At 42.4% G+C, this 180788-nt stretch carries 168 protein-coding genes, 2 tRNA genes and 1 pseudogene (1 of these 171 cut by a window edge); 58 read left to right on the forward strand and 113 right to left on the reverse strand.

The features are described 5' to 3' along the window. From H8706_RS01030 to H8706_RS01075, 10 genes are all read left to right on the forward strand, one after another. On the forward strand, positions 1 to 318 hold the 3' portion of the coding sequence (locus H8706_RS01030; RefSeq protein ID WP_262431142.1) for a hypothetical protein. 180 nt of this gene lie to the left of the window's left edge; 318 of the gene's 498 nt are visible here — the last part of the coding sequence; its start codon lies beyond the left edge, outside the window; it ends in the stop codon at positions 316 to 318. 5 nt (positions 319 to 323) lie between these two features. Continuing rightward, positions 324 to 3635 (forward strand): PD-(D/E)XK nuclease family protein, encoded by a 3312-nt coding sequence (locus tag H8706_RS01035; RefSeq protein ID WP_262431143.1) that lies wholly within the window; start codon positions 324 to 326, stop codon positions 3633 to 3635. Further along, complete coding sequence (gene addA, locus H8706_RS01040; RefSeq protein WP_262431144.1) at positions 3625 to 7158, forward strand: helicase-exonuclease AddAB subunit AddA; 3534 nt, start codon at positions 3625 to 3627, stop codon at positions 7156 to 7158. Before H8706_RS01035 ends, addA begins: the two co-directional genes overlap by 11 nt. 17 nt (positions 7159 to 7175) lie before the next feature. Continuing rightward, positions 7176 to 7421, forward strand: coding sequence for a hypothetical protein (locus H8706_RS01045; RefSeq protein WP_178348151.1), 246 nt, complete (start codon positions 7176 to 7178; stop codon positions 7419 to 7421). Positions 7422 to 7604: 183 nt separating this feature from the next. After that, positions 7605 to 8945 (forward strand): NCS2 family permease, encoded by a 1341-nt coding sequence (locus tag H8706_RS01050; protein WP_262431145.1) that lies wholly within the window; start codon positions 7605 to 7607, stop codon positions 8943 to 8945. Between the two features lie 41 nt (positions 8946 to 8986). Continuing rightward, the gene (locus tag H8706_RS01055; protein ID WP_178348149.1) at positions 8987 to 9544 is read left to right on the forward strand and encodes a phosphoribosyltransferase family protein; all 558 of its coding nucleotides are present in this window, start codon (positions 8987 to 8989) and stop codon (positions 9542 to 9544) included. Positions 9545 to 9666: 122 nt separating this feature from the next. Further along, entirely contained in the window at positions 9667 to 10023 is a 357-nt protein-coding gene (locus H8706_RS01060) for an EamA family transporter (protein WP_262431146.1), read from the forward strand. Between the two features lie 144 nt (positions 10024 to 10167). Next, the gene (locus H8706_RS01065; RefSeq protein ID WP_262431147.1) at positions 10168 to 10959 is read left to right on the forward strand and encodes a transporter substrate-binding domain-containing protein; all 792 of its coding nucleotides are present in this window, start codon (positions 10168 to 10170) and stop codon (positions 10957 to 10959) included. A 369-nt stretch (positions 10960 to 11328) separates the two neighbouring features. Continuing rightward, complete coding sequence (locus H8706_RS01070; protein WP_262431148.1) at positions 11329 to 12072, forward strand: amino acid ABC transporter permease; 744 nt, start codon at positions 11329 to 11331, stop codon at positions 12070 to 12072. After that, positions 12062 to 12805, forward strand: a complete 744-nt coding sequence (locus H8706_RS01075; RefSeq protein WP_178348146.1) for an amino acid ABC transporter ATP-binding protein — start codon at positions 12062 to 12064, stop codon at positions 12803 to 12805. The genes H8706_RS01070 and H8706_RS01075 overlap by 11 nt, the downstream gene beginning before the upstream one ends. A gap of 62 nt (positions 12806 to 12867) precedes the next feature. On the opposite strand, the gene H8706_RS01080 is transcribed toward H8706_RS01075, so the two are convergent. Beyond that, the gene (locus H8706_RS01080; protein ID WP_262431149.1) at positions 12868 to 15456 is read right to left on the reverse strand and encodes an S-layer homology domain-containing protein; all 2589 of its coding nucleotides are present in this window, start codon (positions 15454 to 15456) and stop codon (positions 12868 to 12870) included. A 270-nt stretch (positions 15457 to 15726) separates the two neighbouring features. On the opposite strand from H8706_RS01080, the gene H8706_RS01085 reads away from it, so the two are divergent. The 13 genes from H8706_RS01085 to xerA all read left to right on the forward strand — a co-directional run bounded on the left by H8706_RS01085 (position 15727) and on the right by xerA (position 27333). Then, complete coding sequence (locus H8706_RS01085; protein WP_262431150.1) at positions 15727 to 16272, forward strand: DUF5662 family protein; 546 nt, start codon at positions 15727 to 15729, stop codon at positions 16270 to 16272. A gap of 95 nt (positions 16273 to 16367) precedes the next feature. After that, entirely contained in the window at positions 16368 to 17666 is a 1299-nt protein-coding gene (locus H8706_RS01090) for a phenylacetate--CoA ligase family protein (protein ID WP_262431151.1), read from the forward strand. A 13-nt stretch (positions 17667 to 17679) separates the two neighbouring features. Next, a complete protein-coding gene (gene iorA, locus H8706_RS01095) occupies positions 17680 to 19425 on the forward strand; it encodes an indolepyruvate ferredoxin oxidoreductase subunit alpha (protein ID WP_262431152.1) in 1746 nt (581 codons plus the stop codon). After that, positions 19418 to 19984 (forward strand): indolepyruvate oxidoreductase subunit beta, encoded by a 567-nt coding sequence (locus H8706_RS01100; RefSeq protein ID WP_262431153.1) that lies wholly within the window; start codon positions 19418 to 19420, stop codon positions 19982 to 19984. Before iorA ends, H8706_RS01100 begins: the two co-directional genes overlap by 8 nt. A gap of 14 nt (positions 19985 to 19998) precedes the next feature. Continuing rightward, positions 19999 to 21303: a phenylacetate--CoA ligase family protein gene (locus tag H8706_RS01105; RefSeq protein ID WP_262431154.1), complete on the forward strand. Its 1305-nt coding sequence runs from the start codon at positions 19999 to 20001 to the stop codon at positions 21301 to 21303. A gap of 18 nt (positions 21304 to 21321) precedes the next feature. Beyond that, a complete protein-coding gene (locus H8706_RS01110) occupies positions 21322 to 21753 on the forward strand; it encodes an ACT domain-containing protein (protein WP_262431155.1) in 432 nt (143 codons plus the stop codon). A 14-nt stretch (positions 21754 to 21767) separates the two neighbouring features. Continuing rightward, a complete protein-coding gene (locus H8706_RS01115) occupies positions 21768 to 23042 on the forward strand; it encodes a methionine gamma-lyase family protein (protein WP_262431156.1) in 1275 nt (424 codons plus the stop codon). A 9-nt stretch (positions 23043 to 23051) separates the two neighbouring features. After that, entirely contained in the window at positions 23052 to 23228 is a 177-nt protein-coding gene (locus H8706_RS01120; RefSeq protein WP_178348137.1) for a hypothetical protein, read from the forward strand. A gap of 164 nt (positions 23229 to 23392) precedes the next feature. Continuing rightward, positions 23393 to 24280 carry a DUF2156 domain-containing protein gene (locus tag H8706_RS01125; protein ID WP_262431157.1) on the forward strand — a complete coding sequence of 296 codons (888 nt, stop codon included), beginning with the start codon at positions 23393 to 23395 and terminating at the stop codon, positions 24278 to 24280. Positions 24281 to 24290: 10 nt separating this feature from the next. Next, on the forward strand, positions 24291 to 24836 hold the full coding sequence (locus H8706_RS01130; protein WP_262431158.1) for a DJ-1 family glyoxalase III: 546 nt from the start codon (positions 24291 to 24293) through the stop codon (positions 24834 to 24836). Next, the gene (locus H8706_RS01135) at positions 24817 to 25368 is read left to right on the forward strand and encodes a 5-formyltetrahydrofolate cyclo-ligase (protein WP_262431159.1); all 552 of its coding nucleotides are present in this window, start codon (positions 24817 to 24819) and stop codon (positions 25366 to 25368) included. Before H8706_RS01130 ends, H8706_RS01135 begins: the two co-directional genes overlap by 20 nt. A 1-nt stretch (position 25369) precedes the next feature. Then, the gene (locus tag H8706_RS01140) at positions 25370 to 26236 is read left to right on the forward strand and encodes a CPBP family intramembrane glutamic endopeptidase (protein WP_262431160.1); all 867 of its coding nucleotides are present in this window, start codon (positions 25370 to 25372) and stop codon (positions 26234 to 26236) included. Between the two features lie 107 nt (positions 26237 to 26343). Further along, positions 26344 to 27333 carry a site-specific tyrosine recombinase/integron integrase gene (gene xerA / locus H8706_RS01145; protein ID WP_262431161.1) on the forward strand — a complete coding sequence of 330 codons (990 nt, stop codon included), beginning with the start codon at positions 26344 to 26346 and terminating at the stop codon, positions 27331 to 27333. A gap of 171 nt (positions 27334 to 27504) precedes the next feature. Here xerA and H8706_RS01150 read toward each other — a convergent pair whose 3' ends face one another. Both H8706_RS01150 and H8706_RS01155 read right to left on the reverse strand, forming a co-directional pair. Beyond that, a complete protein-coding gene (locus tag H8706_RS01150) occupies positions 27505 to 30342 on the reverse strand; it encodes a glycoside hydrolase family 2 TIM barrel-domain containing protein (RefSeq protein ID WP_262431162.1) in 2838 nt (945 codons plus the stop codon). Between the two features lie 29 nt (positions 30343 to 30371). Next, positions 30372 to 31538 carry a cation diffusion facilitator family transporter gene (locus H8706_RS01155; RefSeq protein WP_262431163.1) on the reverse strand — a complete coding sequence of 389 codons (1167 nt, stop codon included), beginning with the start codon at positions 31536 to 31538 and terminating at the stop codon, positions 30372 to 30374. A gap of 151 nt (positions 31539 to 31689) precedes the next feature. Here H8706_RS01155 and H8706_RS01160 point away from each other — a divergent pair, with 151 nt between their 5' ends. From H8706_RS01160 to H8706_RS01170, 3 genes are read left to right on the forward strand one after another with little or no spacing between them, the layout of a single operon-like run. Then, positions 31690 to 32079, forward strand: coding sequence for a hypothetical protein (locus tag H8706_RS01160; protein ID WP_262431164.1), 390 nt, complete (start codon positions 31690 to 31692; stop codon positions 32077 to 32079). Between the two features lie 15 nt (positions 32080 to 32094). Beyond that, complete coding sequence (locus H8706_RS01165) at positions 32095 to 33507, forward strand: peptidoglycan-binding protein (RefSeq protein ID WP_262431165.1); 1413 nt, start codon at positions 32095 to 32097, stop codon at positions 33505 to 33507. A gap of 13 nt (positions 33508 to 33520) precedes the next feature. Then, complete coding sequence (locus H8706_RS01170) at positions 33521 to 34087, forward strand: peptidoglycan-binding domain-containing protein (protein ID WP_262431166.1); 567 nt, start codon at positions 33521 to 33523, stop codon at positions 34085 to 34087. A gap of 40 nt (positions 34088 to 34127) precedes the next feature. Here H8706_RS01170 and H8706_RS01175 read toward each other — a convergent pair whose 3' ends face one another. Then, positions 34128 to 34442 carry a hypothetical protein gene (locus H8706_RS01175; protein WP_262431167.1) on the reverse strand — a complete coding sequence of 105 codons (315 nt, stop codon included), beginning with the start codon at positions 34440 to 34442 and terminating at the stop codon, positions 34128 to 34130. A gap of 136 nt (positions 34443 to 34578) precedes the next feature. Between H8706_RS01175 and sigK the strand changes: the two genes are divergently transcribed. Further along, positions 34579 to 35256, forward strand: coding sequence for an RNA polymerase sporulation sigma factor SigK (gene sigK, locus H8706_RS01180; RefSeq protein ID WP_262431168.1), 678 nt, complete (start codon positions 34579 to 34581; stop codon positions 35254 to 35256). Between the two features lie 67 nt (positions 35257 to 35323). Here sigK and H8706_RS01185 read toward each other — a convergent pair whose 3' ends face one another. After that, positions 35324 to 36151, reverse strand: a complete 828-nt coding sequence (locus H8706_RS01185; protein WP_178348125.1) for a helix-turn-helix domain-containing protein — start codon at positions 36149 to 36151, stop codon at positions 35324 to 35326. A gap of 163 nt (positions 36152 to 36314) precedes the next feature. Between H8706_RS01185 and H8706_RS01190 the strand changes: the two genes are divergently transcribed. The 3 genes from H8706_RS01190 to H8706_RS01200 all read left to right on the forward strand — a co-directional run bounded on the left by H8706_RS01190 (position 36315) and on the right by H8706_RS01200 (position 38963). Continuing rightward, on the forward strand, positions 36315 to 37088 hold the full coding sequence (locus H8706_RS01190; protein ID WP_262431169.1) for a ThuA domain-containing protein: 774 nt from the start codon (positions 36315 to 36317) through the stop codon (positions 37086 to 37088). Positions 37089 to 37100: 12 nt separating this feature from the next. After that, entirely contained in the window at positions 37101 to 38147 is a 1047-nt protein-coding gene (locus tag H8706_RS01195) for a Gfo/Idh/MocA family protein (protein WP_262431170.1), read from the forward strand. Positions 38148 to 38255: 108 nt separating this feature from the next. Beyond that, the gene (locus tag H8706_RS01200) at positions 38256 to 38963 is read left to right on the forward strand and encodes a DUF421 domain-containing protein (protein WP_262431171.1); all 708 of its coding nucleotides are present in this window, start codon (positions 38256 to 38258) and stop codon (positions 38961 to 38963) included. A gap of 330 nt (positions 38964 to 39293) precedes the next feature. Here the strand turns inward: H8706_RS01200 and H8706_RS01205 are convergent, their stop codons facing one another. The 17 genes from H8706_RS01205 to metG form a co-directional block, all read right to left on the reverse strand. Beyond that, on the reverse strand, positions 39294 to 39548 hold the full coding sequence (locus H8706_RS01205; protein WP_262431172.1) for a hypothetical protein: 255 nt from the start codon (positions 39546 to 39548) through the stop codon (positions 39294 to 39296). 25 nt (positions 39549 to 39573) lie between these two features. Then, on the reverse strand, positions 39574 to 43833 hold the full coding sequence (locus H8706_RS01210; RefSeq protein WP_262431173.1) for a PolC-type DNA polymerase III: 4260 nt from the start codon (positions 43831 to 43833) through the stop codon (positions 39574 to 39576). A 3-nt stretch (positions 43834 to 43836) separates the two neighbouring features. Next, a complete protein-coding gene (rsmI, locus tag H8706_RS01215; protein WP_262431174.1) occupies positions 43837 to 44697 on the reverse strand; it encodes a 16S rRNA (cytidine(1402)-2'-O)-methyltransferase in 861 nt (286 codons plus the stop codon). Continuing rightward, positions 44698 to 45423 (reverse strand): tRNA1(Val) (adenine(37)-N6)-methyltransferase, encoded by a 726-nt coding sequence (locus H8706_RS01220; RefSeq protein WP_262431175.1) that lies wholly within the window; start codon positions 45421 to 45423, stop codon positions 44698 to 44700. Positions 45424 to 45566: 143 nt separating this feature from the next. Continuing rightward, entirely contained in the window at positions 45567 to 45737 is a 171-nt protein-coding gene (locus H8706_RS01225) for a DUF362 domain-containing protein (protein ID WP_178348117.1), read from the reverse strand. Positions 45738 to 45836: 99 nt separating this feature from the next. After that, a complete protein-coding gene (locus H8706_RS01230) occupies positions 45837 to 46703 on the reverse strand; it encodes a PSP1 domain-containing protein (RefSeq protein ID WP_178348116.1) in 867 nt (288 codons plus the stop codon). Beyond that, positions 46696 to 47661 (reverse strand): DNA polymerase III subunit, encoded by a 966-nt coding sequence (locus H8706_RS01235; protein ID WP_262431176.1) that lies wholly within the window; start codon positions 47659 to 47661, stop codon positions 46696 to 46698. The genes H8706_RS01230 and H8706_RS01235 overlap by 8 nt, the downstream gene beginning before the upstream one ends. Beyond that, entirely contained in the window at positions 47658 to 47984 is a 327-nt protein-coding gene (locus H8706_RS01240; protein WP_178348114.1) for a cyclic-di-AMP receptor, read from the reverse strand. The genes H8706_RS01235 and H8706_RS01240 overlap by 4 nt, the downstream gene beginning before the upstream one ends. A 143-nt stretch (positions 47985 to 48127) precedes the next feature. Next, positions 48128 to 50086, reverse strand: a complete 1959-nt coding sequence (ftsH, locus tag H8706_RS01245; RefSeq protein WP_262431177.1) for an ATP-dependent zinc metalloprotease FtsH — start codon at positions 50084 to 50086, stop codon at positions 48128 to 48130. 49 nt (positions 50087 to 50135) lie between these two features. Next, complete coding sequence (gene hpt, locus H8706_RS01250) at positions 50136 to 50678, reverse strand: hypoxanthine phosphoribosyltransferase (protein WP_262431178.1); 543 nt, start codon at positions 50676 to 50678, stop codon at positions 50136 to 50138. A 17-nt stretch (positions 50679 to 50695) separates the two neighbouring features. Next, positions 50696 to 52090 (reverse strand): tRNA lysidine(34) synthetase TilS, encoded by a 1395-nt coding sequence (tilS, locus tag H8706_RS01255; protein WP_262431179.1) that lies wholly within the window; start codon positions 52088 to 52090, stop codon positions 50696 to 50698. 9 nt (positions 52091 to 52099) lie between these two features. After that, the gene (gene dnaB / locus H8706_RS01260) at positions 52100 to 53434 is read right to left on the reverse strand and encodes a replicative DNA helicase (RefSeq protein WP_262431180.1); all 1335 of its coding nucleotides are present in this window, start codon (positions 53432 to 53434) and stop codon (positions 52100 to 52102) included. 18 nt (positions 53435 to 53452) lie between these two features. Then, a complete protein-coding gene (rplI, locus tag H8706_RS01265) occupies positions 53453 to 53899 on the reverse strand; it encodes a 50S ribosomal protein L9 (RefSeq protein ID WP_262431181.1) in 447 nt (148 codons plus the stop codon). Between the two features lie 24 nt (positions 53900 to 53923). Next, on the reverse strand, positions 53924 to 55918 hold the full coding sequence (locus H8706_RS01270; RefSeq protein ID WP_262431182.1) for a DHH family phosphoesterase: 1995 nt from the start codon (positions 55916 to 55918) through the stop codon (positions 53924 to 53926). Then, on the reverse strand, positions 55915 to 56916 hold the full coding sequence (locus H8706_RS01275; protein WP_262431183.1) for a YybS family protein: 1002 nt from the start codon (positions 56914 to 56916) through the stop codon (positions 55915 to 55917). The genes H8706_RS01270 and H8706_RS01275 overlap by 4 nt, the downstream gene beginning before the upstream one ends. Before the next feature lie 119 nt (positions 56917 to 57035). Beyond that, positions 57036 to 57803: a TatD family hydrolase gene (locus H8706_RS01280; protein ID WP_262431184.1), complete on the reverse strand. Its 768-nt coding sequence runs from the start codon at positions 57801 to 57803 to the stop codon at positions 57036 to 57038. 14 nt (positions 57804 to 57817) lie between these two features. Further along, positions 57818 to 59797 carry a methionine--tRNA ligase gene (metG, locus tag H8706_RS01285; protein ID WP_262431185.1) on the reverse strand — a complete coding sequence of 660 codons (1980 nt, stop codon included), beginning with the start codon at positions 59795 to 59797 and terminating at the stop codon, positions 57818 to 57820. Positions 59798 to 59992: 195 nt separating this feature from the next. On the opposite strand from metG, the gene H8706_RS01290 reads away from it, so the two are divergent. From H8706_RS01290 to gap, 4 genes are all read left to right on the forward strand, one after another. After that, positions 59993 to 60068, forward strand: a tRNA-Lys gene (locus H8706_RS01290). 373 nt (positions 60069 to 60441) lie between these two features. Next, positions 60442 to 60516: transfer RNA gene (locus H8706_RS01295), tRNA-Glu, on the forward strand. A 98-nt stretch (positions 60517 to 60614) separates the two neighbouring features. Next, positions 60615 to 61112: a peptidylprolyl isomerase gene (locus tag H8706_RS01300; protein ID WP_262431186.1), complete on the forward strand. Its 498-nt coding sequence runs from the start codon at positions 60615 to 60617 to the stop codon at positions 61110 to 61112. A gap of 142 nt (positions 61113 to 61254) precedes the next feature. Then, positions 61255 to 62292 carry a type I glyceraldehyde-3-phosphate dehydrogenase gene (gene gap, locus H8706_RS01305; RefSeq protein WP_178347509.1) on the forward strand — a complete coding sequence of 346 codons (1038 nt, stop codon included), beginning with the start codon at positions 61255 to 61257 and terminating at the stop codon, positions 62290 to 62292. Positions 62293 to 62416: 124 nt separating this feature from the next. On the opposite strand, the gene H8706_RS01310 is transcribed toward gap, so the two are convergent. From H8706_RS01310 to H8706_RS01360, 11 genes are all read right to left on the reverse strand, one after another. Continuing rightward, positions 62417 to 63070, reverse strand: coding sequence for a hypothetical protein (locus H8706_RS01310; RefSeq protein ID WP_262431187.1), 654 nt, complete (start codon positions 63068 to 63070; stop codon positions 62417 to 62419). Positions 63071 to 63208: 138 nt separating this feature from the next. Then, the gene (locus H8706_RS01315; protein ID WP_262431188.1) at positions 63209 to 64018 is read right to left on the reverse strand and encodes a hypothetical protein; all 810 of its coding nucleotides are present in this window, start codon (positions 64016 to 64018) and stop codon (positions 63209 to 63211) included. Positions 64019 to 64024: 6 nt separating this feature from the next. Then, the gene (locus H8706_RS01320; protein ID WP_262431189.1) at positions 64025 to 64705 is read right to left on the reverse strand and encodes an SGNH/GDSL hydrolase family protein; all 681 of its coding nucleotides are present in this window, start codon (positions 64703 to 64705) and stop codon (positions 64025 to 64027) included. After that, the gene (locus H8706_RS01325) at positions 64702 to 66099 is read right to left on the reverse strand and encodes an L-fucose/L-arabinose isomerase family protein (RefSeq protein WP_262431190.1); all 1398 of its coding nucleotides are present in this window, start codon (positions 66097 to 66099) and stop codon (positions 64702 to 64704) included. The genes H8706_RS01320 and H8706_RS01325 overlap by 4 nt, the downstream gene beginning before the upstream one ends. A gap of 445 nt (positions 66100 to 66544) precedes the next feature. Beyond that, entirely contained in the window at positions 66545 to 67015 is a 471-nt protein-coding gene (locus tag H8706_RS01330; RefSeq protein WP_262431191.1) for a hypothetical protein, read from the reverse strand. A gap of 35 nt (positions 67016 to 67050) precedes the next feature. Beyond that, positions 67051 to 68469, reverse strand: a complete 1419-nt coding sequence (locus tag H8706_RS01335; RefSeq protein ID WP_262431192.1) for a hypothetical protein — start codon at positions 68467 to 68469, stop codon at positions 67051 to 67053. A gap of 16 nt (positions 68470 to 68485) precedes the next feature. Continuing rightward, positions 68486 to 69346, reverse strand: coding sequence for a hypothetical protein (locus H8706_RS01340; protein WP_262431193.1), 861 nt, complete (start codon positions 69344 to 69346; stop codon positions 68486 to 68488). Next, a complete protein-coding gene (locus H8706_RS01345) occupies positions 69327 to 70001 on the reverse strand; it encodes an S-layer homology domain-containing protein (RefSeq protein ID WP_262431194.1) in 675 nt (224 codons plus the stop codon). Before H8706_RS01345 ends, H8706_RS01340 begins: the two co-directional genes overlap by 20 nt. Next, positions 69980 to 70321 (reverse strand): S-layer homology domain-containing protein, encoded by a 342-nt coding sequence (locus H8706_RS01350; protein WP_262431195.1) that lies wholly within the window; start codon positions 70319 to 70321, stop codon positions 69980 to 69982. The genes H8706_RS01345 and H8706_RS01350 overlap by 22 nt, the downstream gene beginning before the upstream one ends. After that, positions 70302 to 70907 (reverse strand): hypothetical protein, encoded by a 606-nt coding sequence (locus tag H8706_RS01355; protein WP_262431196.1) that lies wholly within the window; start codon positions 70905 to 70907, stop codon positions 70302 to 70304. The genes H8706_RS01350 and H8706_RS01355 overlap by 20 nt, the downstream gene beginning before the upstream one ends. Further along, positions 70897 to 71115 (reverse strand): hypothetical protein, encoded by a 219-nt coding sequence (locus H8706_RS01360; protein ID WP_262431197.1) that lies wholly within the window; start codon positions 71113 to 71115, stop codon positions 70897 to 70899. The genes H8706_RS01355 and H8706_RS01360 overlap by 11 nt, the downstream gene beginning before the upstream one ends. Before the next feature lie 310 nt (positions 71116 to 71425). On the opposite strand from H8706_RS01360, the gene H8706_RS01365 reads away from it, so the two are divergent. The 3 genes from H8706_RS01365 (at position 71426) to H8706_RS01375 (ending at position 73542) form a co-directional block, all read left to right on the forward strand. Then, positions 71426 to 72244, forward strand: coding sequence for a hypothetical protein (locus H8706_RS01365; protein WP_262431198.1), 819 nt, complete (start codon positions 71426 to 71428; stop codon positions 72242 to 72244). A gap of 79 nt (positions 72245 to 72323) precedes the next feature. Then, positions 72324 to 72836 carry a sensor histidine kinase gene (locus H8706_RS01370; protein ID WP_262431199.1) on the forward strand — a complete coding sequence of 171 codons (513 nt, stop codon included), beginning with the start codon at positions 72324 to 72326 and terminating at the stop codon, positions 72834 to 72836. Positions 72837 to 72858: 22 nt separating this feature from the next. After that, a complete protein-coding gene (locus H8706_RS01375) occupies positions 72859 to 73542 on the forward strand; it encodes a response regulator transcription factor (RefSeq protein WP_262431200.1) in 684 nt (227 codons plus the stop codon). A 62-nt stretch (positions 73543 to 73604) separates the two neighbouring features. Here H8706_RS01375 and murC read toward each other — a convergent pair whose 3' ends face one another. Beyond that, positions 73605 to 74948 (reverse strand): UDP-N-acetylmuramate--L-alanine ligase, encoded by a 1344-nt coding sequence (murC, locus tag H8706_RS01380; RefSeq protein ID WP_262431201.1) that lies wholly within the window; start codon positions 74946 to 74948, stop codon positions 73605 to 73607. Between the two features lie 169 nt (positions 74949 to 75117). On the opposite strand from murC, the gene uvrB reads away from it, so the two are divergent. Next, positions 75118 to 77079, forward strand: a complete 1962-nt coding sequence (gene uvrB, locus H8706_RS01385) for an excinuclease ABC subunit UvrB (RefSeq protein ID WP_262431202.1) — start codon at positions 75118 to 75120, stop codon at positions 77077 to 77079. Positions 77080 to 77104: 25 nt separating this feature from the next. Then, complete coding sequence (gene uvrA, locus H8706_RS01390; RefSeq protein WP_262431203.1) at positions 77105 to 79918, forward strand: excinuclease ABC subunit UvrA; 2814 nt, start codon at positions 77105 to 77107, stop codon at positions 79916 to 79918. A 322-nt stretch (positions 79919 to 80240) separates the two neighbouring features. Here uvrA and H8706_RS01395 read toward each other — a convergent pair whose 3' ends face one another. The 6 genes from H8706_RS01395 to H8706_RS01420 all read right to left on the reverse strand — a co-directional run bounded on the left by H8706_RS01395 (position 80241) and on the right by H8706_RS01420 (position 89760). Beyond that, positions 80241 to 81932 carry a stalk domain-containing protein gene (locus H8706_RS01395; protein WP_262431204.1) on the reverse strand — a complete coding sequence of 564 codons (1692 nt, stop codon included), beginning with the start codon at positions 81930 to 81932 and terminating at the stop codon, positions 80241 to 80243. Positions 81933 to 81953: 21 nt separating this feature from the next. After that, complete coding sequence (locus tag H8706_RS01400) at positions 81954 to 82412, reverse strand: C-GCAxxG-C-C family protein (protein ID WP_178348483.1); 459 nt, start codon at positions 82410 to 82412, stop codon at positions 81954 to 81956. Positions 82413 to 82427: 15 nt separating this feature from the next. Then, on the reverse strand, positions 82428 to 83339 hold the full coding sequence (gene ftsY, locus H8706_RS01405; protein ID WP_178348484.1) for a signal recognition particle-docking protein FtsY: 912 nt from the start codon (positions 83337 to 83339) through the stop codon (positions 82428 to 82430). Then, on the reverse strand, positions 83332 to 86859 hold the full coding sequence (gene smc, locus H8706_RS01410) for a chromosome segregation protein SMC (protein ID WP_449421269.1): 3528 nt from the start codon (positions 86857 to 86859) through the stop codon (positions 83332 to 83334). The genes ftsY and smc overlap by 8 nt, the downstream gene beginning before the upstream one ends. 326 nt (positions 86860 to 87185) lie before the next feature. Beyond that, positions 87186 to 88388 carry a [FeFe] hydrogenase H-cluster maturation GTPase HydF gene (gene hydF, locus H8706_RS01415; protein WP_178348486.1) on the reverse strand — a complete coding sequence of 401 codons (1203 nt, stop codon included), beginning with the start codon at positions 88386 to 88388 and terminating at the stop codon, positions 87186 to 87188. A gap of 121 nt (positions 88389 to 88509) precedes the next feature. Then, entirely contained in the window at positions 88510 to 89760 is a 1251-nt protein-coding gene (locus H8706_RS01420) for a D-alanyl-D-alanine carboxypeptidase family protein (protein WP_262431206.1), read from the reverse strand. A gap of 167 nt (positions 89761 to 89927) precedes the next feature. Between H8706_RS01420 and H8706_RS01425 the strand changes: the two genes are divergently transcribed. After that, on the forward strand, positions 89928 to 90506 hold the full coding sequence (locus H8706_RS01425) for a phosphatase PAP2 family protein (RefSeq protein ID WP_262431207.1): 579 nt from the start codon (positions 89928 to 89930) through the stop codon (positions 90504 to 90506). 49 nt (positions 90507 to 90555) lie between these two features. On the opposite strand, the gene H8706_RS01430 is transcribed toward H8706_RS01425, so the two are convergent. After that, positions 90556 to 91773 carry an argininosuccinate synthase gene (locus H8706_RS01430; RefSeq protein ID WP_262431208.1) on the reverse strand — a complete coding sequence of 406 codons (1218 nt, stop codon included), beginning with the start codon at positions 91771 to 91773 and terminating at the stop codon, positions 90556 to 90558. A gap of 181 nt (positions 91774 to 91954) precedes the next feature. On the opposite strand from H8706_RS01430, the gene ruvC reads away from it, so the two are divergent. Genes ruvC through ruvB form a run of 3 tightly spaced genes read left to right on the forward strand, consistent with a single transcriptional unit; the run spans position 91955 to position 94091 of the window. Beyond that, positions 91955 to 92446: a crossover junction endodeoxyribonuclease RuvC gene (gene ruvC / locus H8706_RS01435; RefSeq protein ID WP_178348490.1), complete on the forward strand. Its 492-nt coding sequence runs from the start codon at positions 91955 to 91957 to the stop codon at positions 92444 to 92446. A gap of 10 nt (positions 92447 to 92456) precedes the next feature. Beyond that, entirely contained in the window at positions 92457 to 93065 is a 609-nt protein-coding gene (gene ruvA / locus H8706_RS01440; RefSeq protein WP_178348491.1) for a Holliday junction branch migration protein RuvA, read from the forward strand. Between the two features lie 18 nt (positions 93066 to 93083). After that, on the forward strand, positions 93084 to 94091 hold the full coding sequence (ruvB, locus tag H8706_RS01445) for a Holliday junction branch migration DNA helicase RuvB (RefSeq protein ID WP_178348492.1): 1008 nt from the start codon (positions 93084 to 93086) through the stop codon (positions 94089 to 94091). A 210-nt stretch (positions 94092 to 94301) separates the two neighbouring features. Here the strand turns inward: ruvB and H8706_RS01450 are convergent, their stop codons facing one another. The 16 genes from H8706_RS01450 to hprK all read right to left on the reverse strand — a co-directional run bounded on the left by H8706_RS01450 (position 94302) and on the right by hprK (position 111167). Then, positions 94302 to 95024, reverse strand: a complete 723-nt coding sequence (locus H8706_RS01450) for a SigF/SigG family RNA polymerase sporulation sigma factor (RefSeq protein ID WP_262431209.1) — start codon at positions 95022 to 95024, stop codon at positions 94302 to 94304. A gap of 16 nt (positions 95025 to 95040) precedes the next feature. Next, positions 95041 to 95472, reverse strand: coding sequence for an anti-sigma F factor (gene spoIIAB, locus H8706_RS01455; RefSeq protein WP_262431210.1), 432 nt, complete (start codon positions 95470 to 95472; stop codon positions 95041 to 95043). A 2-nt stretch (positions 95473 to 95474) separates the two neighbouring features. Then, complete coding sequence (locus tag H8706_RS01460) at positions 95475 to 95819, reverse strand: STAS domain-containing protein (protein ID WP_262431211.1); 345 nt, start codon at positions 95817 to 95819, stop codon at positions 95475 to 95477. Between the two features lie 115 nt (positions 95820 to 95934). Then, positions 95935 to 97209 carry a bifunctional folylpolyglutamate synthase/dihydrofolate synthase gene (locus H8706_RS01465; protein WP_262431212.1) on the reverse strand — a complete coding sequence of 425 codons (1275 nt, stop codon included), beginning with the start codon at positions 97207 to 97209 and terminating at the stop codon, positions 95935 to 95937. Between the two features lie 52 nt (positions 97210 to 97261). Next, a complete protein-coding gene (locus tag H8706_RS01470; RefSeq protein ID WP_262431213.1) occupies positions 97262 to 99889 on the reverse strand; it encodes a valine--tRNA ligase in 2628 nt (875 codons plus the stop codon). Between the two features lie 40 nt (positions 99890 to 99929). After that, the gene (locus H8706_RS01475) at positions 99930 to 100109 is read right to left on the reverse strand and encodes a hypothetical protein (RefSeq protein ID WP_178348497.1); all 180 of its coding nucleotides are present in this window, start codon (positions 100107 to 100109) and stop codon (positions 99930 to 99932) included. Between the two features lie 2 nt (positions 100110 to 100111). Further along, a complete protein-coding gene (locus tag H8706_RS01480) occupies positions 100112 to 100669 on the reverse strand; it encodes a CDP-alcohol phosphatidyltransferase family protein (RefSeq protein WP_178348498.1) in 558 nt (185 codons plus the stop codon). Between the two features lie 22 nt (positions 100670 to 100691). Next, positions 100692 to 101660 (reverse strand): 6-phosphofructokinase, encoded by a 969-nt coding sequence (gene pfkA / locus H8706_RS01485; protein WP_178348499.1) that lies wholly within the window; start codon positions 101658 to 101660, stop codon positions 100692 to 100694. Between the two features lie 43 nt (positions 101661 to 101703). Continuing rightward, positions 101704 to 101916, reverse strand: a complete 213-nt coding sequence (gene mtrB, locus H8706_RS01490; protein WP_262431214.1) for a trp RNA-binding attenuation protein MtrB — start codon at positions 101914 to 101916, stop codon at positions 101704 to 101706. A gap of 72 nt (positions 101917 to 101988) precedes the next feature. Continuing rightward, entirely contained in the window at positions 101989 to 105399 is a 3411-nt protein-coding gene (locus tag H8706_RS01495) for a DNA polymerase III subunit alpha (RefSeq protein WP_262431215.1), read from the reverse strand. Between the two features lie 7 nt (positions 105400 to 105406). Continuing rightward, entirely contained in the window at positions 105407 to 106348 is a 942-nt protein-coding gene (gene whiA, locus H8706_RS01500) for a DNA-binding protein WhiA (RefSeq protein ID WP_262431216.1), read from the reverse strand. 18 nt (positions 106349 to 106366) lie between these two features. Further along, positions 106367 to 107389: a gluconeogenesis factor YvcK family protein gene (locus H8706_RS01505; protein WP_262431217.1), complete on the reverse strand. Its 1023-nt coding sequence runs from the start codon at positions 107387 to 107389 to the stop codon at positions 106367 to 106369. Positions 107390 to 107420: 31 nt separating this feature from the next. Further along, on the reverse strand, positions 107421 to 108281 hold the full coding sequence (gene rapZ, locus H8706_RS01510) for an RNase adapter RapZ (protein WP_178347540.1): 861 nt from the start codon (positions 108279 to 108281) through the stop codon (positions 107421 to 107423). Between the two features lie 43 nt (positions 108282 to 108324). Continuing rightward, positions 108325 to 109227, reverse strand: a complete 903-nt coding sequence (gene murB, locus H8706_RS01515) for a UDP-N-acetylmuramate dehydrogenase (protein ID WP_262431218.1) — start codon at positions 109225 to 109227, stop codon at positions 108325 to 108327. A 17-nt stretch (positions 109228 to 109244) separates the two neighbouring features. Then, entirely contained in the window at positions 109245 to 110183 is a 939-nt protein-coding gene (locus H8706_RS01520; protein WP_178348508.1) for an ROK family protein, read from the reverse strand. Between the two features lie 39 nt (positions 110184 to 110222). Next, positions 110223 to 111167 (reverse strand): HPr(Ser) kinase/phosphatase, encoded by a 945-nt coding sequence (gene hprK, locus H8706_RS01525; protein ID WP_178348507.1) that lies wholly within the window; start codon positions 111165 to 111167, stop codon positions 110223 to 110225. A 166-nt stretch (positions 111168 to 111333) separates the two neighbouring features. Here hprK and rpmB point away from each other — a divergent pair, with 166 nt between their 5' ends. Beyond that, the gene (rpmB, locus tag H8706_RS01530) at positions 111334 to 111522 is read left to right on the forward strand and encodes a 50S ribosomal protein L28 (RefSeq protein ID WP_178348506.1); all 189 of its coding nucleotides are present in this window, start codon (positions 111334 to 111336) and stop codon (positions 111520 to 111522) included. 185 nt (positions 111523 to 111707) lie between these two features. Here the strand turns inward: rpmB and H8706_RS01535 are convergent, their stop codons facing one another. The 3 genes from H8706_RS01535 to H8706_RS01545 form a co-directional block, all read right to left on the reverse strand. Continuing rightward, positions 111708 to 111842 (reverse strand): hypothetical protein, encoded by a 135-nt coding sequence (locus H8706_RS01535; protein WP_262431219.1) that lies wholly within the window; start codon positions 111840 to 111842, stop codon positions 111708 to 111710. Between the two features lie 76 nt (positions 111843 to 111918). Then, the gene (gene holA / locus H8706_RS01540; RefSeq protein ID WP_262431220.1) at positions 111919 to 112920 is read right to left on the reverse strand and encodes a DNA polymerase III subunit delta; all 1002 of its coding nucleotides are present in this window, start codon (positions 112918 to 112920) and stop codon (positions 111919 to 111921) included. Next, positions 112917 to 115238, reverse strand: a complete 2322-nt coding sequence (locus H8706_RS01545) for a DNA internalization-related competence protein ComEC/Rec2 (RefSeq protein ID WP_262431221.1) — start codon at positions 115236 to 115238, stop codon at positions 112917 to 112919. Before H8706_RS01545 ends, holA begins: the two co-directional genes overlap by 4 nt. Positions 115239 to 115348: 110 nt before the next feature. Here H8706_RS01545 and H8706_RS01550 point away from each other — a divergent pair, with 110 nt between their 5' ends. The 5 genes from H8706_RS01550 to H8706_RS01570 all read left to right on the forward strand — a co-directional run bounded on the left by H8706_RS01550 (position 115349) and on the right by H8706_RS01570 (position 119806). After that, positions 115349 to 116053: a metallophosphoesterase gene (locus H8706_RS01550; protein WP_262431222.1), complete on the forward strand. Its 705-nt coding sequence runs from the start codon at positions 115349 to 115351 to the stop codon at positions 116051 to 116053. A 168-nt stretch (positions 116054 to 116221) separates the two neighbouring features. Next, positions 116222 to 117511, forward strand: a complete 1290-nt coding sequence (tig, locus tag H8706_RS01555; RefSeq protein ID WP_262431223.1) for a trigger factor — start codon at positions 116222 to 116224, stop codon at positions 117509 to 117511. A gap of 112 nt (positions 117512 to 117623) precedes the next feature. Beyond that, a complete protein-coding gene (gene clpP, locus H8706_RS01560) occupies positions 117624 to 118208 on the forward strand; it encodes an ATP-dependent Clp endopeptidase proteolytic subunit ClpP (protein WP_262431224.1) in 585 nt (194 codons plus the stop codon). Between the two features lie 18 nt (positions 118209 to 118226). After that, positions 118227 to 119504, forward strand: coding sequence for an ATP-dependent Clp protease ATP-binding subunit ClpX (clpX, locus tag H8706_RS01565; RefSeq protein WP_262431225.1), 1278 nt, complete (start codon positions 118227 to 118229; stop codon positions 119502 to 119504). 110 nt (positions 119505 to 119614) lie between these two features. Then, positions 119615 to 119806, forward strand: a complete 192-nt coding sequence (locus H8706_RS01570; protein WP_262431226.1) for a DUF378 domain-containing protein — start codon at positions 119615 to 119617, stop codon at positions 119804 to 119806. A gap of 97 nt (positions 119807 to 119903) precedes the next feature. On the opposite strand, the gene H8706_RS01575 is transcribed toward H8706_RS01570, so the two are convergent. From H8706_RS01575 to malQ, 25 genes are all read right to left on the reverse strand, one after another. Further along, positions 119904 to 121748 (reverse strand): S-layer homology domain-containing protein, encoded by a 1845-nt coding sequence (locus H8706_RS01575; protein ID WP_262431227.1) that lies wholly within the window; start codon positions 121746 to 121748, stop codon positions 119904 to 119906. A gap of 28 nt (positions 121749 to 121776) precedes the next feature. Further along, on the reverse strand, positions 121777 to 122790 hold the full coding sequence (tsaD, locus tag H8706_RS01580) for a tRNA (adenosine(37)-N6)-threonylcarbamoyltransferase complex transferase subunit TsaD (RefSeq protein WP_262431280.1): 1014 nt from the start codon (positions 122788 to 122790) through the stop codon (positions 121777 to 121779). Between the two features lie 8 nt (positions 122791 to 122798). Then, complete coding sequence (gene rimI, locus H8706_RS01585) at positions 122799 to 123248, reverse strand: ribosomal protein S18-alanine N-acetyltransferase (RefSeq protein WP_262431228.1); 450 nt, start codon at positions 123246 to 123248, stop codon at positions 122799 to 122801. 13 nt (positions 123249 to 123261) lie between these two features. Further along, positions 123262 to 124263, reverse strand: coding sequence for an L-threonylcarbamoyladenylate synthase (locus tag H8706_RS01590; protein ID WP_262431229.1), 1002 nt, complete (start codon positions 124261 to 124263; stop codon positions 123262 to 123264). Positions 124264 to 124290: 27 nt separating this feature from the next. After that, on the reverse strand, positions 124291 to 125361 hold the full coding sequence (gene prfA / locus H8706_RS01595; RefSeq protein WP_262431230.1) for a peptide chain release factor 1: 1071 nt from the start codon (positions 125359 to 125361) through the stop codon (positions 124291 to 124293). Positions 125362 to 125458: 97 nt separating this feature from the next. Beyond that, positions 125459 to 126568 (reverse strand): stage II sporulation protein P, encoded by a 1110-nt coding sequence (spoIIP, locus tag H8706_RS01600; protein ID WP_262431231.1) that lies wholly within the window; start codon positions 126566 to 126568, stop codon positions 125459 to 125461. A gap of 44 nt (positions 126569 to 126612) precedes the next feature. Further along, entirely contained in the window at positions 126613 to 127590 is a 978-nt protein-coding gene (gene gpr / locus H8706_RS01605; protein WP_262431232.1) for a GPR endopeptidase, read from the reverse strand. A gap of 97 nt (positions 127591 to 127687) precedes the next feature. Beyond that, a complete protein-coding gene (locus H8706_RS01610; RefSeq protein WP_262431233.1) occupies positions 127688 to 129775 on the reverse strand; it encodes a polyribonucleotide nucleotidyltransferase in 2088 nt (695 codons plus the stop codon). Between the two features lie 194 nt (positions 129776 to 129969). Continuing rightward, positions 129970 to 130233, reverse strand: a complete 264-nt coding sequence (gene rpsO / locus H8706_RS01615; RefSeq protein WP_178347300.1) for a 30S ribosomal protein S15 — start codon at positions 130231 to 130233, stop codon at positions 129970 to 129972. Positions 130234 to 130357: 124 nt separating this feature from the next. Then, positions 130358 to 131254 carry a bifunctional riboflavin kinase/FAD synthetase gene (locus tag H8706_RS01620; protein WP_262431234.1) on the reverse strand — a complete coding sequence of 299 codons (897 nt, stop codon included), beginning with the start codon at positions 131252 to 131254 and terminating at the stop codon, positions 130358 to 130360. A 21-nt stretch (positions 131255 to 131275) separates the two neighbouring features. Then, entirely contained in the window at positions 131276 to 132160 is an 885-nt protein-coding gene (gene truB, locus H8706_RS01625; RefSeq protein ID WP_262431235.1) for a tRNA pseudouridine(55) synthase TruB, read from the reverse strand. Beyond that, on the reverse strand, positions 132147 to 133094 hold the full coding sequence (locus H8706_RS01630; protein WP_262431236.1) for a DHH family phosphoesterase: 948 nt from the start codon (positions 133092 to 133094) through the stop codon (positions 132147 to 132149). The genes truB and H8706_RS01630 overlap by 14 nt, the downstream gene beginning before the upstream one ends. Further along, on the reverse strand, positions 133091 to 133453 hold the full coding sequence (gene rbfA / locus H8706_RS01635; protein ID WP_262431237.1) for a 30S ribosome-binding factor RbfA: 363 nt from the start codon (positions 133451 to 133453) through the stop codon (positions 133091 to 133093). The genes H8706_RS01630 and rbfA overlap by 4 nt, the downstream gene beginning before the upstream one ends. Positions 133454 to 133468: 15 nt before the next feature. Beyond that, positions 133469 to 135772 (reverse strand): translation initiation factor IF-2, encoded by a 2304-nt coding sequence (gene infB, locus H8706_RS01640; protein ID WP_262431238.1) that lies wholly within the window; start codon positions 135770 to 135772, stop codon positions 133469 to 133471. Between the two features lie 5 nt (positions 135773 to 135777). Continuing rightward, positions 135778 to 136080, reverse strand: coding sequence for a L7Ae/L30e/S12e/Gadd45 family ribosomal protein (locus tag H8706_RS01645; protein WP_262431239.1), 303 nt, complete (start codon positions 136078 to 136080; stop codon positions 135778 to 135780). 1 nt (position 136081) lies between these two features. Beyond that, the gene (locus H8706_RS01650) at positions 136082 to 136348 is read right to left on the reverse strand and encodes a YlxR family protein (protein ID WP_262431240.1); all 267 of its coding nucleotides are present in this window, start codon (positions 136346 to 136348) and stop codon (positions 136082 to 136084) included. Between the two features lie 13 nt (positions 136349 to 136361). Further along, on the reverse strand, positions 136362 to 137396 hold the full coding sequence (gene nusA / locus H8706_RS01655) for a transcription termination factor NusA (protein WP_178347292.1): 1035 nt from the start codon (positions 137394 to 137396) through the stop codon (positions 136362 to 136364). Positions 137397 to 137428: 32 nt separating this feature from the next. Next, positions 137429 to 137890, reverse strand: a complete 462-nt coding sequence (locus H8706_RS01660; RefSeq protein ID WP_262431241.1) for a ribosome maturation factor RimP — start codon at positions 137888 to 137890, stop codon at positions 137429 to 137431. Positions 137891 to 138153: 263 nt separating this feature from the next. Continuing rightward, positions 138154 to 138582 carry a CD1247 N-terminal domain-containing protein gene (locus tag H8706_RS01665; RefSeq protein ID WP_178347290.1) on the reverse strand — a complete coding sequence of 143 codons (429 nt, stop codon included), beginning with the start codon at positions 138580 to 138582 and terminating at the stop codon, positions 138154 to 138156. A gap of 44 nt (positions 138583 to 138626) precedes the next feature. Continuing rightward, positions 138627 to 139184 (reverse strand): elongation factor P, encoded by a 558-nt coding sequence (efp, locus tag H8706_RS01670; protein ID WP_262431242.1) that lies wholly within the window; start codon positions 139182 to 139184, stop codon positions 138627 to 138629. A gap of 172 nt (positions 139185 to 139356) precedes the next feature. Next, positions 139357 to 140415: a M24 family metallopeptidase gene (locus H8706_RS01675; RefSeq protein ID WP_262431243.1), complete on the reverse strand. Its 1059-nt coding sequence runs from the start codon at positions 140413 to 140415 to the stop codon at positions 139357 to 139359. Between the two features lie 21 nt (positions 140416 to 140436). Continuing rightward, positions 140437 to 141285, reverse strand: a complete 849-nt coding sequence (locus H8706_RS01680; RefSeq protein WP_262431244.1) for a TIM barrel protein — start codon at positions 141283 to 141285, stop codon at positions 140437 to 140439. 23 nt (positions 141286 to 141308) lie between these two features. Next, positions 141309 to 142430 carry an AI-2E family transporter gene (locus H8706_RS01685; protein WP_262431245.1) on the reverse strand — a complete coding sequence of 374 codons (1122 nt, stop codon included), beginning with the start codon at positions 142428 to 142430 and terminating at the stop codon, positions 141309 to 141311. Between the two features lie 77 nt (positions 142431 to 142507). Further along, positions 142508 to 145417 (reverse strand): S-layer homology domain-containing protein, encoded by a 2910-nt coding sequence (locus H8706_RS01690; RefSeq protein WP_262431246.1) that lies wholly within the window; start codon positions 145415 to 145417, stop codon positions 142508 to 142510. A gap of 126 nt (positions 145418 to 145543) precedes the next feature. Continuing rightward, complete coding sequence (malQ, locus tag H8706_RS01695; protein ID WP_262431247.1) at positions 145544 to 146977, reverse strand: 4-alpha-glucanotransferase; 1434 nt, start codon at positions 146975 to 146977, stop codon at positions 145544 to 145546. A gap of 193 nt (positions 146978 to 147170) precedes the next feature. On the opposite strand from malQ, the gene pgeF reads away from it, so the two are divergent. Next, the gene (gene pgeF, locus H8706_RS01700; protein ID WP_262431248.1) at positions 147171 to 148001 is read left to right on the forward strand and encodes a peptidoglycan editing factor PgeF; all 831 of its coding nucleotides are present in this window, start codon (positions 147171 to 147173) and stop codon (positions 147999 to 148001) included. 159 nt (positions 148002 to 148160) lie between these two features. Here the strand turns inward: pgeF and H8706_RS01705 are convergent, their stop codons facing one another. Both H8706_RS01705 and H8706_RS01710 read right to left on the reverse strand, forming a co-directional pair. Then, positions 148161 to 148346 (reverse strand): alpha/beta-type small acid-soluble spore protein, encoded by a 186-nt coding sequence (locus tag H8706_RS01705; RefSeq protein ID WP_178347283.1) that lies wholly within the window; start codon positions 148344 to 148346, stop codon positions 148161 to 148163. 206 nt (positions 148347 to 148552) lie between these two features. Continuing rightward, entirely contained in the window at positions 148553 to 149140 is a 588-nt protein-coding gene (locus tag H8706_RS01710) for an AraC family ligand binding domain-containing protein (protein WP_262431249.1), read from the reverse strand. 305 nt (positions 149141 to 149445) lie between these two features. Between H8706_RS01710 and H8706_RS01715 the strand changes: the two genes are divergently transcribed. Continuing rightward, on the forward strand, positions 149446 to 150096 hold the full coding sequence (locus H8706_RS01715; RefSeq protein WP_262431250.1) for an alpha/beta hydrolase family protein: 651 nt from the start codon (positions 149446 to 149448) through the stop codon (positions 150094 to 150096). A 113-nt stretch (positions 150097 to 150209) separates the two neighbouring features. On the opposite strand, the pseudogene fucI reads toward H8706_RS01715, so the two are convergent. Together fucI and H8706_RS01725 are read right to left on the reverse strand one after the other, a co-directional pair. Further along, positions 150210 to 150419 (reverse strand): annotated as a pseudogene (fucI, locus tag H8706_RS12500) (L-fucose isomerase); the annotation flags it as partial. Between the two features lie 12 nt (positions 150420 to 150431). After that, positions 150432 to 151130: a flavodoxin family protein gene (locus H8706_RS01725; RefSeq protein ID WP_394354508.1), complete on the reverse strand. Its 699-nt coding sequence runs from the start codon at positions 151128 to 151130 to the stop codon at positions 150432 to 150434. 145 nt (positions 151131 to 151275) lie between these two features. On the opposite strand from H8706_RS01725, the gene add reads away from it, so the two are divergent. Next, positions 151276 to 152250: an adenosine deaminase gene (add, locus tag H8706_RS01730; RefSeq protein WP_262431251.1), complete on the forward strand. Its 975-nt coding sequence runs from the start codon at positions 151276 to 151278 to the stop codon at positions 152248 to 152250. 30 nt (positions 152251 to 152280) lie between these two features. Here add and larE read toward each other — a convergent pair whose 3' ends face one another. The 23 genes from larE to H8706_RS01845 all read right to left on the reverse strand — a co-directional run bounded on the left by larE (position 152281) and on the right by H8706_RS01845 (position 171052). Then, on the reverse strand, positions 152281 to 153084 hold the full coding sequence (gene larE, locus H8706_RS01735) for an ATP-dependent sacrificial sulfur transferase LarE (protein ID WP_262431252.1): 804 nt from the start codon (positions 153082 to 153084) through the stop codon (positions 152281 to 152283). Beyond that, on the reverse strand, positions 153074 to 154267 hold the full coding sequence (larC, locus tag H8706_RS01740) for a nickel pincer cofactor biosynthesis protein LarC (RefSeq protein WP_262431253.1): 1194 nt from the start codon (positions 154265 to 154267) through the stop codon (positions 153074 to 153076). Before larC ends, larE begins: the two co-directional genes overlap by 11 nt. Further along, positions 154264 to 155022 carry a nickel pincer cofactor biosynthesis protein LarB gene (larB, locus tag H8706_RS01745; RefSeq protein WP_262431254.1) on the reverse strand — a complete coding sequence of 253 codons (759 nt, stop codon included), beginning with the start codon at positions 155020 to 155022 and terminating at the stop codon, positions 154264 to 154266. Before larB ends, larC begins: the two co-directional genes overlap by 4 nt. Before the next feature lie 27 nt (positions 155023 to 155049). Next, complete coding sequence (locus tag H8706_RS01750; protein WP_262431255.1) at positions 155050 to 155367, reverse strand: hypothetical protein; 318 nt, start codon at positions 155365 to 155367, stop codon at positions 155050 to 155052. After that, a complete protein-coding gene (locus H8706_RS01755; RefSeq protein WP_262431256.1) occupies positions 155364 to 155750 on the reverse strand; it encodes a hypothetical protein in 387 nt (128 codons plus the stop codon). The genes H8706_RS01750 and H8706_RS01755 overlap by 4 nt, the downstream gene beginning before the upstream one ends. Positions 155751 to 156095: 345 nt before the next feature. Beyond that, positions 156096 to 156497, reverse strand: coding sequence for an ATP synthase F1 subunit epsilon (atpC, locus tag H8706_RS01760; RefSeq protein WP_262431257.1), 402 nt, complete (start codon positions 156495 to 156497; stop codon positions 156096 to 156098). A 12-nt stretch (positions 156498 to 156509) separates the two neighbouring features. Next, positions 156510 to 157904 carry a F0F1 ATP synthase subunit beta gene (gene atpD, locus H8706_RS01765; protein ID WP_262431258.1) on the reverse strand — a complete coding sequence of 465 codons (1395 nt, stop codon included), beginning with the start codon at positions 157902 to 157904 and terminating at the stop codon, positions 156510 to 156512. 21 nt (positions 157905 to 157925) lie between these two features. Beyond that, complete coding sequence (atpG, locus tag H8706_RS01770) at positions 157926 to 158762, reverse strand: ATP synthase F1 subunit gamma (protein WP_262431259.1); 837 nt, start codon at positions 158760 to 158762, stop codon at positions 157926 to 157928. Positions 158763 to 158774: 12 nt separating this feature from the next. Next, positions 158775 to 160289 carry a F0F1 ATP synthase subunit alpha gene (gene atpA / locus H8706_RS01775; protein WP_262431260.1) on the reverse strand — a complete coding sequence of 505 codons (1515 nt, stop codon included), beginning with the start codon at positions 160287 to 160289 and terminating at the stop codon, positions 158775 to 158777. Between the two features lie 28 nt (positions 160290 to 160317). After that, entirely contained in the window at positions 160318 to 160854 is a 537-nt protein-coding gene (atpH, locus tag H8706_RS01780; protein ID WP_262431261.1) for an ATP synthase F1 subunit delta, read from the reverse strand. 2 nt (positions 160855 to 160856) lie between these two features. Continuing rightward, complete coding sequence (atpF, locus tag H8706_RS01785) at positions 160857 to 161357, reverse strand: F0F1 ATP synthase subunit B (protein ID WP_262431262.1); 501 nt, start codon at positions 161355 to 161357, stop codon at positions 160857 to 160859. A gap of 39 nt (positions 161358 to 161396) precedes the next feature. Continuing rightward, positions 161397 to 161651, reverse strand: coding sequence for an ATP synthase F0 subunit C (atpE, locus tag H8706_RS01790; protein WP_178347866.1), 255 nt, complete (start codon positions 161649 to 161651; stop codon positions 161397 to 161399). Positions 161652 to 161691: 40 nt separating this feature from the next. Further along, positions 161692 to 162426, reverse strand: a complete 735-nt coding sequence (locus H8706_RS01795; RefSeq protein WP_262431263.1) for a F0F1 ATP synthase subunit A — start codon at positions 162424 to 162426, stop codon at positions 161692 to 161694. Then, entirely contained in the window at positions 162416 to 162817 is a 402-nt protein-coding gene (locus tag H8706_RS01800) for an ATP synthase subunit I (protein WP_262431264.1), read from the reverse strand. Before H8706_RS01800 ends, H8706_RS01795 begins: the two co-directional genes overlap by 11 nt. Before the next feature lie 13 nt (positions 162818 to 162830). After that, the gene (locus tag H8706_RS01805; RefSeq protein ID WP_262431265.1) at positions 162831 to 163061 is read right to left on the reverse strand and encodes an AtpZ/AtpI family protein; all 231 of its coding nucleotides are present in this window, start codon (positions 163059 to 163061) and stop codon (positions 162831 to 162833) included. A gap of 129 nt (positions 163062 to 163190) precedes the next feature. Beyond that, complete coding sequence (gene wecB / locus H8706_RS01810; protein WP_262431266.1) at positions 163191 to 164339, reverse strand: non-hydrolyzing UDP-N-acetylglucosamine 2-epimerase; 1149 nt, start codon at positions 164337 to 164339, stop codon at positions 163191 to 163193. Continuing rightward, on the reverse strand, positions 164332 to 165531 hold the full coding sequence (locus H8706_RS01815; protein WP_262431267.1) for a glycosyltransferase family 4 protein: 1200 nt from the start codon (positions 165529 to 165531) through the stop codon (positions 164332 to 164334). The genes wecB and H8706_RS01815 overlap by 8 nt, the downstream gene beginning before the upstream one ends. Before the next feature lie 24 nt (positions 165532 to 165555). Next, on the reverse strand, positions 165556 to 166581 hold the full coding sequence (trpS, locus tag H8706_RS01820; protein ID WP_178347871.1) for a tryptophan--tRNA ligase: 1026 nt from the start codon (positions 166579 to 166581) through the stop codon (positions 165556 to 165558). A 15-nt stretch (positions 166582 to 166596) separates the two neighbouring features. Beyond that, positions 166597 to 167787 (reverse strand): aminotransferase-like domain-containing protein, encoded by a 1191-nt coding sequence (locus H8706_RS01825; protein ID WP_262431268.1) that lies wholly within the window; start codon positions 167785 to 167787, stop codon positions 166597 to 166599. Between the two features lie 12 nt (positions 167788 to 167799). Then, entirely contained in the window at positions 167800 to 168489 is a 690-nt protein-coding gene (locus H8706_RS01830; RefSeq protein WP_262431269.1) for an S-layer homology domain-containing protein, read from the reverse strand. Next, positions 168486 to 169400 (reverse strand): type I phosphomannose isomerase catalytic subunit, encoded by a 915-nt coding sequence (locus H8706_RS01835; protein ID WP_262431281.1) that lies wholly within the window; start codon positions 169398 to 169400, stop codon positions 168486 to 168488. The genes H8706_RS01830 and H8706_RS01835 overlap by 4 nt, the downstream gene beginning before the upstream one ends. 145 nt (positions 169401 to 169545) lie before the next feature. Further along, on the reverse strand, positions 169546 to 170715 hold the full coding sequence (locus H8706_RS01840; protein WP_262431270.1) for a cation:proton antiporter: 1170 nt from the start codon (positions 170713 to 170715) through the stop codon (positions 169546 to 169548). Beyond that, complete coding sequence (locus H8706_RS01845; protein WP_178347876.1) at positions 170705 to 171052, reverse strand: hypothetical protein; 348 nt, start codon at positions 171050 to 171052, stop codon at positions 170705 to 170707. The genes H8706_RS01840 and H8706_RS01845 overlap by 11 nt, the downstream gene beginning before the upstream one ends. Before the next feature lie 165 nt (positions 171053 to 171217). On the opposite strand from H8706_RS01845, the gene H8706_RS01850 reads away from it, so the two are divergent. The 5 genes from H8706_RS01850 (at position 171218) to fba (ending at position 179015) form a co-directional block, all read left to right on the forward strand. Beyond that, positions 171218 to 173203: a DNA gyrase/topoisomerase IV subunit B gene (locus tag H8706_RS01850; protein ID WP_262431271.1), complete on the forward strand. Its 1986-nt coding sequence runs from the start codon at positions 171218 to 171220 to the stop codon at positions 173201 to 173203. Between the two features lie 93 nt (positions 173204 to 173296). Then, positions 173297 to 175420 carry a DNA gyrase/topoisomerase IV subunit A gene (locus H8706_RS01855; protein WP_262431282.1) on the forward strand — a complete coding sequence of 708 codons (2124 nt, stop codon included), beginning with the start codon at positions 173297 to 173299 and terminating at the stop codon, positions 175418 to 175420. A gap of 24 nt (positions 175421 to 175444) precedes the next feature. Beyond that, on the forward strand, positions 175445 to 177166 hold the full coding sequence (locus H8706_RS01860) for an AMP-dependent synthetase/ligase (protein ID WP_262431272.1): 1722 nt from the start codon (positions 175445 to 175447) through the stop codon (positions 177164 to 177166). Between the two features lies 1 nt (position 177167). Next, on the forward strand, positions 177168 to 177986 hold the full coding sequence (locus H8706_RS01865) for a purine-nucleoside phosphorylase (protein ID WP_262431273.1): 819 nt from the start codon (positions 177168 to 177170) through the stop codon (positions 177984 to 177986). Positions 177987 to 178079: 93 nt separating this feature from the next. Further along, complete coding sequence (gene fba, locus H8706_RS01870; protein ID WP_178347880.1) at positions 178080 to 179015, forward strand: class II fructose-1,6-bisphosphate aldolase; 936 nt, start codon at positions 178080 to 178082, stop codon at positions 179013 to 179015. A gap of 71 nt (positions 179016 to 179086) precedes the next feature. Here the strand turns inward: fba and H8706_RS01875 are convergent, their stop codons facing one another. After that, positions 179087 to 179911, reverse strand: a complete 825-nt coding sequence (locus H8706_RS01875; protein WP_262431274.1) for a hypothetical protein — start codon at positions 179909 to 179911, stop codon at positions 179087 to 179089. A 140-nt stretch (positions 179912 to 180051) separates the two neighbouring features. On the opposite strand from H8706_RS01875, the gene H8706_RS01880 reads away from it, so the two are divergent. Then, positions 180052 to 180693 carry a polysaccharide deacetylase family protein gene (locus H8706_RS01880; protein ID WP_262431275.1) on the forward strand — a complete coding sequence of 214 codons (642 nt, stop codon included), beginning with the start codon at positions 180052 to 180054 and terminating at the stop codon, positions 180691 to 180693. The last annotated feature ends 95 nt before the right edge of the window (positions 180694 to 180788 follow it).

Genomic DNA, 180788 nt, shown 5'->3' on the forward strand with positions numbered 1-180788 from the left:
GCAATTCTCGTGTGGCTTTTTGTGCCTGACAAGAGCGTTTGCACTGCGTATACCGTGTTTTTCGGAAACTACGGCGCGGTAAAATTCGGCATTGAAAAACTTAAAAATTTGAAAAAAGAATGGGTTGTAAAAATCATCTGCGCGTGCGTATACGGTATAATTCTGTATTTCTTGATGTATCTCATAACGGGCACTGCAATACTTAAAATAAACTTTGCTCTTTATTTATCGGCAGTGATTTTTGCTTTTGTAATCGGCGATATTGCATTAAGCCTTTTAATCGGCTCGTTTGTTTCAAAAATACCGTTTCGGAAGTGATAAAAATGGCATTAAATTTTATATACGGCGTTTCGGGCAGCGGAAAAACGCAGTATGTTTTTGAAAATATAATAAAAAACGAAAAACGGCGCGTTTTGGTTGTTGTGCCGGAGCAGTTTACGCACGAAACCGAGCGCAGAATTTTGAAAGAATACGGTTCAATCAGCAAATTCGGCATTGACGTTTTGTCGTTTGAACGAATAGGCGCGCGCGTTTTTGCGGACAGCGGAATGAGGCGAACCGAGCATTTAACAACCGTCGGCAAGGGCGTTATAGTGTCAAAAATTTTGAATGACACTGAGCTTTCGTATTATAAAAACTCTGTGCAAAACTCGGGATTTACACGGCTTTGTGCAGATACTTTGTCGGAATTTAAAAAATACGGCATTTCGCCCGAACAGTTGAAATCTGCCTCCGACAAAGAGCAAAACGGCATTTTAAAGGCAAAAACCGAGGATTTTTACCGTCTTTTCCGCGCATACAAAGATACGCTCGGCGAAAAATACACCGATTCGGACGATATTTTGGAAATAACGCTTTCCGCACTTGAAAAATCCGATTTTTTCAAAAACACGGTGGTTGTTTTCGATGAATTTTCAAGCTTTATCCCTGCGGAAATAAATATAATCAAAAAAATTGCAGATGATGCCGAAGAGGTTTACATAACTCTTTGCACAAACACGCTTGTTTGTGACGAAATGACAAAAACTTCGCTTTTTGCGCCGACCGTCATAACCGCGGACAAGCTTATCCGTGCGTGCGTTGACGGCAAAATCACAGTCGGCAAAAAGATATATTTAAAAGAACAAAAAAAGCACAAAAACACAAAAATGCTGTCGGTTTTAAATGATGCGCTTTGCGAGAATAAATTCAACTGCGGTAGTATTATAAATGATGAAATAAAGCTGTTTTACGACCAAAATCCGCATTGCGAGGTTGAAAACACCGCGAAAGAAATTTTGCATCTTACGCGCGATTTTGGTTACCGATATAACGAAATCGGCATTATCTGCGCAAATTTACCAGAATATTCGGCACTTGTAAAAAATATTTTTTCGGAGTACAATCTGCCGTGCTTTATCGACGAAAAGAAAGACGCATTGTCGCATCGAATTATGCTTTTTGTGCTGGGCGCGCTTGATATTTACATTGAAAATTACAGTTATGAATCGGTATTTTCGTTTTTGCGCATGGGATTTGGAAATTTGACCGACTATGAAATTGACGTGCTTGAAAATTACGTTCTTGCACAAAATGTCAAAAAAAATGCGTGGCTCAACGGCGAAAAATGGGAACATACGCTGAAAATACACAAAAATAAAAAGCCGTCAAGCGAAAAATTTATTGCCGACGTAAATTCTGCGCGCGAAAAATTTATCGGAACGATAAAACCGTTCCACGACAGCATAAAGGGAAGAAAAAAGGCGGAATATGTTGTCCGCGCGCTTTATTCATATCTTGAAAACTGCGGATTTTTCGGCGCGGTGAAGGAAAAAATCGAGAATTTTGAAAAAGAGAATGACACGAAAAACGCAAAAGAATATCTCGCGGCGGCGACGTCGCTTGTAAATGCAATGGACGAAATCGTTCTTCATCTCGGCGGAAAAACCGTGAATGTGCGCGAATTTAAAAACATTTTATACTCCGCGTTTTCTATGCAGAAACAGGGTTACGTTCCGTACAGCGCCGACGCAATAGTTGTCGGAAATGCCGACAGGACGGTGTCGCAGGGTATTAAAGCGCTGTTTATAATCGGTGCGGTTGACGGAAGTTTTCCGACACCGAAAAACAAAAACGGTATTTTTGCCGACAATGAGCGCGATATGCTCGCAAAAAACGGCGTTGAGCTTTCGGAAACAGGCAAGACAAAGGCATTTTACAATAAATTTTTGCTCTATAACTGCGTTTGCGCCCCCGAAAAACTTCTTTATATTTCGTTCCCCGTGTGCGACAGCGCGTCAAAAGCACTTCGTCCCGCGTTTGTTTTTTCGACGCTTAAAAAAATTTTCCCAAATATAGAAATTACAACGCGTGACTGCAAAGACGAGTCTGAAACCGACAAAATCACGCTTGCCGAGCCGGCCGCGGAATACTTTATAGAAGCGGTAAAATCGGGAAAAGAACCGCTTTTGTGGAGCGCATATTACGCTTATCTTATTGAAAACAATCCCGAAAGGGCAGAGAGAATAAAATCGTTTTTCAGCTATACACCGACCGAGGTTAAAATTTCAAAAATGCTTATTGAAAGAATTTTCGGCGATGAAATTTTTTCGTCGGTGTCAAAACTTCAAACCTACCGCAGCTGCGAATTTATGTATTTTTTAAAGTATGTTTTAAAGCTTGAAGAACGTGAAATTTTCTCGCTTAACGCGGCAGATGTCGGAACGTTTGTGCATATGGTTTTTGAAAACATCTGCAAAAATATCGAGGCGGACAAAACCGATTTTGCCGCGGCAGATGATGAATACATAAAAGAAAAAATCGCTTATTATATCAACAGCGAGATTGCAAAAATTAAAACCGAAACGCCGGATAGCGAAAACAGGAGTATTTTTATTATAAAACGCCTTGCCGACGCGGTTTTCTCGTGTTTTGATATTTTAAAATTCCACATAATAAATTCGAGTTTTATTCCGCTCGGATATGAAATTGCGTTCGGAAAAGACGGCGCGGCAAGCTTTGACATTGAAACCGAAAACGGCAAAAAGGTGCATCTTATGGGAATAATCGACCGCGCGGACAAGTTTGAAACCGACAGCGGTACGTTTGTGCGGATTATAGACTACAAAACCGGCAGCAAAACCTTCAGCCTTTCAAATATGTTTTACGGGCTGGATATTCAGCTTATGGTTTATCTTTCGGCGCTCACAGAACCGCGCGCAGATTACAAAAAAGCAGGCGCGCTTTATTTTAAATTTGACGACTACATTTACAAAGCGAAAACGCGCGGTGAAATGGATAAATCGTATGAAAAGATGAAAAGCGCGCTCAAACTCAAAGGGCTTATTTTGGACGATAAAAAAGTTATTTCGGCATACGATCCCACTGCGGTATCGCGCGCAAAGTTTGCCGATGGCGAAAAATTCAGCCTTTTGTCAAACCACATAAAAAACGGAATAAAGAGCCTTTGCGAAAGACTTTTTGACGGCGATTTTTCTATAATGCCGATTCATTCGCAAAGCGGTACACCGTGCGCGTACTGCGAATACAGCGCAATTTGCAAGCGTGACACAGCAAGCGGTACGTCAGAAGAAATCAAGACACTGAAGGACGAAGAAGTATGGGAGAAACTGGAGGCGGACAAAAATGTGGACTAACGACCAGCAAAATGCAATCGACGCGCCTGTGTCGAATTTACTTGTAACCGCCGCGGCAGGCTCGGGAAAAACAGCGGTTATGGCAGAGCGCATTGTAAAGCGTATTTTAAGCGGTGACGGCGTTGATGTTGACAAACTTCTTGTTGTGACATTCACCAACGCGGCGGCATCCGAGATTAAAGAACGAATACACCTGAAAATTTTGGAACAGCTCGATAAAAACGGAAATTCCGCACTTTTAAACCGACAGCTTGCTCTTATTGATAACGCGTCAATTTGCACAATTCACAGCTTTTGCCTCAAACTTATAAAAGAAAATTTTAACGCGCTCGGGATTGACCCGGACGTAAAAACAGGCGATACAAATCAGGTTGCACGGCTTCTTGATACGGCGGTTGACAACGTTTTCGGCAGTTATTACGATGAAAACGACGAAAATTTTCTTCATCTTATAAAGCTTTATTCACCCAAGACGGACAAAAGGTTTGCCGAGATTATAAAAATGATTTATAATTTTTCGCGCACTATGCCGTCACCGGAAAAGTGGCGTAAATCACTTTGCGAAACGTATGCGGACAAAAAAACAGAAGAACACAAGAAAATTTTGTTTGAAAAATGCAAAATTGCGCTCAATCATTCGGTAAAGCTTTACGAGAAAATATTTGCTGTATTCAGAAATCACGATGTAACAAGCGCGCTGATTGATTTTGTTTCAGCCGAAAAAGAATTTTACGTCAATCTGATTAGCAGGCTCGGCAACTGGCAAAATGCGTTTGAATACGTGCAAAACACCTCATTTCCGCGCCTTTCACCGAAAATTTCAAAAGAAAATGACAAAACGGTTATGGAGGAGATAAACGCCCTGCGCACCGAGGCAAAGGAAGCGCGGAAGATGTGTGCCCTGGTTTTCGACTGCGGTGAGGACGAAATTTTTTCCGATTTTGAAAAATACACTCCGTATGTTCAAAAGCTTATCGAAATTGTTGACAAAACCGATGCGGAATTTGTGCGTTTGAAACGCGAAAAAAACATTATAGATTTTTCGGACTACGAGCATTTGACGCTTAAAATTCTCAAAAATGACGACGGCACGCGTTCAAAGCTCGCAGAGGAAATTTCAAAAAATTACGCTGAAATTTACGTTGACGAGTATCAGGACTGCAACGAAATTCAGGACGAAATTTTTTCACTTGTGTCAAACGGGAAAAATGTTTTTATGGTGGGTGATGTAAAACAGAGCATATATAAATTCCGCGATGCCGCGCCGATGATTTTCAAAAACAAAATTGACACTTTTTCGCCGTTTGACAAGGACAATTATAACGAAAACGTCAAAATAAAATTAAGTAAAAATTTCAGAAGCCGAAAAACCGTTCTGGACGGCGTTAACGTGCTTTTTTCAAAGATTATGTCAGATGACGTCGGCGAAATGAACTATACAAAAGACGATTTTCTTTATGAAAACGAGAACGAATTTTACGGCGATGATTTATATAAAAAAATTACGGTAAACGTTATTGAGTACGAAAAAAATTATGTTTCGGAGGACGACGAAGAAACCGCCGAGGCGGACAAATGCACCATGGAGGCGAATTTCACCGCAGGCGAAATCGAAAGACTTGTAAATGACGAAAACGCAGTTGTTTACGACAAAAGCATCGGCAAAAAAAGACGCATCACATACCGCGATATTGTGGTTTTAATGCGTGCAAAAGGCGACGGCGCGGTGTTTGAAAATGCCTTTTCGGCGCGCGGAATACCGTGTTTTTCCGAGAGCGGAGGCGAATATTACGAAACGAGCGAAATAAAAACGCTTTTATGCCTTGCAAAAGTGTCGTTAAATCCGCTTGACGATATTGAAATCACGGCAGTTATGCGTTCTGGAATTTACAAATTCAACGACGAAGAACTTCTCACAATCAGGCTTTGCCTTAAAGATACGTATTTTTACGACGCAATGGTGAAGTATGCAAAATTAAATTCCAATAAGCTTGCCGAAAAAATTTCAAACTTTTTGGGTGAGCTCAATAGATTTTCCGAGGCGGCAAAACATATGCCGTCGGACGAGTTTTTTCGCTTGCTCGTGCGCAAAACCGACTATTTAAGCTATGTCGGAACACTCAAAAACGCCGGGCAGAAAAAGGCAAATATCCGCGCGCTTTTCTACAAAGCCGAATGTTTTGAAAAGACAGCGTACAAAGGAATTTTCAATTTTTTGCGCTTTGTTGACGATATAACGCTAAAAAAATCCGACGGCGATGCACCGAAAATTGTCAGCGAAAACGATAATGTTGTGCGGATAATGACAATTCACAAAAGCAAAGGTCTGGAATTCGGGGCGGTATTTTTGTGCCAGTGTGCAAAAAAAATCAATTTCCGCGACACGAGCGGTGCAATTCTCTTGCACAAAAGCCTCGGACTGGGCCTTAATTTTGTCGATTACGAAAAGAGATTTTCATATCCCGCAATTACAAAAAAGGCCATTGCCGAGAAAATGACGCTTGAAACCTTGTCGGAGGAGGAGCGTATTTTGTACGTTGCCTTAACGCGCGCAAAAGAAAAGCTTTACATAAGCGCGTGCACCGACAATGCGCAAAAGAAAATTGAAAATTTCAATGAAATTTTAAAGCTTTACAACGATACAAATAATGTTCCGATTGTGCTTACAAAAGGCGCAAAATGCTATCTTGACTGGATTATTCCGTCGCTTATCAGACATTTTGACGAAAACGGCGATATTTTTGAATTAAACATAATTCCGTCACACACGGTAGAAATTCTCGATAATGCCGAAACAACGGCGGAAACCGATTTTTTCGGCAAGTTTGAAAATGTACCGAACGAGTTTTCCGATTTTGTTGAAAAAAGGCTTTCGTACGAATACGCATACAAATCAGCACAGGAATTTCCGTCATTGCTCACGGTTACAGAATTAAAGCGCTTGCTATCCGAAAACGACGACGGATACAATATATATGAAGAAAATATTTTGCCGTCGCCCGAATTTTTGGAAGAAGAAAAAATTTCAGCGGCGCATAAAGGTACGCTTATGCACTTTGCAATGCAGAAAATCGATTTTTCGGACGCAGACAGCGCCGGCGCGGTGGAGTGCCAAATTTCAAAGCTTTGCAGTGACGGACTTTTGACCTCCGCTGAGGCAGAATGTATCGACTGTGAAAAAATCGTTCGTTTTGCAAATTCCGAAATAGGGGAGCAAATCAAAAATTCTGCCGTGTGCGAGAGGGAGTTTTCGTTTAAAATTCCCGTTAAGTTGAGTGAAATTTTTGACACCGGCGCACAGGACGTTATAATCGTTCAAGGTGCGATTGACCTGTTTTTCGAGGAAAGCGACGGCTCGGTTGTGCTGATTGACTATAAAACCGACCGTGTGAAAAATGCAGAAAAGATACGTGAAAAATACGAAATTCAGCTCAAATTCTATAAAACCGCGCTTGAAACAATTTTAAAAAAGCGTGTTTCCAAAACGATGATTTATTTGTTTGATACAGGCGAATTTATATAAACTATAAGGAGAATTTTATGAAAATAAGATATAAATTTTCAAGCGGACGAAGCGTTATCCGAGGTAACAGAACTCTTTTCTTTGCGCTTTTTATGGCAATTCTTTTGGTTTTGTCGTTTGTTTTGAGTTACTCTCTGGTTTCGTCGTCACAGAAGAAAGAAAACGCGAAAATTACCGAGCTTACCGCCGAAGTTGAACGCCTAAATGCCGAAATAGAACAGAAAAACGCGGAAATTGCCGACCTTAAAGCAAAGCTTAAATGATTTTCACGCTACAACATATTGTGCAAATTTATAAATAATGCACAAAAAAGCACAAATAATATGACATATTTGGATAAATTTGTTTGAAATGTGACAAACAAGTGAAAAAAACTTGAAAAACGTCGGAATTTGTTATAAAATAGTCGTGTAGTTTTATTTTTTATAAATTTTCAGGAGGAAATTATGGAAAAGTTATTCAAACTTAAGGAAAACGGCACGACCGTTAAGCGCGAAATTATCGCCGGTATTACCACATTCTTGGCAATGGCGTACATTCTCGCGGTTAACCCGAGTTATCTCGGAAATATCGAGGGCGCAACTCCTGCGGCTATTTTCTCGGCAACTGCCATTTCCGCAGCTATTGCTACACTTTGTATGGCGTTTTTCGCAAACTATCCGGTAGCGCTTGCTTCGGGTATGGGTCTTAACGCTTTTTTTGCGTTCACCGTTTGCGGTGCTATGGGTTACAGCTATCAGGTTGCTTTGACTGCTGTATTTATCGAAGGTATAATCTTTATGATACTTTCGCTCTTTAAATTCAGAGAAGCGCTTGTTAACAAAATCCCCGAAAACCTCAAATTCGGTATCACAGCAGGTATCGGTCTTTTCATCACTATAATTGCGATGATTAACGCAGGTATCGTTGTAAACAACGACGCAACATTGGTAGGACTCGGAAATCTTGCATCTCCGCAGGTTGTTTTGGCAATCGTTGGTCTTATCATTATCGGCGTTCTTCACCACTTCAAGGTTACGGGCGACATTCTTATCGGTATTATCGCAACTTGGGTTTTGGGCATAATTTCAGAGCTTTGCGGCTGGTACGTTGTAAACCCCGAAGCAGGCATATATTCGCTTATTCCGTCGTTTACATCTGCAAGCTTTGCGGCACCTGTTTTCTGCAATTTCGATTTCGGATTTATCGGAAAACACTTCTTGGAATTTGCTGTTGTAACTTTCACATTCCTTTATACAGATATTTTTGACACAGTCGGCACACTTATCGGTGTTGCAGAAAAAGCAGATCTCCTTGACAAAGACGGCAGACTTCCCAAAGCGGGCGGTGCTCTCATGGCAGACGCGGTCGGCACAGTTGTCGGCGCTTGCCTCGGTACATCTACCGTAACAAGCTACGTTGAATCGAGCGCAGGTGTTTCGGCAGGCGGAAGAACAGGTCTTACATCGGTTGTAACGGCAATTTTGTTCCTTCTCTCGCTTGTTTTGTCACCGATATTCCTTGCAATTCCTTCGTTTGCAACTGCTCCGGCTATGATTTTCGTAGGTCTTTTGATGCTCACATCAATCAAAAACGTTTCGTTTGACGGTGATGTTGCGGACACAATCGGTGCATTTTTGGCAATCGTTGTAATGCCGTTTACATATTCAATCGCAACCGGTATTATGTTCGGTCTTATCTCGTGGGTTGTTCTTAAAATCCTCACGGGCAAAGCAAAAGATATTTCCGCAGTTATGTGGATTTCTGTTGCATTGTTTGTACTTTATATCATTACGCTCGTTGCTTAATTACACATTTTACCTGTTAAAAACGAAAGGGTTGACTTTAAATGAATTCCTACTATGAGCTTAATATAGCAGGTATAAAAAGAAATTTACCGCTTTGTAAGGTTAACGATAAATTGTATATCGCCGCATTTGTAATGTTCGGCGATGTTGAGCTTACAAAGGTTTGTGCCGAGGAGCTTTTGAAAATTGCTCCCGAGCACGATATTATGATTACGGCTGAATCAAAGGGTATTCCGCTTCTTTACGAAATGGCGCGCCAGTCGGGTGTTAATAATTATCTTCTTGCAAGAAAAGGTCCCAAACTTTATATGCAGGACATTATCACTGTTGACGTTGACTCGATTACCACCGAGAAAAAGCAGATTTTGTGCATAAGCGGTGCTGATGCCGAGTCTATGCGCGGAAAACGTGTACTTATCGTGGACGATGTTATCAGTACGGGCGAATCGCTTGCGGCTTTGTCAAAGCTTGTTGAAACGGCGGGCGGAAATATTGTCGGCAAAATGGCAGTCCTCGCAGAGGGCGACGCTATTGAAAGACACGATATAACCTGTCTTGCGCCGTTGCCTCTCTTTGATGAAAACGGTAACGCTTTATAAGATTTTAAACTGCGTATGCGAATTAAGCATACGCAGTTTTTTTGTAAACTATATGGTAATTTTTGTATAATTCCTTTATATAAAGTCAAAAATATATTTATAAAATCAAAAGGTGACGGCATATGAAACTTTCTTATTTTTTATGTATCATTGCAAATGTAGTTTTAATAGTTCTCGGGCAGGTTTTGTTTAAACTCGGCGTCGGCAAAGAGGGAATGACCTTTTCCGTAAGCGGAATTTTCCGCCTGTTTACCAACGGATATATAATTTTCGGGCTTTTTACTTACGTTTTTTCAACGTTGATTTGGTTTTATGTTCTCGACAACGTAAACTTAAGCAAGGCATATCCCGCGCAAAGCTTGTGTTATGTTCTTATGGCTGTGGTGTCGGCAATGTTTTTCAAAGAAAAAGTCGGCATAAAAAGCATAATCGGGCTGGTGCTCATAATTTCGGGCGTTATTTTTTCGGTAAACGGATAGAAAATCTGCATATATACAATATATTTTGCATAAAATAGACTTTTTTACACTTTTTATTCAAAAAAGCTTGACAAGCACTGCATAAAGTATTATAATCTTTACTGTTAAAAAGAACAAGGAAAACTTGAAAAGAGGTAATTTTTTATGAAGAAAATTCTAAGCACGGTTATGGCGCTTTGTCTTTGCGCCGCAATGTTTACCGCTTGCGGAAACAAAAAGGTAACGCTTAAAATTCTTGACACGGAATATGCGTCGGAAGATTACGCTATCTGCATTGCGAAGGAAAACACTGAGCTTTTGGATAAAGTCAATGCCGCTCTCGACGAATTGACAGCTGACGGCACTGCTAAAAAAATTGTTGACAAATACATCTCGGGCACTACAAACGACCTTGTTTTCCAGGCAAATGCAGACGGCAAGGATGAATTACATATGGCTACAAACGCGCAGTTCCCTCCGTATGAATACTACGAAGGTGAAAAAATTGTCGGTATCGACGCTGAAATGGCTGCCGCAATCGCGGACAAGCTTGATATGAAACTCGTTATCGACGATATGGACTTTGACGCAATCATCACTTCTGTTCAGCAGGGTAAATCCGATATGGGTATGGCAGGTATGACAGTTACGGAGGACAGACTTAAAAACATCAACTTCTCGAAATCGTATGCAACCGGTATTCAGTCTGTTATCGTTCCCGAAGGCAGCAAAATCACTTCTGTTGACGACCTTTCGGCTGACGGCGCAAAATATCTTATCGGTACACAGAAAGGCACAACGGGCGACACCTATGCAGAGGATGATTTCGGTGCTGAACGAGTTATGAAATATGCATCGGGCAACGAGGCTATTCAGGCGCTTGTTACCGGCAAAGTTGACTGCGTTATCATCGACAACGAGCCTGCAAAGGCATATGTTGAAGCAAACAACAAATAATCAAAAAATTTAAACATAGGGGCAGATAAAGCCCCAACTCGGTAAGAAAGCATTGCCCTGTTAAACATCTTTTTTGCGAATTTCTGCGTTAAAAAAGGCTCGAAATCCGACAGGATTACTCGCTTTTTTGCCTTGAACTTCATCAAAAAATTTTGTTTTCAGGGTGCAAAGCAGTTTTGAAAATTGTAGTTTAATCTTTAGACAAGAAAAAAAGACAACGTAATACTGACGTATACGGTGTCTTTTTGACGAAGTATAAACTTAAAATACGGATTTCAAAACCAATGTTTCCTTATCGGGTTGGGGCTAATGTCTGCCCCGGTTTTTGCTTTTACAAAAATAAAACTTTACGGCGGTGACTTTGGAAAAATGGATTGGGTTAAAAAAATAGGCTGGCTAAACGATTTAAAAGCCGACTTTATATTGAATTTTGTCAGCGACAACAGATGGAAATTCATAACAAGCGGTCTTAAAAACACGCTTATCATCACATTTTTGGCGGTTTTAATCGGCGTTGCGCTTGGTATGATTGTGGCGGTTGTACGTTCAAGCTACGACAAAAACTATGCCGATATGCACAAAGGTTTGAACGAATTTCTGCTTAAAATCGCAAATGCAATATGCAAAATTTATCTTACAGTTATAAGAGGAACACCTGTTGTCGTTCAGCTTATGATTATGTATTACATAATTTTTGCAACCTCGCGAAACAGTCTTATGGTTGCGGTTATAGCGTTCGGCATAAACTCGGGCGCATATGTTGCGGAGATTGTGCGTTCGGGAATTATGTCTATCGACCAGGGACAGCTTGAAGCAGGCAGAAGCCTCGGCTTCGACTACAAACGCACTATGTGGTATATCATCATTCCGCAGGCGTTTAAAAACATTCTCCCTGCACTTGCAAACGAATTTATCGTTTTGCTGAAAGAAACGTCGGTTGCAGGTTATGTTACAATCCGTGACCTCACAATGGGCGGTAATATCATACGCGCGGCGACGTATTCGGCATTTATGCCCCTTATCGCGGTTGCGGTTATTTACCTTGTGCTTGTAATGTTCTTTACGAAGATTGTGAGCATACTCGAAAGGAGCTTGAGAAAGAGTGAACGATAATTACCTTATTGAAACAAAAAACTTGTGCAAGCATTATCTCGACGGCTCCGTTGTTGCGCTCGATAACGTTTCGACCGGCATAAAATCGGGTGAGGTTGTTGTTATAATAGGCCCGTCGGGCAGCGGAAAATCAACCTTTCTCCGCTCGTTAAATCTTCTTGAAGTGCCGACCTCCGGCTCGGTTATTTTCGAGGGAAAAGAAATTACAGACCCCAAAACAGATATAAACGTTCACCGCAGAAAAATGGGGATGGTTTTTCAGCAGTTTAACCTTTTTCCGCATATGAACGTTTTGGATAATCTCACTCTCGGCCCGATTAAACTTTTGAAAAAATCGAAATCAGAGGCAGAGAAAAATGCGCTTGAGCTTTTGGACAGAGTAGGCTTAAAGGATAGGGCGGATGCTTATCCGTCACAGCTTTCGGGCGGTCAGAAACAGAGGGTTGCCATTGTGCGCGCACTTTGTATGAACCCCGATGTTATGCTTTTTGACGAGCCTACAAGCGCACTCGACCCCGAAATGGTCGGAGAAGTGCTGGACGTTATGAAATCGCTCGCGGAAGGCGGTATGACAATGGTTGTTGTAACGCACGAAATGCGTTTTGCGCGCGAGGTTGGAAAACGTGTGATATTTATGGCGGACGGCGCGATAGTGGAGGAGGGCACACCATCCGAGATTTTCGACAATCCGAAAAACGAAAGAACAAAAGCCTTTTTGGAAAAAGTGCTTTAGATTTTATATGTATTAAAAAAGATACGGCATATTAAAATGCCGTATCTTTTTGTTTTAAGAATTTACTTTATAACAACGACTTCTTTAACTTCGTCTTTGTAAACTCTTACAAAAACTCTCTCGGGATCAAGCTCATCATATTTCTGAATGTCGCCGGAATCACCGATACTTACGTTTTTGTTGTTTGTTTTGGTATTTACATAGTAAATATCCGCATCGCCGATTGCAAAGTTCATAACTTCGCCGCCGTTAACCTGGAGGTTGAACGAATTCGAGAATTTCTTTGTAACTTTACCGTAGTAGGTCTGCAAATCGTCCGAAATTTTGTTTTCAGCCTCGGTTGCTTTGCTTGACACATCAAACAGTACCGTTATCTTTTCAATTTCGCCCTTAACGTTTGTCTTGTACTGGATAATATCACCCTGTGCAAGGCTTACTGTTTCACCGCCGGATTTTTTAACAAGAATGCCTGTTTCGCTTGTCGAAACTGTTACGGTTTTTCCATTCTGAACCGCATAAAGCTTTTCAATATCAACACCGTCTTCGTTCTGTGTTTTTGTTATTTTATCAACAACCGCGATAGAGGAGGACTCATCAGCGTCGCCGGTAGAGCTTGTTACAACAAGCACGCCTGCGCTCAAATCTTCGCTCAAATCGTATACAACAACGTCGTATTTATCGTCATTGATAAAGAATTTTTTATCTCTTATCGAATAATCTTCCGTATCGGTTTTGCCGTTCGGAATATCGAATACAACCGTATCGTCGGTTACTGTTACGCTCGAAGAAGAGGTTACAAGCTTACCGGACGCACTTTTGTAAACCGCTTCGGAAAGCGACATATTCTTGGAGAAGTTATCCTCGTCGATTTTTCCGTTTAAATCCTTAGCAGTAGTGATTTTAGACACCGCACCGTCTGAGTTTAATTCGTAAGTGATAAGCTGGGGGTTTTTGCCGATTGTTGCAAGCGCGTCTTTTGCAAGAACGCTGGACGAATTGTTAACTTTAACTTTTGCAGCAGATTTCAAAAGGAGCGATTTGCCGTCTTTTGTGAAAAGTTCAAGCTCCAAGACTTTGTTTATACCGCTTGCCATTTCAATACTGTTAAGGTAAGCGTAGTTGGAGCTTATTCTGCTGTCAGCGTCAACTGCGGCGATTTTACCCTGAACGTCGAGGTAGAAAGTTCCTTCGTCGTTAAGGCTGATTGTGTTGGGGTAGTTTGCCGCAACCTTGTAGCCCTTGCCGTCGATATAAACCTTTTCGTTATCCTTTTCGGTTACTGTACCCGAAACTTTTTCGCTCGACACTTCAATGTGAATAAACGAATTGTCCTTACTTTGTGTTACCGTTAAAACGTCCCATTCCTTGAGGTCTTTTATACCGATAAACTCACTGCCTTTTTCGATTGTGAAAGAGATATTTGTATCATCGGGATCAAGCACAAGTGTTTTTTTACCGTATTTGTCAACGATTTTATGGGTGCTTGTGAGCGCCTCATCAACGACATAATTAACCGTTTCGTTGATAAAAACTATATCGTATTCACCGTTTGTATCACTGTCCAAAAGTGTGAGTGTGCCGGATTCGATTTTTTTGAAATCTTCAAACGTGCCTGCTTTGCCGTTATACATAACTTTAGCGTCAGATGCAACGGTAGCTTTTTTCGCATTTTTGTCAGTGTCTTTGTTTACCCAGTATCTAACGGCTTTGGACGACTCTTCGTTTATAATTTCTTCGATGTCGTCAGCGTCGATTTTAACCGACTCGTTTTTGCCCTCAACGGGGATTGCAACAAGAAGGTTTTTCTCGTTTGTCTTGCCGTCTTTTTCAACGTATGCGTCAACGTTGAATCCTAAAATTTCTCTTACATCGGCATTTGCAATGTTATAGATTTTGTCGCCGATCTGAATTTGCGTATCTTTAAGATTGCTGTCGCCGTTTATTGCAGACGAACCTACTGCTTTAACCTGGTCGGTTATTTTTTCAACGTCAAGATAGTTGTAGAGAAGAGTTTTGTCTACAACTTCATATTTAACGTCGCTGCCGTAGCCAACCTGCTCCATAAGCTTAATTGTAAGACCGTTGAATACAAGTCTTGCAACTTTGCCTCTTGTGATACCTTCGTCACCGCTGCCCGGAACGTTCTTTGTAAGACCGATATTGGACGCAGTTACAAGGTAACCTGTGGGGTAACCCCCCTTGGACTCTGCCATTTTTTCATAGCCGAGCGCTCTTATCATAATTGTAACCATTTCAGCGTAGGAAATAGTGTCGTCGGGACGGAAAGTTCCCACATCGTCACCGATTACCATACCCTGGTCGGTTGCAACGTTGATATATCCGTTTGCCCAGTGATTTGAAACCACGTCGGGATATTTTGTTGCGCCGTTTGTAACTTCCGCAACTTCCTGAAGTCCGAGTGCCGAGATTGCAACTCTTGCACCCTCTGAACGGATAATTGTATCATCAGGTCTGAATGTACCGGTATCTTTATCGCCAACCATAATGTCTAAAACTCCCAATACCTGAGCGGCCTCCTCGTATTCTGTTCCTGCGACGTCACTCGGAATTGCAGCAAAAGCGGTGCTCATTACAGAAGCTGCCATCACAAATGCAACGGCTGTTGAGATGAGTCTTTTGAAGTTGAACATTAAATACTTCCTCCTTATATTTTCGGCAGATGCGCCGTGTGTCTTTTTGGCTGAACCAAAACTTCAATCTTTCCGCTTATAAGATATGTCTTGCCTCAACCTATGGCTATATAATATCGTATATGCGAAAATATATCAACCCTCAATATGTGGGTATAAAAACAGTATTTGGTATAGCAAAAAATCAATTTTCAAATTTAAAATTTTGATTGAAATTAACATAAATTCGTTGTATAATATATAGGAAATCATTTTTGAAAGGATATTATTATGTCAAGTGTATGGGGACATTTTAAAACGATAACATATCATAAATATCTTGTGGCGGTGCACGCGTCAAAGTGCGGAATTTTGTTTCAGGGACTAGTGCACGATATGTCCAAGTATTCGCCGACAGAGTTTATTGCAGGCGCAAAGTATTATAAAGGAACAAAGAGTCCGAACGAGGCGGAAAGGGCGGATAAGGGGTACTCCCTTGCCTGGATGCATCACAAAGGCAGAAACAGGCACCATTTTGAATACTGGTCGGACTACAATCCGAAAACAAAGGAAATCTCCGCGGTTAAAATGCCGGTGAAATACGTTGTCGAAATGCTTTGCGACCGTGTTGCCGCAAGCAAGGTTTATCAGGGGGACAACTACACAAATTCACACCCGCTGGAATACTTTTTAAACGGCAAGGCGCGCCGTAAAATTCACCCCGAAACGAGTGACCTTATAGAAAAACTTCTTCGTATGCTTGCAGAATACGGCGAAAAAGAAACTTTTGCTTATGCAAAAAAACTGATACGTGAAAATAAACGCGAAAAATATTGAATTTTATATAAAATTACTATTTAAAAATTTAAAATTATGTGATATAATTATAATGTTATTAACTTTTTAACGTAGAAAGGAAGTAAGGAAGGAAAATGATTTGGAACCCAAAAATCGAATGTGAGGGCAGGGGCGAAATTAAAGACCTGCAGCTTAAAAGACTGAAAGAAACGGTGGAGCGGATTTACAGCAATGTACCGTATTACAAAAAGAAGCTCGACGAGGCAGGGGTTACCCCCGACAGCATTAAGTCGCTTGACGATTTAAAAAGAATACCGTTCACCACAAAAGACGATTTGCGCGAAAACTATCCGTTCGGGCTTTTTGCGTCGCCGATGAAAGATATTGTGCGTATTCACGCGTCATCGGGCACAACGGGAAAACCGACGGTTGTGGGATATACGAAAAACGATCTCGACACTTGGTCGGAGGCTATTGCACGTCTTGCGTGCGCGGCAGGCGCAACGGAGGACGATATTGCACAGATTTCGTTCGGCTACGGCCTTTTTACCGGCGGTTTCGGCTTGCATTACGGACTTGAAAAAGTCGGTCTTGCAATTATCCCGGCATCAACAGGAAACACCGAAAAGCAGATTATGCTTATGAAAGATTTCGGCACAACGCTTTTGGTAAGCACGCCGTCCTATGCGCTTTATATGTCTGAAGTTGCCGAAAAAATGGGCATTGATATAAAGAAAGATTTAAAACTTAAAATCGGTATGTTCGGCTCTGAAGGCTCTACCGAAGAAATGAGACAGGAAATTGAAAAACGCTGGGGAATGACCGCAACCGAAAACTACGGTTTAAGCGAAATTATGGGTCCCGGTGTTGCCGGCGAATGTACCGAAAAATGCGGTATGCACGTGTCGGACGATTTGTTTATAGTTGAAATCATCAACCCCGAAACAGGCGAGGTTCTGCCTGAGGGTGAGGTCGGCGAGCTTGTTATCACAAACATCAAAAAAGAGGGTATTCCGCTTTTAAGATACAGAACAAAGGATATTACATATCTTGACAATACGCCGTGCAAATGCGGACGCACAACTCCGCGAATTGCAAAAATTCAGGGCAGAAGCGACGATATGCTCAAAATAAAGGGCGTTAACGTGTTCCCGTCGCAGATTGAAAGCGCGCTCCTCGGCACCAAAGGAATTGCGCCGTACTATCAGATTATCGTCAAAAAAGTCGGTTTTGTTGACGATATGGAGGTTTTGGTTGAGCTTAACGACGACAGCTTACTTGAAAAATTCAGCGAACTTGAAAAACTCGAGCGCACGGTTAAACACAAAATAAAAACCGTTCTCGGTCTTGACATTAAAATTAAACTTGTAGAACCGCAGACAATCGAGCGTACGGCAGGAAAAGCAAAAAGAGTTATTGATTTACGAAAATAAGGAGTTTTGACATATGAAAAGATTGATGATAGGCAACGAGGCTATTGCCCTCGGCGCATATGAAGCGGGCGTGCGGATTGTTTCGTCATATCCCGGTACACCCAGCACGGAAATTACAGAATTTATGGCAAAGCGCAACGACGTTTACACCGAATGGGCACCCAATGAAAAGGTTGCCTGTGAGGTTGCAATCGGCGCGTCAATCGCAGGCGCAAGAAGTATGACCTGTATGAAGCATGTCGGCTTGAACGTTGCGGCAGATCCGCTTTTCACAAGCTCATATACGGGCGTTAACGGCGGTTTTGTAATTGTTGTTGCCGACGACCCCGGTATGCACAGTTCGCAGAATGAGCAGGACAGCAGAAACTATGCAAAGGCGTCCAAAGTGCCTATGCTTGAGCCGTCCGACAGCGCGGAATGTAAGGAATTTATGAAAAAAGCTTTTGAAATAAGCGAAAAATTCGACACACCCGTTATCGTCCGTCTTACAACGAGAGTTGCACATTCGCAGAGCCTTGTTGAAGTAAATGAGCGCGAAAACGTTGAGCTTAAAGATATGGTTAAAAATCCTGCAAAATACGTTATGATGCCTGCAATGGCAAAAAAAAGACACGTTTTTGTTGAGCAGAGATGCGAGGATTTGAAAAAATTCGCCGAAACGAGCGATCTTAACAAAATTGAGATTAACGACACAAAAATCGGCATAATCACAAGCGGAATTACATATCAGTATGCAAAAGAGGCAATGCCCCAAGCAAGCTATTTAAAACTCGGTATAGTTAATCCCATAAACGAAAATTTGGTTAAAGATTTTGCAAAAAAGGTTGACAGAGTTGTCGTTTTGGAAGAACTTGACCCGTTTATCGAGGAATTTTGCAAGGCACACGGCGTAAACGCGGAGGGAAAAGAAATTTTCACACTCCAGGGCGAATACACCGCGTCAATGATAAAAGAAAAGCTTTTAGGCATCAAGAACGAAAACATTCTTTCAAGCGGCGTTGACGTTCCCGTAAGACCGCCCGTTATGTGTCCCGGCTGTCCTCACCGCGGTATGTTCTATGTTTTAAGCAAATTAAAACTTACTGTAAGCGGTGACATCGGCTGTTATACACTCGGTGCAATGGCACCGTTATCGGCGGTTGACGCTTGCGTCTGTATGGGTGCGAGCGTCGGTATGGCGCACGGTATGCAAAAGGCAAGGGGAGAGGAATTTGCCAAAAATACTGTTGCTGTAATCGGTGACTCTACATTTATACATTCGGGAATTACGGGACTTATCGATATTGTTTACAACAAAGGCGTATCAACTGTTATTATTCTCGACAACTCTATCACCGGTATGACCGGTCATCAGCAGAACCCGACGACGGGATTTACCATTAAAAACGAGCCTACAAAGAGCGTTAACCTTATAAAACTCGCAAACGCGGTCGGAATCGACAGAGTTGTTGTTGCAGACCCGTTTGACGTTGACAATTTTGAAAAAGTTGTAAAAGAAGAAATAAACGCACCCGAGCCGTCGGTGATTATTTCACAGCGTCCGTGCGCACTTCTTAAAAATGTTAACTACGGCAGAGAGTGCATAATTGACAGTGATAAATGCAAAAACTGCAAGATGTGTATGAAACTCGGCTGTCCGGCAATTACCGTTAAAAACGGCAAAATGGTTATAAATTCCGCACTGTGCAACGGCTGTGAACTTTGCACGCACGTTTGCAAATTCGGTGCAATAAGAAAGGTCGGTGAAGATAATGAGTAACATTATTATAGCAGGCGTCGGCGGTCAGGGAACGCTCCTTGCAAGCCGTATTCTCGGCGCGGTTGCAATCAGCGGAGGCTACGATGTAAAGGTTTCGGAGGTTCACGGAATGTCACAGCGCGGAGGCAGTGTTATAACCTTCGTAAAATTCGGCGAAAAGGTTTATTCGCCCATTATCGACATCGGCGAGGCTGATATTATTCTTGCTTTTGAAGAACTTGAAGCTTTAAGATGGCTTTCGTATCTTAAACCCAACGGAAAAATCATTGTAAATACGCAGAATATCGACCCGATGCCCGTTATTATCGGCGCGGCGAAATATCCCGAAAATATAATGGATACGTTAAATGAAAAATGCAAAAATGTACTTACCATTGACGCTATGAAATACGCAAACGAACTTGGCAACACAAAAGTTGCAAACGTTGTGCTGATCGGTCATATGGCTAAAAATACTGATATTGACAAAGAAATTTGGCTTGAAGCTATAAAAGATACCGTTCCGCCTAAATTTGCTGAGCTTAATCTTAAGGCATTTGAACTCGGTTACCAACATTAAAAAGGAGCATTGCGATGAAATACTGGGACGAAAAACACGAATGTATGGGCCGTGAAGAAATGCGTGCTCTGCAGTCGGAAAGACTTGTTGAAACTGTTAAAAGAGTGTACGAGCATCAGGCGCCGTACCGCAAAAAAATGGACGAAATCGGTTTAAAACCCGAGGATATAAAGAGCATTGACGATTTGACAAAGCTGCCGTTTACGGTTAAACAGGATTTGCGCGACAATTACCCGTACGGACTTTTTGCGGTTGATATGGACGATATTGTGCGTATTCACGCGTCATCCGGAACAACCGGAAAACAAACTGTTGTGGGATACACAAAAAACGACCTTGATATGTGGGCGAATATGGTTGCGCGTGTTTTCACGGCAGCGGGCGCGGACAAAAAGTCGATTTTCCAGATTGCATACGGCTACGGCCTTTTCACCGGCGGTCTGGGCGCGCATTACGGCGCTGAAAAAATCGGCGCGTCGGTCGTTCCGATAAGTGTAGGCAACACAGCGCGTCAGGTGCGCACACTGGTTGATTTCGGCGTTACACATATCGCGTGTACGCCGTCATACGTTATTTATCTTGCCGAAACAATTAAGGAAATGGGTATTAAAAAAGATGAATTAAAGCTTAAATACGGCATATTCGGCGCAGAGCCGTGGAGCGACAAAATGCGCAGAAAAATTGAGGACGAGCTTGGCATTACCGCGATTGATATTTACGGTTTGAGCGAGGTTGTCGGTCCCGGCGTAAGCTTTTCGTGCACCGAACAGGACGGCTTGCATATCAACGAAGATAATTTTATTCCCGAGGTTATCGACCCCGAAACAGGCGAAGTTTTGCCCGACGGTCAGCTCGGCGAACTGGTGTTTACAACAATCACAAAAGAAGGACTTCCGCTTATACGTTACAGAACGCGCGATATTTGTTCGCTTTCGCACGAAAAATGCGCGTGCGGACGTACACTCGTTAAGATGAGCAAACCCTGCGGACGCAGTGACGATATGCTCATTATCCGCGGTGTTAACGTATTCCCGTCGCAGATTGAAAGCGTACTTCTCGAAATGGGTAACACATCGCCTCACTATCTTTTGATTGTAGACAGAAAAGGCGCTCTCGACACGCTCGAAATTCAGGTTGAATTGAGCGAGGAAAGCTTTGAAAGCGACGAAATCAAATATGTTGAAACGTTAAGCTCGGAAATCAAAAAGAAAGTTGAAAGCACTCTCGGAATTGCCGCTAAAATTACGCTCGTTGAGCCGAAAAGCATTGAGCGCAGTGCCGGCAAAGCTGTGAGGGTTGTAGATAAACGAAAAATATAATTTTGGGAGGAGATTTTTATGTTTGTTAAGCAAATTTCGGTTTTTGTGGAAAATAAAGGCGGCAGACTTGCCAAGGTAACGAAAATTCTGGCGGAAAACGGTGTTAATATCAGAGCGCTTTCCATTGCCGACACGACCGATTTCGGCATTTTGCGCCTTATAGTTGATGACCCCGACAAGGCTTTTAAATCGCTTAAAGACGCCGGACTTATCGTGCGCACAACAAGCGTTCTGGCAATTTCTATCGACGATGTTGCAGGCTCGCTCGCGTCTGCGCTCGATACAATCGACAAATGCGGTATCAGTGTTGAATATATGTACGCTTATCTCGGCTATATCTCGGGTAAGGCTATGGTTGTTCTTAAAGTCAACGAGCCGGAAGAGGCTACCGAAAGACTTCGCAGTACAAATGTTAACGTTTTAAATGCTGAAGATGTATACAAAATTTAGTTAGGGTGCTTGGTTTGGATATCAATAAATTTTACAAAAACACTTACAATATCAGCGACGAGGTGCTGAAAATCACCGAAAATGCCGAGAAAGAAGTCGAAAAATACGCCGATAACGCACGGAAGGTGTGCGAATATAACTCGGTTAAAGTTTTAAACGCGTTTAATAAGCACAAAATATGTGAGGCGCATTTTTATCCGACAACCGGTTACGGCTACGACGACAACGGCAGAGATACCCTCGATATGGTTTATGCCGATGTTTTCGGCGCAGAGGACGCACTGGTGCGTCACAATATCGTCAACGGCACACAGGCAATTTCACTTTGTTTTTACGGTATTCTGCGCCCTGGTGACACGGTTGTTGCCGCGACGGGCAGACCGTACGACACTTTAGAGGAAGTTATCGGCTTGCGCGGTGAGAACGGCAACGGTTCGCTGAAAGATTTCGGTATAAATTACAAAGAAGTTGCGCTTAAAAACGATAAAATCGACATTGACGCACTGGTTAAGTCCATTGACAAAACCTGCAAAATGGTCGCTTTTCAGCGTTCAAAAGGCTATGCCTGGAGAAATTCTTTAAGTGTGGACGAAATAGGCGAGGCGATAACAGCGGTTAAATCGGTTAACAAGGATATTGTATGTTTTGTTGACAACTGCTACGGCGAATTTGTTGAAGAAAAAGAGCCATGCGACGTCGGCGCAGACCTCGCGGCAGGCTCTCTTATAAAAAATCCCGGCGGCGGAATTTGCCGAAGCGGAGGTTATATCGTCGGCACAAAAAGGTGCATTGAACTCGTTTCATACAGAATGACGTGCCCGGGAATAGGCAGAGAATGCGGTGCAAGCCTCGGCGAAAACAGGTTTATGTATCAGGGGCTTTTCCTTGCTCCGCACATTGTATATCAAAGCATAAAATCCGCTATGCTTGTGTCGGCTGTGTTTGATAAACTCGGATTTGACGTTATGCCGAAAATTTCCGACAGGCGAACCGACATTATTCAGGCGGTTAAGCTCGGAAACGGCGAAAAACTGGTTAAATTCTGCCAGGGAATACAAAAAGGTGCGCCGATTGACAGTTTTGTTGTGCCAGAGGCTTGGGATATGCCGGGTTACGAAAGTCAGGTTGTTATGGCGGCAGGCGCGTTTACACGAGGTTCATCGATTGAAATTTCCGCGGATGGCCCGATGCGCGAGCCGTATATTGCTTTTTATCAGGGCGGTTTGACATATGAAACCGCAAAAGCTGCCATTATGTCGGCGGCTGAAAACGTTATAAACTGTAAATAAGGTGATAAAATGAACAGAGGATTTTGTATTTTGGACGAAACAAAGCTGTGCGACGATTGCGGAGAATGTGACAAATGCGATTTGGACAGTACCAAAATATGCGATAACTGCGGAAAATGTATTGAATTTACCGATAGTTATGCAGAAATTAAGATTGATAAAATTATTACCGATAAAGATAAATAAACTCATTTTCAAAACTTCTTTGCATTTCGCAGGGAAGTTTTGTTTGTGTATAAAGAACTTTAGTTTACCGTAATATAGTTATGTAAACTAATTTGTTTTAAAACGTCCGTTGTACTTGAATTTTTTTTATAAATTTGTTATAATATTACAAGCGGAGGCTTAATATGGAATTTAATGAACTTAAAATTGAAGATAAAGAATTGTTTGACAAGTACATCAATAATGAATATGAAAACTGCGAAGCGGTATTCGGCAATCTTTTTATATGGCGGAACATTTCAAATACGCGTTTTGCGCTTTGTGACGGCGCTCTGTGTGTGGTTTACACAAAATCGAACGGCAAGCTTGCATCTTGTTATCCGTTCGGCGAATTTGATACAAAGACCGTTATAGAAAAGTTAAAAGAATATTTTGCATCAAAAGGGCAGGGGCTTATTATGGAAAGCGTCACCAATGCGCCGTGTGAAAAAATTAAAAATTTATACGGTGATGAGGTTGAAATTTTGCCCGACAGAAGCCTTTTTGACTATGTTTATACGTCCGACTCGCTTATAAATTTGAGCGGAAAAAAACTTCATTCAAAACGAAATCACATAAACAAATTTTTGTCGCTGTATGAAAATTTTGAGTACAAGAAACTTGAACGAAGTATGTTTGACGAGTGCCTTGAGAGTGTTAATAAATGGCTTTTGGAAAAATATCAGCCGACCGATACTGATTATAAAAATGAAATTACAGTCATAAAAGAATGTTTTAAAAACTACGAAAAACTTGGATTTATCGGCGGTTCGTTGTTTGTCAACGGCAAAATTGCGGCATTCACGATAGGCGAAAAATATTATAAAAATTCGTGCGTGGTGCATATCGAAAAGGCTGATACAAGCATTGAGGGCGCATATACGGCAATTAACAATTTCTATATTAAAAACGAGTGGCAAAACGTTGAGTTTGTCAACCGCGAAGAAGATATGGGACTTGAGGGCATACGCAAAGCAAAGCTTTCGTACAAACCTCATCATATGGTTGAAAAAAATACTATAATTTTTAAATAGGGTGATTTTTATGTATTTACTTCTTTTAGCAGACGGATTTGAAGAAATTGAGGCGCTGTCATTTGTTGACATTTTAAGACGCGCACAGATTGACGTCAGAACTGTGTCGGTGACCGGTGAAAAAACTGTTACAGGTTCGCATAAAATCGGAATTTGCGCTGATTTAACGTACAACGAAGTTGATTTTTCCGTTGTTAACGGCGCGGTACTCCCCGGCGGACTTCCGGGAACATATAACCTTGCAAAATCAGAATTTGTTAAAAATCTTTTTATAAGATTAAGCGACAGCAAAAAACTTATAGGAGCGATTTGCGCCGCGCCGTATGCACTCGCCGAATTCGGTATTTTAAACGGCAAAACCGCAACGGCGAATCCTGCATTTTGGGATAAGCTCGGCAATGCGAATGTCGATAAAAACTCCCGTGTATGTGTTTGCGATAATGTTATTACATCACAAGGTCCCGGAACGGCGCACGAATTTGCGCTTAAATTTGTTGAATTGATAAAAGGCGAAAAAATCGCGTCGGAGCTTAAAAATGAAATGCTTTACAAATAAAGATGAGATAAGAAAATCTTTGAAAATGCACAGAAAAGCTATGTCACAGGCTGAAATCCAAGAAAAAAGCACGGTCATTTGCGATAAAATTTACGAAAAAACCGTAAATTTTAAGAGTATTCTGTGCTATATTAGCCATATGGGCGAGGTTGACTTAACGTTTCTTATAAAGCGTCTGCTTGATGATGGGAAAATCGTTTCTGTGCCCGTATGCATTGAAAATTTTAACATTATACCGTCACAGATTGACAGTATAGATTTTGCATTTTCAGAGAATTGTTATAAAATCCGCGAAACGAAAATTTTGAAAATTCCCGAAATTTTTCCCGATTGCTGTATCGTTCCGGGTATTGGATTTGATATTACAAAAAACAGAGTAGGGCACGGTAAAGGCTATTACGACCGATTTTTGTCGGAAAATGCACTTTATAAAATCGGCGCTTGCTATGATTTTCAAATTGTTGACAAAATCGGTGCGTCAGAGTTTGACGTTAAAATGAATTGCGTTATTTCAGAGAAAAGGATAATTTAAAATGAACCTAATTATACTGATAGTATTCATACTGCAAACTGCATTGAGCGTGGTGCTCGGCACGTTTTTCGGCGACTCGCTGTCCGACTATATGCAGGTTTATCTCACACAGATAATTCCGATTTTCATACCTGCAATGATTTGCTGTTTTATGAGCCGAGAAGGTTTCAGAGGTTTTGCGCGTGACACGCGTCCGTCGGCGGTAAACGTGATTTTGTGCATAATTCTTGCAGTTTGTGCAAATTTGATATTGAGCTTTATAACTACATTTGTAGGCGAACTGATATTTCCAAATTCAGGAAACGCGTCGGATATAGGCATACCGCAGACAAATTTTGAATTTGTTCTCGACGTGCTTTTTATCTGCCTTATGCCGGCAGTTTTTGAGGAAATGTTTTTCAGAGGGGCGGTTCTTACAAGCTACGAAAAGATATACGGAAGCAAAAAAGCAATAATTCTTTGCGGACTTGTTTTTGCGCTGATGCACAATTCAATTTCGGTTTTTATACCACAGTTTATAATTGGGATTTTCTTGTCGTTTATCGTAATTAAATTTGACTCGCTGTATCTCGGTATGCTCGCGCATTTTGCAAACAATTTCACAACACTTTTCGTGCAGTACATCGTTTTGCAAAAATGTAGCGGCTCCAAAACAGTCTTATTCAGAAACCCGTTTTTGACAGTTGTGATATTGATAACAATTTTTACAGCAGCAATGGTCGCTGCATTAAGGCTGAACAACAGCATAAACTTCAAGCCGAAATCACTGCCGTGGAAAGTACGCAAGCGTGAAAAGAAGTTTATGCGCCTTATTGTGCTTTTGTTTATATTATTGCAGTTTGTTTTTTACTTTTTTAAGCTTACATAATGGAAGGAATTTATTTAAATAATGAAAAGAGTACAGTATAAGCGACCTTTTGAAAGATATAGGCAACGTCGTGAAATTAAAATTTCACGACGTGGGAGGTGGTAAAATTGCCGTCACTTACGGAAATATATTCAAAATGTCCTGTTTTTTTAAAAAACTATCTTACATATATGTCTGTTATAAAAGGAAAATCTCAAAATACAGTCACGCAGTATTATTATGATTTGAGAATTTTTTTGCGCTATATTATAATGACAGAAAAAAATCTTCACGAAGATGAATTTAACAATATCGATATTTTGAATTTCGATTTTGAAAAAATAAAAAAAATTACGCTTGATGATTTGTATGCCTTTATGGCATATATAAATAACGAACATTCATCAAACGACAGTTTTCGCGCACGAAAGGTTGCAAGTTTGCGTTCGTTTTTTAATTATCTTTATATAAAGGAAAAATCTATTTCGGAAAATCCCGCGCAAAATCTCGATACACCCAAACTAAAAGCACGACTGCCTAAATATTTGTCTTTGGAGCAAAGTATTGATTTGCTTAAAGTGATTGACGGCGAATACAAACAACGCGATTTAGCAATGTTTGCGCTGTTTTTAACCTGCGGATTGCGTCTTTCGGAGCTTGTCAGCATTGACATTAAAAACGTTGATTTTAAGAAGAAAACTTTAAAAGTTATAGGCAAAGGAAACAAAGAACGCATTGTATTTATCAACGATTTGTGTGTTGATACGATAAAAAAATACCTTGAGGTTCGCCCGAACGACGGTCTTGTCGGGAATGACAGAGAGGCACTCTTTATAAGCAGTAAATCGACGCGCATAACAGGACGAAGTGTCGAACGCATTGCAAAAAAATATTTTGACCTTGCGGGTATTGACTCGGACGTTTACACACCGCACAAACTCCGCCATACTGCAGCTACAATAATGTACCGCGACGGAAATGTTGATGTGCGCACTTTGCAGAAAATTCTCGGTCACGAAAGCCTTTCTACAACTCAAATATACACACACGTCAGCGACGAGTTTATGGAAAATGCGGCAAAGAAAAATCCGCTTGCGCAAGTTAAACTTGATGATTAAAAGAAAATTTTTCAGCAACATCGTGATTTTATATAAGATTACGATGTTGCTTTTTGTCCCCCACTCTGTTTTAATTTAAAATATTTTTTGGTTTACATAATTGTATTACGGTTAACTTATAATATACAAAAAGAGCCAAAATCATAAAAACTTTGACTCTTTGATATTTTGTTACTTTATTATCCAGAAGTTCATTCGGATTTTTTCTTCTTTTAATTGATATTTTTCATTTAATTCAGGACCGCACGAGCCTGAACCGACACCCGAAACCTTGTAATCTATGCGCACGTTTGTTGCTTTGTCTTTAACAAGTTCATCGGTATGCATTGCATATTCAAGCGTTTTTGCATTGTAATGTGAAACATTAAACTCAAACGAACTGTCGGTTTTAAATTTAAACGAATTGTCTATATCCAGCATTTTTGCATTATAATGATTTCCGTGTTCCTGCGGTTTAACATAGTTTACATACTCATCATCTGCACAGCTTTTGTAAAGTCCCATTCGTGCGTGGTGATGTAAATCAATATAACTTTCGCCCTTGCCGTACGCAAAATATGTGAATTTATCGTCATTCTCCGGAAGTTTAAGTTCAAATCCAAGACGCGGTAAAAAGTTGATTGCAGGATTTCTGTCACCTTTTAAATCAAAGTTAATGTCACCGTTTTCGTATATTGAAACCGTAAGCGTGTATCTAAAGCAAACAATTCTCGCTACGCCCGCAAGCGAACCCGAAACAACAATTTTTCCGTTTTTAATTTCACACGAATACACCTTTGAAAACATTTTGTTAAGGTTGTAACCCGTCTGCGAATTATCATAACCGCCCCAATAATGCTTATTTTTGCGTTCATTATCGGTCGGAGCGTGCCATACGCCGAGTTTTATCACATCAAGAAGCTTTTCTTCTCCGTTTATTTTTATGCTTTCAAAATTGCCGTACTGTTTGGAAAAACTGTATTCAAAACCGTTTCCGTTTGCCGTAATGCTTAATTTTTCTTCATTAAGCTTTGCAAGCTTTTTCGGCGCGGTAATTTTTTCAACCTCAACCTCCAGTTTATGCTGGCTCTGCGCACACTCAAAACCGTCTTTATCATACATAAAAATGTTAACATATGCACCGAGTTTGCACGATTTCGGCAAATCAAAGTCAAGGTTGAATTTTACGGTTTTCTTTGGTTTGACATCAAACTTTTTATTGAAAGCTTTAACGATTTTTCCGTCGATTTCTATATCAAATTTAAAATCGTATTCGTTAAGGTTCGTAAAATCAAACCTGTTTGTAATGCTTAAAATTCCTTTGTTATAAGCGGTTTTAATATTTTGATATGCGGTTTTTATCTCGTATGAACCTGCTTTCAGCGACCTGTCGGAGAACACCATTCCGTCACAGCAGAAATTTTTATCGTGCGTCAGATCGCCGAAGTCACCACCGTATTTTTGAACGCCGTTATCCATTGCAACGTGGTCTGCCCACTCCCAGATACAACCGCCGATAAACGCTTTGTGCGCATAAAATGCCTCAACATAATCGTGAACATCTCCGGGACTGTTTCCCATAGAATGTGAATATTCGCAGAGGAAAACCGGAAGTCTGTTGTCTTTGTTTTCGGCATACGCAACACAGTCGTCAATAGGCAGATACATTCCCGAAAAAACATCAATCGGCTCGTATTCCTGCGGAAATTCAATCTGCCGGCAAGCGTCCTCGCAGTGAACAAGACGTTTTTTATCAAGCTTACGTATAAGATTGAGCATATTTCGCATATTAACACCGTATCCGCTCTCATTTCCAACCGACCACATAAATATCGACGGGTGGTTTTTGTCGCGGTTAACAGTGCGCTCCATACGCTCGTTCAGATAAAAATCCCAGTCGGGATTTGCACACGGCCAGGTTTTGTCGAGCGCGTCGTATTCATAATGACCGAAGCGGATACAAAATCCGTGGCTTTCCATATCGTTTTCGAGCACAACGTAAAAACCCATTTCGTCACAGTAGTTTAAAAACTTCGGTGTAGGCGGATAATGCGACGTGCGGATTGTGTTTATGTTGAGTTTTTTCATAAGGCGCAAATCAGTCAAAATTTCCTCGTCGGTCATATACCAGCCGTTTTTGGGCGATGTGTCGTGATGGTTAACGCCTTTAAGTTTTACGCTTTCGCCGTTTATGATAAGTTCCTTATTTGATGAAATTTTAATTGTGACAAATCCGAATTTTATTTTTATAATTTCGCCTTCGTATTCAAAAACAAGCGTGTATAAATACGGTTTCTCGGCATTCCAGTACGTCGGATTTTCCACATTAAAGGTGCATTTTTTATTGCAGTCATTCTCGTCCAAAAGCTTGCCGCTGTCGTATAATTTTACGTTAGCTTTTCCCTCAAAAACAACATTAACCGTGTTTTTATCGGTTGTTACACTGATATCTTTAATATGTCCGACGGGGCGCGACAAAAGGTAAACATCACGGATAATTCCGTTGCAGCGAAAAGCGTCCTGATCTTCAAGATACGTACCGCAGCACCATTTTACAACCTTGGCAAGAACTGTGTTTTTGCCTTTTTTCACGTATTTTGTAATGTCAAATTCCGCCTGAAGTCTGCTTCCCTGGCTGAAACCGACGTATTTGCCGTTTATGTAAAGTTCAAGACAGGACGAAACTCCCTCAAACACAATGTAGTGCTTTCTTTCGGTGTCGTCAATCTCAAATTCGCGCATATAAACACCCAGCGGATTGTCGTCGGGCACATACGGCGCATCAACGGGAAACTGAAACGCAACGTTTGTGTAATTAGGTTTTTCATAACCCGTTGTCTGCCAGCAGGACGGCACTTTAACCTTGTCCCAATTTTCAATTTTGCCGTCGTAATCGACGTCACGGCTGAAATACTTAAAATTCCATTCGCCGTTAAGCAGCGTATACGCACCGTCGTTTTCGGGTATATAATACGCTCTTTGCTTCTCTCGGTTTTCCGATACTTTTTTGGGATTTTCATAAAATCTCATTTGTTTCTCTCCTTTTTTCTCTCCTTTATTTAATATGTGCGGTCAATTTTCGCAACTATATTTATCCTTGAATCATAGCTTTTCATTTTGTCCATTATTTCAAAAACAATTTTATGACAGGATTTATCGTCGTATTCATACGGAAAAACAATATCAAAAATAAGGTTGATGTTATCTTTGCCGTCCGTTATGCGGAAATCGTGAATTGTAAGATTTTTGTCGATTTCCTCCGCAATTTCCTCAACCTTGTTTTTTAAGCTGATTGTACGTTCGCAGTCTACATTTATCGGGTCGGTGTGAATAATCATAACAACACCGAGTTCTTCTTCAATTTTATTTTCGAGTGCATCGATAATCTCGTGGATTTCAACTATATTTTCGGTGTCTTTAACCTCCGCGTGCGCCGACGCAATGACGCGCCCGGGGCCGTAATCATGCACTATAAGGTCGTGGACGCCTTGTATACGTTCTCCGTTTAAGATGATATTTTTAAGCTTTTCGACAAGTTCTTTGTCGGGCGCTTTACCGAGAAGCAAATCAATGGTGTCTTTTGCAATGCCGAAGCCTGAAAGAAGTATCAGCACCGACACACCGACACCAAGAATTGCGTCGAGCGGAAGCGTTGTGAAAAGCCCCAAAACAGTGGAAACGATTACCGCGCTTGTTGCCCACACATCGCTCAAACTGTCCTCCGCAGCGGCGCAAAGCACACTTGAATTGATTTTTTTGCCTATGTAACGATTGTAGAAAAACATCCAAACTTTTACAAGCACCGAAAGGGCTAAAATCAGCACCAGATACGGGTTAAAATTGAGCGTTTCGGGGCGGAAAATTTTCGATACCGATGTTTTGAAAAGTGATATTCCCACAAAAAATATGATTGCCGCAACGAAAAGTGATGCGACATATTCAATTCTGCCGTGACCGAACGGATGTTCCTTGTCGGGACGCATATTGCTCATTTTCGCGCTGATTACACTCAAAAGCGACGACGCAATATCGGAAAGATTGTTAAAAGCGTCCGAAATTACGGCGATACTGTTTATGTAAAAGCCTATTATTATTTTCAAGGCAAAAAGTATAAAATTATTGAAAATTCCCAGTACGCCGGCGAGAACGCTGTACCTTTCGCGCACATTTTTATCTGTTATATTTTCGTAATCGGGTATAAATTTTCTTATAATAAAATTTATCAATTATGACATTCCCCTTACAATATATTATTAACATTATCTTACAATAACTATCGATAAAAGTCAAGAAAATTAAATAAAAAGTTTATTTTTTCATATTGCGGTTAAAATTTTCATACAATTTACTATGCAAAAAGTTAAAAGAGGTGATTTTATGGCTCAAAAAGGGAAAATTTTTGTCCGCGTGACACTTTCAAAAGCGCAAATTCCAATCATCGGAGCGCATGTAAATTATGTAAAAAGCAACGGAGTTAAAAACATTCTTTTAAACACACAGCTTACCGACGAAAACGGAAAAACGGGCGAAATTGAGTTTGACACCCCCAACGAAGAAAACTCACAAAACGACATAAATCCCGACGACAGATTTTTTACTTGCGACATAATTGTAACCCACCCTTCATATTATACGACATACATTAAGAACGTGCAGATTTTTGCAAATCAGACAACCGTTCAGGAGGTCAACGTTCTGCCGATCGAGGAAGATTCAGACCCCGCCGGGATTTACGAAACAATCGATATTACAAGCCAAGACTTATAAGAAAGGAGATTTTTTGTGCCTACCCCTATCCTGCCTTATATACCGAAATATATAACGGTGCACCTCGGCGCGCCGTCATCAAATGCCGAAAACGTCACCGTGACGTTTCCCGATTATATAAAAAACGTAGCGTCAAGCGAAATTTATCCGACATGGAACGAATCGGCGATTACTGCAAATATTTACGCGCAGATTTCATTTGCCGTAAACCGCGTTTACACCGAATTTTATTACAGTCAGGGATATTCTTTCAACATCACAAATTCCACCGCTATCGACCAGAAATTTATATACGGACGGAATATTTTTGAAAACATAAGCAACCTTGTGGATGAAATTTTCAATTCATACATTCGAAGAATAGGCAATGCCGAGCCTCTTGCGGCAAAATACTGCAACGGCACGACTGTTACGTGCGACGGCTTGTCGCAATGGGGCAGTCAGTATCTTGCCGAGCAAGGACGCAATTCCGTGCAGATTTTGCGGTATTATTACGGAAATAACATCGAAATTGTGAGCAACGTACCGATTTCAAATGTGCGTATGTCGTATACGGCACCTGTTCGGCGCGGTGAATATTCGCGCGATGTGGCGGTTATTCAAATTGCATTAAACCGCATTTCCGAGGACTATCCGCTTATACCGAAAATCGCAGTTGATTCGCGTTTCGGCGAGAGCACAGAGCGCGCAGTGCGCACATTTCAGGAGATTTTCAACCTCACACTCGACGGAATTGTAGGCAAAGCCACGTGGTATAAGCTGATTTATTTATACACAGGTATGACCGGGCTTTCCGAGATAAATTCCGAAGGACAGAAATATTTTTCATCGTCGCTTGAATATCCCGACGCAATCGAGCTTGGCAACACCGGCGAAAAAGTGTATGTAACACAGTATCTTCTTCAGGCGGTTTCGTGGTTTTATCCGAACATTCCGACAGTCGAATTTACGGGACGTTTCAACGAAAACGACGTAAATGCGGTGAAGGAACTTCAAAAAATGTACTCACTTCCGCAAACGGGTGTTGTTGACGAAAAAACCTGGGACGTTTTGTATCAAACGTTTATCGGCATACGCGATGCGTTAAACAATGCACTGAACCCCATTGAAAAAGAAATAACTTATTTAAACAGTCTTAATTTAAACTACGGCGACGTAAACCGCGACGTGCGCGATTTACAGGAAAAACTCAACGAAATTGCCGAAACGCAAAGCGAGAGAATTATGGCAAACGGCGCATTTTCGCGTCAGACGTCTGCACGGCTTGCACAGTTCCAAAAGACAAACGGTCTGCCGCAAACGGGTATTTTGGACGCCGAAACATTAAGGCAGATAAACAGTGTCTACCGTCAGCTTATTTCGAACAATTCAATCGCACCGACGCAGTATCCAAAAGCGGAGCTTGGTATGGGCGACACCGACAACTGAAAGGAGAATTTTTATGCTTACAACACATTCGGCGGTTAACAAGCCGATAAGAAATGCACAGCATTTTTTGCGCCGTATATCGTATGACAATGACATTCCGCGCATTATTCCCGACGGAATTTTCGGCGCGCAGACGCAAAATGCGGTTATGGAATTTCAGCGCGTTTTTGAGCTTCCGCAGTCGGGAACTATAGATAATAACACTTGGAACAGTATATATTCCGCATACAAATCGACATTGAAAAAGTATGCCGAACCGTCAAAAACAAGCATTTTCCCGTCACCGCATTTTAAAATTTGCGGCGGTGACGAAAACGGCATTATATATGTAATTCAGGCTATGCTGACGGCTCTGGGCGTAAAATTTTCAAATATTCCCGAATTAGAAATAAACGGCAAGTTTGACCAAAACACTCAAAATGCAGTTACAGAAATCCAAAACACCGCAGGAATAAGACAAACGGGCGAAATTGACAAAGAAACGTGGGAATTTATTTCGGTTTTATTTGAAACGTTTATTTCGCACAATTACATAAATCCGCTCCAGAAAAACGGAAAATACATAATCCGAACGCCGTAGCAATATGTAAAGCCGACATAAAAAATGCCGGCTTTAATGATTATTTGCAGCAATTTGCCTCGTGCTTGTCAATGCCCACGCCCTCGCAGTCGATAGCCGCCGCGCCGACCTCCGCTTTTGCACCGAAAATAACGGGAATTTCAACCTTTATTTTCTGGCTTATCGTAAATTTGCAGATATTGCCGCAGCCACCTCTGCATTCGCCCTCGCCGGCGCATACAACGGGTGTGCCTACGTGTTTTATTTTCGGTGTCAAAACGTTTGCAAACGGTTTAATCGTAACAGGCACGCAAACGTCAACCTCCTGATAACCTACCGCAGGGCAGTTGTTTTTCGGTCTTTCAAATTCATTCATCGTATCTTCCCTCCTTTCTTTTGTGTCTGATATATACTATGAAAAAATGTCGGATTTTGTCACAAAATTTATTTTTTAAAGACAAACACCAACGCGCACAAAGCATCATATAATAATTGTATCGGAGGTGCTTATAATGCTGACTTTTTTGGGACTGCTGCCGCATATGTGTTTTCTGACGCTTTTTGTGACAAGCGCAAAAACCTTTAAAAAGCCGCTCGGCGCAAATGAAGAAAAGGAGTACCTTTTAAGATACAAAAACGGTGATGTTGAGGCTAAAAACATACTCATAGAGCGGAATTTGCGCCTTGTTGCGCACGTGGTGAAAAAATATTCCGAAAAGGGCGCCGAAACCGACGATTTAATTTCAATCGGCACAATCGGGCTGATAAAGGCGATTACAACGTTTGACCCGGATAAAGGCGCACGGCTTGCAACGTATGCAGCAAAGTGCATTGACAACGAAATTCTTATGTATTTCCGCTCGGAAAAGAAACGGAGCGGAGATATTTCGCTCCAGGAACCTATCGGAAAAGACAAAGACGGAAACGAGGTATCGCTGCTCGACAAGCTTTACGACGAGGACGCAGACGTTTTTGACAAGGTAGACTTAAAAATGCAGGTAAAACGGCTGTATGAATGTATGCGCAAACGTCTTGCAAAGCGCGAAAGCGCGGTTTTACAGCTTCGCTACGGTCTTTGCGGATATCTTCCTCTCACGCAGAATGAGATAGCGAAAAAACTTAATATTTCGCGCTCATATGTGTCGCGCATTGAAAAAAAGGCGCTTGAAAAAATGAAAGATTCGCTGTAATATAAAAATGACATTGCATATTTTTAATGCAATGTCATTTTTGTTTACATAACTAAATTACGGTAAACTATTTTGAGTAATTTCTGTATTTCGCAGGAGAGATTTTTTCGTATTCTTTAAAAAGTCTTGTGAAATACGTCACATTTTCAAATCCGAGATAGTCGCTTATTTCAACAATACTCATTGTGCCGCTTACGAGCATATCCTTTGCCATATCAAGCTTTTTGCGTATTCGGAACTGTATCGGCGAAAGGCCCGAATATTCTTTGAAAAGACGTCTGAAATACGCCGAGCTGACGTTACACATCTTCGCGACTTCTTCTATTGATTTTTCCTGTTTTATATCCGTTTCAAGATACTTTATTCCGTTCGCAATATATCTGTATCGGCTCACATCAAGTACAGTTTCTTTGTTTACAGTTGCGAAATATGAAAGAATTTTATATGATATTGCTTTCATTTCGGCGGTGTTTTTAATGGGACGGCTGTAAATGTTTAAAATATCGCAAAATTCTTTTTTTATAAATTCGCTGTCCTTGGGTGTAAAAACTTCAAGATTATCCGATAAGTAAAACTCCTTTCCGTCCTTATCCGAAAAGAGCAAGTTTACCAAAATACAGTCGACTTGCTTTTTGCCGTGACCGTAAAACTGCGAATCATATTCGCAAAAAGGCGGTAAAAATACGACATCTCCCCTTTTGGCATACTTTTTTTCACCGTTTTTAAGAGTATATTCCCCGTCACAGTCGTAAAAATAAAAAAATCCGTTTATCCTGCGCGGTTTTCCCACTGTAGAAAAAAACGCCCCCTCGCCCTGGCGCACCTGACCGTGAACAAGGCACGCGGTTATATTAAAATTTTCGTAAACAATATCCTCAAGCTTCTTTTCGTACACATTATCACCCCGTAAAAAATTACACATTCATTGTACCGCATATGTTTTTTTATGTCAACACATTTGTTGCGAAAAGTATAATTTTTGTTGCGAAAAATTTATTGTATTTATACAAAGTTTCGATATAATGAACTTAACAAATATTTTATTGGAGGCGTTCAATATGATTAACGTTACAGTGTGGAACGAATATAAGCACGAAAGAGAAAGTGAATTGGTTGCTAAAATTTATCCCGACGGAATACATATGGCAATCAAAAAAATGCTTGGCAGAAATGAAGAATTCAACATCAGAACTGCAACTCTCGATATGCCCGAACACGGACTTACAGACGATGTTTTGGATACAACCGACGTTCTTATCTGGTGGGGACATATGGCACACAATCAGGTTTCGGAGGAAGTTGCGGAAAAAGTAAAACAGCACGTTCTTGACGGTATGGGACTTATCGTTCTCCATTCTGGACATTTGAGCAAACCGTTCGTTAAGCTTATGGGAACCTGCTGCCGTTCAAAATGGAGAGAAAACGATGAAACCGAAAGAATTTGGGTTGTTGAGCCTGCCCACCCCATTGCAAGCGGACTTCCCGAATATATTGAAATTCCGCAGGAAGAAACCTACGGCGAGCGCTTTGAAATTCCTACTCCCGACGAGCTTGTGTTTATCAGCTGGTTCTCGGGCGGTGAAGTTTTCAGAAGCGGCTGCTGCTACAAACGCGGTTTGGGTAAAATTTTCTACTTCCGTTCAGGTCACGAGGGATATCCTATTTACTGGCGCGAGGATATTACAAAAATTCTTGAAAACGCGGTATACTGGGCAAAACCGAGCCACGGTCCCAAGCCCTCACTCGGTCATTATGATGCAATCGAAAATGTTAAAGACAAATTCGCCGGTATGGACGAATCTTTGAGAAAGCATACTTACATTAAAGATTAAGGAGTGTTAAAAATGGTAAGAGTTGGAATTATAGGTGTCGGCGGTATCGCGCGGAATGTGCACATTCCCCAGCTTAAAGAGTGCGCGGACGCTGAAATCACCGCAATTTGCGATATTGATGAAAACGCTTTGAAAAAAGTCGGCGACGACTTGGGTATTGACGAAAAATACCGTTTTAAAGATTACAAAGACCTCATTGCCTGCACCGAGGTTGACGCGGTTGAGGTTTGCACGCCTAACTATCTTCACGTTAAAATGGCGGCTGACGCGGCAAGAGCCGGTAAAAGCATAAACGTTGAAAAACCGCTCAGCGTAAGCCTTGCAGACACAAAAGAACTGACCGACGCTATCAAGGACACAAACGTTGTGAATATGATGTGTATGTCTTACCGTTTCCGCCCTGCGGTGCGTTTTGCAAAATGGATTATGGAAAACAATCTTATCGGCGATATTATTTCGATTAACGTTGAATATTTAAAATCCAGCGCATTTATGGAGGGCAGACGTCTTGACTGGCGTTTTGTCAAAGAATACGCAGGAACGGGCGTTTTGGGCGATTTGGGAGTACATCTTATCGACCTTGCAACCTTCCTTGCAGGCGATTTAAAGAAAGTTTCGGCGCAGACAAAAATCGTTGTTAAAGAGCGCAAAAAGCTTGACAGCGAGGAATATGCACCTGTTGAAACAGACGATTACTGCAGTTTTATCGGCGAAATGAAAAGCGGTGCGGTTGCAAACTTTATGATTACGCGCTGTGCTATCGGCAACGTAAACACTATTAAATTCGACGTTTACGCGACGAAAGGCGTTATTTCGTTCAACCTCAACAATCCCGAAGTTTTGGGCGTTTGTATCGGCGAGGTTGACGTTAAAGCGAACGGACTTCACACTGTTGACGTGCCGAAAGAGTTTTTCGTTAAACAGGAGCAGACGTTTATCGACCTTATCAACGGCAAAGAGTGCAAATATGCTCCGCACGTTGAGGACGGCGTTAAATTGCAGGGCGTTCTCGACGCAATTTGCAAATCGGCAGAAGAAGAAAAATGGGTTGAACTTTAATATTTTAACAAATTTTAGGGACGGTTTTATTCACCGTCCCTATTTTTTAATATATTTCCAAAAATCGCGCATAATATCAGTAAAAGCATACGAAAGGCGGATTTTGGAATGTATCTTTTAAGAATTGCGTCGACGTCGTTTGCGTCGATAATTGTGCTGTTTCTGCTGACGAAAATTATGGGAAACAAGCAAATTTCGCAGTTTAATATGTTTGATTATATAAACAGTATTACAATCGGCTCTATTGCCGCGGAAATGGCGACGGACGAGGTGCCCGACTTTTTTGACCCGCTTATTGCAATGGTGGTTTACACCGTCGTGGTCGTGGTTATCGCCTATCTTACGAACAAATCGCTTGCAATGCGCAGGTTTTTCACGGGAAAGTCGCTGATTTTGTATGACAACGGCACGCTGTACCGTCAGAATTTCGCAAAATCCAAGCTTGACATCAACGAATTTTTGATGGAATGCCGTCTTGCCGGGTATTTCGATTTGTCGCAAATTCAAACCGCGATTATCGAAGAAAACGGAAAAATCTCGTTTTTGCCGAAAGCCGGCGACCGCCCTGCGACGCCGACCGACTTAAACCTCTCGCCGAAACAGGACAAGGTTTTGTATTCGCTCATTCTCGACGGCGAAATTTTGTATAAAAACCTTTCCGCAATCGGCAAAGACGAAAACTGGCTGAAAAAACAGCTTTCGCTTAATAAGACAAAAAATGTTGAAGAAATTTTTCTCGCGGTGTGCGACGAATACGATAATTTTACTGTTTATAAGGCAAATAACGACGATAACAAAAACGATATTTTCCAGTAAAGAAAGTTAAGCCGTCTGTCAATAAGAAATCAAATTTTTCCTTATTGACAGACGGCTTTTTGTTTTTCTTGACAAATTTTAGTGTACGTGCTATAATTATAGAGCAATGTTCAGTATCGGGAGGTGAAATGATGGGCGGTCTTGTTGCATTGATTTGTTACATATTTGTTGCTTATGTATTTTTTACCGTTCTTTATTTTGTGGTAAAATCCGCAGTTAAAAACGCGATAATCGAAACACGTGAATAGATATAAAAATCAGCGGTTTTTCGTACCGCTGATTTTTCGTTAACCGTCAATTTTATAATTTACTTATAAAATCACCATTGCGCTAATGCCTGATTTTCGTGTACGGAACGGAGTCTTTGAAGAAAAGCTTAATAATCACATAAGCCGTGCTGATTATCCCCAAAAACGCGACAAACGGCGCTATTTTGCGCATAAGTTTTCGTTTCGCCGAGCCGAAAAGGCAGCCGATTGACATAAACGACGTGCAAAGAATGCCAAAGTCGATTATGTCGAAGCATTTAAGCCCGTTTTCGACGGTTATTGCCCACTCTTTAATTTTAACTTTCAAATTTTCCATAACTGTCCCTCCGTAAAAATTTATTTTATATCATATTAAAAAAGCTTAACTGACTGCTTTGCCTCATTCCCGAAAGACAGCCGTGCTTTTTCATAGTTTCGACAACTGTTTTGTTGACTTTTGCGCGTTCAATAAGGTCGTCAACGCACGAAAACGGCTCTTTTTTGCGCTCTTCAACAATGCTCAGCGCCGCATTTGTGCCAAGTCCCGAAATTGCGTTTAACGGCGGAACAATTCCATCCTCTTTCGGTATAAACTTAAACGCCTCGGAGGTGGAAATGTGTATCGGCAAAAACTTCAAGCCTCGGCAATACATCTCGTTGCATACCTCCAAAATCGTCAAAACGCCTTTTTCTTTCGCGGTTGCCTCGTTGCCCTTATCCGCGATAATTTTCATATTTTCAAGCACAACATCCCTTCCCTGTGCCATCATAGCCGCGTCAAAATCGTCTGCACGCACTGTAAAATATGTGCAGTAAAATTCTTTGGGATAATGCACCTTATACCACGCGATACGGTATGCCATTGTAACATATGCAACCGCGTGAGCCTTCGGGAACATATATTTTATCTTTTTACACGAGTCGATATACCAATCGGGAACGTTATTTTTGCGCATTTCAGCTTCCCATTCGTCGGTTATTCCCTTTCCCTTTCGCACGCTTTCCATAATTCTGAACGAAAGCGACGGTTCAACGCCGAAATCAATAAGACCGAGCATAATATCGTCACGCGTACAGATGGTTTCATTAAGGGCAGCAATACCGTTTACGATAAGGTCCTGCGCGTTGTTTAGCCAAACATCGGTACCGTGAGAAAGTCCGGAAATACGCACAAGCTCGGCAAACGTTGTGGGATTTGTGTCCACAAGCATCTGACGCACAAATTTTGTGCCGAATTCAGGCACCGCAAACGTTCCGACCGTGCTGTTTATCTGCTCGCTTGTAACTCCGAGCGCCTCGGTTGTATGGAAAAGGCTCATAGTTTCGGGGTCGGCAAACGGAATTTCACGCGCGTTTGTCTTTGTCAAATCCTCAAGCATTCTGATAACGGTCGGGTCGTCGTGACCGAGAATATCAAGCTTCAAAAGCTTACCGCTGATAGAATGGTAGTCGAAGTGAGTTGTAATAACACCGCCCGTTTTGTCGTCCGCCGGGTACTGAATAGGCGTAAATTCGTGCACGTCGCGGTTTCGCGGTACAATCATAACACCGCCGGGGTGCTGACCGGTCGTTCGTTTAACACCCGTACAGCCTTGAACAAGGCGGTTGATTTCCGCACCGCAGACGTGGATATTTCTCGCCTCGAAATATTTTTTAACAAAGCCGTATGCGGTTTTTTCAGCTATTGTACCGATTGTGCCGGCTCTGAAAACGTGTCCCTCGCCGAATATTTCCTCGGTAAACTTATGCGCCACCGGCTGATAATCTCCCGAAAAGTTAAGGTCAATATCAGGCTCTTTACCTCCGCCGAAACCGAGGAAGGTTTCAAACGGAATGTCGTGGCCGTCTCGGATATAATCTTCACCGCATTCGGGGCATTTTTTCGGAGGAAGGTCAAATCCGCACGAGATTTTGCCCTCTTTTATAAATTCAAGGTGCTTGCACTTCGGGCATCGGTAATGCGGAGGAAGTGAGTTAACCTCGGTAATTCCCGACAAAAACGCAACAAAAGACGAACCTACCGAACCTCGCGAACCAACAAGATAGCCGTCGCTCAACGACTTTTGCACAAGCCTTTCCGCAATGATGTAAAGCACCGCATAGCCGTTGTCGATAATAGACGAAAGTTCCGCGTCAATTCTGTCCTGAACGACTTTCGGAATGGGGTCGCCGTAAAGTTCGTGCGCCTTGCCGAGCGTTTTCTCGCGGAGTTCGTCATCCGCACCGTCGATAATCGGAGGTGCGGTTTCGTTAGGTACAGGCAGAATTTCGTCGCACATATCGGCAATTTTATTGGGGTTTTCAATAACCACCTCATGCGCCAGCGTTTCACCGAGATACGCAAACTCCTCCAGCATTTCCTCGGTCGTTCTGAAATACAGCGGCGCCTGGTTGTCAGCGTCCTCAAAGCCCTGACCTGCCATAAGAATACGTCTGAAAACCTCGTCCGTCGGGTTTAAAAAGTGAACGTCGCAGGTTGCAACGGTAATTTTATTATGTTTTCTTCCGAGGTCGATAATTGTTTTGTTTATGGTTTTAAGCGCCGCTTCATTCGGGACTCTGCCATTTTCAACCAAAAATCGGTTGTTTCCGAGAGGCTGAATTTCAAGATAATCGTAATATTTTACAATTTCGTTAACCTCGGCAAGCGTTTTGCCGTCAACAATGGCAGAATAAAGTTCGCCCGCCTCACAAGCCGAACCGAGAATAAGTCCTTCGCGGTACTCTGCCAAAAGGCTTTTCGGAACGCGCGGTTTTCCCTGGAAATGTTCCAGGTGCGACTTTGAAATTATGTGATATAAATTTTTAAGTCCGACCTGATTTTTGACAAGTATAATTGCGTGATAAGTCTTTTTGTGCTTTATAACCGAGTTTTTCGACAAATCGTGATTGATTTGGTTAACGTTTTCAATACCCTTTTCTTTGAGCATAGACATAAATTTCACAAAAATGTGTCCCGTAGCAGCAGCGTCGTCAACGGCGCGGTGATGATTTTCAAGACTTATGCCGAGATGCGCAGCAACGGTGTTGAGTTTGTGATTTTTTATATCGGTCAAAAGCGCGCGCGACATTGCAACCGTGTCTATAAAGCACGATTTAAACGGAATTTCAAGTTTCTGCGCCGCCGCTGTAACAAAGCCGACGTCAAATGTGGCATTGTGCGCAACGAGCGCACTGCCCTCTATAAAATCCATAAATTTAGGCAGAACAACGTCGATAGTATCGGCGTCCGCAACCATTTCGTCTGTGATAGACGTAAGCTCGACGATATTTTGCGGAATTTTGCGCTGAGGATTTACAAATTCGGAAAATCTGTCAACAATTTCACCGTTCACAACTTTAACCGCGCCGATTTCTATAACGGTGTCGTTAACAGGGCTCAAACCCGTGGTTTCAAGGTCAAAAACAACAAAACTGTCCGAAAGGTTTTTATCGCAAACGTTATAAACAATTTGAAGTTCGTCGCTCACAAGATAGCACTCGACGCCGTAAATAACCTTAATTCCGGTATCTTTCGCCGCTTTTGCCGCGTCGGGGAAAGCCTGAACGTTTCCGTGGTCAGTGACCGCAACTGCCCTGTGACCCCATTTTGCCGCTGTTTTAACAAGTGTCTTAACGTCGGTCATACCGTCCATTGCGGACATTTTTGTGTGCATATGAAGTTCGACGCGCTTTTCCTCGCTGTTGTCCATACGAACTTCTTTTTCCGCACGGTTTATATCCTTTGCAAAAATGACGTATTCTTTCATATAATCGTCAAATTCAATCCTGCCTTTAAGCTTTACATACGCGCCGTTTTTAACGTTTTCCTTAAGGTCGTTAAAGCGCTTTTCGCCCATAAACATTTTAACGTTGTACGAGCTTGTGAGGTCGGTAATGCAGAACGAAAAAAGAATTTTTCCGCTCTTCAAAACACGCGAATCAACGTCGAAAACCCCGCCCTCGATTACCGCATATTCAAGCGTATCTTTAACATCTTTTATCGGAATTGGTTTTTCAAATATAAATTTTCCGTATATAATCTGCGATTTGTCCGCATCCTCTTCGGGTATGTAATCATACGAAAAATGCTCGTGAACAGGCACAACAATCGGTTCAAACGAGCTTATAATTTCCTCGCGCGCCTTTTGATATTCCTCCTCGTTTGACAAGTCGTTAAACGCAACGTCAACATTTTTGGAAAACTGCGTTGCGATAAGACGCTTTATAAGAATGTCGCACTTTAACTTGTAAAGCATTGTCACTCCGCTTTTGCAGTCGATTTCAAGGTTGTTTGCACCCTCAAAATGCCATTTGCTCCCGTTTAAAAGCTGCTGTGCGCCGGGGCAAAGCGTGTTAACGTAAAACGTCAGATTGTCAAAAAGCACGTCCTGCTCGGCATCTGCAAGTTCCATATCGTATTTTATTTTGATGTTCAGTTTGTCAAACGGAAAATGCGACAAAACGTCGTTTTTGTAATTTTCTATAATTTTATAATCTATAATTTTATCGGAAAACAAAATAATTTCGGCGCTTTTTTGGTCTTTGTCGTAGTCGGCTTTCAAAATTTTAAGATTTTTAAGCTGAACAGGCACAAAAACGCCATCAAAAATTTCGTTTAAACTAACAGTTGAAGGTGACACTTTCTAAAATTCCCCCTCGGTATTTTTCACATATTCGTTATATACATCGCGTTTTTTCATATTGCGCAAAACCGCAACCTGTTTTATCGCGTCTTTTTTGTCAATCCTCTCACCGATAAGCGCGTTTATCTGCTCGGTTACCGAAATGTTTTCAAATTCTTCCGCTTTTTCCTCGCTTAATTCTTCGTAGCTTTTGCCCTCGATAACAAGCACAAACTCTCCTTTCGGCGGATTTTCGGTATAAAATTTCACCGCCTCAAAAAGTGTTGTGCGCTTAACCTCCTCGTGGATTTTTGTAATTTCGCGGACAAGTGCTATTTTTCTGTCACCGAAAACTTTCGACATATCATTGAGCGTACGCAAAAGCTTGTGCGGTGCCTCATAAAAAATAAGCGTGCGCGTATCGTTTTTAACCTCGTCAAGATGGTCTGCACGACTTTTTTTGTTGACCGACAAAAATCCCTCAAAAGAAAATCTGCCCGTCGGAAGTCCCGACACGATAAGTGCGTTTATAAGCGCCGCCGGACCGGGAACGGGAACGACGTCAACACCGTTCTCGGCGCAAAGTCTTACCAAATCTTCGCCGGGGTCGGATATTGCCGGCGTTCCGGCATCGGTGATTAACGCAACATTTTTGCCTTCCTTGATTTTCTCGATGATTTTTAGTCCCTTTTCGGTTTTGTTGTGTTCAAAATAGCTTGTGAGCGGTTTTGAAATTTCAAAGTGCGTGAGCATTTTAAGCGAATGGCGCGTGTCCTCACAGGCTATCAAGTCAACAGATTTTAATATATTTAAAGTTCTTATGCTTATATCCTCAAGATTTCCGATAGGAGTTGCACAAAGATAAAGCTTTCCGTATTCCATTCAGCAATTTTCTCCTTTGTAGAGGCGTTTCACCTCGTCTGTATATTCCCCGTTTTCACCGTATATCACAAGCGGTTTCAAAACTTTCAGCGCAGGTTTCGCACCGCTTATCCCCTCGATAAGAAAAAGTTTCGGCGCACTTTGCAAATATGAATGAACAAATCTTATGCGTTTCGGCTCGATTTTGTATTTGCGCATTGCGCAGATTACGTCGCACAAACGCTCGGCGCGGTGAACCATTGAAAAATAACCTCCGCATTTTAAAAGATAAGCGGAAATTTTTGCAACGTCATCAATGTTTATGGTTATTTCATGGCGCGCCAGTGCTTTTTTGTCGCTCGGACTTAAAAATCCCCAGTTTCCGTTCATATACGGCGGATTGCAGGTCACCGTGTCGGCGTATCCCGACGGCAGATGTTCCTTAATTCCTTTCGCGTCGCAGTTTATAAAATCAACGCGGCCGCATATACCGTTAAGCTCGGCGCTCCTTTTCGCAAGAAGGAACGGTTCTTTTTGAATTTCCACGCCGATAATCTTTTCGGCCTTTGTTTTTCCTGACAAAAGCACAGGAATAATTCCGTTTCCCGAACACAAATCAACAACCTTTGCATTAGGCTTGACCGTCGCAAATGCAGAAAGCAAAACAGCATCGGTGCCGAAACAAAAAAGGTCTGTATCCTGTATCAGCTTTAAATTTTTAACACCCAAATCGTCAATACGTTCCATTAAATAATCTCCACTTCAAACTTATGTATATTTTACAACATTTTAAAAATTTTTTCAATATAAAATACATTAAAACTTAAAAAAATGTAAAAAATAAGTGCGAAAGCAAAACCTTCGCACAAATTCTTTCCGAATGAAAACGATTATTCAGCTTTGGGAGCATCAACAGGACAAACACCTGCGCAAGCACCGCATTCCAAACATTCGTTAGCGTCGATTACATATTTGCCGTCACCTTCAGAAATGCAGGAAACGGGACATTCGCCTGCACAAGCACCGCAGCTGATGCAGTCATCACCGATAACATATGCCATCTTAAAAACACCTCCACAATTTATTAACCACATTATACTATCTTTTTTTATAAAAATCAAGTGTTTTTACTTATTTTTTTCAAAATCCGCCGTGGAAAATCAATCCTCAAGCGCTTTTAAATCTTTGCTTTCGCTGTCGTCGATTTTTACGTTCACTTTTTTGAGAATTTTTATGTCGGAAAGCTTATATTCCTTGATTTCTTTCTCTCCGTCAATGTCGAGCGAAACGTTTACAAGCGATTTTAAAAGATTTGCCGACACAACAGTTCCTTTACCGTCGGGAGTTTTTACAACCGAGCCGGTGTGCGGTGTGCGCCTGATAAGATCCTCGTATGCCTCCTGCTCATTTTTAAGACAGCACATAAGACGTCCGCACGTACCCGAAATTTTCGTCGGATTAAGCGACAGACTCTGCTCTTTTGCCATTTTTATGGAAACGGGTTCAAACTCGCCGAGATACAAACTGCAGCAGAGAGGACGTCCGCAAACGCCTATTCCGCCGAGCATTTTTGCCTCGTCGCGCACGCCGATTTGACGAAGTTCAATTCTCGTTTTGAAAAGCGACGCCAAATCGCGCACCAATTCACGAAAATCAATTCGTCCGTCGGCGGTGAAATAAAACAAAATTTTGTTGTGGTCGAATGTATATTCAACGTCGACAAGCTTCATTGCAAGCTCGTGTTCTTCTATTTTTTTAACGCATTTTTCAAATGCCTGTTTTTCCTTTTCCTTGTTGTCCAGCATAATTTTTATGTCGTCGTCTGTCGCTTTGCGCAAAACTTTTTTAAGCGGAGAAACAATTTCGTTCTCGCTGATTTCTTTGTTTGCAAGCACAACAGAGCCGAATTCCACACCGCGTGATGTTTCGACGATTACACTGTCTCCTTTTTTTATTTCAATATTTTCAGGGTCAAAATAATAAATTTTTCCCACACTTTTAAATCTCACTCCAACTACATTAACCATTTATTTCCTCCCAAAGCTTTATAAACATATCATTGACGCACAACGCGTATGCGCCGTATTTTCCGAGTTCGCGCTGTAATTTTGCAATAATCTCCAGCGACGACACAACGGATTGTTTTGTTGTTTCCGTGTTAAATCTGTCGATAGTTTCCGTCTTGTCGCGGTTTATAATTCTGCCTTCCAAAAAATTCTTTTTAAGCAGAATATCGCCGAAAAACAGCGTTAAAAATTCAAAAAGCGTATCTTTTTCATCTTTATTTTTCCCAAAGAATTCACATAACGGATAAATTGAAGTCCGCTTTTTTTGAATAAGCAACGGAATTTTGTTGAAAAATTCTTCGCGCAGGGTTAAAAATTCGCCGTCCTCCGAAAGCGACAAAAACTTACCCGGATTTCCCATTGAATATGCCGCCAAAAATTCGTTTTTACTGCCGAAAATCTCAAAAATTGCCTCGTTGGACAACGGCGGTATCAAGACCGACGCACATCGCGAAAGAATGGTCGGCAGAATTTTGTTTCTGTTCTCGCAAAGAAGTATGAAAACCGCATATTCGGGCGGTTCTTCAATAACTTTCAAGAGCGAGTTCTGCGCGGTTTCGTTCATCAGATGCGCGTTTTTTATGATAAAAATTTTCTTGTCAGCGCTCTGCGGACGAATGAAAACATCTGTCACAAGTTCGCGTATTTTCGACGCGCCGATTTCCGCTTTATCGTCGTTTGAAATTGTTATGACATTCGGATTTGTGCCTGCGTAAAGCGTTTTGCACGCGTTGCACTCAAGGCACGGCGGATTGCTTTCGCACAGGATATGCGCTGAAAAATATTTTGCCATCGTTTCTTTGCCTGAGCCTTTTGCGCCCTCGAAAATATACGAACTTAAAAATCGGTTTTCATTTTTTAACGAATAGAAAAAATCCTTTAATTTTTGCTGACCTGTCGGCATAAGTTTTGCGTTCAAATTCTTTCAAACCTTTCAATATCCTGCACAAAAACCGTTGCACCGCCGACGTCCACTTCGGTCGGACGCGTTGCATAACCGCCCGCGGTTTCAAGATATGCAGGCGTTATGACAACCTGTTTTCTGCGGCGGCACTGCGATTTTATAGTGTCAATCGCTTTCTGCACGAGGTCGTCCTCCGTGCCGATAATAAGTGTCATATTTCCTACTTTCAAAAAACTTCCCGTCGTGGCAAGCTTGGTTACGGCAAATCCCTCTTTGTTGAGCGCCTCCAGCACCATCTGCCCGTCGTGGTCGTTCACTATTGCGGTTATAAGTTTCATATGTGCACCTCATTTTCGGGGTAATTTTATATACATACATTAGATTATACTATATTTTAAAGCAAAAATCAAGTATTTAATGCGCATACAAAAACGGAACGCACATTTTTATGCGTTCCGTAAAAATTTTCAAAATTCAATTATCACGCGTTTGTATCTGTATCATCAGCGCCCGTGTTTTCGGAATTTGACGAATTGTCCGAGTTTTCAGTGTTTTCCTCGGCCGATACTGCCGTATCTTCCGAAACGCCCTCAAATTTCAAACCGTCAAGCTTTTCACCGTTAAATACCTTTTCAAATTCCTCGCCTGAAATTTTTTCTCTTTCGATTAAAACTTCGGCAACAGCGCGGAGTTTATCCATATTCTGCGTGAGCATTGTTTTGCATCGTTCATATGCGGTGTCGATAATATCTCTGATTTCCTCGTCGATTTCAGCAGAAACGTGCTCGCTCATATTGCGCGACTGAACAAAATCACGGCCGATAAACACCTCGTCGTGGTCGTTGCCGAAACAAATCGGACCGATTTTATCGCTCATACCGTATTTTGTAACCATATCGCGTGCAATTTTCGACGCGCGCTGAATATCGTTCGACGCACCCGTGCTGATGTCGTTCAGCGTGAGTGCCTCGGCACTTCTTCCGCCAAGAAGCACAATAATCGAATCAATCATTTCACCTTTTGTGTTATAATATTTATCCTCACTCGGAAGGCTCATTGTGAAACCGCCCGCCCTCCCGCGCGGAATAATAGAAACCTGATGAACGGGGTCTTGCGACGGCAAAAGGCGCGTGATAATCGCGTGACCTGCCTCGTGATACGCGGTAAGTTTTTTCTCGTGTTCGCTCATATTGCGCGTTTTCTTTTCCGTTCCGACGACAACTTTAATCATTGCGTCCTCGATTTCCTGCATATTTATCTCGGTTTTGCTCTTTCGAGCCGCCAAAAGTGCCGCTTCATTGAGAAGATTTGCAAGATCCGCGCCCGTAAATCCAGCAGTAGTTTTTGCGATAACCGACAAATCAACGTCACTGCCGAGCGGTTTTTTGCGCGAATGAACTTTCAAAATTGCCTCTCTGCCGATTATATCGGGAACATCGACAACAACCTGTCTGTCAAACCTTCCCGGACGCAAAAGTGCGCTGTCGAGAATATCGGGTCGGTTTGTCGCGGCAATAACTATAACGCCGACGTTAGCACCGAAACCGTCCATTTCAACAAGGAGCTGGTTAAGTGTCTGTTCGCGCTCGTCATGGCCGCCGCCGAGACCTGCTCCGCGCTGACGGCCCACTGCGTCGATTTCATCAATAAATATAATACTCGGTGCTGCTTTTTTCGCCTGTTCAAACAAATCCCTTACACGCGACGCGCCGACACCGACAAACATTTCAACAAAATCGGAACCGCTGATAGAGAAAAACGGAACGTCCGCCTCGCCCGCAACAGCTTTTGCCAAAAGGGTTTTACCTGTTCCCGGAGGGCCGACCAAAAGCACGCCTTTCGGGATTTTCGCACCAAGTGCAGTGAATTTCTGCGGTGCGCGCAAAAATTCGACAATTTCCGCAAGTTCCGCTTTTTCAACGTCCGCACCTGCAACGTCTTTGAACGTTACGCTGTCTTTATCCTTAACGCTGACTCTCGCACGGCTTTTGCCGAACGACATAGCTTTTCCCGTGCCGCCGCCCTGCGACTGACGGAAAAACATTATCCAAAATGCTATAATAATTATCGTTAAAATGAGCGACGGAAGCATAGAAAGCCACCACGGCACAGGACTCGGCTGCGGTGTGACAAGCTTAAGCGACTCTTCACTCACCTGTTTTTTTATCTGGTCTCCGGCGTGCTGATACAAAATTTCAATATCGGGAATATCCGCAACAAGCGTTGTTTCTTTCTCGCCCTTACCCTCTTTTATAACCGCGATTGCCTGATTGTTTTCATCAATCTGAAGTTGGGTTACACTTCCCTTGTTGATGTAGTTTACAAGCTCGGAAAAACTGATTTCCTTCGGACCGCTCTGGTAGTTTAAAAGCGTAAAAATAAATATAATAACTGCGAAAAGCAAAACATAAAAACCGATACCTTTTATGTATTTTTTCATACGCACCGCCTCCTTATAAATATTGTTGCCAAAAAAACATAAAATATTATTACTTGTAGTATTCTTCCTTTAAAATTGCTATATACGGCAGATTTCTGAAATGCTGCGCATAGTCAAGACCGTAGCCGACAAGAAAATTATCTTCAACGGTAAAGCCGACGTAATCAGCCTCGATCGGCGCCTGACGTCTGCTCGGCTTATCAAGAAAAGCGCACAGCTTAACGCTTGCCGGATTTCTTGTGTCAAACATCTTTTTAAGATTGTTAAGTGTGATACCCGTGTCGATAATATCTTCTATAATAAGAAGGTGCTTTCCGTCAACGGGAACGTTTATATCCTTGATAATTTTAAGCGAACCGCTGGTTGTTGTGCCGTTTGAATAACTCGAAACCTGCATAAACTCAATGGAGCACGGAATGTCAATTTCGCGCGCAAGATCGGCTGTAAACGCAAACGAACCTTTTAATATGCAAACTAAAATTATCTCTTTGCCGGCATATTCTTCGGAAATCTGTTTTCCTAACTCTTCAACTCTTTTTTTAATGTCCTCACGAGTGTAAATAACCTCGCCTATCGTTTTTGGGTCAATCATAATTATCTCCTTAACTGTCAAGTTTTAATCATCAAAATTCGTTTGCTTTCTCTATTCACAAAAAAATCCTTGCCGACCGCAAATCCGCAAACCGCTAAAATCTTATCATCAGTAGCAACAACGGAGATTTTATCCCTTTCATCGGGATTTATCTTGCGGTCGATAAATATATCTTTTAACTTTTTTGTGCCGACGTTTGCAACGGAAATTTTATCTCCGTTTCTTCGGTTTCTTATATAAATCGGTTCATCTATTCCGTCAATGCAGATATATGATGCCGAATTGAAATCTGTAATTTCGTCAAAACTCACAAAAGAAACATCAAATTTTGTGTTAATTTCATCAAATATTTTTTGCAAATTTATATCGTTTCCGTCAAAAATGCGGTATTCAAAACCTTTGTTTTCGCCTGAAATACCGTTTTTATCCGCAAAAACGGTGTTATCGTCCGCAAAATTAACTTTAAATCGTAGTATATCATAATTATTTGAAATTGTCAAACCATAATTTCCCAAATAAATCTTTTTGCCTCGGGTCAAATTTACCGCGGAATTTATAAACTTTGCCGATGCGTGAAAATCATTTATGATAAGTTGCGCACAAAAAATTACAAGATGTTTTTTCACGGTGACGTGTTCGTTTTTGATTTTGTTTAAATCCAAAAACACCTCGCTGTTTTGGTACACAACACATTTTTCCGCAGTTTTTTTGGTATATTCACAGATAAAATCATTTTCTTCGCCGAGAATTTTGCCGTTTTCAAACACGGTATTTATCAGCGACGGGTTGATTTTCTGCATTTCTTTTATAATAATATTCCTGATTTTGTTGCGCGAATACTCATTTTCAAAGTTTGTTTTGTCGGTGACAAATTCAATATTTTTGTCGCGCAGATATTCCTCAATTTCATCTCTCGAACATTCAATCAGCGGACGGACAATTCTGCCGTTAACAGGCAAAATTCCTTTAAGACCGCCGGACGACGCACCGCGTATAAAATTAAAAATGCTCGTTTCAACGCTGTCATTTTTGCTGTGCGCAACGGCTATTTTGTCAATACCGCAAATATCGGCGGTTTCGTAAAAATACGAATACCGAACATTCCTGCCAGCCTCCTCGCACGAAAGCCGTTTTTCTTTGGCATATTTTTTCACGTCGGCTTTTTTGACAAAACATTTTATATTGTTTTTCGTGCAAAAATTCTGCACAAAATTCATATCAAAATCGGCGTCCGCACCGCGCAGACCGTGGTTTATATGCGCAGTGCAAACCTTAAATCCAATCGACATAAGAGCGCACACAAGCGCGGTTGAGTCCGCACCGCCGGAAAATCCGGCGAGCACGCTCTCGCCGCCGGAAAGCATATTATGTTTAATTATGGTATCATAAACTTTTTTCTCAAATTTATGCAAATTATCACCTTATCTTTGAGGTTCGGTGTGGATTGTGTCGAGATTTGAAAACTGCGTGTATTCACCGCGCCAGCCGACGTTAAACGAATCGGTCGAGCCGTTGCGGTGTTTTGCGATTATAACCTCGGCAACGTTCTGGTCTGCCGATTGGTCGTATTTCGCCTCGCGGTACAAAAACATAACAATGTCCGCATCCTGCTCGATTGCGCCCGAATCGCGCAAATCGCTCAACTGCGGTTTGTGGTCGCCCCTTTTGTCCGCCTCACGGTTTAGCTGGGAAAGTGCAATAACCGGAACTTTAAGCTCTTTTGCAAGAATTTTCAAAAGACGGCTGTTTTCCGAAACCTCCTGCTGACGGCTGTCGCGTCCCGAACCGCTCATAAGCTGTAAATAGTCAATTACAATCATATCGAGCTGACCTTTAAGACTCAATCTTCGGCACTTTGCCCTGATTTCCGCAATGGTAATGCCGGGGGTATCATCTATGTAGATGTTTGCCGACGATATATACTCCATTGTGTTAACAAGCCTTTGCGCATCGTTTGCGTCCAAGTCGCCGACACGCATCTTTCCGCTTGAAATAAGTGCCTCGGACGAAAGTATTCTGTTTGCAAGCTGTTCTTTACCCATTTCAAGGCTGAAAATCGCAACGCTTTTTTTATAGCGAACCGCCGCATTTGTGGCAATGTTAACCGCAAAACTTGTTTTACCCATTGACGGACGCGCCGCAATAAGAATAAGGTCGGTCGGCTGAAGTCCGGCGGTGCGCTTGTCCAATTCGTCAAAGCCTGTCGGAACGCCTGTAACATTGCCTTTATTTTTCATAAGATCTTCAATTTTTGAAAGATTCGATGCAAGAATATCGCGGATATGATAAATATCACTCATTTCCTTGCCCTGTGAAATTTCAAGAATTTTATTTTCGGCAATATTGATAACCTGGCTCACGTCGTTGTCGGAATTGTAGCTTTTTTCGGCGATTTCGCCTGCCGCGCGGATAAGTCTGCGTAAAATTGCTTTATCTTTGACGATCTGAATGTGATATTTCAAGTTTGCAGTGGTGGAAACCATATAACGCAGTTGAGTAAGATACTGCGCACCTCCGGCGGAATCGAATTTTTCGCCGAGCGCGCTCTGCAAGGTTACAAGGTCGATGGGCTCCGCTCTGTTTGAAATGTTTATCATCGCCTCAAATATGTTTTTGTGCTGTTCTATATAAAAATCTTCAATTTTAATTTTTGCACTTATATCCGGCATACACTCATTGTCAAAAATGATTGAACCCAGTATAATCTGCTCCGCCTCAATCGAATGAGGCATAGTTCTTATAACTTCTTCCGCCATAGCTATCTCCTATCGAAATTACTGTGCTTTTACAGTTACTTTAAGCTTGGCAACAATTCCGGGGTGAAGTTTTATGTCAACGGTATATGCGCCCTCGCTTTTAATGCCGTCGGGAAGCACAAATTTGCGTTTGTCAATGTCAAAGCCGTGCTCTTTTTTGAGAATTTCCGAAAGCTCTTTGCTTGTAACAGAGCCGAAAAGCTTGCCGTTTTCGCCGGCTTTAGCCGATATATTAAGGCTGATCTGCGCAATTTTTTCCGCAAGTTTTTTTGCATTTTCTTCTTCCATATCCTTATGATACTGAATAGATTCCTGCTTGCCCTTTGCGGCGTTGAGGTTTGCCGCAGTAGCTTCAACCGCCATTTTCTGCGGAAGAAGGAAGTTTTTCGCAAATCCGTCGCTGACGTTTTTTATTTCGCCTTTTTTGCCTTTGCCTTTTACGTCCTGAAGAAAAATTACTTTCATTTGTATTACCTCCGTTTTTGTTAATTACTTATTTTTAAGATATTCGTCGATAAGATTTTTAAGCTGTGATTCAACATCTGCAACCGACGCATTTTTTATATACGCGCCCGCCATTGTCATATGACCGCCGCCCGAAAGTTTTTCCAAAATCACCTGAACGTTGATTTCGCCGAACGACCGTGCGCTGATTGTAACGTCTGCGCCGAGCTGGCATATTACAAACGAGCACGTCACACCCTTGACGTTCAAAAGCTCGTCTGCCGCCTGCGCAACGATGGTTTGCATATCCTCCGCGCTCTTTTCGCAGGCTGCAAAAACTATGTTGTTTTTGTAAAAATGTGCGTTTTCTATAATGCGCCATTTTTTAGCTACGGTATTCATATCCACCTGGAAAAGTTTCTTTATATAAACGGTGTCTATGCCGAGTTTTTTAAGATATGCCGCCGCCTCAAATGTGCGCACGCCGGTTTTGAACGAAAAGTTTTTGGTGTCGAGATAAATTCCGGCATAGAGCGCGTCCGCCTCGATGCGCTTTAACATAATCGAACTGTCCATATACTGGAGCATTTCGGTTATAAGTTCGCTCGCGCTCGACGCATACGGTTCGTGGTACGTCAGCACCGCATTGTCGATAAAATCTGCACTGCGCCTGTGATGGTCAATCACTACGATACGGCTTGTACACTCCAAAAGCTGCGGAGCCTCAAGCAGACTTTTCATATGCGTGTCGGCAACGATTATAAGCGTTTTTTTAGTCAGAATTTCCGATGCGTAAGCCTCGTTTATAATAAAATCATCGTATTCGTCATCAAGCAAATCAATAAGATTTTTAACCGACTGATTGTAGCTTTGCATAAGAAGTTTTACTTCTTTTCCGAGCGCGGTGCACGCTCTGAAAAGTCCGAGAGCCGAGCCCATAACGTCAACGTCGGCGTTGCGGTGTCCCATAATTATAACGTTTTCCGCATCCTCGATAAGTTCTTTTAACGCGTACGAAACAATTCGCGCCTTAACGCGCGTGCGCTTTTCGACTTCTTTTGATTTACCGCCGAAGAAACTGTATTTTTCCTTATCTTTTATAACAACCTGGTCGCCGCCGCGTCCGAGCGCCATATCCAGCGCAACATACGAAAAAGCGTCGTTCTGTGCCATACTCCCGCCGTCACAGCCTATACCTATACTCAATGTAAGCGGAAATTTATTTCCTATTCGTATGTCGCGGAAATCTTTCAAAAATTCAAATTTTGTATCTATAAAATGACGAAGCGCCTTGTTGTCGAAATAGAAAAAATATCTGTCTTTTTCAAGCTTTTTGAGTATGCCGTTAACCTCCGCCGCAAGCGACGTGAGCGCCTCGTCAAACGTTGCGATAAGCATAGGACGGTCGGCTGACGGTGTATCCTGAATAATATCGTCGTAGTTGTCGATTACCATAACCGCGCTGATAAACTTTTCCTCATCGTACTTTATTTTCAAAAGCTCGTCGTCGCTCCTGTCATCCCAGTAAAGCACGATACAGCTTTCGTCGCTGTCCTCGATATGTGTTATATTGCCGAAAACGTGATAATATTTTTCGCCGAGTTTAAAATAATACGAAACCGAACTGTCGTCCTCTTTGTATAGACTGTCAAAGTCAAAATCGGGAATTATCGAATTTATTTTCTTGTCAAATGCATCTGATTTTGCAAAATCAATATCCGCAAGCGACGCGAAAAACTCATTGTACCAAGTAATTGTTCCGTTTTCCGACAAAATAACCACAGGGAGCGGGAAATTAAAAAGCGAGTCTTTGTGCGCACTGTCTATCGTGGTTGTAAGCTTGCTCAAATAACGCATGACCTCGCGTTTTCGAAAAACAAGAGTTACAATATAAAACACCGCAAGACCGAGGAAAATTATAAGTTCAAACGCCGCAACGCGCAAATCAAAAAACGCGGTCACAATGCCGAAAAGAAGTATAACCCACAGGTAGAAAGCGTTGTTTATCATAAAACTGATAAGGGATTTTTTCAAATTCACTCTCCGTCGTCCTCCTCGTTTTCGGGTTTTATATCCTGCCCGATTTTGCGTATGTCATAGCGCGAATCAAGCATACCGACTATGACAAGTCCCGGCAGGAGAAACGGCGCCGACATACATGCAAACATCAGCACAACCGCGTAAATAATCAGCCGTATCAGCCAGTTAAGACGCGTTTTTGCAAAATAGAAATCTATCACCGACACACCGCACACAAAGTGCGCAAAAAGCATAAGCACCAGAATATTTGAAAGCGCATCGGAAAACATCGACCTTTGCATAATAAAAAGCAAAAGTATCAAAACAGTAAGCGCCAGCGACGTTTTTTTGCCGAGTCTTATGTGTGAAAACGGCATTACCGAAAGCTTTTGTTTTACGGAAAATTCAATCGTTTTTTTGGTAACAGTAAACGTGAAAAACGCCGTTATAACCGAGCTTATAATGATAATTGACGGCATAAACATTTTAATCACCGTGTATACCATATCAAGTATGTTTGAAAAAACTTCGGCATTTTCTTTTGAATAAACACCGCTTTGCGAAAATGCGCGCATAAATGCGTCGGAATACATATCAATCGGCGCACCGACATACATTTCAAAAATATCGTTTCCTCCGCGTTTTACATACAACAGTGCAAGAATTGTCACAAAAAGCTGTGCAAACGATACCGCCGACACTGCCGTAAAAAAGCTTTTGTTATATTTTAACACATATCCCGCCGTAATACCGATTGCAAGAAGGTTCAAAAAGTCAATCAGCACCGAAAAAAGGTCAACGTACATATTTTGCATACTTGCAAAAACAAGCGCACCGAGCACAAGCACGCTTTCGAGTATCACTGCAAAAACGTGTTTTCTGTATGCAACCGTGCCGATTATAACGTTTGAAATGAGCGCGAGAAGCATAATATTTCCCGTTACGGTGTAAAAATATGCGATTATACAAAGCAGAATTCCCTCTGCAATTCTTGCAAAAATATTGTCCGTCTTTGTCATTTTATCCTCCGAAATGTATCAAATTCGTACAGTTCATTATATTATACCACATCAAATAAAAAAAGGCAAATATTTTTTATGCAAAAATTACCCGCACCTGGAAAAGCACGGGTAATTTTTTAATTCTTTATGCCATACATTCGTTTTGCGTTTTCGCTCGTGATATGCGCAATGTGTTCAAGCGACGCACCGCGGAGTTCCGCAATTTTCTGCGCGGTATATTTCAAATTCAGCGACGAGTTGCGTTTTCCTCTGTTCGGTTCGGGCGAAAGATACGGGCAGTCGGTTTCGATAAGAATTTTATCGTCCGGCACAATTTTTGCCGCCTCGGCGACGTTTTTAGCATTTTTGAACGTCACCGTTCCCGAAAATGAAATGTAAAATCCCATTTTAAGCGCAATTTCCGCGGTTTCACAGCTTCCCGAAAAACAATGCAGAACGCCTGTTTTGACCGAAGAATTTTTTAAAATTTCAAGCGTGTCGGCAGTTGAGTCGCGCATATGAATTGCAACGGGCAAATCGAGCTTTTCGGCAAGACGGAGCTGGCGTTCAAACCAGATTTTCTGTATCTCGCGCGAAACCTCGTTTTCGTGATAATCAAGCCCTATTTCGCCTATGGCAACAACCCTTTTACTGCTTTTGCACAAATCTTCAAGTTTTAGAATATCGTCCTCCGAAATCGTTCCGACGTCCTCGGGATAAAACCCGAGCGCGCAGTAAATAAAATCGTATTTTTCGCTCAATTCCAAGCATTTTTGCGCCGTTTCAAGGTTTGTGCCGATATTCACAACATAATCTATGCCGTTTTGTTTAAACGAATTAAGAAGTTCGTCGCGGTCCGCGTCAAATCTTCCGTCATCGTAGTGTGCGTGTGAATCAAAAAACATTGTTATCTCCCAAATTATCTTACTTCCGAGCCGTCGTCCAAATTTTCGTCATCGGGCGTAACGAGCGAAAGTTTGCCGTTTTCGTCCGACGCCGCAAGTATCATACCCTGCGACAAAACACCGCGGAGTTTCACGGGTTTTAAGTTTGTGACAACCACAACCTTTTTGCCGATCATATCTTCGGGCGAATAGTGCTTTGCAATGCCCGATACAATCTGACGCACCTCATCGCCGATTTTAATTTGCGAAACGAGAAGTTTGTCCGCGCCGTCAACGTGCCTGCACTCTAAAACCTTGCCGACTTTAAGATTGATTTTCGCAAAATCGTCAATGGAAATTTCGGACGGAGTGTCATCTTTTTTATCTTCTTTTTTATCTTCTTTTTTATCAGACTTTTTATTGACTTTTTCCGCCTCTTTCTGTGCCTTTGCAACTTCGGCCTCTATCTCCTCAAGTTTTTTCTTTTCATCAATACGCATAAAAAGCGGTGACTCGTTGTTTGTAACCGTTCCGGATTTTGTGTAACCGAATTTATCGAGCGTATCAACTGTGTTAAACTCTGAATTTATCTGCAAAAGAATACTCTCCGAAGTGTCGGGCATAAACGGTTTTAAAAGCACGCCGATAAACCTTATACCCTCAAGAAGATTATACAAAACTTCTTTCAGGCGGTCGGTTTTGCTCTCATCTTTCGCAAGCGCCCACGGCTCTGTTTCGTCAATGTATTTGTTAAGTCTGCGCGCCATTGAAATTATAAGTTCAAGGCTGTCAGCGGCACGGAATTCGTTCATTTTGGCAATAACTTCGTCTTTTGTTTTGAGGATAAAATCTTTAACCTCGCCGTCAACATCTTCCGTCACGCCTGTATTTGTAATAATTCCCTCAAAATATTTGTTGCTCATTGCAACGGTCCTGTTTACAAGGTTTCCGAGCGTATTCGCAAGGTCGCCGTTGCAGCGCGCGATAATGTTTTCGTACGTGATTGTGCCGTCCTGCGCATAAGGCATTTCGCGCAGAACATAATATCTTACCGCGTCAACACCGAAATGGCGCACAAGGTCGTCGGCATAAATAACGTTTCCGAGCGATTTGCTCATTTTGCTTGCACCGTTAAGGAGCCACGGGTGACCGAAAACCTGTTTGGGGAGCGGTTCGCCGAGCGCCATAAGTATAATCGGCCAGTAAATGGTATGGAAACGCAAAATGTCCTTTCCTATTATATGCACATCTGCAGGCCAGTATTTTTTATACAAATCGCCTTTTGTATCAACGTCGTAGCCAAGCGCGGTGATATAGTTTGAAAGCGCGTCAATCCAAACGTAAATAACGTGTTTGTCGTCGAACGTTACAGGAATACCCCATTTAAAACTCGAACGCGAAACGCACAAATCCTGGAGTCCTGGTTTTAGAAAATTGTTAACCATTTCTTTCCTGCGCGCCTCGGGACAGATAAAATCGGGGTGCTCCTCGATATGTTTCATCAAAGCGTCCTGATATTTGCTCATTTTAAAGAAATATGCCTCTTCCTCCGCCGAAACAACTTCGCGTCCGCAGTCGGGGCATTTGCCGTCAACAAGCTGTGACTGTGTGAAAAACGTTTCGCACGGCACACAGTACATACCCTCATATTTTCCTTTATAAATGTCGCCCTGATCGTATAATTTCTTAAAAATTTTCTGAACGGCTTTTTCGTGATAATCGTCGGTTGTACGGATAAATTTATCGTAGCTTGCGTTCATAAGGTTCCAAATATCGCGGATTTGTCCCGAAATTTTGTCAACGTGCTCTTTGCACGAAATATGTTCGTTTTTCGCGATTTCCTCGATTTTTTGACCGTGCTCGTCCGTACCTGTGAGGAAAAACACATCATAACCCATAAGACGTTTAAACCTTGCAATAGCGTCGGTAAGCACGATTTCGTATGTGTTGCCGATATGCGGTTTTCGCGATGTATACGCGATTGCGCTGGTTATATAAAACTTCTCTTTTTCCATTTATTTCAACCCTTTCTTTAATAGGTAAATTTCGATTTTGCGCCTGACATTATATATATTACCATTTTTTGCGAGTCAATTCAAGACCTTACGTGCCAAAATTTAAAAAAATTTCAAAATTTTCAGAATTTTTTTCAAAATTCTCTTGACTTTAACTGTGTTTATGTGTATAATAACTATTGTTGTTTTCAGTACGCGCTTCTAGCTCAGCTGGTAGAGCATTCGACTCTTAATCGACAGGTCCAGGGTTCGAATCCCTGGAGGCGCACCACGTCGGAATGGACTTCGCTCCATTCCGATTTTTTATTTTCATAAAAAATCAGTCATAACGCTTCGTCATTCCTCCTTTTCCGCGAAAAGTCACGTTTGTTTCGGCTATGCGCTTGCAAGCGCACGCATAACGCCTGCACTGCACTACCAACTTTTCGCGGTGTGTTCTACATCAGCAAACATAAATTCGGTTGGCTTTATTATTTTTGACAAGCTTTGCTCATTTCGGTTTTTTATACGAAAATCAGTAATAATGCAATACTTTTCTTCGTGGCAATTTATCAGTGCAATAAAAATAAAATTTTTTCAAAAAACTATTGCATTTGGAAAATATATGTGATATAATGTTCGATGTTGGTGTTCAAAATCAATACGGCCCGTTGGTCAAGCGGTTAAGACGGAGCCCTCTCAAGGCTCAATCACGAGTTCGATTCTCGTACGGGTCACCATTTAAAAATCCTGCTGCTCTATCGCGGCGGGATTTTGTTTTATCGCATGTATATAAAACAAAAAAGTACACATAATTAAATTTAAGGAGAAAAAGAATATGGAAAAAAATCCTATTGCAAAAATGACTATGGAAAACGGCGGTGTGGTTGAAATTGAGCTTTCGCCGAAAGATGCCCCCATCACGGTTGAAAATTTTGTAAATCTCGTAAACGACGGCTTTTACAACGGACTTACCATTCACCGTATTGTTCCCGGATTTGTAATTCAGGGCGGCGACCCTATGGGCAACGGTATGGGCGGTTCCGACAAGAAAATCAAAGGCGAGTTTTCGGAAAACGGCGTTGCGAACAATTTAAAGCACACAAAAGGTGTTATCTCAATGGCAAGAGCGTTTGACCCCAATTCCGCAAGCAGTCAGTTTTTCATCGTTCTTGAAACTTCGCCCATGGTAAGCTGCAGCCTTGACGGAAAATACGCAGGTTTCGGCACGGTTATTTCGGGTATGGACGTTGTGGACGAGATTGCAAAGGCAGAAACGGACGCAAACGATATGCCTCTTGATGAAATAAAAATCAAAACAATAGAAATACTGTGAAAAGTTGCACAAAAATATGTTAATTTTAACAAAAAAATATGATAAATCCGTTATTTTTTTAACAAAAGCTTGCATATTTTTTTAAATTGTAGTAAAATGAAACAAAATAAAATATTATATTTATTTTAGGAGGAAAATTATTATGGCAGTAAAAGTTGCGATTAACGGTTTCGGTCGTATCGGACGTTTGGCTTTCCGTCAGATGTTTGGTGCAGAAGGTTATGATGTTGTTGCTATCAACGACCTCACAAAGCCCTCTATGCTTGCTGACTTGTTGAAATACGACACAGCACAGGGCGGATACTGCGGCAAAATCGGCGAAAATCTTCACACTGTTGAAGCTGACGACGAAGCTAACACAATCACAGTAGACGGCAAAACCCTTACAATTTATAAAGAAGCAGACGCTTCCAAGCTCCCCTGGGGCAAAATCGGCGTTGACGTTGTTTTGGAGTGCACAGGTTTCTACTGCTCCAAAGATAAGAGCCAGGCTCATATTGACGCAGGCGCTAAAAAGGTTGTTATCTCTGCTCCCGCAGGCAAAGACCTTAAAACTATCGTTTACAGCGTAAACGAAAAAACTCTTACAAAAGATGACAAAATCATCTCTGCTGCATCTTGCACAACAAACTGCTTGGCACCTATGGCAGATGCACTTAACAAATATGCTCCCATTCAGAGCGGTATTATGTCTACAATCCACGCTTACACAGGCGACCAGATGATTCTTGACGGCCCTCACAGAAAAGGTGATTTGAGACGTGCAAGAGCAGGTGCTGCTAACATCGTTCCTAACTCGACAGGTGCTGCAAAAGCTATCGGTCTTGTTATCCCCGAGCTTAACGGCAAATTGATCGGTTCGGCACAGCGTGTTCCTGTTCCCACAGGTTCCACAACAATCCTTACAGCTGTTGTTAAGGGCAAAGACGTTACTGCTGAAGGCATTAACGCTGCTATGAAAGCTGCCGCTTCCGAGTCGTTCGGTTACAACACAGATCCTATCGTTTCTTCCGACGTTATCGGTATGAAATTCGGTTCGCTCTTTGATGCAACACAGACAATGGTTGCACAGATTGCTGACGATTTGTATGAAGTTCAGGTTGTTTCGTGGTACGACAACGAGAACTCTTACACAAGCCAGATGGTTAGAACAATTAAATACTTCGCAGAACTTGCGTAAGTTAAAAATCAAGCCCGCTTTTAAAGCGGGCTTTTTTGATGTGAATTAGACCGCCGATACTTTAAACAGTATCGGCGGTTAGTATTTACGCAACAGCTAAATACTGCTGCGGTTTTGGTTTATTTCAATAACACAAGACAATTTCTGCACCGTCAAAGCCGAGCGGAAGAATATTATACGACGAAGTCCAGGTGTCGGTATCGGTGTCTATGTTATTTTGCCAATTTAAAACGTCAATTCTCGGCAGCACAACGGTTTTATAGGTCATTTTGCTGACCTTGAAAAATCCGTCATCGGTTATTTCACCCATATCGCGTACGGTTGCAAAATCACCGAGTTCAAAATCTATATGAGCGGATTTTAAATTCGACATAAGCCGATAAAACCAAGAATCAAAGCGGTCAATTTCGGTATCGTCAATTCTATCCGGCAGTTTTTCGTTCAAAATCGTATATGCCGTTTCAAGCGGATGCAAAACCAAAACGTCAGCGCAAGGCGAGCCGAAACGTGTAAATTGTGCCGTTCTCGCACAATGCATATATACATTTTCATACTTATCCCAATAAGGCTGATAGTAGTTTATATGCGGTGCATAACCGCGTTTTCTTCTGCCCTCGAGTGAATAAAAAATTCCGTGAACACTTCGGTGATTTACACCGAAAACCGCAAGACGGTCAAAAAGATACATCTGATTTCTGAAAGTCATATTTTCGGTCGATGCGCCGTACATTTCGCACAGAATATGCTCGCCGTTTCCCGACTGATTTGCCGCCGACAAAACCTGTATCGGCGTGGTGTAAAGGCGCCGACTGTCGCGCAGCTCGTCGCCGTGCCTGCTTTTTATCGGCGAATCGTTCCAGTTCGCATTTACAGTGAGAATGTCAATCCCCGGAATATCAAAATATTTGTAAAACGGCTAAGCTGCCGCAGAAAACCGAATTTGATTTTTAAGGCAATTCTCACCGAGAAGATGCCCCGAAAATTTTAAGTTTTTAGTTTTGCACCATGCTTTTAAACGCTTAAAATAGTTGTTTTCCATAAGCTTCTGAATAAGCGTCCAATAATGATAGCGTACTGTTTTATAATCGTCCTCGGCAAACCAAAGCTTAAAAATATGCGGTGCGATATCATATCCGTATTCGTTTTTAAAAATATCAAAAAAGCTTTTCGGACAAGGCGGGAAAGCCCTGCCGAACGCAGGTTCGTCCACCCACACGGACAAAACGGTATTGCCGTAAAATTCTTCAAAATCAGACCACATATTCTCATAGCAATCTTTTATGTAATAATCCACCGAATTTTTGTCAAAAAGGTGAACAATGGAGCCGGACAAGCAAACGCAAAAGCTCATATCATTATGTGTGCAGATAACGTTATCGCCAAGCGATACCTCATTCGTCTTTTTGGGAACAATGTGGCTTATTGCGTATTCGGACGGAATATTCGGAATACACTCCGGCATATATTTCGCCTGAAGATACACGGTTATGCCGAGTTTTTTCGCATTTTCAATAATAAAACGTGTTTTCTTCTTAAAATTCTCGCCCGGATAATCGGAATTAAGTCCGGAATACGTTCTTATCAAAATGCTTTTTGTGCCGATTTTCGACATTTCGGCAAGCTGAAAGAGCAATTCTCTGCTTGAAAGAGTATTGTTAAGCATAAAAAAATCGGTGCCGTAATATGAAGAATCGGGATTTTTAAACCGCATTTGTTTGTCGCGCATATAAATTTACTCCTCAAAAAATATAGTATTAAAAAGCGTTTCGGCAAAGAGATTGTGCATACTTCTTATCGGGTGGTTAATCCTGTTTGCAAGAAGAAGATTTATATCGGCACCGGCACGCTCAAGCGCCTTCCACTTTGTATAACAGTCCGCAACCGCAACGCCGTTTTCGTGTGCAATTTCTTTTGCCGTTTTCATAAATAAATCCATTTTTCCGCCGTTCTGATACTGCGCCGTTTTTTCGGCATAATCTTTCAAAATCGCGCCCGTAACGCGCGTATTTAGCATATTCGGCGTCATAAATATCACTTCGCAGCCGGCGTTTTTTATTTTTTTAAAAATCAAATCAAGCGAATTTGCATAGTTTTCAAGCTCGCCGTTTACGTCGTTCAAACCGTAGCACACCACTGTTAAATCGGGCGAATGACCGACAACATCACGCTCAACGCGCTCAACGCCTGCCGACGCGTTGTCACCGCCTATTCCCGAATTTATAACGTTAAACTTTCTGTGCGGAAAAACCGCATTGATTTTCTTTCTCAAAATATTGTGATATACACTTTCGTAATCGGTAACGCCGTGCATACCATCTAATGACTCAAAATATCCGTGAGTTACACTGTCACCGAAAAACACAGCAGTAAGCGAATTGTTTGTTTCAAATTTTTTAACAAGGTTCGAAATCACTTTACAATCACCCTTTCAATGCCGAGAACATCGGCAATTTTTGCGATTGTTTCAGCGCGATGACCGATACCGAGTGCATAATGGTGCGTGGGGCCTTCCATAACCCATTTTTTTACAAATTCTTTGGTTGTCGGTTCGAAAAATCCCCGCGTGTTTGTGTTTCCCGTCGGCGGAATGGCTCCTGCTTTTGAAATCCCCTCTCCTATTACAAATTTAAATTTGCCGTTTGCATCTTGTGTAATTCCAAGCATAGTAATCGGACCTTCTTTAAGCTTAAACTCAACCGATGCGCCGTGACCGGGCTTACCGTGGTATTTTTTAAGACTTCGCAGAACAGGTTTGCCCTCGGCAACCGCAAGGTGATGAGGGCCGTCGTGACCAACAAGAATGAAATCCTCCTTAAAGTCGAACGGGTGAAATTCCGCAAAGCTGCCGCCGATATTGAGTCTGTCCATAATGAGCATTGCGACGCAGGTTTTTATATCATATTCACCGCACATCGGAAATCCCTGCGCATTGAGAATGGAATTTCCCACGATAAATGTAGACGAAATTTTACGGTGCAGACTGTTCTCGTTTCCCTCGTAATAGTATGCAAGACCCGTAAGATTGTGCTTTTCCACAAATTTATCGAGTGCAACCGCGGTTTTCGCCGCCTGGTATTTATCCTCGTCGGTGAGCTTTGACGTTACAGGGTCGGATTTTGGTTCTGGCATATCAAATTCCGCGTCGATTAGTTTGATTTTCTTTTGGACTTCGTCCTCGGTAACCGTATTGTAAACACTTATGACATCGTCGATTTCAAAAAGCGGAACGTGCAGACCGAATGCCGCCGAAAGAGCGGTCGGGTCGGTGTGCATATCATACATTGCCTCCATTGTGTGACCCATAAGTCCCATACGCGCGCCCTTTAAATCGTGCAGAACCTTTGCAATATCGCACCACTCGGCAACTGCTTTTTCTGCCTCGGCATCGTTATACAAACTGCCGATTATAACGTCGGCAACCTTTTTGCCCATACGTATTGCAACACCCGTAAATTCGGGAACCGAGCAAATATTGTCGTTTTCAAGCTGCATAAAAGTGTTAGCCTTTGTATAGTCAAGCGCGGAAAGAGGCTGAAGCGCGGTGAGAATTACGGGCTTGTCAACCTCCTTGATTATCGGAGCAAACACCGACGACGTCGCATATGTAACCATATTGCAGAACAAAATGTCAACGTCTGCCGCGAGGATTTTTTTAACCGTTTCGTATGCTTTTTCACTGCTGTCAACCATTCCGAAATCAACGGTTTCAACGGCGTTTTTTTCAACCGATTTCACAAAATCTTTGTGAAACCCCATAATATTACCTTCAAGACCGTCAAACTGTGCCCAGTAAGTCGCGTGTGCCACCGCAAAAACTCCTATTTTTGCCGTTCGAGCTTTTTTTCGTGTAATCATTTTAATTCACAACCTTTATTTTTTGTATAAAATTATTTTATATTTTTTGTATATCTTGATAATAACACTTTACAATAGCAATAACAATGTAAGAAATAAAGATTTTTTTGTAAAAAATAAAGCTTATACTTTCAGCCATAACCGCAGGACGTATCGAAGACTGCGAGCAAAAGACAATCGTTTTTGCCGTTTTGGCGCCGTTGGGCTTATCTGTATAAAAACCGCACTGCGGATATTTGCTGCAAACACAGCCTACGAGTGCACCGTCTTCGCCATAAAATGCGGTAACAATAAGATAATCAGGATTTTTTGTAAAAAACAAAGAATTTGCATCGAAATGTATTTTCACTTTTTCACCGCATTCGGAAAAACTTAAGCTTGCGCCTTCCGTACCGCTTTATGACGAAATTTTAATATAAATGTTTTTATCATCCCGCACTGCCGACACACAAAAAACATTACCCTCGGCGCTGAAAGTTACCGGTGACGCAAGCAAGCTTGAAATTAAATATTTCTTTATAATTTCACCGTCTTTTGCAAAAAAAGCTGATACGTCCGTTAAGCTGCCGCTGACTGTAAATACCGCGTCTTTTTTGCCGTCCGAAACTGTATTTCTTTCAAGATAATACAAATTGATATTTCCGCCGTTCTCCGTGCCGAAAGAATAATTCACAAGCGGTGACGTGATTTCCGGCGCAGCGTATTCATATGCGGGTTCGGGAGGTATGTCGATAATTGTAATATTATCGCCTTTTAAACTGTCCCAGTCGTAAAACTCCCAGTCAGATTCGTCATCGGAAAACACATTTACAGTAAAAGTACATAAAACTGCCGCAATAAAAAACACCTTAAAAATAGTTTTTTTCATATTCTCATCATCGCTTTCTGACTCTCATACCACATCTAATTAATTTCAACAACACACGAAATCGGTGCGGAATTTTCAAAACTTTCAAACATAAAAGCCTTAGCCGTATATCCGAAAGCGTTTTCGGGCACATTCACGCTTGCTGACGCAATGCCGTTATTACCGTGGGAAAACGCTATATTTTTCATACAGTTATTGTTATCGTACAGGCAAATAATTATAAGAGCGTCTTTTTCATATTCATATTTGAAATTTGCCGTAAGCGTCCCGCCGCACGCTGCCAAAATATCAGATACTCCGTTGCCGTCAACGGTAAAACCATCTCCTATAAACGTTCCTTTGCCAATGTAAAAATAGTCGGATTCGGCAGTAACGGTATTGCCCTGTAAATCTGTTATAACTGCGGAAAGAATGTGTCTGCCGTCCGAAAGCTGCGGAAGATTTGCGTAAATTGTGCAATCCTCCATATTGAAATCGGCACATTTTTTACCGTCCGCAAACAACTCTGCTTTTTTTACAAAGCTGACGTTTTTGCTTAACGCAAGTGAAATTTTCGTATTGCTGTTTTTAGCGAACACCGCAGTTTTTCCGAACGGTGCGTCTGCGCCGACAATAGAAATATTGTTGTTTTGTATATTAAGGCTTTTAAGAGCAATACGTCCGCCCATTGACTGGTGATCACCCAGACAAAAACTTCCCGATGTACGAACGGAAGTAATCCCCGAATTTTCCAGCAATGAATTAATTTCGTCGGCACTCTTTTCAAAATTGTAGCTGAATCCCGTGGATTGATTCTCGATAGAAAGCGAAATTGCACCGCCGGCATAAGAAAGAGTAAAATTCGTGTCGCCGCCCATTGTGAAACGGGTGCCGTCCGTCGTTACATCCGTGCAAAGCGTTTTGGAACCGTATTGAAGTTCTATGGTATGTCCCAAATCTTCTTCGGTGGGATTGCCGCTTGTATCAAGCTTCGATGTGCTTTTAATGTTGAATCTGAAGGTGTTGTTCAAATCAATCGGTGGATTGTAAACCACATCGACCGCCTTTTCGGGGTCATAAAGCGAATTAAAATAGAGCCTTACAATGTTTGAATTTTTAGGATATTTTCCGTTCGGATCATCGGAAAACACACCCGAAACAGTGTAATTTGTTCCCAAATCCATTTTGAGCAAAAAATATCCCGCAACGGCTGTAATGCCATTTTCACCGACTCCGACACTGTAATCCTTTGTCGCGCTGCTGCCTTTGAGCGAGCGTACAAAAAGCTTGTCAATCTCGTAATTCAGTTTATCGTTCGTATAAACGCCGTCTTCCGGAGATAAAAGCGTATAGTCGCGGATATATTCCGTTTTGCGCCCGGCAATATCATCGGCTGCCGAAACGGATGTTGAACATAAAATTAATGCCAATGCCGCAGCCAACGCCAAAACCCTCTTGCTTATTGTTTTTTTCATCATCACACCGTCCTCGTTAATAATTCAGTATGAAAACTTTCTGCAAAATCATATATTTCCAATACCCTAAAATTTTTGTGCAATTATCGCCCGACGAGCAGTAAGTCAAAATATCTGCCTGACTTACGCTTTTTACGGAAACTTTTCCTTTGTTGTCCCTGTTTATACTGTAAATTTCGGATTTTAATTTTGCCGCTTTGAAGCTATTGGCAGACGCATTTGGAATTTCACTTGTTTTATCTGTGCTGCAAAGCATAAGAATATCGTCTTTTTTATCATATACAAAGCTTTTTCTCAAAAAATATTGTGCAATCGGATTCGGCGAAACATCTTCGGTAATTTTATCCTCGCTGCAGTCATATGTTTTAACAATTCCGCCGCCGATGACCTCATCATTATACAAGTCGCAGCGAATTATGTCGCCGCAGTCAATGGCGCGTGCCGCAAATATATCCTCATAAACAAGAATTTTCTTTTTTACCGAACCCGAATTAACATACAGGCACACCATATCTTCATCGTCCGACGAAACGAGCCGTATATCTTCAACTACCCATAAGGTCTTGTCACCCACATCGTTTTCGGATGACGAAAGCTCCGAAACGAGAACATCGGCGTAAAAACTGTCGTTAATTCTGTATGCCTCGGGCGCATAATATTTATCGTTTACATACGGATAATACATTGACGCAACACGATATTTTCGTTTGTCTTCCGATTCGCTTTTATTTATTATAAACACCGTGGACTCTGTTTTTTTCCAGAAAAATTCTTCACCGAAGCCTCCGCCGTATGATTCGGATTTAAATCTCAAAGCAGGATCACACGATCCGTATATTTTTCTTAATGTACTCACATCATCCTCTTTTTTCATCATTGGATATTATTCCCTTTATAACCGCAATGTCATATGCCCCGTTTTGATTGTTGTCAATCAAGACAAGATATCCGTTGTCGGGAGTGTAAAGCGCTGTGCCGTTGTCGGCAATAGGTCTGCCGTTGTATATAAATGACGCATCAGACGACATTTTTTTCGTTTTTGTCTTTCCGTTTTCGTTATACTCATATGTAAGGTTGTAAAAGCTTATAATATCCTCTGCATTTATCAGAGCGGTATTGTTGTAATCGTCACAATTTATATACAAATAATCATCATATTCCGCCAAAAATTCAACACCGGAAAAAAATCCGTGACGCCTTGCGGACTTCTCATATCCGTACGGATATGCGCCGAGCGACTTTGCCTCGTCGTTTCTGCCGAGTATTTTTACTGCGATAACAACAGCGTCTGCGTATGTAATCGGCGTATCCGGATTAAAAAGCCCGTCGCTGCCGGAAACAATATTTAAATCATATGCGGCATTTATATATTTTGAATATGAAGCATCGGCATCTACGTCAAGAAACAGATTTCTTTCGTCTTTCGGAATATCGCCCAATCCTATTGCACGCATTGACGTCTCGGTAAATTCGGCGCGTGTAATTGTTCCCGATTTGCCGTATGAATTTGCTATACCCAGCGCAGAAAGCACCTTGAAGGCTTCACCTGCGCCATTTTCGCCGGCATTTCCGCCGATGTTTTCGTTATACCCTGCCGGATAAGGCTTATTATTATAACTGCCGCCTCGGCGCGGGTTGTATAATCCAACGGACAGAATCCGTTATCCTTTCCGTTTACGATTTTAGCTTTGTAAAGCTCAGATACCGCCTTGGCTGCATAATCTGCTATATTTTCGCCGTCCCCGAAAGATGAAGCCGCATTTTCATCAAATTCAAATCCTGCATATTTCCCTGCGCGGTGCGCTATAACTGCCATATCCTGGCGTGTAATTTTACTTTCGGGTAAAAACATTCTGTGATATGTCCGTTACCCGTGCGCTTGAAATCATATCCTTAAATTCAACGTACAAATTCTTTTGATATTCCGCGTCAAGGCTATCCGCAGCCGTTAAATCAAGAGATAAATTTTTCTTATAATGTTCAAGCTTATTTCTTTGTCCACTCCAAACCGTAGCGTCAAGCGCAGTTAGAATAACCGCATTTTCTATACTTTTCTTTACATCTTCCGGTGATTTTGCACCCGAAACTTTTTCGGCTATTTCCTGTTTTGTATCGGCGTCGAAGTTTTTCCAATCTTCATAATAATTCGACTCCGAAAGCGAAACATATTTTTCATATTCTGTCAGCACATAGCTGCTTGGATATTCATTTATAAGCAGATACGCCATATATCCGTTTATTTCCGTTTTAAGCGAATCAATGCTCATATCGGCGGTAATTTTGTTCGCCATTTCGGCGCACAATTCATTTCTGCCGTCCGATGTAAGGGATTTTGTATAATCCTCCAAATCAACGTCAATAGCCGAATAGTAAGTCCTTATAAACAAATCTGCAGCCGACGCATCCTTGTTCTCGGAATTTGTAAATTCAGCTATCATTATATGTTGCCTTTTTAATATCTTTACCGTTTGTGATAACGCTTTTTGCAGTGTTGTCAAACGTAAATTTTTCCGAAGCGTTTACCGTCCAATTATCCGCATTGTAAACCGGTTCAAAATAGTTTGCCGCCGCATCGGCATAAGACGCAGAGCTGAAACACGCCGCAAGCACTGTCAGCACCGTAAACACAACAAATAACTTTTTCATAATTATTTCCCCCTTCAAAATTAAAAGCCTTTACACATTAATTATTGAATAAATGGGATTTTTGTGCAATATGCTTTTTTTCAAACATTTTAAGCCTAAATTTTTGTTGAACATATCACAATACCGTATTTAGTTGCATAAATTCAAACAGATATTTTTTTATTTTATTGTTGATTTTGCACTAATATTTTGATATAATAGAAATGATATATCACATATGTGGGGGCATATATAACTGACCTACATAATGCTTATTCTTATATCATTATCTGTGTTTTGCTTTGTTAAAAGATTTTGTAACAAACGTGTTTTGGTTCTTACCGTTATGCTCTGGTCACTTATCGGTATGATTTTTTCATTGTTTTTCATTATTTCAATCACAAGCAATTACAACGCATTGGGATACATTTTCGAGAATTTTGACAGAAATATGTTTACAAACATTGTGAAAAACAGACTTAACTACTTTACCATTGTTCGTGTTTTTAATATTTGTATGTCTGTTTATCTCTTTACAATGTCGCTGTTCGCAAATTCATATATAAAAACAAAATCGAAAGGAAACAAGCTTTATTCGCTTTTTGTAACCTTCTTGTTTCCTGTCGTTTACGCTTGTTTTTACGATCCACGGGTTTTAATGCTTCAACACGCTTTTGCCATAAATTTTCAAAACGGTCTTTTATTGCTGCGCATTTTAGATTTTGTTTTTCATCTTGCGGTATATTTTTATCTGCTCATTCCGTTTTACCATCTGTATCACGCGTGCAGAAGCATTTCGTCGATATACAAAAAACGCCAGCTTATCGGCGTGGCGTACTATCTTATCGCAACCGACACGATATACCTTTTCATTACCAAAATGAGTTCTCTTCGAGTGTTGTATTTCAAGCTTGATTCCGCACTGATAAACATAAGAATTACAAACACTTTCAGCAAAGATTACCTCGTTTACGTCTGTATGATTCTTGTGCTTATTTTGATGTTGTTTTATATTTCATCATCATTTAACATCATTCGCAAAGAGGGTTTTTTTACAACAAAATTACCGAAAAAATTATCAAACGCGGCAATCGGCAGATTTTGCAAACGGTTCACAGTTTTAAAAACGTTTTGTATTCCTACAGCTTAGCGCTTGAGCAAATTCAAACCGCGGACGGTCAAAAAAAGACGAGCTTACAAACAAACTGAAAGCAAACATTGACGCTTATTTGGAAAGACTTATAAAAGTGCTTAACATAGGAAAGGGAATACACGATTTCTGGACGGAAAAAATTTATTTGAGCGATATTGCGGACGAGGTTATTGAAAAGTCCACAATTCCGGATAACATTAAGGTTGTATGCAATTACAAACCAAAAACCGAGTTTGTAAATGCCGATTCGTTCTACCTTACCGAAGCGATATATAACATTATGCAGAACGCCGTTCAGGCAATAGAGGAAACCGGGCGCAGTGACGGTCATATTACGGTGTCGATAATTCAGGAATATGAATGGATTGTACTTGCAATTTTCGACAACGGCATAGGTATGAAGCGCATACAAATGCGGCACATATTCGACGAATTTTACACCACAAAGGCACGAATATCAAATTGGGGTGTCGGTCTTGCCTTTTCAAAGCGCATTTTGCAATTTCATCACGGAAACATATCTCTCAAAAGCAAAGCCGGTGTCGGAACAACCTTTTATATCCTTTTGCCCGATGTCTACGATACATAAATTTTAAAAAGAGGAGATTTTTATGGATAAAATCAGAATTATGATTGTTGATGATATGGAAGAAATAAGAAATTACTTGTGTTACACGCTTAAAAATGAACACAACATTGAAGTTGTCGCATCGGCGTCAAGCGGAAAAGAGGCATATGACATTGCAGTAAAGAAAAAGCCGGATGTAATTTTAATGGATATACAAATGGAATCGGATACTTCGGGTATTGCAGCGGGAAAGAAAATATTAAACGTACTTCCGTCAACAAAGCTTATAGCACTCACAATGTATGTTGACAGCGAAAAAATAACCGACGCATATATGGTAGGTTTTGTTGATTTCATCGCAAAAAATTATTCAATCGTAGAAATCATAACCGCAATTCAAAACGCTATCTCGCCCAACGCACTTTCAAACGATGTTGAAAAGATTATAATAAACGAAATGATTAAACTTAAAATTCAGCAAAAGCAGTTTATAGCGTGTATGCAGATTATATCGGCTTGTTCAAAGAGCGAGTTTGGGCTTTTGCAGCATCTGTGCGAAGGTATGAAATATAAGGATATAGCAAAGCAGCGATGTGTTGAGGAGGTTACCGTAAGAAGTATGGTAACAAGGATTTCAAACAAGCTTTCCAATATGTCAATTAAAAAAATCGTGTCACTTTTACAGAAATGTAACTTTTTTGAAACTTTTAACAATTTGAAACAATAATATAGCATAAAAACAACGGCAGACACCTCATAATGAGTCTGCCGTTATTTTTTACACGTTTCTTATTTATTCAATATTATATCGCCGACTTTCCAAACGGTGCCGGCACCCATTGTAATTACCGTGTCGCCCGGTTTTGCATTTTTCAGAACATAATCGGCTATATCTTCAAACTTCTTTATATAAACCGCGCCGTCGGTGATGTCTGCCAAATCTTTTGCAGAAACAATGCCGGTGTCCTTCTCGCGCGCGGCATAAATATCGGTTACAATAACCTTATCCACAATCGAAAGCGCCCTTGCAAAATCGTTTAAAAGCGCCTTTGTGCGTGAATATGTGTGAGGCTGAAAAACGCACCACACATCGCCTTTTTTGCCTATTTTCGCGGTTGTTAAAGTTGCTTCAATTTCGGTTGGGTGATGTGCATAATCGTCAACAACCGTAAATCCGTTTTTCTCACCTTTTAATTCAAATCTCCTGTGCGTACCGCCGAACAATTCAAGTCCTTTTTTGATTTTGTCTGTGCCAAAGCCGAGTTCGTATCCTGCCGCAAATGCCGCGAGCGCATTCAAAACGTTGTGCTCACCGCAAACGTTCAGTTTAATGTGTTCGATTGTTTTTCCGTTTACGCAAACGTCAAATTCATAACGCGCGTAGTTGTCATATTTTATGTTCTGCGCGGTAACATCTCCGCCGTTTATTCCGAAGGTTACAACCTTGCATTTCGCACATTTCGCGGTTTCAAGCGCATTTTTGTTGTCGTGCGACACTATAAGACAGCCGTCGTCCGGCAAAAGACGCGCAAAATCGCAGAACGTTTCTTTTATTTCGTCAATATCTTTAAAATAATCGAGATGGTCCGCGTCAACGTTTAGTATTATGCCCATTTTTGGGAAAAATCTTAAAAAACTGCGGTGATATTCGCACGCTTCGGTGAGAAAATATTTGCTGTTTCCAAGTCGAAGATTTCCGCCGATAGCGTCAAGCTCACCGCCCACCGTAACGGTCGGGTCTGCATCTGCCGAAAGCAAAACGTGGGCCAGCATTGACGTTGTTGTGGTCTTTCCGTGAGTGCCCGAAACCGCAATCGGCATACCGTAGCGTTTCATAATTTCGCCCAAAAGATACGCCCTTTCAATGCATCTTATCCCCTTGTTCCGCGCCGCGCAAAGTTCCTCGTTGTCGTCCGAAATTGCCGCGGTATAAACCACCAAATCGGGGTTTGTGATATTCTCCGCCCTCTGCCCTATTGAAATTTTTGCACCGAGCGCCTCAAGTTCGTCTGTAAGGTGAGTTTTTGCCGTATCCGAGCCTGACACCTTTTTTCCGCTGTGCAAAAGAATATGCGCAAGCGAGCTCATACTTATTCCGCCGATACCGATAAAATGTATATAATTCTCCTTCATAATTTCAAAACCCTATCCCTTCACTTAACAAAATACCCTCAAAATTTTCCAATTACATATATTATACAACATTTTTTATAAAAATAAAATACATTATTTAAAATTTGTTGAAATTTTTTTAAAATGAGTATATAATAGAATAGTATAATAGTGTATAAAGGTGATGAATATGCCCGATTTTAAACTTGTGTCGGATTACAAACCTATGGGCGACCAGATAAAGGCAATCGACTCCCTCACAAAAGGAATAAAGCGCGGAGATAAAGGTCAGACACTCCTCGGCGTTACAGGAAGCGGAAAGACGTTTACAATAGCGAATGTTATAAAAAACGTCAACAAACCTACCCTTGTTTTGGCGCACAACAAAATTCTTGCCGCACAGCTTTGCAGTGAGTTTAAGGAATTTTTTCCCGAAAATGCGGTTGAATATTTTGTTTCGTACTATGATTATTATCAGCCCGAGGCTTATATTCCGTCCAGTGACACATATATAGAAAAAGATTCTTCGATAAACGACGAGATAGACAAGCTCCGCCACAGTGCGACCGCGTCACTTTTTGAGAGGCGCGACGTTATAATCGTTGCCAGTGTTTCGTGTATATACGGCTTGGGCGACCCGGACGATTACAAAAATCTTATTGTTTCGGTGCGCGTCGGCAACACTTTGGACAGAAACGAATTTTTGAAAAAGCTTGTTGACATTCAGTATACGCGCAACGACATTGATTTTTCGCGCGGAACATTCCGTGTGCACGGTGATATTGTCGAGGTTTTCCCCGCAAGTTCAAATGAAAAAGCGCTCCGAATTGAATTTTTCGGCGACGAAGTTGACAGAATTTGCGAAATCGACACCGTTACGGGCGAAATACTCAATTTCCGCTCATATGTCGCAATTTTTCCTGCGTCGCACTATGCTACAACCGCGGAAAAAATGAAACGCGCCATTGTCACAATCGGCGACGAATTAAACGAGCGCGCGGCATATTTTAAGGAACACGACAAAATTCTTGAAATGCAAAGGCTTCTTCAGCGTACAAATTACGACCTTGAAATGATGCAGGAGGTCGGTTTTTGCCAGGGAATTGAAAACTATTCGCGCCATATCAGCGGACGTGCGCCCGGAACGCGCCCTTACACGCTTATGGACTATTTTCCCGACGATTTTCTGCTTGTTATAGACGAATCGCACGTCACCGTTCCTCAGGTGCGCGCGATGTATGCAGGCGACAGGGCGCGCAAAGACACGCTTGTTGAATACGGTTTTCGTCTGCCGTCGGCATATGACAACCGGCCTTTAAATTTTAAAGAATTTGAGGGTATGATAAATCAGGTGATTTTCGTATCGGCAACGCCGGCGGACTATGAAAAGGAACATTCCGAAAACATATGCGAACAAGTTATCCGCCCGACCGGACTTTTAGACCCCGAAGTTATCGTACGTCCGATAAGCGGTCAGATTGACGACCTTATAAGCGAAATTCACGAGGTTACGAAAAAAGGCCAACGCGTGCTTGTGACGACGTTAACCAAAAAAATGGCGGAAAGCCTCACCGATTATTTAAAAGATGCGGGAATTAAGGTAAGATACTTACATTCAGACATTGACACAATAGAAAGAATGGAAATCGTGCGCGATTTGCGCCTCGGCGTGTTTGACGTGCTTGTGGGAATTAACCTTCTCCGTGAGGGCTTGGACATTCCCGAAACGGCGCTCGTTGCAATTCTCGACGCCGACAAAGAAGGATTTTTGCGAAGTGAAACCTCACTCGTTCAGACAATCGGCAGGGCGGCGCGAAACAGTGAAGGCAGAGTTATTATGTATGCCGACACAGTAACGCGTTCAATGAAAGCCGCAATCGACGAAACGAACAGACGCCGCGAAATTCAGGCAAAATACAACAAAGACCACAACATTACGCCGAAAAGCATTAAAAAGAATATTCGCGCCGTTATTCAGACTGTCACGCAGGAAAGCACGAAGAAAGCCGAAACGGAGCGCAAACCTGTTTCCAAAGAGGAAAAAATCACCGCACTCACCGCACTTATGCAGGCGGCGGCTAAAAATCTTGAATTTGAAAAAGCGGCAAAATACCGCGACGAAATAGAAAAACTCAAAAAGAAAGCTTTTTAAAATCAGCACTACAGAAGGTGAAAAAATGGCAAAAAATTCAATAATCATAAAGGGTGCGCGTCAGCACAACCTCAAAAATATAGACATAACCATTCCGCGCGACAAGTTTGTGGTGTTCACGGGACTTTCGGGAAGCGGAAAATCGTCGCTCGCGTTTGACACAATTTACGCCGAGGGACAAAGACGTTATATAGAGTCGCTGTCATCATATGCGCGCCAGTTTTTGGGTCAGATGGACAAGCCCGACGTTGACTATATTGAGGGTCTGTCGCCGGCGATTTCAATCGACCAGAAAACAACAAGCAAAAATCCGCGTTCGACTGTCGGCACGGTTACCGAAGTTTACGATTATCTCCGTCTTATTTACTCACGAATAGGAGTTCCGCACTGCCCGAAGTGCAAAAAAGTTATAAAACAGCAGACGGTTGACGAAATAATCGACAAAATTTTAAGCTTTGAAAACGGCACAAAACTGCAAATTCTTGCCCCTGTTGTAAGGGCTAAAAAAGGCGAACATCAGAAAGTTTTTGAAAGCGCAAAAAAGAGCGGATACGTCCGCGTCCGCGCAGACGGTGTGACGTACGATTTATACGAGGAAATCAAACTTGAAAAAACAAAGCGCCATTCCATTGAAATTGTCGTTGACAGAATTGCATTAAAAGACGGTATCAGCGCACGTCTTGCCGACTCGCTCGAAACTGCATTAAAGCTTGGAAACGGACTTGTTATCGTTGAGATAATCGGCGGTGAGGAAATGCTTTTCAGCCAAAACTACGCCTGCCCCGACTGCGGTATCAGCATTGAGGAAATGTCACCGCGTATGTTTTCGTTCAACTCCCCGTTCGGTGCGTGTCCGACTTGTTCGGGACTTGGAAATTTAACTGAATTTGACGAGGATTTGATTATTCCCGACAAATCGCTGTCGCTCCGCGAGGGTGCAATAAAGGCTATGGGCTGGAATGTCAAAGACCCCGGCACCATTGCACACGCACAGCTTTCGGGACTTGCAAAAAAATACGGTTTTTCGCTCGATACTCCGATAAACGAGCTTTCGGACGAGCATTATAACATTCTTATGTACGGCACAAACGGCGAGCCTATTTCATATTTTTACAAATACAACATTGAACAGCCGTTTGAGGGCGTTATGAAGTGCATTGAGCGCAGATATAAAGAAAGTTTTTCGTCGTATATGCGCGCGGAATACGAAAATTATATGAGCAGTATCACCTGCCCCGACTGTCACGGCGAAAGACTGAAAAAAGAGGTTTTGGCGGTTACGATAAACGGCAAAAGCATATCAGACGTCACAAAAATGTCAGTGCGCGACGCTAAAAAGTTTTTTGAAGAAATCGAACTTACCGACACCGAAAAACTCATTGCAAATCAGGTGTTGAAAGAAATAAACGCGCGTCTCGGATTTTTGGTAAATGTCGGACTCGGCTACCTCACGCTTGCGCGCTCGGCAGGCACTCTCTCGGGCGGTGAGGCGCAGAGAATACGCCTTGCAACACAGATAGGCTCGGGGCTTACGGGCGTTTTATATATACTCGACGAGCCGAGCATTGGACTTCATCAGCGCGACAACGACAAGCTTCTGGCAACGCTTAAAAATCTGCGCGACCTCGGCAACACGCTTATTGTTGTCGAACACGACGAGGACACAATGTTTGCCGCGGATTATATCGTAGACATCGGCCCCGGCGCAGGCGTTCACGGCGGTGAGGTTGTGGCACAGGGCACTGTTGATGAAATTATGAAATCAAAGCGCAGTGAAACGGGACTTTATCTTTCAGGCGCGAAAAAAATCGAAGTACCGAGCAAAAGGCGCGATGGAAACGGAAAATTTTTAACCGTTTACGGCGCGTCGCAAAACAATCTTAAAAATATCGACGTGACGTTTCCGCTCGGCAAATTTGTTGCTGTAACGGGTGTTTCGGGAAGCGGTAAATCGTCGCTTGTAAACGAAATTTTATACAAAAAACTTTCCGCCGTTTTGAACGGCTCAAAGAAAAAAGCGACGAATTTCAAAAAAATTGAGGGAATTGAAAATCTTGACAAGGTTATAAATATCGACCAGTCGCCAATCGGCAGGACACCGCGTTCAAACCCTGCTACCTACACGGGCGTTTTTACTGATATTCGTGACCTTTTCGCAAGCACAAACGAGGCGAAAATCCGCGGTTACAAGTCGGGACGCTTCAGCTTTAACATAAGCGGAGGACGCTGTGAGGCTTGCTCGGGCGACGGCATACTTAAAATTGAAATGAACTTTCTGCCAGACGTTTACGTTCCGTGCGAGGTGTGCAAGGGCAAACGCTACAACCGTGAAACGCTTGAAGTTAAATACAAAGACAAAAACATCTACGAGGTTTTGGAAATGACGGTTGAGGAGGGGTTGGAATTTTTCAAAAATCTCCCAAAAATCAAGCGAAAACTGCAAACGCTCTATGACGTAGGCTTGGGATATATCAAAATCGGTCAGCCGTCCACCACCCTTTCGGGCGGTGAGGCGCAGAGGGTTAAGCTTGCAACCGAATTAAGCAGACGAAGCACCGGTAAAACTATTTATATACTCGACGAACCGACAACAGGACTTCACACTGCGGACGTTCACAGGCTTATAGACGTTTTGAACACGCTCGTTGACACGGGCAACACGGTTGTTGTCATTGAGCATAATCTTGACATCATCAAAACCGCCGACCATATTATCGACCTCGGACCCGAGGGCGGAGATATGGGCGGAACAATCGTTTGCACGGGAACTCCCGAAGAAGTTGCAAAATGCGAAAAATCGTTTACGGGAAAATATTTGAAGAAATATCTTAAAAAATAATATAAAAATGCCCTAAAAGCCACTTCTCGATAAGACAGTATTGCCTTAAAAATATATTTTTCGCGTCTTTCTGCGTTAAAAAAGCTCGCAATCCGTCAGGATTACTCGCTTTTTTGCCTTGAAATTCATCAAAAAATCTTATTTTTAAGGTGCAGAGCAGTTTTGAATATCGGATTTTACAATTCAGACAAAAAATAAAACCTGCCATTATGCTGACGCATATGGCAGGTTTTTGACACAGTATGAATTTAAAATACGGCTTCAAAACCAATGCTTTCTTATTGAGGAGCGGCTAATTCCGGTGCATTTTTTATATGCGAATTTATTTTGTTGTAATTGCAACCGTGTTTTCTTCGCCAATCCAGTTAACATTGCAGTTGAGCGCCTCCGACACTGCGCGCACGGGGACAAGTGTTCTTTCATTGTATAACATCGCAGGCACGTCAAGTGTTTTCGCCTCGCCATCAATGCGCATAACGTCACCGCCGATTGCGAGCGAAATTTCTCTTTCGCCTTTCACCGCCGTAACCGCCTGTGCAGACTCATTCCAGTCAACACTTGCGCCCAGCTTTTCAAAAATAGCACGCATAGGAACAAGCGTTCTGTCGGTTACGATAATCGGCGCTTGGTCGGTTTCAAGCGTTTCCCCGTCAATCACAACCTTAATTTCAGGTTCGAAATCAGCACCGAAACGTATTTTTGTGCCGTGCTTATAAAAAACGTATTCCTTTATTAAATCCTCCGTCCAAATTTTCAAAGTGTGCTGACCGTCAGAAACGGAGTGAATATCAATATTTGAAAAACTGAATTTATAAGGAATTTTGTCAGACGAATGCTTCCACTCGCCGTCAATCGCGTAATTCACCGCAATATCAGGCTTATTCGGAACGTGTGCAAGCGTGTAAAGCGTACTGTTTACGGCAACATCTATAATTTCACCGCTGTTTGCCGGGATAAGCGCAAAATCGGACTGCGCGTTAACACCCGTTTTGTAAAGTCCGCTTGTTTTAACCTCGGCAAAAATATCAGACGCATACTGATAATCGTTAATGTCGTATCTTTCCGCCTCGTTCGCGCGGTGATTGTTGAAATAGTTAATCATCTTAATCTGCGGATATTTCATAACCAAATTCCAGAGCATATCCCTCATTCTCGGGGCGCCCCAAGCTTCAAGGTCGGTATCGTGATTTGTATTTGTCGGCACTCCGCCCTCGCTTATCATAACGGGCTTATTTATTCCGTTTTTCGCCATAAAATCCATAATCGGTTTTATTCTGTTTGTTGCCCACGCATAGTCGCCCGTCATAAAATAAACGCTGTCTTTGTACGATGTATCGGTTTTTCCCTGGAAATATTTTATCATATACATACTTACGCCAATCCAGTCGACATATTCATCGCCGGGATAGAAAAACTCAAACGGACGGTCGAGCGCACCGAGGTCGTTGGGTGACCACACAACCGCAAAGTTGTCGTATTCGTGCACCATATTTGCAACATTTCGGAAAATCTCAATGTACCGTTCGGGATCGTCGCCGAGCGAGGAAACGTTCATCTCGTTTGCAAAACGTATAAACATAGGCTTGTTGTAACTTGCAAGCGTGTTTAACACCGAACGGATTGTGTCATAGTTAACCTCGTCAAGACTGTTTATTGTCCAACCGACCATAACCGCCGAGTCGTTGGCTTTGATAATCTCATTCGCCGGATAGTAAAAATCGGGCTGATTCATAGCGTCAATGTATGTGAGATAACTTCCGAGCGGCCAAAAATTTCCACTTGTTTCGGCAATCATACCGAGATATGCGCCGTCTTTAGGCTCTAACCGCGCGCCGAAATACGGCAAATTTGAAACATCACCCTGAATGTAAAGTTCAAAATCCGTTTCGTTTACCATTCGTTCTTTTTCCGCCAAAAGCGCACCCCAGTCAACGCTCGGAAACGCGAACGCAAACGCACCTGTACAGGTTAAAATAATTGACAAACATATTAAAAGTGAAATTAGTTTTTTCATTACAATCCACAATCTCCTTTGTTACATAGCTTTTTCTCGGTTCAAAAGACCTTCAATAATGCTTGCCGCGTCCTCGACAAACTTTAAACACGGTCGCTTTTTGTAAAACTCGTTATCCCTTTTTGTCGGGTTTGCCGACATATCGGTTTTAATATTTTTCAAAAGCTCACGGCAAATAATTGTACCGTTTTGCTCCTTAAAATCGGACGCAAGTTTTTGCACAAGCGCATAGTGCGCTGCCTTTTTCTTATCGTCTTTCGAGTCGTCGTAACCGTAAATAATGCCGGCAATCATAAACATAGCCGAGCACGCACCGCAAACCTCTCTCATTCTGCCCATACCTCCGCCGAACGACGACGAAAGCTTCATCGCGGTGTTAAAATCCATACCGATTTCGTCGCAGAACGCGCCCAAAACCGCCTGTGAACAGTTGTAGCCGTCCAAAAATAATTCTCTTGCCTTTTTTACGTGATCTGTCATTTTATTATCCTCCAATCAAAACAGTGCGTCCGCAAAATCCTGTGCGTTAAACTTCTGCAAATCGTCAACACCCTCGCCGACACCGATAAATTTAACGCCGATTTTCTGTTCGTGACCGATTGCTATAACAATTCCGCCTTTCGCTGTTCCGTCAAGTTTTGTTAAAACAATACCCGTGATGTCTGCAGCCTCGCCGAACAGTTTCGCCTGTGAAAGCGCATTTTGTCCCGTCGTAGCGTCCAGCACCAAAAGCACTTCCTTGGACGAATTCGGAAGTTCTCGTTCAATAATTTTGTATATTTTTTTTAGCTCGTCCATAAGATTTTTCTTGTTGTGAAGTCTGCCGGCGGTATCGAAAATCAAAACGTCCGCACCGCGCGCCTTTGCCGCACTGATTGAATCGAACATAACCGCGCCGGGGTCTGCGCCCTCTTGGTGTTTGATGATGTCAACCCCCACTCTTTCCGCCCAAACCTGTAGCTGGTCAACCGCCGCCGCACGGAAAGTATCGCCCGCGCCGAGAATAACTTTTTTACCCTCCGATTTGAAAAGACTTGCCATTTTGCCGATTGAAGTGGTTTTTCCGACGCCGTTAACGCCGATAACCATAACCACCGCCGGCGAACCCGAAAGTTTTACTTCGTTATCGTTTTCGCTCAAAATGTCCGCGATAATTTCTTTAATCGCACCTCGCACCTCGTCCGCCTCAGTAAGGTGATTTTCCTTAACTTTTTTCTTTAATTCGTCAATAATATACATCGACGTTTCGACGCCGGCATCAGCCATAATAAGCGCCTCTTCAAGTTCGTCGTACAAATCGTCGTCAATTTTTTTGAAAACTTTCAGCACACTGTCGAGCTTGTCGCCGAAAGAAGTTTTTGTCTTTTCCAAGCCTTTTTTCAGCTTTTCTTTAAAAATGTTAAACATCATTTTCCTCCAAATCGTCAAAATTGAGTTTTAATAGCTTTGATACGCCCTTTTCCTGCATTGTTACTCCGTATAAAATGTCGGCGGTTTCCATTGTTCCGCGTCTGTGCGTAACAATCAAAAACTGCGTATCGGATGTGAATTTTTTTGCATAATTTGCAAATTTATAAACGTTTGCCTCGTCGAGTGCCGCCTCAACCTCGTCCAAAAGACAAAACGGCGTCGGTGCAGTTTTAAGCACCGCAAAAAGCAGAGCAATAGCCGAAAATGCGCGTTCACCGCCCGATAAAAGCGTTAAATTCTGAAGCTTTTTACCCGGGGGCTGGACCTCGATTTCAATACCGCTGGTTAAAACGTCGCACTCGTCGGCAAGATAAATTTTTGCGATACCTCCGCCGAAAAGCTCGGCGAAAACTTTCTTAAATTCCTCACCGATGGCACAAAACGCCGAGGTGAATTTTTCTTTCATAATCCCCTGCATATTGTCGATAATATCGGTAAGATTTTTCTTCGCGTCGTTTAAGTCATTTTCCTGATTTGTCAAAAATTCATATCTTTCCGACACGGCTTTGTATTCCTCAATCGCGTCGATATTTATGTTCCCGAGTTCCTTAATCTGCTTTTTAATCGACGCCGCCTCACGCTGAGCCTCAGAAAAACTTTCAAGCTCTTTTTTGTAGCTTTGTGCGTCGGAATATGTAATTTCGTAGTCGTCCCAAAGCTTGTTTATAACGCTTTCAATGTCGCTTTCCGCCTTTGAAACCTTGTTTTCGCACCGTGCAGCCTCCTGTGCGAGCACCAAAACAACCTCCTGGTTTTCTTTGGACGATTGATTTGCGTTTCTAATGTCGGCAAGAATTTTTTCCGACTCGCCTTTAATAATTTCGAGTTTTTTTGCGAATTCATCAAAAATTTCACGCGTACCGCTTACCGATTTTTCAATTTCGGAAATTTCGTTGTTTAAGTCGGCGTTTTTCTGTGCGTGAGATGCCGAAATTTCATTATTTTCCGCAATTTTCGTCTCATATTCACTGCGCCGTGCGCCGTATTCGCCGATATTTGCGTTGATAAATTCCAAATCCTTGATTTTTCCGTTTTGTTTAAGTCTTTTAACCGAAAGGTCGTTTTTCACATTCTCGCATTTTTCTTTGAGCGCGGAAAGCTTGTCCTCGTCCGCGGTGATATTAGCGCGGATTTGAGTAATTTTTTCGTCGTTTGCCGATATTTTCAACGCAAACTCGGCTTTGTTTTTATCGAGCGCGGAAAGCTGTTCGTTAATATCTCCGCTCTCACCGCCCAAAAGACGAATTTTTTCGTTGAGATTTTTTATGTTTTCGTCAAGATGCGATTTTTCCGCATTAAGGCGTACAATGTTGTGCTCGAAGCTTGCACTTTTGGTGTCAAATTCTTCTTTTTTGACGGCAATTTCGCGTATTTTCTGCTCGTTTTTTGCAATCGCGCTGTCGTTTTTGTCAATCTTTTTCGCCAGTGCGTCGGTTTCGGTTTTAAGCTGTTCAATATTCTTCGCACGGCTGATAAGTCCCAAACGGCTGTCCGCACTTCCGCCCGTGATTGAACCGCCCGCGTTCAAAACCTGACCGTCGAGTGTAACAACCTTGAATTTATAGCCGTATTTTTTTGAAATTGCAATTCCCGAGTCAATGTTGTCGGCAAAAACAGTTCTGCCGAGAAGATACGTAAAAATTCCGCGGTATTTTTCGTCGTATTCTATAAGCTCCGATGCAATGCCGATGTAACCGTTTTCATTTTTCGGCGCATTTTTCATAATCTCGCCTTTAACCGACGTAAGAGGCAGGAACGTCGCGCGTCCGCCGTGCGATTTTTTAAGCATTTCAACGCATTTTTTTGCGGTTTCTTCGTTATCGGTAACAATATTTTGCATAGCGCGCCCAAGCGCAGTTTCAAGCGCTACAACGTATTTTTCGTCAACGGTGAGAAGCTTTGAAACGACACCGCAAATGCCGTTTTGCTTTGAATTTATAATTTCCTTAACACCCTTTGAATATCCCTCGAGCGACTTTTCCAAATCCTCCAGCGCACGGCGCTTTGAATTTTTTGCGTTATATTCGGACGTAACGGCGTTTTGCTCCGTTTTGAGCGCGTTGTTTTCACCCGTAATTTTAAAATATTCTTTTTTCAGTCCGTCAAGTCCGTTTTTACACTCGGCGCGTGCCTTTTCGTTTTCCGCAAGCTCCGAAACGCACTTTTCAAGCTGGTCTGCACACATTTTAAGTGCGTCGTTATTCGCTGAAATTTCGTTCTTTATATTCTCTTTTCTGTCGGCAAAATTTCGCTGCAGTGCATCAAGACCGTCGCTGTTTGCAGAAAGATTTGTATTTTCGTTTAAAAGTTCGATAATATCCGCTTTTTGACTCTCGATATTCGCCAAACTCTCGCCGAGCGACGAATTAAGCGTTTCATCATCTTTTGTGAGCGCGTCAATTTCCGCAGTGAGTTTTTCTATTTCCGCATTTGCATTTTCAAGCTCAAGTTTTTTCTGTGAATTTTCATCGTCCAGATTTTTAATTTTTTCACAAAGCGCGTCATTTTCATTCTTCAATCGGTTTATATTCTCGTTATTATGCGCAATTTCGCTTTTTAAAAGCTCAATTTTATTTAAAAACCCGCCCTCGCTCTTTTCAAGTTCATATTTTTGCTCGTTGATTTTTGAAATTTCCTCGTTTTTGCTCTGCGAAAGGGCAGTGAAACGCTCGATTTCGCCATCAATTTCACTCTGTTTTTTACGCGAGTCCTCAAGCTGTGACACCGCAATTTTAAGGTCGTTTTCGCATTTTTTTGCATTTTCGCGGAACTTTTCAATGTTTACAATGGCAATATTTATCTCCAAAACTTTCAAAACCTCGCGCAGGTCAAGAAATTTTTTAGCCTTTTCGCTCTGATTTTTAAGAGGGCCGACCTGTGACGCAAGCTCGGAAACAATATCTTTAATTCGCAAAAGGTTTTCTTCGGTTTGCGCAAGTTTTTTCTCCGCCTCATTTTTGCGGTATTTATACTTGCTTATGCCGGCTGCCTCCTCAAAAATATGACGTCTGTCCTCGGATTTTGACGAAAGAATTTCGTCGATTTTGCCCTGCCCTACAACCGAATAACCCTCTCTGCCGATACCGGTGTCCATAAAAAGCTCGTAAATATCCTTAAGACGGCACGGCGATTTGTTTATGAAATATTCACCCTCACCGCTGCGGTGAACGCGCCTTGTGACGGTAACGGTGTCAAAATCTATTTTAAGCTTTCTGTCGCTGTTGTCCAAAATAATCGAAACCTCGGCAAATCCGAGCGGTTTGCGGTTTTGCGTACCCGAAAAGATAACGTCCTCCATCTTGCTGCCGCGCAGGCTTTTGGCGCTCTGTTCGCCCATAACCCAGCGGATAGCGTCGGAAACATTGCTTTTTCCGCTGCCGTTCGGCCCGACAATGGCTGTAATACCCTTGCCGAATTCCAATTCAATTTTATCCGCAAAGGATTTAAACCCCTGCATACAAATCCCTTTTAAATACACTCAACACACACCTTTTATGTAAATCAACAATAAAATTTTTATAAATGTTAAACTATACGCATAATACGGTAATTATACCACACAACGTAATTTTTTTCAACTTTATTTTGTAAAAAAAATACCTCTTGCAAATCCGGGCAAGAGGCAAAAAAGATGGAGTGGAATTTGATTATGATAAACAAATTTCCAATGTATAAAAAATATACAAATATATTGTAGCATACACTGTGCAAAAATTCTACATCAATTTGCATTTTAGTTAATATTGCACAAAATATTGCTTGAAATTTATGTAATATTTCGTATTACCTGTTATGCAATTCCACCATATCAAGTATTCCGGTTAGTTTTGCAATGGTTATTCCGAAATTTGTGATGGGAATATTTTTTTCTTTGCACATTGCAATTCTGCTCAAAATGTGACTTCTGTTGAACATACAGCCGCCGCAATGGATAACAAGGTCATATTTTTTATCAAGATTAAAATTAACGCCCGAGCAAAAGTCAATTTCGAGTGACTCGCCCGCTTTTTTTCGGAGCATTTTGGGAATTTTCACCTTGGCAATATCGCCGTCAAGCGTCGTGTGTGAGCAGGCCTCCGCAATAAGAACGCGCGAATTTTCGTTAAGCTTGTCAATCGCCGACGCGCCTTTTTTAAATTCCTCAATATCGCCTTTATAATTTGCAAAAAGTATGGAAAACGAGGTTAAAACGCTCTCTTTCGGCGCTAAATCGTAAACTTGTTTAAATGCCTGCGAGTCGCAGATTATCAGATTCGGCGCTTTTTTTAACGCGTCCAGCGCCGATTGCATTTTCTCGGCGGTAACAACGGTTACAACAGCTTTTTTGTCCAAAAGCTCGCGGATTGTCTGCACCTGCGGAAGAATCAGCCTTCCTTTGGGCGCCTCAATATCCTGCGGTGCAACAAGCAAAACGCTGTCGCCCTCGTTTACGAGATTTCCCGTGATTGTTATTTCATCAAAATCTTTCGGCGAAATCTTAATTATTTTTTCAAACAAAAGCGGAAGATTTTCACGTTTCTGCGCGCTTATTTTTACAAAATCAACATCTTTTTCTTTGAGCATACTCTCAATTTTTGCAGTATCGGCGCATAAATCCGACTTATTTATAACACAAAGGCAGTTCACCTTTTTAGCCTTGATTTCGTCAAACCATTCCGAATAAGACGCAAAATCGGTTTCGTCCGCGCTTATCACAACAAGCGCAATATCAGCTTTTGCAAGCACCTTTTTCGTCTTTTCAATGCGCAGTTTTCCAAGCTCGCCCACATCGTCAAAACCCGCGGTGTCGATGAGCGTGCAGGGACCTATAGGAAAAATTTCAAGCGCCTTATGAACGGGATCGGTCGTCGTGCCCAAAACATCGCTTACGATTGAAATTTCCTGATTTGCAAGTGCATTTATAAGCGACGATTTTCCGCTGTTTCGCTTTCCGAAAAAAGCGATTTGTATTCTGTTTGCACTCGGCGTTGAGTTTAAATCTGCCATAAAAATCACCTCTTAAATTAAAAAATCCTCACCGTGATTTGCGGCAAGGATAAAATTATACCGTTTGATATTTGTTATCCGTTCGCCTCAAAGTCAGAATTTATCTTTCCTTTCGGGGAATTTACATATTATAATATTTGTAGTTCGACTTTATGCGTTCTTTCTTTTTCTTCTCGGCTATCCGCTTTTTGTTGCGCCTGTTTATATAGAAAAGCAAAATTATAAAAAGCACAATAAAAATAATTATCAGATAAATCAAAATCATAAAGATAAGCTTTATAAAACGCAGAACCGCAGCACCGAAACCTCCGCTGTTTTCCGCAACAACGCCGACTTTCTGGGTTACGTCATTCTCGCTGCCTTTGAGCGTCAGAAAAATTTCACCGTTCACAACGTCAACGCTCTGCGTCAGCGCCTCACGCTTAACATCGGTCGGCAAAATTATCACAAAATCATTTTTAATGTCGGCATACTCGCTTTTTTTAAGCTTAACCATACCTTTTAAATCGTCTTTGCTTATAACAAACCTGTAAAAACTTCCGAAACCATAATCAAGCAAAGTTTTTACGTCATTGTACTGTTTAAATTTGTTGTCGTGCCCGAGCGTCACAACAACAAGGCAACGGTCGTCTTTTTTCGCCGCGGTAACAAGCGTTGAACGCGCCGCATTTGTAAAGCCCGTTTTGCCGAAAATAACACCCTGATAATACTGCGCAGTGTCTTTGTCCATCATTCTGTGACCTGTGGACATTTCCAAGTCCTCGGCACGGACGTTGTTTTTGTGAAGTGTATATTTTACCTCGGAGGCAACGCTCATAAGCTTTTCGTTCTGCACCGCCGCCTTGGTAATAAGCATCATATCGTATGCGGTTGTGTAATGATTGTCGTCGGTAAGTCCCGTCGGATTTGTAAAATGCGTATTTGCCGCGCCGAGCTCTTTCGCACGCGCGTTCATAAGCTCAACAAATTTGTCAACCGAACCGCTTACTCTGCATGCCAAAAGCACCGCCGCGTCGTTTGCCGAACGCAAATATGCCGCCATAAACAAATCTTTGACGGTGACTTCTTCGCCCTGTCTGAAATCCGCGATAATCGCATCGGACGGCATACCGAGCAGACAAGTGTTGTCTACCGTTAACTTATCGTCAAAATTGCAGTTTTCCGCAGCGAGCAAAAGCGTCATAACCTTTGTTATGCTCGCCGGGTGCATCTTTTTGTTCGCCTCTTTTTCAAACAAAACCGAATTTTGATCGACGTCAAACAAAATCGCAGAATCGGACTCCACGCTGATGTCGGGAGCGCAAAGAGCCTGCGGAAAGAGCGAAAAAACTATTAAAAATATAAAAAGGAAAGATAAAATCCTTTTTTTCATCGAACGTCCTCCGTAAATATGTATTAAAACCAATGCTATAATACCACATTTTTCGCGTCATTACAAGAAAAAATTTTATTTTGTAATATTGTTTTAAAACTTTTTACAAATTTTATGCTTGCGCACACAAGGAAATAATGTTATACTTTCACATAGGAGTGATTTTTTTGAGTTTTGAACTTTCAATTTTAGACTTTATTCAGGCACATTTCAAATGCGGATTTTTTGATATTGTTATGCCGAAAATTTCCGCGCTCGGCAACGGCGGTATTGTGTGGATAATTTTCACACTTGTGCTTCTTATGATGAAAAAACCGCGCAAATACGGCTTATATATGGCAGTATCGCTGATAATTATGCTCGTTGTATGCAACATAACATTAAAACCGCTGATTGCGCGGACGCGTCCGTTTACACATAATCCGCTGATAAAGCTTTTAATCGACGCACCGACCGATTATTCGTTCCCGTCAGGGCATACAATGGCGTCGTTTTCCGCGTCAACCGCATATTTGATGTGTTACATAAGACGAAAAAACACAGCGGAAAAGTGTATATTCGACAGTAAAATAATAGTTTCTGCAATGTTTGTACTTTCAGTTTTAATTGCATTTTCACGGCTTTATCTTTACGTGCACTACCCCACCGACGTGCTGTTTGCACTCATTCTCGGCGTTATCGACGGAATTGTGTCGGCAAAAATTATTGAAAAATTTTCACACGGTAAAAATATAAAAAACGAATAAGCGAAATTGTATTAAAAAACGGGACGTTAAAACGTCCCGTTTAATTTTTTTAGTTATTTTTGTTTTTCTCGTTCATAAGCGCCCTAACTTTAAGAGGCAAACCGAACAGATTGATAAATCCTTCAGCGTCCTTGTGGCTGTAAAGCTCGTGGCTGTCGCCGAACGACGCAATATCCTCATTATAAAGCGAATATTTCGATTTTGCACCGGCAGGAGAAATGTGACCTTTGTAAAGTTTAAGCTTAACTTCACCGGTAACTGTCTGCTGTGTTGAATCAACAAATGCAGAAAGCGCCTCACGGAGCGGTGTGAACCATTTTCCGTCATAAACAAGCTCTGCAAATTTGATAGCCGCCTGACGTTTAAACGCCTGTGTATCCCTGTCAAGGCAGAGATATTCAAGCTCGTCGTGCGCCGCATAGAGGATCGTTCCGCCCGGAGTTTCATATACACCGCGCGATTTCATACCTACAAGCCTGTCCTCAACAATGTCTGCAATGCCTATGCCGTATTCACCGCCGATTTTGTTAAGTTCTTCAACGAGTGCGAGCGGAGAATAGTTTTTGCCGTCGATTGAAACGGGTTCACCTTTTTCAAATCCGACAGTGATGTATTTGGGTGTGTCGGGAGCTTTCTCGGGCGGAGTTGTAAGCTTCAACAAATTGTCAAGCTGGGGCTCGTTCCAAGGATCTTCCAAATCCATACCCTCGTGGCTGATATGCCAAACGTTGCGGTCGCGCGAATACAAATCTTTCTTTGTAACGGGGATTTCTATGCCGTTTTTCTCTGCATAGTCAACCGCGTCCTCCCTCGATTTGATGTCCCAAACCCTCCAGGGTGCGATAATTTTAAGCTCGGGAGCAAGTGCTTTAATGGTAAGTTCAAACCTAACCTGGTCGTTTCCTTTGCCCGTTGCGCCGTGGCAGATTGCAACCGCGCCCTCTTTTTTCGCAATTTCAACAAGCTTTTTCGCGATAATCGGACGTGCGTGCGATGTGCCGAGGAGATATTTGCCCTCGTAAACCGCGCCTGCTTTGAGTGTTGGGAAAATGTAATCTTTAACATATTCCTCTTTTAAATCTGCAATATATAATTTTGATGCGCCTGCTTTTTTTGCTCTTTCTTCAAGACCTTCGGTTTCTTTGCCCTGTCCGACGTCGCCGCAAACCGCAATAACTTCGTAGTCATAGTTTTCAATTAACCAGTGGATTATAATCGATGTGTCAAGTCCGCCGGAGTACGCTAATACAACTTTTTCTTTTGCCATCTTGATTTTCCTCCAATTTATGTTAAAATATAAGTATATTATACATTAAATTTTCGGTATTTCAATAGCAAATCCGCAAAATCGTGTATATTATACAATTTTTTATAAAAAGAAAGGTGCATAATAGGCATAAATATACATTTTATACATATGTATACCGCATAATATGCAAAATATTAAAATGATTATTCTTGGAATTGACCCGGGTATTGCAATTGTGGGCTATGGTGTGATAGAATATAGAGGTAACAAATTTAAGGTTATCGACTACGGTGCAATCACCACGCCCGCGGGAATGAAATTAAAAGACAGATTAAAAATCATATACGACGGCGTTATTGAAATTATAAGAAAGCACAAACCCGACTGCATAGCCATTGAGGAACTTTTTTACAACAACAACGCAAAAACCGTCATAAACGTTGCGCAAGGGCGCGCTATGCCCTATCTTGCCGCGGCGAATACAAATCTTGAAATTTACGAATATACACCGCTTCAGGTTAAACAGGCGGTTGTCGGATACGGCAGGGCCGAGAAAAAACAGGTTCAGCAAATGACAAAAATGCTTTTAAATCTTGAAAAAGTGCCCAAACCCGACGACACCGCAGACGCGCTTGCAATCGCGGTATGCCACGCTCATTCATTCAGAATGAACGCAAAATTGGATTTTTAAGGGGATTTTTATGTTTAGCTATTTAAAAGGATATTTGACGCAGAAAGGACAGAATTTTGCCGTTATCGAGGTTTCGGGAATTGGATTTAAGGTTTACACCTCGGCAACGACTTTGCAGAGCATTTCAGCGAGCGAAGAAAATTCACCCGTCACATTTTATACATATCTATACATTAAAGAAGGAATTATGGACTTGTACGGCTTCTCGTCGCAGGAGGAGCTAAATATGTTCGAGCTTCTCATATCGGTTTCGGGAGTGGGAGCAAAAGGCGCAATAGCCATTTTGTCGTCGCTCACGCCGTCAAAACTAGCGGTAAGCCTTGTTACAAATGACGTTGCGTCAATTAAAAAGGCATCGGGAATAGGACCAAAAACCGCACAGAGGATTATTCTCGAATTAAAAGACAAAATCAAAAACGAGGAGCTCATTGCATCACCGCAGGAAAAATCCGCGGAGGAGGCTGAATTTATTGCAAACGATGCACGCAGCGAGGCAGTCAGCGCGCTTATGGTTTTGGGATATTCAAAATTTGAGGCGGAACGCGCGGTCGCAAAAGCGTCACCCGACCTTACCGACACCGAAGAAATTATAAAATCTGCATTAAAAGCGTTAATATAGCAATGAAAGGAAAATAAAATGGATTTTAACGAAAGAATTGTCACATCCGATTTTATTGACGAAGATGTTGACTTGGAAACAAGTTTAAGACCGAAACATCTCGAAGAATACGTCGGTCAAGACAAAATTAAAGAAAATTTGTCGGTTTACATACAGGCGGCAAAAAGCCGAAACGAGGCGCTCGACCACGTTCTTTTGTACGGTCCGCCGGGACTCGGAAAAACCACGCTTTCAAACATTATCGCAAATGAAATGGGCGTAAATATCAGGATTACCAGCGGTCCTGCGATTGAAAAGCCCGGCGATTTGGCAGGTATTCTTACAAACCTTGCCGAACACGACGTTTTGTTTATCGACGAAATCCACCGTTTGAGCGCGAGTGTTGAAGAAATTCTCTATCCCGCAATGGAGGACTTTTCGCTTGATATTATCATCGGAAAAGGTCCGAGCGCACGCTCAATAAGGCTTGATTTGCCGAAATTTACGCTTATCGGCGCAACGACAAAGGCAGGCAGAATTACCTCGCCTCTGCGCGACCGTTTCGGTGTTCTTGCGCGTCTTGAACTATACACAAACGAACAGCTTAAAGAAATCGTTGAGCGCAGTGCCAAAATTCTCGGCGTTGAAATCGACACCGACGGCGCATTTGAAATTGCCTCGCGTTCGCGCGGTACACCGCGAATTGCAAACCGTCTTTTAAAACGCGTGCGCGATTTCGGTCAGGTTTACGGCGACGGCGTCGTTACAAAAAAAATCGCACAGCTTGCGCTTGAAAAAATCGAGGTTGACAAAATCGGACTCGACTCCACCGACGCAAATATGATTAAATCTATGATTAAAAATTTCGGAGGAGGACCTGTCGGGCTTGACACACTTGCCGCAACAATCGGCGAGGACGCAAACACCATTGAAGACGTTTACGAGCCGTACCTTCTTCAGCTCGGGTTTATAAACCGCACACCGCGGGGAAGAGTCGTTACAAAATCGGCATACGACCATTTCGGCATACCGTTTGACAAAGAATAGCAAAACGGACTGAATTTATATAGAATTCAGTCCGTTTCTTTTAGTTAAAACACTCTTTCATTGCAGAATTTAGGGTGAAATTCTTGGTGGAAAGATATTTTTCCGTCCGTTGTACGGCTCATTCATAATATTGTACGACGCAATGCACTCACGGCTTTTGTATCTCTCGGCAATTTTCATCCGCAAATCCTGCATAATCTTTTGTTAGGTTCAGCCTGTCATTTTTTCTTTCATACGCAATAAAATCTTCTTTTCAAGGCGCGACACCTGCACCTGCGAAATGCCTATCACACTTGCAATTTCACTCTGTGTTTTTCCCCTAAAGTAGCGAAGCATTATAATTTTTCTTTCTCTTTCGTCCAAGGCTTTGATTGCCTCGCCAAGTGAAATTTTGTCTAAAATTTCTTCCTCGGTGTCGATGTTGTTCGCGATTTTGTCAATAAGATAACCGCCCGATTTGTCACCATCGTTAAACTCTCTGTAAAGTGATTCGGGGGCAACGTTCGCCTCCAGCGCAACCGCCAAATCGCTCGGCAACTCCCCTATTCTTTCGGCGATTTCCGACAATTTCGCCTCGCGGTTTAATTCTTTTTCCAAAATTTCTTTTGTAATTTTTGCTTTCTGTGCAATTTCCTTTAAACGTCTGCTCACTTTGATAATTCCGTCGTCACGCAAAAAACGCTTGATTTCGCCCATAATAAGCGGAACGGCATAGGTTGAAAAACGCACGTCATAGCTTAAATCAAAGTTCTTTATCGCCTTTAATATGCCGATACACCCGATTTGAAAAATATCGTCTAAATCGTAACCGCGGTTGGAAAATTTGCGCGCAACGCTCCACACAAGTGCAATATTCCCGTTTAAAATTTCGTTTTCCGCCTCTTTGTCACCGTTTTTTGCGCGTTTGATAAGGTCTTTAATATCATTTGCCAATATTTTAACCCCCGATTCAAAGCGTCCTCAAACCAATGGTTTTTTCCATTGTCACCTTTGTGCCGACGTCAACAATGGAATTAACGCTGATATTATCCATAAAGGTTTCCATAACAGTAAATCCCATTCCCGAGCGTTCGCCGTCGGTGTTGGTTGTAAAAAGCGGCTGCATAGCCTCTTTCACATCCGCAATTCCGCAGCCGTTGTCAGTGACGGTGATTTTAACCTTGTCGTCCTTTATGTATATATCAATCATGATGTCGCCTTTTTTCTCGGCGTATCCGTGAACAATCGAGTTTGTCACCGCCTCCGATACCGCGGTTTTTATGTCGGCAAGCTCTTCAAGAGTCGGGTCAAGCTGTGACACAAATGCTGACACCGCCGCACGGACAAACGATTCGTTTTCCGACCTTGACATAACCGTAATTTTTGCACTGTTTTCCCTCATTTTTAACCCTCCTCAAGTGCGCTGAACGCGCCGTCAATGTCACTCTCGACGCTGATTATTTTTTTAATCCCGGCAATATTCAAAAGCCTGTCGAGCGACTTTGTATTTGACACTATAACCGTGCGTCCGCCCAGTGATTTTACAAGTTTGTACCTCCCTATCACAACGCCGATGCCCGAGCTGTCCATAAACGAAAGCGCCGAAAAATCGAATACCAGATTTGTAAGATTGGAAGACGTAATTTTTTTATCAATCCGTTCCTTCACACCGCCCGCAACGTGGTGGTCAAGCTCACCGATAAGCTTTACAATCAGCGTTTTGTCTTTTGCCTGAAAAATTATCTGCATAAAATTCCCCCCTTATGTGCACAAAAAAAGATGAAACCTTTTTAGTTTCATCTTTAATATTCTATAAAGCCTGTCCTATTCCTTTGATGAAAAACAACTAGTTTTGTCGAATGTATCAAAAGTTTTCGACAAATTTCCGCACGTTTCCGGCAAGGTAGAGCGAACCTGCGATAAGCACTGAAAAAACGCCGTTTTTCGAGCTTACGGCATACTCTATCGCATCAAAATTATCCTCAATAAATACGGTATCTTTTTTATACATTTTCGCCGTTTTATAAATTTCTTCAAAGCTTGTCTGGCGCACGCTCGGCACGCTTGTAATTATAAGTTCATCCGAAATTCTGCATATTTCTTCAAGCGATTTTTCATAATCTTTTTCGTTGAGCATACCAAAAACGGCAACAATTTTTTTACCGCGCAAAACGGATTTTGCAGTATCGCAAAGCTTTAAAACTCCGTCATAATTGTGCGCACCGTCGATTATAAAATCGGGCTTGTCCGCTCCTTTTTCAAAAATTTCAAATCTGCAAATCCATCGTGCATTTTCAAGTCCGCGCCTGATATTTTCCTCGCTTATGCCAAACTTGTCTTTTATACATTCCGCAATGTCAAGCGCCAAAACCGCATTGTAAATCTGGTGGACACCGCAGAGATTTATTTTTAAATTTTTGTAAATTCCATAGTCAAAAACGCTGACAATTCCGCTTTTGATTATATTTAATTTTTGGTGATTTACAAGATGTGAATTGGTATTTTTGACCGTTTCATGCACTACTTTTTCCGCGTCTTTATCAAGCATTTTATACACCGCAACACGCGAATTTTGCTTTATAATTCCGCACTTTTCGGCGGCGATTTTTTCGATTGTGTCACCGAGATATTTTGTGTGGTCAAAACTTATTGAGCAAACCGCGCACACAAGCGGATTTTTGACAACGTTGGTGCAGTCGAGCCGTCCGCCGAGTCCGACTTCAAGCACAACAACATCACACTTTTGATCGGCAAAATACAAAAATGCCGCGGCGGTGATTACCTCAAATTCAATGGGAAAATAATCGCCCTCCGACTTTAAAACGTCAACCGCACTGCGCACAGTGCCGACGCACCGCTCCAAATCTTCGTCCGAAATATTTTGATTGTTAATTTTTATACGTTCGTTGAAAACCTCGATAAACGGCGACGTGAAAAGTCCCGTCATACAGCCCGACTCAATCAAAATCTGCGACACAAAAGCCGACACCGAGCCTTTTCCGTTTGTGCCTGCAATATGCACAAATTTAAGCTTGTCCTGCGGATTTCCGAGCTTTTCAAGAAGCCTCGTTATGTTGTCAAGTCCCGATTTTTTGCCGAATTTGCTCAAGGAATGAATGTATTTTTCTGCGTTTGTCATTTTAACTCCAATTACAAAAGGACGGAAAATCCGTCCTTTGCAAGATTTTAATTTATTCTAAATTTTTAAGGCTTTCTTCAACCTTTGCGAGCATTTCTTTGTATTTTTCGCCCTTAGCCTTTTCTTCGTCAACAACCTTTTGAGGTGCTTTTGCCACAAATCCGGCATTGCCGAGTTTGCCCTCAACGCGCTTTATTTCGGACAAAAGATGTTCTTTTTCCTTTTTAAGACGTTCTTTTTCGGCGGAAATATCAACCAAATCGCCGAACGGAATAAATATTTTCGCGTTGTCAACAACGGTTGTAACCGCGTTTTCGGGTATGCCGTCCTCATTTTCCGCAACGACGGTTTCAAGGCTTGACGCGAGCTTTTCAAAGAACACTTCACAGCCTTTGAAAATTTCGGGCTTATCGGTAACGATAAATACTTTTGCTCTTCTCGACGGAACAACATTCATTTTGGTTCTTACGTTTCTTATGCTCTTTATAGCCTCCATAATGTTTTCCATCTGTTCTTCCTCTTTGTCGAACGAGAATTTCTCGCTCGCCTCGGGCCATTTAGAAATCATAATGCTTTCTTCGCCCGTGGGAAGATGCGTGAAAATTTCTTCTGTTATAAACGGCATAAATGGGTGCAAAAGTTTTAACGTGTTAACCAAAACATATGCAAGCACGCTCTGCGCGGTTTCGTAAGATTTGCCGTCTTTTTCGTAAAGACGCGGTTTTACAAGCTCAATATACCAGTCGCAGTAATCGTCCCAGATAAAGTCGTAAAGCTTTGCCGCGGCAACGCCGAGTTCAAACTTTTCGAGGTTTGCCGACACCGCTTTAACAAGCTTGTTATACTTGCTTAAAATCCATTTATCTTCAATTTTGAGGTCGTCAAGGCTCGGAAGTTCGATTTTGTCAATGCTCAAATTCATAAGCAAAAATCTCGACGCATTCCAGATTTTATTTGCAAAGTTTCTGTTTGCCTCAACTCTCGACTCGTAATAACGCATATCATTTCCGGGCGAATTTCCCGTTACGAGTGTAAATCGGAGCGCGTCCGCGCCGTACTGCTCGATAACCTTTAACGGGTCAATGCCGTTGCCGAGCGATTTTGACATCTTTCTGCCCTGACTGTCGCGGACAATACCGTGAATGAACACGTGTTCAAACGGCGCTTTTCCTGTGTGTTCGCACGCCGAGAAAATCATACGGGCAACCCAGAAGAAAATTATGTCGTAACCCGTAACAAGCACGCTTGTGGGATAGAAATAGTCCAAATCTTCGGTTTTTTCGGGCCAGCCGAGCGTTGAGAACGGCCAGAGCGCCGAGCTGAACCAGGTATCAAGAACGTCCTCGTCCTGCGTCATATGACCCCCGCATTTGGGGCATACGTCAACGTCGGTTTTCGATACAACCGTTTCACCGCATTTGTCGCAGTAGAATGCCGGTATTCTATGTCCCCACCAAAGCTGACGCGAAATGCACCAGTCGTGGATATTTTCCATCCAGTTAAGATATATTTTTGAAAAACTGTCGGGAACAAATTTAACTTCTTTGTCTTTTACGACTCTGATTGCCTCTTTTGCAAGGGGCGCCATTTTAACAAACCACTGTTTTGATGTTATCGGCTCAACGGTCGTCGAGCAGCGGTAGCACTGACCTACATTGTGCTTGTGTTCCTCAACTTTTACCAAAAGACCGAGTTTATCCAAATCGTCAACCATCGCTTTGCGCGCCTCGTAGCGGTCCATACCCTCGTATTTTCCGCCGTACGAATTTATGGTTGCGTCGTCGTTCAAAACCTTAATCTGTTCAAGATTGTGTCTTAAACCGACTTCAAAATCGTTCGGGTCGTGCGCAGGCGTAATTTTAACCGCGCCTGTACCGAAATCTTTGTCAACGTATTCGTCCGCGATAACGGGAATTTCACGGTTAACAAGCGGAAGAATAAGCATTTTTCCGACTAAATTTTTGTATCTTTCGTCATCGGGATGAACCGCAACGGCAGTATCGCCTAGGAGCGTTTCGGGACGTGTTGTCGCAATTATAACATACTCGTCGCTGTCCTTAACTGGATACTTGATGTGCCAGAAATGACCTTCCTGCTCGGTGTATTCAACCTCCGCGTCCGAAAGTGCGGTTGTGCAGTGCGGACACCAGTTTATAATTCTCGAACCCTGATAGATAAAACCTTTATTGTAAAGGTTTACAAAAACCTCGCGCACAGCTTTGGAACAACCCTCGTCCATAGTAAAGCGTTCTCTGTCCCAGTCGCACGACGAGCCGAGTTTTTTAAGCTGATTTATAATTCTCGAACCGTATAATTTTTTCCAGTCCCAAACTTTTTCAAGGAATTTTTCGCGTCCCAAATCGTAACGTGTAATTCCCTGCTCGTTTCTTAAAGTTTCCTCAACTTTAATCTGCGTGGCGATACCTGCATGGTCTGTTCCGGGAATCCAAAGCGCGGAATAACCCATCATACGTTTGTATCTTATCAAAATATCCTGAAGTGTTTCGTCAAGCGCGTGTCCCATATGTAGCTGACCTGTTACATTCGGGGGCGGAATAACGATAGTAAACGGTTTTTTATCGGGATCCGCTTTAGCGCTGAAATATTTTTTATCAACCCAGTTTGAGTATATTCTGTCCTCAACCTCCTGCGGATTGTATACCTTTGCGATTTCTTTCACTTTTAAAAATCCTCCCTAGCCGAAAGACAGTCTTTGCTGCCTATCCGATTTTAAATATTATTATTGCTCCGATAAGCACCAGAACAAAGCCTGCCAGTTTAACCATACCTGTATATTTTTTGTCTGTATCGTCCTTTTTTATAACATCTTCAACGATTTTTTTTGCACCGTACGAAATAACCGCTCCGATTACAAGAAGAACGAAAGCTAAAATTTTCATAGTCACACTCCCGTGTTTTTGTTTGAATTTGTATTTTGCGACACTTGATTTGCCTTAACCGTGACAAAACTTATGCAGTACGTTATAAACGCGCACGCCATTGAAATGACCACAACTACCGAGAAAATATCTATAAATTTTCCGAGGCACATTGCGTCCACCAACAGCAAAAACGTTAAAAACGCCGCAAGCTTGCCGAAAAAGTTTGACGGAATGATGATTTTTTCCTTTTTGTAAATAAAACTGCCCGAAAAAATCATAACAAGCTCTTTTACCAGCACAAAATACAAAAACCAACCGCTTAAATTTCCCGTTGCAACAAGGGTTGCAACGACGGTTATAACCATACATTTGTCCGCCGCGGGATCAAGCATTTTGCCGAGCGCCGTAATCATATTGAATTTTCGTGCTATAAATCCGTCCGCAACATCGAGAAGCATTGCAAAAACAAATATGCAAAGCGCCGTAAAATGTGCGTTTTCCATTCCCGAAAAATACACAATCGGGAAAACGGGAACAAGCAAAAATCTTATCGTTGTAAGAATATTAGGTATAGTCAAAAAATTCCCACCTTAAAATTTGTCAGATTGACATTTTCTTAACCAATTCAAGCATTTCAGGCTCGATATTTTTGGTCATTTCAAGTGCTTCGTTAATTTCTATATCAACAATTTTTCCGTTCTGCTGTGCAATTATGCGGTTAATCGTACCGTTTGCAAGAAGGTCGGCAGCATAACTTCCCATTTTTGTAGCGGTAACTCTGTCGATAAGCGTGGGGCTTCCTCCGCGCTGAACGTAACCGAGAACGGTTGCTCTCGTTTCAATTCCCGTTGCCTCTTCGATGTTTTTGCAAAGCTCAAATGTTTCGCCTACGCCCTCGGAAACAACGATAATGTAATGCGATTTGCCTCTGTTTCTGCCCTCTATAACGGTTTTCTTGATTTCGTCCAAATCGTAAGGAGCCTCGGGGATAATAACCGCCTCCGCACCGTTTGCAACCGCAAGGTTAACGGGGATATATCCTGCATTTCTGCCCATAACCTCAACAACCGAGCATCTTTCGTGGCTGGACGCAGTATCTCTGATTTTGTCAATCGCCTGCATAGCGGTATTAAGCGCCGTATCGTAACCGATTGTGTATTCGGTGCAGCCTATGTCGTTATCGATTGTTCCGGGAATGCCGATAGTGGGCAATCCCGCATTTGCAAGCGCTCTTGCACCTTTATACGAACCGTCGCCGCCGATAACCACAAGCGCGTCAATACCGAAAATTCTTGCAACTTCAACCGCTTTTTTTATGCCCTCTTCGGTTGCAAAGCTTTTGCTTCTCGCGGTCTGCAAAAATGTACCGCCCCTTTGAAGAATATCAGAAACGGAACGCGAATTAAGCTCCTCGATTTCGCCTCTCAAAAGACCGTGGTAACCGCGTCTTACACCCATAACTTTCATACCGTGGCACATTGCACCGCGTGCAACCGCTCTTATAGCCGCGTTCATACCGGGTGCGTCGCCGCCCGAAGTAAGTACGCCGATAGTTTTAATCTCTTTCATTGTCATCATTTCCTTTCAGCCTGCATATTAAACAGAAAATTTTTTAACGTGTGGTAATTTCGCCGTGTTTTGTATAAATTACGGCATTGCCTTTAACTTTCATAGCGGTTGTGGTTTCGGTAAACTGTGCAATGAAAACCTCGCCCTCCGAAAGCATTTCGGTGTGATGAAATTTCGTGTCGCGTCCGCTTGTAAGACCCGTAATGCTCACGCCGTCTTTGAGCGCTTTGACAACTACATAATCAAAATTATCCATTTTCGTAATTCTCCAATCTAAAAAATCACTATATTCTATAATTTTACAACATTTTCTAAAAAAAATCAACAGTTATTTTACTTTTACGTTATCTTTACCGAAAATTTTTTCCGCGTCACTTAAAAATGATGTGCAAATGTGCACATTTTGACCGTTTTTTGCACTGTAAACCATATTTTTTTCCTCCACAAAAACCGCAAGGTGCGAACTTCCGCGGTATTTCTCCGCAAGACTTTTAACTTTTGAAAGCTCGTTTTCGGTTTTTATGCGTATATACACCGTCTGCGCACCGGGAACGATGTAATTTTCGGCTTTGGTTACATTTTTCACTATAAGGTTTAAATTATCGTTGTAGTCAAACGAAACCTCGGCGTCGATAACCGCAATGTTTCCGACGTAAAATTCACTTTGAAAACGCTCCAGAATATTCGGAAAAACAACCGCCTCGCACGACGAAACAAAATCCTCAATTTCCGCCGTTGCCATAACCGTTCCTTTGGACGTTTTTTTGCGCGTGATTTTTGAAATCATAACGCCGACGCGCACGCTTTGCCCGTCTTTGTATCTTTCTTCGGTTATCTCCGAAATCGGCACACACCGCGCAGTTTCAAACTTTCTGCGGAATTTATCGAGAGGATGCCCCGAAAAATAAATTCCCGAAAGCTCCTTTTCAAACAAGAGCTTATCTGACAAAGAAAAATCGGCTTCGGGCGGAAAATTATCCGCGCAAACGCTTTGTTCCGCCGCCGTGTCAAACATTGTAAACTGCCCCAACGCCGTATTTCTGCCGGTTCTTACCGCACTTTCGATAATATCGGCGCTGTTTATCAAAATCTGCCGTCTGTTCGGATTTATGCTGTCAAACGCACCGCATTTTATAAGGCTTTCAACCGCTTTTTTGTTTAATGCCGTTCCCATAACGTTGCAAAAATCCGTAAACGACACAAACTTTTTCGTGCGCCGTTTTTCGATTTCCTCGGCAAAAACACCACCTACACCCTTTATCGACGAGAGCGAAAAACGCACATTATTTCCGCTCACGGTAAAGTCCGCACCGCTTTCGTTTATGTCGGGCGGAAGAATTTTTATTCCGTATTTTTTGTATTCTTCAATATATTCAGCCTGCTTTGCCGAAAAACAGTTTTTCAAAAGCGCAACAAGATAAACCGCACGGTAATAGTATTTTAAATATGCCGTCTGATATACGATTTTTGCATATGCCGCGGCGTGCGATTTATTGAACGCATACTTTGAAAACTCGGCAAGCTCGGCAAAAATCTCCTCCGAAAGTTTTTGAGAAATTCCGTTTGCAAGCGTCCCTTTTATTACAACATTTCCGTTTTCGTCTTTGAGTCCGTTAAGAAAAACATTCTTTTCCGCCTCAAGTGCCGCGTGATTTTTCTTTGCCATTGCACGGCGCACAAGGTCGGCGCGTCCGAGAGAATAGCCGGCAAGCGCGCGGAAAATCTGCATAGCCTGCTCCTGATACACAATAGAGCCGCAGGTCGGCTTTAAAATATCCTCCAAAAGCGGGTGCTTGTATGTGATTTTTCCGCTGTTTCGGTTTTTCAAAAACAGCGGAATTTGTATTTTTGCGGTCGCCGGACGGTAAAGCGAAAGTCCTGCTATAATGTCCTCAAAACACCGCGGTTTGAGGTCTTTCAAAAACGATGTCATACCGCGGCTTTCCACCTGAAAAACACCCGATGTGCCGCCGTTTGAAAGCATTTTGTAAATATTTTCATCCTCGTAGTCTATGTTTTCAATCGCAAAATCTTTGTCATATGTTTTTTGTATCATTTTCACCGCGTCGCTTATAACGGTAAGGTTGCGCAGTCCGAGAAAATCCATTTTTACAACGCCGATTTTCTCCAGAACTTTCATATGATACTGCGACATATACGCAATATCGCCGTAAATGAGCGGAACACAGTTGTAAAGCTTTTTATCGGTTACAATAAGCCCCGCCGCGTGCTTTGACACGTTTTTCGGCAAGCCCTCAATCTTTTTCGCCGTATCAATCAGACGGTGCGCACGGTTGTCGGAAAGATATATTTTTTTAAGCTCCGCACTCTCCTCCATTGCCGTGTCAATGGTCATACCGAGCGTGTGCGGAATAAGCTTTGCAATCTTGTCCACAAACGGAATGGGCAAATCGAGGACACGTCCGACGTCGCGTATCGAACCGCGCGCAAGCATTGTGTCGAACGCGGCAATCTGCGCAACATAATCACGTCCGTATTTTTGCACCATATACTCTATAACCTCGTCACGCCGTACATAGCAAAAATCAATATCAATATCGGGCATACTCACCCTTTCGGGATTTAAAAATCTTTCAAACAGAAGCCCGTATTTTATGGGGTCAATGTCGGTGATGTTCAAAAGATACGAAACAATGCTTCCTGCCGCCGAGCCTCTGCCGGGGCCTACCGAAATGCCGTGTTCTTTAGCGTATTTAACATAATCGCGCACAATGAGAAAATAGTCCGCAAAGCCCATAGAAATTATGGTGTCAAGCTCTTTTGCAAGACGGTTTTTAACCTCGTCCGTCACGTTTTTGTACCGAACGGGCAGCGCATCTTCGCAAAGTTTTGTAAGGTAGTCTTTTGCGGAAATATTGCCGGGGAGCGTAAGCTTGGGAAGATAAATTTTATCAAAGCTTATTTCAACATTGCATTTTTCTGCAATCTCGGCAGTGTTTTCAACCGCGAACGGATAATCTTCAAAAAGTTTTGCCATTTCGTCCTGCGTTTTAAAATAAAATTCGTCGTTTGAAAACCTCATTCGTTCGCCGTCGTCAATTTTTTTGCCCGTTTGTATGCACAAAAGCACATCGTGAAAATCAGCGTCCTCACGGTTTACATAATGCACGTCATTTGTTGCAGCAACTTTTATGTCAAACTTTTTTGAAAGGTCAATCACCATAGGGATAAGACGTTTTTCGTCCTCCAAGCCGTGATTTTGAATTTCAAGGTAAAAATCATCACCGTAGATTTTTTTGTAATGCAGTGCATACTCCTCGGCTTTTGCATAATCGCCCGACAAAAGCGCGGAGTTGACATTTCCGAAAAGGCACGCGGAAAGCGCGATTATTCCGTCGCTGTACTTCTCCAAAACCTCAAAATCCACCCTCGGCTTATAGTAATATCCTTCCGTAAAGCCCAAAGAGCAGATTTTCATAAGATTTATATAACCTGTATTGTTTTTTGCGAGCAAAACAAGGTGACCGTATTTGTTGTCAATACCGTAAACTTTTGATTTACGCGAATTCGGAGCGGTGTAAACTTCACAGCCGATAATGGGTTTTATTCCGTATTCTTTTGCTTTAAGATAAAAATCGACCGCACCGAACATAACGCCGTGGTCTGTAATGGCTACGGCGCTCATATTGTCGTCGGCGGCTTTTTTTATAACGGCATCGATTTTCGCCGCACCGTCGAGCAGACTGTATTGAGTATGAAGGTGCAGATGCGTGAACATATACTTTTTATCCGTCCTTTTCGTTCTTTAGTTTCTCCGCAATATCGCAAAGCTTTTTAAGCCTGTGGTTAACTCCCGAACGCGTTAAATTCGGCGTTACAAGCTTTCCCAGCTCGCTCAAACTTAAATCGGTATTTTCGAGCCTTAATTCGGCAATTTCTTTAAGCGCGGGCGAAAGCGACTCAAGCGCACCGCTCGCCTTTAAAAGTTCAATACACTTACGCTGTTTGAACGCCGCGTCGAGCGTCTTGTCCATATTAGCATTTTCGCAGTTTACAATGCGGTTTACGTTGTTGCGCATATCCTTTAAAATGCGTATATTATGAAATTCCATAAGATGCGAAACACTTCCGCAAATACCCAAAATATCGGCAATATCGTCGCTTTGTTTAAAATACAGAACATAGTTCGATTTTCGCATAATTCTCTTTGCGTTTAGATTTTCCGAACGCAGAAGCTTGTAAAAATCCTCGCTCAAAACACAGTGAGACGTCACAAATTCGAGATGATACCTTTTTTCAGGCGCGATAATTGTTCCGCACATCAAAAAAGCGCCTTTTATAAACGCTTTTCTGCAGCAGCTTTTTTTCATAAATTCGTCGCTTATTCGCACATTTATAAGCTTTTTTGAGCTGTTTTCCGCCAAAGAAAGCGCGCGCAGAATTTTTATTATTTCTTCTTCGCCTAAAACCGTCACATCATAAAATGTGCTTTTGTTTTTCACACCCTCGCGAATTTCACATTTAACGTCAAAAAGACGTTTTGCCGTACCCGAAATTATTTTTGCAAGCTCCTGGTTATCCGTGCCTATAATAAGTTTTCTGCCGTTTTCCGCACCTAAAATCCGTCCGCCGAACGCAAAACAAGCAAGAAAAAACGCTTTCTGACAGCAGTTTTTTGATATTTTTGCGCCCAGCGCCTCTTTTTTCACATCAGATGAAAACGACATTTAATCACTCCGTAAAAACTATATTTCATCAATATCTCCGCCGTTTGCTGTTTGATAAAACAAACACGCAAGCGTGTCGGCAAGAACGCTGTAATTGTGCCTTACAACGTTGTTTGCAACGTCAAGCAGATTTTTCTTTATCAGCTTGATATTGTTCTTGTAAAATTTATAATCGTCGGACAAAACCCTGAACGAATGTGTAAGACGGTACTTTGCCGTCAGAAAATCGTTGAGCGGTTCGTCGTTTACAATGCAGCAATCAATAAAACGGCTCTTTGTGTGCTTATATATCGCGTCCACGTGGTCAAAAGCCGAAAAACCGTCCGTTTCGCCCGGCTGTGTCATAATGTTGCATACATAAACAACCTTTGCATTGCTTTTTTCCGCCGCCTCGGCAATTCCGTCCACCAAAAGGTTCGGTATAACACTGGTGTAAAGACTCCCGGGACCTAAAATTATGTAATCGGCATTATAAATGCTCTGTATGCACTCGTAAAGCGGTTTTGCGTGCGCCGGAGTTAAGAAAAGCTCATCAATTTTTGCGCCTTTATGTATTGCGGTTGACGGAATTGACGATTCGCCCAGCACAACACTGCCGTCCGAAAGACGCGCGCCGAGATTTATATTTTCCTCCGACACGGGCAAAACTCTGCCCTTTACCGCCAAAACATCAGAAAACTTGTTTACCGCCTTCTCAAAACTTCCGTCAGAAATTCCGCACATTGCGGCAAGAAACAGATTTCCGAAGCTTTGACCTTTAAGTCTGCCCGACTCAAAACGGTAATTCAAAAGCTTTTCCATAATAGGTTCGGTGTCGGCAAGCGCCATAATGCAGTTGCGCACGTCGCCCGGAGGGAGCATATTAAGATCCTCCCTTATCATACCCGAACCGCCGCCGTCGTCGGCAACCGTGATTATCGCCGTCAGATTTTCAAAATATTTTTTAATTCCGCGAAGCATTGTTGAAATGCCCGTACCTCCGCCTATTGCAACAACATTGCAATTTGAGGCGTACTTTTTTATATTATCGGTTATTTCCATTGCAAACCTCACAAAACAAACTTATACTTTTTTATTTTCCCTTTGATATATCTCTGTGGGTGATTTTTGCCTTATATCCCAAATTCACAACCGTTTTGTATACGTGCGACGCAAGCGTTACCGAGCGGTGTTTTCCGCCCGTACAGCCTATCGCGATAACAAGCTGAGTTTTTCCCTCCTCAATAAAAAGAGGGAGAAGAAATGCAATCATATCGTCAAGCTTTTTCGCAAATTCTTTCGTTTGCGGAAACGAATTTACATAGTCGCGTATATCCTTGTCAAGACCCGTTTTTTCGCGCAGTTCGGGAATATAATAAGGATTTGGCAGAAAACGCACGTCAAAAACAAGGTCGGCGTCGTTCGGAATACCGTATTTAAACCCGAACGACAAAACGTTGACCGCAAGAGAATTTTCCCTTTTTTCACCGCTGAAAAGCTCGGTTAAGTTTTCTTTTAACTCACGCGTCAAAAGACGCGACGTATCGACAACATAGGTTGCTCTGTCCTTCAAATGCGCCAGAATTTCGCGCTCTTTTTCAATTCCTTCGATAATTCTTCCGCCGTCCGCAAGAGGATGTGCACGGCGCGTTTCTTTATAACGTTTTACGATTGTTTCATCGCTTGCGTCAAGAAACAGAATTTCAACCTTGTTTCCGTGACATTCAAAAACTTCGACTTCGTTTAAAATATCGTCGGAATTGCGCTGATTTCTCGCGTCGATAACAAACGCAACCTTGTCAAACTTGGAATCCGACTGATAACAGATTTCGGCAAATTTGGACAAAAGCTCGCTCGGAAGATTATCAACGCAGTAATATCCCATATCCTCCATACAGTTCGCCGCGATACTCTTTCCTGCACCCGACATTCCCGTTATCAATACGAATTTCACATCAATCACCCTTTAAATTTTATAGTTTTACACATTGCTGCTTTTAGTCTTTGTTTTTCAAAATTTTCACTTCTTCGCACAGCATAACGCCTGTTTTTTCGTAAACCGTCTTTTTAACAAAATCTATAAGGTTTATAACGTCGTCAAAACTTGCATTATCGTAGTTTACAATAAATCCGCAGTGCTTATCCGAAACGTGCGCACCGCCTATGCTTTTTCCGCGCAGTCCGCAGTCGTCAATAAGTTTTGCCGCAAAATATCCCTCGGGACGTTTAAATGTACTTCCTGCGCTCGGGTAGTTAAGCGGTTGTTTTTCTTTGCGCCGAGCGTTTAAATCAAGCATTTCTGCCCTTATTTCGTCCGCATTTTTGCGGTTTAATTTTATATACGATTTTATAATTATATCATCATCGCAAAATGCGCTCGTGCGGTATGCAAACATTTGCTCACCGCCCGTTTTTTCGCACAAATTGAGGTTTTTGTCAAGATACACGGTTTTTATAACTACATCTTTCATCTCACCGCCGTACGCGCCGGCGTTCATCTTCACTGCACCGCCGAGAGTGCCGGGTATACCCGACGCAAATTCAAATCCGCCGAGACTGTTTTTTTGCGCCTCGTTTGCAATTTTTGAAAGATACGCACCCGAATATGCCTCGATTGTTTCACCGTTTACCGAAATGCCCGAAAAGTTTGCGCCAAGCTTTATTACAACTCCGAAAAGTCCTTTGCCGTCAACCAAAAGATTTGAGCCGTTGCCGATTACAAAAACGGGATAGTCATATTCTCTCGCACAATTCACCGCCGAAATTATTTCGTCCGTACTTTCGGGAAGCACAACAAAGCTTGCCTCACCGCCGATTTTGAAAGAAGTGTGATTTTTCATCGGTTCGTCTTTTAAAACTCTTTTTTCGCCGAAAATTTCTTTCAGGCTGTCATATATCACAAAATCACCTCAAATTTTTATTTGCCCAAAAATGCCGCGCCGATAATTCCTGCGTCGTTTCCGAGCTTTGCAATGGAAATTTTTGTCTGAAAAATTCCGCCGTAGCAATGCTCTTTGGAATATTCCTCGATAGGTTTCAAAAGCGCGTCGCCTGCGTTGCTCACTCCTCCGCCTATAACAATCGCGTGGGGCTGGAATGTGTTTATAATGTTAACAATTCCCTCCGCAACGTCCAAAATATATTTATCTATAACCTTTTTGCCTGCCTCGTCGCCTTTTTCGGTTGCAGCAAAGGGAATTCTGCCGTTTGCCTTACCGCCGTTTTCCGCAACAAGCTTTGCAAGATACGAATCGGGATTTTCTTTCGCCGCCTTTTCAGCCTCTCTTATAAGCGCTGTTGCCGACGCATACGCCTCCCAGCAGCCGTTTCGTCCGCAGGTGCATTTTTCGCCGTTCGCCTTTATAACCGTGTGTCCGAGTTCACCGCCGATACCGTTTGTGCCGGTGAATATTTTTTTGTTTATGATAATTCCGCTTCCGACACCCGTGCCGAGAGTTATTGCAACAATATCGGTAATGTTTTCGTCGTCAAGCGCGAAAAATTCGCCGAGCGCCGCACAGTTTGCGTCGTTGCTCACATAAACGGGAACATCATAGTATTTTTTAAGTTCCTCCGCGAGCGGTGCGTCGTGAAGATTAAGATTGTTTGCATATATAACAACGCCGTTTTTGTCGTCAATCGATCCGGGACAGCCTATGCCGATAGTTTTGATTTCCGACGTGTTTGTGTCGGTGTCGTTCAAAACTTTCTTTATAAGGTCAGCCATATCCGCAACGATAACCTTATAATCCTCCATTGCCCGCGTGGGACAGCTGTCTTTGTGAAGAATGTTTCCCTTTTCGTCAACAAGACCGGCCTTAATTCCCGTGCCTCCCAAATCTACTCCGATATACATATTAAAAATCCTCCTAAATTTTATGTCAAATTAAAGTTTTTATAAGCTGTTTTTAGCGTTTGTATTGCCGAGTATTCTCTCGTTAAGCGCCTGTGCGGCGTTGTAGCCCATTTTGTGCTGACGGTTGTTCATAGCCGCAACCTCAACTATAACCGCAAGGTTACGCCCCGGTTTAACGGGGATTGTCACCGACGGAATGTCTATGCCGAGAATATTTGTGTATTCCGTAGTAAGACCGAGCCTGTCGTACTGCTTGTGCTGCTGCCAGTTTTCAAGATGAATAACCATATCTATTTTTTCGGTATCTTTAACAGCTCCCATACCAAATATCTGCTTAACGTCAATTATTCCTATGCCGCGAAGCTCGATAAAATGCCTTATGATTTCGGGCGCACTGCCGACGAGCGACTTGTCCGAAACCTTTTTAATTTCCACCGCGTCGTCCGCAACAAGGCGGTGTCCGCGCTTTACAAGCTCTATTGCCGTTTCGCTTTTTCCCACACCGCTGTCCGCCAAAAGAAGTATGCCTTCGCCGTAAACCTCAACAAGAACGCCGTGGCGCGTTTCGCGCTCTGCAAGCATAACGTTAAGATATGCAATAAGTGCGCTTGTAAAACGCGAGGTTGAAAGCGTTGACGAAAGCACGGGAATGTTGTGTTTTTCCGAAAGTTCTATAATGCTCTGCGGAAGTTCAATTCCGTTTGACAGAATAATCGCGGGGATTTTCAGCGAAAACATTTTTTCAAAAACTTCCCTTTTCTGCCCGTCCGAAATTGTATTTATATACGTCGCCTCAACGTGACCGATTATCTGAAGCCGAGTATGCTCAAAATGGTCAAAATATCCCGCAAGCGCAAGACCGCACCTGTTCACCTCATTGTTACACACCAAAACATCGCGCATATTCTCGGTTTTGTTAACTTCTTTTAATTTAAACTCGTCCACTATTTCACCGAGCGTTACGTTAAAATTGGAATTGTGCATAGTTTTCCTCCCATAAATATACTTGTATATTGTTATTATATATCATAAATTCAAAAAATTAAAGACTTTTTTTAAAAATTTTAAAAAAAACCTTGCAAAATGAATAAATATCTGTTAAAATAGAGTTTGTTTGACTGATGTTGTAAAATTTAGGAGGTGTATATATATGGCAAAATGCGAAATTTGCGGCAAAGCTACTACATTCGGAATTAAGGTAAGCCACTCGCACAGACGTGCTAACAGAACTTGGAAAGCTAACGTAAGAAAGGTTCGTGCACTCGTTAACGGCACACCGAAGAGGGTGAATGTATGCTCGAGATGCCTTCGTTCAAACAAGGTTGTACGTGCTGTCTAATTTGCCCGATACAAAAAATTAAATGAGGTATTTGCAATCGGTTTTTGCAAATACCTCATTTTTTCTGCGTGTATTCTTATGTATTTTAATTTTTAGTCAATCTTAAAAATACTTTTTAAAATTCTCTGCCAGAACTTTGACGCTTTAACAACCACAACCTTCATTTTAAATTCACACTCCTCACATTAAAACCGTCTTTCCCACGAGAAAATCAAAAACAGCACCGCGCACAAAAGAAGCGAAATAACAATCACCGCCGCACAGGACAGAAACAGTGACACAATCATACCGATAATGAAAAACACTGTCGAAAATATCAAAGTATTCCACCGTCTGCATCCAAACACGAATTTCACCGTCCTTTTTTGTGCGGTCTGTTTTCGTCCGCCTTCTGTATTATATGCGGATATTCGCATTGTGTGAATTTGATATAAGCTTTCGCATTGCCAGCCATTTGTCCGACGCTCCGCTCTTTATTTCATAGTCGCACTCACGGCACATAGAAATAATTTTATCCAGCGTCTTTAAAGACGTTGCCTTTGCCTTTTTAACATATTCGTTTCCGTAAAAGCGTATTCCCGCCTTTGCGAGCGCCTCATTTTGAGGCATTTCTTCGCAAAAAAGCTTTACCTTTCGGATTTTTGAGTATTCGCCGAATATCAGCGACACAAGCATAACAGGCTCGGTCTTGAGCGTTTTTAAATCGTCAAGCATTTTGTAAACTGACTGCATATCGCCCGAATAAAGCTTGTTTAGCATTTCAAAAACACGGTTTTCAACACTTTTGCAGGTGAGCGCGTCAACGTCGGCTTTTGTTATGATACCCTCATAGCGCTTGTAATTTATAAGCTTTGTAATCTCGGACAAAATTCCGTACATACCCTTGTCGGCGGAATTTAAAAAATACGTTATATCCTCATCGGACATAGACATTTTTTCCTCCTGCAAATGCCTTTTCACCCAGTTGCGCAAATCAACTTCTTTTTGGTATTTAAACTCATAAACACCGCCGTTTTGCCTTGTTATAAACTTATACAGCGCACTTCGTTTGTCGATGGAATTTTCCGAAAAAACAACCGTTACGCCCGGCGCAATATTTTCAAGCGCGGTGATAATCCGCTGTTTTTCCTCCTCGTTCACCTTTGAAAGAACACCGCTGTTTTTCACGATACAAACTTTTTTGTCGTTAAAAATAGGCGGCGACGACAGAAACATCTCAAATCCCTCAATGTCAAATTTGCCGTTTATGCGTAAAACGTTAAAATCTTCGCCGTCTTCTTTTGTGACGCATTGTTTTATCATTTTCGTGTAATGGTCTTTGAGATAATCCTCTTCACCGTAAAGAACATATATACTTTTAAGCCGTCCGCTTGAAATTTCTTCTCTAAACTGCTTCATTGCAATCCCCCGTCCGTCTTGTATTTTATATTTCCCTTTCCGTCAACCTTAAAATGTATTGTCCTGCACTCATCGGTGCGAAAAACTTTGATACCGTTTTCGCTGAGCGCGTCAAGATGTTCCTTGTGAGGGTGCTTGTATGAATTATCCTTGCCGACGCTTATAACTGAGCAGTCGGCGCTTGTGTTTTTATAAAAATCCTTATCGTCCGAGCTTTTTGAACCGTGGTGCGGCGACTGTATCACATCAGCAGTAATTTCGTCCGATTTAAGCGTTTTCATAACGTCGTTTTCAATGTCACCAGTGAACAAAAATCCCGTTCCCTTGTATGTAAGTTTTAAAACCAGCGATTCGCTGTTTTGTTTCCAATCATCGGTGACGGACGGAGAAATTGCATAAATTTTTACACCGCCGTTTTCGCCGTCGGGATAAATTTCATTTCCGCGCGAAAAATATTTTATGTCAACGTCATTCATTATTGCCGTGTTTCGTATGTTTTGATAGTCCTCCTCATCGTCGGCACTTCGGTTTCTCGGCAGAACAATGCAGTCGATAAGTCCGTCGTTCATAAGCGAAATGAGTCCCGAAAAATGGTCGTCGTGATAGTGCGAAAGTATGGCATAGTCGATATGCGTAACACCGTTTTTGTTGAAATACGGCTCAACCGTACTTCGCGCTATGTCGTCATTTGAATAATACTTGCTCACACCGCAGTCGATTAAAATATTCTCACCGCCCGGCGTTTTTATGTGACTGCACGCGCCCTGTCCGACATCGACAAAATTAACCCTCAAGTCGCGCCCGTCATAATTTACATAAAAAATTCCGGCAAGGCAAACGGCTGAAAGCGCAACGCACACAGGCTTATACATTCCGTTTTTATAGATTTTGTAAAGTCCGTACAGCGACACCGCAAAAATCAGCATAATTGCAAAGCTGAAGCCCGTCACGGGGATTGACGCAAACGGCAGCCGTGAAATAAACCTTGCAATGATATATGAAAGTTTTTCGTAAACAAAAATATTTCCCGTAAAAAGCATTGTTACAAAGCCCGGCAAAGGCATAAGCGACACAAGGCAGAAAATCATTGACACAAGCAGAAGAATCGTGAAAACCGGCACAATAACAATGTTTGCAACGATTGAATAAATTCCGATATTGCCGTAGTAAAGCACAATGAGAGGCAATGTGAAAACCTGCGCGGAAACAGTTACCGCAATGCTGCCGCACAGCCATTTTATGCGCAGAAAACGCACGAGAAATTCACATATTTTTGTACTGAACAAAACTATGCCGAGAGTTGCAAAAAACGAAAGTTCAAATCCGACGTCAAACACCGCGTACGGGTTTAAAAAAATTATCACCGTGCCTGCAATCATAAGCGAGTTTACGCTGTTTCGTCCGCGCCCGGAAAGAAGCGAAAAATTCATAATCAAAAGCATTATTCCGGCGCGCATAACAGAATATCCCATACCCGTTATCAGCATAATAAAAAACGTGGTGACAATAGAAAAAATCGGCTTTACAAAGCGTTTTACAATGTAAAATTCGTCGTTTAAAAACGCGCCGATAAGCGAAACGAGAATTGTCAGATGAAGTCCCGATATTGCAAGAAGATGCGACACTCCCGACGTTGAAAACACACGCTTGATGTTGCCCGAAAGACCCGATTTATCACCCGTCGTAATAGCGTTCACAACACCTGCAAGCTCGCCGTCGAGGTTTTTATTGTTGTTTTCAATTATTCTGTCACGCAAAATGCCGAAAAAGCGCAGAAATCCCCTGCCCTCTTTTGTAACTTCAATTTTTTCACGCGGTGCAAAAACTGTCAGAAAAACACCTTTTGCCTTAAGATAAGAATTATAGTCGAAATTTTTCATATTTTTCGGAATTTCGGGCGTAACACCGCGCAGAACAACCTCATCACCGCGGTAAAACTTTGTGCCTTTCGGTGCATAAAACATAATTTTTAAATTTTTGTTTTCCGAGTTTATTTTTGTGAGTTTTGCGGTATACTTAACACTGTTTGTGCCGTAATCACTGCTTAAAACCGTCGCGTAAACGTCACAATTTTTATCGCAAAAATCTTTAACGCCCGAGATTTTGTAATTGTAAATGCCCGAATATGACATAAACCCGACCGCTAAAAAAACAACTGCGATGCCGTATTTGAATTTTCTGCTGTATGCGGTTTTGTAAACCAAAAACGCGGAATACAAAACGCAGAGCGCAATAATCATATTTTTCGGAAAAGTGTCGGACGCGGAAATCATCCCGAGGGCGAACGATGCAACCGACAAATAAAAAACGTTTCTCATTTTATTTAAAACTCCGTACTTGACAAATTTAGTAAAAAGCGGTTATAATGCTCATAGTGATTTTAACACAAAACATAATTTTTTTCAATATGTTTAAAAGGAGTTTTTTTGTGAGCATACTAACAATATCGGATTTGCACCTTGCGCTCGGCATCGACAAGCCTATGGACATTTTCGGCGACGGCTGGAAAAACTATATGGAGCGCCTTAAAGAAAACTGGAATTTGACCGTTTCAGACAGCGATACCGTGGTTATCGGAGGCGATATTTCGTGGGCGACCTATCTTGACGAGGTTTACAGAGATTTTGAATATATAGAAAATTTAAAGGGCAAAAAAATCATTTTAAAAGGAAATCACGATTATTGGTGGGAAAGTATAACAAAGCTTACGGGATATGTTGAAAAAAACGGTTTTAACTCAATATCATTTTTGCACAACAGCGCGGTTATGGTTGAAAACAAGGCAATCTGCGGTACACGGGGCTGGATTGACAAGTCGAACGACAATTTTAAAGAAGACGACTTAAAAATTTACAACCGCGAAATTATGCGCCTTGATATGTCGCTTTGCGAAGCGGATAAATTCAGTCCCGAAGAAAAAATCGCATTTCTGCACTATCCGCCCGTAACAAAAGACCTTGAAATCAACGAAGATTATCTTGCCGTTTTAAAAAAGCACGGCGTTAAACGGTGCTTTTACGGACACATTCATTCAAAAGCGTCAAAAAAAGCGGCCGAGGGCACGTTTGACGGCATTGATTTTAAGCTTGTTTCGGCTGATTATATGGGTTTTATGCCCTACAAATTATCATAATATCTACATTATATATAGGAAATAATAATTTTTTTGTTTATTTTGTTGAAATTTAATATTTTTTCAAAAAACAGTAGCATTTTTTTGGAAAGTTTGATATAATGTATTGTTGTTAAGTAATAAACGCATATATAATTAAATTTAAAGTACGGAAGGGAAATTGAAACTATGAAAGTTACCAAAGAGCAGCAGGAAAAAAACAGCGTTAAGCTTACCATTACGGTTGATGCGGAAACCTTTGAAAAGGGCGTGCAGAAAGCGTATCTTAAAAACGTTAAAAAAATTGCACTCCCCGGTTTCAGAAAAGGCAAAGCGCCCAGAAAGATTATTGAGCAGTATTACGGCGCAGGCGTATTTTTTGAGGACGCAATAAATTTCGTTTGCCCCGAAGCATATGAAGAAGCTTTAAAAGAAACGGGCGTTGAGGCAGTTTCAAGACCGGAAATCGACGTTGTTGAAATAGAAAGCGGTAAAGATTTTGTTTTCACCGCAACAGTTACAACAAAACCCGAGGTTGAGCTTGGCGATTACAACGCAATCAGCGTTAAAAAGGTTACATACCGCACAACTCAAAAGGAAATTGAAGCTGAAATCAAAAAAGTTCAGGAACAGAACGCAAGAATTATTCCCGTTGAGGACAGAGCGGTTAAAGAGGGCGACCTCACCGTTATTGACTTTGAAGGATTTACCGACGGCGTTGCATTTGACGGCGGAAAAGGCACCGACTACAGCCTTGAAATCGGATCGGGCGCGTTTATCCCCGGCTTTGAGGACCAGCTTGTAGGCGCGGAAATCGGAAAAGAAGTTAAAGTTAACGTTACTTTCCCGAAAGATTATCATTCCGAAGATTTAAAAGGCAAAAAAGCAATGTTTAAAGTAACCGTTAAAGAAATCAAGGAGAAACAGCTCCCCGAAATCAATGACGACTTTGTTAAGGACGTAAGCGAATTTGATACGCTTGACGATTACAAAAAAGATATTAAAGAAAAAATTGCAAAATCAAACGAACAGCGCGGCAGACAGGAAACCGAAAACAATGTTATCGACGAAGTTTTGAAAATTGCAACGGTTGAAATCCCCGGCTGTATGATTGATACACAGCTTGAAAATATCGCAAGAGATTTTGACTACCGCCTTTCTATGCAAGGCTTAAATCTTGCAAAATATCTTGAAATGACAGGTTCAAACATCGACGCTTTCAAAGAACAGTTTAAAGAGCAGGCTGAAAAACAGGTTAAAACTTCGCTCGTTTTAGAAGCTGTTGCAAAAGCTGAAAAAGTTAAAGCAACCGAAAAAGATGTTGAAGCTGAAATGAAAAAGGTTGCGGAAAGCTACAATATGGAGCTTGACAAGGTTAAAGATTTGTTTAAAGACGAAGAAAGAAAATCGCTCGAAAACGAAATCATTACCCAGAAAACCGTTGACCTTCTTGTTAAAAACGCTACAAAAACAAAATAATAAATTTTGATATTATACATTGGTGGGCTGTTGTTTCAGCTGCCGTCCGATAATTTTTTATCCGGCGGAGGCTGAAGCGTCAGCTCATTTCAAAAAAAGGAGGATTTTCACAATGAGTTTAGTACCTATGGTTATCGAACAGACAAGTCGCGGAGAACGTTCATTCGACATTTATTCAAGACTTTTGAAAGACAGAATTATTATGTTAAGCGACGAGGTTAACGACGTAACGGCAAGTCTTGTTGTTGCACAGCTTCTCTTCCTTGAGGGCGAGGACCCGTCAAAAGACATTAACCTTTATATAAACAGCCCCGGAGGCTCCATCACCGCAGGTATGGCAATTTACGACACAATGCAGTACATTAAGTGCGACGTTTCCACAATCTGCATAGGTATGGCGGCAAGTATGGGTGCATTTCTCCTCTCGTCGGGTGCACCGGGCAAACGTTTTGCCCTTCCCCACAGCGAGATTATGATCCATCAGCCTCTCGGCGGTATGCAGGGACAGGCGACGGATATTAAAATCCACGCAGACAGAATTATAAAAATCAGAAGCACTTTAAATAAACTTTTCAGCGAACAGACCGGCAAACCGCTCGAAATTATCGAGCGCGACACCGACCGCGACAACTTTATGACCGCGGCTGAAGCTAAAGAATACGGTCTTGTCGACGAGGTTATTTCAAAAAGAAAATAAATGAGGTGAAAACATATAATGGGCAATATTGATGATAAAAAGCAGCTCAAATGCTCGTTCTGCGGCAAAACCGAAGATCAGGTTTCGCGTCTTGTTGCGGGTCCGGGCGTATTTATTTGCAGCGATTGTATTGCTATGTGCTGCGACATTGTCGCCGATGACTACGATGATTTCGACAAACAGGCGGATTTAGAAAATATTCCCAAGCCACAAGAAATTAAAAAGATTTTGGACGAATATGTTATCGGCCAGGACTTTGCAAAAAAAGTTTTGAGCGTTGCGGTTTATAATCATTATAAACGAATAGAAACAGAAGAAAAAAACGGCGATGTTGAACTTCAAAAGAGCAATATCCTTCTTCTCGGCCCCACAGGTTCGGGTAAAACGCTTATTGCGCAGACACTCGCAAAGATTATAGATGTCCCCTTTGCCATTGCGGACGCTACCTCTCTTACCGAGGCAGGCTATGTCGGCGAGGACGTCGAAAATATTCTTTTAAAACTTATTCAGGCGGCGGATTACAATATTGAACGCGCGGAAAAAGGTATTATATACATCGACGAAATCGACAAAGTTGCACGTAAATCCGAAAACGTTTCAATCACACGCGATGTAAGCGGCGAAGGCGTTCAGCAGGCGCTTTTGAAAATTTTGGAAGGCACTGTTGCGTCAGTTCCTCCGCAGGGCGGAAGAAAACACCCGCATCAGGAACTTATACCCATTGACACAACAAATATTCTGTTTATTTGCGGAGGCGCTTTTGACGGCATCGACAAGATAATCGAAAGCAGAGTCGGCAAAAAGCTTATGGGGTTCGGCGCGGAAATTACAAACAAAGAAGAAAAAAGCATCGGCGAAACGCTTAAACAAATCACACCGCAGGATTTGCTCAAATTCGGTCTTATTCCCGAGTTTATCGGCAGACTTCCTATGCTGGCTACTCTTGACAATCTCGACAAAAACGCTTTGGTGCGCATACTCACAGAGCCTAAAAATGCACTTGTTAAGCAGTATAAAAAAATGCTGGAGCTTGATAACGTTGAACTTGAATTTGACGACGACGCACTCGGCGAAATCGCGCAAAAAGCCCTTGATTTAAAAACCGGCGCGCGCGGACTCCGCTCTATTGTTGAGGATACAATGCTCGACGTTATGTATGACGTCCCCTCCGACCCCACAATCAAAAAATGCAGAATTACCAAAAACTGCGTTGATAAGCTTGAGGGTGCACAGATAACAAGAAAGACGAAAAAAACTGCTAAAATCGAAAAAGACGAAAAGAACGAAACTGCATAAATTCGCTTTTTAAAATTGAAATTATAAAATTTACCCGTTTAATTTTTGCAAATCTGCATATAATTAAAACGGGTAATTTTTTATTGCAAAAACAAAAAAGGAGCGGTTATATGCTGGACAATATTTCTCTTGTGCTGATAATAATCGGCGCGTTAAACTGGGGAATAATCGGACTTTTCGGCGTTGACCTTATAGGTATGCTTTTCGGCGGTCAGCTCACGCTCATTCCGAGAATTATATATACCTTGGTCGGCATTGCAGGCATATGGGCAATCACCCTTTTGTTCAAAGAAAAGCACTGATAAATTCCGTAAAAAAGACGCCGCACACGTTTGGTAAAACGTTTATGCGGCGTCTTTTTATTTTTTTATAAAATTTTACTTAATATTACTTAATAAACTATCCGAGAACTATAATAGTTGTAGCCTCAAACACACCTGATTTTACAGAGCCGATTGCCGTAACCGACATACCCGATGTGATGGTTTTGAGTGTTGCTTCTTTGCCGGTGGAGTTGTTTATAATTTTTGTAGCCTTGCCTACAAACACCGACTGCGTGATGTTCTGCGCTGTAACCGCGTCATAATATGTCATCTGAACAAGACCGTAAGACGCATTTACAAGGTCAACCGTACCGGTAATCTGTGTTATTGTTTCAATCGGCGAAGTGTCGATTTTAACGATTGTGTCGCTCTCGAGCGTGATTTTCGCCGTTGTAGACAGTCTTAAATCGTAAATCGTACCCGACGTGCCGTTAACGGTAATCACAACGTCGGACGAAAGCGGATAAGTTTTGCTCTCGCCGTTAAGTTTGATTTTCACCGACGGCGACGCGGAAATGTTGATTTCTTCAATAAATCCGTTAGTGTTTGACGTTTTGCTTGTTGCAATAATCTTTGTGATAAAGCCGTATTCAAGTGTCATACTAACCGAGTCGCCCGTGCGGACTTCGGAAAGTGCCGCGCTCGCTGTGCCGTTTTTATTCACGGTGATGTCACTGCCGGCAATGTAAGAAACCTCTTTATCGTCAACGTCTGTAAGTTTAACGTAAACACCCAAATCACTTGTGTAAATCTCTTTTACCGTACCTTTAACCGTTTCGGTTTTAGGCTTTGCGGCAATAAGCGTAATTTTGCCTTTTTTGAGAGTAACCTCGGCATAATCGCCCGATTTAAGCGCGGTTACGGTGCTCTTTTCGCCCTCGTATGTAACGTTGACATTTTCGGCGGTTGTATATTCAACAACTTCTTTATCACCGCTGTCGAGGAATTTATTAAACTTAATTGTGCTTGTGCCTGTCTTTGAATTGTTTTTAATCGAGCTGATTGAACCGCGGAACGATTCCTCAACGTCTGGTGTTATAAAATCAATCGAGAAAAGCGACGCTTTTTTCGTTGTGATAACGCATTCATAGCCTATCGAAACGTCGTCAAGAGTGATTTTTTCGCCCTCAAATCTCAACGCAACGTCATCTTTAACGGTATAGCCGTAAGGCTCGTCGTCCTTGCCTTTAAGCTTGATTACGCCGAGAAGCGAGTCAACATTTGTAACAATCGCGCTGAATTTTTCAAATCCGGCATTGTTTTTGAGTTTATACAAAACTACTGCCATCTGCGCCCTTGTAACCTCTGTATTGGGCGAAAATTCCGTTGCCGACATACCCTGCATAAGACCTTGTTCGGTTACATATTCAACATATTTCTTTGCAAACGACGGGATACTCGATTCGTCCGAATACGAAAGCACCGACGCAAGATTTTTCTTAACCGTTTCCTCTGCGCCCATAGCCTTTGTGAGAAGAACCGCAAGTTCATAACGTTTAAGTCCCTGTGACGCATTTGTGCTGCCTATATAATCGGCAAGCTCGGACGTCGAGATGATGTTTTTTCCGAGAAGATAAGCAAGCTCATTGCTGCCGTACGCAATATCGTATTTTTCAATATCAGCGCCGTATTTTTCGGTGAAAACGTCAATAAGTTCTTTGTTTTCCGAATCATTAACGCCCAAAATTCTTGCCGCAAGAACGAGCGACTCAAGCTTTGTGACGGTGTTTGCAGGTCGGAAAGTGCCGTCCTCATAACCCAGAATGATTTTGTCGGCCGCCATAGAATCGACCGCCTCAACCGCCCAGCCGTAATTTGCGTCGGTAACATCAGCGAATTTTGCCGCAAACGCTGTCGTATATGCCATTGTAGAGCAAATCGCGGCAGCCGCTGCAAGGCTGATTACTTTTTTCAATTTCATTTGTAAAACCTCCTCATATTTGAATATTTTAATTTTGTTCAACATTAAGATACGGAATTGCATTAAGCGTTAAATCCTTAAAATTTCCGTTTAAGAATTCATAGTATCCGCAGCAGCCAACCATTGCCGCATTGTCGGTGCAGAAAATCGGCGACGGATAATAGAGTTTTAAATTGTCCTTTCGTTTTTCCAGTTCGGCGCGGAGCGCACTGTTTGCCGCAACACCGCCTGCAATGGCAATTTTGTCAACACCGTATTTTTTCGCCGCACCGATAAGATTTTTCGCCAGCACCTCAACCACGCTTTTCTGAAAAGATGCCGCAATATCTGCGCGGTTATACGTTTCGCCTTTCTGCTCGAGATTGTGCAGATAGTTTATAACGCCGGTTTTTATACCGCTGAAACTAAAATCAAACGAATCTTTTCCGAATGAAACCTGTTTGAATGCCGCAAAATCGGGATTGCCGTTCTTTGCCTCTTTGTCAATTTTCGGGCCGCCGGGATAACCTAGTCCGAGAACTCTCGCAACCTTGTCGAAAGCCTCGCCTGCCGCGTCGTCACGCGTCTGACCCAAAATTTTGTATTTTGTGTAGTCCTCCGCAAGTATGATGTGACTGTGACCGCCCGACGCAACAAGGCATACAAACGGCGGTTCAAGATCTTTATGCTCAATATAATTTGCGCAAATGTGCGCTCTTATATGATGAACACCGACAAGCGGTTTGTTAAGCGAATACGCAAGCGCCTTTGCGCTTGACACTCCCACAAGCAGCGCACCGACAAGCCCCGGCGCATATGTAACGGCTATCGCGTCCAAGTCGCCGAATGTAACATTCGCCTCGCCGAGCGCCTCTTCAATAACGGTACTCACTGCCTCAAGATGCTTTCGCGACGCAATTTCGGGAACAACTCCGCCGTACTTCTGATGAATTTTAATCTGTGTCGATATAACGTTTGACAAAACATTTCTGCCGTTTTCCACAACCGCGGCGGCGGTTTCGTCGCACGAAGATTCAATGCCTAAAATCAGTGCCGTGGCTATCCCCTCCTTTAATTTTCACGCGTGTATTTTTTCGACATAACGAGCGCGTCCTCGTTGTTGTAGCTTGTATAATAACCCTTGCGTTTTCCCAGAATTTCAAACCCGCTCTTTTTGTAGAACGAAACCGCGTTCACATTTCCGGCGCGAACCTCAAGAAAACACTCGGCAATACTTTTTTCTTTAAAAATTTCTTCCGTTTTTCCAAAAATTTTCGTCGCTGTTCCCTGCCGTCTGAAGTTTTTGTCAACGCAAATCCTCAAAAGTTCCGCCTCATCGCATACATATGTAAAGCAAGCATAACCAGCGGTTTTTCCGGCATTTTTTGCTATGATATACCCGCTGTTTTGCATTTCAAACTGCGATTTTATCATATCAATGCTCCAAAAATCTTTAAAAATATCTTTTTCGAGCGACGCAATGCTTTCAAGGTCACATTCCGACGCAAGGCAAATTTCCATAAAAAATTCCTTTTTAAACGTTAATTATTTTATATCCGGCAGACTTGAAAATACGGTTTTTAACGGCAACGCCGATACCGCTTTCGTCTTCAAACTGCGCATATATAACATCTATATTGTGCTTGTCAAACTCGCGCAAAGCCTCATACAAAACATATGCGTAATGCTTCATATCATCACCTGCGTTAATGACGTAATCGGCATTTTTATACTCTGTGTTTTTATAGGACAAAACGCCCGTTTTCTTCTGCTTGTCCGAAAGTATGCCGTCAATGTATTTTTTGCAGTTTTCACTGCTTCCCAAAACCACAAATACCTCTGCTTTCGGCGAATAATGCGTATATTTCATACCGGGACATTTCGGAGTTTTCACACCTTTTATGTCAACATAATCGGTTTTGATTTTATCGGTAATTTTGCGTATATCTTCAAATGTGACATATCCGGGACGCAAAATTTTAAATTCATCACCCGAAACGTCCAAAACGGTCGACTCAATTCCAACGTCACATTCACCGCCGTCGATTATAAAATCAACTCTGCCCATCATATCGTCGCAAACGTGCTCAAACACCGTCGGGCTTGGACTTCCCGACAAATTTGCACTCGGCGCGGCAACAAAAACACCGCTTTTTTTAATGAGCTTCTGCGCTGTTTCATTAGACGGAAAACGCACCGCAACGGTATCAAGATTTGCCGTAACGCGCGTCGGAACAGCGCCGCCTTTTTTAAAAATCAATGTGAGCGGACCCGGCCAGAATGCGTCCATAAGCTTTCTCGCGTCGGGCGATACCTCGCGCACGATTTTGTCAATATCATTTTTGTCGGCAATATGCACAATCAGCGGATTGTCGCTCGGTCTGCCCTTTGCGGTATAAATTTTTTCAACCGCTTTTTCGTTTAAAGCGTCGGCGCCGAGTCCGTAAACCGTTTCGGTGGGAAATATCACCGTTCCGCCGTTTTTAAGGCACTTCGCCGCCTCGTCCAAATCGCCGTTATTTACAATTTTTGTCATCAAAAAGTCATTTCCTTATTTAAAATCTTAATTTGTTTCCGCTTTCAATTTTTCGCTTTGGTCCGCTGTTATAAGCGCGTCGATAATCTCGTTTAAATCACCGTTTAACACCATATCAAGCTTGTGCAGAGTAAGCGAAATTCTGTGATCCGTAACCCTGCCCTGCGGAAAATTGTATGTTCTTATTCTTTCGCTTCTGTCGCCTGTTCCAACCTGGCTTTTGCGCTCTGCCGAAAGCTCGGCGTTCTGCGCTGAAATCGCCATATCATAAACACGCGAACGAAGAATTTTCATAGCTTTTTCTTTATTTTTAAGCTGTGATTTTTCGTCCTGGCACGATACAACAACGCCCGTGGGAATATGCGTAATTCGCACCGCCGAATCGGTAGTGTTAACGCACTGACCGCCCGGACCGCCTGCGCGGAAAACATCAATTCGCAAATCGTTGGGGTTAATGTCAACCTCAACCTCTTCCACCTCGGGAAGAACCGCAACGGTAACCGTTGACGTGTGGATACGTCCGCCCGACTCGGTTGACGGTATTCGCTGAACGCGGTGAACACCGCTTTCAAATTTAAGTCTGCTGTATGCGCCCTGACCGTTTATCGCAAAAGATACCTCTTTATAACCGCCGATGTCGGTTTCGTTTGCCGAGAGCATTTCAACTTTCCAATGCATCGACTCGGCATACATTGAATACATTCTCAAAAGGTCTGCGGCAAAAAGCGCTGCCTCATCACCGCCCGCACCTCCGCGGATTTCCATAATAACGTTTTTGTCGTCGTTTTCATCTTTGGGAAGAAGCAGAATTTTTATTTCCTGCTCGATTTTTTCGATTTTTTCTTTTCCTTCTTCAAATTCCGCCTCGGCAAGCTCTTTCATTTCCTTGTCGTCCGAGGTTTCGATTATCTCTTTCGCCTCATTTATGTTATCGTTTATAAGCTTATATTCCTTATATTTTTCAACAATGGGAGTAATATCCGAATGTTCCTTGCAAAGCTTTCTCCAAAGATTTTGGTCTGCAATAACCTCGGGGTCGGCAATTTTTTTCTCCAGCTCCTCAAATCTTCCTTCTATAAAGGACAGTTTTTCAAACATTTCGCACCTTCTAATCGTCATATGTAGTCATAATTTCACTTGCATACATTATATCATACATTTTGCATAAAATAAATACTTTTTTTTAAACTTAATATTACTGTAATATTGTAAGGTCGTTTATAACGTCGGCAAGCGTGTCGCCGAGATATTTCGCGCACACAAGCGCCTCATCAAGCGTGTTCCCGTTTGTGCCGACCTCAATCAAAACCGAACCTCGCGTTGCGTGGAGATTAAACCTTTCGCGCCTTATGTTAACCGGACGCGCAAGACCGGGATAACAGCGCTCAAGTCTATCCTGTATCTGCATTGCAAAACGCAGATTGTCCTCCCAGTTGTCAAACCAAAGCCCCATAGAATTTGTACCGCACACAAGCATTGCCTGCGCCGCTTTTTCGCCGTTTATATCAGCGGTGAATTTCACCTTGTTCTGTGCGTCGCCCAGCGCATCACGGTGAACGTCAAACACAATCTTGATTGACGGGTGCTCTTTCAAATTCCGCTCGATTGTTTCAAGCGATTTTTTGTACGAATGTGTGTATGACGGATAATCGTGCACGGTTTTGTCGTGGATTACCGAAATTCCCTTGTCTTCAAGCATTTCGGTGAGTTTGTCCCCCACTTTTATAACGTTGTAATTTGCGTCCTGCGTTCGGTCGGTATCGCTTGTCTGATATTCGCCGTTCGACTCGTATGCCTCGGACGAATGTGTGTGCATAATCAGCACAAGAGGCTGACCGTCGGTTTTCGTAAACGCCGGTTTTTCGCTCAGCAGGCTTTGCACGTCAATTTTATAGTCGGTTTCATTTTTTATCTGCAAATTTTTCGACACCATTTTTGTTTCTTTGATGTTCGGTTTCTGCACCGAATTTTCATTTTCCGAAGTCGCGGACGGCGGTGTGTCGGTGACCTTTATTTCGGGGGTTTTTTTTGCCTCGATGTACGGAAAAGCGTCGCGCAGAAAACTTTCCTGCGAAAAATATCTTCCGCAGACGTATTTTACCGCGGCGGCAGCGGATTTTACGGCAACACTGCCGTTGGATTTCGGCATATTCACCACCGCCGAGGAAAGCGCGCTTTTTTGAATGTCAAAATTAAAATGAAGCGCGGGAAAATTCAAAATAAAAATCGTCAAAAACAGAAAAACACTTGCATAAATACCCGTAATTTTAAGGCTTTGCGCCTTTTTTGCATATCTGTATTTCATAGCTTACCCTCCATAATTCTATATTTATGTCGGATAAGCCCCGTTTATGCGTTGTACAAATTTTCTGTATCCTTGTGAACCGCCCTGTTTATGCCGTTCGCAATGATTTTTGAAACGTCGTCGATAATTTCGTCAACCTCTTTTGGTGTGACAATAAGGTCGCCTACAAACGGATTTAAAACCTCTTTTATGAGCGGATAGCGAAATTCGTTGTCAGTGATTTCGAGCGCTTTGCCGATGTCTTTATCGAGATTTTCGCTTTTTTTAATGTTTTCGCACAAAATTTCTATTGTATCGTTCGCAACCGTTGCCGCGTCAACAACCGTCGGAACACCTATTGCAATAACCTTAACGCCGAGGTAATCTTCGTTAAGTCCGCGCCGTTTGTTTCCGATGCCCGAACCCGGGGTAATTCCCGTATCGGAAAGCTGAATACTTGTGCTGATACGGTCGATTTTGCGCGACGCAAGCGCGTCAATCGCAATGACGACGTCGGGTTTCACCTTGTCGCAAATTCCCTTTACAATTTCGCCCGTTTCAATGCCCGTAATTCCCAGAACGCCGGGCGAAACGGCGCAAAGTGCCTGGAGCGTGTCGGGGATTTTTTCGGGAATATACTCAAACAAATGGCGCGTTACAACAAGCTTTGACACCACTTTCGGGCCGAGTGCGTCGGGCGTAACGTTCCAGTTACCGAGCCCGACCGCCAAAACGGTATGGTATTTTTTAAGATTGAGCATTTTTTCAAGTTCACCCGCCAAAACCGTGCTCACCGCCTCAAATGCCTCATCGTCGTTTTCGCGGATTTTCGGACACTCAACCGTCACATATGTGCCGATTTGCTTGCCTATTGCCTGCTCGCCTTTTTTGTTCAAAACCTCCACGCGCGTGACGGTGTAATTGTCGTTTTTTTCGGTTTTATACTCAATGCCCTCAATGCTTTTTATGTCGTTTTCAGTCTTGTTAAACAAAGCCGCCGCCTCGATTGCCAAATCACTTCTCGGACTGAACAATAAAATCATTCCTTTGCATATTTTTAATTTTAATATAGGTAATTTTTTATAAAAATATGCAAAAAGACTGCCTTACGCGAATGTAGGGCAGTCTTAAAAATTTCAACTATTCGTTGTCGGGCAAAGCGTCTTTTCTCGAAAGATTTATTCTGCCCTGTTTGTCAATTTCAATAACCTTAACCATAATTTCATCGCCGATATTTACAACGTCCTCAACCTTTTCAACACGTTTTTTATCGAGTTTTGAAATGTGGACAAGACCGTCTTTTCCGGGGAGAATTTCAACAAACGCACCGAAAGGCATAATTCTTACAACCTTGCCGAGGTAAGTTTTTCCAACCTCCGCTTCGGCAACAATGCCCTCGATAATGTTAACGGCTTTCTGTGCCGCCTCGCTGTCAACAGCAAGAATAAACACTTTTCCGTCGTCGTCGATGTCGATTTTAACGCCGGTGTCTGCAATGATTTTCTGAATAACCTTACCGCCCGTTCCGATAACGTCACGGATTTTTTCAGGGTCAATCTGCATTGTAACCGCTTTGGGAGCGTATTTTGAAAGTTCTTTTCTCGGTTCGGGTATGGTTTTGAGCATAACCTCGTCGAGAATGTATTCCCTTGCGGTTTTGGTTTTCGCAAAAGCTTCTTCGATAACTTCATACGAAAGTCCCGTAACTTTTATGTCAACCTGAATTGCTGTGATACCTTTTTTGGTGCCTGCAACCTTAAAGTCCATATCGCCGAAGAAGTCCTCAAGTCCCTGGATATCAACAAAAGTGAGGTGGTCGTCGCCGTCTGTAACAAGACCGCACGAAATACCCGCAACGGGCGCTTTAATCGGAACGCCTGCGTCCATAAGCGCGAGTGTGCTTCCGCATACACTGCCCTGCGAAGTTGAACCGTTCGAGCTTAAAACCTCCGACACAAGACGGATTGCATACGGGAATTCTTCAACCGACGGAATTACCGGCAAAAGCGCTCTTTCAGCAAGTGCGCCGTGACCGATTTCACGCCGTCCCGGGCCTCTCGACGGACGTGTTTCGCCGACTGAGTAAGACGGGAAGTTATAATGATGCATATATCTTTTTGTTTCGTCCTCGTCAAGACCGTCGAGCATCTGAACGTCTGCAAGCGCGCCCAAAGTTGCAACGGTGAGAACCTGCGTCTGACCTCTTGTGAAAAGTCCCGAACCGTGAGTTCTGGGCAAAAGACCGACTTTCGACGAAAGCGGACGGATTTCCAAAAGTCCTCTGCCGTCAACCCTCTTGTGGTCTTTGATGAGCCATTTTCTCACAACTTCTTTCTGAAGTTTATAGAGACATTCGCCGAATGCCGCCTGCATATCGGGATACTCCTCCGCAAAATGTTCGTTTATTTCGTCGCCGACTTTATTCACCTGAACGTCACGTGTGTGTTTGTCGGGCGTGTCGAGCGCTTTTTCAACTTTTTCGTAAGCAAAAGCTTTGATTTTTTCATACAAATCGTGGTCAACCTCAACGCTGGGATAGCTGAATTTCGGTTTGCCGACTTCTTTTGCCATATTATCAATGAAATCGCAAAGTTTTTTGATTTCCTCGTGAGCGGTTTTGATAGCTTTAAGCATAACGTCCTCGGGAACTTCCTTTGCGCCTGCTTCAATCATAACAACCTTTTCTCTTGTAGCGGCAACTGTAAGCTCAAGGTCGCTTTTTTCACGCTGTGCAAGCGTGGGGTTTATAACGATTTCGCCGTCAACAAGACCCACAAAAACGCCTGCAACGGGACCGTTAAACGGAATATCCGAAATAGCGAGCGCCGCGCCTGTGCCTATCATAGCGGCAATTTCGGGTGAATTGTCAATTTCAACCGACATAACGGTTGCGACAATGCTCACATCGTTGCGCAAATCCTTCGGGAAAAGCGGACGGATAGGTCTGTCGATAACACGTGATGTAAGGATAGCTTTTTCGCTCGGTTTGCCCTCACGTCTTATAAATCCGCCGGGAATTTTGCCGACTGCGTAAAGCTTTTCTTCGTAATCAACGCTCAAAGGGAAAAAGTCTATTCCCTCGCGCGGTTTTGACGACGCGGTTGCATTAACCAAAACAACCGTATCACCGTATCTTACCAGCACGGAACCGTTTGAAAGACCTGCAAGTTCGCCGGTTTCGAGAGTAAGCTCTCTGCCTGCTAAAGTCGTGGTAAATTTCTTCTGCATTTTATCCTCCTAAAGTTTTAAGCCGTCTACCGACCTTTAGCCATTAGATATACCGTTTTTATCGGAAAACAATGCAAAAACAGCATATCTAATCGCTAACTTTCGGTAGATGCCTTGTTTAATTTTTCTTAAATGAATGAAAACAGACAAAGAACGGCTCTTATCAAAAAACCGCCTTTGTCCTGTTTTTATTACTATTTTCTGATGTTTAATTTTTTAATGATTTCACGGTATCTTTCGATATCGATTTTCATCAAATAATTAAGCAAACCGCGTCTGTCACCGACCATCTGCAAAAGACCTCTGCGTGAGTGATGGTCTTTCATATTCTTTTTAAGATGCTCTGTCAGGTGATTGATACGGTAAGTCAAAATGGCAATCTGAACTTCAGGCGAGCCTGTATCGTTCTCATGTCTTTTGTAAGTATTGATAATCTCCTGCTTAACTTCTTTCTGCATAATATTCACCTCCGAATTTTAAATCGCCGCGCCACAAAGCAAAGGTTGGTGTGTCCGAAAACCTTGTGACGGGTTAACAACTATTAGATTATATCACATATTTTTCTAAATGTAAATATCTTTTTTAAAAATTTTTAAAATTATTTTTAATATATGTTTTATCCCGTTTAAGCTGGCAAACAAGCGCGTCAACCGACGGGAACCTGATTTCATCTCTTATTTTGTCCAAAAAACAAATTTTCATTTTCTCTCCGTACACATTTTTGTCAAAATCAAAAATGTGCGTTTCAGTGCGCACTTCTATGTTTTTATCAACCGTCGGATTGTCGCCGACGTTTGTCATTGCAAGATACTTTTCTTCGCCGTAAATTACATAAGACGCATAAACGCCGTTCTGCGGAAGTATTCTTCCCTTTTCCGCGGCAAAATTCACCGTCGGAAAGCCGATTTTTCCGCCCAGACGCTTGCCCTCCGTGACAGTTCCTTCAATCGAAAAAGTTCGTCCCAAAAGCGCATTTGCCTTTTTGATATTTCCGTCCGAAATACAGCTTCGTATAAGGCTGGAACTTACCGTTTCGCCGTCAATTTTAAGACGCTCAACAACGGTAAAACCGATATTTTTCTCATTGCACATTTTTTCGAGCATACAAACGTCACCGCGCTTGTCCTTGCCGAAATGCCAGTCGTCGCCCGACACAATGTGCTTTGCATTAAACTTTTTTACAAGAATTTCGTTAAAAAAATCCTCCGCGCTTGTGTTTTTAAAATTATCGTCAAAATTCTGACAATAAAGACAGTCAATGCCGTAATTTTCTAAAAATTCTTCTTTTTCTTTCTTTGAAACAATAAATCCGTCCGAAATATTGTCAAACGTAAAAATCACCGTTTTAAGGTGTTTTTCGGCGGATATTTTTTTCATTGTGTCAATAATTTTTTGATGTCCCAAGTGGAGCGCATCAAATTTTCCGAGGGCGATAACCGTATCGTGCAAAAGATTAAAACCGTCTTTTAAAATTTCCAAAATTATCCCCCTTATATAAACCTATCCGAAAAGTTTTTCGGACGTTATAACGTTTCGTCCGTTGTATTTTGAAACGCGCGCAACGCATAAAAATACGCCGTTTTCGTCATACACTCTGTAACGTCCGACGGGCGCGGAAACAGTGGTTTTTGCACCGTTCACAAGACGTTTTTTCGTATCAAAATCCGCATTGAACGTCGGCAGAGATTTAAACACAAAATCGGTGTTTATAAGATATTTCTCATATCCGTCCTCTTCGAGTTTTGCAAGCGTAACCGCGTTTTCAATGTCAAACCCGGCGCTTTTTGTGCGCACAAGGCTTGTCATACACCCGCCGCACGAAAGCTTTTCGCCTATGTCACTGCAAAGCGTGCGGATATATGTGCCTTTTGAGCACAAAACTCTGATTTTTGCCGTGTCACTGCCCGTTTCCAAAATGGCAATTTTCTTAATTGTAACTTTTCTTGCGCTTCGTTCCACCTCAACGCCCTTGCGCGCGTATTCGTAAAGCTTTTTACCGCCGATTTTCACCGCGGAATACATTGGCGGTATCTGCTCTATTTCACCCTCAAACGACATAACCGCATTTTCGATTTCACCTTTTGAAAGCAAAACGCTTTTTTCTTCAAGAATATTTCCGAAAATATCCTGTGTGTCGGTCGTAATGCCGAATTTGATTTCCGCGATATATTCTTTATCGGAATTAAGAACCATATCGCACACCTTTGTTGCCTTGCCGATGCAAACGGGCAAAACTCCTGTTGCCTCGGGGTCGAGCGTGCCGGTGTGACCGATTTTGCGCGTGCTGAGTATTCGGCGCATTTTCGCCACAACGTCGTGCGACGTAAAGCCTTTTTCTTTATTTATAACTATAATGCCGTTAATATTTGCGTTATCTGATTTCATTTTCAATCGCCTTTAAAAGTTTTTCAACCGCCTCGTCATACGGAATTTTAAAGCTTACGCCCGCTGCCCTTTTGTGGCCGCCGCCGCCGAATTTTGCAGCAATCTCCGACACATTCACAAATTCGTTTGAACGAAGGCTGAATTTAATTTCATCACGCTTGATTTTTGCAAAAATCCCGACTTCAACGCCTTTTACCGAGCGCGGAATACTTGTCAGAAAATCTGCGTCATCAAACGTGAAACCATTATTTTCAAGATATTCGTAATCAACGCACATAACCGAAATTTTTCCGTTGTGATAAAACTTTAAACTCTCGAGAACGTGCTGTTTCATCCTTAACTGTTCAACGGTAAATTCGTCAAACATAGCGTGCGAAAGATTTGAAAATTCGCCGTAAATTTTGCGGAGCGAACCGGCAATTTCAAACGTTTTTTCGGAGGTGTTTGAATATTTAAAACTGCCCGTATCGCTTGCAATCGCGCAGTAAAGATATTTTGCGCAGTTTTTGCCGATTTCCGCATCAAGCGACTTTGCAAGAGAAAACACAATTTCTCCCGTTGCACTCGCGTCGGCGTCAATATAGTTAAAATCCGCAAAACCTTTGTTTGTAACGTGATGGTCTATACAAAACGAATTTCCGCACGCTTCAAACAAAGTTTTATCAAACATACGCTCTTTGTCCGCACAGTCCTCTGCAAACGCGGTTTTCGGCGCATAATTTTCGGGCGCGGTATAACCGCAAACGTCAATAAATCCGAGGTTTTTGGGCATGTTTTCCGATATATCCGCAACGTATGCGGTTTTGCCGATCTTGCGCAAAACATCGCACAGCGCAAGTGCGGATCCCACCGCATCGCCGTCCGGATTTATATGCGGAATGATTATAAAATCGTTAAAATCTTTAATTTTTTCGGAAAAATCAATTAAATTCACTTGTCTGTTTCCCTCTCGCCATTATTGATTTTGTGAATAAGCTCGTCAATATGAATACCGTATTCGACGCTGTTATCCTGCACGAATTTAAATTCGGGAGTAATTCTCAAATCGAGTCCCGACGAAATTTCGTGCCGTATAAACCCTGCCGCAGAATTTAACGCGGTGATAGTGTTTTTTTTCTGCTCGTCCGTTCCCATAACGCTTATATGCGCCTTTGCGTACTTTAAGTCTTTTGTTATGTCAACCGCAACAACCGAAACCACATCTGCAATACGAGGGTCTTTAAGCCGTCTTATAATACCGCTCAATTCGCGTTTTACTTCTTCTTTAATTCTTTCAAGTCTGTTGCTTGCCATAAACACACCGCCTTTTTATCTCTTTACTTCCTCCATAACGAACGACTCGATAATGTCACCGTCCTTTATGTCATTGAAGTTTTCAATTCCGACACCGCACTCGTATCCTGCGGCAACTTCTTTCGCATCGTCTTTAAATCGTTTCAAACTACTCAAAACGCCCTCGTGAACGATAATACCGTCACGGACAATACGTGTCTGCGAATTTCTTGTAATTTTACCGTCCTGAACGTATGCACCGGCGATTGTGCCGACACCCGACACTTTAAACGTCGTTCTGACCTCTGCGTGACCGAGAACATTTTCTCTAAACTGCGGTGCGAGCATACCTTTCATAGCGGCTTCGATTTCTTCAATAGCGTTGTAAATAACCCTGTAAAGTCTGATGTCCACCTCGTCGCGTTTTGCCGACGCCGCCGCACCCGAATCGGGACGAACATTAAATCCGACAATAATCGCATTCGACGCGGACGCAAGCATAACGTCCGACTCGGTGATACCGCCGACACCGCCGTGTATGCATTTTACCCTTACTTCGTCGTTTGAAAGCTTTTCGAGCGACTGTTTAACCGCCTCAACACTGCCCTGAACGTCTGCTTTCACAATAATGTTAAGGTCCTTAACCTCGCCCTCTTTAATCTGGTCAAACAATGCGTCGAGCGACACCGCCTGACGTGAAACAGTGTTTTCGTCCTTAATTTTCTGTTTTCTCTTTTCAACGACACTGCGCGCTTTTTTCTCGTCGGTTACGGCATAGAAAATATCTCCGCCGACCGGAACTTCGTTAAGACCGACAACCTCAACCGGAACGGACGGACCTGCTTTTTTAACCGACGCACCGCGGTCGTCAACCATTGCTCTTACTCTGCCGACTGCCGTGCCCGCAACGATAATATCGCCCACACGGAGTGTACCGTTTTGAACAAGAACCGTCGCAACAGGACCTCTGCCCTTGTCAAGCTGTGATTCGATAACGGTACCTTTTGCCTTTCTGTCGGGGTTTGCTTTGAGTTCTTTCATCTCGGCAACAAGCAAAACCATTTCCAAAAGACCGTCAATATTCTGTTTGTATTTTGCCGAAATCGGAACGCAGATTGTGTCACCGCCCCAAGCCTCGGGAATAAGCTCATATTCGGTGAGTTCCTGCATAATTTTATCGGGATTTGCACCCTCTTTGTCGATTTTGTTAATTGCAACAATAATTGTAACGCCTGCCGCTTTGGCATGGTTTATTGCTTCAACCGTCTGCGGCATAATTCCATCGTCCGCCGCAACAACAAGGATTGCAATATCGGTAACCTGTGCACCGCGCGCACGCATAGCTGTAAACGCTTCGTGTCCCGGTGTGTCGAGGAATGTGATTTTTTTATCGTTTACGCGCACTCTGTACGCACCGATGTGCTGTGTGATACCGCCTGCCTCGTTCGCAATAACGTTGGTGCTTCTGATAGCGTCCAAAAGCGAGGTTTTACCGTGGTCAACGTGACCCATAACAACAACAACCGGCGAACGCGGTTTTAAGCTTTCGGGCGAATCCTCGGTGTCGTTAAAGAGCAAATCTTCTTCGGTAACGATAATCTCTTTCTCGATTTTAAAGCCCAAATCTTCGCCGACAAGCGACGCGGTATCAAAATCAATCACCTGGCTGATTGCCGCCATAATGCCGAGTTCAAAAAGTTTTTTAACAACCGTTGCCGCCGGAACCTCCAAACGCGCGGCAAAGTCGCCGACAGAAATTTCGTCGGGCACCAAAACGGTTTTAACCTCAACGGTTTCTTTCTTTTCTTTCTCTTTTTTCGCCGCAGGGATGTTTGTCTTTTCGGGCTTTTTGTGCTGATTGCCCTTTTTAAGTTTCTGCTTTTTCTCAACATTCGATACCTTTTCAATATCGACAAGTTCTTCTATTTTTTCGGTATCGAGTTTTTCAAGGTCAACAACGTTCTGACGCGTGTCAACAACTTTAAGATTGTCCTGTTTAACGATTTTAAGCGACTCCTCGCTCACTTCCTCGTCGAGAACAATCTCCTCTTTAAACTCAATGCCTTTCTTTGCGGCTTCTTCTTTTTTCGCCTGTTTTTCAGCCTCTATTTTAGCCTTTTTCTCCTCGGCTTTGTGAGCAAAATATTCTTCAAGCGTCATTTTGTCGTCATATTTATTCATATAAATCGAAAAAATGAGATTGATGTCGTCGGGTTCAAGCTTTGCCGAGTGATTTTTCATCACAATGCCGTAATCGGCAAAAATACCGATAAGCTCTTTGCTCTGAACGCCGAAATCCTTTGCTATTTCGTGAATTTTTGGTTGTGCCAAAACTACCACCTCCGTTAATTTTGCGGCAGACTCTTTTCAATCAGTCCTGCCAGTCCCTCGTCGCAGACCGCAACAACCGCGTTGTGCGTGTTGCCTATGCTGTGCCCCAAAGAAACCGAATCGCCAAAAAATACATATTTGACGTCATAAAATTTACAGCTGTTAGTGACGCTTTTAAGTGTGTTTTTTGCAGTGTCACAGCCGATAATCACAAGCTTTGCACTGCCCGACGAAATCGCGTCCTTACAGTTTTTCTCACCGCTTACAAGTCTGCCTGCTTTTTTTGCAAGACCTATAAGCATATATGTTCGCTCCATTTTAATCACCGATAATTTCGTTAAGTTTTTGATAAATGTCCGCGCAGTCCGAAAGTTTCAGCGTGCGCGAAAGACGGTTCTTTTTTTCCGCTTTTGCAACGCATTTTCCGTCACGGCAAATATATGCCCCTCTGCCGAAAATTTCTTTGTCCGCATTTACAAAAACTTCGCCGTTTTTATTTTTAACGATTTTTATAAAATCAGCTTTTCCGCCCTTTTTTCCGCATCCTATGCAAGTGCGGACGGGCAAAAATTTACTCTCGCCCACAGTGTGTCACTCCCTACTCGTCGCGGTCGCTTTTGATGTCGATTTTATAACCCGTAAGACGCGCCGCAAGACGTGCGTTCTGTCCCTCTTTGCCGATTGCAAGAGAAAGCTGTGTGAAAGGAACGATTATATGCGCCTGTTTGTTTTCAACATCAACATTGAGCGATACAACCTCGGCAGGACTCAAAGCCGCTCTGATAAATTCTTCGGGATCGTCACTGTATTTTACAATGTCGATTTTCTCGCCGTTAAGCTCGTTGATAATAACCTGAACCCTTGCGCCCTTTGCACCAATGCACGCGCCTATCGGGTCAACGTTTTCATTGTTGGTTTTAACCGCCATTTTTGTCCTTGAACCTGCCTCGCGCGAGATACTCATAATTTCAACTATGCCGTCCTGAATTTCGGGAATTTCATTTTCAAAAAGTTTCTGCACAAGTGCTGCTTTTGCTCTCGAAACCGTGATAACAGGGCCTTTTGTGGTCTTTTTAACCTCGGTTACATAAACCTTTAAATGCTGGTGAAAATCGTACATTTCAGTGGGAACCTGCTCGGAAACCGGCAAAAACACCTCCGCTTTTCCTGCATCGAGATAAATATTTCTGCGCTCAATTCGCTGAATAATTCCCTCGATAACCGTGTGTTCCTTTGCCGAAAATTCTTCGTAGATGTTTTCTCTTTCAACCTCGCGGATTTTCTGCGTAACCATCTGCTTTGCGGTCTGTGCGGCAATACGTCCGAACGTTTTCGGCGTTGCCTCAATTTCAACCTCACTGCCGATGTCATACTGCTTGCTGATTTTGTGCGCTTCTTCAAGCGAAATTTCGGTTTGGGGGTCTGTAACCTCTTCAACAACCGTTTTTTTCGCAAAAACTCTTACAACGCCCGTTTCGTTGTCAATACTGACAAAAACGTTATCCTGATTTGTTTCGTAATTCTTTTTGTAAGCGGATATAAGCGCATTTTCAATCGTTTCAAGCAAAACTTCTTTTTTGATATTTTTTTCTCTTTCAATTTCCTCCAACGCCAATATGAACTCACTGTTCATTTTTCTTCAACGCCCCTTTTCAAAATAGTTATTTAAAAAATTACCGCCAATTTTATACTCGAAATTTTGTCAAGCGGAATTTTGATTTCGCCGTTATCGTCGATTGTCACATAATCGTCGCCGTAACCTGTGAGCGTACCGCTCAAAAACTTTGCGCCGTTGATTTTTGTAAACAATCCCACATCAACCGTTCTGCCTTTATATTTTTCGTAATCTTCTTTGTTGCGCAGAGGTCTGTCTATGCCGGGCGACGAAACCTCAAGCATATACGCATTGGAAATCGGGTCGCTTTCGTCAAGCAAATCCGAAAGGTATCGGCTGACATTCTCGCAGTCGTTTATGGAAATGTTTTCATCGGGATTTTCCTTTTCGATAAAAACTCTCAAAACATAGTCCGCGCCCTCTTTTTTATATTCAATGTCAAAAAGCGAGCAGTCATATTTTTTTGCCGCGTCCTCAGCAAGCGATTTTACAACTTCCGTGATTTTAGCCATTTTAACACCTCCGCGTACATTGCACATTTTTGTGCAGTGCAAAAAATTACCTCATACAATACGAAAGAGTGGGTTTAGCCCACTCTCTTGTCAAGTCAATATTCAGTATATGGATATTCTACCACATATTTTATGAAAAATCAAGGCTTTTTTGTACTTTTTTTGAAAAATGTATGTAAATAACGGATATTTTATGCCCAAATACTCAAATTCGGAATTGTTTCGGGCATAAAAAAACTTCGGCAAAGCCGAAGTTTTTAAAATTATTCCTCGTCGTCGCAGCCGCAGCAATCGTCGCAGTCGCAGTCGTCAAAATCAATGTCGATTTTTGTTTTGCAGTTGGGGCAGTAAATGTCCTCGTCTTTCAAAAGAGTATCCTCGTCAACGCATACGATTTCGTGGCACTCGGGGCATTCAACCTCGTAATACTCATCGTCATCACAGCAGTCATCGCAATCGCACTCATCACAGTCGAGAAGCTCTTCTTCAACAGCCGCCAAATCTTCGTCGATTAAGTCAACCTGCTCTGCAACCTCGTCCTGATAATCGTACAAATCGTCGATAGACTCATTGATCTCGTCCAAAACAGAAAGCAAAGCTTTAAAAATTTTGCCCTCGTTAGATTTGTCGTCGAATTTCATACCTTCCATTAAACCTTTAACATATGAAAGCTGATTTGATATATTTTCCATAAATTTAACCTCCCTTTAAATAAAAAACTGATTTAGAAAAAGCTTTACGCTCTTTCCATATATTCGCCTGTTCTTGTGTCAATTCTAATCATTTCGCCCTGGTCGATAAAGAGCGGAACATTAAGTGTCGCGCCCGTTTCAACGGTTGCGGGTTTTGTAGCGCCTGTCGAAGTATCGCCCTTAAATCCCGGTTCGGTTTCGGTAACCTGAAGTTCAACGAACGTGGGGGGTTCAACGCCGAAAACATTGCCTTTATACGAAAGCACTTTGACAACCATATTTTCTTTTACGAATTTGAACGAATCACCGAGAGCCTCTTTGTTAAGCGGCATCTGCTCGAATGTTTCCTGATCCATAAAGTAATACAATTCGCCGTCTGTATATAAATACTCGTAGTCCTTTCTTTCGATATGCGCTTTGGGCATTTTTTCGGTAGGTCTGAAAGTTTTTTCAACCACCGCGCCTGTGATAACGTTTTTAAGTTTTGTTCTTACAAAAGCAGCGCCTTTACCGGGTTTAACGTGCTGAAATTCCACAATCTGGAAAACGTTGCCGTCAAGCTCAAAGGTAACGCCGTTTCTGAATTCACCTGCTGAAATCATTTTAAAAATCCTCCTGTAACTATATTCTAATGACGGTTTTAACCGACAAAAATTCCATAATATTTATTTTAACCTATTTTTTGCAAAATAGCAAGTGTTTTTTTAAAATTTATCAATAATATTTCCTATTTTACATAAATAAGCCTTAATTTTTGCAATTTATAATAGAATTTTAGCCGATATGCTTCAAATCTTTTTCCGCTTTTGTGAGTATTTCAACTCCGTTCTTTTTAATGCAAACCATATCTTCAATTCTCACACCGCAAAAATTCGGAATATAAATGCCCGGCTCAACCGTGACGATATTTCCGGGTTTTAATATCGTTTTATTTTTCGGCGAAAGTGTCGGCTGTTCGTGAATGTCAAGCCCTACCCCGTGACCGAGCGCGTGACCGAATGTACCTTCGTAGTCTTTGTTGATGATATTCTCCGCGGTAAAATGCGCATTACAGCACATCTCGCCCGATTTAAGCATATCCTCCGCCGTTTTCTGCGCTGTTAAAACTGTATCGTAAACCCTTTTTGCCTCGGCTGAAATCTCGCCGACCGCAAAGGTACGCGTAATGTCCGAGCAGTATCCGTTGTAAACACAGCCGTAGTCAAGCACAACCAAATCACCGTATTCAAGCTTTTTGGACGTCGGCGTTCCGTGAGGGAGCGCACCGCGCGCACCCGACGCGCAGATTGTATCAAACGAATTTCCGCTTGCGCCGTTTCTCTTCATAAAAAAGTCAATTTCGTTTGCAGCATCAATTTCCGTCATACCGGGTTTTGCAAATTTTATAATATGCTCAAACGCTTTGTCCGCAATGTCAACCGCTTTTTTGATATTTTTAATTTCCGCCGCACTCTTTTTTGCACGGAAATTGTAAATTGCACCGCCGACGCACGCAAGCTTGTTGAAAATTTTTGAAAATTTCGCAAAAGATGCATATGAAATTGAAAGATTTTCAAATCCCGTATGCTTTAAATTTGCCGTCATAGCCTTTAAATCGGCACTTTTTACGTCGATGATCTCATAGTGCGGACACTGCATTTTCGCCTGCGTGATATATCGAAAATCCGTAATAAGATAGAGAAAATCAAGTCCGATTATAAGATATGCGCTTGTGCCTTTGTATCCGCTGTAATAAAAAACATTTTTAAGATCGGTCACAAGCATACTGTCAAGCTTATTTTTCACAAGAAAACTTCGCAGTTTTTTAATTCGTGAAAGCGTTTCGTCTGCCATTATAAAAATCCTTTCGGTGCTTTATTTTTGTGCAAGGTACATATTTTTCATTTCGAGAGCGTCCTCCGCCATTGTTCCGTTCGACTCGCAGATGATTGTGGGCGAAAGATTTTTCTTATAAATTATCTCCGCAATGGGCAAAAATTCGGGACCGTACATCGTGTCAGCAAGCGTGTGATGCTTCTTTTCACCGCCCTGCGTAAATTCGATACGGCTGAAATGCGAATGAAAAATGTTAAGTCTGTCGTGCCCCAAGCCGTTTTCGATTTTATCAAAAATTTCGAGGTAGTCGGAATATTCCTTAAGCGAGCCGAGTCCGCGCGCATTAAGATGTCCGAAATCTATCGTCGGCAAAAGATAATCATCCAGTCTGCAAAGTTCTATAACCTCGTCCAAATCGCCGAGCTGATTTATTTTTCCCATAGTTTCGGGGCAGATGTGCACGTGCGAAAGCCCGAGTTCTTTTGAACGTTCAAGCGCAATTTTGAGCGTTTTTTTCGCATATTCCATAGCAACGCGTCTGTCCATTTTCGCGCACGCGCCCGAATGAACAACAATCCTGTCAGCGCCCATAAAATCCGCCGCCGCAAGGGTATCGGTGATGTATTTCACGCTTTTTTCGCGTTTTTCCTCGTTGTCGGTTGCAAGGTTAATGTAATACGGTGCGTGAATACTTAATTTTATGCTGTTTTCCCTCGCCTCATTTCCAAGTTTTTCGGCAGTCGGCTGTGTGATTTTCACGCCCTTCGAGCATTGATATTCATATGCGTCAAGACCCTTTTCTTTGAGCCATTTCGGCATTTGGAGCGACGATTTGTAACCCTCGTTATAAAAACTCTCCGAATTTCCGCTCGGTCCAAAATATACCATAAATTTATTCTCCTTTGCCTGATTTATGAAGTTTGTTTTTCGGCGCGTTCAGCCTCTTTTTTGTCCATATATTCGCACAAAAGCGTTTTTATAAGCGCCGCAATCGGCACTGCGAGAAGTATTCCGGCAATACCGAAAAATCCGCCGCCGACGAGTATTGCAAAAATTACCCAGAATGGCTTTATCGAAAACGAATTGTTTACAAGGTTCGGCTGAATAACATTCGCGTCAATCTGCTGTAAAATTATAAGTGCAGCCGCCGCCCAAACGCCTTTCATAAAGTTTGCAGTAAAGCAGGTTACAATCGCCGTCAGCGCCGTTGCGATTATCGCGCCGAAATACGGAATAAGATTGAACGTTCCGAGCATAAGCGCGAAAATGTGTGCGTATTTCACCTTTAAAATCGTCAGCACAATAAACGAAAGGATAAACACAGCAACCGCGTCGATAAGCAGACAATAGAGGTATTTATAAACAAATTCAGTCGCCATTTTAACACATCTTGCAACTTTGTTATATGTTTTTTCGCGCACAGCAATTTTGAAAAATCTTTTTGCGGTGTTTTTTAATCTGTCGCGGTCAAGAAGGACATAAACCGAGATTATAAGTCCCATAAACACATTTACAAATGCGGCTGAAAATCCCATAACGCCCGACGCATACTGATTTATGCTCTCGAATTTCACATATTTCATAATGTTATCGACACTTACAAGTTTTTCGAGATAATCAAGGTCGATTTTCACAATATCAAGACTGTTCACATAGTCGGTCATACGCTCAATAAGCGCAGGCACCTGATACACAAAATCGCCGATGTTTTTAACAAGAGGCGGAATTAAAAAGTAAATAATCGCGCCGAAAATTCCGAGGACAACCACAAATGTGAGCACAACCGCAAAACCGCGCCTGTTTTTGCGCACAAAATTATTTTTACACCTATGAAATAGCGTTTCAAACTTTATGCAAAGAGGATACAGTAAAAGCGCGATTGCAAATCCCCAGCCGAACGGTGCAAGAATTTTCAAAAGCTTTTTAAACCAGTCGATAATCACACCGAAGTTGTCAAACGTTTTATAAACCGCAATGAGCAGAACTCCGATTATAAAAACGGCAATATAGCTTTTTTGAAATCTGTTTTTCAAAAAATCACTCCTTAAATTTTATTACAAATACCTCCCCACATATTATGGGGAGGTATTTAAGGCTTTTATGCCGTTTTTTATTTAAAAATTACGATAGCTGTGATAGCACCTTCGTCGTTGCGCGATGCAAAAATTCTGGAAGCTTCATTTACGCCGTTGCCTGTAATTGACTGCATTACAGACTCCGCATTCTCGTAGAACACGATCATATCGTCCGTGTTTTTAGCCGAGGAATCAATAACCGTAACTTTTACAGAGCTCGAAACATTAAGAATTGTCGGTTCAAGAGCATCAATTTTTTCCTGATAGTTGCCATCAGTGTCGCTGATGTCTTTGACAGAAGCGTTTGTAACAATCTGGAGCTGACCGTCCTCGTAAGAATATACAACACCGAAATATGCGTTGTAGTGGTCGCCGTTTGTTCCGGTTGCGTGATTGATGTGGAAATCAGCAACGTTTCCGTTCAAATCATAAAGATTATCAGCATCGCAAACTTTATTTATAAGACCAACCAAACCGTCTTTCAAAGCAAATTTAACAATGTCGCCGCTCTTAAGATTCGAAACATCAATCTTTCCGTCTGTTTCAACTTCGTTTACTTTCTTGTTGTCGCCGGTATTGTTTGCAAGCAAGTCGTAATAGTAAATCTTTTTGGCTTTATCACCTTTGGTGTTAATAACGTCCTTGATTTCCTTAATCATATACGCTTTCATAGAACCGGTGATTTCAAGACCCGCACCGCCGTATACAACTACAATTTCTGCATTTTTGGTTGTAGCGTCAACATTGAACGCGTTAACGTAGAATGTTTTGTTATCGGTAAATTTGCTCGGTGCTTTTGTGTAAACTTCGTAATCGTCCTCTTCGCTTCTGTCGGTAGGAACAAAGAATACTTTTGTCGATACCGTGTTTGTAGCTGTCGAGGTTGTGTATTTTGTATTGAATTTACGTGCAGTTCCCTCCTGGAAGTATCCGCCTGTTTTGTATTTAAGCATTGTATCGGGACTTGAAGGAATACCGAGATTATACTCAAGGCTGTCGGTTTCACCGTCAATACCCGCCGAAACGGTAGTAATACTTGCAATGGTTGTGCTTGCACCCGATGTGGTTTTGAAAATAATCGGCTGCGAATATGTCGCACTCTGTTTGTTTTCATCAGTCAGGTTAGCGTTAATAACGCTCGCGGATTTAAACAAAGGAGTGTCAATCTCTTTGGGGCTGTATTCAAAACCGTTGATTTTAACTTTGCTCTTTAACGAGTAGTCCGTCGGAGTAGCCGAAGCAGATGTTACCATTCTGATTTTTACATCATCTTTGTTTGCACCCTCGGGTTTGATTACATCAACAATGTAACCGTATTTTGCAGTATCTGTCGAAGAAATTGCAACAATTCTGCCCTCGTGGTCGAGGTAGCAGGTTACAACGTCACCTCGGCTCATCTCCTGTGAAGGCTCCTGCTCAACAAGTGCAAGATAATACTGCGACGCTTTAACTTCTTTGCTTCCGATTTCATAGGTATCGTTGGCAGAATCAATACTGTTAACGGTACCCTGTGCCGTTGCGGTAGAAATAATTACCGTTGTTTTCGCATATGTAGCGTCCGTATCTTTGGGCATTGCAATGGAAACAACACTGTTCTGTCTGATTGAACCGAACTGTGCAGCCGAACCCGTTGAAGTTTTGTATTCAATGTTTTCAGCATCCATATCAAGCTTAATGCTCTTTAAAACGTTGCCGTTTTTAACGTATTTATCGGTAATTGTTTTAGATGTCGATTCGCTTGTTCCAACAAAGAATGTTTCGTATGTTGAAACATAAGCGCAGTCATATCTGCCGTTGTCGTCGCCGTCAACAAATTTGATTGTACCGTTGTCAATATCGAAAAGCGATTTGATTTTTGTTTCGTTAACACCGCTTACGCCGACACCGTTGTATATGATTTTCATATTGCTTGCAAATGTTACTTTCGACGTTTTGGAGCTTCCTTCTTTGTAATATTCAAGATAGCTTCCGTCGATTGTATCGATGTCGTCCGCATTTACTTCAACGGTTTTGTTAAGACCGTCCGTTGAAATGCGCTTTATTGTTTTTTTGGAATTTTTAACAGTGTATGTTACGTCGAGATACTGTCCGAGATACTGATACAAATTGTCGATTTTCAAATCGCCGATTTTATATGTTGCCTCGGTGCCTGCACCCTCGTCATAAATTTTGATTTCGTCCATAGAACCGCCGGTTTCGCCTTCAACACCCTGGTTGAAAACTGCGGTAACCATACCCATTACCGACTCTTCATCGTCGTCATCATCATTGTTTTTGATGACAAATCCGCCGCCGGTGCCTGTGTTTCCGCCGGGAATAACGGTAATCTCTTTATTTGAAGTGGTCATATTGCAGATGAGCTGTGCAACCAAGCCTCTGGGCGCAGCGTCTTCCGCCGAACCTGCCGCCTGATTTAAAATGCCTATCTGCTGTGCAACCTTGATGTAGCCGTTATACCACGGATCTGTTTTTTCGATAACTGTGGAATAACCCATTGCGCAAACAATCATTTTAACCGCTTCTGCGTACGAAACAGTATTTTTTGCTCTGAATGTGCCGTCCTCATAACCGTTTACAATAGATGCCTTAACAGCGTAGTCTATGTAAGGAATTGTCCAGCTTACGGTCGGGTCGGAGTCTACATCTGCAAAACCCGAAGACGCAGCCGTAAGATTTGCCGCCGCGTCTTTGATTTTTGCAACTGTCAAAAGCTTTGCAAACTCACCGCGCGTGATGGTGTCAAGAGGTTTGAATGTTCTTGTGCCGTCCTCTGCAACGTAGCCGTCAACAATTCCGTCAGTATAAAGCTTCTGGATTGCATCGGCATACTGTGTGTCGCTTGTTACGTCGGTAAATGCGGAATCAGCGTTTACTGTAAATGCAAACGTTGAAAGCATAAACACAAAGAGAGTAACGAGCGCCGTTAATCTTTTGATGCTTTTCATAATCATTTCCTCCTAAAGTATGTATATCTACATAGTGATATTGTAACACTACATTGTACAATAAGTCAACACAATATTTCGTTTGAAAAAAATATGTAACATTATCTTAACATTAATTTTTTTGTTTTACCGCTTGTAAAGCTTTATAAGGTCACGGTAATAGTTTTTGTCAATTCCCGAAAGCTGGTCTTTTGTAATGCGGTAAAGCCAGTTGTTCTCGCTTGTTCCGGGAGTGTTAAGTCGCGTGTCCGAACCATATTTTAACAAATCCTGAATCGGCAGAATAACCGTGTCGGCACTGCTTGCAAAGAGCGTGCGCACAATGCTGTCAAAACCGTTTTCCCAATTTTCGTTTTCATATCCGCAGTATTTCAATAGATATTTCTTTTTGTCCGCGTCAAGCTCCCAAAGATAGCCGAGAAGCGTGTTGTTGTCGTGCGTTCCTGTGTATGCGACGCAGTTTTTTATGTAATTATGCGGCAGATGAACATTGTCGTCGTATGACAAAAATCCGAACTGTAAAACTCTCATACCCGGGAAACCGCTGTCCTCGACAAGCCTTTTCACATCCTCTGAAATTTCGCCCAAGTCCTCGGCAATTATCATTTTTCCGTCCGCGGTTTTTTTGATTTTTTCAATAAAATCAAGTCCCGGACCTTTCACCCATTTGCCCGACGCAGCGGTTTTTGCGTCCGCCGGTACCGACCAGAACGACTCAAGTCCTCTGAAATGGTCAATGCGTATGCCGTCAAACATTTTGAGCATATGGCTTATTCTGTCAACCCACCATTTGCAGTCGTTTTTCTTCATTTTATCCCAGTCGTACAAAGGATTTCCCCAAAGCTGACCGTCTTTTGAAAAATAATCGGGCGGAACACCCGCAACAGACGTCGGATAGCCTTTTTCATCAAGCAAAAATTCGTCCCTGTTGCTCCATACATCACAACTGTCCTGCGACACATAAATCGGAATGTCCCCTATTATGCTGATATTTTTTTCGTTCGCATATTTTTTGATTTCCTGCCACTGATTAAAAAATTCATACTGTATAAATTTCCAGCCGAATAAAATTTTTTCGTCAATGTCAAAGTTTTGCCACTTCTGCCACTCCGCGTCGCTGTTTGCGCTTTTCAGCGCCATAAATTTGCAAAAGTCCGCAAGATAGTTGTTTTCTTCAATAAACTTTTCGATTTTTTCTCTTTCCGCGTCCGGAACTTTTTGCGCACAATCGCACAAAAGCGTCACACGTTCGTCAAACAAGCGTTTATATTCGCACGAATACGGCGTATTCTGTTTTTGACGGTTTAACTCGTCATATGTAATGTAACCTTTTTCATACAGTGAATTAAGGTCAACAAAATACGGATTTCCGCCGAATGCCGAATACGATTTATACGGCGAATTGCACTCGTCCGTTGTGCCGAACGGCAAGACCTGCCACACGGAAAATCCCGTGTCGGATAAAAAATCAATAAATTCTTTTGCCTCTTTTCCGAAACTTCCGCACGAATAATCGCCGTAAAGTGTGGAAATGTGCATAAGTACTCCGCTTTTTCTCAATAAAAACTCCCCAATCAGATGAAAAAATAAATATATAATGTAATCTTATCGGTGCAATAATTATATTAGCACAAATTTTTCATTTTGTAAACGTATTTTTTTAACTTTTTTATGGCAAATATGTAAATATATTGTCAATACATTGACAAAATTTTCCCTTTAATGTAATATAATTGTGCAGAGGAGTGATTTTGTGGAAAGTAAAAACAGCATTATAAACGAAAATAACGGTGTTGGATATATAACCTATCCCAACCTTGCAAAACTTGATTTTGTGCGTCACGCAAGCTCGGTGCGCAAAGGCGGAATTTCAAAAATTCCGTATCTTGCGTCAATGAATTTGGGTTTTCATACAGACGACGATACCGAAACGGTGAGGGAAAATTTCAGAATTTTTGCAAAAGCAGTCGGCATTGACGTTAACGATATGGTATCGTCAAGCCAGTTTCACAATGCGAATATTCGCGTTGCAACAGCCTCCGACCGCGGAAAAGGAATTTTGAAAAGCGCGGATTATGAGGACGTTGACGCGCTTGTGACAAACGAAAAGAACGTTGCGCTCACGGTTTTCGGTGCAGATTGTGTTCCGCTCCTTTTTGCCGACAGTAAAAACAAAGCAGTCGGCGCGGCGCACTGCGGTTGGAGGGGAACGTTTAAAGAGCTTGCACCGCTCACGGTTAAGAAAATGAAAGAAATTTATAACAGCAACCCGAAAAATATTTTTGTTGCGATTGCACCGTGCATACACTGCTGCTGCTATGAAGTTGACGAAAATCTTTTTACCGATTTTGAAAATAAATTTCCCGGCATTGCACAAACCGACGCGTTAAGACGCGAAAACGGAAAGTTTTATCTGGACTTGCCGAAAATAAATAAACAGCTTTTGATTAAAGAGGGCGTTCCCGAGGAAAACATACTTATATCCGACCTTTGTTCGGGCTGTGACCCTGCTAATCTTTTTTCGCACCGAAAAAGCGGAGGAAAACGCGGAATTATGGCAAGCGTCATTGAAATAATAAAATAATTTTATGGAAACATTGCAAAACGGAAAAACAGACTTTGATAATAATCCTTATCAAAGTCTGTTTTGTTAAAACTTATATCGCGTTTGGTTATCCGAAATTGAAAATTCCATTTCCAAAATAGGAATTCGGGTTATTCACTTTCGATAATTAAGCGATACTTAAGACATACTCTTTTCGTACTGCTCAATCATTTTTTTAACCATCTGACCGCCGACAGAACCTGCCTGTCTGGAAGTGAGGTCGCCGTTATAACCCTGCTTTAAGTTAACGCCGACTTCTGCAGCAGCTTCCATTTTAAATCTTTCCATTGCCTGTTTTGCTTCGGGAACCATACTTTTTGCCATTTTCCTTTCACTCCTTTTTACGGTTTAAAATGTTTTTTGCAATAAAAGTAATTTGTTATTGCTCTATTATTGTGCTTACATTTGCTTTTAAATATTCTGTAAAATTTTTCATATTATAAATGCAAACATACTTTTGCAAAATTCACCCGAAACAAAATTTTTTATCAAATTTTTATAATGTACCTTTTCTTTTAAAATTCATAATGTTATCTTCCGCTATCATACGTCACATTTCCAAACGAAATATTAACTATTTCCGCATTCTCGTCATCATCTGCTGCACTTGATATAAGCGATTTCTGCACGTTTTCGGGGCAATTTGAAAACGCGATATTTTTAAACTGCACATTTTCAATTCTGTAAGCTTGTGTGACGCGGCATTGAGCCTTAACTGCATAAGATATTTTTTCGGACTCTGCCCCGCATACTATCATTTCGATAAAACTTTTTATAATTCCCCGGTCGTTAAAATGCAGACAAAATTTAAAATCCGCAGTACGTTTTTTAAAAATACCGAGAATATTAAGGCCGGTGATTTTCTTTTCCAAAACGTCGGGCGAAAGTATCAGAACATACCGTTTGTACGGCGTTTTCAGCACTTTGGTGTAGTACGACTCGTATGTATTTAAGAAAATAACATCGCCCTTTTGCGCAATAATTGCCTTGTTGTTTACGGTAATTTCAATCATTCCGCCGGTAACAAACAGTATTTCGTATTCCTCGTGAAAATGAAGCGACAGATTATCGCTTTTAATCTTGTATTGCACAAGCGGTATAAGATTTCCGGCATACATTTCACCCCCGTATAGCACCTTTTTCGCCGTTTGGTTTATGTAATTAAATAAAATATCACACCGCCGTTTGTTTGTCAGCAGACGCATCAATATTTTTGTGTTTTTCGGACATTTCAGCAAAATATTAGATGAAAACAAGTGTTTTGTATTGTATAATATAAAATGAGGTGGTATTTATGCACGATCCGAAAATTTATATAAAAAATTACATAAAAAATATGACTGCGCTGATGAAGTATAAAGACGGCGAAGATTACGAAAAATGAAAAAAATCCGCAAAAGAAAAGCTTTTCTCTCTTTTGGGAATGGACAAATTTCAAAAATGCGATTTGAATTTTAAAATCACGCGCGAGGAAGATACCGAAGACAGGCACGAAATTTATTTTACATATCAGAGCGAACCCGGATACGAACCTGTTGCCTGCCTTGTTATTCCGAAAAATATAACAAAACCGCTTCCGCTTGCGGTTTGTCTGCAAGGACATTCAACCGGCATGCACATATCGCTCGGCAAAATTAAATATGACGGCGACGAAAAGCTTTTGTACGGCGGTGACCGCGATTTTGCCGTGAGAGCGGTAAAAGAGGGATATACGGCGCTTTGCATTGAACAGCGCGGATTCGGCGAATGCGGAGGAGATGAACACGGACCGCAGTGTCATATTTCGACAATGGCAAATCTTTTAATAGGCAGAACCACAATCGGCGAAAGAGTTTGGGACGTTATGCGCGCGCTTGATACTGCCGAACAACACTTTTCCGATTATGCAGACATAAACAAAGTTATTTGTATGGGAAATTCGGGCGTCTTATCCGTGACGGGCATACAGTGCTCATCAAACAGATTTTTACTGTCCTTCGTCATATTCCACCACTCTTTAACGGTGCCGTTTCCGTCTTTATCCTTTGACGCACCCGTGCAGTCAAGGGCGGTTGCACCCGAATTTATAAGGTGAATTATGCCGTTTTTCGCCATTCCTTCAAGTTTTTTGCCTGTTACTCTTTTTACGGAGTCGGGCGACCAGTATGTGCGCACGTCGTGGAAACACGGCGCTTTGCCCGTAAGAAGTGTGGCAAAAAGCATTGAAATGCCGTTTAATGTGTCATTTTCGGTTGCAAAAGCAAACGGCGCTTTTTTGCCGTTCCAGTCAAAGCTCGACGCCATAATCGCCTCGGTAAAGTCGCCGTTGGGAAGCCAGTCCGTCCACATTCTCTGACCCTGAAAACCGCCGGCTATGCCGTTTCTGCCGAGGCTTTCCTCGCACCAGCCCATTTCTTTAAGCTTGGGATTTCAAAAGAGAATATCGCGCACAATTTTACAGTTTTCTTTCCAATACTCGTTGTCTATTTTCCACATTTTGCCGCTAAGATGCAGAAATTTAAACATCGCATAAAGCCGTTTAACCTTAAATGACGGCTTTAAATTTTTTGCGTGTTTCATTACTTTCGACGCTGTTTTATCAAGCTTTTTCAAGAATGTTTTCTTAAATTTTTCGGGCATATCGTTCCAGAATGTTCCCCAAACCGACTGCGTAACAGTGTGCGTCCGCGCAACGCCCCAGTAGTCCATACTGTCTTTGATGTCTTTTACCGCGGACTTCATACCGCCTCCGCCTGCCGTTGTGATGATGACCGCCTGCTTGTTTGCCATATCGAAATTCGGACGGTGAACAAGCCATCTGTAACCGTAGTGGTCTAAAAACGATTTTATCTGCCCCGGCGCGTGAAAGCACCATACGGGCGCGCAGAATATTATAAGACTTGATTTTGCAATCGCATCGTTTATCGGCTTTAAATATTCAAAACCTCCGCATTTTTCCTCTTTGCCGTTAAGACACGCATAGCACCCCCCGCAGATATGAGGCATATCGTCGGGAAGTGTAAATTCAAAAACCTCTCCGACGTTATCAAGCCGTGAAATAAGGTATTTTGCGCCGTTGTATGTACTGCTGTTTTTTCGGTTTGTCGCTTTTATTAAGGTTATGTTCATATTATTACCGCCCAGTTTTTTGCTAACTAACGTTTGTTAGGTGTATTATAATATTATTTATTTTATTTGTCAACAGTAAAACTGTATTGAAAATTTTGAAAATTGCTGATATAATTATAGTATAAATGAAGTTGGGAGATTATATATGAGATATATAGATTTGCACGCGCATCTTGACGGGTCAATTACCGTGCCGATTGCAAAAAAACTTGCAAAAATGCAGTCGATACCTCTGCCCGATGACGAACAACTTAAAAATCTTATAGTTGCGCCCGAAAACTGCAAAAGTTTAAACGATTTTCTAAAATGTTTCAGCTTTCCGCTGTCGCTTTTGCAAACCGAAAAATCGGTGTCCGAGGCGGTTAACCTTGTGCTTTGCGAAATGCAGAACGAGGGCGTTGTTTATGCCGAAATTATGTTTGCTCCGCAGCTGCACACGCAAAACGGAATTTCACAGGAGAATATCGTTTTATCGGCAATAGAGGGACTGAAAAAAGCACCGATATGCGCGAATCTTTTGCTTTGCCTTATGCGCGGAAACGGAAACGAGAGCGAAAACCGCGAAACGCTCCGTCTTGCAGAAAAGCATCTTGTGCGAAACGGCGGAGTCACAGGCATAAACCTTGCAGGCGCGGAGGCACTCTACCCCACCCAAAATTATACCGATATTCTCAACGAGGCGAAAAAACGCGGTATTCCGATGTCGGTTCACGCAGGCGAAGCGGACGGCGCGCAAAGCGTGAAAACCGCAATAGATACCGGCGCGGCGCGGATAGGTCACGGTGTGAGAGCGTACGAGGACGAAGAGGTGCTCTGCCTCATAAAAGAAAAAGGCATCACGCTTGAAATGTGCCCTACGAGCAACAAAATAACAAAAGCAGTTGCCGATATGAAAAATTATCCTTTTATGAAATACCTTGATATGGGTATAAAAGTCACCATAAACACAGACGACAAGGCTATAGAAAACACCACGACTGCACGTGAATTTGAATATATGGAAAAGAATTTTTCACTTTCACGGAAACAAAAAACCAAGGTGCTTGAAAATGCGGTAAATTCCGCTTTTACAACAGATGAAGTCAAAGAAAAATTAAAAAAACTTATTGTGAGCGAATAAAAAACCGCAGAATTCCCATCTGCGGTTTTTTTATTTATTGATTACAATTTTTTCGTTCATACTTCCCGTACGGTATCCCTGCAAATCCATCGTCACATATGAAAATCCGAGCGCTTTCATATCTTTATACAAATTTTCCCGTATTGCAAGCAATTTTTCAAACTCATCAGGCAGTATCTCTATGCGCGCAATATCACTGTGAATACGAACCCTGAACTGCTTAAAACCCGAGACGCGCAATATCCGCTCCGCATTTTCAACCTGTTTCAGCTTTTCAGCGGTGATTTCCTCACCGTATGCAAATCGTGACGCAAGACAGGCAAAAGATGGTTTATTCCAAGTAGGCAGACCGAGCTTTTCGGACATTTCGCGAATTTCACGTTTTGTAAAGCCTGCCGTTTGCAATGGGCTTAACACTCCCAATTCGCGGATTGCCTTCATACCGGGACGGTAATCGCCGTTGTCGTCAAGATTTGACCCCTCAACAACTGCTTTTGCGCCGTTCTCCTCGGCGGTTTTCTTTATAATGCCGAATATCTCTTTTTTGCAAATATAGCACCTGTTTATCGGATTTTCTGAAAATCCTTTTATATCAAGCGGTTCGACGTCGCAGATAATTTGTTTTATATTCTCGCGTTTGCAAAAATCCTCCGCCTCGCAAAGCTCATTAGCTGGAATTAACCGAGAGCGCACCGTAACCGCCGCAGCGCCGTTTCCGAGCGCGTCCTTTGCCGCCTTTAGCAAAAAGGTTGAGTCCACACCGCCCGAAAAAGCCACAGCAACACTGCCCAAAGATTTTAATTCATCTGTCAGTTTTTCATACTTACTGCGCATTTTTCTTCGTTTCCTCTCCGATCAGCCGGCGTGCTTCGCTCACGGAAACGCCGAGCTTTTCCGAAATTTTTGCAACATCGTCATATTCGGTTTTTGTGCGTTTCACGCCGTACCCCTCCGAGCATTTAACGCGCACGTCACCGTATTTTGTATTAACAACGCTTTCCGTTCTGTCAAGCACATACCGCTCACATATATTCTGCCTTATGCCGATGGTTGAGGTATATCGGAAAACAGCGCTTATTACCGCATCCTTGTCCGAAATTTTGCAAATGCACGAAAGCAGTGTTCCGGGGCGGTTCTTTTTCATACCTATCGGCACGGTAAAAACATCAATCGCGCCCGATTTCACAAGCTGCTCCGATGCATAGCCGATTTCCTCCGCCGTCATATCGTCAATATTGCATTTTAACTCCAAAACTCTGTTATCTTCATTTTCTGTTTCGCCAATCATAACGCGGATACAATTTGCCGTATCAAAGTCTTTCGTACCCATTCCGTAACCGATTTTTGAAACACGCATAACAGGCATATCGCCGAATTCGTCGGCAAAATGAGCCAAAAGCGCGGCGCCTGTAGGTGTGCACATTTCGTCCCTAATACTTCCGCTGTAAATCGGAATATCCTTTAGTATATATACCGTCGCAGGCGCAGGAACGGGCAATATTCCGTGCGCGCACTTCACCTGACCGCTTCCTACGCGGACGGGCGACGCGATAATTTTATCAACCCCCAGCTCGTGTATAAGCATACAAACGCCTGTAATATCCGTCACGGCGTCCATCTGCCCTACCTCGTGAAAATGTATTTGATCAATCTCACAGCCGTGTGCACGGCTTTCAGCCTCTGCAATAAGGTGGTATACTGCTTTTATATCCGCACGCACCTTTTCGGGAATGTCAAAATGTTCGATGATATGTTCAATTTCGTGCATACCCGTATGGTGATGATGGTGATGTCCGTGCATATGCACGTCCTCGTGCAAACCGTCAACACTGACGTCGGTATGCGTTCCCGTTATACCGCATTTTACGCTTTGAGTTTTCGTTACCGTAACATTAGGGATACCGAGCGCGTTTAATCTGCTCAAAAATCCCTCCGCATCAGAATGAAGCTCCAGCAATGCGGACATCAGCATATCCCCTGCCGCGCCCATATTGCAGTCGATGTATAATGTTTTCATTCGTTAAGTCCTCCCATATGGTTTATCATACTCGCCTGATACGCCGCACCGAAACCGTTGTCTATGTTTACAACGCTGACACCGCTTGCGCAGGAATTGAGCATTGATAAAAGCGCCGCCAGACCGTTAAATGCCGCACCGTACCCTACGCTCGTGGGAACGGCTATAACGGGGCAATCGGCAAGTCCGCCGATAACGCTTGCAAGGGCGCCTTCCATTCCGGCAATCGCAATAATAACGCGCGCGGTCATTATTTCATCTGTATGCGCAAGCAATCTGTGAATACCGGCAACGCCGACATCATACAGACGCATTGTATTGTTGCCGAGCATTTCGGACGTAACCGCCGCCTCCTCAGCAACGGGAATATCGCTTGTTCCGCCCGTTGCGATAACGATTTTCCCGACGCGTTTTTCCGGCATTGAGCCGATAATGCCTATATTTGCCGTATCGTAATATTTAAGCGTAATTTCGCTGTTTATTTTTTCCGCTTTTTCTTTATCGAGCCGTGTGATTAAAATGTCTTTTTGACCGTGCTTTGCAAAAGACTGTGAAATGCCTATGATTTGTTCGGCGGTTTTCCCTGCACCGTAAATCACCTCCGACACGCCCTGACGCGATTTTCTGTGAAAATCGGGTTTTGCATATCCCAAATCTTCAAATGGTTTGTTTTTTATCCTAAGCAACGCGCCGTCAGCGGAAATCTTTCCGTCCGCAACATTCTGCAATAACTTTTTGATTTCATTTTGTTCCATAAATTCACCTTCAAAATGTCCGAACGGTTATTCCCTGTTTTTGAATAGTGCCGTTTTTATTCTGCCTTTCGGGTCCTTTACAAGCAAAATTACAAGCCAAATAACAAGTCCGAGCGCAATCACAGACAAGCCGAGGTAAAAATCATTCAGCATATCAAGCGGTTCGGGAGTGAAATATTCCGCTCCGAGCTTTGCGTATTCAAATATCGCATCCGCAAGCCACATAAGCGACGCTCCCCAAAACATAAAGACGGGAATATGTAAAAGCATATCATTTTCCGCATCGTTTCTGTACCACAAAACCGTACATATAATCGCCGCAAATATTGATGTCAACAGTGTCATTTGTTCTCTCCCCATTTTGCCGTTTTCAATCCGTCATTTACGGCAAATTTCTCAAATTGGTGAACAACTGCCAGCATACCGCCCCAAACGGCAGTAACGATAAGCCCCATTGTAACACCGGTTGTTGCAATTTCCTTCAGCATTTCAAATGCTCCCGTTTGAGTCTGCACCGCGGTCAAAAACGGGAAAAACGGCACAACTTCGCCATGCCAGATGTGTTCAAATGCCAAAAGAGCACTGCCTCCCCACAGCATATTTGAAAGCCACTTCACCTTGCGCGAGAATGGAATTTTGACGTTTGTTTCACCCTCATTTTTCTTTACTTTCTTTGCAATTACCGATACTGCCGCCGCCTCTGCGACAGGTGCAATAAAACAAGCCATTTTTAATATCCTCCTGTTAAATATTTTTTCAAAAGTACGCGCCGCGTCTTCAGACAATGTTCTTATTTTTAAATACTGCGGACAAATTTTTTCGCATTTTACGCATTTTATACAATCTTCTGCGGCTTAAAAATTTCGCACACACTTTGTATGGTGTCCGACTCTTTCTCGTTAAGCAGTTTAAAGTCTTTCATAAAGCTTAAATTGAGTTTATTATATCACTCATAAACGTTACAGTCAATAAATCTTTCTGAAATTCATTTGAATTATTATATAAAAACAACAAAAATAAGGAGGCAATGCAAAACAAATTTGTTCTGCTATGCTTCCTTATAATCTTAAAAATTATCTGTTTTCGTAAACGCTTATTCTGCTCAACGCACGTTTTAATTTTACTTTTGCAAGATTTAATTCGTAGTCGCTTGTTTTCTTTTTCATGGCATTCTCGGCGCGTTTTTTCGCGTCGAGCGCACGGTTTATGTCGATTTCGTCCGCCCATTCAAAGCTGAACGCGATAATTTTCGCATTTCCGTCGGTTACGCAGAGTGTACCGCCGTTGCACGAGCCGACGCGCACTTTGCCGTCTTTTTTCACACGCGCTGTGCCGATTTCAAGCGGAACAACGTAATCCGCGTGGCGCGCAAGTATGCCGACGTCGCCGTTCACCGCGCGGACGATAAGATTTTCTATATTATCGTCAAATTCCAGTCCGCCCGGCGTTACGATTTGAAGTCTAAATTCAGCCAAATTCAAAACCCCCTATCGTTTTTTAGCCTTTTCGACAACCTCGTCAATAGTGCCGGCAAAAAGAAATGCGGATTCGGGAATATCGTCGTGCTTGCCCTCTAAAATTTCTTTAAAACCGCGCACGGTTTCTTTAAGCGGAACGTATTTTCCGGGCATACCCGTAAACTGCTCCGCAACCGAGAACGACTGCGACAAAAATCTCTGCACTTTTCGCGCACGGTTTACCGTGAGCTTGTCGTCCTCCGAAAGCTCGTCCATACCCATAATCGCGATAATATCCTGAAGTTCGTTGTATCTTTGCAAAATTTTCTGCACTCCGCGCGCGGTTTCGTAATGCTCTTTGCCCACAATATCGGGCGAAAGTATTCTCGAAGTTGAATCGAGAGGGTCGACCGCCGGATAAATACCCTGTGACGCAATCTGTCTTGAAAGAACGGTTTTCGCGTCAAGGTGGGCAAAAGTCGTTGCCGGTGCAGGGTCGGTAAGGTCGTCAGCAGGGACGTAAACCGCCTGAACAGACGTGATTGAACCTTTTTTTGTAGATGTAATTCTCTCCTGCAAAGCGCCCATTTCGGTAGCAAGAGTCGGCTGATAACCAACCGCGGACGGCATACGTCCCAAAAGCGCCGAAACCTCCGAGCCTGCCTGGGTAAATCTGAAAATGTTGTCTATGAACAAAAGCACGTCCTGACCGCATTTGTCACGGAAATATTCCGCCATTGTAAGACCCGAAAGCGCAACTCTCATTCTCGCTCCGGGCGGTTCGTTCATCTGACCGTACACGAGCGCGGTTTTATTCAAAACGCCCGATTCTTTCATTTCGTTGTAAAGGTCGTTTCCCTCACGCGTTCTCTCGCCGACTCCCGAAAACACAGAAAGTCCGCCGTGCTGTTTTGCAACGTTGTTGATAAGTTCCATAATAAGCACGGTTTTGCCGACGCCGGCACCGCCGAAAAGACCGATTTTACCGCCTTTTGCATACGGGCAGATAAGGTCAACGACTTTTATTCCCGTTTCGAGAATTTCCGTCGCGCTCTGCTGTTCGTCATAAGCCGGCGGTTTGCGGTGAATACACCATCTTTCCTTTGTTTCGGGCGCAGGAAGATTGTCAACCGGCTCGCCGAGAAGATTGAAAATTCTGCCGAGCGTTTCTTCGCCGACGGGAACGCTGATACCGCTCCCCGTGTCAACCGCTTTTGCACCGCGCACCAAACCGTCGGTCGAGCTCATTGCAATACATCTTACAACGTCATCGCCGATATGCTGTGCAACCTCCGCAACAATGGTTTTTTCGCCGTTTTTCACCTCAATCGCATTCAGAAGATTGGGCAAATGTTCATCATCAAATTTTATATCAAGCACAGGTCCCGTAACCTGCACCACTCTGCCGATATTTTTGTTGTCCATATATCTCACCTGCTTTTCAAATTATTCTTGTGAGCCTGCTACAATCTCGGTGATTTCCTGTGTTATCGCCGCCTGTCTTGCGCGATTGTAGCTTAAATTAAGGTTATTTATCATTTCGTCCGCGTTTTTGTTTGCCGACTGCATAGCATTTCTGCGTGCCGAAAGCTCGGACGCGAGCGACTCTGCAACCGCACCGTAAACAATACCGCCGATATACTGCGGAACGGCGAAATCGAACACCGCCTCATACGACGGTTCGTAAATTATAAGGCTTTTTGTGTCGTTTTTTTCTTCGCCGCGGTAGATAATCGGCAAAACCTCGTCGCTTGCCGGCATCTGGCTTAAAAAATTCACAAATTTTGTGTATTCCACCTTCACCGAGCCGAATTTCCCGTCAAGGTATGCTTTTGAAATTTCTTTTCCTATCGCGTCGCAGTCCGAAATTGATACATCTTCGGTGACGTTATATTTTTTTGTAAAAATTTCCGCACCGCGGTGTTCAAAATGTTCAATCGCCTTTCTGCCTATGGGAAAAACAACGTCACCGTCCTTTAAATCGACCGATTTAAAAAGATTGCTGTTATATCCGCCCGCAAGCCCTCTGTCGCCTGCAATAACGATATGACACGTCGGCTTTGACTCATTGAGCACGCAAAAAGGAGACGAAAAATCTTTGTTGTTCTTCGCAATGCCGTCCAAAGTTTCTTTCAAAATTTCAAAAAAAGGACGGGAATTTTCAATTTTGGCGCTCGCTTTTTTCAGCTTTGACGCCGCGACAAGCTCCATTGCTTTGGTAATCTGCTTGGTGTTTTCAACGCTTTTTATGCGGTTTTTGATTGCCTTCATATTGCCTGCCACAAATATCCCCCCTTATTTGGACGAAAGAAAGCTCTTTTTGCAAGCCTCAACCGTACTTACGATTTTTTCCTCGGTTTCTTTTGTAAGGTCGCCCGTTTTTGCAATTTCGTCTATAATCGACGGCTCATTGTTTTCAATATACGCAAAAAGCGTGTTCTGAAATTCCGCTATATCTTTAATTTCAATATCTTTTAAAAGGTCATTTATAACCGCGTAGATTATAACAACCTGAAGTTCAACCTTAACGGGCGCGTTTCTATCCTGTTTTAAAACCTCCACAATTCGCTCGCCCTGTGCAAGACGTTCCTTCGTGTCGTCGTCAAGGTCGGAACCGAACTGCGCGAATGCCTGAAGCTCACGGTACTGCGAATATGCAAGTTTAAGCGTTCCCGACACTTTTTTCATTGCCTTAATCTGCGCATTTCCGCCGACACGCGACACGCTTATTCCGGGGTTTACCGCCGGCATAATTCCGCTGTGGAAAAGTTCCGACTCAAGGAATATCTGACCGTCGGTGATGGAAATAACGTTTGTCGGGATATACGCCGAGATGTCGCCTGCCTGTGTTTCGATAATCGGAAGTGCGGTGAGCGAACCTCCGCCGTATTCGGGCGCAATTCTCGCCGCTCTTTCCAAAAGACGCGAATGGAGATAGAAAACATCGCCGGGATATGCCTCACGTCCGGGCGGACGGCGGATAAGGAGCGACAGTGCACGGTATGCAACCGCGTGTTTTGACAAATCGTCATAAACTATCAAAACGTCCTTGCCCTTGTGCATAAAATATTCGCCCATAGCACAGCCCGAATAGGGCGCGATATACTGGAGCGGTGCAAGCTCGGACGCGGTGGACGAAACAATGATTGTATAGTCCATAGCTCCGTTTTTTGCGAGCGTGTCCGCAATGGACGCAACGGTTGAATTTTTCTGACCGATTGCAACGTATATGCAAATAACGTCTTTGCCTTTTTGATTTATAATTGTATCGAGCGCGATAACGGTTTTTCCCGTCTGGCGGTCGCCGATGATAAGCTCACGCTGACCTCTGCCGATAGGAATCATAGAGTCAATCGCCTTAATTCCCGTTTGGAGCGGAACGCTTACCGATTTTCTTTCGATAATTCCCGGCGCGTTGCTTTCAATGGGGCGCGTTTCGTTTGTGTTTATAACGCCCTTGCCGTCGATAGGCTGACCGAGCGCGTTTACAACTCTGCCGATAAGCGCCTCGCCGACCGGCACCTCAACAACTTTGCCCGTACGTTTTACAATGTCGCCCTCTTTAAGTTCGGAATCCGAACCGAGAATAACAAGGCTGACGCTGTTTTCTTCGAGGTTTAACGCCATTGCAAGTTCGCCGTTTTCAAACTCAACAAGTTCGTTTGCCATACAGTTATCAAGCCCCGACGCGCGCGCTATGCCGTCGCCGACCTCTATAATGTAGCCCGTTTCTTTCTGCTCGATTTTATTTTCGTAATTCTTAATCTGCGCCTTTATGACGCTTAAGATTTCCTGTGTATCAAGCTGCATTTCTTCACCTTCCTCTTGTCAGGCACAATTATGCCCTGTAAAAAATATGCTTTTTCATATCCTCAAGTCTGCTTTTAACGCTTAAATCAAGCTGTGAATTTTCAAAGCGCACCACAAAACCTCCGAGTATTTCAGCGTCGCACGAAAAGTCGGCGCAAACGGTTTTTCCGGTCATTTTTTCAAGCTTTTTAACAAGATTTTCTTTTTGAACATCAGAAAGTTCAACCGCCGAAATAACGCTTGCACGCTCGATATTATGCGCCTTGCGGTAAAGACGCGCATACTCTTTTTCGCAGTCAAAAAACAAATTTAAAATATTTTTCGACGCCAAAAGCTTTATAAAATTCACACTGTATCCGCTTAATTTTCCGCCGAACGCATCATTTGCAAGTTTGTCCTTTTCAGACTTTTCAACGGCATAAGAATTAAGAAGTTTCAAATATTTTTCCTCGGCTTTAAAAACCGCCGATATAACCGACAAATCGTCCAAAATCTTCTTTTCTTCTTTTTCCTCGCGTGCAAGCTCGTAAAGCGCCGCGGCATAGCTTTGTGCAGTATTTTTCATAGCTATTCACCCATTTTGCTGATAATATCATCAATCATTTTTTCGTGATCTTCTTTTTTCAAATCTTTTTCAATAACCTTTTGTGCAATATTCACCGCAAGATTGGATATATCGCCTTTGATTTCGTTTACGGCGGCGGTTTTCTCCTGCTCGATTTCTCTTTCAGCTCTGTCGAGAATTCCCCTCGCCTCTTTTTTAGCATCGTCAACAATGGCATTACCGCGCGCCTCTGCATTTTTCACAGCACTGCCCACAATCTCCGACGCCTCTTTTTTTGCATCTTTAAGGCGGTTTTCATATTCTTCTTTTAATTTTTCAGCCTCGGTACTGGACGAATTTGCTTTTTCGTAAAGCGAATTTATCTCGTCCTCGCGCTGTTTCAAAATGTTTTTTATCGGCTTAAAAAAGAACTTTTTCATCAGCAAAAAGAGGATAAGCAAATTCGCCCAGGTAAAAATGAGCGTCCATACATCTATGGTGACAAAAGCCAAGTATTTTTCCATAGCCTTTCCTCCTTAAAATTTGTAAATCTTCGGGAAAAATCAAAGCTTGCCGATAAGGGGATTTGCGAAAAGCAAAATCATCGCAACAACCAAACCGTAAATACCGGTAGACTCCGCAACCGCACAGCCGAAAAGCATTGTAGACGTGATGTCGCCTTTCGCCTCGGGCTGTCTGCCTACCGCCTCGGCAGCCTTACCTGCCGCGTAACCCTGACCTATACCGGGACCTATACCTGCAATCATCGCAAGTCCCGCGCCGACTGCCGACGCCGCCAAAACTATTGCTCTTTCCATAAAAAAATTCCTCCTTATAGTAAAAAATATCAGTATAAACTTATTCAGCCGCCGACGACACAAAAACCATCGTCAGCATTGATATGATGTATGCCTGCAAAAAGCTTGTGAAAAGGTCGAAATAGACCGACAAAATCGCAGGCAGTCCAACCTGAAAAATCGGTATGCTATTTATAAAATCGTTTGGTATAAAACCCAAAACAAAATTACTCAATGCCGCAAGCGCGCTGTATACAAGCGACGTTATAACCACGCCCGACGCTATGTTTCCGAAATGACGGAACGCGATTGAAATGGGGTTTGCGACTTCGCTTATAAGGTTTAGCGGAGTGAGCACCGCAACAGGCTGTGTGAACGACTTTATATAGCCGAAAATCCCGTTTGTTTTAATGTTTGTAATCTGCACCATCATAAACGTCACCAGCGCCCAGCCGAGCGTTGTGCTGAGGTCTGCGGTGAGCGGACGCATACCGAGGAGACTCGAAAGACTTCCCAAAATGGAAAGCGTGAAAAGCGCGCCGATATACGGAACGAATTTTTCAAATCTTTCTCCCATAACCTCGGTTACGAGATTATGCAACATAAGATACAGTTTTTCAGCGGCAATTTGCCTTTTGCCGGGATTTTTAACCTTTAAACCGCGTGTAAGGTATATTGACATCAAAACGATAAACGCCATAATGTACCAGCTATTGACAACCGTTTCGGTCACGTTTATACCGCCGAAAAACGGGAGTGTAAACACAATTTTAGGGCCGTTTACTTCAACGTTCAACTTTTTGCGCCTCCTTTTTGTGCGTGTCCGCATACGACAGGCACATTATTATGATACGCGGAAAAATGAGCGGAACAATCATTGCCCAGTGATTTATAAATTCGCTTTTAATCGCAAAATAAATCATAAGCGCAATAAACACCATTCTTAAAAAATATCCTCCGCCCATAGCGCTCAATGCCGCGTTTTTCTTCTTTTTGACACTTCGCTCAATGTATACCGCAAGGAAAAAATAATTTAAAAACGCGGCGGAAAAGCCTAAAAGTGTGCCGAAAAGTATTGAATTTTGATAACCCAAAACGATTGAGAAAATAACGGCACTTATCGCCGAGCAGATTAAAAGACCTATTCCCATTCGTTTAAGTTCGTAAACAGATGATGCCGAAAGCATAAAATCACCCTTTTTATTTGTCGCTTTTATTTTCTTTTTCAACAAGCTTTATAAAATTCAAAAGACTCATAAAACCTGCACCGCAGCCGACGATTATTCCCAAAATCACTGCATAATCGCCGAGCATAAATTTATTTTTAATATAAATCGCAATAATTATGCACAAAATAACGGGAGTTATAATATTAAATCCAAGCTGTGTAACGTATGCAAGCGCCTTTAAGCTCTTGTATTTTTTATTCAATTTTAACACCTCGACGCGCGGTTTGTCAACATTAAAATGCCGTGTTTTGGGCATTTTTATAAAATTGACCAACCGTTTATATGCTAAAAGAGAGCCAAACAAAATATGTTCAAACTCTCTTTAATTTCATCAGTCAACTTTCAAATCTTCGGGACGCTCTTTAAGATAGCCGAAATGGTACAAAATAGCGTCAACAGTGCGTTTGGACGCAGTTCCGTCACCGTACGGATTTGCGGTTTTTGATATTTTTTTGTAAAATTCACTGTCGCAGATAAGGTCGGCTGCATATTTTACGATAACATCTTTTTCGATACCGCCCATTATAACCGTGCCTGCCTTAACCGCCTCGGGACGCTCCGTTTCGGTGCGCAATACGATAACGGGTTTGCCGAGGCTCGGAGCCTCCTCCTGAAGTCCGCCCGAATCGGTCATAACCATATAACAGCGGTGCATAGCATTGTGCATATCAACAACGTCGAGCGGTTCGATAAGATGCACTCTGTCCATACCGCCGAGAATTTTGTTTGCAACCTCTCGTACGGCAGGGTTTAAGTGAACGGGATAAACAACCTCAACGTCACTGTGTTTTTCAACGATTTCTTTAACCGCCGAGCAGATGTTCTCAAGCGGTTTTCCGAGGTTTTCTCTGCGGTGCGCGGTCATAAGAATAACCTTTTTCGCATTGAAATCAACCGAATTTAAGTATTCGTCTTTAAATTTATAGTTCTCTTTTACCGTCGATTTGAGCGCGTCGATAACGGTATTTCCCGTTATAAAAATGTTTTTTTCGTCAACATTTTCTTTAAGAAGATTTTGCTTATTCGCAGCAGTCGGCGAAAAATGCAAATCCGCAATCGCGCCGGTAAGACGTCTGTTCATCTCTTCGGGATACGGCGAATATTTGTCATATGTGCGCAGTCCTGCCTCAACGTGACCGACTTTCGTCTGATTGTAAAAAGACGCGAGCGCGCCGACAAAGGTAGTGCTGGTGTCGCCGTGAACAAGCACAATGTCGGGTTTTGCCTCGTTTATAACGTCATAAAGACCGGTGAGCGCATTTGTTGTAATGGACAAAAGCGTTTGTCTGTCTTTCATAATATTCAAATCGTAATCGGGTGTGATGTTGAAAATTTCAAGCACCTGGTCGAGCATCTGTCTGTGCTGTGCTGTAACCGCAACGATAGACTCAATATTTTCGTTTTTTTCAAGCTCCTTTACAAGCGGAGCCATTTTTATAGCCTCGGGACGTGTCCCGAAAACCGTCATAACTTTAATCATTTTTTTCTTCTCCTTTTTCCGTGCCGGAATTTTTGGTGTTATCTTCTGTGTTATCTTCAGTTTTTCCGTCTGTATTTTCGTCTGTAACAATTTCTGTTTTCTGTATATTTTTGCCTTTTTTTCCCGAGCCGAACACAACGTCACCGCTCTGTTTTTCTGTCTTTTCGCGGTGAATGGTTATATAAATACTGAAAACCGCAACTATAAGAATTGACACAACAATCCAAATTGCCTGCTGTGCGCCTCTGTCTACCATAACCACCGCGGTAAGTCCCAAAAGCGTGCTGATTATATAAAGTATCGCAACCGCCTGTTTCTGCGAAAATCCCATATCCATAAGCTTGTGATGAAGATGTCCCCTGTCCGCGGTCATAACGGGTTTACCGTTCCAAACGCGCCTTACAATCGCAAAAAGCGTATCGAAAATCGGCAGTCCGAGAATTAAAAACGGCGCCACAAACGATATGATAAGGTAGCCTTTAAACAAGCCCTGTATGCAGATTATCGAGAGCATAAATCCCAAAAACTGCGCGCCGGTGTCGCCCATAAAAATTTTAGCCGGATTAAAGTTAAACGGCAAAAATCCTATGCACGCGCCTGCAAGCGCCGCCGAGATTATCGCAACCGTCGGTTCGCGCAGAAGTATTGCTATAAAGAAAAGCGAAAACGTCGCAATGGACGATACACCTGCCGCAAGTCCGTCAAGTCCGTCGATTAAGTTAACTGCGTTTGTCACCGCGACAATCCATATCACCGTGACGGGTATGCTCGCCCAGCCGAGGGGCAGAATTCCGCCCTTTATGATGAAATCGGGCACCGAAAGATAGGTTATTTTTATTCCGTTAAGCGCAACGACAACCGCCGCGAGAAGCTGGAACAAAAGCTTTTTCTTCGGTTTAAGTTCAACGGTGTCGTCCACAATTCCCATTGCAACAATGATAATCGATCCTAAAAGTATACCGCGCAGTGTTTCGTCAATCGGACGGTAAAAGCACAAAAGGCTGATAAACGTTCCGTAGAATATCGCAAGTCCGCCGATGAGCGGAGTTGATTTTTTGTGTATTCGCCTTTTTCCGTCGGGCACGTCCACCGCGCCCATTTTAAACGCCATTTTGCGCACTAACGGTGTGGACACAAAAGACAGAATAAACGCGAGCGAAAAGCTTAAAATCAGCGTTGTTAACATATCCATTTAATATTTCTCCTGCCTTTTGAATTAAAATTTTCTGTCCACAAAACCGAGCTTTCTGTGAACCTTGGAGAGTGTGCGCGACGCAAGTTTCTGTGCCGCAAGCGCACCTTTTTTGTATATTTCTTCAATGTATGCTTTGTCTTTTATAAGCGCGTTATAACGTTCGCGTATCGGACGGAGTTCTTCAACCGCCGCCTCGGCAACGCTCTGTTTAAAGTCGCCGTAGCCTTTGCCGTCAAATTCCGCTTCAATATCGCTTATCTCTTTTTTAGTGATTGCGGAATAAATATTTATAAGGTTGTTAATTCCGTCGTGTCCCTCGCGCACTTTTATAAGATTGTCCGAGTCGGTCACGGCGCGTTTGATTTTACGCACAATCGCGTCGGGAGTATCGAGGATTGAAATAAATCCGTTCTCGTTGGGGTCGGATTTCGACATTTTCGAGGTCGGCTCCTGAAGGCTCATAATTCTTGCGCCTGCTTTGGGTGTAAAGCCTTCGGGGATTTTAAACACATTTCCGTAAACGCCGTTAAAACGCATTGCAATATCGCGCGTGATTTCAAGGTGCTGTTTCTGGTCGCTGCCGACGGGAACAAGGTCGGTCTGATAAAGCAAAATATCCGCCGCCATAAGCACGGGATACGTGAAAAGTCCTGCGTTTATATTGTCCGCGTGTTTTGCGCATTTGTCCTTATACTGCGTCATTCTCGAAAGTTCGCCCATATATGTAAAACAGCTTAAAACCCACGAAAGTTCCGCGTGCTGGGGAACGTGCGACTGGAAGAACAGAATGTTTTTCTCCGCGTCAATTCCGCACGCAAGATACTGCACCAAAAATTCAATACATCTTTTTCTCAAAAGCGCACTGTCTTGACGCACCGTGATTGAGTGCAGGTCAACCACCGAAAAAAGGCAGTTGTAATCGTTTTGCAAATCTACCCAGTTTTTCAGCGCGCCTATATAGTTACCCAGCGTAATGCAACCCGTCGGCTGGATACCGCTGAATATAATTTTCTTTTTTTCTGTCTTGTTTTCCGCATTGTTTTCCATTGTATTCACACCTTTTTATACGTATTCTTTAAGAATTTCGCCGAGAATTTTCATTCCCTCGTCTATTTTTTCGTTTGACACGGTTGTATAGTTTAATCTGAAGCAGTTTGACACCTTGTCAATGTCAGCCATACACGTTCTGCCGGGCACAAACGCAATGCCCTTTTCAACCGCTTTTTCAAATATTTTGCCTGTGTCAATGCCCTCGGGCATAGTGCACCAGAGGAAAATTCCGCCGTCGGGATTTGTAAGGCTAACGCTGTCGGGGAAATATTTTTTTGCGCCGTCAAGCATTGCCGCGCATTTTTCACCGCATTTCTGGGCAGAAATTTTTATATGTTCGTCAAAATCGTAATTGTTTATATAATCCGTTACCATCATCTGATTTAAAAGCGGAGTGTGTACGTCGTTAACCTGTTTTACAACCACAACTCTGTCCATAATGTCCTTATGGCAAGTCAAAAATCCAACTCTCATACCGGGCGAAAGAGTTTTCGAGAATGAGCCGACGTACATGACTCTGCCCTCGTCGTCAAACGATTTTATCGCCGCAACGTCCTCACCCCTGAAACGAAGTTCGCCGTAAGGATTATCCTCCAAAATAAGGCAGTTGTATTTTTTCGCAATTTCCAAAAGTTTTTTGCGTTTTTCAAGACTTAATGTAATACCCGTCGGATTCTGGAAGGTTGTGATGGTGTATATAAATTTGATATTTTTCTCGGTTTTTAATATATTTTCAACCTGTTCAAGGTCGATACCGTCCTCTTTAACTTCCGCCTCAAAAAGGCGCGCATTATACGAACGGAACGAATTGAGCGCGCCGATAAAACTGGGCGCCTCGACGATAACACCATCGCCCTCGTTCAAGAGTGCTTTACCCACAAGGTCGATTGCCTGCTGTGCGCCTGTGGTTATAATGGTCTGGTCAAAATCTTTGCCGACGTTTTTTTGAGCATTTCTTTTTTCAACAATCTCGATAAGCGGAGCATAACCCTCCGTTATGCCGTAAATAAGCGCTTTTGCGCCGTTTTTTTCAAGTATACCGTCCGCAATTTTTCCAAGCTCTTTTGCAGGGAAAAGTTCGGGCGACGGAATACCGCCGGCAAACGAAATGATGTTGCTTTTGCCGAGCATTTTAAAAATTTCTCTTATAGCCGAAGCCTTAAGCGATTTAACCCTTTCGGAAAGTAAATTTGAATATTCCATTTTTATGTCCTCCTAAAGCGAATTTTTAAGTATTTCACGCAGTTTGTATATTATAACGGCGGAATCGCACCGTCTTAAGTTTGCCGACGGCATAAAGCTTCCGTCACCGAAACCGTTTAAAATTTTCATATCTTTGAGCGCATACACATATTTTTTATTCTGCGCATTTATTTCACTGTCATCTGTGAATAAAACTCCGTAGTCACCGCGCACGGAAACACCCGAAAATTCAAGTATTTTTGCCGATATAACCGCGGTTTGCTCACGTGTTATATACTCATCAAAATCGGTATCGTACGGCAAAAAATCAACAATTCCCGCGTCTTCCGCCGACGCAATATACGGATAACTCCAGTCGTTTTTGTCAAGCTTTTCAAAATCGCAGTTAAATTCCTCGCTGTACAAACCGCCGACAAGCACCGCAAGCTTGATAAATTCTTTGATTTTCACATTGCCGCCGGGTGCAAAAACTCCCTCGCACCGTCCCGAAACAATGCCGTCACGGGATAACGCATACACGCTTTGATGCGCCCATTCAAAACCTATCAAATCGGCAAAAACCGTGTCGCTGTCCGTTGTGCTTTCGGGTGTGTAGTCCTCGGTTGACGCGTTGTAATGCGAAATAATTCTCGAAATGTCCTCCTGCGCAAAAGCCGTCTGAAAAGCGGCGGCAAGCGCAATTAAAAATGCAAATTTCTTCACGGCAGCATACACCTTAAAATGTCGCAGTCGCCCGAAATTTTATAATTTTTAAGGCACGCAGGGATTAAAAACGTGTCGCCTGCGGAAAATTTCTCTTTTTTACCGCCGTCGTATTCGATAAAGCCGTCACCCTCAAGAAACATCACCGCATTAAACGTTTTTTCTTCGGTGTCAAAGCATTTTTCACCGTGAACGGTATGTTTAACGACTTTAAAATATTCGCACTCCGCAACGGTGCATTCGTCAAGATTTTCCGCGTTGCAATACGCTTTTTCGTAAACACCGAGTTTTGCAACTTCAAGCGCCTTGTCAAGATGAAGTTCGCGCAAATTTCCGTCCTTATCGCGTCTGTTGTAGTCATACAAACGGTAGGTCGTGTCACTGCTCTGCTGAATTTCGGCAACTATAAGACCTGCGCAGAGGCAATGCACCGAACCGCCTCGGATAAAGAAACAGTCGCCTTTTTTAACGTCGTAATATTTTATAATATCCTGCAAAGTGCCGTCTTTCGCGGCTTTTTCCACCTCGTCTTTGGTAACGTCACGCACAAAGCCGAAGCCTATTTTTGCGCCCTCTTTCGCGTCAACGATATACCACATTTCGGTTTTGCCGTTTTCGCCCTCGGGATGCACCTGAACGGATAAATCTTTATTTGCATCGAGAAATTTGAAAAGAAGCGGAAATTCTTTTTCGTTTTCGCCGTTTTTGCCCATAATAAGGCTTTTGTTTTTTTCAATAACATCTTTAAGAAATTGTCCTTTAAACTCACCGTTGGCAATTTTGACGGGCGCTTTTTCAAGGCAGGATAATTCCCAGCTTTCAGCCAAAAATCCGCCGTTCGCCTTGCCGTATTTTTTGCTCAAATTTGTGCCGCCCCAAAGATAATCTTTGAAAATCGGCTGTGTTTTCATAGGATACAATTTTTTCAGCTCCTCAAAAAATGGTTTCAATCTGTTTTATTATACCACAATGCTTTTTAAAAATCAATAATTTTGTTAACATAATGCAATTATATTAAAAGAGAATGTGAATTTTTTTCACATTCTCAAAAACAAGTTACTGTATCTCCCCTGCTTTTTTAAGTGCAATTTTCGTAACGGCAGGCCCGAGAAGTTCGTATATAAACGTTGCACAGAGTACAATCGCGCGGATTGTCTGACCGTATTCGGGCACAACCGTCGTTGCGGCAAGCGACAGACCTATTGCAACGCCTGCCTGGGGCAAAAGCGCATAACCGAGATATTTTTTGATTTTTTTGTCGCACTTGCATATTGCCGCACCCGCATATGTGCCCAAAACCTTTCCGACAACGCGGAACACAACGTATATAACACCCACAATGCCGAGAGTCGGCAGAACCGAAAGTTCAAGCGCCGCGCCCGATGCGACGAAAAACAGCATAAATATCGGCGGTGTCACCGCGTCGACAACTTTCATAACAGGGAGCGACTGTTTGGAAAAATTGACAAACACCGCGCCCAGCGCCATACAAAGAAGGAGCGACGAAATGCCGAGCACATCGGCAATTCCGATACCTGCAAATACAAAGCCGACCGCAAGCGAGAGCCTGTTTCCGTCCTTTTTGAAAAAGCGCACAAAATATGTCAAAAGCATACCCAAAACAGCACCGATACCCAGCGCACCGATAATTTCAACAATCGGCGAAAAAATCATACTCACAACCGACACATTCGCAGTGGAATTGAGCATTCCGGCAACCGCAACGGCAATTCCGAAAAGCATAAGCGCCACCGCGTCGTCGAGAGCAACAACCGACAAAAGTGTTTCGGTAACAGGCCCCTTCGCCTTATACTGGCGGATAACCATAATGGTTGCCGCGGGTGCTGTTGCCGCCGCGATTGAGCTTAAAACAATCGAAAACGGCAGATCGTTGCCGAATGCAACCAGCACGGCGCACACCGCAACAACCGCACCGAGAGCCTCCAGCGCCGCAATGACGATAGGCGCCGCGCCCACTTTTTTAAAATACGACATTTTAAATTCGTTGCCTATCGAAAACGCGATAAAGCCGAGCGCAACCTCGCTGATTACCGCGATTGAATCGATTGTGTCTTTCGGAATTATTTTAAGCACGCTCGGTCCCAAAACAAGACCTGCAAGAAGGTATCCCGTAACGTTGGGAAGCTTGACAAGCTTTACCAGACGTCCGAACGCCATACCCGAAAAAATCATTATTGCAAGATAGCAAAGAACATTAAATTGCATTGTTTTTTTCAAATCCTTCCATATAAGTTACGTTGGTGCAGAACATTATTCCCGTGTCGGGATTGTTAAGTCCGCCCGTCGCGTCATTCACAATTTTTGAAACGAGCGGAATTTTTCCCTCGTCAATAACGGTAAGGATTGTTTTACTGCTTTCTCTGTCGGGGTCGAGAATTTGGCGCAAGGACGCGATAAACCTGAAATCCTCGTCGTCGCTCAAAGTATGCGCCATACCCGTGCTGTCCAAAATCGTTGCGCCGTTTATTCCGTTTTCGGCAAACGCGTGCAGAATTTCGTCCAGGCACTCCGTTTTATTTAATACAACAGTCAAAAGTACCATAAAAATTACCTCCAAATAGATTTTCCATATAATTATATACCTTTTTTCGCCAAATGTCCACTTATTTTTTACAATTTAAAAAATTTCTTCCTTATTACGCTTGACAACAAGATGTAGTACATTGTAAAATATAATAAGTAATATATGGTACAAGGTGGTAAAAAAATGGCTAAAAGCAAAAATAACGATTATACAAACGAAAGTATATCGAAATTAAAAGGTGCTGACAGAGTGCGCCTTCGCCCTGCCGTTATTTTCGGATCGGACGGCTTGGACGGCTGTGAGCACGCCGTTTTTGAAATTCTCTCAAACTCCATAGACGAGGCAAGAGAAGGCTACGGAAATTTTATCGAAGTTAAAAAATATCTTGACAATTCAATAGAAGTTACCGACTACGGCAGAGGTATCCCCGTTGACTACAACCCGAAAGAGGGTATGTTTAACTGGGAGCTTGTTTTCTGCGAGCTTTACGCAGGCGGTAAATATAAAACCAATTCGGGCGAAAACTACGAATACAGCCTCGGCACAAACGGACTCGGCGCGTGCGCAACGCAGTATTCATCGGAATATATGGACGTTACCGTTTACCGCGACGGATACAAATATGATTTGCATTTTGAAAAAGGCGTTAACATAGGCGGGCTTAAAAAAGAAGAATACAACTATAAGCACACGCGCACGCAGATCAGATGGCGTCCCGACCTTGAAGTTTTCACCGACATAAACATTCCCGAAGAATATTTTCACGATATTATGAAAAAACAGGCTATTGTAAACAAAGGCTTAAAGCTTGTTTTTAAATGCGAGAAAGAACCGAGAAAATTTGAGGAAACGGAATATATTTACAACAACGGCATTGTCGATTATGTAAACGAAATTGCTGCCGGAGAAGCATTCACCGATGTGAAATATCTTGAATGTGAGCGCAGAGGACGCGACCGCGCCGACAGAGATGACTACAACGTTAAAATGTCGTTTGCATTCTGTTTTTCAAACAAAACAAATCTTTTGGAATATTATCACAATTCAAGCTTTCTCGAACACGGCGGTTCGCCCGACAAAGCGGTGTCAAACGCGTTTTTGTATGCGGTGGACAAGTATCTTAAACAAAATTCCAAATACAACAAAAACGAATCGAAAATTAACTTTAACGACGTAAAAGACTGCCTTATTCTGGTTTCAAACTCCCACTCCACCGTGACAAGCTATGCAAACCAAACGAAAAAGGCAATAAACAACGCTTTTATCGCCGAGGCTATGACGGAATTTCTGCGTCACGAACTTGAAGTTTACTTTATAGAAAACAAGGTTGAGGCGGATAAAATCGCCGCGCAAGTGCTCATCAACAAAAGGAGCCGTGAACACGCGGAAAAAGCAAGGGTTAACATTGCGAAAAAATTGAGCGGAAATATAGACGTTACCAACCGTGTGCAAAAGTTTGTGGATTGCCGTACAAAAGATTTGTCGCGCCGTGAGCTTTATATCGTGGAGGGCGACTCGGCGCTCGGCTCGTGCAAGCTGGGCAGAGATTCCGAATTTCAGGCTATTATGCCGGTGCGCGGTAAAATTTTAAACTGTCTTAAAGCTGACCTTGACAAAATATTCAAAAACGATATTATCGTTGACCTTTTGAAAGTTATGGGCTGCGGTGTTGAAATAAGCAGTAAAAATTCAAAAAACGTATCGGAATTTGACATAAATAATTTAAGATGGAACAAAATAATAATCTGCACCGATGCCGACGTTGACGGCTTTCAGATACGAACGCTTATTCTTGCGATGCTAAAACGCTTAACTCCCACTCTCATAACCGAGGGCAAGGTTTACATTGCGGAATCTCCGCTTTTTGAAATTACCGCAAAGAGCGGAACGTATTTTGCATACAGCGAAAAAGAGAAAAACGAAATCATCAAAAAAGCGGGCGAAAAAGCGTCAATTCAGCGTTCGAAAGGTCTTGGCGAAAACGAACCCGAAATGATGTGGCAGACAACTATGAACCCCGAAACAAGACGTCTTATAAAGGTTTTGGATGACGATAAAAACCTCACGGAAGAAGTGTTTGATATGCTTCTCGGCGATGATTTGCAGGGCAGAAAAAACTACATCACGACAAACGGTCACGAATACCTCGATATGCTTGATTTAAGCTGATAAATCTCCGTTCAAATTATCACTTTGAAAGGACTGAAATTTTTGGAAAACAATACCGAACAGAAAATTACGCAAACTTTAAAAGAGAATTATATGCCGTATGCAATGAGCGTTATCATTTCGCGTGCAATACCCGAAATCGATGGTTTTAAGCCGTCGCACCGAAAGCTTTTGTATACAATGTATAAAATGGGACTTATAAACGGCAAGCAGAGAAAGTCGGCGAATATCGTCGGCGAAACGATGAAACTCAATCCGCACGGCGATATGGCTATATACGAAACTATGGTTCGTCTTACGCGCGGAAACGAGGCGCTTTTGCACCCGTTTGTAGACTCGAAAGGAAACTTTGCAAAGCAATATTCGCGCGATATGGCATTTGCCGCGTCGCGTTACACCGAAGTAAAGCTTGAAGAAATATGCAAAGAGGTTTTCGGCGACATTGACAAAAACACCGTCGATTTTGTAAGCAACTACGACGGCACTATGACCGAGCCTACTCTGCTCCCCGTTGCGTTTCCGAACATTCTTGTAAACCCAAACCAGGGCATTGCGGTAGGTATGGCAAGCTGTATACCGAGTTTTAATTTAAAAGAGGTTTGCGACACAACAATCGCATATCTTAAGAATCCGAACTGCGATATTTCAAAAACGCTTACAGCGCCCGACTTTTCAACAGGCGGTGAACTTATTTTAGACCGCACCGCCCTTGACAACATTTACAAGACGGGCAGAGGAAGCGTTAAAGTCCGCGCAAAATACCGCTACGACAAGAAAAACTCGCTTATCGAAATTTACGAAATCCCCTACAGCACCACAAGCGAGGCGATTATCGACAAGATTATCGAACTTATAAAAGCAGGCAAAATTAAAGAAATCACCGATCTGCGCGACGAAACCGACCTTAAGGGTCTTAAAATTACAATCGACATCAAAAAGAGCGCAAAACCCGATATGCTTATGACAAAGTTATATAAGCTTACTCCGCTCGAAGATTCGTTCAGCTGCAATATGAACGTGCTTATCGGCACAACGCCTATGGTGCTTGGCATACGCGAAATTCTTATGCACTGGACAGAGTTCCGAATGAACTGCATAAAACGCAAACTCAACTATGATTTGAACAAAATCTCAACGCGTCTGCACCTCTTGGAGGGACTTAAAAAAATTCTGCTCGACATTGACAAGGCGATTGCAATTATCCGCAACACCGAGCGCGACGACGATGTTGTTCCCAACCTTATGAAAGGTTTCGGAATTGACGAGGAGCAGGCGGACTTTATCGCGGAAATCAAACTGCGCAATCTCAACAAGCAATACATTTTGAACCGTTTGAACGATATTGACGATTTGAAAGCGGAGCTTGACAACATAAACAGAATTTTAGCCGACGATAAAGAGGTTAAAAAGCTTATAATCGAAGATTTAAAACGCATTTCAAAAAAATACGGCAAAGAGCGCAAAACAACCGTTGTGGAAAGCGGTGAAATTGCCGTTTATGAGGAGGAAAGCTTTATTGAAGATTACAATCTCAAAATTTTCCTCACAAACGACGGCTACCTAAAAAAAATATCAGCCGTTTCGTTGCGTTCAAGCTCGGTGCAAAAGCTTAAAGACGGCGATTTTATAGTGCTTGAACAGGAAACCACAAACAAAGCCGACCTTGTGCTTATCAGCAATATGTGCAATGCGTACAAGCTGAAGCTTCACGAGGTTGCCGACTGCAAGGCGAGCGACTGGGGACATTTCGCGCCCAACATTGCAAAAATGGAACAGGGCGAAAAAATCGTGTTTGCCATTGCAACTGCCGATTACGCCGGCGATTTGCTCTACTTTTTTGAAAACGGAAAGGTTGCAAGGGTTAACCTTAAAAGCTATGAAACAAAAACCAACCGCAAAAAGCTTATCAACGCATACAGCAACAAATCAAAGCTTGTTACGGTTAAATACATTACCGACGACACCGATATGGTTATATACAGTTCAATCGACAAGGTTATGGTGTTCTCCACAACCTGCTTAACCCCCAAAACAACACGCGATACGCAGGGCGTTGCGGTGATGAATATGAAAAAGAAAAGCGTTGTCACAAAGGTTGATTTCGCGTCCGACGCAAAGCTTTCGGACATTGAATATTACAAAACAAAAAACGTCCCGGCAACGGGATATTACTTAAAAGACGAGGACAATCCGAACACGCAGTTAAGCTTGTTTTAATAAAATTTTAAGGAGTGGCAGAAAATGAAAAATAATTCTTATTATCCGATTGACGAAATAGCGTCGCTTAAGGATATGCTGGAAAACAGCGTAAAAAAATACGGTGACACAAACGCATTTTTGGTTAAAAAAGACAGAAAAAGTCCGTACGAAGGTGTAACATACAAAGAGTTTTACAAAGACGTTGAGGGGCTCGGCACTGCATTTTTGCGAATGGGGCTTTCCGGCAAAAAAATAGCGGTTATTGGTCAAAACCGCTATGAATGGGCGGTTACATACCTTGCAGCCGCTAACGGCGAAAGTATGATTGTGCCGATTGACAAAGAGCTTCCGTATGAGGACTGGGCTCATCTTCTCGATATTTCCGATGTTACAACCGTTGTATATTCGGAAAAATTTGCCGAAAATATGGTGAAAGCGCGCGAAGAAAACAAAAAAATACGATTTTTGGTTAATATGGATTTGGACGACAACACCGAACAGGAAATCAGCTTTAAAAAGCTTCTTGCGTCGGGCAAAATGATGGCAAACGAAGGCGACAAAAGTTTTGCAAACGTTAAAATCAATCCCGACGAGGCGAAAATTCTGCTTTTCACATCAGGAACAACCGCCATTTCAAAGGGCGTGCTTTTGTCACATAAAAACATATGCGCCGCGCTTATGGGAATGTGCACAATGGCATATATCGGACCCGGCGACATATTTTTGTCAATTCTCCCTCTGCACCACACATACGAGTGCAACTGCGGATTTTTGGCACCGCTATACCGCGGTTGTACCATTGCGCACTGCGACGGCTTAAAATACATTGCGAAAAACCTTGCCGAGAGCAAGGCAACGGTTATGCTCTGCGTTCCTGCGGTTATCGAGGCGATGTATAAAAGAATTTGGAGTGTGGCGAAGAAAAACGGCATTGACCAAAAGCTGAAAAAAGGAATAAAGCTTTCAAATTCGCTCCGAAAAGTTCATATTGATATGAGAAGAAAAATTTTCAAACAAATTCACGACAATTTCGGCGGACACTTCAGAATGTTCGTTGTTGGTGCGGCGGCGCCCAATCCCGAAGTGTCAAAGGGACTCCGCGACTTCGGATTTTTGGTTATCCAGGGCTACGGAATTACCGAATGTTCCCCTATCGTTGCGCTTAACCGCGACACCAATTTCCGCGACGACGCGGCAGGTCAGGCTATGCCGAACATTGCCATTGACGTTGTGGACAAAAACAGCGAGGGTATCGGCGAAATTGTGTGCAAAGGCCCGAACGTTATGCTGGGATATTATCAGAACAAAGAAGCAACCGACGAGGTTATTGTTGACGGCTGGTTCCACACAGGCGATTTAGGATATATCGATGACGAAGGTTTTTGCCATATTACAGGCAGAAAGAAAAGCGTTATCGTAACGCAGAACGGCAAAAACATCTTCCCCGAGGAGCTTGAAATTTTCCTCAACGAAAACGAGTATATTTTGGAAAGTATGGTTTACGGCGAATATAATCCCGAGGACGGCGAAACCTATCTTTGCGCGCTGATTGTTCCGAAATTTGACGAAATCAAATCTGATTTCGGCGACGATGTGTCGGACGAAAAAATCCGCTCGCTTATGGAGGACGCGGTTAAGACGGTTAACAAACGAAATCCGCTCTACAAATATATAAGAAAATTTGAAATCCGCGACAAAGAGCTTACCAAAACCACAACGGGCAAAATCAAACGTTATCTTGAAATGCCCAAAAAGGAAAAATAATATGAACGCAAAAGAAAAACTGGAAATATGCTTTGAAAATCTTCGCAAAATCACCGAATTTAAGCCCGAAACGGCAATCGTTCTCGGCACGGGACTGGGCAGTTTTGCAGACCAAATCGAAACGCTTGAAACAGTTGAATACAAAGACCTTGAACATTTTCCTATTTCCACCGTCCAAGGCCATAACGGACGTTTTATTTTCGGAAAATACAAGGGCAAAAATGTTGCAGTTATGCAAGGCAGAGTGCATTATTACGAGGGATATGACATTGCCGACACCGTTCTCGGCGTGCGCCTTTTGTCGCTTTGCGGTGCGAAAAATCTCATTCTCACAAACGCCGCCGGCGGTATAAACGAGAGTTTTTCAAAAGGCTGTCTTATGGCGCTGACCGACCATATTTCATCGTTTGTCCCCTCGCCTTTGCGCGGTGAAAATATAGATTTTCTCGGCGAAAGATTTCCCGATATGTCCGAGGTTTACGACAAAGATTTGCTTAAAACCGCAAAAAATGCAGCGAGCGAAAACGGCATAAAACTCAATTTCGGCACATATCTCCAGGCGCCCGGGCCGAATTACGAAACGCCTGCCGAAATAAAAATGTATAAACTTCTCGGCGCGGATGCGGTCGGAATGAGCACAGCGTGCGAGGCTATGGCGGCAAAGCACGCAGGTATGAAAATTCTCGGCATCAGCTGTATTACCAATATGGCTGCGGGACTGGGCGAAAAAACACTTTCACATACCGACGTTCAGCAAACCGCAAAAAAGATTTCAAGCGATTTTACACTTCTTTTGCGCGGAGTGCTTGAAAAAATATGAAATTTTACACATTGCATATAAAAAACTATTGATTTTATTTTTAAAGTATGATAAAATATTAACATAGTTAAATTTTATAAGGAGTGACACATTATGCCATTAGTTACAACAAAAGAAATGTTCCGCAAAGCATACGAAGGCGGTTATGCTATCGGTGCATTCAATGTAAATAATATGGAAATTATCCAGGGTATCACAGAGGCCGGCAAAGAGGTTAACGCACCTCTTATCCTTCAGGTTTCGTCGGGCGCAAGAAAATATGCAAATCATACTTATCTTGTTAAACTCGTTGAGGCGGCGGTTGAAGAAACAAATCTTCCCATCGCTCTCCACCTCGACCACGGCGACAGCTTTGAACTTTGCAAAGCCTGCATAGACGGCGGTTTTACCTCTGTTATGATTGACGGTTCAAAACACCCGTATGAAGAAAATATTGCTCTTACAAAAAAAGTTGTTGAATACGCTCACGCTCACGGCGTTGTTGTTGAGGGCGAGCTTGGTCAGCTTGCAGGTATTGAGGACGATGTTAACGTTTCGGACGAAGATGCATCTTTCACAAAACCCGAACAGGTTTACGATTTTGCCACACGCACAGGCGTTGACTCGCTTGCTATCGCAATCGGCACAAGCCACGGTGCATACAAATTCAAACCCGGTCAGAAACCCCAGCTCCGTTTTGACATTCTCGCGGAAATTGAGAAAAATCTCCCCAACTTCCCGATTGTTCTTCACGGCGCAAGCAGTGTAATCCCCGAATACGTTAAAATGATTAACGAAAACGGCGGTAAAATGCCCGACGCTATCGGCATCCCCGAAGATATGCTCCGTCAGGCGGCAAGAAGCGCGGTTTGCAAAATCAATATCGACTCCGATATCAGACTTGCAGTAACCGGTACAATCAGAAAATACTTTAACGACAACCCCTCGCACTTCGACCCCAGACAGTACCTCGGACCTGCGAGAGAAGCGGTTAAAGATATGGTTAAGCACAAAATCCTCAACGTTTTGGGCTGTGACAACAAAGCATAATCAATATTGTCAAAAACATAAAGCCTTTGCAGACTTAATCTGCAAAGGCTTTTTTAGTTATAGGTTAAAAATTATTCACAGCCTTTTTTACGTCCGGTGTTAAGCGGATCGAAAGAATTTCTCTCGGGCGGGAAAAATTCCTCAACCGGGAAGCTTATTCTGTCAAACAAATCGCAGGGATTGTTGTTGTTCGACGGTGTGCAGTCGCACTCGGGAACACAGAAATCGTCAACGGGAACGATAAGCTGAACGTCCCTTTCAAGTCTTACAATCGAGAACAAGCCGAGAGTGAGAAGAACCTTTCTGTCGCCCTCGTCGTCAACAAAACGCTCGTCAAACAAACCGTTTATGGTGTTGGGGATTGACGCAACGTCGCAGCAGCATACGCAGCAGCATTTTTCCTGCGGTTCAATAACCTTTAAATCGAGCGCGATAGGCTCAACAACCTCAACCTGTGCAACAGGAAGATTGCTTTTCTGCATAAAGTTTATGTCTATGTCGTTTTCCCTGTACTGCGACGAGAAAATCTTTGCATTTCCCTCCGAGCCGAACAGAACGACTTTTTTATCGTATGTTGCAAGACCTTCGATAGGTGTAGGTTTGCATACACCGCAGTAAACGTCAAGCGAAACCCTGAAGAAGAATTTCAAACCAACCGTGTAGTAGCCTCTGTTAAACGCAACGGGTTCAACGTCGGTGTAAATCCAGACGATTTCAACCTTTTTGCATTTTACGTTAACTGCATTGTTAACAAGATTTTGACCGCTCGCAGTTAAGAATACCCTTAAATTTTCCAAACATTCTTTGTCCTTGCACGAGCCGTATACCTTTCGTGTCTGCACGCAGGCAGAATTGTTTCCGCCGCAGCAGTCTTTTGAGCCAAAGTTTTCACTCATAAAATTAACCTCCCAAAAATTCAAAATTGCTTTTTACATTTACATAATATGTCAAAATGCGAAATGTGTGATTTTTGTAATATAAATATTAAAAGTAAAATAGAATTTAGTAATAAAAACCATCGGAAAGGAAAGATTTTATGAAGCTTTTTGTAGTTCACAAGGACACAGTGATAATATATTTTTTAATTCTCGCCGCCATTTGCTCGGTGCTGACCCTCAACTGGGACACAACAACGGCAGTTTTTGAAACTATGGCGCCCAAAAAAGACCTCCCCATCTACTGCGTGCAAAAGGTGGAAAAAATTTGTGCAATAAGTTTTGACGCAGCGTGGGGAAATGAAGATACCCACACGCTGATTGAAATTTTGAAGAAGTATAATGTTAAAACCACGTTTTTTGTTGTCGGCGGCTGGGTAGATAAATACCCCGAGTCGGTGAAAGAGCTCTCCGACGCGGGGCACGAAATTATGAATCATTCAAATACTCATCCGCATATGACGAAACTGTCAAAAGAGCAGATGCAGAAAGAAGTGACCGAGTGTAACGATAAAATTGAAAAGGTCACAAATAAAAAACCGATTTTGTTCCGTCCGCCCTACGGCGACTATAACGACTCCGTCGTTTCCGCAATGCGCGATATCGGTATGTATACTATCCAGTGGGACGTTGATACGTTGGTAATGAATGGAAGGTGGCATTCTGAAGCAAATTTTACAATATTTATTTACACGTTGATGGTGATACACATATTCATGGAGACTATCCCAAATTTTGTGTAAAGTCTATACAAGACCTCCAAGATGATATATAATAAAAATATCATTTTGGAGGTTTTAGTTATGCCTAAGTACAAATTAAGTCCCGAAGAAAGGGC

It is taken from the genome of Qingrenia yutianensis (genome assembly GCF_014385105.1).
Classification (GTDB): Bacteria; Bacillota; Clostridia; order UMGS1810; family UMGS1810; genus Qingrenia; species Qingrenia yutianensis.

Coding starts and splice junctions, on each gene's coding strand:
- rpmB (WP_178348506.1), top strand. CDS start 111,334: ATGGCAAAATGCGAAATTTGCGGCAAAGCTACTACATTCGGAATTAAG.
- H8706_RS01660 (WP_262431241.1), bottom strand. CDS start 137,890: ATGGCTAAAATCACGGAAGTTGTAAAATCGCTTGCTGAGGACGCGGCA.
- H8706_RS01575 (WP_262431227.1), bottom strand. CDS start 121,748: ATGAAATTGAAAAAAGTAATCAGCCTTGCAGCGGCTGCCGCGATTTGC.
- rbfA (WP_262431237.1), bottom strand. CDS start 133,453: ATGGCAAGCAACAGACTTGAAAGAATTAAAGAAGAAGTAAAACGCGAA.
- whiA (WP_262431216.1), bottom strand. CDS start 106,348: ATGTCGTTTTCATCTGATGTGAAAAAAGAGGCGCTGGGCGCAAAAATA.
- hydF (WP_178348486.1), bottom strand. CDS start 88,388: ATGGCAGATTTAAACTCAACGCCGAGTGCAAACAGAATACAAATCGCT.
- ruvC (WP_178348490.1), top strand. CDS start 91,955: ATGATTATTCTTGGAATTGACCCGGGTATTGCAATTGTGGGCTATGGT.
- uvrA (WP_262431203.1), top strand. CDS start 77,105: ATGGCAAAAAATTCAATAATCATAAAGGGTGCGCGTCAGCACAACCTC.
- add (WP_262431251.1), top strand. CDS start 151,276: ATGAGATATATAGATTTGCACGCGCATCTTGACGGGTCAATTACCGTG.
- H8706_RS01520 (WP_178348508.1), bottom strand. CDS start 110,183: ATGTATATCGGAGTAGATTTGGGAGGCACGGGAATTAAGGCCGGTCTT.
- H8706_RS01545 (WP_262431221.1), bottom strand. CDS start 115,238: ATGAGAAACGTTTTTTATTTGTCGGTTGCATCGTTCGCCCTCGGGATG.
- H8706_RS01590 (WP_262431229.1), bottom strand. CDS start 124,263: ATGACAAAAATTGTAAATAACGGCGATTTGGACGAGGCGGCGAAGTGC.
- atpA (WP_262431260.1), bottom strand. CDS start 160,289: ATGCAGCTTGATACACAGGAAATCTTAAGCGTCATAAAGGCGCAGATT.
- mtrB (WP_262431214.1), bottom strand. CDS start 101,916: ATGGATAATTTTGATTATGTAGTTGTCAAAGCGCTCAAAGACGGCGTG.
- uvrB (WP_262431202.1), top strand. CDS start 75,118: ATGCCCGATTTTAAACTTGTGTCGGATTACAAACCTATGGGCGACCAG.
- H8706_RS01135 (WP_262431159.1), top strand. CDS start 24,817: ATGAAATGCTTTACAAATAAAGATGAGATAAGAAAATCTTTGAAAATG.
- H8706_RS01105 (WP_262431154.1), top strand. CDS start 19,999: ATGAAATACTGGGACGAAAAACACGAATGTATGGGCCGTGAAGAAATG.
- rimI (WP_262431228.1), bottom strand. CDS start 123,248: ATGGAAATTTGCCTTGCGTCGGAATGTGACCTTGAAAGCATTGCGTCG.
- H8706_RS01055 (WP_178348149.1), top strand. CDS start 8,987: ATGAATTCCTACTATGAGCTTAATATAGCAGGTATAAAAAGAAATTTA.
- H8706_RS01125 (WP_262431157.1), top strand. CDS start 23,393: ATGGAATTTAATGAACTTAAAATTGAAGATAAAGAATTGTTTGACAAG.
- H8706_RS01815 (WP_262431267.1), bottom strand. CDS start 165,531: ATGGATATGTTAACAACGCTGATTTTAAGCTTTTCGCTCGCGTTTATT.
- gpr (WP_262431232.1), bottom strand. CDS start 127,590: ATGATTTTATTGTTCAGTCCGAGAAGTGATTTGGCAATCGAGGCGGCG.
- H8706_RS01475 (WP_178348497.1), bottom strand. CDS start 100,109: ATGAAAATTTTAGCTTTCGTTCTTCTTGTAATCGGAGCGGTTATTTCG.
- H8706_RS01420 (WP_262431206.1), bottom strand. CDS start 89,760: ATGAAAAAAAGGATTTTATCTTTCCTTTTTATATTTTTAATAGTTTTT.
- H8706_RS01340 (WP_262431193.1), bottom strand. CDS start 69,346: ATGATGAAAAAAGAGGATGATGTGAGTACATTAAGAAAAATATACGGA.
- addA (WP_262431144.1), top strand. CDS start 3,625: ATGTGGACTAACGACCAGCAAAATGCAATCGACGCGCCTGTGTCGAAT.
- H8706_RS01240 (WP_178348114.1), bottom strand. CDS start 47,984: ATGAAACTTATAACCGCAATAGTGAACGACCACGACGGGCAGATGGTG.
- atpD (WP_262431258.1), bottom strand. CDS start 157,904: ATGGACAACAAAAATATCGGCAGAGTGGTGCAGGTTACGGGACCTGTG.
- truB (WP_262431235.1), bottom strand. CDS start 132,160: ATGAAATCAGATAACGCAAATATTAACGGCATTATAGTTATAAATAAA.
- H8706_RS01190 (WP_262431169.1), top strand. CDS start 36,315: ATGATTAACGTTACAGTGTGGAACGAATATAAGCACGAAAGAGAAAGT.
- H8706_RS01460 (WP_262431211.1), bottom strand. CDS start 95,819: ATGCAGATAATTTTTCAGGCAAAAGACAAAACGCTGATTGTAAAGCTT.
- H8706_RS01840 (WP_262431270.1), bottom strand. CDS start 170,715: ATGCAATTTAATGTTCTTTGCTATCTTGCAATAATGATTTTTTCGGGT.
- H8706_RS01800 (WP_262431264.1), bottom strand. CDS start 162,817: ATGCTTTCGGCATCATCTGTTTACGAACTTAAACGAATGGGAATAGGT.
- ftsH (WP_262431177.1), bottom strand. CDS start 50,086: ATGAAAAAATACATAAAAGGTATCGGTTTTTATGTTTTGCTTTTCGCA.
- gap (WP_178347509.1), top strand. CDS start 61,255: ATGGCAGTAAAAGTTGCGATTAACGGTTTCGGTCGTATCGGACGTTTG.
- H8706_RS01645 (WP_262431239.1), bottom strand. CDS start 136,080: ATGGAGCGAACATATATGCTTATAGGTCTTGCAAAAAAAGCAGGCAGA.
- iorA (WP_262431152.1), top strand. CDS start 17,680: ATGAAAAGATTGATGATAGGCAACGAGGCTATTGCCCTCGGCGCATAT.
- pfkA (WP_178348499.1), bottom strand. CDS start 101,660: ATGAAAGAGATTAAAACTATCGGCGTACTTACTTCGGGCGGCGACGCA.
- H8706_RS01200 (WP_262431171.1), top strand. CDS start 38,256: ATGTATCTTTTAAGAATTGCGTCGACGTCGTTTGCGTCGATAATTGTG.
- H8706_RS01715 (WP_262431250.1), top strand. CDS start 149,446: ATGGACAAATTTCAAAAATGCGATTTGAATTTTAAAATCACGCGCGAG.
- H8706_RS01090 (WP_262431151.1), top strand. CDS start 16,368: ATGATTTGGAACCCAAAAATCGAATGTGAGGGCAGGGGCGAAATTAAA.
- H8706_RS01130 (WP_262431158.1), top strand. CDS start 24,291: ATGTATTTACTTCTTTTAGCAGACGGATTTGAAGAAATTGAGGCGCTG.
- H8706_RS01070 (WP_262431148.1), top strand. CDS start 11,329: ATGGATTGGGTTAAAAAAATAGGCTGGCTAAACGATTTAAAAGCCGAC.
- H8706_RS01065 (WP_262431147.1), top strand. CDS start 10,168: ATGAAGAAAATTCTAAGCACGGTTATGGCGCTTTGTCTTTGCGCCGCA.
- H8706_RS01395 (WP_262431204.1), bottom strand. CDS start 81,932: ATGAAAAAACTAATTTCACTTTTAATATGTTTGTCAATTATTTTAACC.
- H8706_RS01035 (WP_262431143.1), top strand. CDS start 324: ATGGCATTAAATTTTATATACGGCGTTTCGGGCAGCGGAAAAACGCAG.
- wecB (WP_262431266.1), bottom strand. CDS start 164,339: ATGATTAAAGTTATGACGGTTTTCGGGACACGTCCCGAGGCTATAAAA.
- H8706_RS01495 (WP_262431215.1), bottom strand. CDS start 105,399: ATGTTCACGCATCTGCACCTTCATACTCAATACAGTCTGCTCGACGGT.
- clpX (WP_262431225.1), top strand. CDS start 118,227: ATGGGCAATATTGATGATAAAAAGCAGCTCAAATGCTCGTTCTGCGGC.
- H8706_RS01220 (WP_262431175.1), bottom strand. CDS start 45,423: ATGGAACGTATTGACGATTTGGGTGTTAAAAATTTAAAGCTGATACAG.
- H8706_RS01110 (WP_262431155.1), top strand. CDS start 21,322: ATGTTTGTTAAGCAAATTTCGGTTTTTGTGGAAAATAAAGGCGGCAGA.
- dnaB (WP_262431180.1), bottom strand. CDS start 53,434: ATGGCGGAAGAAGTTATAAGAACTATGCCTCATTCGATTGAGGCGGAG.
- H8706_RS01100 (WP_262431153.1), top strand. CDS start 19,418: ATGAGTAACATTATTATAGCAGGCGTCGGCGGTCAGGGAACGCTCCTT.
- prfA (WP_262431230.1), bottom strand. CDS start 125,361: ATGTTTGAAAAACTGTCCTTTATAGAAGGAAGATTTGAGGAGCTGGAG.
- spoIIP (WP_262431231.1), bottom strand. CDS start 126,568: ATGAAATACAGATATGCAAAAAAGGCGCAAAGCCTTAAAATTACGGGT.
- rplI (WP_262431181.1), bottom strand. CDS start 53,899: ATGAAAGTAATTTTTCTTCAGGACGTAAAAGGCAAAGGCAAAAAAGGC.
- H8706_RS01725 (WP_394354508.1), bottom strand. CDS start 151,130: ATGAACATAACCTTAATAAAAGCGACAAACCGAAAAAACAGCAGTACA.
- ftsY (WP_178348484.1), bottom strand. CDS start 83,339: ATGTTTAACATTTTTAAAGAAAAGCTGAAAAAAGGCTTGGAAAAGACA.
- H8706_RS01825 (WP_262431268.1), bottom strand. CDS start 167,787: ATGGAATATTCAAATTTACTTTCCGAAAGGGTTAAATCGCTTAAGGCT.
- H8706_RS01665 (WP_178347290.1), bottom strand. CDS start 138,582: ATGGAAAATATATCAAATCAGCTTTCATATGTTAAAGGTTTAATGGAA.
- H8706_RS01865 (WP_262431273.1), top strand. CDS start 177,168: ATGAACGCAAAAGAAAAACTGGAAATATGCTTTGAAAATCTTCGCAAA.
- H8706_RS01400 (WP_178348483.1), bottom strand. CDS start 82,412: ATGACAGATCACGTAAAAAAGGCAAGAGAATTATTTTTGGACGGCTAC.
- H8706_RS01850 (WP_262431271.1), top strand. CDS start 171,218: ATGGCTAAAAGCAAAAATAACGATTATACAAACGAAAGTATATCGAAA.
- H8706_RS01855 (WP_262431282.1), top strand. CDS start 173,297: ATGCCGTATGCAATGAGCGTTATCATTTCGCGTGCAATACCCGAAATC.
- H8706_RS01845 (WP_178347876.1), bottom strand. CDS start 171,052: ATGGTACTTTTGACTGTTGTATTAAATAAAACGGAGTGCCTGGACGAA.
- H8706_RS01750 (WP_262431255.1), bottom strand. CDS start 155,367: ATGACACTGTTGACATCAATATTTGCGGCGATTATATGTACGGTTTTG.
- atpF (WP_262431262.1), bottom strand. CDS start 161,357: ATGGAAAAATACTTGGCTTTTGTCACCATAGATGTATGGACGCTCATT.
- H8706_RS01230 (WP_178348116.1), bottom strand. CDS start 46,703: ATGGTTAATGTAGTTGGAGTGAGATTTAAAAGTGTGGGAAAAATTTAT.
- H8706_RS01430 (WP_262431208.1), bottom strand. CDS start 91,773: ATGGCAAAAGAAAAAGTTGTATTAGCGTACTCCGGCGGACTTGACACA.
- H8706_RS01140 (WP_262431160.1), top strand. CDS start 25,370: ATGAACCTAATTATACTGATAGTATTCATACTGCAAACTGCATTGAGC.
- rsmI (WP_262431174.1), bottom strand. CDS start 44,697: ATGGAATACGGAAAGCTTTATCTTTGTGCAACTCCTATCGGAAATCTT.
- H8706_RS01225 (WP_178348117.1), bottom strand. CDS start 45,737: ATGGCATATGTTATCGGTGATGACTGCATCAGCTGCGGTGCTTGTGCA.
- H8706_RS01300 (WP_262431186.1), top strand. CDS start 60,615: ATGGAAAAAAATCCTATTGCAAAAATGACTATGGAAAACGGCGGTGTG.
- H8706_RS01505 (WP_262431217.1), bottom strand. CDS start 107,389: ATGGAAATAACCGATAATATAAAAAAGTACGCCTCAAATTGCAATGTT.
- H8706_RS01375 (WP_262431200.1), top strand. CDS start 72,859: ATGGATAAAATCAGAATTATGATTGTTGATGATATGGAAGAAATAAGA.
- larC (WP_262431253.1), bottom strand. CDS start 154,267: ATGAAAACATTATACATCGACTGCAATATGGGCGCGGCAGGGGATATG.
- H8706_RS01610 (WP_262431233.1), bottom strand. CDS start 129,775: ATGCAGAAGAAATTTACCACGACTTTAGCAGGCAGAGAGCTTACTCTC.
- H8706_RS01690 (WP_262431246.1), bottom strand. CDS start 145,417: ATGAAAAGCATCAAAAGATTAACGGCGCTCGTTACTCTCTTTGTGTTT.
- clpP (WP_262431224.1), top strand. CDS start 117,624: ATGAGTTTAGTACCTATGGTTATCGAACAGACAAGTCGCGGAGAACGT.
- larE (WP_262431252.1), bottom strand. CDS start 153,084: ATGCGCAGTAAGTATGAAAAACTGACAGATGAATTAAAATCTTTGGGC.
- H8706_RS01120 (WP_178348137.1), top strand. CDS start 23,052: ATGAACAGAGGATTTTGTATTTTGGACGAAACAAAGCTGTGCGACGAT.
- rpsO (WP_178347300.1), bottom strand. CDS start 130,233: ATGCAGAAAGAAGTTAAGCAGGAGATTATCAATACTTACAAAAGACAT.
- H8706_RS01315 (WP_262431188.1), bottom strand. CDS start 64,018: ATGCGCGACAAACAAATGCGGTTTAAAAATCCCGATTCTTCATATTAC.
- H8706_RS01860 (WP_262431272.1), top strand. CDS start 175,445: ATGAAAAATAATTCTTATTATCCGATTGACGAAATAGCGTCGCTTAAG.
- murC (WP_262431201.1), bottom strand. CDS start 74,948: ATGAAGGAGAATTATATACATTTTATCGGTATCGGCGGAATAAGTATG.
- H8706_RS01680 (WP_262431244.1), bottom strand. CDS start 141,285: ATGGTATATTTTGGACCGAGCGGAAATTCGGAGAGTTTTTATAACGAG.
- H8706_RS01330 (WP_262431191.1), bottom strand. CDS start 67,015: ATGAAAAAAACTATTTTTAAGGTGTTTTTTATTGCGGCAGTTTTATGT.
- sigK (WP_262431168.1), top strand. CDS start 34,579: ATGCTGACTTTTTTGGGACTGCTGCCGCATATGTGTTTTCTGACGCTT.
- H8706_RS01710 (WP_262431249.1), bottom strand. CDS start 149,140: ATGTATGCCGGAAATCTTATACCGCTTGTGCAATACAAGATTAAAAGC.
- atpE (WP_178347866.1), bottom strand. CDS start 161,651: ATGGAAAGAGCAATAGTTTTGGCGGCGTCGGCAGTCGGCGCGGGACTT.
- tig (WP_262431223.1), top strand. CDS start 116,222: ATGAAAGTTACCAAAGAGCAGCAGGAAAAAAACAGCGTTAAGCTTACC.
- H8706_RS01705 (WP_178347283.1), bottom strand. CDS start 148,346: ATGGCAAAAAGTATGGTTCCCGAAGCAAAACAGGCAATGGAAAGATTT.
- H8706_RS01355 (WP_262431196.1), bottom strand. CDS start 70,907: ATGATAGCTGAATTTACAAATTCCGAGAACAAGGATGCGTCGGCTGCA.
- H8706_RS01835 (WP_262431281.1), bottom strand. CDS start 169,400: ATGAAAACACAGCCGATTTTCAAAGATTATCTTTGGGGCGGCACAAAT.
- ruvA (WP_178348491.1), top strand. CDS start 92,457: ATGTTTAGCTATTTAAAAGGATATTTGACGCAGAAAGGACAGAATTTT.
- hpt (WP_262431178.1), bottom strand. CDS start 50,678: ATGATTGACCCAAAAACGATAGGCGAGGTTATTTACACTCGTGAGGAC.
- H8706_RS01085 (WP_262431150.1), top strand. CDS start 15,727: ATGTCAAGTGTATGGGGACATTTTAAAACGATAACATATCATAAATAT.
- spoIIAB (WP_262431210.1), bottom strand. CDS start 95,472: ATGAGGGAAAACAGTGCAAAAATTACGGTTATGTCAAGGTCGGAAAAC.
- metG (WP_262431185.1), bottom strand. CDS start 59,797: ATGGAAAAAGAGAAGTTTTATATAACCAGCGCAATCGCGTATACATCG.
- H8706_RS01570 (WP_262431226.1), top strand. CDS start 119,615: ATGCTGGACAATATTTCTCTTGTGCTGATAATAATCGGCGCGTTAAAC.
- nusA (WP_178347292.1), bottom strand. CDS start 137,396: ATGAACAGTGAGTTCATATTGGCGTTGGAGGAAATTGAAAGAGAAAAA.
- hprK (WP_178348507.1), bottom strand. CDS start 111,167: ATGCACAATTCCAATTTTAACGTAACGCTCGGTGAAATAGTGGACGAG.
- larB (WP_262431254.1), bottom strand. CDS start 155,022: ATGGAACAAAATGAAATCAAAAAGTTATTGCAGAATGTTGCGGACGGA.
- H8706_RS01275 (WP_262431183.1), bottom strand. CDS start 56,916: ATGACAAAGACGGACAATATTTTTGCAAGAATTGCAGAGGGAATTCTG.
- atpH (WP_262431261.1), bottom strand. CDS start 160,854: ATGAAAAATACTGCACAAAGCTATGCCGCGGCGCTTTACGAGCTTGCA.
- efp (WP_262431242.1), bottom strand. CDS start 139,184: ATGATTTCAGCAGGTGAATTCAGAAACGGCGTTACCTTTGAGCTTGAC.
- H8706_RS01675 (WP_262431243.1), bottom strand. CDS start 140,415: ATGGCAGACGAAACGCTTTCACGAATTAAAAAACTGCGAAGTTTTCTT.
- H8706_RS01150 (WP_262431162.1), bottom strand. CDS start 30,342: ATGAGATTTTATGAAAATCCCAAAAAAGTATCGGAAAACCGAGAGAAG.
- H8706_RS01045 (WP_178348151.1), top strand. CDS start 7,176: ATGAAAATAAGATATAAATTTTCAAGCGGACGAAGCGTTATCCGAGGT.
- trpS (WP_178347871.1), bottom strand. CDS start 166,581: ATGGAAAACAATGCGGAAAACAAGACAGAAAAAAAGAAAATTATATTC.
- H8706_RS01875 (WP_262431274.1), bottom strand. CDS start 179,911: ATGAGTGAAAACTTTGGCTCAAAAGACTGCTGCGGCGGAAACAATTCT.
- H8706_RS01195 (WP_262431170.1), top strand. CDS start 37,101: ATGGTAAGAGTTGGAATTATAGGTGTCGGCGGTATCGCGCGGAATGTG.
- H8706_RS01280 (WP_262431184.1), bottom strand. CDS start 57,803: ATGTTTTTTGATTCACACGCACACTACGATGACGGAAGATTTGACGCG.
- H8706_RS01060 (WP_262431146.1), top strand. CDS start 9,667: ATGAAACTTTCTTATTTTTTATGTATCATTGCAAATGTAGTTTTAATA.
- H8706_RS01175 (WP_262431167.1), bottom strand. CDS start 34,442: ATGAATGAATTTGAAAGACCGAAAAACAACTGCCCTGCGGTAGGTTAT.
- H8706_RS01360 (WP_262431197.1), bottom strand. CDS start 71,115: ATGAAAAAGTTATTTGTTGTGTTTACGGTGCTGACAGTGCTTGCGGCG.
- H8706_RS01080 (WP_262431149.1), bottom strand. CDS start 15,456: ATGTTCAACTTCAAAAGACTCATCTCAACAGCCGTTGCATTTGTGATG.
- H8706_RS01160 (WP_262431164.1), top strand. CDS start 31,690: ATGGCTCAAAAAGGGAAAATTTTTGTCCGCGTGACACTTTCAAAAGCG.
- H8706_RS01880 (WP_262431275.1), top strand. CDS start 180,052: ATGAAGCTTTTTGTAGTTCACAAGGACACAGTGATAATATATTTTTTA.
- H8706_RS01350 (WP_262431195.1), bottom strand. CDS start 70,321: ATGTTTTTACCCGAAAGTAAAATTACACGCCAGGATATGGCAGTTATA.
- H8706_RS01170 (WP_262431166.1), top strand. CDS start 33,521: ATGCTTACAACACATTCGGCGGTTAACAAGCCGATAAGAAATGCACAG.
- H8706_RS01465 (WP_262431212.1), bottom strand. CDS start 97,209: ATGACAAACGCAGAAAAATACATTCATTCCTTGAGCAAATTCGGCAAA.
- ruvB (WP_178348492.1), top strand. CDS start 93,084: ATGGATTTTAACGAAAGAATTGTCACATCCGATTTTATTGACGAAGAT.
- holA (WP_262431220.1), bottom strand. CDS start 112,920: ATGAAGCAGTTTAGAGAAGAAATTTCAAGCGGACGGCTTAAAAGTATA.
- fba (WP_178347880.1), top strand. CDS start 178,080: ATGCCATTAGTTACAACAAAAGAAATGTTCCGCAAAGCATACGAAGGC.
- H8706_RS01335 (WP_262431192.1), bottom strand. CDS start 68,469: ATGAAAAAAACAATAAGCAAGAGGGTTTTGGCGTTGGCTGCGGCATTG.
- H8706_RS01205 (WP_262431172.1), bottom strand. CDS start 39,548: ATGGAAAATTTGAAAGTTAAAATTAAAGAGTGGGCAATAACCGTCGAA.
- smc (WP_449421269.1), bottom strand. CDS start 86,859: ATGCAGGGGTTTAAATCCTTTGCGGATAAAATTGAATTGGAATTCGGC.
- H8706_RS01755 (WP_262431256.1), bottom strand. CDS start 155,750: ATGGCTTGTTTTATTGCACCTGTCGCAGAGGCGGCGGCAGTATCGGTA.
- H8706_RS01050 (WP_262431145.1), top strand. CDS start 7,605: ATGGAAAAGTTATTCAAACTTAAGGAAAACGGCACGACCGTTAAGCGC.